The following is a 230,686-nucleotide window of genomic DNA, read 5'->3' on the forward strand; positions in this document are numbered from 1 at the left end:
TGCTGATCTGGCGGGTCCGCCGGCGGCTGATCCGCTGGAGACCCCGTTGGCGGGTCAGACGTTGTCGAACGGTCTGGACCGGTGGGTGTGGGGGACCGGCAGTGGTATTGAGCCGGTGCTGGTTCCTGGTGACGGGGAGGTGGGGCCGCGGTGGCAGTTGGCGGAGGGTGACTGGTGGGTCGGTTTCCGTCCTGAGCCGTCGACCGCGATGCTGGGGCGGCTTGCGGAGCGGGTGACGGGTGACCCGTGGAGCGACCTGCGGTTCGCGATGGGCTCGTACTTCGCCGCCAACGGCCAGCCTGTTCCTCCGCTGCCGGTGGCTCTTCAGTTCCTGCTGGTCTCGGCGGCCGGTTCGGTTGGTGTGGACCTGGAGCTGTCCCGGTTCTCGATCGTCCCGAGCCATCAGAGCGTGCGGGCCTGGGACGGGCCTGCCGCCGGGGAGGCGTTCGGTGGCGGGGCCGCAATTGGACGGGCAAGCCCGTGGTGGGCCGGGTCCTGCCCGGCAGGGTGCGCGTCGTCGAGCCCCGGCCCGGTGCCGTGCCGAATGAGGTGTCGAACGAGCCGGCGCCGTGGCCGGACACCGCGTATGTCGTGGCGGCCGAGGGTGAGAACGGGCGGGTGCGGCTGCCGGACGGCCGGGTGCTGGGCGCCGAGGCGGTCGCCGACGCGCTGGCGGCCGACCCCGAGTTGGCGAAGCTGCCGAAGCACGTCCCCGTCGTGCTGGCCATTCCGTTCGCGGGGCAGCAGTACCAGGAGATGCTGCGGGCGGTGGCCGACCGCCTCGGCCGGACCGTGTGGGGCCCGAGCGGCGAGGGGCGGCTGGTCCCCGACAGGACCGGCAACGGGCTTGTGCTGGTGTTGATGGACCGTGACCCGAAGGCGGCGATCGGTGAGTGGGTGCCGGTTCCTCCGTCATCGGCGGCGACCGGGCCGTATGTGGACCGTGTGTGGACGGCGCTGGACGGGACGACGTTCCGCGACAGCGACGTGTTCACCCGTCCGCTGATGGACGACACCCACGAGTGGCTCGGCCGGCTGGCCGTCGCGCAGGAGGACGGGCTGCGCCGGCGGGAGCGGCGTTTCCGGAAGTACCGCCGGATGAGCCGGCTCCTGCACAGGCTGCCGTCCGGTGACGAGCGCTATACGGCGAGTACCGAGGAGATCACTCCGGATCCGGCGGTGTACGTCTTCGCCGCCCATGGTGAGCCGGGCAGGATGCATCTTCCCCTCCGTGACGGCCGGACGGTGACGCTGGGCAAGGAGGACGCCGCGCGCTATATCGCGGGGCTGCCCGAGGTGCGGGAGCTGCCGCCGGGGCACCGGATGAATCTGGAGGTCTGCTGGAGCGATTCGGACGGCGATCCGCTGCGGGACCAGCCCGAGTACGCTCCGGCGCCTCACGTCGACGATCCGCTGGGCGATGTTCCGCTCGACCAGCTCGTGTTCAACTACAGCCGGCGGGAAGGGGAAGGCAGTACCAGGCACACCGGTCTGACCGACACCGAGCGGGTGGTCGTGGGCGCGGCGAACGGTGAGCTCGGGCGCCGGGTCCGGCGCCGTCCCGAGCCGCTGGACCACGAGCTGGACCAGCTGGCGCGGGACGCGGGGCTGCACCGTGGTCCGGGTGCGGTGTCGCCGGAGACGCGGGAGACCATGCTGCGGCTCGTGCGTGGGCTTCGCTCGGCGTTCGGTCTTGAGGTCGAGGACGACCGCGGTGTGCCGGGGGGCCGGTACGAGCGGGTGCTGAAGGGCATCGGCGCGCTGGAACGGATGCGGGCGAACGACACGGCGATCGGCCACCTCACACCGTTCCGCCTGGACATGTTCGACTTCTTCGTCCAGGCGCACACCGGCCGGACCCCGGACCTCGCCGGGTATCTGTCCCTGCTCGACTTCGCGGCGGCCCGGGCCGCGGCCGATCCGGGTGCGAAGCTGACGAAGGCGGTGCCGGCGCCCGCTGTCCAGATCACGCTCAATCAGCTGGGCCTGCAGGGTGAGCAGATAACCCGTCTCGTGCAGTCGCTGCCCGCCCCGGCGACGTTCACCCCCCGGCACGTGGCGTCCACCCTCTGGGCCATGGTCCGTGCCGCGCAGATCTTCGGCTCGCTGTCGTCCGCGGAGCGGGAAGCGATGGGCCGCCAGGTCCTGCACCTCGACGCGACGGTCGCCTGGAACCGGTCGTGGCAGGAAGGCTTGTGGGCGCTGACGGCCAAGGCGATCGCGGAGGGCCTGGACGTCTCCGACCGGGATCTGCTGGCCGCGTATCACCTGAAGGAGAGTGGTGCTTTCGAACAGGCGGCGATGCTGACGCAGGGGTCGAACATCCAGGGCGTCAACTGGTCCGGGACGGCCGCACCGGCCGGGGTCGACTGGGGCAAGGTGCGGCAGATGACGCCCGGGCCCAACGGGACGGCCACGCGTCCGATCCAGCCGGACTGGACCCGCCCGGGCATTCCGATGCCGCTGCTGAACGTGGTGGAGGTCGACCGGGCCGGGAACATCGTCCTGCACCTGCCCGGCCTTCCCCCCGTCCGCGTCTCCGAGAACGAGTACCTGGCGTTGCTGGACATGTCTCCCGCGCTGCGCATGGTCCCCCTGGGCATACCGGTGCTGTTCCTGACCACCGGCGACGGGGCGCTGAGCCCGGAGCTGGTGCAGCGGTTCTCCCAGCGCACCGGGCGCCCGGGCTTCGGCTACGGCGCGCCGATGACGCTGACCGGCGACGACCCCTCGGCCCCCCTCGGCATCCTCGCCCGCCTCGACCCGGCCACCAACGCCCCGGGGCCGTGGATCACCGCCACCCGGCAGCTCACCACCGCCCAGACCACCGCCTTCGGGGCCACCGCCTTCGGGGCCACCACCTCCGGGGCCACCACCCAGGACGACTCGACCGTCTTCGGCCCCACAGCTCCCACCACGCAGGCGACGGACCCGTTCGTGGACCCGAACGCCCTGGTGCGGGACTTCTCCGGCACGGTGCGCGGACGCGACCTGACGGGGGCCGTGACCGACCGGGTGCGGATCGACCGTGTGCGGGTGGTCCTGGGCGGGCTGGGCGAGCCGGAGGTGGAGGAGCCGGACCAGTCCGCGCCGTGGGGCGGCGAGGCGTACGTGATCGGGGACCGGGCCTTCGACGGGCAGCAGCTGAGCCACGAGGCGTTCGCGGAGAAGCTGGCCCACGACCCGGAGCTGGCGAAGCTGCCGCCGCACGTGCCGGTGGTGCTGGCGATTCCGTACGCGGGGTCGCAGAACATGGAGCTGATGCGCGCGGTCGCCATCCGGCTGGGCCGGCGGGTATGGGCGCCCAGCGGTGACGGGCGGCTGCGGTACGACAACGACCTGGGCGCCTATGTGCCGATGATGATGGTCCGGGACACCAAGGGCTGGCACGGCGACTGGGTGCCGTTCGACGCGCCCGCGGTGCCCGCGCCGTTCGAGGACCGCGAGTGGACCGCCCTCGACGGCACGCGGTTCCGCGACAGCGACGTGGACACCCATCCCCTGGTCTTCGACCGCCGCGAGCGGTTCGGCCGCATCTCGATGGACGACGACATGGCCGTGCGCGAGGATCGGCTGCGGAACTTCTTCCACAAGAAGCGGCTCGTCCACTACGTGGCAACCGGCGAGGGCGACAAGCACGTCAGCTCCGAGACGCTCACCCCGGACCGCGCGATCTACGCGTACTACGCCCACGGGACTCCGGGCGCGATGGCACTCGTCCTGCGCGACGGCAGCACGGTGTGGCTGTCCGCGGCCGACGGCGGGCGGTACATCGGCGGGCTGCGCGAGGTCAGGGAGCTGCCCCCCGGCCACCGGATCGGGCTGGAGGCCTGCTTCGGCCTGTCGGCCGGCGACCCCGACCGCGATCAGTGGGAGGGCCGGCCGGTACCCCGCGTGGAGGACCCCCTGGACGACGAGGGGCTGTCGCTCGCGCAGCACACGGCCAACGCCGGCCGACTGGACGTCGACGCGAAGTCCTCGATCGCCGGGGTGAACGATGACTTCTTCGTCGTGGAGGACACTCCGGGAGGTGTGGTCGGCCGAGTGGACCGCGTCCGCCCGGAGCCGCTGGACCACGAGCTGGACCAGCTGGCGCGGGACGCCGAGCTGCACCGCGGCCCGGGTGCCGTACCGCCGGAGATCCGCGCGGCCACGCTGCGGCTGGTGCGTGCGCTGCGGGAGGCGTTCGGCGTCGCCGTCGAGGACGACCGCGGTGTGCCGGGGGGCCGGTACGAGCGGGTGCTGAAGGGCATCGGCGCGCTGGAGACCCTGCGCGTCAACGACCCGGTCCTGCGGGCGGCCACGCCGTTCCGGATGGAGATGTGGACGTTCCTCGCGCGGCGGATCGGCGGGGACACCCCGGACCAGTCCGCCTACCTGGGGGTCCTGGACGCGGCCCGGGGCCAGGTGACCTCGCGGCCGGACGCCCGGCTCGGCGAGATGGTCCAGGACACCGCCCTGGGGTACGCCCTCGACGAGTTCTCGGGCGCCAACGGACTGACCCTCGTACAGGGCACGCTGGGCCTGCCCGATGCCACGCAGGCGGGCCCGAAGGACATCGCACGGGCTTTCTGGGCCACGGTGGCCGCGGCCGACCTGGTCCTGTTCCGGATGTCGGAGGCGGAGCAGGAAAACCTGGGCCGCGGCGTTCTCCACGTGGCGGCCACGGACCCGTGGGGCGATGACCAGGTCATGGAGCTGACGCTCCTGGCGGCACGGGCCCACGTGAGCGGCCTGGACATCACCGACCGGCACGCGCTGGCCGCACACCACCTCAAGGAACTGGGCGCCTTCGATGAGATCCTCACCGACGGTACGGAGGCGACCGGCTACAACTGGAGTGGCCGTCCGGCCCCGAACGGTGTGGAGGTGGACCACTGGTACGCGCGGATGAAGGGCAGCCCCAGCGGCAACATCCTCACCGTTCCTCGCCTGGCACAGTGGAAGTCGGACGAGTCACCTGGCAGAACCAGGGTGATCTGGACCGGGACCGACCAGGGCACCGTGGTGATCCACCTGCCCGGACACCCTCCGATGCCCGTACCCGACGAGGAACTCTGGGCTCTTCTGGACCTCGCCCCGTTGGTGACCGAGGTGAGCGTCGGCACCCCCGTCGTCTTCCCGATGCCCGAGTTCGGGGCCGACGGAGGGAAGCGGCCGCAGGCGTTCTCCGACCGCACCGGCCGGAACGCCTGGGCCTACACCGGACCGATCGAGCTGCTCGAGAAAGACCCGTTCGACCCGCTGCGCATCACGACCATCCGCGAGAAGAAGCTGGGGCAGTGGAAGACGACCGTCTGGAAGGCCCGGCCGGTTCTGCCGTCCCCCTCCGCCGGGACCACCCCCACGGCCGCCGCTGCCACCGCGTCCTGGCCGAAGGCGCTGACCCGGCACGACTCCGGCGTCGCCGGCGTCGGGACGTTCCACTTCGCGCCCGGAACCTCTCCGGACGCCGGCCCGGTTGACGTAGGCTCGGTCGACGCCGGCCGAAAGGGCGCCGGCCCGGACGACAGCGGCCGCGACGGCACCGGTTCCGTCGAACGGGACGAGCGCTCCGCCATCGCCTATCCGGCCCCCGTCCAGATCAACGCCACTCCCGTGTCCCCGGCAGGTCAGGCGGACACCCCGGAGGCGGGCACCGCCGACAACACCGCCGGTCCCACGGGCACGGGGACTGCCTCCGACGACACTCCCGGCTGGGCGGTGCCGTCCTGGCGGCCCGCCGGATCACCCGGCGCGGTGCGGTTCGCGAGCATGTACCGCGACCGTGAATGGCGGCGTCGCAGTGCGGACCTGGAGCTCGCGTTCGCCGAGCACACGGGCCGGACCGACGGGCTCACCGAGACCGTGCGCGACGCGGTGTCCCGTATGTACGACGAACTCGCCGCGCGCCACGGCGAGGACGCGGCCCAGCGCGCCTTCTTCGCCCCGGACGCGGTTCCGGCGGACCCGGCCGCGGAGCTGGAGCGGCTGCGTACGCTGCCCCCGGGACCGCTCGCCGTCGACGAGCTGATGACCGCGCTCACGTACGCCTCGTACGCGGGTCCGGGGCTGCCGCGCGAGGCGGCCGAGGCCCTGGCCCGTCCGGCCGGCCGCCGTGGGCGGTACACGGAAGGCAGCGCGTACCGCGAAGTGCACGACAGCCGGGGACTTCGCCGGGTGGGCGGCGAGCACGGCCCCGCGCTCCGGCTGTTGCGCACCTACGCGGCGCTCGGCGCGTCGCCCGCCGAACTGCTCGCGCTGCGCGACGCGCTCGTCGCCTGGGCGATCCCGGCCGACCTGCAGTCGCTCCACGAGATCCTGCGCGCCTCCCACCGACTCGGCCTGGGCACCGACGCGGAACGCGACCTGGCGCTGCGCGACGGCGCCGGACTCCACGCCTGGGTGGCGGACTCGGTCAGGACGTCCGACGCGCACGGGACCGACGCGGACGTCCCTTCCTCCACGCGGCTCGTCCCGCCGCACCGCGCGCTGTACGCCGAGCGGATGACGTTCGGCCGGGACATCACCCGCAGCAAGCTCGATCTGCCCGATGGCCTGGTGGCCCTGGTCGACGCCGCGCTCGCCGGAACCCTGCCGGCCGACACGGACCGGAGCCGGGCGCTCCACGCGTGGCTGGACCGCCACGGCGACGCGGGCAGGCAGGCCCTGGAGCGGCTGGACCCGGCCCACCTGACGGCCGTGCACCTCTACAGCGGTCCCGACTACCGGCTGATGAAGGCGTTCCTCAACGGCGAGCGGTTCGGGGCGGGGCTCGGGCGTCGCCTGGTGCGCCTCAACGCCTGGGCGACGACCTGGCGGATGGCCGAGGTCGGCGCCGCCGACCTGCTGCCGATGACGCTCCGCGCACAACCCGGCTTCGCCGCCCTGTTCGACGCGATGTGGGACGTGGACGACCTCCAGGAATCGACCCCCGAGGTGGCCGGCCTGAGGCGCCGCCTGGACGCGATGGCCGACGCGGTGTACGAGGAGCTGTCGCTGCACATCGACATGGCGATCGAGGCGCTGGAGACCCTGCCCCCGGTGAACGATGACGTCTGGTGGGGCGACCGGGGGCTGCCGGGTCCGCTGGACGCGCCGTCGACGGACAGTCCGGTGTACGGCCGGGACCGGATCACGATGCCGTTCTTCCGGAGCACGGCGCTGCGGCAGGATTCAGCACTCGGCTTCATGTACCGGAGCAAGGGCACTCCCGGCGACTCGCATCTCGGGCTGGTGCACGTGGCGCGCTCGACGGCCCGCGAGGTCAACCCGTTCGCGGTCTTGCCGCTGGAGACGGAGGCCCTGTATCCGCCGGGCGCCTCTTTCGACATCTCCACCCGGACGATCGTTCCGGCCGACGCCCGGACGACGCCGTACGAGTCCATCGACGCCCGGGAGGTGACGCTGCGTCAGGACGCGTCCGGCGCCGCTCGGCGGGCCCCCGGACTCGTCTCCCCGGACGGGCTGTTCGGCATCGGTCCGGCGACCGCCGGCGCCGAGGGCGGGGAGCGGCCCGAGCCGGTGCTGCGGCCGATCCACGGGAAGGACGGCGAGCTCATCGGCGTGGCGTCGTTCGACGACGCGGACTGGGCGGCGCGACAGGAGGGGTACGGCCGGCTGGACCGTGCGACGGGCTTCGTCTCGTGGGAGCGGGACGGCGCGGGCCGGCCGGTCGCGACGGAGCAGGCGCTGCCGGGCGGCGGTACGGCCGACGGCACGTTCTTCTTCGCGTCGCACGGTGGCGCCGAAGGACTCGCGCTGGTCACCGAGGACGGTGGCGTGCGGCGGGACGACGGCTCGTACGCGGGTCGGCTGCTGCGGTCGGCGCGAGGGCGCGGCTTCCGCAGTGTGACGGTGCTCGCGTGCGGTCCCGGCGATGTGCCGGACAGCGAGGCGGAGGCCCGGGCGCGGGCCAGGCGGATGGCGAACGGGGCGGGGCTGCCGGTCCATCTGCCGGTGGGGCGCTCGGCGGTGTCCGACGCGTCGCCGCACCTGCTGGAGAACGCCGACGGGCGGGCCACGGTCTGGGTGACGGAGTATCCGGACGGCTGGTCGGGACCGCGCGTACCGGCCCCGGGCGCGGAAACCGGGCGGCGCACCGCGTTCGGCTATCCGTCCGCCGAGCAGTTCAACGTCACGGGGACCGTGCGGGACGCCACCCCGGAGCAGCTCGAGGCCATCGACGCGGCCGAGGGAGCGCCCTGGGCGGTGTCGTCCTGGCGGCCGGCCGGGGCCCCGGACACGCCGCGCTTCACCGGCCTCTACCGGTCGCGTGTGTGGCGGCAGGCCGCCGTCGACTGGGAGGACAACCTCGCCGAGGCGCTGAGCTACGCACCCGAGCCCACCGAGGCGGTCGGGCAGGTGGTGCGCGGGGTGTACGAGCAGCTCGCCGAGCGGAACGGGGAAGAGCGGGCGGTGCGCGCGTTCTTCGACCCGGACGCGATGCCGGACGATCCGGCCGCCGAGCTGGCGGAGCTGCTCGACGCGACCCCGGGACCGGAGGCGCTGGACGGGCTGATGAGGGCCCTCCTCCGCGCCGCCTACGCCGGCCCGGGGCTGCCCCCTCAGGCCGAGGAGGCCCTCGGCGGCGGGCGGTTCGACGCGGACAGCGCCTACCGCGCCGTCTTCGACAGCCGGGGCCTCCGCCGGGTGGGCGGTGAGCGCGGCCCCGCGCTGCGCCTGCTGCGGATGGCCGCCGCGCTCGAGCTGCCGGCCACCCTGCTGCCGCTGTTCCGGGCCGCTCTGGTCACCTGGCTGGTTCCGTACGATCTGCAGTCACTGCACGAGATCCTGCGCGCCTCCCACCTGATCGGGATGGGCACCGCGGACGAGCGAGCCGCCGCCACCCGGGACGGTGCCTCGCTGCACGCCTGGGCGGTGCGCCACTTCATCGAGAGCGGGCTGATCAGCCCCGAAACCAACAGGGACACGCTCGACGCCCTGCTCCCTCCGCACCAGGACCTCTACCAGCAGCGCATGACGTTCCCGTTCGAGCTCACCGGGACGATGGACGTGCCGGACGCCCTCGTCACGATGGCCGACGCGGTGCTCAGCGGCGAGCTGCCGCCAGCCTCGTCCCGCAGGCTCCAGGTCATGGCCGAGTGGATGGAGAAGTACGGCGACCGGGGCGCCGACGCGCTCAGCCGGCTCACCCCGGCCCACATCACGGCCCTGTACCTCTACAGCTCCTACGACTACCGGCTGATGAAGGCGGTGCTCAACGGCGAACGGCTGGGCCAGGGCCTCAGCCGCCACCTGGTGCGCTTCCACGCCTGGCGTTACATCCTCGAGTCGGCGCGCGAGGAGGAGCTGGAGATGCCGCCGCTCACCCTGGTCAGCCAGCCCGAGTTCATGGATCTGTACGAGGAACTGTCCGAACTGCCCGATCTCGACACGCCGAGCCCGGAGCTGGCCCGGCTGCGGCGTCGCGTGGACATGATGGCCGACCGGCTGCACGGCGAGCTGAAGCTGCACATCGACATGGCCATCGAGGCGCTGGAGATCCTGCCGTCCGTCGGGCGGACCGCCTGGTGGGGCGAGCGGGGGGCGCCCGGGCCCCTGGACGCGCCGGCCGAGAACGGTCCCATGTACGGCACCGGGACGATCGACGTACCGTTCTTCCGCAGCACGTCGCTGAAGGTCGAGGAGGCGACCGAGTTCGCCCTGGGCGACAAGGCGGTTCCCGCCCGTACGCACCGCAAGCTGGTCGAGGTCAGGAACTCGACGGCGCGCGACGGCACTCCCTTCCTCAAGCACCTGTCGGAAGGCGAGGCGCTGTATCCGCCGGGCATGAGGTTCGACGTCGTCTCCCGGCGGCTCGTCGAGACCCACCGGCGGCCTCCGATGCTGCACGAGGTGGCCGAGGAGGCGACCCCGCTGCCCGACGGCCTCCCCGCGACGTCGCAGGACGACCCGCTGCCCTACGCCCCGGCCGCGTTCGAGGACTCGGTGGACGAGATGTTCGACCTCGGTCCCTCCGACTCCGACCTGTCCGACGCAGGCGGGTCGGACATCGACGGGTACTCCGACGCGGGCTCCGACGCACCGGCTCCCGCGTATCCGAAGTCCGACTACTGGAACACCCCGTGGGCGGGCCACGAGACGGCGCCTTCCGCGGAAGCGATCGCCGTCCAGGAGATTCATAAGGACGGCCTGCCGGTCGGCAAGGCGTCCTTCACCCGGCGCGACTGGGCGCTGCGCGAGCCCTTCTACGGCCACCTGTCCCAGGCCACGCACTACACCGAGTGGAGCCGCGGCCCCGGCGGGGAACACGTGGCCGTGCGGCGTCCGCTGCCCGCCACGGGAGAATCCGGCACGTTCTTCTGGACGTCCCACGGCCGGGAGGGCGGCTACACCGTCGCCGGTCAGAACGACATGCCCGTCGGCGCGGACAGCGAGATGGTGGGGCGCGTCCTGGGCCAGGACCTGGCCGCGGCGGGCTTCACCAGCATCACGGTCCTCGCGTGCGACACCGAGACCCGCCCCGCCACCGGACCTCGCGCCGCCACCGGGCCCGGCACCGCCACCGAGACCGGCACCGCGCCCCAGGGACAGGGCGACAGCCTGCGGCGCGCCGTCGAACGGGCCCAGGGAATCGCCGACTTCACCGGCCTGGACGTGTATCTCAACACCGGCCGGACGGCGGTCACGCCCGGTGAGGACGAGGAGGGCGATCCGACGGCCGAGATCCACCTCCTGGAGTCCGCCGACGGCGGCCCCACGGGCTGGCTGCGCGTCCCCCCGAGGTTCCGGGCCGGCTCGGACCCGAGCCTGACCGGGCCCGCGCCCTCCCTCGTGGCGGCGGGAACGCCCACGCGTACCGGCCCGCCCTGGTCGGTGCCCGGATGGCGGGTCGCCGGCTCGCCCGACGCCGTACGCTTCGCCGCGCTGTACCAGGAGCGGGAGTGGCGACAGCTCAGCTTCCAGTTCGAGCAGACCCTGGCGCGGAAGCTGGCCGTCGACCCCGAGGCCGTCCAGGGCCTGATGAGGGCCGTCGCCCGGCTCCACCACGTGCTGGCGCAGCGGCACGGCGCGTCCTCCGCGGACGGTGCCTTCTTCCAGGGGCCGGAGGCCGAGCGGTGGCTGGGGCAGCCGGACGCGGTGCGCCGTTTCCTGGCGTCCGGGCCGTCCGTGCTCGACCTGATGCAGGCGTTCGCCCGCGCGGCGTATGGCGGCCAGGGCCCCGTCACCCTGCGGCACACCCTGCCCGGCTGGCTCCGCTCGCCGCGCGCGCCCAGGCCGCCGGGACCCTGGCAGGGGGCGTACCGGACCGCGCACGATCCGCGCGGATTCCGGTACGTCGGCGGGACGGTGGGCCCGGCCCTGTGGCTGTTGCAGGCGTACCGGGCGATCGGGGCGAGCGGTCCCGAGCTGATGGCCTTCCGCAAGGCGCTGCTGTCCTGGTCGATCCTGACCGACACCCATTCCCTGCACGAGGTGCTGCGCGTCTCGCACCTGGCGGGCCTGGGCACCGAGGCGGAGCGCGTCGCGGTCGCCCGCGACGGTGCGAGGCTGCACCAGTGGGCCGGGCGCGCCTTCGGCATCGGCCCGTCCCTGCCGCACCACCACGCCTACGACAGCACGACGCGCTTCGTCTCCAGGTACGACGTCGCCGTTCCCCAGGACATCGGCAAGGCGCTGACGGCGGCGCTGACCGGGGCCTCGCTGGACGACGAGGACCAGCAGGAACGGGTCGAGGCGGCCGCCGCGTGGCTGCGGCGGTTCGGGGACCGGGGCGTGGCGGCCCTGCGCGCACTGAGCCCCGGCCATCTGACCGCGCTGTTCCTCTACACGGGCGAGGACCACACGCTCTTCAAGACCTATGTCACCGGTGGCCGCTTCGGCGAGGCCGTCGGCCGCTGGATGATCAGGCAGCAGGTGTGGCGGTACGCGCGACGGGACGCCACGACCGACGACCCGATCCTGCCGGAGCTGCTGATCAACGACGACGTCCTCATCGACGCGATCGAGGCGTTGCGGAACCTGGGCCCGGAGGCGACCGGCCCGGCCGTCGCCGAGGTGCGCCGCCGGGTGTACCGGGTCGCCGACGGGGTGTACGACGACCTGGCCGCGCACGTCGACATGGCGGTCGAGGCACTGGAGATCCTGCCGCCGCTGAACGGACAGGTGTGGTGGGGCGGCTGGCTGCCGGGACGTCTGGACGAGTTCCCGGGGAACTCGCCGCTCCTCACCGCGGACACGCTGTACATGCCGCGGTTCCGCAGCACCACCGAGGAGTCGGCGACGGCGATCGGCTACACACGGGGCGATGCCGAGGAGATCGGCGACGCTCAGGACCGGCACCCGATGCGGGGGTTCGTGGACAACTCCACCGCCCGCGTGGTGACGCCGTTCTCGGCGTGGCTCGAAGAGGACGAGGTGCTCTACCCGCCGGGCATGGCCCTGAACGTCGTCGTCCGCGAGATCGAGACGGATCCCAATACCGGGCGGCCGTTCGCCGACTACGAGTTCCGGGAGGCGCCCGCCTACCCGCGCCCGGCCTACCACAACGCCGAGGGCGAGCCGCAGCCGCGGATCGTGGAACTCACCGACGACAACGACGACGCCAACGCCAACGCCAACGCGAACGCCAACGACGACGCGGACACGGACACGGATCCGACACCGGCGAACGACGAGAACGCCGTCGTGGCGCCGGAGGTTCCCGCGCCCGTCGACGGCTACCGGCGCACCGGCCCGCACGCCGCCGAGCTCGACGGCACCGTCTTCGCCCTCCACGAGTCGCCGGGCGAGGGCGACCGGAGCGTCGACACCCTGCTGTTCGCCCTCCGGTACGTGGCGGCCGACGCCCTGGAGGAGGCGGGCATCGAGACCGCCGACGACTTCCGCGGCTGGCTGGACCGCTCCCTCACCGACGACGACGTGTCCGACGTGCCGGTGGAGCCGCTCGACGGGAACCGGAACATTCCGCTGCGGCTCCTGGACAGGATCGGGGTAGGGCTCGGGACCGCCCAGCGCGCGGAGGCGATGCTTCTCGGCGACCGGTTCCCGGTCTCGCGGGTCTCCCTGAGCCCGGCCCAGCATCTCCGGGTGCTGATCGCCGACTCCTCCTACGGGGCCGAGGGCGCGGACCTGCCGATGGGACCGCTCGTGGCGGCGGTGGTCCGCGGGCTCGGCGTGACGGTGGCCGTGGCGGACCCGGACGGCGAGGTGACGTTCCACGGTGACCGCACGGAGAGCACGCCGCCCGCCCTCCTGGTCCAGGACGGGGACCGCCACCTCGCCGGACTTCCGGACGGACCGGGCGACACCACCGCCGAGAGCGAGGCACGGCTGCGCCGGGTGGCGGACGCCCTGTCCGCCGCGCCGGTGTCCGTCCTGCGTACGGCGACGGCCCGGCAGGCGCCGGAGTGGGTCCGGGCCCGCATCCGCTACATGGAGGAGGCGGTGCGCTTCGAGGAGCGGCTGGGCCGGTACCTCGGCGGTCACGAGGAGGCCAACGCCCAGCTCGGCGTGATGGTGCGCGAGCTGTGGGAGCGGGCCGTGCGGGCGGGCCGCTGGTCGGAACTGGGCTCGGACGACCGCACCGTCGACGGCGCCGTGGGCACCGACCGGGACCGGCTCCTGGCGGTGGTGGAGTCGGGCAACCTGCGGGAACGCATGGGCATGCTGTGGATCGGCGGCCAGGCACCGGACCGGCGGGGCGGACTGATCTCCGACCTGCTCGGCAGCCCTGAACCCACGCCGGAGGTGATCACCGCCGAGTACGTGGCGTCGAGGCCGCCGTCGCAGGAGATGACGGCCTACGAGGAGCTGAGCGGACGGCCGGACAGGACGCCCGAGGAGCAGGCGCGGATGGCCGAGGCCGAACGGACGCTGCGGACGCCGGTGCGCCCCGAGGACCTGTCGCCGCCGCTGAGCGAGGCCGAGCGGGCCCTGATGCCGGACGACGGCGTCCCGTGGATCCCGGGAACGAACCGCTTCGACATCGCCATGGACACCCGTCCGCAGTCCGAGGCCGAGCTGAACGGCGGCCTGGTCCTGGCCGGCACCTCGGGCTCGGCCCACCGGCTGATGTCGCAGGCCGCGAAGATGCGCGACGCGTGGGGCCTGGACGTCGACCTGGGCCTGGTGCGCCTCGCGCTGATGGCCGAGATGCTGCAGGCGAGGCACCACTCCCTGGACGAGATCATGCGGGGCTCCCAGATGGTCTTCGACCGGCTGAGGCAGAGCGGTGACGCGGTGCCGGCCGACCTCGACTACGTGAACAACTGGGGCCGTTACTGGCGCATCGCCCCGCTGACCGAGGCGGAGCTGCGGGAGCACGTGGCCGTCGACGGCAAGTTCCCCGACGAGCACGCGACGGAGACGGCGGGTCGGCCGGCCGGCGGGGAGCGGGACGACCCGGCCGACCCGGCCGATCCGGCGGCGGCCGAGTGGTCGGCGGATCACCGGGACGTCCTGGAGGATGTCCTGGACGTGCTGACGGCCCTGGGGCCGCTGGATCCGCCGGGTCCGCCGGGCCCGCTGGATTCACCGGGCCCGGACGGTCTGCCCGGCTCGGACGACGGTGTCCTGACGGCCGACCGGCTGGAGCGCCTGGTCGACGCCTGGTTCCGTGCGCGGGGCCTGGACCCGTCCGGTTCCCTGGCCGACAAACTCCGCCACATACTGAACGACCGTGCGTAACATCCCAGCGAGGAGCTCATGAACGACAACACCGCCGCCGGGGCGCCCACCGCCGGGGCCGGGGCCGCCGACGACACCGCGCCGCCGGTTCCCGACGACATCAAGGAAGCCGCCCGGCTCGCTCCCGACCACTGGCTGGGTATGGTCGACCCCGCGTGGTCGGGGGAGGGCGAACCGCCCGACTGGGCGGTGGTGGGCCAGTGGAGGTCCGGTCTGGACGGCGACATCGAGGAGTGGCGCCCCAACGAGGAGTACCGCCCCTCGCCCCAGGCGCTCGGCTGGTCCTCGCCGACCGATCCGGTGGACGAGGCGGTCCAGCTCGCCGCCACCGGTTACGGCCCGGGTGACGCGGTGCCGCGGACGCTGGCCATGGCGGAGGTCGCCGTCCTGCTCGGCCCCGGCGGCGTCCCGTTGTCGGCCACGTCGCCCGACGGGGCCTGGGTGGTGCCCGTCTTCACGTCCCCCACGTACCTGCACGCGGCCGGGCGCTTCGGCTACGAACTGATGCCGGTTCCCGACGTGGTGGACCGGATACCGGCGGGCCATGTGCTCTACCTCAACCCCTCCGGACCGGTCGGCATGACCGTGGAGACCGACGCCCTGCGCCGGGCGGTCGAAGCGGCGGCCCAGGAAGCCGCGGAGACGCCGGACGGGGAGGAGACCGAAAGCCGGTCGGCCCCCGGCCTCGGCGACTGACCGCGACGTACCGCACACTGCCTACCGCCTACCGCCTACCGCCTACCGCCTACCGCACATCGCACACCGATGGAGTTGCCTCCCATGACGAGCCCTTCCGGTACTCCGGACCACGAGCCTGAGAACACCGCCGAGGAGGACACCGCGGACGGGCCCGTCGGCGCGGGCCCGGGCGGCCCGCCCCCGGCCGTCCCGGGCGGCCCCGTCCAGGGCGGTCCGTCCGCCGTGCTGAAGGGCCAACCGGGGTTCCGGGAGCCGCCCGAGGACTACATCAAGGCCGCCAAGGCGGCCCCCAATCACTGGCTGTCCGTGATCGACCGGCACTGGAACGGTGACGAGGGCGAGCCCACTCCCTCCTGGGCGAGCCTCGGGCGCTGGCGCAGCGACGAGAACGGGGAGATCGTCGAGTGGGAGGTGAACACCGACTACCGTCCCTCACCCGACGCGCACGGCTGGGCCCCGCCGGTCAGCCCCGTGGACGCCGCCGTGCAGCTGGTCGCCACCGGATACGCCTCTGAGGATCTGTTCGCCCTGATGCTCGCCGACGCCGAGGTGGCCGTGTGTCTCGACGAGAACGGCGGCCTGGCGGTGACGGACGCGGAGGACGGTACCGAGGCCGTGCCCGTCTTCTCGCCGTCACCGGAGCTGGAGGACGACAAACTGCCTCCGCACGAGGTGATGTTCGTACCCGATCTCCTGGACCGGTTGCCGGAAGGGAAGGAGGTGCTGTTCCTCAGCTCCTCCGCCCCGGTGGGACAGCTCGTCACGGCGAGTTCGCTGCGGGAGGCCAAGTCCGACCTTGAGCGGTACGAGGCGGAGGAGGCCGCCGACGTGTGGTCGACCCCTCCCGCGCCGGCCGGCGGCTCGCCCGAGGGCATCGCGGACCTGCCGGACCTCGGGTCGGTCGAGGGATGGCCCGACTTCCCCACGGACGCGCAGTGGCCGACGGACGAGAACGCGGAGGACGGGCCGGGCAGCGGCGACGGGCCGGGCAGCGGCGACGGGCCGGCCGGGAAGCCGGAGCGGCCCGGGCCCGGAGCGGCGGACGAGAACTGATACGCGGGGTGGCCCCGGCGGAGACCGCCGGGGCCACCCGCGCACAGGGACAGGGACGGGGACGGCGGGCCGGCGCGGCCGGCGAACTCGAAACTGTGATCCTACGGTTGCCCTTTGAACGGTATCCTCGGGCGGTACTCCAAGGTGGTCTCCAGCCCGTAACCGACGGCGGTCTCACGCGCGGTCGGCGATTCCGCTTTCTGCCCGCGCGGTGGAACGCGGAGGCGACGGGCGGCGTCTTCCTCGAAGCACGGCACCTCTCGTGGCGTACGAACGGGGCGTCAGGAGCACGCCGCTGGACGCGGCCGGGAACAGAGTCGTCCTCGGACCGGACCTCGATCCTGCCGTGTCAGACGACGTTCACGTTCCACACCCCGGCACGTCATGGAAGGGAACCCCGACTTAGAGGTCTGCACCACCAGACTGTTAACTGATGAGGGTGAGTTCGAAAGGATGGACCGTGTCTTCTGTTTCTGGAGTGCCCGCCGGTGAGTGAGTACGACGACAGGGCCGTCCTGGAGATACCTGTTCTGCCCGAACCCGAACCCGAGCCCGAACCAGAGCCCTTCCCCGCCGACGAAGACGCCGGGGCGATACCGGTGCACGGGCAGATCGCCACCGAGTCCGCCGCCGTCGAGTCCGCCGCCACCGTCGGGCCGGCGGCCGTGGCCGACGGTGACCAGGCCGACGAGGACCAGGCCGACGGAGCGGACGGCCCGGCCGAGTCCCTGCCCGAACCGCCCCCGGAAGTGGTCGAGGCCGCCCGGGGCCTGCCCGACCGGTGGCTGAGCGTTCCCGATCCCGCGTGGTCGGGCGAGGGCGCGCCGCCCGACTGGGCGATCCCCGGCCGGTGGCGTACGGACTCCACCGGCACGGTCGTGGCGTGGGAGGACAACGAGGAGTACCGCCCCTCCCCGGACGCGCTCGGCTGGCCCCGGGCCACCGACCCGGTCGAGTCCGCCATCCAGCGCGCCGTGACCGGCTACGGACCCGCCGGGGAGGTCCTCCGTACGCTGGCCGCCGCGAAGGTCGCGGTGCTCGTCGGCCCCGACGGCGAGCCGGTGGCCGTGCGGTCGGCGCAGGGCGAGCCGGTGATCCCCGTCTTCACCAGCCCCGCGTATTACCGCGTCGTCGGGACGTTCGCCGCCCGGCTGGTGCCGGTGCCCGACGTGGTCGAGGGGCTGCCCGAGGGGCACTCCCTCTACGTCAACCCGACCGGACCGGCGGGGATGATCATGGAGACCGAGGCGCTGGCCGAGGAGATCGCGGCCCAGGAGCGCGGCGAGGCCCGCCCGGTGAGCGTGGACGGGACGGGGGAGCCGAGGACTCCGCGCATCCACGCGGTACGGGTGGCGGATCCGGCGGTCCGGGCGACGGACGACAAGCCGCACGACAAGGCGGCCGACAGGGCGGCCGACAGGGCGGACGACAAGGCGGCCGCGGGCGCGGCGGCTTCCGCCGGCCCGACGACGGCCGCGGGCGCGGACATCGCCACGGCTGACGCGGAAGACGGTGCGGGCCGGGCCGGCGTGCCCGACGCACCCGCCGCCACCGAGGCGGGCGCGGCTCCGGTCGGCAGGAGGCCGGAGGAGTGACACCCTGGGGTGGTCCCTTCGCGCGGCGCCGCGGCGACCGTTCCGCGGCTGTCGCGAAGCGCCTGCGGGACGACGGTGTGCCCTCGGCCGGTGAGGTACCGGCCGAGGAGGAGATGCCGGACGCGCCGGAAGGGCTCCTGGTCGAGGACCACGACGGCCTGCTGTTGCTCCGGACCCCCTCGGACGACACGCTCACCCCCGCCGACGTCGCCGATCTGGCGCGCAGCATGCGTAACGACGACGGGACCGTGACCGTCATCGCGGGCGCCGAGGGGATGGAGGCCGCCGCCTTCTGGCCGAGGCTGAGCGAACTGCTGGACTCCCTGAGCGAGTCGGGCACCGAGACCGTACGGCTGGTCATGGCCGGTGCCGGGCACGACATCAAGGACCGGCCCGCCACGGCGCGCCGGATAGCCGACGCCTGGGGATTCGAGGTGAAGGCCCCGGACGGGCCGCCCCTCGTCGTACCGGGCGGCTCGCTCTTCGTCCCGCCCGCACCGGAGGCCGGCGGGAAGCCGTCGGCGGGCGGCTGGTGGCGGTTCGCCCCGGGCGCGAACCCGGAACCCCTGGGCCCGCGCAGCCCGGAGCCGTCCTGGCAGCCCGCGCTGCGCGGCGTGCCGTCGGGTACGGCCGGCGGGAGCGTGGTGGAACAGATCCCGGCCGGGCTGCTGATACGCCCCGCCGAGGCCACTCCGGCCCAGCCCGGCGACCTCTACCACGCCGTGCCGGTCGACCCCCGGCGCCCGGCCGTGGTCGTTGGCGTGCCCTACGGCGAGGACGTGTCGGCCGAGGAGGTCGCCGAGGTGCTCGAGGCCCTGCCGGAGGAGGTCAGGTCCGGCGTACGGCTCGCGCCCGGCGGGCGGCGTGACGTGCTGCCGCTGGCGCAGTCGGTGTCCGACCGGCTGGCCGCCGACGTGGAGGTGATGACCGGTCTGCCGCTCGTCGCCGCGGGCGGTCCGCTGGGGGCGTACACCGTACGGTCGGTGCTGGCCGCACCGGACGGCACGCCGAAGTGGATGCCGTTCGTGGACGCCGTCGTGTGCCGGCCGCCGGACGGGGAAGGCCGTGCCCGGCCGCCCCGGCTGCTGCGCTGGACCCCGCCGCTGCCGGGCCCCGCGCGCCCGGAGGAGGGCGTGGTCGGCCTGACCGACCGCTGGCAGGTCACGGTCACCAGGGCGGGCCTGTGGCTCGGTCCTCGGAACGGCCCGAGGCTGTCCCCCACGGCACGTCAGGTGGACGCGGCCGGCCCGGTGATCGAGCTGGGCATGCCGGGCGAACTCATGGACGCGTCGCTGTGGCCGGTCCTGTCGAACCTGCTGGGAGCCCTGACACCGGCCCTGCGCGAGCGCGCGACGCTGCATGTGCACGGCGTGTCCCAGGACGGCGGGCGCGAACTGCGCCGACTGGCCGCCCAGTACCGCCTGCGCACCCTCCGCTACGCCGCCCCCGCCCCGGCACCGGCCCGCCCGAGGCCGACGGCTCAGACCCTGGCCCCGGCCCAGCCCCAGGTCCAGGTTCGGCCCGGCCAGGCCGCGACGGCCGCCACGGCCGGGGCGCCGCCCGCGCCCGCACCCGGGCCTGCGCAGGCACCGGTGTCCACCCCGGTGTCGCCGTCGCCGTCGGCGGTGCCGGTGCCGACCGGGGGAACCCGGCCGGCGACGGCGCCCGTACGGGGGACCGGACGGCCGGAGCGGGCCGCCGCGGCGGAGGCCGGTTCGGCCGGGGCCGTGGCACCGGCGGGGCGCCCGGGGGCGGTTACGGGCCCCGGACCAGGTCAGGGACCACAGACGGAGTCGGCGCGGCCGGGGGCGTTGCGGCCGGGACAGCCGGGACAGTCGAGTTTGCCGATGCGACCGGGACAGTCGGGGCAGCAAGGTCAGGCAGGTCAGCCAGGTCAGGCAGGTCAGCCAGGTCAGGCAGGTCAGCCAGGTCAGGCAGGCCGGCCGGGTCCGTCGGGGAAGCCGGACCTGCCGTTGCGGCCGCTGCAGCCGGGTCGGGCCGCCGGATCCGGGCCCGCCCGCCTGGCGGAAGGCGCCGGCCGGGCCGCACGGGCCGAACGCGCCCGGCAGCTCAGGGAGGCCATGGCCGCGGCGGCGAGCGCGAACAGAACGACAGATGGACGCGCCGAACGTGCCCGGCAGTTGAGGGAGGCCATGGCCGCGGGCACGGCGGCGGGGACGGACGCGAGTGCGTCGGCGAGCACCGGGGCGCCCGGACGGACCCCCGGCGCGGGCGCGGGCACGGCCGGAGTCCCCGGAGGCGCTGGGGCACTTGGGGCGCCCGGAACGCCAAGTACACCCGAAAAGCCCGGGACGCCCCCGGACCTCGGCGGACAGCCCGAGTTGGACGACTGGTCCGACGACCCCGTACCGATCGGGTCGCTGGGACGCCCCAGGAGGCCGGGCGCGGCCGGGGAACCGGCGCCCGGCACCGCGGCCGGCCCCACCGTCCCGGCACCGGCGGAACAGCGGGAACCCGCCGAGCGCCACGGGGCGCCGGAGCCTGCCGAGGAGAAGGACGCCCGGACGCCGACTCCCGACGCCGACCGGAGCGCGGCCCCCATGCGGGCGGCGCGGCCGGGTGCGGGCGACGACACCGGGTCCGAGCCCGGGGCCGGCACCGAGCCGGACCCTGCCGGGCCCGATGCCCCGGCGGGGACCGCCGACCCCCGCCGAGCGGACGGCCCGCAGCGGCCGGACGAACCGAGCCGGCCTGGGGCGAGGTCCGGCCATGCCGGGGATTCCGAGCGGGACAGTGGTCCTGGTGCGGTCGGCGGTGCTGTGGCGGCGGATGGTCCCGTGCGGGCCGGCGGTCCGGAGCGCGTTGACGGTCCTGCCCGGGCCGACGCCCCCACGAGGGACGACGGCTCCGATGCGGCCGGTGGTCGCACGCCGGCCGACGAGCCGGGGCCGAGCGGAGGGCCGTTCCGCGCTCCGCACCCCGGGGCGCACGAGGAGGCCGTAGAGGACGATCGGCCCGAACCGTCCGGTCCGGCGGAGCCACAAGGAAACCGGCGCGACGGTCACGACGGTCACGACGGGCGCGACGGACGAGACGGGCGCGATGCCCAGGCCGACCTCCCCGGGGCGTCCGGCCCCCGCGCCGCCGGTCCTCGTACCGCCGGCCCTGACGCCTCCGGCCCCGCGAAGGAGGAGAATCCGGCGTCGGCGGACGGCCCGGAGCCGCCCGCGACGCGAGGTCCCGCCGAAGAGCCCGCGAGCGATCCCCGGCCGAGCGGGACGGAGGCCCCGGGCCGGCCCGACGACGTACCCCCGCCGAAATCGGTGCGCGCGGAATCCGGCACGCCGGCCGATCCGGCGCCTCCCACGCCCCCCACGTCTCCGGGGGCGGGCGAAGCGGACGAAGCGGGCGAGGCGGCGCAGACCTCCGACGCCTCGGAGGCCCCCAGCACCCCGGGGACCCCTGACGTACCTGACGTACCTGACGCCCCGGGCATACCCGAGGTCCCGGACGCCGACACCGACACCCTCACCGAGTCCGACGCCGACGCCGACGACGCCGAGGCCGACGACGACGCCGATGTCCCCCAGGACCCCCTGCCCCCCGTCCCGTTCGACCCCGGACACCGCAGCAGCGAAGTGGAACGGACCGCCTTCCGCGCGCTCGCGGAGGGCATGTGGGACCGGCACGGCGCGGCCGTCGCCCGCTCCCTCGCCCGGATGCCCGCGCTGCGCGGCAAGGAACAGGAGGCGGCCCGCGCCGATCTGATCGCGCTGCGCATGTATCTGCACACATCCGAAGGCCCGTTGAGCCATGGCGCGGTGACCCGCGCCCTGCGCGAATACGAGCCCGACATGCTGCCGTACGGCGCCTGCGTGGCCTCGGCGCTGAACCGGCTGCCGTCCTACCGGGGCGCTGTGCTGCGCGGCACGGGCAGTGACCCCACCGCCGACGGCTCCGGCGTCCCCGCCCTCCCCCGTCGCGGGACACTGCTGCGCGACGCGGCCCTGCTGAGCACCACGCCGCTCGATCCCACCCGTACGTCCATGATTCCGGGCGGGAGCTATGTCATCTGGTCGGCGACCGGCCGTCGCGTACGGCAGTTGTCCGACCACAGCCGTGGGCCCGAGGAGGTGGTGTTCGCCCCGGGGACCCTCTTCCGGGTGCTGGACGTCCGCCGCGACGGCCCGTCCGTACAGATTTTCCTGCGTGAACTGACCGGTCCTGCCGCGGCGGCCACGCCCGATCCCGAAGCGGATCGCGCTGTACTCGCCCGGTTGGACGATGTCGTGCGCGGGCGCTCGGCGGCACCGGAGGGCACCGGCCACTGGCCGGAGCGCTGCGTCGGCGCCGTGGGCGCCGGGCCGTGACGCGACACCGAACCCAGACATGAGTAAGGAAGTTGCATGGCACGTGAGCATGATCCTTCCAACCGCATACCGCCGCGGTCCGGCACGTCCGCCGACGCAGGCGCCTCCGGGAAGCCCGGAAGCTCGCCGGTGTCGGTCCGCAGGGCGGTGACGATGCGGGGAGCGGCCGGGGACCCGGGCGGTGCTCTGGCCCCTGGCGGCGCTCTGACGCCGGGCGGCGGACAGCGCGGCCGTACGAACGCGTCGCCCGCCGCGGCCACCCCGGACGCGAGTGCCCGTACGGAGCGCAACGGACCGACGAGCGACGGGCCGAAGGGCGACGGGCCGGAGAACAAGGGTCCCGAGCGCAACGACCCGAAGAACAAGAGCCCGAAAGGCGACGACCCGGAGAACAAGGGCCCGGAGAGCAAGAACGCCCGGAAGAAGGCCACGGAGCGTACGGACGCCGACGGGGCCACCGGCACCGCGAGAGGCATCGGCGCCCCGAAGTCGTCGGCCGCCACCCCGGCCGGGGCCAAGGCGGCGGACAGGGCGGCGACCCAGGCGGCGGTCAAGGCGGCGGCCAAGGGCAATGCCGAATCGGCCGCGTCCGCGCCCGACTCCTCGGCGTCCTCCGCGTCCTCCTCGGCTCCGACCGCCATGCAGGCGACCGTCAGCACCGCCGGCGGCGCGGCGCCGGACGCCGCCGTGGCGGCGGCAGCGGCGGGCAGCGGTGGCGCGGGCACGGGCTCGCGCGCGGGCGACGAACCGCCCGGCAGCCGCCCCAAGAAGCCGATGCTGGCGGCGGCGGCGATCGTCGGCGCGATACTGATCGCGGTCCCGTTCCTCGTGGCCGGGCAGGACGAGCGCGAGCCCGAACGGACCCGCACGCAGAACGCGGCCGGCACGGTCCTGGACGCCGAGCGCTCCGCCGTTCCGGACACCTACACGAGCGAGTCACCGGCTCCCTCCCCCAAGCCGAGCAAGGAGAAGGAGGAGAAGAAGGAGAAGCCGCCCGCGCCGGTGGTCCACAAGCAGACGCTCGCGCCGTCGCCGAGCGCGTCCGAGAAGCCCGAAGCGGACAAGCCCAAGGACAAGCCCAAGCCCAAGGTCAAGGAGCTGACCGCGGCCGAGAAGCTCCGCCAGTGGGCCAACGGCCGCTCCGGCGTGCAGAACACCGTGATCAAGAACGCGGTGACCGGCCAGTGCATCGACATCGGGTACTACGACAAGGGCAAGATCAACGAGCCGGTCAACCAGTACCCGTGCAACGACACGACCGGCGACAACCAGCTGTGGAACCTGGACATCGTGGACAAGGACGGTGGCCCCCAGAACGCCCCCCTCTTCCTGATCCGCAACAGCAAGGACGGGCTGTGCCTGGACCTGGGCTACTACAAGGCGAGGTCGGCGGGCACGAAGGTCAGCGAGTTCCACTGCAACGCGACCGGTGACAACCAGCTCTGGTGGCTCGACCCCCGCGGGGACGGGACCAACTGGATCCGTAACGCCGTCAGCAACGACCTGTGCCTGCGCCCGACCGGCGGAGCCACGGCGGGCAACGACGCGCGGCTCGAAATCGCCGCGTGCGGTTTCGGCGACCGCTGGATCGTCTGAGGACGGACCCGCTCCGACGGACCCACGTCCCCGTTTCCGAGGTGTAGTCAGCTACACCACGGAAACGGGGACGTTCTCTCTCCCGGCCCTCCCGGCCGCTCTCGTAGCGTTCTGCACGGTACGGCGAGGACAGCGGCGCGCCGTGCGATCCACCTCAACTGCGAGAGGGCACAAGCATGTTCTGGCGGCGCGGCGGTCACCCCCGTACGGAAGCTGAAGCGGCAGCGGCGGCGACGGCCGGACGGGCGGGAGCCGGGCCCGCGTCCGGGACCCGTTCCCCGGCCGGCGCGCTGGTGCTCGAAGGGGTCCACCGGGAGTACAAGCGCGGGGTCCCCGCCCTGCGCCCCCTCGACCTCACCGTCCCGTCCGGGCGGTTCCTCGCCGTCATGGGCCCCTCGGGGTGCGGCAAGTCCACGCTGTTGCAGTGCGCGGCGGGACTCGACCGGCCGACGGGCGGGACCGTGCGCATCGGCGGTACGGACCTGTCCTCGCTCTCGGAGACCCGGCTGACCCGGCTGCGGCGCGAGCGGCTCGGGTTCGTGTTCCAGGCGCACAATCTCGTCCCGTCGCTGAGCGTCCTCGAAAACGTCGTGCTGCCGCTCATGCTCGGCGGCACGGCCGCGGGCGACGAACTCCGCGCCCGGGACGCCCTCGCCGCCGTGGGCCTCGCCGAGCGGGCCGGCGCGTCACCGGCGGAGCTGTCCGGCGGCCAGAGCCAGCGCGTGGCGATCGCCCGCGCGCTCGTCACCCGTCCGGACATCGTCTTCGCCGACGAACCGACGGGAGCCCTCGACCCCGCCACCGCCCAGGAGGTGCTCGCGCTGCTGCGCCGGGCCGTCGACCGGGACGGTCACACGGTCGTCATGGTCACGCACGACCCGGTGGCCGCGGCCCGCGCGGACGAGATCCTCTTTCTGGAACGGGGGCGGGTCGTGGACTGTTTGGAGGGAGCGGACCCCGACCAGGTGCGCCGGTTCATGGGCGCACTGGGCCGTGACGGGGAGCGACGGCAGGCCGGACCGGTGAAGGCACCGGCGGACACGCGGACGCCGGTCCTCTCGACCGCGCACGCGGGAGCGGCGCGATGAGCGAGGACGCCCTCAACAACTCGGGCGCGGGCGCCGACACGGGCATACCCACGGGCACGGGCGCACGGCGAGAGATGGGCGCCGCCTCCGGCTCCCGCCTCGCCGACGGGCCCGGCGGTATCGGCCCCGGCGGCATCGGGCCCGGCACCATCGGCCCCGACGTGAAGGTGACCCGGCTGCTGGCCGCCCGCTCGGCCCGTACGCACCGCAAGGCCTGGGCCGCCGTGTTCGCCGCGCTGGCACTCACCTCCCTCCTGCTCGGCTCGTTCGGGCTCGCCCTCGGTTCCGCCGTGCTCGGGCACGCGCGCGTCGAGCGGTACGCCGCTGCCGACCTCGTCGTCGCCGGGAACCAGAACACCGCGCACACCGCGAAGGAGCTGGGCGGAACCACGACCGTACGGGCCGGGCTCACCGAGCGGGTACGGGTCCCGGACGCGGCTCTCGACGTCGTACGGAACGTTCCCGGGGTCGAGGCGGCCGTCGCCGACCGGGTCTTCCAGGTGGGCGTCGGCGGGGCGGCCGCGGTCGGACGGCCGTGGCCCGCCGCCCGGCTCGCGCCGTACGCGCTCCGGGACGGACGCGCGCCGCGAGGGGCGGACGAGGTCGTCGTGGAGCGGGGAGTCGCCCGGGCCGGCGAGCGCGTCGTCCTGCGGGTGGCGGGCGCGGACACGCCGTACACCGTCGTGGGCGTCACGGACGGGCCGGGCACGGCGACCGGCACGGCGACCGGCACGACGCCGAGCCCGGTGATCCACTTCTCCGAGGAGACCGCGCGCCGGCTGTCCGGGCACCGGGACTCGCTGGACGCCGTCGGCGTCGTCGCCGAGCCGGGCGTGTCCACCGGCGCGCTGGCCGAGGACGTACGGCAGGCCCTGGCGAAGGCCGGCCTCCAGGACACCGGCCGGCGTGCCGACGGCGACCCGTCCGGCCTGCGGGTCCTGACCGGGGACGAGCGGGGCGCGGCCGCATACCTGGGTGTCGCTCCCGCCCGTTCGACCCTGCTGGCCCTGTTCGCGTCCGTGGCCGGCACGGTCGTCCTCGTCTCGCTGCTCGTGGTCGCCTCGACCACCGTCCAGGCGCTGCGGCAACGCTCGTACGAGCTGGGGCTGTTGCGCGCGGTGGGCGCGACACCGGGGCAGGTGCGCGGCGCGGTGGGCCGGGAGGTGGGCCGGATCGCGGCCGTCGCCGCGGCGTGCGGCGCGCTGGTGGCGGTGCCCGGGTACCTCGTACTGCGTGCCCTGCCGGTCGTCCAGGACGCCCTGCCCGCCGGACTCGTCCTGCCCGCGCCGGTCTGGCTGTGGGCCGCCCCGCTGGTCACGGCGGGGATCACGGTGCTGATGGCGTGGCTCGCCGCGCTGATCGCCTGCGCCGGAACGGTGAAGGCGCGGCCCGCCGAGGCGCTGCGCGAGACGGAGCCCGGCCAGGGGCGGCGGATCAGCGGGCTGGTGCTGCTGGGACTGGGCGTGACGGCGGCGGGTACGGCCACGACCCAGAGCGGTCAGGCGGCGGGCGCCGCGGCCGGTGGGGCGACCATCACGATGGTGACCGGGTGTGCGCTGCTCGGGCCGTGGATCGCCACGGGCGCGATGCGGGTGCTCGGGGCGCCGATGCGGCGGCTCGGCGGCTCCGGCGGACGGCTGGCCGCCGCCGACTCCGCGGCGTCGGCGGTCCGTCTCGGGGCGGCCATCACGCCGATCGTGCTGGTCACGGCGTTCGTCTGCGTGCAGCTCGCGAGCGGCGCCACCGTCGCCCGCCAGGCGGACGAGCAGGCACGCGCGGCGCTGCGCGCCGGCCTGACGGTCGGTGCGGAGGGCGGGCTGCCGGGCGGCGCGCTGGACCGGATCCGGCGGACCGCGGGCGTGAGCGCGGCGACGGACGTCGTACGGAGTTCGGTGGTACTGGCGGGGAAGACCCTCGGCGCGCCCGAGCTGGAACCGCTGCCGGTGCTGGGCGTGACGGCGGAGGGCCTGGAGCGGACGCTGGATCCGGAGGTGACGGAGGGGAGCGTGGCGGACCTCGCCCCCGGCACGGTCGCGGTCGGCGCGGACCGGGCCCGGTCGCTCGGCGTACGGCCGGGGACGTCCGGCGACACCGTCACCCTGCGGTTCGGGGACGGGCAGGAGGCACGGCTGCGGGTGGTGGCGACGTACGAACGCTTCCTGGCCTTCGGCGACTTCCTCCTCTCCCGCGACGAGCTGCTGCGGCACATGTCCGTCCCCGGTCCGGCCCGGGTCCTGGTCGCGCTCGCCCCGGACGCCGACCCCGCGCGGACGGGCGGGGAACTGGCGGCGGCGCTGCCGGGCGCCCGGGTGGACCTGTCGCCCGGACCCGTACAAGTGACGACGGACGACGCGGAACTGGTCTCGCTGGTCACGGTGGCGGTGGTGGGCGCGATCGCCGGCTTCACCGTGATCGCCGTGCTGAGCACCCTGTCGCTCATCGCGGTGGGCCGCCGCCCGGAGCTGCGCCTCCTCCGCCTGGCGGGCGCCGGCCGCCGCCCCCTGCGGTCCATGCTCACCCTGGAAGCGGCGGCCGTGGCGCTGACGGGCCTGGTGGTGGGCGTGACGGTGGCGTCGGTCCCGCTGCTCGCGTTCGCCCTGGCCCTGGCGGGCTCGCTGCCGTACCTGCCGCCGGTGGTGGGCGGCCTGGTGGTGGCGGTGGTGGCGGTGACGGCCGTGGCGGGCACGCTGCTCCCGCTCCGCCCGACGCTGAGGGGCACGTACCCCCTGGAGCGCCGCTGAGCCGGGGCCCGGCCGCCACCGCCGGGGCCCCCGGGCCTCATGCCCACGGCCGAGGTGCCCTGTGCTGTCAGGACCATGCCTCGAGGAGGTCGTCGGGCGCCAGGACGAGGACGCCTCCGGCGGTGCAGCCGCTACGGGCGACGGCCAGGAGCGGGGTGTTCTCGTCCGCTCCGGGGAGCTGGGAGCGGTGACCGACGAGCTGGGCGAGGTCGCGGTGGTCGAAAGGCTTGTTCTCCAGCCACTTGACGGATCCGACGAAGGTGATCTTCTTGGCGATGGGGGAGCGATCGGCGCCGATGAGGTCGATCTCCGGGTTGTTGGTGCGCGTCCAGTAACCGCCGACGGCATTGGTGCCCGGAGGAAGGCGGTCGTCGGCGAGGCGCCAGAGGGCCTCGCGGACGACGGGCTCGACGGCCCGGCCACGCCAGGACGTCCAACTGGAACGGATGGCGTCGAGGACGCGGTCGCCCCGGCCTCGTTCGACGGACGGGATGCCGGGGCCGACGAAGGACAGCCAGAAGCGCAGGTACGGATCGTCGACGCGGTAGCGGGTCTCGCGGCTGGGCCGGGTTGACAGGGGCAGTTCGGCGGCGACCATGCGACGGCCGGTGAGGAACTCCAGGGAACGTTTGACGGAACCGGGGTTTATGCCGCCCGCGGCCCGGCCGATGAGGGTGAAAGTGCGCTCGCCGTGGCCGATGGCGCCGAGGACGGTCCGGGCCTGCGCCTCGGTGGGGAACTCGGCGGCGAGGGCGCGTTCACCGCTGACGAGCAGAGCGGACGTCGGCGTGGACAGGGCCTGCCGCATATAGTCCCAGAGGCCCCCGCCGTGCGGCCATTCCTCCAGGATCAGCGGGAGCCCGCCGGAGACGAGATAGGCGTCGAAGGCCTCGGCCGGGGGCAGGTCGAGCATTGTCGCGACGTCGTGCGGGCTCAGCGGGGGGACGACCATCTCGGTGCCGCGCTGGTAGAAGGGGCGCCCGTAGGTGTTGAGCTGTTCCATCATCGCGATGTCGGAGCCGACGAGGACGAGCAGGACGGGCAGCCTGGACAGGGTGCGGTCGAAGACCTTCTGCAGAGTGCCCTCGAAGCTGGGGTCCTCACGTACGAGGTAGGGCATCTCGTCGAGGACGACGACACTGGGCGCATCGGTGGGCAGCACCGTGGCGAGCAGGCTCAGGGCCGTGTCCCAGGAGTGGGGGGCGGGCAGATCCGAGAATCGGTCGGCGCCGGGCAGGCCGGAGGCGGTGACCTCGGCGCGGAAGCCCGACAGGTCCTCCGCGCGGGAGCCGCCGACAGCCGTGAAGAACACGTGCGGCAGCCCGGCCCGCTCCAGGAACTCCTCCACCAGCCGGGACTTGCCCACGCGACGCCGCCCGCGGATCAGGACCGCACGCCCGGGCCGCCCGCCACGTCCACCGGTCTTCACGGTGCGCAGCAGGTCGTCCAGCCGGTCCAGCTCGGTTCGGCGTCCGATGAATCCGTCCATGCCGCGCCCTTCGCCTTGCTTTCTCGTAAGAAAGTTTCTTCGATGCAACTTTCTTTCATGAAAGCATGGTAGCCGCGACGGCCGAGTGGGCGCGATGGGAGACGCGTCGCGGGGCGCAGGGCCGGGTCCCGGGAGGGGCGGCGGCGCTCGCCATGTCCGCCCGGCGCGCGGGTCGGGCGTACCGTTCTGGGTGTCACCGTCAGTGTTCACACTCTGTGGACACCAGGGTCTTGTCGAGTGACCACCATGTGACGTGAGGCAAAGCCCGTCACGTGGAGCCGACCATGAGCGCCGCACCCGCACCCGTCACCGCCGAGGCCGTCCGGGCCGCCATCGACCGCGCCGAACAACTCGGCCGGTCCGACGGGACCATAGAGCAGCTGCACGCGCTCGCCGGTGAGCTGCGCGGTCACATCCGGGTTCTGCTGCCGGTGGCCCAGGCGGAGGCGGACGGCCTGTGGAAGGGCGGCGTCGAGTGGTACACGCTCGTCTCGCGGCTCGGAGGTGTCAGGCGCGCGGTCGACGCCGAACAGGAACCGAGCGGCCTGCTGGCCGCACACGTGCGGGTCCAACTGCTCAGCAGGGACTGCCGCTGGCTTCTCGACGAATTCGGCGCGGCGCTCGTGGCCGGGGACACGGGCCGGGAGGCGCACAGGGACACGGGTCGAGGTGCGAACGGGAGCGGGCAATGGGGCGCGGACAGGGGCGCGGGGCGGTGATCTCCCTGCGGCTCACCGTCCCGGGGCCGGCCATGTTCCACCTCGGCCCCTGCTTCCTGTGCCGCCGCTCCGGGGCGGAGACCGTCCGTATCGGCACGATGGCCAGCCCCGGCGGCCCCGGGCACCGGGCGTACGAGACGCCGCTGTGCGCGTGCCGCGACTGCCTCGGGTACCTGCTGACCCTGCACCACGCCCACCACGCGGCCCCCGCCGACCGCTGCCTGGCGCCGGGCCACCCTCATTGATCCCTTGACATCGATCCCCCGGAGCTTCCATGTCCTGCGACCGCTGCGGGCGGCCGATCCTGCCCGGCCGGACATACACCACCCACTCCGTCGAGACCGGTACCGGCGCCGCCCCGCCGGTTCACCTGCACAAGGCCCCGTGCGGCCCGAAGCCGGGAACCGTCCCCCGCCGCGCACCGCTGCCGCGCCGCTGAACACCGCACCCGTCCGCTTCGGGCGTGCCGGGAGGGTTTCGCGCCCGGACGCGCGTCCAACGCGCTCACCGACGCAAAAGACGTCAGGTTGTGTCAGGGAGTGAGGTCCAGTACGCGCACGGGTTCGCCCGTCCAGCGCTTCGGGTTGGTGGTCGCGATGATCGCTCCGTCGGGACGGTCCGGGGTGGGCCGCGCCGCGTACTGGCTGTGCGCCGCCGCCCAGGTCTCCTGTCGTGCAAGGGCCAGGGCGGCGGGCAGGTCCAGATCCAGGACGGTGATACCCGGCAGAGCCGCCAGGTGCTCGGCCGTTCCCGGCCGGGCGCGGTCGGCTTCCACCAGCGCGCACGCCGGGGCGTACAGGAACCAGCCGGATTCGGCGTGCGCCCGGTGGATGAGGCGTGAGGCGAGGACGTTGCCCTGTCCGGCCGCGGCCATCGCCGTATCGTCCAGGACGATGTGCATGCTGTCGCTCACCGGTCGGCTGCCTGTCCCAGACGCCGGTCCAGCTCGCGGTCCTGCTCCTGTCGTTCGGCTGCGGTCGGGGCATACCCGGTCCACGCCTCCAGCGCCGCCCGCGCCGCCTCGGCACGCTCCGCCCGCTCGGCCGGAGTGAGCAGATTCTCGGCGAGTCGGGCGAGGTAGGCGCGCAGGGACAGACCCTCGGCGGCCGCTATGGCGGCGAGCCGGTCCTTGGCCTCTTCGGGGATACGGACATTGGCATCGGGCATCGTCGTATTCCTTCCCACCCCTCAGCATACGGGTACGTACCCGTACCCTTGCCGCGCCGACGGGGGCGCGGGGGCCGTCCGCGCCCCGCCCACCGACGGCCGGTCCGCCGGTTCAGTCCTTCTTCAGGTACGCCAGTACCGCCAGCACCCGGCGGTGTCCGCTGTCGCTCGGCGGCAGGCCCAGCTTCGCGAAGACGTTGCCGATGTGTTTGCTGACCGCGCGGTCCGAGACCACCAGGGTCTTCGCGATCGTCGCGTTGTCCTGGCCCTCCGCCATCAGGTGCAGCACCTCGCGCTCGCGCGGGGTCAGCGACTCCAGCGGGTCGTCCCGGCGGCGGGTCAGGAGTTCCGTCACCACCTCCGGGTCCAGCGCCGTGCCGCCCGAGGCGACCCGGTCCAGCGCGTCCAGGAACTCGTCGACCCGCCCCACCCGGTCCTTCAGCAGGTAGCCGACGCCGCTCGCGCCGCCGCCCAGCAGCTCCGCCGCGTACGTCTCCTCCACGTACTGCGACAGCACGAGCACCGGCAGGGCCGGGATCTCGCGCCGGGCCGCGAGCGCCGCGCGCAGGCCCTCGTCGCGGAAGCCCGGTGGCATGCGCACGTCGAGCACCGCCACGTCCGGGCGGTGCTCGAGGAGGGTCGGCAGCACCTCGGGGCCGGTGGCCGCGACCGCCACGACCTCGTGCCCGGCGGAGGAGAGCAACAGGACCATGCCCTCCCTCAGCAAGGCGTTGTCCTCGGCGATCACCACACGCACGGCAGCTCCACTTCGATCACGGTCGGGCCCCCGACGGGGCTGGTCATGTCCACGGTTCCGTCGAGCGCCGCGACCCGGCGCCGCATCCCCAGCAGCCCGGAGCCGCCGCGGCCCGAGTCGTCGGCGCCGCCGCGGCCCTCGTCGCGCACGGTGAGCCGCAGCCGGTCCGCCGTACGCTCCAGCCGCACCGAGGCGCGGTCAGCCCCGCTGTGCTTGGCGGCGTTGGTCAGGGCCTCGGCGACGACGAAGTACGCGGCGGCCTCGACCGCCGCGGGTGCGCGCGGCGCGCCCACGGGGACGGCGGCGGAGGCCGTGCCACCGGGGGAGCCGGGGTCGCCGGGGGAGCCGGGGTTGCCGGCGGGGCCCGTGCCCTCGGCGGGGCCCGTGCCGTCGGCCGGCGCGGGCTCCCCGTCCAGCCCCACCACGTCCACCCGTACGTCGAGCCCGCTGCCCGCCGCCAGTGCCCGCACCGCGCCCACGAGACCCCGGTCGGTGAGGATCGGCGGGTGGATGCCGCGCACGACGTGCCGCAGCTCGGTCAGCGCCTCCTCGGCCTGGTCCTGCGCGTCGTCCAGGAGCTTGCGGGTCATGTCGGGGTTGTTCTCGTACGCCCGCTTCGCCAGCCCCACCCGCATCGACAGCGCGACCAGGCGCGCCTGCGCGCCGTCGTGCAGGTCGCGTTCGATACGCCGCAGCTCCGCGCCGTGCGCGGCGACCGCGCCCGCCCGGGTCACGGTCAACTCCTCGACGCGTTCTGCCAGTTCGGCGGTACGCCGCGCCTCCGGCGACGGCATCAGCAGCGCCCGCGACCAGGCCGCGTCGAGATCGGCGAGGCGCTCGATCAGCGGCAGGACCACCGCCCGGCGGCGCAACGCCCCGCACCACACACCGTCGACGACCAGGCCGGTGAACCAGACGGGCAGCGCGAGGCACGGCAGCAGCATGCCGTAGACGCAGTGCAGGGCGTACCACCGCAGGTCCTGCCGCGTTCCCGGGTCCTTGACCGCCGTACGCACCCGCTCCGGCAGCGTGCCGGTGAGCTGCGCGTACGCCTCGGGCAGCGGCTCGCCCGTCCAGGCGGCCACCTTGCGGCGCTTGTACCCGGTGAGCCGGTGGAGCAGCAGCGCGGTCTCGGGCACCATTCCGGCACCGATGACGAGCAACGCCGTGCAGGCCGTGAACACCAGGAGGGCGAGGAAGAAGTACGAGACCACCGCCAGCCCGGCGGCCGTCAGGAGCTGCGCCGATGCCCGGCCCGCCCGGCCCACCGCCCTCTCCATCTCGTCCAAGTCGTCGGTCATGCGGTCAGATTAGGCGACCGGGGGACGGGGGCACGGGCGGGCGTTCTCCCCGATCGGAGGTGGAGCGGGCTACACCTCCGGTTCGGGAGAGCGCTCCATGGAACGGGGGTTCACGGAGCGGCATGCTGGTCACAGACGTTCGGCGGCGAGGCTTACGAGCCCCGAGGCCGTCCGACCCCCTTACGCCGCTTACGGAAGGAACCCCACTCATGAAGTCTCTGCTCTGGCTGGTGCTCGCGACCGCCCTCGCCGCCAACGTCGCGACGAGCATCTTCATGACCGGCGTCCCGCAGCTCGTGGCCAACCTGGCCTCCGGCCTCTTCACCATCGGCGCGGGGGTGGGCCTGTACCTGATGCGCGGCACGCGGGCGGCTTCCTGACCCGTATGTGCCTGTATGCGCCTATGTTTGCCTGTACGTGCCCGCTCGTGACCGGTACGCCCCTGCCCGTGCCCGCCCGTGCTCTCGCCGCGTTCTGGCACGCTGGACGGTGTGATCCGTACCGCGACTGCCGCCGACGTCCCCCTGATCCACGCGATGATCCGCGAGCTGGCCACCTACGAGAAGCTCCCGGACGAGGCGCGGGCCACGGAGGAACAGCTGCGCGAGGCGCTGTTCGGCGAGCGCCCCGCCGCGTTCGCGCACGTCGCCGTCTCGGACGTCCCGGACGCCCCGGACGGCCGGGACGACCCCACCGGTGCGCCCGGCGAGGTGGTGGGCTTCGCGCTGTGGTTCCTGAACTTCTCGACCTGGCGCGGCGTGCACGGCATTTACCTGGAGGACCTGTACGTACGCCCCGAGAAGCGGGGCGGCGGCCACGGGAAAGCACTGCTCGCGGAGCTGGCGCGGATCTGTGTCGAGCGTGGCTACGAGCGGCTGGAGTGGTCGGTTCTGAACTGGAACGAGCCCACGATCGCCTTCTACCGGTCCCTGGGCGCGCTGCCGCAGGACGAGTGGACGGTCTACCGTCTGACGGACGCCGCGCTGACCAGGCTCGGAGCCGGCTGACAGGGTCCCCGGGCCCGTCGGATGCGCGTACGGCCGGCGAGGCCGGCGATCCGCCGCCGCCGAGCGCGGCCGTCACGGCCACCAGCCGCGCGGTGGCGATGACGGCGAGGGCCCATCAGGTGGACCTCCTGTTCGGGCGGGCGGTCCGAGGGGCCGAGGAGTCAGGGCGACTCGCGGGGCGGTTCGCCCCTGGGCCCGATCTCGTACCGGCCCCGCACCCCCGTACCGGCGCGGATCCCGTATCGGCCCCGGACCCCCGTACCGGAGCCGTACGGGATCCGCGCCCATCCCGGCGCCGGTCACGGCTCCAGGACGACTTTGCCGACCGTGCCGCGCGTCTCCAGCGCGCGGTGTGCCTCGGCCGCACGGGCGAGCGGGAAGCGTTGCGGGCGGGGCGGTCGGGTGAGGCGGGCGGGCGGGCGAGAGGGGGCACGGGGTCGGCGGCCGGGCCACCGGTCACGCGGCCCACGGCCCTTCCCGCGGCGTGGGCCTCGGCGCGGCCGGCCGGCGTCCCGCCCTCCCCGGTGCCCGGCGGAGCGCCAGCATGGCCGCCTCGATTCCGCTGTTGAACGCCACCTCCACCAGCACCCCCGGCGCCGCGACCTGGTCCCCCGCGAGGAACACCCCGCCGCCGCGGTCGATCCTGGGCCGGTCGCGCCAGGTGGTGCCGGGCAGGTCGACCGCGCCGGTACGGTCCGTCGCGACGGCCTCGCGCCGCCGGACCACGCGCTCGCGCCAGCCGGGAAAGCCGAGATCGAGCAGGCGTTCGGCCCGGGCGACGCCGTCCCCCTTGTCGTCGTCCGGACCGACGGGGAACTGCCCCTGGAGCAGTTGTTCGCCGGCCGGCGCGAGGGACGGGTCCGTGGCGGTGAACCGTTCCAGCCAGCCCGGGGCCTCCAGGTCGGAGACGATGTACGGATCGCGGCCGGCGGTACGCAGCGCCAGGTCGAGCAGTACGGTCCGGCCGCCGGTCCAGCGCGGTGTCTCGTCGCCGAGGAGGCGGCGGGCGGCCGCCAGGGACGTCGCGACGATCACCGGTGTGTTCTCGGGCAGGGCGTCGACCCGGCTCCCCGTCTCCAGCCGTACGCCCAGGTTCCGGGCGTGCGCGGCCATCCGGCCGATCAGCTGCCCCCAGCCGCCGCGCGGGAAGTGCGCCTCGGGAGGCAGGGCCGTCAGCCGCCGCAGCCGTTCCTGGACGAACGCGGCGGAGAGCGCGCCGGGGTCGTGGTGGAAGAGGGCGACGGCGGAGAAGTGCGCGGCGGCACGCGCGGCGGCGGGGCCGGCCCCCGCGGTGGCCCAGGTCGCGAAATCGGTGTCCACCGGGGCACGGACGGGGTCGCGCAGGCCGAGCCTGACCATCCCGAGGGGCGGGATCCTGCGCAGCGCGCCGTCGCGGTGGAAGAACACGCGCGAGCCGGCGGCCATCGGAACCCTCGCCATCGGGCCCAGCAGACCGCGGCGGCGCAGCCAGGCCCAGTGCGGGCCGCGGTGGTAGAGGGCGTGCGGGCCCTCGTTGGTCAGGTAGGGCCCGTCGGCGGTGCGGGCCCGGCCGCCGAGGGTGTGGTGGGCCTCGTGGAGGGTGACTGCGGCGCCGGCCTCGGCCGCGGTGATCGCGGCGGTGAGCCCGGCGAAGCCACCTCCGATGACGGTGATGTGATCCATGGCCTTCATGTCCCCACCCGTGCCTTCATCGACTTCGTCGTGTCCGTGCGTGCTGCGTGCTGCGTGCCTGCTGTGTGCGTGTGCGTGGGCCTGCCTGTGCCGTGTTCGTGCCCGCGTCTCCTGACGTGACGAATGCAGGACAACTGGATGTGACATCGGGGCGTTGTCAGTGGCGTACGTCACCATGGGGGCATGGCAGGCAGGACGATGAGGGACGGCGGAACGGGGTCCGGCGCGGCGGCGGGCGCGGCGGGCGCGGGACGGGCGAGGAGGAGGCCGGCGGCCGCCGCGGTGGCGAAGCGGGCGGAGGTGCGGCTGCCGCCGCTGAGTCCGTACGGCGGCGGGCTCGATCCGGACGGGGACTATGACGGGCTGGAGTTCACGAACCTCGATCTGAGAGGCGAGGAGGGCCCCGGCGCGCGGTTCATCGACTGCGCCCTGCGTGGGTGCGGTCTGGACGAGACGGTGCTGCGGCGGGCGCGCTTCGTCGACTGTGTCCTGAGCGGTGTGCGGGGCGTGGGGACGGACCTGTCGGAGGCGTCGCTGCGGGATGTGGAGATGGTGGACGCGCGTCTCGGCGGGGCGCAGCTGCACGGCGCGACGTTGGAGAGGGTGCTGGTCAAGGGCGGGAAGATCGATTACCTGAACCTGCGGAAATCGCGGCTGAAGGATGTGGTGTTCGAGGGCTGCGTCCTGTCGGAGGCGGATTTCGGCGGTGCGGAGCTCGTACGGGTGGAGTTCCGGGACTGCGTGCTCAGGAGGGCGGATCTGAGCGGGGTGCGGATGAAGGACGTCGACCTGCGGACGGTGGCCGAGCTGGACATCGCCCGTGGCCTGGACCGGCTCGCGGGCGCGGTGATCAGCTCGGCGCAGCTGCTGCGACTGGCCCCGGCGTTCGCGGCGCAGATAGGAGTGAGGGTGGAGGACGCGTTGGACTGAGCCGCATGGCCGGTGGGTGTGAACGGTCGCGCCACCCCGCGCGGGCCGGCGCGGCCCAGGGGCCCTTGGCGGCGCCCGGGCCTTGGTCCGGCCCGCCGCCCGAAGCGTCGGCCCCGGACGGACCGTACCCGGGCCGCGACCGGCCCCGGACCGGGACCGTAGACGAGCCGACCGCAGGCTCCGGGTGCCAGGGTGCCAGGGTGCCCGGGTGCCCAGGTGCCCGGGGGCTCGGTGCCCGCGGCCTCGGACCGGCCTTGCGCCGCGACGGGGCGACGGGCGACGGGGCGACGGGCGACGGGCGTCGGGCCGTCGGTCAGGCGCGGGGGAAGCGGGCTTGCAGGTCCCAGACCACCGGGTTGTCGGCCAGGTCCTCGTGCAGGTCGGTCAGATCCGCCGTCAGGTCGTGCAGGAAGTCCCGCGCCTCACGCCGCAGCAGCCGGTGGCTGAAGGTCAGCGGGGGCTCGTCGCGCGGCATCCAGTCGGCCGTGACGTCCACCCAGCCGAACCGCCGTTGGAAGAGCATGCGGTCCGAGGACTCCGTGAAGTCCAGCTCGGCGTACTGCGGCCGGGACGCGCGGCTGCCGCGCGGATCGCGGTCCAGTTGCTCGACGATGTCGCACAGCGCCCACGCGAAGTCGAGTACCGGCACCCATCCCCAGGCTGTGGACACCTCGCGGTCCGTGTGCGTGTCCGCCAGATAGACGTCACCGCAGAAGAGGTCGTGGCGCAGCGTTCGGACGTCCACGCGGCGGTAGTCGGTCTGCGGGGGATCCGGGAAACGGGTGGACAAGGAGTAGCCGATGTCGAGCACTGCCCGATGGTGTCACAGGTGTCACAGCCGGCCGCCCGCCCGGTTCCGCCGCCCGCCCCTGACACGGACGCGGGGACGATCACGCGGTGGTCCTGCCGCGTCTCACTGGGGCCGGGCGGGTCAGGCGGAGCTCGTTCGCTCCTCGGCGAGCGGCTGCCCGGGGGAGGGGTCCAGTTGGGCGGTGAGCCAGGTGGTGACGAGGGCGAGGACGCCGGGGTCCACGGGGCCGCGCAGGAGGCGGCGGTAGGAACGGAGCGTGTGGTGCCCGGGGTCGGGGCGCAGGACGTGGGTGAGGTCGGGGAGGCGATGGACCTCGGTGACGCCCGGCACCAGCCGGTGGATCTCGTCCAGGTCGGCGGGGTCGACCTGGATGTCCTTGGCGCCGGTGACGGCCAGGACGGGCGCGTGGATGGCGACGAGGTCGTCACGGGTGTCGTGGACGAGGTTTTCGCGCATCCAGCGGGCGTTGACCGGGAGTCCGGCGATACGGGCCACGTCCGTACGGGTCTTCCTGACCCGGGCGAGAGCCCGGTTGCCCAGGGCTCCCAGGGGGCCGCGCAGGAGGCGTACGGGCGCGGGCAGGCCCTCGGCGATCGAGCGGGCCTGCCAGCGGAGGGCCTCCTCGCCCGTGCGTGCGTAGCCGGCCAGCAGCACCGCCGCCCGCACCTCGTGGCGCGCGGCCAGGGCCATGGCGTGCAGGGCGCCTTCGCTGTGTCCGACGACGCCGACGGCTTCCGGGCGGACGGCGGGATGGGCGGCCAGCGCGCGCAGGGCGGTGGCGGCGTCCTGGTAGTTGTCGGTGAAGCCGGACGCCCGCCAGGTCCCGGGGGTGGCGCCGACGCCACGCCGGTCGTAGCGCAGCGTGGCGATTCCCGCTGCCGCCAGGGCCTCGGCCAGCGGCGGGCCGAGGTTCACAGGGACCTTACGGGTGTTGCCGTCGCGGTCCAGGGGGCCGGAGCCGTGCAGGAGCAGGACGGCGGGGTGCGGACCGGGACCGGTCGGCAGGGTCAGGGTGCCGGCCAGGGCGGTTCCGTCGGCCGTGGTGACCGTCATGTCGGTGTCGTGCAAGGCCTCTGCCTCTCCTCCCTTACTGCTCTCAATAATGAGAACGTTATCAGTCGTGAGACCATGAGGTCATGGCGAGCTCGAATCTCCTCCTCCACCCCGTCCGGATGCGCATCCTGCAGACCTTGGTGGGCGCCGATGAACTGACCACCGCCCAACTGCGCGAACGGATGCCGGACGTCCCCCCGGCCACCATGTACCGGCACATCGCCACCCTCACCCGCGCCGGCGTCCTGGAAGTGGTGGGCGAAAGGCCGGTTCGCGGCACCCTCGAACGCAGCTACCGCGTCCGCCAGGACCAAGCCCTCGTCGACGTCGACGCCCGCGGCACCATGACGAAGGACGACCACCGGCAGGCCTTCACCGTCTTCACCGGGGCCATGATGGCCGACTTCGACCGGTACCTCTCCCGGGACGACAGCGAACCCGCCCGGGAAGGCGTCCTCTACCGGCAGGGCGGTGTATGGCTGACCGAGGAGGAGTTCACCGATCTCGTGGCGGAACTCGAAGCCGTCGTCGCCCGCCGCGCACGGGCCACTCCGGGCGACGGCCGCGTTCGCCACATCATCAGCGTGGCCCTCGTGCCCGACAAACCCACGGACGCCTGATGCCGGACGCCTGATGCCGGACGCCTGATGCCGGGTGCCGGATGGCTGATGCGGGATGCCTCGTGGTGCTCGGCGTGCGGTGGTTGTCACGTCAGGGCCGAGGTGAGCCGTGCGCGCGCCGCACTGCCGTGCGCGGGGTGGGGCCCAAGGCCCGCCAGGCCCTGCCGAAGCCGAGCCCGAAGCCGAGCCCGGAGCCGGAACTGAGCCCGGAGCCGAAGCCGGGGTTCGGCCGGGCCGGGGCCCCACCCGTCACGTCAGTCGCCTGCCACCCGTTGTGCGCGGCGGCGACGGACCGGTGTCACAACCGGTCGACGGACCTGTGCGGTCACCGTCAGAGGTTCACACCGAAGTCCGTGGCGATGCCGACCAGGCCCGAGGCGTAACCCTGGCCGACCGCGCGGAACTTCCAGTCCGAGCCGTTGCGGTACAGCTCGCCGAAGACCATCGCGGTCTCCGTGGCGGCGTCCTCGCTCAGGTCGTAACGCGCGATCTCCGTGCCACCGGCCTGGTTGACGATGCGGATGTAGGCGTTGCGCACCTGGCCGAAGTTCTGGCTGCGGCTCTCGGCGTCGTAGATGGAGACCGGGAAGACGATCTTGTCGACATCGGCGGGCAGGCCCGCCAGGTTGACGTTGATGGCCTCGTCGTCGCCGTCGCCCTCGCCGGTGCGGTTGTCACCGGTGTGGACGATCGTCTGGTCCGGCGTGGACTTGTTGTTGAAGAAGACGAAGTGGCCGTCGGAGACGACCTTCCCCGCCGAGTTCACCGCGATCGCGGAGGCGTCGAGGTCGAAGTCGGTGCCGGTGGTGGTACGGACGTCCCAGCCGAGGCCGACCGTGACGGCGGTCAGGCCCGGTGCCTCCTTGGTGAGCGATACGTTGCCGCCCTTGGACAGGCTTACAGCCATGGGGATGTCCCTTTCGTCGTGTGTCCGGGCTCCGGGTGGTCCGGAGCAGCCGTCACCCCACATAACGCGGTCGGCCGTCGGCGGGTTCCAGCTCCTTTACTTTCTTTGCTTTCCCTCTCACGGGCACCCCGAGCGGACCGCCCGCCCGTCCTGGAAGAGCCCGCCCGCCCGGGATGTCCGGCCGCCCTGAGAGGCCTCGCCCAAAAGGATGTGACGCGGACGGTGCCGGCGCGCGACCATGAAGTCATGTCCGGACCCGCTCATGTCATCAGAGGTTCGGTCTCCCTGCCGGAGGCCGAGCTCATGTGGCGTTTCTCGCGGTCCTCGGGCCCCGGCGGCCAGCATGTCAACACCAGCGACTCGCAGGTCGAGTTGCGCTTCGACCTCGCCAAGACCCAGGCACTGCCCCCGGTCTGGAAGCAGCGCGCGCTGGAGCGTCTCGCGAACCGACTGGTGGACGGCGTGATCACCGTACGGGCCTCGGAACACCGGTCCCAGTGGCGCAACCGCGAGACGGCGGCGGTACGGCTGGCCTCCCTGCTGGCGGAGGCCACGGCCCCGCCGCCGCGTGCACGACGCAAGACGAAGATCCCGCGGGGTATCAACGAGCGCAGGCTGCGCGAGAAGAAGCAGCGCGCCGAGACCAAACGCGGCCGCTCGGGCCGGGACTGGACGTAACGCGCCCAGCCGCGCGGCACCCGCGCGCCGTCCCGGCGAAGCCGATCCGGCCGAGGCCCTTCGGCGTCGGCCCGGTGGCCTCGCACAGGGCACGTCGGAGGAGGCGGCGCGCCTCCTGGCTCATGACGACGGCGGCGAGCAGGCGCCTATTGGCCGCGGCAGGTCCTGAGGTAGCTGAGGAACGATGCCTGCAGCCCGGTCACGTGCGTTTCGCGCATGAGTGCGCTGGTGACGGAGCCGTTGCGCGCGGTGAGGTGGTGGAGGAACGAGGCCGCGTTCTTCGAGAGAGTCTGATAGACCGCCAGGTCTCCGAGGACTTCTTTGTCGTTGAGTGTCAGGTGGAGCTTGGTGGCGGGCAGGGTGTCGCCCATCTCTCGAAGACGAGCGAAGACCTGGCTCTCCTCGTTGATGATGCCGGGGCTGCCCGCGCCGATGCTCTCGAAGAAGGTGCTCTTGGTGAGCCAGGCGTAGAGGCTGAAGAGTCCGCCGTAGGAGTAGCCGAAGAGGCCGTGCCCGCTCGGGGCGGTGCCGTAGTCGCGTTCGATCCGCGGGTGCAGGTCGTCGGTGAGGAAGTTCAGGAACATGTCCGCGCGACTGTCGTTCAGTTCAGCGAGGTAGGCATCGGCTTGTTCGCGCGTCATCGTGCCTGCTTCGACCCTCGACTCCACCGCATCGATGAACTCCTTCGCGATGGGTTCGCCGGGGGGCACCAGGTCACGGTTGCGCAGCCGCTCCCAGTGCTCCGCCTCCTCACCCGCGTAGCCCACGCTGACTTGGACATAGGGCTGGATCGGCTGCAAGGGGTCCAGTTGCGTGACGATGAGCGGGGCGGTCAGGCCCACGGTCCAGTTGCCGTCGAGGACGTACACGACAGGTGCTTGCGCCGCGGCAGGGTCGTAGTTCGGTGGGGTGGTGACCCAGATGCCGTAGTCGTGCCCACCGCTGGAGCGCATCTCGAAGTAGTCGGTGCCGGCGAGGCAGCCCTGCCACATGGTGCTCATCTGAAGTCCTTCACGATTGGGCCGGCCTGGACGACGAGGACGGCGTAGGCGGGGTCGCGCTGGAGGAACCGGGCTGGGGCATGCGGCCGTTCTCGACAGTGACGTCGAGGTTGCCGGGACCGCGCCCCGATCCGTCGATGACCGCCGCGCCGACTGCCTGAGCAGGTCCCAAGGCCGACCCTCCGCCGTTTTGAGCTGACTGCGACCGTGTGCGAAGCAGCACGGGATCGCCTATCATTCTTGTCCAATGGAAAAACCATAGGAGTGATTCTGTCAACTTCGGACCACAAGGGCAGAGCGCCGCGCGAGCGGCTCCTGGCACGGCTTCTCGACGCCTTCGGAGAGGCCCTTCCCCCGCCGGAGATGTCGCTCCGTGAGATCGCCGCCCGGATCGAGACCAGCCACGCCCTGCTGCGCTACCACTTCGGGTCGCTCTCGGGCACCCTCGCCGCCATGCTCACGGCACAGCGGTCCCGTGACAACGAGACGCTTCTGCGAGCAGCCCAGCAGGGCACCTTCGACGATTTCGTCGCGGCGATCTGGCGTACGTACACCCGGCCGGAACAGCTGTCTCGTGTCCGGGGCTTCTTCCACGTCGCCGGACTGGCCGCGTACGAGCCTGAGAAATTCCGTGAGTTCGTGGAGTCGATCGGCGACCTCACCGTGACGCTGTCCTCACTCGCGGAACGCGAAGGGCTCGACACGGAGGAGGCGCGGAATGTGGCCACCGTCACCGTTGCCGCGATACGCGGCCTCCTTCTGCAGGAGGTCCTGACTCCCGGAACCCGCCCGGAGGACGCGGTCACCTTGATCCTGCGCATGAAAGAGGGCCGGTCCGATCCGCGATCACATCCCGAGCGCTGAGCAGGCGCGCCGATCGGACGAACGCCGGCGGTCGGCGGCGACCGTCCGCGGCGAGGTGGATCTTCGTGGTCGGCCCACCGCGGGAGCGGCCGAGGGCATGGTCGGCGGGCTCGCCGGCCGGGGCCCCTTTTGGCGGGCCCCGGCGGCGGGCTGGTGTGCACGCACGATCATGGAGTCGACCGCGACGGCCCGGTCCAGGCCGCCTTCGGCGTCGGCCTGGGCGAGCAGGGCGGTGAAGACTCTGCCCCAGGTGCCGTCGGCGGCCCACTTCCGCAGCCGGTGGGCGCCCTTCCACGAGCCGAAGTGCTCGGGCAGGTCCATCCACGGCGTGCCCGGGCCGTACTTGAACGCAATCGCGTCGATCACCTGCCGGTGATCACGCCACCGCCCACCCCGCCGAGGGGTCCGGTCCGGCAGCAACGGCTCGATACGGGCCCACTGGGCGTCAGCCAACGACACACCCGGACCAACGATCCGATGATCCGAAAGAAATGACCTAACCCCGGTCCAGTTGCCGGTAGCGGCCCTTGTAATACATCAGCGGGCCGCCTTCCGCCGCCGGCAGCCATGCCGTCAGGACGCGGCCGATGACGAGGGTGTGGTCGCCCGCGACGACGCGCTGCTCCGTGCGGCACTCGAGGGCCGCCAGCGAACCCTCGACGAGCGGCGCTCCCGTCACTTCCCCCCGTCGGCAGGGCAGGTCCTGGAAGAGCAACCGGTCGCTGAGCCGGCCCTTCATCGCGAACCGCCCCGCGATGTGCCGCTGGTTCTCGGCGAGCAGTGAGGCCGCCCACAGCGGCTGCTCGAGGAGCAGGTCGTCCATGCGGGAGCCGTTGCGCACGCTGACCAGGACCAGGGGCGGGTCCAGGGAGACCGACATGAAGGCGGTCGCGGTCATGCCCGCGTCCTCGCCGCGCGGGCCGTCCGGGCTCAGGGGCGGTTCGTACGCCGTCACGAGCACCACCCCTGCGGCCAGCCTGGCCAGGGCGGCGCGGAACTCGTCGTCGCTCACCCCTTCAGCATGGGGGACGGCATCGGCGCGGGGCGTGGCGGATGGCGTGGAGCGGTTCGCGGCGTCTGGGGTCGTCTGGGGCACCTGTCGACGCTAACCGCGGTTCTCCCGCCACCGCATCGGGCCACAGGACCAGCCGGGTCCTAGGACCACCGCACGCGGCCCTAGGATGCACCCGCCGCGGGCTCTGAAGCGGGTTTCCTGGAAGGCGCTTCCTGGTACACGCCTGGTATTTGCGTTCGAAAGCTGTCGGAAACGATCGGAGGCTGTCGAAGACGCTCGATGGAACCGCTCCCATCAGACGTTCCGGTGCTCACTTCACACTCTCGTACGATTGTGTGACTTGAGTCACAGAGTGGGGTAATTGTTGACCCTGTGTACCGAGTGCACAGCTCGCTGTGATTCAGTGGCGGGGAGTGCGACACGAGAGTCGATGAGAATCCTGGAGTTGCTGTCGAGGTCCCGGGGAGAGCGAGCGATGGAGACCGAGTCGGAGCCGTACGTCCGCCTTGCGACCTTGCGGCAGTTGCATGACGCCGTCGCCGAACTCTTCACCGCCCGTAGCCTGGCGGACACGCTCCAGACCGTCGCGGACGGCGTCACCAGAGGGCTCGGCTACGAACTCGCCTGCGTCAACATCGTCCAGGCCGACGGCGATCTGGTCGTCGCCGCCTTCGCCGGCAGCCCCGCCGCCGAGGCGTTGATCACCGGCCGGGTGGGCTCGCGCGAGTCCTGGGAGCGGCGGCTGAGCATGGGCCAGAGCTGGGGCGATCTGCGTTTCATACCCCATACCGAGGGCTGGGTGCTGCTGGAGGACGACGTCCCGCAGTGGTACACGGAGGGGCCCGAACCGCGCTTCGAGGACGAGTGGCACCCCCAGGACCGGCTCTACGCGCCGATGTACGCACCGGCACGCCGGGACGGCCGCCCGGCCCGTTCGGAGGGGCGGGAGGGCCGGCCGGACGGCCGCCGGGAGGGCCGGGAGGTCCGCTGGGACTGTCCCGAGGGCGCCGAGCGCTCCGCGGACGGCGGTGGTCGCTCCCCGGGCGGCGGCGGGCGCGAACTGCTCGGCGTGATCTCCGTCGACCGGCCGCGCGGCGGCCGGCGTCCCGGACCCTGGGGGCAGGAGGCGCTTCAGATGTATGCCTCCCAAGCGGCCATTGCGATCAGTAACGCTCGGCTTCGAGCAAACATGCAACGCGCCCTGGTCCGTCTCGAGCGCGAACAGCAGGCGCTGCGGGCCAGTGAGGAATCCTTCCGGCAGGCATTTGAATACGCGCCGAGCGGCATGGCCGTCGCGGACATGGGCGGCGACCAGCACGGCCGGCTGCTGCGCACCAATGACGCGCTCTGCCGCCTGCTGGGCCGTCCCGCCGCCACGCTGCGCCGCTACTCGTTCTCCGAGCTGGTCCATCCCGAGGACATCAGGACGCTGCTCCGCACCTCCGCCGAGGGCGGCCGGGCCGAGCTGCGGCTGGAGCGCCGGGACGGTTCGTACGTCTGGGTCTCGCTGCGCAACTCCGTCGTGGCCGACACCGCCGACGGACCCCGTTTCCTGCTCACCCATGTCGAAGACATAGAGGAGCGCAAGAGCCGCGAGATCCAGCTGGCCCACCGCGCCTCGCACGACTCGCTCACCGGCCTGCCCAACAGCGCCGAACTGCGCGCCCGGCTCAGCGCCAGGCTCTGCTCCCGCCCGGACGCCGTACGGGAGGCGCGGGGGGCGCGGGGTACGCGGGACGCCGCGGTGCAGGCCGTGGACGCCGCGTACGGCGGTTACGAGGGATACGAGAACCACGAGGCGTACGAGGGGTACGAGGGACGCGCGGACTATGAGGGACGCGGGGGCTACGACGGCCGCGACGGTTACGAGGGCTACGAAGACTTCGGTCCGCTCTCCGGCGACCCCTTCGACCACCACGAGCACCTGGTCGCCCCGAGCGACGATCCCGATGCCGACGACGGCACGAAGGGACTCGCTGTCCTTTTCTGCGACCTGGACGGCTTCAAATCGATCAATGACCGTTTCGGGCACAACACAGGCGATGAGGTTCTGATCGAGGTCGCTCGCAGGCTGACCGCCGGGGTTCGGGACGGCGATACCGTCGCGCGCCTCGGAGGTGATGAATTCGTCGTCCTCGCCGACGGTCTCGGTGCGGCGGACGCCGCCGATCTCGCCGTGCGCCTGCGGAACGCGATCATCCCGCCGATCCGGGTGGACGGCCGGGCGGTCCGCGTCGGGGCGAGCTTCGGCATCGGCTGGGCGAGTTGCGGGATGTCGGTGGAGGAGGTCCTGCAATCGGCTGACCAGCGGATGTACGTGGAGAAACGCTCACGGAAACAGGTGCACCGGCGAGCCGGGTAATCGCCTCCTCCGGGTAGCCTCACCCCAGGGGGGTGGCCACGAGGCTGCCGGCTCGTCCGCGTCGTGTGTGCGCGGTGGGGCATCGGGAATCCAGGAAGACGCACGCCGGCATTCGGGACAGGGCTGGGACACAGCCGCGATCGGTTGTTCATCCGAGGGCCGCAGAATGGCTGCCACCCGTCAAGGCCCGTCCATGCGTTTACCCGTTCGAGGTAGGCTCGGCCGGTCGGCGACGCTGGCGATATGGTAAGGAGTGACCAGGGATGACGGCCGGGAACAACGGCACGAGCACGCCCGAGGACGACGACCCGTTCGGCTATCTGTACGAGGACGGCCAAGCGGGCGCGGGCGCGGGCCAGCGCCGCCAAGGCGGTTACGGCTACCCCGGTCCCACGTCACCCGGCGTGCCGAGGACCTCGTACAACCAGGTCAGGGCGGTCGGCGAGCGCCAGTACGGGCAGCAGCAGTACCAGGCTCCGCCGCAGCAGGCGCCTTACGGCCAGCAGCAGGCGTACGGCCAGGCGCCCTACGGGCAGCAGCCGAACCCGCACTACGCGGCGCCCGAGACGCAGCCCGGCGGGGTCCCCGGCGGTGGCGCGCCCGCCACCTCCCACGGCCATGGTGGTGGCCGTGGCGGCTCCCGGGGCGGTCCCAACACCAAGGTGCTGCTGATCTCCGCGATCGCGGTGGTGGCGGTGGTCGTGGTGGGCATCACCGCGGCGCTGCTGTCGAACAGCGACGACCAGAAGGACGAGGCGACGGGCGGCGGTTCCGTCCCGTCCGCCTCGGCCGGCCAGACCGGGGAGCCGAGCTCCGAGCCGTCCGACGACGGCGGCAAGGACGAGAAGCCCGCGAACGAACTCCCGAAGCAGGACGCGGCGACCCTGAAGCTGAACCCGCCGGCCGCCCTCGGCACGGACATCAAGGGCGCGAAGGGCACCGGCGGCGCCTATGTCGCCTTCAACGGGGTCGGCGGAGCCGCCAGTTGGCAGGTGGACGTGGACAAGGCGGGCGCGTACACGATGTTCATCACGTACAGCGTGCCGGGCAAGGACGCGGAGACGTCGCTGACGCTCAACGACCAGGAGCCTCGCAAGATAAACATGTCGAACTTCGCGCAGGCGTCGGAGGGCGACTGGGAGAAGGGCTGGACGCGTACCTACGTCTACGTCAACCTCCAGGAGGGCAAGAACGACCTCAAGATCTCCTGCGAGGACGGCAACCAGTGCGAGGCGCTCCTTGACCAGGTGTCGTTGAAGGAGGGCGAGGTCAAGGGCTGAGGGCCCTGCCCCACGCCACCACGCCCCGTCCGCCGCTCGACTCCGCCGGACACCCCCGGCCCCACCGGCGCCTCGCGCCGCCCCGCCCGTCGCCCCGTGTCGCCTCGCCGACCGGGGCGCGGTCGTTGCCGCCCGGCGCCGAAGGGCCGGTACCGGAGGGACGGAGGGGGCGGTCCGGCGACGCGGAGGCCGGCCGCCGGAGGTCAGGCAGGCAGGTGTTCCGTCACGGCGACGCGCGCGAGCAGGTCCTCGTACGCGCCGGCGTCGAACTCGCCCGCCGTCGGGGCCAGTACCGTCGCGGCCGACAGGGCCACCGCCCGGGTCAGCCGGTCGGGCCAGGAGAGCCCTTCGACCAGCGCGGAGAGCAGGCCGGCCACGGCCGAGTCGCCGGCACCCGTCGGGTTGCCCCGGGCCGGGGCGGGCGGGGACGCCTGCCAGGTGCCCTCAGGGGTGGCCGCGAGGACCCCGTCCGGGCCGAGCGAGGCGACGACCGCGTGCGCGCCCCGGCGACGGGCGTCGCGGGCGGCGCGCAGGGGCTCCCGGGCCCCGGTGAGCTGGGCGAGCTCGTCGGCGTTGGGCTTGACCAGGTCGGGGCGGGCGCCGATGCCCCGGCGCAGCGGCTCGCCGCTGGTGTCGAGGAGGACGGTGACGCCCGCGGCGCGGGCCCGGCGGATCAGTTCCCCGTACGCGCCGACGTGAATCCCGGGCGGCAGGCTGCCGCACAGCGCCACCGCCTCGGCATCGCCGAGCAGACGGTCGTAGGAGGCGAGGAACGCGGCCCATTCGGCGGCCGAGACCGTCGGTCCCGGCTCGTTGAGCTGGGTGGTGTCGCCGGACGCCGCGTCGACGACGGCGATCGTACGGCGGGTGGACCCGGCGATCGGTACGAGCGCGTCGACCGGCGGCTTGAAGACCGCACCAGGGCCGGTGCCCGTTCCGTCTCCCGTACCGCCGCCCGTGCCTGCGCCCCCGCCGGTGCCCGGCCCCGTGCCCGGGTCCGCGCCGGGCGCCGCGCCGCCGGTTCCCCTGCCGCCGTCGAGCAGTTCCCGTACGACATCGCCCGTCCGGCCGCCCGCGAAGCCGGTGACCACGGTCTCGTGTCCCAGCGCCGCCAGCACCCGCGCGACGTTCAGGCCCTTGCCGCCGGGACGCTCGCTGACCTCGGTCACGTGGTGCGAGCCGTGCGGCACCAGCGCGGGCGTCCGGTAGGTGATGTCCAGGGCGGCGTTGAGCGTGACTGTCAAGATCATTACGTCACACCCCTGTGTAAAAGCGTGGAGCGGCCCTCGTTCGGCCGGCTGTCGTCGTAAAGATCATGTCAAAGGCGGGGCGGTTGGCCCAGACGTGGGGCCGACCGCCTTTGTCCTGCCCTGAGCAGGGGTGTTCGTTCGCGTCGATACGCCCCTACTCGTCCCCCGTCTTCGGGCCGGCCGAGCCGGCCGGGCCGATCAGCCGGCCGAGCGGACCGGGCCGATCAGCCGGTCGCCCCGATCGGACCGACCACCCAGTCGCCCTTGTGGAGCACGCCCTTGAGCGAGAAGTCCGCGTCCAGCACCACCGCGTCCGCGTCCTTGCCCGGCTCCAGCGAGCCGACCCGGTCGTACACGCCCAGCAGTTTCGCGGGATTCGCCGAGATCGCCCGGACGATGTCCTCGACCGGCAGCCGGTCCACCGTCGCGGCCCGCCGGAACGCGACGTCCTGGGTCAGCGTGGACCCGGCGATCGTGCCGTCCCCGGCCAGCCGGGCCACCCCGCCCCGGACCTCCACGGCGAGCGGCCCGAGCTGGTAGCGCCCGTCGCCGAAGCCGGCCGCGTCCATGGCGTCCGTGACGAACGCGACGCGGGCCGCGCCCGCGCGGTGGAAGGCCAGCTCCAGGGCCGCCGGGTGCAGATGCGTGCCGTCGTTGATCAGCTCGACCGTGACCCGCTCGTCCTCCAGCAGGGCGGCGACCGGCCCCGGCGCCCGGTGTCCGAGCGGCGGCATCGCGTTGAACAGGTGCGTCGCGACGGTCGCGCCCGCGTCGACCGCCTCGACGGTCTGCTCGTACGTCGCGTCCGTATGGCCGACGGCGGCGATCACGCCGTGCTCCGCCAGGAGCCGTACGGACTCGATGCCGCCGGGCAGTTCGGGGGCGAGCGTGACCATCCGGGCCGTACCGCGCGCCGCGTCGAGCAGCTTGCGCACCTCGGCGGGGTCGGGGTGGCGCAGCAGGGCCTCGCTGTGCGCGCCCTTGCGGCAGGGGGAGATGAACGGTCCCTCGAAGTGGATGCCGGCCAGCTCGCCCTGCTCGACCAGCTCGGAGAGGAGACCGGCGCGCTGCGCGAGGAAGCCGGTGTCGCCGGTGACCGTGGAGGCGACGAGCGTGGTGGTGCCGTGGGCGCGGTGCGTACGGATGCCGGTGAGGACCTCGTCCACCGGTCCCGAGGCGAACGAGCCGCCGCCCCCGCCGTGGTTGTGCAGGTCCACGAAGCCGGGGACGAGCCAGTGCCCGGAGAGGTCCAGCGTGGTGGCGTCGTCCGGGGCGGCGCCCACGATCCTGCCGCCCTCGACGATCACCCGCCCGCCGTCCACGATGCCGGTGGGCAGCACCACCCGGGCCCCGGCGAGAACGGTGCATGCGGCGCGAGCGGCCATCAGGGGTTTACCTCCGTGGGTGCCGGGGCGAGTCGGGCCGCCGGGGTGGAAGACGCCGGGGTGGAAGGTGCCGGGGTGGAAGACGCCGGGGTGGAAGGTGCCGGGGTGGCAGGGGGCGAGGCGGTCGATCGGGACGGCGGGGCGGAGCTGTACATGTCGGCGCCGGCGGTGAGCAGGTCCCAGGCCAGCAGCCCCGCGCCCAGACAGCCGGCCGTGTCCCCGAGGGCCGCCGGGACGACCCGGGGGACCCGCTGGAACGTGACCCGCCGCTCGATCGCCGCCCGCAGGGGCGTGAACAACGTTTCCCCGGCCTCGGCCAGTCCGCCACCGATGATCAGCGTGCGCGGGTCCAACAGGGTGAGCGCGGTGACCAGGCCCGCCGCGAGCGCGTCGACCGCGTCGTCCCAGACCCGTACGGCCCTGGGGTCACCGGAGTCCACGGCCTCGGCGCAGTCCGCCGCGTCCGCCCCGGGATCGCCGCTCGCCGCCGCCCAGGCGCGGGTGACGGCCCCGGCGGAGGCCAGGGTCTCCAGGCAGCCGCGCTGGCCGCAGCGGCACTCGGGGCCGTCGGGCCGTACCACGACGTGCCCGATCTCCCCCGCGGAACCATGGGCTCCGGCCTCTATCGCGCCACCGATGCAGATGGCCCCGGCGATGCCGGTGCCCAGCGGGACGAACAGGAACCGGTCGGTGCCCCGGCCCGCGCCGAGCCGCCCCTCGGCGAGGCCGCCGGCGCGCACGTCGTGGCCGAGCGCGGCCGGTACGCCGCCGAGCCGCGCGCTCAGCAGGTCGCGCAGTGGGACGTCGCGCCAGCCGAGGTTGGAGGCGTAGAGCGCGATGCCGCGCTCGGCGTCGACCAGGCCGGGAACCGCCACGCCGACAGCGGCGGCCCCTTCACCGTCCTCCCCGCCGAAGTGCTCCGCGCCGTACGCGTGCAGCTCGGCGGCGAAACCGAGGACGGTCTCCAGGACGGCCTCGGGCCCGCGCTCCCGGCCGGTCGCGCGCCGCGCCTGACGCAGCAGCGCGCCGTCCGCGCCGACCAGGGCGGCTTTGATGCCGGTGCCACCCACATCCAGGGCAATGACATGTCTCACGGTGACAGTCTGGCGCGTAGATCGTAAGAGGTCTAGTCCACTACCGCGACGAGCGGGCCGAAGGGGCGCGGCCGCGCGTCGGCGGGGCCGGGGCTCGTGGGTCCGGGGGTTTCGATGCCCGACGCGTCCCGGGCGCCCCTGTGTGCCGGGTTTTCCGTGACGTCCGAGGTGGGCACGTATGGCGGCGGGTGGGTCGACAGTGGCTTGGAGCGCCCCCGGAGGCGAACCGAGCCCCAAAAAAAAGGGGAGGCTGTTGCGAAAGCGAAATGATCGTCGCCTGGACCCCTCCCTTCCTGGCGGGGGAAAATCGCATGTCCTTAGGAAAAAAGGATCAAGGACGGGGGATTGGGGCGTGCGACAGCGCTGCGTGGGCGTGACGGCGGCAATTGCCGCCCTGGGCATGACAATTGCACTTTCCGGTTGCGGTAGCACAGGGACCCCTCGGAGCGTCACGCTCCGGCTCGTCGCCGCGGAGTACGGCACGAACTCGGACACCACGACACAGAAGTTCTGGTCGGCGCTGGCCCTGGCCTTCGAGTCCGAGCACCCCGACATCAAGGTCGACGTGCGGGTCCGGCCGTGGAAGACCATAGACAGCGACATCGCGGAGATGGTGGCGGAGGGCAAGGCGCCGGACCTGGCCCAGGGCAGTTCGTACGCCGATTACGCGAAAGGGGACAAGCTCTACACCGCGGACGAGGTCATGTCCGTACCGACGCAGGCGAACTTCCTCTCCCAGCTGTCGGAGGCCGGCCGGGTCAACCGGATCCAGTACGGCCTGCCCTTCGCGGCCTCCACCCGGCTGCTCTTCTACAACAAGAAGCTCTACCGGGACGCCGGTCTGAGCGCCCCGAAGACCTGGGACGACATCGAACGGGACGCGCGGGCGCTGGCCGAGCGCGGGGTGACGACGCCGCTGGCGCTGCCGCTGGGGTCGGAGGAGGCCCAGAGCGAGACGCTGATGTGGCTGCTGAGCGGCGGGGGCGGCTACACGGAGACGGCGGACGGCTCGTACAACATCGACTCGCCCCAGAACGTCAGGACCTTCACCTGGCTGAAGGGGCTCGTCGGCGAGGGCCTGACGGGCCCGGTGCCGCCGTCGAAGCTGGACCGGGCGACGGCGTTCAGCGCGTTCAGCAACGGCCAGGTGGGCATGCTCAACGGCCACCCGGCGCTGCTGGAGGCGGCGCGGAAGCGGGGCGTCGAGGTGGGCGCGGTGCCGCTGCCGGGCGTGCGCGGCAAGGCCAAGTCGTCCATGGGGTCGGCGGACTGGATGATGGCGTTCCGGCAGAACGGCCACGGGAAGCAGATCCGCGCCTTCCTGGACTACGTGTACGAGGACAAGAACGTGCTGGACTTCGTCGGGCGGTACGACCAGCTGCCGGTCACCTACAGCGCGAACGAGTCGATGGCGGGGAACCGGAAGTACGCGGACCTGGAGAAGTTCCGGTCGGCGCTGGACAGCTCGGAGCTGTTCCCGTACGGCAAGACGTCGTGGTCGAGCGTGAACGAGAGCATCAAGAAGAACATCGGCCGTGCGGTGGAGCCGGGCGGCAGGCCGGCGGACGTGCTGGGGCGGATAGCGAGGGACGCGTCGGCCGCCGAGGTGGCGGAGTAGCGTGACGGGGACACGAACGGCGGAAGCGGCGGGAGCAGGGGAAGGGACGTCGGTGCCGGTGGGACCCGAAGAGGAATCCGGGGGCACGGGCGGCGCGGGGCTGTCCGAGCGGGATCTCGCGGTGCTCGCGGTCGAGCGGCGCGGATGGCCGGGGCCCGGGGCGAAGGAGCGCGCCATCCGGGAACAGCTCGGTATGTCCCCGACCCGGTACTACCAGCTGTTGAACGCGCTGCTGGACGATCCGCGCGCCTTGGAGTACGACGCGGTGACGGTGAACAGGCTGCGCAGGGTCCGCGCCGCCCGCCGCGCCCGCCGATGAGCCCCGTCCCCGTGACCCGTACCCCTGTCCCGCGAGGGCGTCTCACCAGCGGCGGCGCGAGGGGCGGCACCCGGCCGGCGCCCGGCCGGCACGCCGCGGGCACAAGAGGGTCCACCAGGGCGGTCAGTGCCCCACGCAACCGGTTCCACCGATAAAGTCGAACCTATGGGCAGCCATTCGAACCCCCTGCCGCGGCCGACGACCATCGCCGGCGCCGACGGCCTGGCCGCGCTGCTTGCCCGGCCGGGCGAGGCGGTCGTCGCGCTCGACTTCGACGGCACCCTCGCCGAGATCGTCCCCGACCCCGAGCAGGCCCGCGCCCACCCGCGCGCCACGGCCGCCCTCGCCGCTCTCGCGCCGCACCTCCTGTCGGTAGCGGTGATCACGGGTCGGCCGGCCGAGGTCGCGGTCCGCTACGGCGGCTTCGCCGACGTCCCGGGCCTGGAACGACTCGTCGTCCTGGGCCACTACGGGGCCGAGCGCTGGGACGCGGTCACCGGCACCGTCCGGGCGCCCGCGACACACGAGGGGGTCGCGGCGGTCCGGGCGGAACTCCCCGGCTTCCTCGACGGCGTCGGCGCCTGGCACGGCACCTGGATCGAGGAGAAGGGCCGGGCGGTCGCCGTCCACACCCGCCGCGCCTCCGACCCCCAGGCCGCCTTCGACGCCCTGCGCGCCCCCCTGGCCGAACTCGCCGCCCGCCACGGCCTCATCGTCGAACCCGGCCGCATGGTCCTGGAACTGCGCCCGCCCGGGATCGACAAGGGGGTGGCGCTGACCGAGTACGCCCGCGAGGTGGGCGCGGAGACGGTGCTGTACGGGGGCGACGACCTGGGAGACCTCCCGGCGTACACGGCGGTGGAGAAGCTGCGCCTGGAGGGCCACACCGGACTGCTGGTGTGCAGCGGCACGGACGTGCCCGAACTGGCGGCCCGCGCGGACCTGGTACTGCCGGGACCGGGAGCGCTCGCGGACTTCCTGGAGCACATCGGCCGACGTCTGGGCTGACTGGCACGCCGTACAATCCGGCTGTGGTGGATGTGCGGGTGGGGGAATTACGCAAGAGCCGCGAGCGGTTGCGGCAGCGCGGTGACGAGGCCGACAAGGCGGGGGACCCGGCCACCGCCGGTCTGATGCTCTTCTACAGCGCCGAGTGCGGGCTGAAGGCAGAGATCCTGGACCGTGTGCTCAAGGCGCGGGACACCTCGATGCTGCCCGCCGAACTGAGGACCCACAACCTGCGGGTCCTCGCCAAGGAGTTGCGTCTGCCGGCGGTCGTTCAGGACGCGGTCAAGTCCTGCACGCGCAAGAGCCGCACTGATCAGCCGCGGGTCCTGGTGGCGCCCAAGGAACTGCACGAAGCCTGGCGCTACGGTGCTGATCTGGACCCCGAGGAGCAGAACGAGGCACTGGCGGCCCTGCGGAATCTGATCGAGGCGGCACGCACGTGCCCGTGACCGGAGGAACGATGGTGGACAGCTGGGCCACGGCGGCCTCGACGAACCTGTTGACCTGGGTCGATGTCGACGAACGCTGTGCCGGACTGGCGGTCGGGGGCCGATGGCCCGAATGGCTGCTGGAGGCCAGTGCCTGGTGGGACGGCCTGGAACTGACGGTCGCGCCCGGCACTCAGGAGCCGACGGTGCGGGACTGGCTGGACGCCGCCTTCGGGAGGGGTTCCGTGGAAGGCGAGCCGGGGGAGCCCGTCCTGATGCTGGACCGGCCCCAGGGGGTACCCGCCGAAGGGCTGCCCGTCACGGTGACGCCGGACAACTCCTTCGATCCGGGGGACCGCACGCCCCGGCTGAGGCAGCGCAGGATCACCGGGCAGCTCGCCCGGCCGCTGCCCCGGGGGGAGGAGCCGGGCCTTCCCCACGACGTACAAGTGATCGCCTTCCACTCGTTCAAGGGAGGAGCGGGGCGCACGGTGCACGCTGTCGCCCTCGCCGATCTCCTGGCCGCCCGTGGTCACGGCGTCCTGTTGGTCGACGGCGACCTGGAGGCCCCCGGTATCACCTGGATGCACCAGGCGCAGGGCGGCGCGTGCGATGTCAGCTACGAGGACCTGCTGGCGCTGCTGCACGGGTCGACGGACGGCGACGCCGCACAGGCCGCACGGGTGGCTGCCGGCTATCTGCTCAACCAGGAGGCCGCCCGGTACGCCGACGGGAAGCTGGTGGTTCTGCCCGCCACCCGCAGGGCGCGGCTCGGTCCGCCGCGCATCGAGCCGGTGGACCTGCACACCCCCGGCCGGCCCCGCCACTTCCTGACCGAGGCGCTGGCGCACGTGGCCGCCGCCGCGGGCCTGGACACCGTGATCGTGGACCTCCGAGCCGGCGCTTCCGAACTGTCGGCGCCGATCCTGCTCGATTCTCGCGTCCAGCGAGTCTTCGTCGCGACCCTGAGCAGTCAGTCGCTCGACGGTACGGAGCGGCTGATCCGGCAGCTGGCGGTGGACGCGCCCGCCTTCACGGGCCAGGATCCGTCGCCGGCGGGCGTGATCACCCAGTACCGGCTGGACACCCACACCGAGGAAGTGACCCGCGCCCGGGCACGCCTCTCCGAGGCGCTGGAGGAGCTGTGCGTCGCACAGCCGACCGGCGACGCCGGGCTCCCCACACCGGAGGTGGACGCTCAAGTACTCACCGAGCCGCTGCTCAGCCCTTTCCGCGAGGAACTGCTCGCCCTGCCCCGGTCGTGGGACGACGTGCTGGACGTCGTCCGCCGCTGCGGGGTCGGGGAGCGTCTGGCCGAACTGGCACCGGTACGCCTCACGGCGCCGGACCCGGTGCCGGTCACCGATGTCTCCGACGGCCGGGAGCGCCTGTACGAGCGGGCCCAGACACTGATCTTCGCCGAGAAGACGGCCCTGGACGGGGCCCTGGGCTTCCTGGCCACCGAACCGCTGCGACGACTGGTGGGGGATCACCGCACGTCACTGCCCGTCGCTGTCGTCGTCGGTGCGAAGGGGGCGGGGAAGACCTTCACTTACGCAAGGCTGTGCGCGGAGGGCGAGTGGTCGCGATTCGCCGGGAAGGCCAACGGAACTGTCCAGCTCACGGCCCCGGTCGTGCCGGTACTCGATCCCACGAACATGGACCAGACGGCTGAGGGGCGCACCGGCCCGCAGGACCGGCGGAACGCGCTCGCGGGAGGTGAGGGAGCGAGTGCCCAGGACATCCGACAGATCATCAACGAGGGACTCCGAAGCCCGCACAGCACGGACGTGGACCACTGGCGCACGGTGTGGCTGCGGTGCATGGCCCTGGCCGCCCTGGGACCCGCGGCGAAGGACAAGGACCCCGAGACGCTGCTCGTCGACCACGGGAAGCGACAGCGTCTGCTCTTCGTCATCGACGGCCTGGAGGACTTCTTCCAGGTCCTGGACGGCGAGGACAAGCGCGCCGCGCTGCGTTCCCTGTTCACCGAGGTGCCCGACTGGCTGCGGACGCTGCGTGGCCGCCCGCTCGGCATCGTGATCTTCGCCCGGCGTGATCTGGTCCTCAGAGCCGTACGCCAGAACACGGGACAGTTCCTCGACCGGTACGCATCGTACGAACTGCGCTGGGATGTACAGGAGGCGCTGCGCCTCGCGCTGTGGGTGGCGGAGACCGCGCGTGCCGTCGCCGCGCCCCGAACGGATCTGATGGACCTCTCCGAGGACCGGATCGCGGAGGAGCTGGTGCCCGTCTGGGGTGCCAAGATGGGGCGTGAGAGGTCCCGGCAGGCCAGGTCGCAGCGCTGGGTGCCGGCGGCGCTGGCCGACTTCAACGGGCAGGTGCAGGCCCGTGATGTCGTGCGGTTCCTCAGCGAGGCGGCGGAACGCTCCCGGGGAGACTCCGACTGGCCCGACCGCCTGCTCACCCCGGCGGCCATGCGCGACGCACTGGTGCCGTGCAGCCGGGCGAAGCTGGACGAACTGGCGCAGGAGAACCCGGCCCTGGGTAAACGGCTCAGGAGCCTGGGGGAGTTCGCCGCCACCGTTCCGATGCCGTTCACTGCGGAGGACGTCCGGCTGGACGCCAACGGCGTCGCCGAACTCATGGAGGCGGGGGCCCTCTCCATGGACCTCGACGGCCGCTACCGGCTTCCCGAGATCTACCGGCACGCGCTCGGCTTCCGTACGGTGCGGGGAGGCGCACGCGTCGTGAGCTGAGTCCGGCGTTCCGATTCCGGCCGTCGCCGGCCCGTCGCCCGCTCCGGCCGCGGCGGGCCGGCCCGCTTCGGCAGCTATTCGCCGCGCGGCGCCCGCAGCTGTTCCAACTGGTCCAGGAACCACTTCTGGGGCGGCAGTGCCGTCGCCGCGCCCGACAGGCGCTTCGTGCGTTCCGCGCGCTCGTCGGGGCCCATGGTCAGCGCCTCGTGCAGGGCCGACGCCGTCGCCGTGATGTCGTACGGGTTCACCACCAGCGCGTCCTCGCCCAGCTCCTCGTACGCGCCCGCCTCCCGCGACAGCACCAGCGCGCAGCCGTGGTCCGAGACCACCGGGATCTCCTTGGCGACCAGGTTCATACCGTCCCGGATCGGGTTGACCAGCGCGACGTCCGCCAGGCGGTAGGCGGCCAGCGAGCGGGCGAAGTCGTCCTTGACGTGGAGGATGACCGGGCGCCAGGTGTCCGTGCCGAAGTCGGAGTTGATCTGCTGGGCCACCCGGCTCACCTCCGCCGTGTAGTCGCGGTAGACGGCCAGGTCCTGCCGGGACGGATAGGCGAAGGCGATGTGGACGACGCGTTCGTGCCACTCCGGGCGGTCGGTCAGCAGGCGGCGGTAGGCGTGCAGGCCGCGGACGATGTTCTTGGACAGCTCCGTGCGGTCCACGCGGACGATCGTCTTCCGGGGCGCGGTGTCCGCGTCGCCGCCGCCGATCTCCTTGCGCAGCGCCACCAGCCGCTCGTCCACGTCCGGGCGGTGCGCCCGCTCGCGCAGGAAGTCGGCGTCCGCGCCCAGCCCGTGCACTCCGATGCGTGTGTCGCCCGTGCCGCCCAGCAGCGACGCGCAGCACGCGCGGAACGCCTCCGCCCAGCGGTGGGTCAGGAACGCCGCGCGGTCCGCGCCCAGGATGCCCCGCAGCAGCTGCCGCGCGATGTCGTCGGGGAGCATCCGGAAGTAGTCCACGGGCGCCCACGGCGTGTGCGAGAAGTGCCCGATCCGCAGATCGGGGCGCAGCGCGCGGAGCATGCCGGGGACCAGCGCCAGGTGGTAGTCCTGCACCAGGACCGCCGCGCCCTCGCCGGCCTCGTCGGCCAGCGCCTCGGCGAACGCGCGGTTGTACGTCTCGTACGCCGCCCACTGCGCCCGGAACTCCGGGCCGAACGACGGCTCCAGCGGCGTCTGGTACAGCAGGTGGTGGACGAACCACAGGGTGGAGTTGGCCACCCCGTTGTAGGCCCCGGCGAACACCTCGGGCGCGATGTCCAGCATGCGCACCCGCCGGCCGCCCGTCTCCGCCGGGTCGATCCGGCCGTCCGTGCGCCGCACGGCCTCCCGGTCGCCGTCGCCGAGCGCCGCGCACACCCACACCGCGTCCGTGCCGGGCCCGATGGCCGACAGCCCGGACACCAGGCCGCCGCCCCCGCGCTTCGCGGTCAGCGTGCCGTCGTCACCGAACGCGTACGAGACGGGGCCGCGGTTGGAGGCGACGAGGACTTGGGCGGCGTGCTCGGAGACCATGTCGCGAACCTAGCCCGCCGAGGAAACGCTCAAACGTACGGATGTGATCCGGCCCGGGTGAACCCGGGACCGTTCCGCCCGCCGGTCACGCCGCCGGTCGCGCGCCGACGGGCTGAGCCGGCGGATCGGTGAGCCGTCCGGGCCGCGCCCCGGTACCGCCGCCCGAGGCGCCGTCACACCCCGGTCCCGCCGGCCGCCGCGCCCCCGGACCCGTCGCTTTCGGTCACGCGGCCCGGCGCGCCGCGTACTCCGCGACCTCCCGCATCGGCGGCCTCTCCTCCGTGTCCACCGGGTGCGTACGCGGTACGAACCCGTCCCCGCCGCGCTCGAACTGCGTCAGCTCCGGCCGGACCAGGTGCCCGCGCGAGAGCCGTACCTGGGCCGTCCGGTAGATCGCCGCCGCCATCCGCCCGAGCGCCCGTTCGTCCTGGTGGCGGTGGAACCGCACCCCCACGTCCACCTGCGCCAGCGCGTCCAGCCCCACCGTGTGCAGGGCGTCGACGAGCAGGCCCAGCTCCACGCCGTACCCGACCGGGAAGGGCAGCCGCTCCAGCAGCGAGCGTCGCGCCGCGTACTCCCCGCCCAGCGGCTGGACGAAACCGGCCAGGCGCGGCCAGTGCAGGTTGAGCAGCGGGCGGGCCACCAGCTCGGTCACCCGGCCGCCCTGACCGCCGCCCCCGGCCCCCGCCGCGCCCGAGCCCGAGCCCGCCGCCGTGCTCGTGTCCGAGCCCGCCGCCGTGCCCGTGTCCGAGCCCGCCGCCGTGCCCGTGCCCGCGTCCGCCGCCACACCCGTGCCCGCCGCGCCCAGCGGCCGGTCGTACATCGCCTTCACGAACTGCACCTCGGGGTCCGTCAGCAGCGGTCCCACGATCCCCGAGACGAAGTCGGCCGAGAACCGCCGCAGGTCGGCGTCCACGAAGCACACGACATCGCCGCTCGTCACCAGCAGTGACCGCCACAGCACCTCGCCCTTGCCGGGCAGCGCCGGCAGCCTGGGCAGGATCGCCTCCCGGTGCACCACCCGCGCCCCGGCCGCCGCAGCGACCTCGGACGTACGGTCCGTGGAACCGGAATCGACCACCACCAGCTCGTCGACCAGCGGCGCCCTCTCCATCAGCTCGTGCCGTACGACGGAGACGATCCCGCCGACCGTCTCCTCCTCGTTCAGGGCGGGCAGCACGACGCTCACCGTCGTGCCCCGGGCGGCCTTCGCCGCCAGCAGCCGGTCGAGCGGACGCTCGGCCACGGACCAGGAACGCCTGGTCAGCCAGTGCTCCACCTCTTCCAGCACGGTCGGTACTCCCTGCGCGTCTGCCATGAAACGTGATCCATCTCGCGGTGCGGACGGCTATCTCAACCGTCCACCCCTTCGGTTACAGTCTTGAACACGTGAACAAACGCGTCGGACCCAGGGTCCGGTGCCATAGCGCTCATCCAGAGGGACTGAGGGAACGGCCCGTCGAAGTCCCGGCAACCCTCCCGCCGACCATTCGAGGTCACGGTGGGGAAGGTGCCAATTCCGGCTCGTGGCGAAGTACGTCGCGAGGAAGATGAGGAGAAAGGGCCTCGCCTCCATGGCTGTGCAGACCGCCCCCACCGGCGACACCAACAGCGCCGCCGGCGCCCCCGCCACCACCACCGTTTCCACACCGGCATCCGTCGATCTCGGGCCCGCCGCCGCGCTCTCGTGCCGCGAATGCGGCCAGCGGTTCCCCCTCGGTCCCATTTTCGCCTGCGCCGAGTGTTTCGGGCCGCTCGAAGTGGCGTACGACCTCCCCGGCGGCGACCCGGAGGAGCTGAAGAAGCGCATCGCCGAGGGTCCGGACAACATCTGGCGCTACGCCCCGCTGCTGCCCGTCCCCGCCGACGTGGCCACGAAGCCCAGCATCAACCCCGGCTTCACCAAGCTCGTCAAGGCCGACAACCTCGCCCGTGAGCTGGGCGTCACCGGTTCCCTGCACATCAAGGACGACTCCGGCAACCCGACGCACTCCTTCAAGGACCGGGTCGTCGCCATCGCCGTCGAGGCCGCCCGCGCCTTCGGCTTCACCACGCTCTCCTGCTCTTCCACCGGGAACCTCGCCGGGGCCGTCGGCGCCGCCGCGGCCCGCGCGGGATTCCGCTCCTGCGTCTTCATCCCGCACGACCTGGAGCAGGGCAAGGTGGTCATGGCCGCCGTCTACGGCGGTGAGCTGGTCGGCATCGAGGGCAACTACGACGATGTGAACCGGTTCTGCTCCGAGCTCATCGGCGACCCGCTGGGCGAGGGGTGGGGCTTCGTCAACGTCAACCTCCGGCCGTACTACGGCGAGGGTTCCAAGACGCTGGCGTACGAGATCTGCGAGCAGCTCGGCTGGCGGCTGCCCGACCAGATCGTCGTCCCGATCGCCTCCGGCTCACAGCTCACGAAGATCGACAAGGGTCTCCAGGAGCTGATCAGGCTGGGCCTGGTCGAGGACAAGCCGTACAAGATCTTCGGTGCCCAGGCGAAGGGCTGCTCGCCGGTGTCCACCGCCTTCAAGGCCGGGCACGACGTCGTACGGCCGCAGAAGCCGGACACCATCGCCAAGTCCCTGGCCATCGGCAACCCGGCCGACGGTCCGTACGTGCTGGACATCGCCCGGCGCACCGGCGGCGCCGTCGAGGACGTGGACGACGAGCAGATCGTGGCCGCGATCAAGCTGCTGGCGCGGACCGAGGGCATCTTCGCGGAGACCGCGGGCGGCGTGACCGTCGGCGTGACCAAGAAGCTGATCGAGGCCGGTGTCCTCGACCCGGCGCTGACGACCGTGGTCCTCAACACGGGAGACGGGCTGAAGACGCTGGACGCCGTGGCGGAGACGACGGGGCCGACGGCGACGATCCGGCCGGACCTCGACGCGTTCCGCGCCGCCGGTCTGGCCGGCTGACCGCGACGGCCGTCGTCCGTCGGCGGCCGTGCCCGCCCGGGCTGTTCGGCGGCCCTGCCCGTCCCGGCGGTCCGGCGGCGAGCCCGCCCCCGGGCGATCCGACGGCCTCGCCCGCCCCCGGGTCGCTCGCGTCCCGGCTCGCCTCCCGCCGCCGCCCCCCTCCTCACGAAAGGCTTCCCATGAGCGTCAACGTCCGTATCCCCACCATCCTCCGCACGTACACCGGCGGTCAGGCCGAGGTCTCCGCGCAGGGCGCGACCCTCGCCGATGTCATCCAGTCCCTGGAGAAGGACCATCCCGGCATCGCCGCGCGCGTCCTCGACGACCAGGGCAAGCTGCGCCGGTTCGTGAACGTGTACGTGAACGACGACGACGTCCGCTTCGAGCAGGGGCTCCAGACGGCCACGCCCGACGGCGCCGGCGTCTCGATCATCCCCGCGGTCGCCGGCGGCTGACGCCCCGTCTCCCGCCCGCACGGGTTGCCACTCGTGCTCGGAATGCCCCTCTCCGCGAGAGAAGCGGAGGGGGGCATTCCCGATGGTTGAGCACGGTAGAGTGTGGGAACACCCCTCCGCCGGCCGGGTCGAACCCCCCTCGGACGCGATCGAGAACGCGACAACCTGAGGGGAAAACACGGGTGAACTTTGCGCGGGATGCGCGCTTTGCCCGGCCCGACTTGCCCCGGAACGCAGTGGATTCAGCACTATGCGTGTTCGGCCATCCCCAGATTTCTCGTCCGATTGACCTGTTGCAGAGGGCAGTTGGGCAGATACATTCAGCCGCGGTCGACGCGTTCCGGCGCGAAGTGTGGCCCCGTGCAAGGGCCGGTACTAGGGGAGTTGGGCATGGCTCAGGGCACCGTCAAGTGGTTCAACGCGGAGAAGGGATACGGCTTCATCGCGGTCGACGGTGGTGCGGATGTTTTCGTCCACTACAGCGCGATCCAGATGGATGGCTACCGCACCCTTGAAGAAGGTCAGCGAGTGGAGTTCGAGATCTCGCAGGGCCAGAAGGGTCCGCAGGCGGACATGGTCAAACTCGCCGTCTGATCCCGGCGCGATCGGCCACCGACGCACTCACTCCGAGGGGCCCGTATCCCAGAACTGGGATACGGGCCCCTCGCGTGCGTACGTGTGTGCGTGCGTAAGCGCGTCACGTACGAGGCGAGGCGGGGCGGGACGGGGTGGGACGGGCCCCGCGCCGGGCGGGAACCGCCCTCGAGACCCGCCCGGAGAGACGGGATCCGGGGCCGGGCGGTCGCCTTCGTGCTTGCACTCTCGGGGGTCGAGTGCTAATCATTGGTTAGCACTCTGCGAGTGAGAGTGACAACTTCAAAGGACCGGGCCGGTGAGGCCCGAGGGCCGGTGGGGCAATGAACCACCAGCTCTCCGGCCGTCCGTCGCGGGCGCCAGCGCGGTCCGGAGCAATCCTTCCCCAAGCTCTCAACTGCGTTCGAGCAGGGGAGACCCCATCCGTCCGGGAGGACCACTTCACATGGCCAAGATCATCGCGTTCGACGAGGAGGCACGGCGCGGTCTCGAGCGCGGGATGAACCAGCTCGCCGACGCCGTCAAGGTCACCCTTGGCCCCAAGGGCCGCAACGTCGTCCTTGAGAAGAAGTGGGGCGCGCCCACGATCACCAACGATGGTGTGTCCATCGCCAAGGAGATCGAGCTCGAAGACCCGTACGAGAAGATCGGCGCCGAGCTGGTCAAGGAAGTCGCCAAGAAGACGGACGACGTCGCCGGTGACGGTACGACCACCGCGACGGTCCTCGCCCAGGCGCTCGTCCGTGAGGGCCTGCGCAACGTGGCCGCCGGCGCCAACCCGATGGCCCTCAAGCGCGGCATCGAGAAGGCCGTCGAGGCCGTCTCCGGCGCCCTGCTCGAGCAGGCCAAGGACGTGGAGACCAAGGAGCAGATCGCTTCGACCGCCTCCATCTCCGCCGCCGACACCCAGATCGGCGAGCTGATCGCCGAGGCCATGGACAAGGTCGGCAAGGAAGGCGTCATCACGGTCGAGGAGTCCCAGACCTTCGGTCTGGAGCTGGAGCTCACCGAGGGCATGCGCTTCGACAAGGGCTACATCTCGGCGTACTTCGCCACCGACATGGAGCGTATGGAGGCGTCCCTGGACGACCCGTACATCCTGATCGTCAACTCCAAGGTCGGCAACGTGAAGGACCTCCTTCCGCTGCTGGAGAAGGTCATGCAGTCGGGCAAGCCGCTGCTGATCATCGCGGAGGACGTCGAGGGCGAGGCGCTGTCGACGCTGGTCGTCAACAAGATCCGCGGCACCTTCAAGTCCGTCGCCGTCAAGGCCCCGGGCTTCGGCGACCGCCGCAAGGCCATGCTGAACGACATCGCCATCCTCACCGGCGGCACGGTCATCTCCGAGGAGGTCGGCCTCAAGCTCGAGAACGCCGGCCTGGACCTGCTGGGCCGCGCCCGCAAGGTCGTCATCACCAAGGACGAGACCACCATCGTCGACGGTGCCGGTGACAGCGAGCAGGTCGCGGGCCGCGTCAACCAGATCCGCGCCGAGATCGAGAACAGCGACTCGGACTACGACCGCGAGAAGCTCCAGGAGCGCCTCGCGAAGCTGGCCGGCGGCGTGGCCGTCATCAAGGCCGGTGCCGCGACCGAGGTCGAGCTCAAGGAGCGCAAGCACCGCATCGAGGACGCGGTGCGCAACGCCAAGGCCGCCGTCGAGGAGGGCATCGTCGCCGGTGGTGGCGTGGCCCTGCTGCAGGCCGCCTCGGTCTTCGAGAAGCTGGAGCTGGAGGGCGACGAGGCCACCGGTGCCGCCGCCGTCAAGCTGGCCCTGGAGGCCCCGCTCAAGCAGATCGCCGTCAACGGTGGCCTCGAGGGCGGCGTCGTCGTGGAGAAGGTCCGCAACCTGACGGTCGGTCACGGCCTGAACGCCGCGACCGGCGAGTACGTCGACATGATCGCCGAGGGCATCATCGACCCCGCCAAGGTGACCCGTTCCGCGCTGCAGAACGCGGCCTCCATCGCCGCGCTGTTCCTCACCACCGAGGCCGTCATCGCCGACAAGCCGGAGAAGGCCGCCGCGGCCGCTCCGGGCGGCATGCCGGGCGGTGACATGGACTTCTGATCCGGAACCCGGCGGCAGGGGCGCGGCCCCGGCCGCCGGTCGGATCGACCGTCCTGAACCGAGGGCGGCACCCCTTCTCCCAGGGGTGCCGCCCTCGGCGTTCGTCGGGCGTCGGTCATGTGCCCGCCGGGTGTCCGTCAGGGCCCTGGCCGTGCGGCCCCGGGCCCGTCGTGTCAGTCGGTGGTGTCAGTCGGTGACGGTGGCCGTCCAGGTCAGGGGCCGGGCCTTCGGGTCGTCGCCGCTCAGTGTGAACGTCGCCGGGCGGTCGGTCCTGGCGAGGAGATGGATCGAGCACTGCGTGACCGTGGCCCCCGGCTTCACCATCTCGTCCGGCGTGGCGTCCGGGCACTCACCGACCCCCGGCCCGCCGATGTCGATCAGGACCAGCGGCCGCGACGGCTGCCCGGAGGCGCCGCGCAGCTCCAGGTCGTCCTGGAGGCCCGGGTACAGGTCGTACTCGCCGGTGTTGCGGTACTCGACGGTGACGTAGTACGGAACGAGCTTCCTCTCGTCCTCGTCCAGGTCGAACCGGCTCAGGTCGGCGATGTCCCCGGCGCGCACGTTCTTGGGCGTGATCTTCACGGGGACCGGACGGTCGTCGCTGTTCCGCCAGACGGATCCGGCCGACGCGCCCGCGGCGAGCACCCCGCCCGACGCCCCGCTCTTGCCGTCGCCCGCCTTCCAGATCAGGGGCGCGGCATCGTCGTCCGTGTACGAGACTGCCGTCGGCTCCTGGCCCTTCGGCAGCATGAAGACCTGGCAGGCCTCGGCCGTACGGCCCGCCGCCAGCGTGGCCGGGACGCCCTTGTCGCAACTCTCCGGCAACCCCGAACCGGTCGCCAGCGGGTTGGCCATCAGCATGAGCCGTTCACCGGGCCGGCCGTCCGCGCCGACCACCGCGAAGCCGCTCTCCGGATCGGGCCGGTCCAGCGCGCCCGGGCCGGTGTTGGTGACGGAGAAGGTCAGGTAGTAGGGGACCATCCCCTTCATGTCGTCGTCCAGTTGGACGTGGGCCAGGTCGGCGGCGGCACCGCGGGCGAGGCTCTTGGGCGCCAGCTCGACGGGCCGGGCCTTGTCGTCGCCGTCGGTCCAGGTGGCCGCCTGGGGCGAGGACGCTACGGCCACCGGCGTGGCGGGCGCGCCGGACCGCTTCCCCGCCTGCTCGCCGTCGCCGTCGCCGGAACTCGCGGACGTACCGCCGCCGCATCCGGTGGCGAGGACGGCGAGCGCGCCCACGCCGGCGGCGGCGACGAGTGCCCGGCTCGTACGCCTCGTACGCCTGGCAACCGCCGTACGCGTCCTGCCGGTCCTGTGAATCTCGCCGTTCTGGCCGTTCTGGCCGTTCTCGCTCATGCGTCGTACGCGCATGTCGTGCCCCCGTTGAATCCGAATCAGTGGCCGTGACCGGCCCGGCCGTTCACCGGGCCGGTCCGACACACTAACCGGCGCTGATCACCGGGTCCCGGTCAGGGGACGTCGGTCAGGAAACGTCGGTCAGGGGACGTCGATCAGGTCGTACGGCGCCGCCACCGCCTTGCGGGCGCCCGGCTTGCCACTGAGGGTGACCTTCCGCAGCGCCACGTTGTTGTCCACGCTCGTCTCGTGCAGCCGCTTCTCGGGGTTGGCGATGACCTGGATGTAGTACGTGCCGTTGGGCAGGTCGGTCACGTCGAACGACTGGCCGGGCAGGTACTGGGTGTAGGTGTCGCCGGAGCCCACGTCGAGCACCTCACGGACGGAGATCGAGCTCTTCACACCGCAGGCGGTGGACAGGTCGGTGTTCTCCGGGTGCCAGTTGGCGTTCTTCACCGTGTAGTCGATCGCGTCCGTGTTGGCGAGGCAGAACGCCTCCTTGCCGCTGCGGACGATCTCCTTCTGGTCGGCGCTCAGCAGGCGGTAGCTGGCGAAGTCGGTGAAGTGCCAGTGCTCGTGGCCCGCGCGCGGGTCCCACTCCATCGTGCCGGAGGGGGAGTAGCCGACCTGCTTGCCGTCGGCGTCGTAGAAGTACTGGTAGGCGTCCATCAGGTCCTTGCCGGGACTGCGGAAGCCGTCCACGACGAGGGGCGCCGGGCCCGCGTTCCAGACGTTGGCGCTGAAGACCATGTAGTCCTTGCCCGGGGTGTCACCCTCCTCGCCGTCGGAGATCGCGATGTCGTACGCCGGGAGGGAGCGGAGGTCGGGCTTGGGAACGTCCGGCACGCGCGCCGGGCCGGTCGGGCGCTTGGGAGCGGCCTTGAGCGCGGGGGCGATGCGCGAGCCGTCCGTGTGGCCGGGGCCGTCGCCCAGGTGCGGGGACCTGGCGCTCTTGCCGTCGGCCAGCAGCGCGTTCGGCAGCGCGGGCGGGGCGGGTGCGTCGGCACCGCGGTCCGGGAGGTAGTGGTGGCCCGCGCCATGGCCGCCGGTGCCGGTGTCGCCCTTGGCGCCCTTGGCGCCGGTCATGCCCGAGTGGTCCGTCATCCCGGCGTGGTCAGCCATGGACGCGTGGTCGGCGGGCGCGGCGGCACCGGAGGAGCCGGAGCCCCGGAGACCCACGGCGCCCTCGCCGCCCTCGCCGTCTTCGCCGATCTCGCGGACGGTGAGCTTGATGGTCTTCTGCTCGTCCTTCATCCCGAACAGGTCCCGGTAGTTCTTCTTCACCGAGACCGTTGCCGTGTACTCACCCGGCGACAGGTCCACCGGCTTCGAGTAGTAGCCCAGGTTGGTGTTGCTCGCCCAGCCGTTCTCGACGCCCCACACCGATCCGAGCGTGAACGGGTTCGTCGGGCAGCTCTCGGGATACTTCGAGGTCGCCGGGGCGTCGGGGTGGATGCGGCCGGACGCGTTGTTCGGACAGAACGTCTCCGACACCCGCGTCACCGGCGCGCCGGACGCGTCGGCGATGGTCACCTGGAGGAAGTCCGTCAGCCCGGAGAAGTCCTTGACGGTGCCCTCGGGGAGGGCCCTGGCCGTCGTCTTCCTGCCGTTGCGGATGATCTGCTTGGCGACGACGGGCTCCTTGTACGAGGCCCGCTTCACCTCGAACTCCAGCGGCGCCCCCTCCACGGCGACATAGGTCCCGAGGTCCAGGTAGACGCCCTCTTCACCCCTCCAGCGGTCCAGCGTCACGGAGTCGGTGGCGGTGAGCAGGCTGAGCGTGGGCGTACCCGCCTTCGCCGCCGCGGCGGCGGGCGAGGAGACGGGAGCGGCGCCCGCCACGCCCGCGATGACGGCGAGTGCGGCGGTGGCGGCGAGTGCCGACCGGCGTATCCGGGGGGAGCCGCCGAGGTGCTGTCTGTTCATCAGGTCCTCGTCTGCGAGGGCCGGCGGGCCGGGTGAGGCGTGCCGGGGCGTGTGCCTTCTCCGGTCCGGACCGGCGGATCTATGAGTCACCTGTGAGAGCGGGGGACCGGAGACCGGGTTGTCTGTGGGGACGGAGGGACCTGATGGTTGTCCGGAAGTGCGCTGCCGTGCGGGCCTTCCGGCCAATCTGGTGGGGGTTGTGTTACGCGCGGGACGTGAGCCGTGGTAGAGCCCGCGTGCGGGTGTGTACGCGATGCCTATATCGAACTGGCGATCGGTATTGGCGGGCGGTGCGTTCCTCACTCGATCGTGGGACGCTGAGGGAAAGCGGCTCTCTGCCGCGCGTTCGTCGATCTACGCTCGCTCACCTCAGACCGCAGGAGAAGGGACCGTGATGACCGCCGCGATGGTCGAGAATCACCAGTCGCTCGAGCGCCGCTCGTGGGACTACCTCCTTGAGACATGGCGTGGTCTGGACGTGCCCGAAGGATGGCGTGCCGAGATCGACGAGGGGCAGATTGTTTTGGTACCGCCGCCGCATGCGCACCACAACGGCGTCGCTGCCAAGGTGCACCGTGGACTCTTCAAGTGTCTCCCGGACGACCTTGAGATCTACCAGACTCTCGGTATCCACATCGCGCCGCTGGACAGGCTCTATGTGCCGGACGTGGTGGTGGTGCCGAGCCGGCTGGTCGACGAGGCGGATCCGGACGGCAACGACCCCGTGGACGCCTCGGAGGCGCTGCTCGTCGCCGAGATCACGTCGAAGAGCAACGCGCGGGACGACCGGACCAAGAAATACCGTGCCTACGCTCGCGCCTCCGTTCCGGTCTACCTGCTGATCGACAGGTTCGACACGCGGGGCCCCACGGTGACGGTGTTCACCGAGCCCGGTGACGGCACGTACAAGCACTCCGAGTCGGTGCCGTTCGGAAAGCCGTTCGCCCTTCCCGAGCCCTTCGGTACGACGATTCCCACCGCAGACTTTCCGGCCTGATCCCGAGACGGGAGGGCCTATGGCATGGGACGGTCCGCGGCGGAGCGGAGGGCTTCGCGGAGGTGGCCCTTGGAGTCGGTGAGGAGGGCGGCGGCGGTGGGGGCGTCCACTCCGCCGAGGATGGTGAGGATGGCGTTCTTCACCTCGCCCTCGGTGTCGGCGAGCGCGGCTTCGATCTCGGCCTCCGACGCCCCCGTGGCCAGGGCGACGATCCGCCGGGACCGGGCGCGCAGCTTGTCGTTGGAAGCCCGGACGTCGACCATCAGATTCCCGTAGGTCTTGCCGAGCCGGATCATCGTGATGGTCGAGATCATGTTGAGGACGAGCTTCTGCGCCGTCCCGGCCTTGAGGCGGGTGGAGCCCGTGATCAGCTCGGGGCCGACCACCACCTCGATGCCGTGGTCGGCCGCCGCCGCGAGCGCGCTGTCCGCGTTGCAGGACAGGCCGATCGTGAGCGCGCCGACCGCGCGGGCGTGCTCGACCGCGCCGACCGCGTAAGGGGTGCGGCCGGAGGCCGAGACGCCCACGACCGTGTCGTCCGCCGTCAGCTTGATCGCGTCCAGGTCCGCCGCCGCCAGCTCCTCGGAGTCCTCGGCGCCCTCGACCGAGGTCACGAGGGCGCCGTGGCCGCCCGCGATCAGGCCGACGACCTCGCTCGGGTCGGTGTTGAAGGTCGGCGGGCACTCGCTGGCGTCCAGCACGCCCAGCCGCCCGGCCGTGCCGGCGCCCGCGTAGACCAGTCGGCCGCCCCGGGCGGCCCGCTCCGCCGTCGCGTCGATGGCGGCGGCGATCCGCGGCAGTTGGGCGGCCACGGCGGCGGGCACGGTGGCGTCCTCGCCGTTCATGATCCGGGCGATGTCCAGGGTGGGCAGCCGGTCGATCTCGGCGAGATCGGCGCGGAACGCCTCGGTGGTGAGGGAGTCCAGTTCCGCGCGCAGTTCGCCGTACGAGGCGTGCTGCGCGGGCCGGCCGTGCGGGTGCTGGGAGGTCATGAGGGGGTCGCTCTCTCTGCCAGGGGGTGAGCGGGTACGGGTGCGGGTGCGCGTCGCGCGGTGCGGGGCGAGTGCTGTGGTGCGGGTACGTGGGGGCTGGTGCGTACGAGGGCCGGCCGGGGGTGACTGGGCTCGACGGTGCGGCGCCGGTGTGACGGGCGGCGCGGGCGGGCTCAGCGCCGGGCACTCGGACGGTTCTTCCGCGCCGGGCGGTTGTCGTGCGCCGGGCGGTTGCTTCGTTCCGGTGGGTTGCTTCGTTCCGGGCGGTCCTTTCGGCCCGGGCGTCGTCGGATCAGCGGGTGTTGCGTGGACTGTGGCGGTGCGCGAGCGCCTCGTACGACGCGGAGAGCGCGGGCGCGGCCGTCTCGTACGTACGCTGCGCCACGCCTATGAACAGGCAGTCCACGACGAGGAGCTGACTCGTGCGGCTGGACATCGCGGCCGGGCGCAGCTCGCTCTCGCGGGCGGTCGACGTGGTCAGCACATGGTCCGCGTACTGCGACACGGGTGCGTCCGGCCGGCCCGTGATCGCGACCGTCGTCGCGCCCCGGTCGAAGGCGACCCTGAGCGGCTCGATCGCGTCGCCGGTCGAGCCCGAGTGCGTGATCGCTATCGCCACGTCGCCCGGGCGCAGCTGCACGGCATTGGTGACGGCGAGGTGCGGGTCGGTGTGGGCGTGCGCGATGAGGCCGATGCGCAGGAGCTTCTGGGCGAGGTCCAGGCCGACGAGGGAGGACGCTCCGACACCGTAGATGTCGATCCGGCGGGCGGCCGTCGCCGCGCTGACCACGGCTCCGAGCTGGACGGTGTCGAGCCCGGCCGCGGTGTCGGCGAGCGTCTGCTGTTCGTCGTACGCCAGCTTCGCCACCACGTCGGCGATGGGGTCGTCGACCGCTATGTCCGCCGTGACGGCCGGAGCGCGCCCGGACTCCTGCTGGGCGGCCAGCCCGGCGAGGGCGAGGCGCAGGTCGCGGTAGCCGGGATAGCCCAGGAGCCGGGCCGTGCGGACGACGGTGGCCTCGCTGGTGCCCGTCAGCTCGGCGAGGCCGGTGACCGTGAGCGCCGCGCACCCGGCGGGGTCACCGGCCACGGCCTCGGCGACGAGTTGCATGGAGCGGGTCATCGTCGGTGCGAGCGTGCGCACCTTGGCGGCGAGGGCGGCGGGGGCCGGGGGAGCGTCCCCGCCGCTGAAAATTTCCTTCACTGATTGAGTCATGCGTGAAAGTTATTTCCGGGATTCGGGACCGGTCAACCCCTGTGGACAATTGATGTATGCACTCCGACAACCCCGAAGATTCCGGCCCCGGCTCCGGCCCGGACCCGTCGCGTCCCGTGGCCCCGCTGGAACAGGCGCTGCACGCCGCCCGCGCCCTTGTCCTGGCCGACCTGGAGGCGGGGGACGTCGCCCGCCCGGACATCGTGTCCCTGGTGGAGGAGTCGGTGGCGCACCGGCGTTGGTGGGTGGAGCAGTGGCCCGAGGGCGTGGCCTATGTGTCCGGGCTGGTCGCGCAGGACGTCCAGGACGCGCTGCTGGAACGGTACGGGCGCTGGCCGGTCTGCCCGGTCTGCGCCGAAGGTGATCCGCACGCCCTGGACGTCGAACCGGAGCTGGGGCCCGACCCGCACTGGGTCTGCGGCAAGGCCGGGGTCGTGGTCGCGGCGGTGGGGACGCTGCGGGCGGCCGCTGGACCGGGCGAACCGGGCGGGACGGGCGGGTCGTGACGCTCTACATCGACCCGCCGACCTGGCCCGGCCACGGCCTGATGTGGTCGCACCTGGTCAGCGATGTCTCGTTCGGTGAGCTGCACGCCTTCGCCGCGTCGATCGGCTGCCCGCCGCGCGCGTTCGAACGGGACCACTACGACGTACCGTCGCACCGTTACGCGGACGCGGTACGGGCGGGTGCGGTGCGGGTCGGCTCGAAGGAACTGGTCCGACGGCTGACGGAGGCGGGGCTACGACGCCCGAAGGGACGGCCCGCGGCTTGAGGAGACCCGACGGGACACGGCGTCCCGGCGGGCTCGACGGTTTGACGGCCTGGCGGGACGGCGCCACGTGTGCGGTCCCACCAGGTCGAGCCGTCAGGCCGGACGCTCAGGCGCGGTCGGCCTGTGCGGCGGACGCCGAGCATGTGCTGAGCGAGTGTGAGGACGAGGACGCGTTGAGCGTTCCCGCCGTACCCGTACCCGTACCCGTACCCGTACCGGCCGAGCCCGCCACCACCCGGCTGCGGGCGGCCGTGCGGTGCAGACGCAGCGACAGCGCCGCCAGGACGATGGCCACCGCCGTCATGGCCGCGCCCGCCCAGGCCGTCGAGGCGAAGCCGAAGTCCGCGTCGATGACCACGCCGCCCAGCCAGGGGCCGCTGGTGTTGCCGAGGTTGAAGGAGGCGGTGGCCGTGGCGCCGGCGAGGGTGGGGGCCGCGGCGGCGATGTTGAACATGCGGGCGTTGAGGGCCGGTGCCGTGTAGAACGCCGAGACGCCCAGGAGGAAGGCCACGGCCACCACGACGACCGGGCTGCCGGCGGCCAGCGCCAGCACGCCCAGCAGGACGGTCGACGCGCTGACACCGCTGATCAGAACGCCGAACAGGTGCGCGTCGGCGTACCGGCCGCCGATCGCCGTACCGACCAGCGCGCCGATCCCGAAGAGCGCGAGCACCGTGGGCACCCAGCCGCCGTCCAGCCCGGCCACGTCCGTCAGCAGCGGGGCGAGGTAGGAGAAGGCGCAGAAGACCCCGCCCGCGGCCAGCGCGGTCACGGCGATGGCGAGCCAGACCTGGCGGTCGCGGTAGATGGTCAGCTCCCGGGCGAGCCGGGGCTTCTCGGCGGGCAGCGGGATGCGCGGGATGAGGGTGACCACGCCGACCAGGGCGATCGCGGAGGCCGCCCCGACGGCCCAGAAGGCCGAGCGCCAGCCGAGGTGCTCGCCGAGGAACGCGCCGGCCGGGACGCCCAGCACGTTCGCGATGGAGAGGCCGCCGATCATCACGGCCATGGCACGGGCCCGGGCGTCCCGCGGGACCATCGCGATGGCGACGGACGCGCCGACGGCCCAGAACCCGGCGCAGGCGAAGGCGCTGATCACCCGGGACGCGAAGAGGATTCCGTACGAGGGGGCGAGCGCCCCTATCACCTGGCCGAGGCCGAAGACGGTGATCAGGGCGATGAGGGTGGTACGGCGGGGGAGGCGCAGTGTGGCGATGGCGAGCAGCGGTGCGCCGATCACCATGCCGATCGCGAAGGCGGATATGAGGAGGCCCGCGGTGGGGATGGACACGTCCATGTCCTCGGCGAGGGGCGGCAGCAGGCCGGAGAGCATGAATTCGCTGGTGCCGAGGGCGAAGACGGAGAGGCCGAGGATGTAGACGGCGATCGGCATGCGCGCCCGGGCGGGGCCGTCGGCGGGGCCGTTGGCGGCGCCCGCGGTGTTCGCGGCGCGCTCCGTGTTCCCGGCGCCCGCGGTGTTCGCGGCGCGCTCGGTGCCGTCGACGCGGGGGCTTTGGTGTACGGCTTCGTCGGCCTTGGTCGCGGCGGTGGGTTCGGCCGTCGAGCCGTCGGCGCCGGCGGCGTCGACGGTGGGGGACGGGGAAGGGGACGTGCGGTCGGCGGAGTCGGGCATGTCAGGTGCCAACGTCCTGGTCGGAGGGCCGATTCCCGAGGACGGCGGATGGCTCGGTCCGTGAGACGACGGGCGCGGGCGGCCCGGCCGGAGACCGCCCGTCGGAGGCTGCCCCTCGAACGGCCGCTCGCGTCCTCGTCGGGCAGGCGTCAGCCCTCCGGATCTCCCGGACCCGCCGGACGCGTGAGTTCCCGGAGCTCCGCCGCCAGGTTCGCGCGGGCGGGCGCCTCCCACTTCTCGGCGCCGTACGGGGTACGGAAGAGCCGTGGCAGCGCGAGAAGCTGCTCCAGCACGGCGGCCCGCCCCGCCCGGAAGGCGTCGTCCGGTACGAAGCCGTACTCCTCGCGCACCGCCGCCGCGTACGCCGCGTACGCGTCGGGGTCCGAGGCGAGGACCGCGAGGTCCGCGTCGCACAGGACGGCGCCGTTGCGGTCGCCGGGCTCGGCCGCGTGGGTGACGGTGAGCCGGACGAGCCGGGCGACCTCGCGCGTACCGTCCTCGCCCAGTCCGGCCTCGGCGAGCGCGCGTTCGGCGAGCTGGGCGGACCGCTCCTCGTTCTCGGAGCGGTCGGGGCGGTAGACGGCGTCGTGGAACCAGGCGGCGAGGCGGACCAGGCCGGGGTCGTCGGCGTGGCCGGCGAGGGTGTCGACGTGGTCGAGGACGGCGGTGAGGTGGTCGGTGGTGTGGTAGCGCCGCTGGGGTTCGGCCCACCGGGCGAGGAGCCGGTCGGCGTAGGCCCCGGCGTCCGGCCGGTCGCCGGACACCGTACGGAGGGCGTCGAGCGTGCCGACGAACCGGGCGCGGAGATCGCCCCCGGTGGAGCCGGGGGCGGCGGACGGGGTGCGGGTGGGGCCGGAGGGGTCGGGCATGGGGACGACGATAGGTGACCGGCGTCGCGGTGCGCTCCGGGCTCACGCGCTCCCGGCCGTTCCGGGCCGTTCCCGGGCCGGGCCGATGAGCCCCGCGTCGCCGGGCGGGCGGCGTCTCACGTGCCCGGCCCGACGACACGAGGCTCACGACGTTCACGATCCTCACGACGCCCTGAAGCTCCGTAGCCGCAGCGAGTTGCCCACGACGAACACCGACGAGAACGCCATCGCCGCGCCCGCGATCATCGGGTTGAGCAGCCCGGCCGCCGCGACGGGCAGCGCGACCACGTTGTACCCGAACGCCCAGAACAGATTGCCCTTGATCGTGCCGAGGGTGCGACGGGCGAGCCGGATGGCGTCCGCGGCGACGCGCAGGTCTCCCCGTACGAGAGTGAGATCGCCCGCCTCGATGGCCGCGTCCGTGCCCGTGCCCATGGCCAGGCCCAGGTCGGCCTGGGCGAGGGCGGCGGCGTCGTTGACCCCGTCGCCGACCATGGCGACGGAACGCCCCTCCGCCTGGAGCTTCTTGATCACGTCGACCTTGTCCTCCGGCATGACCTCCGCGATCACCTGCTCGCGGTCGATGCCGACCTCGGCGGCGACCGTCTCGGCGACCGCCCTGTTGTCGCCCGTCAGCAGGACCGGGGTCAGACCGAGCGCCCGCAGCCGGCCCACGGCCTCCGCGCTGGTCTCCTTCACCGCGTCGGCGACCTCCAGGACCGCCCGCGCCTCGCCGTCCCAGGCGACCGCGATGGCGGTACGGCCCGCGGCCTCGGCCGCCGCCCGGGCCCGCTCCAGGTCCTCGGGCAGCCGGATCTCCCACCGCGCGAGGAGCGCGGGCCGGCCCACGAGGACGGCATGGCCCTCGACCACGCCCTGGACACCGAGGCCGGGGACGTTGGCGAAGTCCTCGGGGGCGGGGAGCGCACCGGCACGCTCCGCCGCGCCGTCCGCGACGGCACGGGCGATGGGGTGCTCGGAGGCGTTCTCCAGGGCTCCGGCCAGCCGCAGGACGTCCCGCTCGTCCACACCGCCATCGGTGTCGCTCCGTGCCGTGTGCGTCGCGAGGAGCGTCATCCGGCCGGTGGTGACGGTGCCCGTCTTGTCGAGCACGATCGTGTCGGCCCGGCGGGTGGACTCCAGTACCTCCGGCCCCTTGATGAGGATGCCGAGCTGCGCGCCACGTCCCGTACCGACCATGAGAGCGGTGGGCGTGGCCAGGCCGAGGGCGCACGGGCAGGCGATGATCAGCACCGCCACCGCGGCGGTGAACGCGGCGGTCAGGCCCGCCCCGCTCAGCAGCCAGCCGGCCAGCGTGCCGAGGGCGAGGACGATCACGACGGGTACGAAGACGCCGGAGATCCGGTCGGCCAGCCGCTGTACCGCCGCCTTGCCGTTCTGGGCGTCCTCCACCATGCGCGCCATCCGGGCGAGCTGGGTGTCGGAACCGATACGGGTGGCCTCCACGACGAGCCGGCCGCCGGCGTTCAGGGTCGCGCCGGTGACGGCGTCGCCGGCCGAGACCTCTACCGGGACCGACTCGCCCGTGAGCATGGAGGCGTCCACGGCGGAGGAACCCTCGACGACGGTGCCGTCGGTGGCGATCTTCTCGCCGGGGCGTACGAGGAAGTGGTCGCCCACACGCAGCCGCGACGTGGGCACGGTCTCCTCGCGCCCGTCGCGCAGGACCGTGACCTCCTTCGCGCCCAGCTCCATCAGCGCCCGGAGGGCCGCGCCCGCCTTGCGCTTGGAGCGGGCCTCGTTGTAGCGGCCGACCAGGATGAAGGTGATGGCGCCCGCGGCGGCTTCGAGGTAGATGCTCCCGGCGCCGTCGGTACGGGCGACGGTCAGCTCGAAGGGGTGCGTCATGCCGTGCGTGCCCGCCGTACCGAAGAACAGCGCCCACAGCGACCAGAGGAACGCCGCCGAGGTGCCGAGGGAGATCAGCGTGTCCATCGTGGCGGCGCCATGGCGCAGATTGGTCCAGGCGGCCCGGTGGAAGGGCCAGCCCGCGTACGTGACGACGGGGGCGGCGAGGGTCAGTGAGAGCCACTGCCAGTTGTCGAACTGGAGGGCGGGGACCATGGCCATCGCGATGACCGGGACGGAGAGCACGACCGCGGTGACGAGGCGCTGGCGGAGGGCGATGTCCTCGGGCGAGGGCGCCGGTGATCCGTCCGGTCCGGAGGCGTCCTCGCGTACGGTCGGCTCGGCCGACGCCGACGCCGACGCCGACGCCGACGCCGACGCCGACGCCGACGCCGACGCCGACGCCGACGCCGACGCCGACGCCGACGCCGACGACGCACCTTGGCCTTCTCGGTGGCGTAGTTGACGGTGGCCTCGACCCCGTCCATGCGGTTGAGCTTCTTCTCGATACGGGCGGCGCACGAGGCGCAGGTCATGCCGCCGATGGCGAACTCGACCTCGGCGGTCCGGCCGGCGCTTGTGCCGTCCGCCGCGCCGACGGGCGTGCCGGACGCCGTGCCGGTGCTCCGGGTAGGGCTCATGGCTGACGACTCCTTGTCATCGATTCGCGTCCCACTGTACCCCCTAGGGGTATTAGGTGATCCCTGTATACCCCCCTGGGGTATGAAGCGCAAGGGGTGGCGCTCCGGTTCGGTGGGTGGTGGAGGTGTACCGGGGAGCGCGGGAGGGGTAGGGGTTGCTCGTAAACTAGAGGTCTAGTCCAATTGATTACGCGCGTAGTGAGGTCGCATTGAGCCGGCACGCAGTCCTTGAGGTGATCGCTCTCGACGCGGAGGACGCCGTCGCCGCGGCGCGCGGCGGGGCCGACCGTCTGGAACTGGTCACCGACATGGCCGCGGACGGGCTGACCCCGTCCCGCGAGACGTTCGCACGGGTCCGGGCCGCCGTGGACGTTCCGCTGCGGGTGATGTTGCGGCTGTCGGACGGGTTCACGGTGAACGGCGCGGGTGCGGCGCGCCGTCCGGCGGGCGGCGGTGACGCGGTCGGGGTGGACGCGCTGGTGGCGGCGGCGCGGGCGCTGCGGGCCGAGGGGGCGGAGGAATTCGTGCTCGGCTTCCTGGACGCGGACGGCCTGCCGGACCTGGTGACGGTCGAACGGCTGCTCGCGGAACTGGCGGGCTGCCGGTGGACGTTCCACCGGGCGATCGACCACGCGGCGGACCGGGCCGCGCTGCGCGGACAACTGGCGGGCCTGCCGGGCCTGGACACCTACCTCACGGCGGGCTCCCCGGCCGGCGTGGCCGAGGGCATCCCGACGCTCCGGGCGGAGGCGGCCGCGGCGGCGCGCGGCGAACCGGGCTACGGACCGCGCCTGCTGGTCGGTGGCGGCCTCCGCCTGTCCCACGTACCGACGCTTCTGGCCGCCGGTCTCTCCGCCTTCCACATCGGCGGCGCGGCCCGGAGCGGCGGATGGGCCGGGCGGGTCTCCGTGGACGCGGTACGGGAGTGGCGCGCGGCGGTCGACGCCGAGCAGCCGGCCGAGGCCGCCCGGTGAGCCGTGATCCGCGTCCCGCCGAGGGCCGATGAGCGCTCACACGGCGTGCCGCGTCTTCCGGCGTGCCCTACGTCTTCCGGCGGGCGCGGACGGCCCGCCGGGACGACTGGTCCTGGGCGCCGGACGCCACCGCCTCGGAAACGTCCTGCCGCTCGGCGGCTTGACGAGCGGGGCGCGCCGCCCGTGCCCCGGCACTTCCGTCAAGGCCCCCGGCGCCTCCGTCAACGCCCCGAACCGGTCCGCCGACGACCCCGGGCCGGTCCGCCGACGCCCCCGGCTGTTACGTCAACGCTTCGGGCAGCGGCGCCGTGTGCAGCACCGTCAGGCCCGACACCGCCCGCGTCAGGGCCACGTACAGGCGGCGCAGGCCCGTGCGTTCGTCCGGTTCGCCCGCGACCACGGCCGCCGGCTCGTCCAGTACCACGTAGTCGTACTCCAAGCCCTTCGCCAGCGACGCCGGCACCAGCGTCAGCCGCGCGTCCGCCGTCGTCTCCTCGCCCGGGGAGAGATACGGCATGCCCGCCGCCGTCAGCGCCTCGGCCAGCGCCGGGACCCGAGCGTCCGCCGCGATCAGGCCGGTCGACCCCTCCCGCGTGAGCGCCGCCGCGCACGCCTCGACCACCGCCACCGTCAGCGCCGGCTCGCCGCCATCGACCCGCCGTACCGACAGCGAGCCCGGGGACTCACGCACCGACTCCACCTCCGTCAGCCCCGGCGAGATCACCGGCAGCAGCCTCGACGCGTACGCGATGACCTCGCGCGGCACGCGGAAACCCGCCGTCAGCTCCTCCACCGCCGCATCCGGCTTGCCCAGGTGGCGCAGCGCCTCCGCCCAACTGGCCGTCGCCCACGGCGTCGTCCCCTGCGCCAGGTCGCCCAGGACCGTCGCCGAACCCGTCGAACAGCGCCGGCCCACCGCCCGGTACTGCATCGGCGACAGGTCCTGCGCCTCGTCCAGCACCACATGCCCCAACGAGTGCGTACGGGCCACCAGGTCCGCCGCCTCGTCGATCAGCACCGCGTCCGCCGCCGACCACTTCGCCGACCGCACGCTCCGCGGGGGCTTCACCCACAGGATCGTCCGCTGGTCCTCCGCCGTCAGTACGCCCTCGGCGTGCGCCGCCAGGAACTCCGCGTCGGACAGCAGCCGCAGCACCAGCTTCGCAGGATCCACCGGCGGCCAGATCGCCTTGACCGCCGCCTTCACCGCCGGGTTGCGCGCCACCGCGTCCTGCACCCGGTCGTCGGGCGCCTCGCCCGCCTCCTCCATCCGTACGAGCACGGCGTGCGCGATCCGCTGCGGCAGGGCCTCGCGCGCCGCGCCGTAGCGCATGCCCCGGGCGAGCAACTGCTCGACGATCTCCGTCAGTTCGTAGGCCGGCACCCGCCACCGCCGTGACCCGCGCACGACCACGACCGGCTCGGCCGGCGGCGTGACGTGCGACCGTACGGCCCGCGCGAGCACCTCGGCCATCCGCGCGTCCCCCTTGACGACCGCCGCCGGCGCCGGGTCCGTGCCCCGTACCTCCACCGACGCGACCAGGTCGGCCACCGTCGACTGCCTCACCTCCAACTCGCCCAGCGCGGGCAGGACCTGCTCGATGTAGTGCAGGAACGAGGCGTTCGGCCCGACGACGAGCGTGCCGGTACGGGCCAGCCGCTCGCGGTGCGCGTACAGCAGGTACGCCACCCGGTGCAGCCCGACCGCCGTCTTCCCGGTCCCGGGCCCACCCTGGACGCACACCGTGCCGCCCAGGTCGCCCCGTACGATCTCGTCCTGCTCCGGCTGGATGGTGGCGACGATGTCCCGCATGGGGCCCACGCGCGGCCGTTCGATCTCCGCCTGGAGCAGCTTGCTCGTCCCCGCGGCCTCCCCGGGCTCGGAGAGGCGTTCGTCCTCGTACGCCGTGAGGTCACCGGCCGTGTAACCGAAGCGGCGGCGCAGGCCGACGTCCATCGGGTCCTTCTTCGACGCCCGGTAGAACGGCTGCGAGACCGGGGCGCGCCAGTCGATGACCATCGGATCACCGTCGGTGTCGTGGACGTGCCGCCGCCCGATGTACACGGTTGTGTCGGCCGTGTCGGCCGTGGCAGCCATATCGGCCACGCTTGCCGTGTCGGCCGCTCCGCTCGGCGTCGGACGCCCCGCTCCGGGGGCTCCGGACTTCTCCGCGCCTATGGCGTGCAGGTAATCGAGGCGGCCGAAGAAGAGCGGGGTGTGGGCGAGATCGGCCAGCGCCTTGACGCGCGCCTCGATCTGCGATTCGAGGACGGCCGCGTTGACCCAGTTCGCCGTCACGTCGCTGATGTCGAGCGCCTGCACGTCCTCGCGCATGGCGCGCAGCGCGGCGCGTGAGGCGGCGAGGTGGGCGCGTTCGAGGGCAAGGGGGTCGGCGGTGCCGGTGATGCCGGAGGGGCCTGCGATCTCGAAGGGGCCGGCGGTATCAGAGGAGCCGCCGGTATCGGGGGCATCGGCGGGACCTACGGGACCTACGGGACCTACGGGGACAGCGGGCTCCGGCTCTTCGCGGGACTGCTGCTCGGGCGGCCACGTCCCGGGGGTACGGGGTGTGGTCGCGGAATCTGGGGCGTGCGCGGGCACGGTTTTCGCCTCCGGGCTGTACGCGGGCCGACGGGTCCGCGAGCCCGCCGGACGGGCGGTGCGACGGGAACCGGTCGGCGTGGCTCGGCGTGTGTCACGCCAGGACGGTCGGCCGTCCGGTTTCCGTCCGGACGACGGCACTCCTTGACCACGCGGACGCGAGGCGGAGGCGGGCAAGGTGGGTGATTGTAGCCAGCGGGTGACAAGGCGGCGAATCCTTTTCCTCCTCCTCTTCCTCCTCCGGAACCACCCCTCCCTCGCAGGACTGCTCCTCCCCGTAGGGGACCCGGTGGCTCTTGAGTCGTACGCCGCCTCTCAGCCGGTTCACACCACAGGGCGATGTGTCGGCAAGGTCCGGAAAGCATGCTGGAGACATGACTTCAGCGACCTTCACCTCGGCCCACGCCTCGTCCGACGCGTCCCTGTCCGGCGCCGACGGCGGGGGTTCGACCAGCCACTCCGCGCGCCGCTCCGGCGGCCCGCTGCGCGCGGTCAGGGTCTTCCTGACCACCGCGTTCAGCGTCGCCGTCCTCGGGGAGTACGGCGAGGAGGCCGGTATCCGGCGCCGCTGAGACCGGCCCCCGGCCGAACGATCCACTAGGGTCACGGCCGTGACCGCGACCTGTCGGACCGTGTCCTTACGCTCACTCACCGCAGTGGGCGTCCTCGTCCTCTCCCTCGCCGTGTTCGCCGCCCTGTGCGTCGTCCTGCGCATCCCGATGGCCGACACGCTCGTCTACCGGGCCGAGGGCGCGGCCGTCGTCGACGGCACCGCTCTCTACGGGTTCACGGTCACCGAATGGCATCTGCCCGCCACCTATCCGCCCTTCGCCGCCATCCTCTTCGTACCGACCACCTGGGTTCCCGTGGGAGCCCTCAAGGTGGTCTTCGTCGCCGGGAACGCCGCGCTGCTGGCGCTGCTCGTACGGCTCTCCTGGCGGTTCGCCGGGCTGCCCGCCGGGCCCGTCCCCCCGCTCGTCGCCGTGGCCCTCGGGCTCTGGCTGGAGCCCGTCTTCCAGACCGTGGTGTTCGGGCAGGTCAACCTCGCCCTCATCTGCCTGGTCCTGTGGGACCTCTCGCGGCCGGAACACGCGATCGGCAAGGGCTTCGCCCTAGGGGTCGCGGCGGGCATCAAGCTGACCCCGGCCGTCTTCCTCGTCTACCTGCTGCTGACCGGCCGCGTACGGTCCGGGCTCGTCGGACTCGCCTCGCTCACCGGCACGGTGCTGCTGGGAGCGCTCGTGCTCCCCGAGGCGAGCGTCGAGTTCTGGACCCGCCGCGTCTTCGAGACCAACCGGATCGGCGAGTCGTGGATCGTCGACAACCAGTCCCTCCGGGGGATGCTGTCCCGCGCCCTGCACACCACGGACCCGGGCCCGCTGTGGACGGTGACCGCCGCCCTCGTCGGAGCCGGCGGGCTGCTGCTCGCCCGCCGGGCCGTCGTACGGGCGGGCCTGGAGACCTGGGGCGTCCTGGTCACCGCGCTGACCGCGCTGCTCGTGTCCCCGATCAGCTGGTCCCACCACTGGGTGTGGTGCGTACCGTTGCTGGCCGTGCTGATCGCGGAGGGGTGGTGGCGCACGGCGGCGGCGGTGGGCGTGGTGTGGACGGCGCGCACCTTCTGGGTCGTACCGCACACCGGCGACCTGGACCTGCGGTTCGCGTGGTGGCAGCAGCCGCTGGTGTCCCCGTACGCGCTGTTCGGCATGGGGCTGCTGGGCTTCGCGCTGTGGCGCGTCGGCCCGGGGGCCACCGTGGCGGGGCACCGGCCGGTGGCCCCGCTCCCGGCCCCGCGCGGCGCCCCCGCCCCCGGCCGGACGACGGGGCGGGGCGGGACGCGGGGGTGAGCGGCGCGGCGGTGGTCCCCCGCCGGCCGCCCCGTCACCCCTCCAGCTCGTCGTCCAGGCGGCCCGCGCCGCCCGGGCCGTCGGTGCCGCCCAGGCCGTTCGCGCCGTCCGGACCGTCGGTGCCACCCGGACCGTCGGTGCCGGCGGTGCCCTCCGCGCCTCCCGCCAGCAGCTCGTGCGCGTCGAGGATCCGGTACGCGTACCCCTGCTCCGCCAGGAACCGCTGCCGGTGCGCCGCGAACTCCTGGTCGATCGTGTCCCGGGCCACGACCGAGTAGAACCGCGCCTCGTGCCCGTCCGCCTTGGGCCGCAGGACCCGGCCCAGGCGCTGGGCCTCCTCCTGGCGGGAGCCGAACGTACCCGAGACCTGGATCGCCACCGTCGCCTCCGGCAGGTCGATCGAGAAGTTCGCCACCTTCGAGACGACGAGCACGGAGATCTCGCCCCGCCGGAACGCGTCGAAGAGCTTCTCGCGCTGCGCGTTGCTCGTCTCGCCCTTGATGACGGGGGCGTCGAGGTGTTCGCCGAGCTCGTCCAGCTGGTCGATGTACTGGCCGATGACCAGCGTCTGCTGCCCCTGGTGCTTGCGCACCAGCGTCTCCGTGACCTTCCGCTTGGTCTCCGTCGTCGCGCAGAAGCGGTACTTCTCCTCCGCCTCGGCCGTCGCGTACGCCAGGCGCTCCCCGTCCGTGAGGTTGACCCGTACCTCGACACAGTCCGCGGGGGCGATGTACCCCTGCGCCTCGATCTCCTTCCACGGCGCGTCGAAGCGCTTCGGGCCGATGAGCGAGAAGACGTCCGACTCGCGGCCGTCCTCCCGGACGAGCGTCGCGGTCAGACCGAGCCGGCGCCGGGCCTGGAGGTCGGCGGTGAACTTGAAGACGGGCGCGGGCAGCAGATGTACCTCGTCGTAGACGATCAGGCCCCAGTCGCGGGAGTCGAACAGCTCCAGGTGCGGGTAGACGCCCTTACGGCGGGTGGTCAGCACCTGGTACGTGGCGATCGTGACCGGGCGGATCTCCTTCTTCGTACCGCTGTACTCGCCGATCTCGTCCTCGGTGAGCGACGTGCGCCGCACCAGTTCGTGCTTCCACTGCCGGGCGGAGACCGTGTTGGTCACCAGGATCAGCGTCGTCGCCTTGGCCTCCGCCATCGCGCCCGCGCCGACCAGCGTCTTCCCCGCGCCACAGGGCAGTACGACCACGCCGGAACCGCCGTGCCAGAAGTTCTCCACGGCCTGCTTCTGGTACGGACGCAGCCCCCAGCCCGACTCGTCCAGGTCGATCGCGTGCGCCTCGCCGTCCACGTAACCCGCGTGGTCCTCGGCGGGCCAGCCCAGCTTGAGCAGCGTCTGCTTGATCTGCCCGCGCTCGGAGGGGTGCACGGCGACGGTGTCCGGGTCGATCCGCGCCCCGACCAGCGGCTGGACCTTCTTCGAGCGGAGGATCTCCTCCAGCACCGGGCGGTCGGTGGAGGTCAGCACCAGGCCGTGGGTGGGGTGCTTGAGGAGGGTGAGCCGCCCGTAGCGGGCCATCGTCTCGGCGACATCGACCAGCAGGGCGTGCGGCACCGGATAGCGGGAGTACTCCACCAGCGCGTCGACGACCTGCTCGGCGTCGTGCCCCGCGGCCCGCGCGTTCCACAGGCCGAGGGGAGTGAGCCGGTACGTATGGATGTGCTCGGGCGCGCGCTCCAGCTCGGCGAACGGGGCGATGGCGCGTCGGCAGGCGTCAGCCTGCTCGTGGTCGACTTCGAGCAGCAACGTCTTGTCGCTTTGGACGATGAGAGGTCCGTTCACGGCCGCGCCCTTTCCGTATGCCAAACGACCAGTGTCGCGCATCGCGGGCGGTTGTGGGTGTGTCGGCTCGGGGACGGCCGTGCGGGCGGGGTGTGGCGACCGGGCCGCGTGCCGACCGGCGCGTGCGGATGCCGGGTGCGGGGCACCCGGAGCGCGTCGCGTATACGGGGGGCGAGGCCCCGGAGGGTGCCGCGTATACGGGCGGGGGCGGGGCACCAGGCTCGTATGACGGCTGAGACGGAAAGGCCCGGGGCCGCGGCGCGGCGCGGGAGTCCGGTACGTAACTCTCCGGGCTCTCGTATCTCACTCACCTCTCGTATCTCACGCACTTCTCGTGCCTCGGGCGTCGCATGGCGCGGGGCCGGCAGAACGGCGTTGCGCATCCTCATCACGGTGGTCGCCTTCGCCGGATTAGTGGCCTTCGCGGCGGTGCTGGCCGAGTTGACGCTGACCCCGTCGCCCGCCTCCTCGGAGCTGGCGGGCTCCAATCTCCGGCCGGGGCATTCGCTGCGGCAGTACGCGGAGGACTACACCTTCCTCGCCGCGTGCAAGCAGATCGGCGGCAACCTGCTGATGGGAGCGCCGTTCGGACTGATCCTGCCGGTGCTGGTGCCTCGTCGGCTGCGGATGGTGCGGGTGGTGCTGCTGACGTTGCTGGTGATGGTGCTGGTCGAGATGGCGCAGGGAGCGTTGGTCGAGGGGCGTGCCTTCGACGTGGACGACGTGATCCTCAACACGAGCGGGGCGCTGCTGGCGTACCTGCTGCTGGGGCGGCGGATCGGGCGGCGGTTCCACGCGCTGGGGGAGCGGGGCGCGCGTTCGAGGGCCGAGTCGAAGGAACCGAAGAAGCCGAAGGAGCCGAAGCGCGCGACTCGGGTGAAGCGTGCGAGGTAGGTGAAATGGGCCGCGTGGGCGCGGCGGGCGGCGCCGCGTGGCTCCGGGCGGTGCCGCGGCGGCTCGGCTCCCGGTCGGCGTGGCACCGGACGGCGCCGTCTCCGCCCCGGACAGCGCCTACGCCGGGTCGTCTGCCAGTTCCGCGACGCCCGTGATCCGGTGCAGCGGATACGTACGGATCTCGTCCGCCGTGTGGTCGTACGCCGTGACGAAGCCGCCCTCCACCCGTACCGGCGCGATGACGCGCTGGCTCGCCGCCCCGTCGGCGTTCACGTAGCCGATCCACACCGCCGAGCCGGTCAGCGCCGCGGCCTGGACCGTCGCGAGGGTCTCGGCGGAGTTGGTGCGGGGCAGGCGGCCGCCGTGCGTGCCCGCGCCGGTGCCCGCGCCCGTGCCCGCGCCCGTTCCTGTGACGTCGCCCGGGCCCGGCTCGGGCAGGCGCACGCCGTCCCCTGCCCGTCCCTGCCCCCGCCCCGTAGCCGGGGAAGCGGTGGCCGGCGCGGGGACGGCCTCGCCCGCCGTCGGTTTGCGGATCACCGTCGCCGCCCTGTCCCCCGCCCGGATCGCCCTGACCGCCGCCCCCAGCAGCGTCGCGTCCGGCACCGGCGGTCCGTCGGGGACCGGCGCGGGCGCGCTCCGCGGCGGCGTGCGGTAGGCATGCGCCCGCGTGATCATCACATCGCCCTCGGCCGATTCGGCGGCCGGCGCGAACCCCATCGTCCGCAGCCCGTCCAGCAACGCCGCCGGATCGGCCTGCGCGGCCAGGACGGTCGGGGCGAGGCGGCGCAGCCGCAGGCCCTGGGAGCGCTTGTCGGCCAGGATCTCGTCGAGTACGGCCTCGTCGTCGCACCGTACGTACGCCGACGCGGCACCGACCCGCAGGTGCCCGTGCTTGCGGGCCACGTCGTCGATGAGGTACGCGAGTGGCTGCGGGACGGGCGTACGGCTGTGCGCCTTGAGGAAATCGTGCAGGTCGGAGGCGGACTGCCCGGCGTCGAGCGCGCGCCGTACGGAGGCGGGGGTGAACCGGTAGACCGTCGCGCCGCCCTTCGACTCGACCTCGGCCGCGACCGAGAGCAGTTCGGCGAGCGGCCGGAGCAGCGGGCCGGGGGCGACGGCCGTGAGGTCGGCCTGGAGCAGGACGTGGTCGAGGGGGTCGGGGAGGTACGGCGCGAGGGCGCGGGCGGCGCGCCGTGCGGCGGCGGAGAGTTCCACGGCCGAAGTCCCGGCTTCGGCGGACGCGGCGGCCGCGGCGGCGGTGGCCGCGGGGACGGTGGAGGTGGCGGTCGCGGAGTCGGTGGCGTTGGTGGCGTCAGTGGTCCCGGTGGCGGAGCTACCCGGTGGGGTCTCGGCGCTCCCGGCCCCCGCCGCGCCCGCCCCCAGCAGCGCGCGGGTGTGCGTCGCGAGTGCGCCCCGCCCCGTGAGGCCCAGCATCTCGGCCTCGTTCAGCGTCCAGGACGCGATCCGTGCCCGGAGGTCGTCCGACCGCCCGGCGGCCGACGCGCCGCGCAGCGGGCGCTCCCAGCGCAGCCGCGCCAGCAGCGACTCGGGGTCGGGCGCGGTCCCCTCCGGGAGCGTGACGAGCAGGTCGAGGACCCGCCGCCGTACCTCGGGCGCCTGACTCCGGTCCAGGTCGGGGCCGAGCGCCGAGAGCGTACGGCCCTTGGAGTCCTGGCTGCCGACGAGGCCGGACGTGCGGGTGGCCGTCAGCCAGGCGGTGGCCAGGCACGCCCACCGCTCGGCGGCGGGCAGTTCGAGCCAGGCGTCGTAGGCGGGGGTGGGCGCGTACCGTTCGTCCGCCTCGCCGTCCGAGGCCACCAGGCCGGCCGCGAAGGCGAGTTCGACCCAGAACGCGGCCACGGGCTCGTTGACCTCCAGGGCGGTGGCGGTGCGCTTGAGGTCGCGTACGGACAGGCCGCCGGCGCGCAGGACGCCCGGGCCGCCCTCGTTCCAGTCCTTGGCCAGCTCCTCGATGGTGGCGAGGGCGGTGTACGCCTGACCGGCCGCCGCGCTGTCCACGACCTGTGGAGAATACGGCCGTACGTCGGAGCCCGCGCCGCCCGCGCCCCGGGGGCGTACGGCGGACGCCACGGGCTCCGGCGTACGGTGGGCACGCCCGGCGCGCAGATGCAGCGCGGCCTCGCGGGGGAGGACGACGGTACGGGCGGTCGCCGGCAGCAGCAGCCCCCGGTCGCGCAGCCACCGCACCGGCGGCGCCGGGTTGGCCGTGACCTCCCCGTACGGCGGCCCCCACACCAGCCGGTCGAGCACCGCCAGCGCCTCCGTGGGCGCGGTGTCGAGCAGGGCCGCCATGCGCGTACGGTCCGTGAACAGCGCGGTCAGCGCGGCGACGGCGGAGACCGGGTCATGGGTGGACGGCAGGCCCGCGGCGGCCAGGATCTCCTGGAGGCGGCCGGGTGACATGCCCGAGGTGGCCTCGGCGACGGTCGGGCCGAGGCCGGTCGGCGAGGGGTGGGTGGCGGACGGGGCGAGCAGCTCGCGCGCGGTACGGACCAGCCGGAGCCGGTCGTCACCGCCCCAGAGGAGCGCCCGCTCGCGGAGGGTCCGTACGGCGGCCGGCAGTGCGGCCTCGACCTGCTCGTTGCCGTCGTCGCCGGTCAGGAGCGCGCGCAGCGTCCCGTACGGCGCGGGCTCGGGTGCCACGGCCAGCGCCTCCGCCGTCTGGAGCGTGAACCGGTCGAGCCGCTCCAGGGCCCGGACGACGGACGCGCGGGTCGCGGCGCGGGTGGCGAGCTGTGAGAGGTCGCCCGGTACGGGGTTCAGCAGATCGGGCCGGGCGCGCAGCAGGGCGGCGAGTGATTCGTCGCCCTGGGCACGCAGGGCCTCCGCGAGCGTGCGCGGTGGCGTACCGCCGGTTGCTTCTGGCACGTGCGCCTCCTGCTGGGATGGGCGGGTCCGCATCCGTTCCACGTTAGCTCGTGAGTGCCGCCGCGCCGGTGCTCCTCGGCTTCGGGGTGCGCGGCGCGGCCGAACCGTACCGTCGGTACGGGTGGATGTGAGCGCCGGACGTGAGTGGCGGTGAGCGGTGGACGTGCCGGGGTGGACGCGCGGGGCCGACGTACGCGGTCGATGTACGGGATCCTCGTACGGGGTGGACGTACGGGGTCGTCGTACGGGGTGGACGTGCGCGGACGACTCCGACAGCATCGCGTGCGAGTACCGGTTGCGGAGAGCGTGAGCGTGCGGAGGACTGCGGAGGACTGCGTGGGGATCGAGAGCGACCAGCTCGTCTACGACTACCTGAGCCGGGTCGGGGACGTGGCGCAACAGCGTCAGCTGCCGGCGGCGGAGCGGATGCGCCTGGTGTCGTCGCTGCGGAACGAGATCGACCGGCAGCGGGGCACGTCGGGCGGTGACAGTCCGGCGGCGGTGCGGCGGATCCTGGGGCGGCTGGGGGAGCCGGAGGAGGTGGTGGGCGCGGCGTCCTCGGATCCGGGACGGGCCGAGTCCGAGCGGTCCCAGCGGTCCGAGCGGTCCGAACCGGCGACGGTACCGACGCAGAGGACGCAGAGGACGCAGCGGGCCCAGCTGACGCAGTGGACGAAGAAGCTGAAGGGGCCGGAGCGGCCGGGTCGGCCCGCGCGGCCCGGGACGCCCGAGCCGCCGGGACCGTCGGCCGCGCCGGCGGGAGGCGCGGGCGCCGGCGTCGGCACGGGCTCAGCCACCACGCCGCCCCACCTGGCGGGGATGGACGAACTGGGCCCGTCCGCGGGCGGCCAGCCCGACTGGTGGCGCATCGAACCGGGGCCGATGGGCGCGGTGCTCTCCCCGGACGCGGGGGCGCGCGGGGGATTCGTGGGCGGGGTCGAGATCCCGGAGATACTGAAACCACCGCCGGAGAAGCCGAAGGACGCCGAGGACGAGCCGGCGAAGGCCAAGGCGGCGGCGGAGGCGGCCCCGTCGGCCGAGACGACCGAGACGGCCGAGGCAACCAAGGGGTCCTCCGGCCGGCGCTTCGGCCTGGGCGCTCTCCTCGGCGGCCTGCGCCGCAAGGACGCCGGTGGCAGGCCGAGGACCACGTTCAACGCCCTGCTCCTGCTGGCGGCGGCGCTCCTGTGCGTGGGCGCGGTCCAGGGCTCCTTGCTGGCGCTGGCCTTCGGCTGGGTCCTCGCCTATGCCTCCCGCACCCTCTCCCAGGCCGAAGCCAAGTGGGCCGTCTTCGGCCTCCCGGGCGTTTCGGCGGTCGGCGGCCTGGTCTGGTTCTGGGGCCGGCTGGAAGGCCGTTGGGGAGACGCGATCCCGAACGGCGGGATGGCCGACGCCTGGTCGGACCTCTGGCCGGTCGTGGTCCGCACGGCGGCGGTGACGTCGGCGCTGTACCTGGTCTGGCGTGCGAGGAAAGGGAAAAGGGCGACGGGGTAGCCGGGGCCTGTCTCTCCCACGCCTCTGTCTCCCACGCCTCTGTCTCCCGCGCCTCTGGCTCTCTCGCGTCCCGGCTGCCGAGGAACGCGCTCTGTGACGCGAGAGATTCCTTCGGCCGCGCGGGGCGGCGGGGCCGCCGTCACCCCCGTCGGCCCGTGGCCCCACCGCGGCCCGTGGCCCCCGTGGCCCGCAGGCTAGTCCGGCTTGAACGAGCGGATCTGGTAGTTGCCCTGGAGGTTGCCGCCGGAGCCGTTCGGCGTGGAGCCCACGCGGTTCTTATAGTTGGTCTGCGTGTAGTACTGCACCCGGTGTCCCGTCTTGTTCCACACCGAGCGGACGTTCTGGCCCCGTTGGATGAACGAGCAGTTGTCGGCGGTGTTCGCCAGCTTCTCCTGGGACCACTGGCATCGGGTGCCGCCCCCGTTCCAGTCGCTGTAGATGCAGAAGTACTTGTCCGCGCAGTTGCCGTAGGCGGGGGCGGCGGGCGTGGCGGGCGCGGGCGACGTGGTCAGGCCGGCGAGCAGGACCGCTGCTCCGGCGGTGGCGACGAGGGTACCGATCTTGCGCATGGACGTTCCCCTTGGTCCTAGGTGCTCGATCCTTCCGTCGTCAGCATCACCCCGCACGGCCATGGCCTGGCAGGGCGCGAAACAGGGGCGCCCGAAGCACTCCATATAGGCTTATGTGCGTATCGGGTCTTCGGCGTCTTCAGCGTCTTCTGCGTCTTCGTCCTCGGCCGCCCGCCGGGGACCGTACGGCGCCCCCGGTACCACCAGCGGCGACCCCGTCACCGGATCCGGGACCACGATCGACTCCAGGCCGAAGACCTCCCGTACCAGCTCCGCCGTCACCACGTCCGCCGGAGGCCCTTCCGCCACCACACGGCCCGCCTTCATCGCCACCAGGTGATCCGCGTAGCGCGCCGCCTGGTTCAGGTCGTGCAGGACGATCACGACCGTACGGCCCTGCTCGTGGTTGAGCCGGCGGACCAGGTCCAGGACCTCCACCTGGTGCGCGATGTCCAGGAAGGTCGTCGGCTCGTCCAGGAGCAGCAGGTCCGTCTCCTGCGCCAGCGCCATCGCGATCCACACGCGCTGGCGCTGACCGCCCGACAGCTCGTCCACCGACCGGTCGGCGAGAGCGGTGACGTCCGTACGGGCCATGGCGTCCCTGACGGCGCGCTCGTCCTCCTCCGACCACTGCTGCCACCACCGCTGGTGCGGCTGCCGGCCCCGCGAGACCAGGTCGGCGACCGTGATCGCCTCGGGGGCCACCGGCGACTGCGGCAGCAGGCCGATCGACCGCGCGATCCGCTTCGTCGGGATCTTCGCCAGCTCCGTACCGTCCAGTAGCACGGACCCGCTCCTGGGCCGCAGCAGCCGGCCCAGCGCGCGCAGCGTCGTCGACTTCCCGCACGCGTTCGGGCCGACTATCACCGTGACCCGCCCGTCCGGGACCGCCAGGTCCAGGTCGGACACGACCGTACGGTCCTCGTACGCCAGGGTCAGCCCCTGGGCCCTGAGCCTGCTCATCCCTTGCCTCCCACGCCCGCGCCCGCGCCCACACCCGCGCCCGTCGCCGCCACCGGTCCCGAGCCCGCGCCGGCGCCCGCGCTCGTACCGACGCCGTCGCTCCTGCCCTTGCCCCTGCCCCTGCCCCTGCCCTTGGCCGAGCCCGTGCCCGCGTCGCCGGGGCGCCCGGTACGGCCGCGCACGATCAGCCAGATCAGATACGGCGCCCCCACCGCCGCCGTCAGCACTCCCACCGGCAGCTCCGTCGGTGCGAGCAGCTTGCGCGCCAACAGGTCCCCCAGCACCACGATCACCGCACCCAGCAGCGCCGAGCACAGCAGCGGGATCTGTGCCGTACGGGTCACGCGCCGCGCGATCTGCGGCGCCAGCAGTGCCACGAAGTCCACCGGGCCCGCCGCCCCGGTCGCCACCGACGCCAGGACCACACCGGCCAGCACCAGACCGAGCCGTACGCGCCCGAGCCGTACGCCCAGCCCGGTCGCCGTGTCGTCGTCCATCGAGACCGTGCGCTGCGCGTACGCCGCCCACAGCACCAAGGGCAGCAGAACGAGCAGGACGAGTCCCAGCGGGCCCGCCTCGTCCCAGCCGCGGCCGTTGAGGGAGCCGGTCATCCAGACCTGCGCCTGCTGCGCGACCAGGTAGTCGCCCTTGGTCAGGAACAGGGTGATGAGGGAACGCAGCGCGATCGCGAAGCCGATGCCGATCAGCACGAAGCGCGTCGCGTGCAGGCCGCCGCGCCAGGCGAACGCGTACACCAGGGCCGCCGCCAGGAGGCCGCCCGCCACGGACACGTACGGCAGGACCGCGTAGGAGGTGACCCCGAACGTCATCGCCCCCACCGTCAGCGCGCCCGCGCCCTGGCTGATGCCGATGACGTCCGGGCTGGCCAGCGGGTTACGGGCGACGGTCTGGATCAGCGCGCCCGCCACACCGAAGGCGAGGCCGACCAGCAGCCCCACCACCATGCGCGGCAACCGGAGCGTGCCGACGACCAGTTCGTCCGGCGACGGCCGCCCGGTCAGCACCTTGAGCACCTCGGCCGGTGCCACGAAGCTCTCGCCCACGCTCAGGTACGCGACGCACACCGCCGCCAGCAGCAGTGCGAACGCGCCCGCCACCACGGCGGCCCGACGGTGCAGCAGGAAGGTGGCCCGGCCGAGCCGTAGCCGCCCGTAACCGGCGGGGCGCAGGCGCGCACCGGCGCCGTCGCGCATCGAGCCGTCCTGCGCTGCGCCGCTCCGCGTCGAGCCGTTCCGCGTCGCGCCGTCCTGCGTCACGCCGTCCCGTACCGCACCATCGCGTATCGCGCCGTCGCGCGTCACCCCGTCCCCCGTCATGCCGTCCCCCGTCACGCCGGTACCGCCTTCCTGCGTACGAGCGTCACCAGGAACGGCACCCCGATCAGCGCCGTCATCACCCCGGCCGGCACCTCGCCCGGCGGGAACACGATCCGGCCCACCACGTCCGACACGAGCAGCATGACCGGCCCGATCAGCGCCGCCATCGGCAGCAGCCAGCGGTGGTCGCTGCCGACGAGCGCCCGTGCCAGGTGCGGGACGGCCAGGCCGACGAAGGCGATCGGGCCGGCCGCCGCGACGCCCACACCCGTCAGCACGGTCGCCCCGAGGCCGCCCAGGATCCGTACGGCCGCGACGTTCTGGCCCAGCCCCCTCGCCATGTCCTCGCCGAGCGCCAGCGCGTCCAGACCCCGTGCCACGGACACCACCAGCACCGTTCCCACCAGCAGGAACGGCCAGACCTGACCGGCCACTTCGGCGTTCCGGCCCGCGAGCGACCCGACCTGCCAGAACCGGTACTCGTCCATCGTCGCCGCGTCCGTCGTCAGCACGGCCGTCGTCACCGAGACCAGCAGCGCGTTGATCGCGGCGCCGCCCAGCGCGAGCGTGACGGGCGTGGCGCCGCCGCGTCCGCGCGAGGCGATCGCGTACACCGCCACCGACGCGATCCCCGCGCCGGCGAACGCGTACCAGACGTAGCCCGTGAGCGTGTGCACCCCGGCGAACGCGATGGCCAGCACGACGCCCACCGACGCGCCCTGGCTGATGCCCAGGATGCCGGGGTCCGCGATGGGGTTGCGGGTGATGCCCTGCAGCGCCGTGCCCGCGAGGGCCAGCGCCGCGCCGACCATCAGCCCGATCAGCGTGCGCGGCAGGCGCAGTTCCCGGATGACCTCGGCGTCGTCGCCGCGCGCGCCGTGCAGCAGGGCGTCCAGAACGGCGGAGGGGGCGACGGCGCGCGCTCCGACGGCGAGACTCAGCAGGACCGCGAGCAGGACGGCCACGACACCACCGACCGTCCAGGCGACACGGCGCGCGACCAGGGCGCCGCGCGGCCCCTTCGTCGCGTTCGGGTTCGGGGCGGCCCGGTCGGAGGCCATGGGGGCGGGCGTCGGGGCGTGGGCTGGCATCGGGACCAATCTCGTACGGCCGGCGAAGGGCCCGGTAACGCTCGGCCAGGCACGGTGGGGCTCGGGTGAGGCACGGTAAGGCTTGGCTAAGTCTACGCACCGGTCGAATCCGGCCAGCGGCCTGGATGCGATGTCATCCGGGCACAATGGCCACCATGTCTTCTTCGGCCCCCTCAAGCCCGGTCTCCCCGGCGCCCCAGACATCCCAGGTGCCCCTGGTACCGCAGATACCCCCGGAATCGCAGGTACCCCTGGCGCCCCAGGCATTCCACGTGGCGAGCGGGTCCCGCCCCGCCCCCACGGTCGGCTTCGACCTCGACATGACCCTGATCGACTCACGGCCCGGCATCCACGCCGCCTACCGGGCACTCTCCGCCGAGACCGGGACGCACATCGACGCCGACCTCGCGGTGACCCGGCTCGGACCGCCGCTGGAAGTGGAGTTGGCGCACTGGTTCCCCGAGGAGCGCATCGCCGCCATGAGCGACCGCTACCGGGAGATCTATCCCACATTCGCCATCGCGCCGACCCTCGCCCTGCCGGGCGCACGGGAGGCGATAGCCGCCGTCCAGGCGCTCGGCGGCCGGGCGGTCGTCGTCACCGCCAAGCACGAGCCGAACGCCAAGCTCCACCTCAGCCACCTCGGCATCGAGCCGGACGCGGTCGTCGGATGGCTGTGGGCGGAGGCGAAGGGCGGCGCGCTGCGCGAGCACGGGGCGACGGTGTACGTGGGTGACCACACCGGCGACGTGCGCGGGGCACGGACGGCCGGGGCGCTCTCGGTCGCGGTGCCGACGGGCCCGTGCGACGCGGAGGAACTGCGGGCGGCCGGAGCCGATGTGGTCCTGCCGGACCTGACGGCGTTCCCGGCCTGGCTCGACGGCTACGTCGCGGTCTGACCAGCGGCCCGGCTCGTGCCCTGTCCCGCCGCCCGACTCGCCTTCGCCCGCCTGCGCTGCGCCCCGACGGACCGCAGCACGCCCGCGCCCGCGACCAGGAAGCCCACCCCCATCAGCATGGAGACGAGGTACGCGACGGTCGGGAACGGCCGCGAGCCGAGGAACAGCGGCGCGACGGTGACCAGAGTGGCCACGGCACCGACGATGAACACGATCGCGCCGATCCGCACCAGCCCGTCACCGGGGCCCGGATCGTCCTTCGTCGCGTCCGCCGTGGCGCGGGGATCAGGAGTATCAGTCACGCCACCAGGGTAGTTCCCTGCCGACAGCAGCGGACAGGAACCGGACGGCGACGTCTTGTCACCACGCCCTGGACCATTAGCCTTGGTGGTGGCGGGTCGGTCGACCCGCTGTAGTGCTATCCAGAGCCGTTTTTGTGCGCGCCAGCGCACCGACGAGTACGAGGGCGAGGACAGACGTGCCTACCGGCAAAGTCAAGTGGTTCAACGGTGAGAAGGGCTTCGGCTTCCTCTCCCGTGACGACGGCGGCGACGTCTTCGTGCACTCGTCGGTCCTCCCTGCCGGAGTCGACGCCCTCAAGCCAGGCCAGCGCGTGGAGTTCGGTGTCGTCGCGGGACAACGCGGTGACCAGGCGCTGTCGGTGACGCTCCTCGACCCGGCCCCGTCGGTCGCGGCGGCCCAGCGCCGCAAGCCCGACGAACTGGCCTCGATCGTCCAGGACCTGACGACGCTGCTGGAGAACGTCACGCCGATGCTGGAGCGCGGGCGCTATCCCGACAAGGCCCAGGGAGCGAAGATCGCCGGCCTGCTCAGGGCGGTGGCGGACCAGCTCGACGTGTAGGCCTGTCGTCCGGCCGGCCGCCCGCCCGTGTTCGTTTCGTACGCACGACTCGTACGCACGACTCGTACGTACGGCAGACACGGGAACACCGACCCGACGCGACCCGACCGACCCGGCACGGCTCGGGCTCGGATCAGACGAAACGCAACGCGTCCTGGCCGAGGGGCGGTACGAGCCCCTCGGCCGCCGCGCGCGTGAGCAGCCCCCGGACCGCCGCGTAACCGTCCTCGCCCAGGTCCGCCGTGAACTCGTTGACGTACAGCCCGATGTGCTGGTCGGCGACCGACGGGTCCATCTCCTGGGAGTGCTCCAGGACGTACGCCCGCGAGGCCTCCGGATCGTCCCAGGCCAGCCGGACCGACGTACGGATCGACTCGGCGAGCCGCCGGAGCGTCGCGTCGCCCAGCGAGCGCTTCGCGATGATCGCTCCCAGCGGGATCGGCAGGCCCGTCGTGGACTCCCAGTGCTCACCGAGGTCGGCGAGGCGGTGCAGGCCGTAGTTCTGGTACGTGAAGCGTGCCTCGTGGATGACCAGTCCGGCGTCCACCTTCCCGTCCCGTACCGCCGGCATGATCTCGTGGAAGGGCATGACGACGACCTCGCCCACCCCGCCCGGCACGACCTCCGCCGCCCACAGCCGGAACAGCAGGTAGGCCGTGGAGCGCTCGCTCGGCACGGCGACGGTCCGGCCGGTGAGGGACGCGCCGGTCGGGGACGCGTCGGCCGGGGACGTGCCGGTGAGGGACGCGCCCGGCTCCTTCGTCAGGACGAGCGGGCCGCAGCCCCGGCCCAGCGCGCCGCCGCAGGGCAGCAGGGCGTACTCGTCGAGGACCCAGGGCAGCACGGCGTACGACACCTTCAGGATGTCCAACTCGCCGCGTTCCGCCATGCCGTTGGTGATGTCGATGTCCGCGAAGGTGACCTCGACGCCGGGGGCGCCGGGCACCCGGCCGTGCGTCCAGGCATCGAAGACGAAGGTGTCGTTCGGGCAAGGAGAGTGCGCGATGCGCAGCGGGTCCGGTGAGGTCGGCGAGGTCATGAAGGCTCCTCGAATACGGGGGTGAGCAGCGTGAACGCGTACCGCAGCGCGTCCAGCGCCCGGCCGATCTGCCAGGACGCGCGGTCCCGGGGGCCGATGGCGTTGGAGACCGCCCGGATCTCGGCGCACGGTACCAAATGGGCGGCGGCGGCCTCGGCCACGCCGAAGCCCTCCATCGCCTCGGCGGCGGCGCGCGGATGGCGCGCGCTCAGTTCGGTCGCGCGGGCGGCCGTGCCGGTCACCGTGGACACGGTGAGGACCGGCGCGTGGACCGCGTGCAGGTGCGGGTCGGCGAGCAGGAGTTTCGCCATCCGGGCCGTCAGCTCCGGGGGCGGACGGTGCACGCCCCGGCCGAAGCCCAGCTCCGCGATGGGCAGGAAACCGTCCGGGGTGTCGGCGCCCAGGTCCGCCGCGACGATCTCGTCCGACAGGACGACCGTCCCGAGCGCGGTGTGCTGTGTGAAGCCGCCGCCGATCCCGGTGGAGAGCACCAGGTGGTACGGCGGGTCGTACGGCGACGTCGCGAGCGCCGTGGCCGTGGCGGCGGCCGCCGCCGCCGGACCGGCCCCGCCGACCAGGACGTCCACGACCGGTATCTGCACGGACGACGGCCGGGGCGTGTACTGGGCGTGCGTGGTCACCTCGTAGCCGCCGGTCAGCTCCCGGACACCGGCGGGCGAGTAGCGGCCGAGGCCCGCGACGACGGCGTTCGCCTCCGCCGCCACCGCCGTCACGACGAGCACGCGCATGGCGTGACCTCCAGGGTGCCCGAGGGCCGGGCGGTCGCCGTCGGCGCCGGTACCGACGCCGGGTTCGGAATCGGAATCGGTGCCGGACGGGGCGGCTCCGGTACCGGACGGGTCGGCTCCGGTGCCGGCGGGGTCGGCTCCGGTCGCGTCAGGAGTTCCGTCCGGAGTTCCGTCAGGAGTCCTTCTTGAACTCGAAGTGCCAGATGCCCGTGAGCTTCTTGCCGCTGGTCTCCACGATGCTGACCTGGGTGGTGTTCGAGGTCTGGCCGGTCTGGCTGGTGAAGAAGGCGCTGGCGGGGATGGTGCGGTACGTCTTCTTGTACGGCTCCTGCTCGGCCTGCTGGCCGTTGATGAAGAGCGTCCAGCCGTTCTCCGCGAGCTCGGGGTCCACTCCGAAGCGGACCTTGTCGTCGATCGCGACGGTGATGGTCTTCTCCGCCTTCTTGTTCAGGCAGGGCTGGATCTCGTTCTCCTTGATCGCCTTGCCGTCGTTGTAGCAGGTGGCCTCGGTGTTGACCGAGTCGCTGTTGACCGTCACGGTCGCGAGCGGCGTCGGCTTTTCACAGGCGGTGAGGACGAGGAGTCCGGCGGACAGCGCGCCGAGAGCGGCACCGGCCCGGCGGCCCTTGGCGGAGAAGAACGCAGCGGTCATGAGCCGAAGGCTATCGGTCGTCCGTGCGCACGGAACGAGGGGGTACGGCGAGCCGTCGGTGGACGGGGGCCCGGCGGGGCCGCGCGAACCGGGCCGGCGCCTTCAGGCCACGCGGGCGTGCGGTGCGCCGCGGCGGGCCGCGCCGAGCAGTCCCCGTACCGACAGCAGGGCCGCGGTCGCGATGATGCCCGCGGCGACGGACATGCCCAGCACGGCGTTCAGCGGCAGCGCGATACCGATCGCGCCGCCCACCACCCAGGACATCTGGAGCAGCGTCTCGGAGCGGGCGAAGGCGGAGGTCCGCACCTCTTCGGGCACGTCCCGTTGGATCATCGCGTCCAGCGACAGCTTCGACAGCGCCTGCGACAGCCCCGCCACGGCGCACAGGACGGCCAGCATCACGCTCCCGAAGAACAGCGCCGCGAGGACCGCCGTACCGAGCGCGATACCGAGCATCGTGGCGATGATCAGCTCGGGGCCGCGCGCCTTGAGCCAGGCGCCGACGGCCGTGCCGAGCGCGTTGCCGGCACCGGCCGCGACTCCGACGATCCCGATGGAGACGACCGCGTTCTGACCGGCGAGCGGGTGCTCGCGGAGGAAGAACGCCAGGAAGAAGATCAGGAATCCGGAGAGGGCGCGGTGCGAGGTGTTCGCCTGGAGGCCGTGCAGCACGGACGGGCCGACGGTGCGCAGGCCGGGGCGCCTCTCACCGCTGCGCCTCTCGCCGGTGCGCTCCTTGTCCCGCGCACGGCCGAAGCGTTTGCCCCGCCCCTCTCGTTCGTTCCGCTCCCGCTCCGGCTCTGTGCCCCACTCCCCGGGCGGGACGAGCCGTGCCTTGCGCTCGCCCTTCGCCGAGTCGACGACGTGCGGCATCGAGAACGCCAGGAACGCGCCGGCGACGAAGATCACACATGCCCCGTACAGCGGCCAGGGCGGCCCGAGCTGGTGCAGCAACGCGCCGACCGGGGCCGCCGCGCCGGTGGCGAGCAGCCCGGAGAGCGTGACGCGGGAGTTCGCCCGTACGAGCGAGAAGCGCGGCGGCAGCAGCCGCGGGACGACCGCGCTGCGGACCACGCCGTACGCCTTCGACGCGACCAGCACGCCGAGCGCGGCCGGGTAGAGCTCCAGTTCGCCGGTCGCCACCGCGCCCGACATCACGAGCGCGAGGAGGGCCCGGATCAGCATCGTCCCGGCCATGGCCGCGCGGCGGCCGTGCGGGAGGCGGTCGAGGAGCGGGCCGACGACGGGGGCGAGAAGGGTGAACGGGGCCATCGTGACGGCGAGGTAGAGCGCCACCCGGCCGCGCGCCTCGTCCGTCGGCACGGAGAAGAAGACCGTGGAGGCGAGCGCGACCGTGATCATGACATCGCCCGCGCCGTTCACGGCGTGCAGCTCGATCAACTTGCCGAGCCCGGTCTCACCCGCCCCGTGCGCGTGGGTGGCTCTGCGGATGCCTCTGCCGGCGGCCGCGAACGGAAAACGCAGGGCACGGCCGACGGCCCGCCCCGTCCCGCGGAGCGGGCCGCCCGAGCCGGACGACCTTACGGCTGCCACCTCGTCATAGTGCCCCAGTGACGGGTGGTGCGAACCGATCCCGGCCGTGACGCGGCCGTCGGGAATCGCGGGAGCCGGCGCCGAGCGGGGTTCCGGTCCGGGTCCGGCCCGGGTTCCGGCAGGGGCGGGGCCCCGGTTTCGGCAGAGGCGGCGCCCGGTTCCGTGCGGGCGTGGCCCCGGTTTCGGCGGGGTCACGGGCTTGTTGCGGTGGCGGCCGAAGTGCGGGAAAGACGGTACGCAGGTGGGCGGGGGACGAGAGACGGGGTAGCGTGCGTAGCGCGCCACCGGCGGTTGTACTCGGCCGCGCGCCTCTTCGTCATCCCGCAGAATGGATAACGGCAGGTGTGCCCGAGGCGTGATCGGGCGTGGACGTCGATGCGGCCCCTAGGTCCGCTCCGCCCACCGCCCGTGCATCGCGCATCGGCCGGCGCACCCGTGAGACGCGTAGAGAGAAGCGAGACCTGTGAGTGCTGCGACGACGCGAAGCCGTACCCCTGACCGCCTGTGCGCCGAGGCGGTAGACCTCGCCAGGTCGGCCGCCGAGGAGGCGGCCGCGCCAGGGGTCGTCGGGGAACACGTCTCGATGATGGCGGAGGGCGACCGGGTCGTCACCCACTTCTTCGAGTGCAAGGAGCCGGGCTACCGGGGCTGGCGCTGGGCGGTGACGGTCGCGCGCGCGTCCCGCGCGAAGATCGTCACCCTCGACGAGACGGTCCTGCTGCCGGGCCCGGACTCGCTGCGCGCGCCCGAGTGGGTGCCGTGGAGCGAGCGCCTGCGGCCGGGCGACATGGGCCCGGGGGACCTGCTGCCGACGGAGGCGGACGACCTCAGGCTGGAGCCGGGCTACACGGGCGCGGACGAGCCGCCGCCGAACGCGGCGCTGCCGGTGCTGGCGGAGACCGTTCCGGAGGCGGAACTGGAGCCGGAGCCGTCGGCCGCGGCCATGGCCGGCCCGGTATCCGAGGCGACGGCCGAGGAGGCGACCGACGGCGCGGCCGGGGAACAGGCGCCCCCCGGCGCCGCGCGCGGGGCGATCGCCTCCGTGGCCGAGGAACTCGGCATGCGCCGGGCGCGGGTGCTGTCGCGGTACGGCCTGCACGTGGCGGCGGACCGCTGGGACGAGTCGTTCGGCTCGAAGACCCCCATGGCCCAGGCGGCCCCGGCGCCCTGCGTCTCCTGCGGCTTCCTGCTCCCGCTGGCGGGCTCGCTCAAGCAGGCGTTCGGCGTCTGCGCGAACGAGTTCTCCCCGGCGGACGGCCGGGTGGTCTCGCTCTCGTACGGCTGCGGCGGCCACTCGGAGGCCGCGGTCATGCCGAAGCCCCTGCGCCCCGCGCCGCCGGTGCTGGACTCGATGGCGGCGGACGAGTTCCCGCTGCGGCCGGCGGCGGACAGCGGATCGGTGTCGTCGGAGGCGGACGAGGAGTCGGAGGAACTGGGCCACTCGTAATATTCGGGGCTCGGTTCGCTTCCGGGGCGCTTGCTGTACCCATCAGCGGCCTCCGGCCGCGGGCCCTGTCGACGGTCGACCGTGCTCGGTTTGCCCGCGCGGCGGAGCCGCACATCGACGCCTTTCGGCAGCCGGGGCAGTCCTCCGGCCCCTCCGAGCGGAAGGCGCGGTCGCAGCTGTCGCAGTTGCGGAGCGGGTGGACGCGTGGCGCGGCGGGGGCCGCGGGGAGGGGCGGCGGTAGCAGCTCGGTGAGCCGGTGGGTCAGGAGCGCCGCGGGATGGCGGATCGGGTCCTGTGGCAGGAGTGAGGTGAGGGTGCGCCGCACGGCTTCGGGCTCGATGTCCCGCTCCAGCCACGCCGATACGGCGGGCGCGAGGCGGGCGACATCGCGGGCGGAGAGCAGCAGGCGCGCGTCGTGGCGGCGGAGCCCCGCGAGGAGTTCGGTGGCGGCGCGGTGGCGTGCGGGCTCGGGGCGGTCGGGTTCGGGCAGGGGCGGCGGCAGGGGTGCTGGCCGGGGCGACGGTGTCTGCTCGGGTACGGCGGGTGGTACGGGGCGCTCGGCCGCATGTGCCGGTCGCAGGGACGGAGGCGGCGTCGGGGTGCCCGACGGCCTGGCCGGGGGCTTGCCCCTCCGCTCGGGAACGAGGCCGGGCGGGGCGTCGTACGCCACGGTGCGCGTCACCCAGTGGCCGCTCGCCGTACGTACCCGCTCGCGGTCGAGATAGCCGTGGCGCTCCAACTCCCGTAATGCGGCGGCGATCCGGATCTCGCCTTCGGCGAACCGCTCGGCGAGGGCCTTGATCCCGATCTTCGCGCCATCGGGCAGCGACTGGATGTGAACGCCGAGACCGATCGCGGTGAGGGACAGCTCGCGGTGCTGGGTGAGGTGGTTGCCGACGACGGTGAACCGCTCGACGTGCCGGTGTCGGACGTGTGTCACGCCTGTCGCGGGAACGGGCGAACCAGGCGCGGGAACGCCGGATTGTGAGCGCGTGGGCGCGTTAAGCTGCTGCACAGCCATGGGGAAGCCTCTTGCTCTTCCTTGGTGGTCAGGCCCTCGATCGGGATCTTCACTCCCGGCCGGGGGCCGTCTGCGTTTGCGGGGTCGTGGGTGGTGTCGCTCGACCGTAACCGTAACCTCACGAAGTGCCCCGCCTTGACCGGATGTTGCCATCTTCACCCGTGCGAGTGAGGGGCAGGGGGGAGGGTTGGGGAGGGTGGTTTCCCAGGGTCCTCAAGGCATTTCAGGCTGCGCGGCAGTAGGTCTCGGACCACCGGGTCGTGGAATCCCCCGACCCGGGCCGGCGTGGCAAGGGCTTGTTGCCAAAGCGCTGCCAAGCCTCTTGCCCGGATTCAGGCGCCTTCCGCAACGCACGACGCAAAAGGCCGCCCGGACGCGGCCGGGACGCCACGGGCACCATGGGAGGCCCGTACGAACTACGCGTCTCCGGCCGACGTGGCAAGGGGCTCCCGCGCTCCGGAGTACGGTGAAGTACCGGCCTCCTGGCGGAGGATGACGCGGAGGATTGACCATGAGCGAGGCATTTGAATCGGGCATGGGTGACCGCGTCGCGGAGCTGAGACTGCGACGGGGCATGACGCAGGAGCAGTTGGCCGAGCGCGCCGGGCTCTCCGTCGATGTGGTGCGCAAGTTGGAACAGGGGCGGCGTAAGACGGCCCGGTTGTCCAGCATCAACGCCTTGGCTGCCGCATTGGACACCGAACCCAGTCATCTCGTGGGGCAGCCCAGTACCTTCGAGGCGGACGATGCGGCGAACGAGGGCCTGCCGTCCGTGCTCGCACTGCGGCAAGCCGTGTCTCCGGTGACCGACCTGCTCGACGGCGAAGCCGATCCCGAGGAACCACCGAGCATCGAAGATCTGCGCGCCGCCCTCCGGTCGACCGAGACCGTCCGCCGCGAAGGCCGCATCGGCGAGATCGGTGTGCTGCTCCCTTCGCTCATCCGGGACGCGCGGGTTGCGGCCCACGCGTACACGGGCAGTGCGGGGGCGGCGGCCAACTCCGTGCTCGCCGTGGCATACCAAGTGGCGGCGACGACGTTGACCGCGCTGGGCAAGGAAGACGCGGCATTCACAGCGATGGAGCGTTCACTCGTCGCGATTCGGCGGTGTGACGAGCCGGATCTGGAGACGCTGGCCGCGTCGACCCTCGCGTGGGTGCTCACCAAACAGGGGCGGTTGGCGGATGCCGAGCACGTGGCTCTTGCCCGGGCGGAGCGGATCGAGCCGGGGTTCCGCTCGGAGCCTAAGGCGCTCGCGCTGTGGGGCGTTCTGCTGCTGCGGGCGGCGACGGCCGCTGTGCGGCAGGAGAAGCACGACACTGTGACGGAGTTGCTGCGGCTGGCGACGGGGGCTGCCGAAAGCATGGGCGAGGACCGCCTCGTCCACGCAACGCCGTTCGGTCCGACGAACGCGGGCGTCGCCCGGGTCAATTTCCTGGTGGAGATGGAGAAGAGTGACGAGGCCGTCCGCGCGGCCCGCACCATTCCCGGACTTGGTTCGCTGCCACCCACCTGGCGAGCCCGTTTCCACGTGGACCGGGCCCTGGCCTACAGCGACCTCGGCAAGGACCGCCCGGCCGTGAACGCGCTGCTGCTCGCGGAGGCCGACGCGCCGGAGTGGATGCGGTACCACTCCACGTCGCGCCGGCTGGTCGAGGAGCTACGCGGACGCGCGCCTCGTCGCGACGCGGCGGTTCTGGGACTGGCCGACCGACTTGGTCTGATCAGGTAGGACGTGACGTCCTAGGTGATCCGTGAGCGGGGACCGCCTGGCGCTGGTCCGCAATCAGGCGACTCCATAACGTAACTTTCATGTCGCAGTACGTATCTGCTTTCATGAAGTCACTGCCACGCCTTTTGCGTGGGGGCACGCGTTCTCGGCCCACCCTCGCGTACGAAAACCCTGGATGTCGGCCTCCGGAGGGGCCTCCGCCTCAGCTCATGCTGATGGGCGCCCCGGAGTCCGTCCGGGCCGCTCGCGCCTACGCGCGTGAGTTCGTCGCGTACCACTTGCCGGACCTGGGCACGGATCGGGCGGACACCGTCGAACTTGTCGTGTCGGAGCTGGTCACCAACGCCGTTCGGTATGGGGCCGAGCCCGGTGACTCCGTACTTGTCGGGCTGAGTGGCACGGCCGCCCGCGTCCGTGTCGAGGTGCAGGACCCCGTGCGGCGGCGGCCGTCGCTCAAGCGCGTGTCGCGAGAACGGGAGCGGGGGCGTGGGCTGTTCATCGTCGACGCGCTGGCGGAGCGCTGGGGTGTGGTCGACCGGCCGTTCGGCAAAACCGTGTGGGCAGAGGTGGCGCGGTGACCGAGTGGCCTGCCGCGCGTGTGCGCGTCGTGGCCCTCGGGTCGGGCGCCGTCGGGTCGGGCGCCCTCGGGTCGGGCGCCGTCGGGACGTACGTACGACCATCCGTTGCGACGGGCCCGTACGACCAACTCGTCGCACGGGTGACCGGCACCCTCGGCTCACGTCACGCGGAGAGGTTCCGGTGGGCTCGGGCGTGCAGGGCGATGCCGGCCGACACGGAGACGTTGAGCGACTCGGCCATGGGGTTCATGGGGATCGACACCAGTTCGGTCGAGATGCCGGAGAACTCGTCCGAGGCGCCGGTCTTCTCGCTGCCGAACATGAGGACGAGCCGTTCGTCGATGCCGACGAGGTCGCCGATGGTGAGCGACCCGTCGATGTCGAAGGACACGAGCCGCATGTCGCCGCTCCCGAAGTGGCTGACCGCCTCGGCCCGCGACGCGAGGACGATCGGGAGGGAGAACACGTAGCCCCGGCTCGCCCTGACCAGGCGGCGGTCCGCGATGCTGACGAGATCGCTGTCCACGAGCACGATGCCCGCCGCCCCGAGAGCGAACGAGGTCCGCACGATGGCACCGATGTTGCCGACGATCTTCACGCCGTCGAGGAGAATGACGTCACCGGACCTGGCCGCCAGGTCCGCGAAACGGGACGGCTTCGGGACGCGGGCGATACCGAAGGCCTTGGGCTTCTTCTCCGTCTTGAAGATCTGGTTCGCGACGGAGGAGGCGATCAGACGGACCGGAAAACCTCGTTCCGCGCAGGCGGCGAGCAGTTCGCCCGGCAGGGGAGCCGTCTCCAGTCCGTAGACCTCGATGAACTCCACTCCGGCACTGATGCTGTGCAGAAGAGGCTCTGCGTCCTCGATCAGTGCCGTCCGGACGACGGACCTCGAATGCTTCGTGACATCGATGATTCGCTGTACGGCGGGATCGGAGCGCTCGGTGATGACGTCAGGGCTGGCCACGCCGGAGATGCTACGCGCACCCCGTCCCCCACCGGACGGCGCATCGCGGTACCTTCGGGCCGCACGTGCCGAGCGCGTACGAGCAGGGTGCGTACGAGCGGGGCACGTGCAAGAGCAGAGCGGGTACGCGGCAGAGCGGGTACGCGCGGAGCAGGTTCCCGACAGGGCCGGTCACCACCGGGCGGACAGAGCGGAGTCACAGCGTGAGCGTCAGGACGACCGAAGGGGCCGACCCGTTCGGGACGGCTCGGCTGCGGCGAGGGGTGCTGGATGCGTGGGGGGCCGCGCCCGCGCGGTTCCGGGAGGACGCCAACGCCGAGGAGGACCTCGCGCTCGGCGGGTACCGGGACCGGCTCGTGGTCGAGCTCGCCCAGAACGCCGCCGACGCCGCCGCCCGCGCCAAGGTGCCCGGGCGGCTCCGGCTGACGCTCGGGCCCGGCGCGCCCGGCAGCCCCGCCGTGCTCGTGGCCGCCAACACCGGCGCGCCCCTCGACGCCGCCGGGGTCGAGTCCCTGAGCACGCTCCGCGCGTCGGCCAAGCGCGAGGGCGACGAGAGCGCCGTCGGCCGGTTCGGCGTCGGGTTCGCCGCCGTCCTCGCCGTCAGTGACGAGCCCGCGGTCGTCGGCCGGCACGGCGGTGTCCGCTGGTCCCTCACCGAGGCCCGCGAAATGACCCGGCAGGCCGCCGGGACCAGCCCCGGGCTCGAGGACGAACTGCGCCGCCGCGACGGGCACGTGCCCCTGCTGCGGCTGCCGCTGCCCGCCGAGGGCTCCGCGCCCGAGGGGTACGACACCGTCGTCATCCTGCCGCTGCGCGACGGCACGGCGACGGACCTGGTCGAGCGGCTGCTCGCGGGCATCGACGACGCCCTGCTGCTCGCCCTCCCCGGCCTGGAAGAGGTCGTGGTCGAGACTGCGGACACCGTCCGCACCCTGCGCCGCGCCGAGGACGGCCCGTACGTCCGTATCGAGGACAGCGCGGCGGACGCGCCCCGCCGCTGGCGGGTCGCCCGTCGCCACGGCACCACCGACCCCGCGCTCCTGAAGGACCGCCCCGTCGAGGAACGCCTCCGCCCCCACTGGGCCGTCACCTGGGCCGTCCCCGTGGACGCCGACGGCGCGCCCGCGCGCCCGCGCACCGCGCCCGTCGTCCACGCGCCCACCCCCACCGACGAGCCCCTCGGCGTGCCCGCCCTGCTGATCGCGTCGCTGCCGCTGGACACCACCCGGCGCCATCCCGCGCCCGGGCCGCTGACCGACTTCCTCCTCGGGCAGGCGGCCGAGGCGTACGCCGGACTCCTCGGCGCCTGGGAGCCCGTCTCCACCGCCACCATCGACCTGGTGCCGGGACCGCTCGGCAAGGGCGAGCTGGACGGCCGGCTGCGGGCGGCGGTGCTGGAGCGGCTGCCCCGGGTGGCGTTCCTCGCGCCCGCCGTGCCCACCGAGGAACTGACCGCGCTGCGCCCCTTCGAGGCCGAGGTGGTGGAGGGCGCGGGCGCCGACACCGTACGCGTCCTCGCGGAGGTGCTGCCCACGCTGCTGCCCGCCGGGTTCGAGCGCCGGGCCGAGCTGCGCACGCTCGGCGTCGGCCGGCTGCCGCTCGGCGAGGCGATCGAGCGGATCGCGGGCATCGAACGTCCGCCCGCCTGGTGGCGGCGGCTGTACGAGTCCCTCGCCGGCGTCGACCCCGACCGGCTGTCCGGGCTGCCGGTGCCGCTGGCCAGTGGCCGTACGACCATCGGACCGCGCCAGGTCCTGCTGCCCCTGCCGGACTCCGGGTCGTCCGCCGACCTCGCCCGGCTCGGCCTCAAGGTCGCCCATCCCGAGGCCGCGCACCCGCTGCTGGAGAAGCTGGGCGCGCTGCCCGCCACGCCCCGCGCCGTCCTGACCACTCCGCAGGTGCGGGCCGCGGTCGCCGCCTCGCTGGACGCGGACGAGAGGTGGGACGAGGGCGGCGGGTACGGCGAGGACGCGTCCGCGCTCGACCCGGAGGAACTGGCCGAGACGGTTCTCGCGCTGGTACGGGACGCGGGCCTGGAGCCGGGCGACGAGCCGTGGCTGGGCGCGCTCGCGCTGACCGACGAGGACGGCGAGCAGGCCCCGGCCGGTGAACTCCTGCTGCCGGGCAGCGCGTTCGCCTCCGTCGTGCGCGAGGGTGAACTGGCGTACTGCGACGCCGAGCTGGCCGACCGCTGGGGCGAACAGCCGCTGGCCGCGTGCGGCGTGCTGGCGGACTTCACGCTCGTACGCGCCACCGACGTCGTCCTGGACCCCGACGAACTGGAGCCGCGCGACGGCGATTACGCCGAACCCGACGACGTCGGGCTGCTGGACGCGGTCGACGTCTGGTGCGAGGACGTGCTGGACAGGGTGGACGAGAGCCCCGTGCCGCCGGTCGCCACCGAGATCGTGGCCGTACGGGACCTGGACCTCGTGGACGACGACGCCTGGCCCCGCGCGCTGGCGCTGCTCGCGCGCCCGCCGCTGCGGGACGCGCTGACCCAGCCCGTGCGGATCCTGCTCCCCGACGGCACGACGCGGACCGTACGCCCGTACACGGCCTGGTGGCTGCGCGACCATCCGGTGCTCGACGGCCGGCGCCCGGCCGGACTGCGCGCTGAGGGCGGCGACCCGCTGCTGGCCGGGCTGTACGACTCCGTGGACGCGACCGGCTTCGACGACGCGCAGGTGCTGCGGGCGCTGGGCGTACGGACCTCGGTCGCGGCGCTGCTGGACGAGCCGGGCGGCGCGGCGGAGCTGCTGGGCCGGCTCGCCGACCCGGACCGGACCGTGACCGAACGGCAGTTGCACGGGCTGTACACGGCGCTCGCCGATCTCGACCCCGAACAGGTCACCCTGCCCGACGAACTGCGCGCGGTGGTCGACGGCGGGGTACGGGTGGTGGACGCCGGCGAGGCGCTGATCGCGGACGCCCCGGACCTGCTGCCGCTGGCGGGCGGGCTGCCGCTGCTGCCCGTGTCGCCCTCGCGCGTGGCCGAGTTGGCGGAACTGCTCCAGGTGCGGCGGCTGAGCGACGCGGTCCCCGCGGAGGTCACCTCGGACGGCGAGGAGCACACGGTCCCGGCCGCGGTCCACGCCCTGCTGGGCCCCGGCACGCCCGCCACGTACGTCGAGCACGAGGAACTGCTGGCGGGCGGTGTCGAGCTGGACTGGCGCCGCACCCCGGACGGCGTGCTGCACGCGGCGACACTGGAGGGCGTGGCGGCGGGCCTGGCATGGGCGGCGGGGCAGTGGCCCCGGCGCTTCGAGGTGGCGGCGCTGCTGGAGGACCCGTCGCGGACGGAGGAACTGGCGCGGAACCGCTGGTTCGACTGACGCGTGGCGATGCGTGGTTCGACGGGCGGCCGGCCGCGGGTGGTTACCGGGTGACGGCGTCGCGCGGTGCCGTCCGGCCGCGGCCCCGTTCGGGTGATGTGCGGACGTGGCGTCGCTTCTGACGTCACATCCGGCGATCTTCGCAACAACTTCAAAAATGTGTACAACCATTCACGCGCCCCCCGGGTCTGGTCTGTCGAGTCAGCTGACTCGCAGACCAGACGGGTCCCGCCGCGCCCGCACACGCGGCTGCCGCACCGCGGGACCCCTTCTCCACTTGGGGAACACATGCGTATTCGCGCCACTGTCGCCGCTGTCTCCGGCGCCCTGGCCCTGTCCGCTCTCGTCGGGCCGGCCGCGCAGGCGGCCGACTCCCACCGGGACCGCCCGGCCGACGCGCCGCAGTTCGGCTTCTCGGCCCAGGACCGGCCCGCCGCCCCGAAGGCGCGGGCGGAGGGGATCGCCGCCGCCAGGGCGAACACGGCCCCGACGATCAGCAAGGCCGTGGTGAACGGCGGCAAGCCCATCGTCATGGGCACCAAGGCCACCAAGAAGGTGACGATCTCGATCACCGCGTCCGACGACTCGGGCATCGCGGACGCCGCCACGATCCTGTGGATCGGCTCCAGCCTCGAGAACCCGGACGACAACACGTTCTGGTTCGACCAGAACGAGGACACCGCCACGTGCAAGGCGGCCAGTGCCACCACCTCCACCTGCACGCTGACCGTCACGGTCGACCCGGCCTGGCTGCTCAACAGCGACGCCACGTACTGGAAGGTCGGCGCCCTGGCCATCGCCAAGGACGGGGACTTCGTCCAGAAGGACGCGTACACCAAGATCCGTATGCAGCGGCTGTCCAAGCTGGACGTCAACGCCTCCCCGGAGCCGGTGAAGAAGAACGGCACCCTCACGGTCACCGGCAAGCTCTCCCGCGCCAACTGGGAGACGGGCACGTACAAGGGCTACGCGGGGCAGTCGGTGAAGCTCCAGTTCCGCAAGAAGAACAGCACCACGTACACCACCGTCAAGACGGTCAAGGGCTCCAGCACCGGCACCCTCAAGACGACCGTCAAGGCGTCGGTGGACGGCTACTGGCGCTGGAGCTTCGCCGGGACGGCCTCCACCCCGGCGGTCAACGCCACGGGTGACTTCGTCGACGTGAAGTGACCCGCCCGTCATGATTTTCGCGGTCCTGCGAGAGGGCCGCCGGCCTCCGGGCCCGGCATGACCTTCGCCCCCTGCCGAACGGATGACCTGGGGGTGGTGTCACCGGGCCCGGAAGGTTCCCGGAGGCCGACGAGGCCGCACCCGCTACGGCATCAGGCAGCGTGTGCCGCTCCGCCCGGGACCCGGAGCTCCGGCTCCGCCCGCAGCGCGGCGACGTCCGCCCCGCTCTCGGTCAGCACGCGCTCGATCTCCGCCGCGGTCTCCGCGTTCGTCCCGGTCTTGTCCAGCAGCGCGGCCAGCAGGTGGGTCGTGCCGACCGTGGGCGCGTTCTGGGCGGCGGCGGTGAACTGTGTGACGTGCAGGAGCCGGCGTTCGAAGTCGGCGGGGCCGTCGACCTCCGGGGGCTCCTCCGCCGCGACTCCGGTGGTGGGAAGCAGCACGCGGGCGACGGCATCCTGCCGCACACCGTGTCGGCGCAGGAGTTCCGCCCCCTGGTTCGCTCCCGTCAGTTTTTCGGGCAGCTCACGCCCCGCGACGGTCAACGACCGGTCCAGCGCCAGGATCCCCAGCAGCACATCGACGGGCTCCGTCTCCGGCGCCCCGCGCCGCACGGCCCCTCGTGACGCCTCCCCGCGCACCGCGCTCACGACCGCGGAGCCGAACCCGGCGCCGCCCCCGAATATCCAGGCGCTGAACTTCCGGGCCAGCGGATTACCGCTCTTCCCGAACGTCCCCGCCTTGCGCAGCACGAACACCGTGCCGGACTCCGGCGCTTCGTCGCTCCCCCGCAACGCGTCGAGCGCGGCCGAGGCAGCCGAGGCATCCAGCTTCTCCAGCACCATGGCCTCACGGGCACGCGTATCGGGCAGCTCGACCAGGGCGCGCGCCAGATGACGGACGCGCACCGCGATGGTGCCCTCCTCCCGTGCGGCCTCCAGCGCCTTGCGCAGACAGGTCCGCAACGCGCCGGTCATCGGCGGGAGTTCGAGGCTCTCCAGCGCCGCCGCGTCCTCCTTCTTCCGGTTCTTCCAGCGCAGCCTCTTGGCCTCCTCGTGCCGGACCTCCCGCCAGAAGGCGTCGATCTCTCGCTCGTCGTCCGGGCTTCCCGCCGTGCCGTCACCCGCGTCGTCACTGACCCACACGGATGTCCCGCGGCACCCGATCGAACCGCCCAGCGAGCCGGAGGCCCTCATTCCGGGTGCGATCGCGGAACCCGCGTCCCATTCACCCGACACGAGCGCGTACAGCACGCTTTCCGTACCGACGTCCTCGCGTTCCTGATGGGCCACCGCGCGCATCGCCTCCACCAACAGCTTGGCGACGTCCTTCTCGAACTCGGTGGTAAAGCCCGCGTCGCGGTCGGACGTTCGCTGATCCATCGGGTTGCCTTCCCCTCCGTGGTGTTGCCTGCCGAGAAGGACGCTAGCTCGCGTTCTCCTGCTCCGCGTCGGCTGATCGGACATGCTTCCGGTCCGATCGGCCGGGTTCTTCCGTCCGGGCGGGCAGCTTCATGTCGACGACGAAGCTGATCTCGACGACCTGGCCGGGGAAGGTCAGCTCGGTGACGCCGACGACCGTGGCGGCCGGGCGGTGGTCGCCGAAGTAGGCCAGGTTGCCCTTCGCCGTCGCCGCGGCGTTCCGCGGCAGGTTCACCACGTACAGGGTCTGCGAGACGACCTGGTTCCGGGTGGCGCCGTAGTGGTCCAGGATCTTGTCCGTGTTGGCGTGGGTCCGCTCCAGCTGGGCGGCGAAGTCGCCCGCGTGACGGAACTCGCCCGCCTCGTCGAGCGAGAGCTGTCCGGAGACGTGGATCAGATCGCCGGACCTGATCGCCTGCGCATAGCCGAAGTCGCTCTCGGCCTGCACGTCGTAGTGGAAGGCATCGATGGTGGTCACGGTGCTCGCCCTTCTGTGTCGCTCTCGTGCTCTCTTGTGGTTACTCGGAAACTGTAGGAGAGTGACAGTTGACCTGGAAGAACGCACTTTTCGGTGACTGAGGAACCTCATGGTGACCAAACAACTGCTCAAGGGCCTCCCCGAGGACGCGGACCTGAGGCGCGCGGACTCCCTGGCGCGGGAGATCTTCTCGGACGTCGCCAACAAGTGGGCGTTCCTGATCATCGAGGCGCTCGGGGAGCGCACCCTGCGCTTCAGCGAGCTGCGGAACGAGGTCGAGGGCATCAGCCACAAGATGCTCACCCAGAACCTGCGCATGCTGGAGCACAACGGCCTGGTCGACCGGAAGGTGCACCCCACCGTGCCGCCGCGGGTCGAGTACACCCTCACCGAGCCGGGCCGGGGCCTGCGCGCCACGGTCGACGCCATGTGCGGCTGGACCCACCAGTACCTCGGTCACATCGAGGAAGCGCGCCGCCGCTCCGGCACCTGACGGCCGCTCCGGCACCTGACGGCCGCGCCGTCCGTCCGCCTCTCCGGCTGCCCATCGGTCCGCCTCTCCGGCCGCTCGTCCGCCTGACTGCCTACGCCGGCGCCTTCCGCCCCACCCACCGCCAGACGTACTCCAGCCCCGCCGAGGCCACCACCGCGATCGCCACCGCCGCCCAGGGCATCGTCGTCCCGACCAGCTTGAGCGCGAAGAAGTGCTGGAGCGCCGGCACACCCAGCACCACCAGGAACGCCACGCCCATCGCGGCCACCAGCCCGACCCGCCACCAGGTGTACGGCCGGGCCACGATCGCCAGGACCCACATCGAGACCAGGAACAGGGTGAGCGTCGCCACGCTGGTCTCCGCGTTCAGGGCATCAGGACCGCTGTAGTGGGAGCGCGCCAGCAGGTAGGTGACGAAGGTCGCGACGCCCGCGATGATCCCCGCGGGCACCGCGTAACGCATCACCCGGCGCACGAAATGCGGCTGCGCGCGTTCCTTGTTCGGGGCCAGCGCCAGGAAGAACGCGGGGATGCCGATCGTCAGCGTCGACAGCAGGGTCAGGTGCCGGGGCAGGAACGGGTACTCCACCTGGAAGCACGCCACCAGGATCGCCAGCAGGACCGAGTAGACGGTCTTCGTCAGGAACAGCGTCGCCACGCGCGTGATGTTGCCGATCACCCGGCGGCCCTCCGCCACCACCGAGGGCAGCGTCGCGAAGCTGTTGTTCAGCAGCACGATCTGCGCCACCGCCCGGGTCGCCTCCGAACCCGAGCCCATCGCCACCCCGATGTCCGCGTCCTTGAGCGCCAGGACGTCATTGACCCCGTCCCCGGTCATGGCGACCGTGTGCCCGCGTGACTGCAGTACGCCGACCATGTCGCGCTTCTGCCGTGGCGTGACCCGGCCGAAGACCGTGCCCGCCTCGATGGCCTCGCCCAGCTCCTCCCGCCCGGCGGGCAGGCGCCGGGCGTCGACCGTGCGCTCGGCGCCGGGGAGGCCGAGCTTGGCGGAGACCGCGCCCACCGAGACCGGGTTGTCGCCGGAGATGACCTTGGCGGCGACCTGCTGCCGGTCGAAGTACGCGAGGGTGTCGGAGGCATCGGGGCGCAGCCGCTGCTCCAGGACGACCAGCGCCGTCGGCCGCGCCCCCGCCGCCACCTCGGGCGCGGCCAGGTCCCTTGCCGCCACCCCGGCCGCCGCCGGGTCCCCGGGTGCGGTCGCGAGCAGCAGGACGCGCAGGCCCTGGGCGTTCAGCTCGTCCAGTTCCCGCAGGACCGGATCGCCGTCCGGCAGCAGTACGTCCGGCGCGCCCAGCAGCCAGCGCGTGGGCGGCGCGCCCTCGGCCTCCTCGAAGGCCGCGCCGCTGTACTTCCGCGCGGAGGAGAAGGGCAGCGTGGCCGCCACCGGCCAGCGCGCGCGGTCGTCTCCGTACGCGTCGAGGACGGCCTGGAGGCTGGCGTTGGGACGCGGGTCCGACGCCCCGATCGCGCCGAGGACCCCGCGTACGTACGTCTCGTCCGCGCCGCCCAGCGGGCGCAGCTCCCGGACGTCCATGCCGGCCTCGGTGAGCGTGCCCGTCTTGTCGAGACAGACGACGTCGACGCGCGCGAGCCCTTCGATGGCGGGCAGCTCCTGCACGAGGCACTGCTTGCCGCCGAGCCGGATGACGCCGATGGCGAACGCCACGGACGTCAGCAGCACCAGCCCCTCGGGGACCATCGGGACGATGCCGCCGATGGTCCTGGCGATCGAACTCTTGACGTCGGTCTGTTTGACGACGAGCTGGCTGATGATGAGCCCGAGCGCCGTCGGGACCATCATCCAGGTCACGTACTTGAGGATCGTGCTGATGCCGCCCCGCAGCTCGGAGCCCACCAGCGTGAAGCGCGACGCCTCCTCGGCGAGCTGCGCGGCGTACGCGTCGCGCCCGACCTTCGTGGCCCGGAACGAGCCGCTGCCCACGACCACGAAACTGCCCGACATCACCAGATCGCCCGGCCGCTTGACCACCGGGTCCGCCTCGCCGGTCAGCAGCGACTCGTCCACCTCGATGCCGTCGGCCTCCACCAGTTCGCCGTCGACCACCACCTTGTCGCCGGGGCCCAGCTCGATGAGGTCCCCCAGGACGATGCCGGAGGTGGGGACCGCGGTGGCGGCACCGTCCCGCCGCACGACCGGTCTCGCCTCGCCGATCACCGCGAGGGAGTCGAGCGTTTTCTTGGCGCGCAGCTCCTGGACGATGCCGATCCCGGTGTTCGCGATGATGACGAAGCCGAAGAGGGTGTCCTGGAAGGGCGCGACGAAGAACGTGATCACCCAGAGCACACCGATGATCGCGTTGAAGCGGGTGAAGACGTTGGCGCGGGCGATCTCACGGGCCGACCGGCTGCTGCGTACGGGAACGTCGTTGACCTCCCCGCGCGCGACCCGCTCGGCCACCTCGGCGGCGGTCAGCCCGGCGGGCCGGCCGGCGGGCGGCGGGAGTTCGACCGGGTGTACGGGGTCGAGTTCGGCGCCGGCGTCGATGAGGGGGCCGCGACGGGCCGGTCCCGACGGCCCGGGCGGGGGGACGGGTCCGGCGGGATCGGTGGCGTCGGCGGGATCGGTGGCGTCGGCGGGATCGGTGGCGTCGGCGGGGCCGGTGGTGTCGCCGGGTCCGCCGTGCGAGCCACGGCCGTGCGGCCCCGAACCGTACGGCTCGGGGCCGTCACCGTCGGTCTTCGCCCGCTGCGTCATGGTTTCGACGGTACGGCCGGGGCCGGGGGTTCACCCGCCGAGCGGCCCGAAGATCAGACCTGGGTACGAGCGGATACGGGAAGGATCGTCCTGTGGCACTACGCGGGTCGGGGACGGCGGCGGCGCCGCGCGGTCGCGGACGGCGGTGGCGCTACGCGGGTCGGGGACGACGGCGGCGCCGCGCGGTCTTGGACGGCGGTTCAGCTCTTCGCCGCGTCGTCGCTGTTGGCGCCGTTGACGGACTCCTCGGCGTGGCGGCCCGCCTCCGCCTTCTCCGCCGCGGCCGCCGACGCCCGCTTGATCGCCGCGTCCCGGCCCCGTACGTACCAGAGGCCGATGAGCCCGAGCCCGCCACCGGCCAGGCAGGTCCAGATCCACCAGGCGTGACCGTGCTCGCTGTACCAGCCGTAGAACGGCAGCTGTACCAGGAAGAGCACGAACCAGATGATCGTGCCGCCCGTGACGGTGCCGACGACCGGACCTTCCAGAGGCTCGGGCGCCTCGTGCCGCGGGGGTGACATCAGTGAACCGGTCATGGCAGCAGTCTATGTGGGGGTCGGTACGCGCCGGAGGACGGTGGGCAGGCCGGTCGCCGCAAGGGTCTACGCGCGGAGATAGCGATCTTTGTCCTATGTGTTCATACTGAAACGGTTTCTTGTTGACCGGTTTTGTTCGTCTGAACATCCAATGGACATCGGATGGACCGGATGGACCCGGGACGGACTCGGATGGGCATCGAAGTCTGATCGAGTCTTGCAGTCGCCCGGCAGGTGACAGCACAGTCGTGACAGCGCGGTCATGACGGCGCGGTCATGACAGCCGGGTCACGACCGCGCGCGGTCACGCGTCGCGCAGCGCATCACAAGACGACACCCGCCCCCCGCCGGCATCCCCATGTCCGCCGCATCACGACTGAGGTCCCGCATGCCACCCTCGGCCACCGCTCCGGTCGGTTCCGACGCCCCGCAGCCGACTCCCGGGCAGCCGTACGGCGCCCTGGACCGCTTCTTCAAGATCTCGGAGCGAGGCTCCACGTTCGCCCGTGAAGTGCGCGGCGGATTCGCCACCTTCTTTGCGATGGCGTACATCATCGTGCTGAATCCGATCATCCTCGGAAGCGCGAAGGATATGTACGGTCACCAGCTCGACAACGGTCAACTGGTCACCGCGACCGTGCTCACCGCCGCCTTCTCCACGCTGCTGATGGGCGTCATCGGCAATGTGCCGATCGCCCTGGCCGCCGGGCTCGGGGTGAACACGATCGTGGCCCTCCAGCTGGCTCCCCGCATGAGCTGGCCGGACGCCATGGGCATGGTCTTCCTGGCCGGGATCGTGGTGATGCTGCTGGTGGCGACCGGGCTGCGCGAGCGCGTGATGAGTGCCGTGCCGGGCGGGCTGCGCAAGGGCATCGCGATCGGTATCGGCCTCTTCATCATGCTGATCGGCCTCGTCGACTCCGGGTTCGTCTCCCGCATCCCCGATGCCGCGCAGACCACCGTGCCGCTCCAGCTCGGTCTGGGCGGTCATCTGAACGGCTGGCCGATCCTCGTGTTCGTCCTCGGCTCGCTGCTCACCCTCGCGCTGATCGTCCGCAAGGTGCCGGGCGCGATCCTGATCTCGATCGTCGCGATGACGATCGTGGCGATGGTCATCGACGCGGTCGCGAAGGTGCCGAGCTGGGGCCTGACCACACCGAAGTGGCCGGGCAACCCGGTCTCCGCCCCCGACTTCGGGCTGTTCCTCCACCTGAGCCCCTTCGGCGGGTTCGAGAAGGTCGGTGTCCTGACGGGGGTCCTCTTCGTCTTCACCGTGCTGCTGTCGTGCTTCTTCGACGCGATGGGCACGATCCTCGGCGTCGGCGACGAGGCCAAGCTGATGGACGAGCGGGGGAACCTCCCGGGGATCAACAGGGTCCTGTTCGTCGACGGCATAGCGGTCGCGGCGGGCGGCGCGGGGTCGGCCTCGGCCAACACCTGCTTCGTGGAGTCCACGGCCGGCGTCGGCGAGGGCGCCAGGACGGGCCTGGCGTCCGTGGTGACGGGCGCGCTGTTCTCGCTGGCGCTGTTCCTCACGCCGCTGGCGACGATGGTCCCGTCCCAGGCGGCCACCCCGGCGCTGCTGGCGGTCGGCTTCCTGATCCTGGCCGGTTCCGTACGGGAGATCGACTGGAGTGACTTCACCATCGCGGTCCCGGCGTTCCTGGCGATGGTCATGATGCCGTTCACGTACTCGATCACCAACGGCATCGGCATCGGCTTCATCAGCTTCAGCGTGCTGCGGCTGGCGGCCGGGCGCGGGCGCGAGGTGCCGCCCGCGATGTACGTGGTGTCCGCGGTCTTCGTCTTCTACTACGCGATGCCGGCCCTGGGGCTGACGTAGCGGCGCGGCGGGTCCGACGCGGCGGCTGCGACCGACGCGGGGGAGCCGGGGCCGGGCGCGTGGGCGCCGGCCTCGGCTCCTTTCGTTTCCCCCATGGACTCCGAGGGGACGTCTCCTCACTCCTACGGGTGATTCGCGTGACGGGATTTCCGGTACGTCGCGGGGGAGCGCGAGCGGCGGGAGAAGGCGGGAGAAGCCGCTCCGGGAGCGGGCCGTCGGCCGTCGGGGAAGCGGGCCGCCCACGACTGGTATTTAGGTTGGGTAATGAGTTATGCTAACAAACATGCCTGACCTGTCCCACGGTGAAGACGACGAGAACGACTCCGCCGTGAACGCACTCCGCTCCGCCGTCATGCGGCTGGGCCGGCGACTGAAGCACCAGCGCGTAGACGAGTCGCTGAGCCCCACCGAGATGTCGGTCCTGGGCACCCTGGCCCGCTGCGGCTCGGCCACACCCGGCGAGCTGGCCCGCAGGGAGCACGTACAGCCGCCGTCGATGACCCGCATCGTGGCGCTGCTGGAGGCGAAGGGGCTCGTCAGGCTGGAGCCGCATCCCGACGACCGTCGGCAGAAGGTGGTCAGTCAGACCGAACGAGCCGAGGCGATGCTCGAGGAGAGCCGCCGCAAGCGCAACGCCTGGCTGGCGTCCCTTGCCGAGGGCCTGGACGATGACGAGTGGGCGAAGCTGCGCGCAGCCGCCCCCGTTCTGGAGAAGCTCGCCCACCTGTAGTCCGCGCGCTTAAAGGAGGCGAACCCACTTTGAGTACGGGATCCGGAGCAGACTCCGCCCCCGCACCGACATCCACCCACGACAGCACGACCGCGGAGAGCGACCCCGGGACAGCCGCCACAGCGGCGATACCCGAGGGCCAGGCCCCGACCCCCACTCCGGCATCCCGCACGGCCGAAGAGCCCGGCGTCACCAGTGGCGGCGGCACCGCGGTAACTCCCCGTAGGACCAAGCCCGAGAGCAAGCCGAAGACCAAGCTCGAGAGCAGGCCCAAGGCCACGTCCAAGACCGGTGGCGGGACCTTCTCGTCGCTGAGGATCCGTAACTACCGCCTGTTCGCGACGGGAGCCGTCGTCTCGAACATCGGCACCTGGATGTCCCGTGTGACCCAGGACTGGCTGGTCCTCAGCCTCACCGGCTCGGCGGCCGCCGTCGGTATCACGACGGCTCTCCAGTTCCTGCCGATGCTGCTCTTCGGCCTGTACGGCGGCGTCATAGCCGACCGCTACCCCAAGCGCCGCATCCTCCTGATCACCCAGGGCGCGCTCGGCCTGTGCGGCCTGGCCCTCGCCGTCCTGACCCTCTCCGGCAGCGTCCAGGTCTGGCACGTGTACCTGATCGCCTTCCTGCTGGGCATGGTGACGGTCGTCGACAACCCGGCCCGGCAGTCCTTCGTCTCTGAGATGGTCGGCCCCGACCAGCTGCGCAACGCGGTCAGCCTCAACTCGGCGAACTTCCAGTCCGCCCGGCTCATCGGCCCCGCCGTGGCCGGTGTGCTCATCACCTCGGTCGGCAGCGGCTGGGCGTTCATGCTGAACGGCCTGTCCTTCCTGGCCCCACTCGTCGGGCTGCTCCTGATGCGCACCCACGAGCTGCACGAGTCCGTGCGAATACGGCGGGGGAAGGGGCAGCTGCGGGAGGGTCTGCGCTATGTGCGCGGCAGGCCCGAGCTGATCTGGCCGATCGTTCTCATCGGCTTCATCGGCACCTTCGGCTTCAACTTCCCGATCTGGCTGACGGCCTTCGCCAACGAGGTCTTCCACGGCGATGCCGGCATGTACGCCTTCTTCAACATCCTCATGGCGGCCGGATCCCTCACCGGCGCCCTGCTGGCCGCCCGTCGCCGCTCCAGCCGGGTGCGCCTGCTCATCCTGGCGGCGATGGGCTTCGGGCTCCTGGAGATCGCGGCGGCGTTCTCGCCGTCCCTCTGGCTGTTCTCGCTGCTGCTCCTGCCCATCGGAGTGCTCGCGCTGACCACCAACATCAGCGCGAACACCAGCGTGCAGATGGCCTCGGACCCGGAGATGCGGGGCCGGGTGATGAGCCTGTTCATGATGGTCTTCGTCGGCGGCACCCCCATCGGCAGCCCGCTCCTCGGCTGGGTCAGCGACACCTACGGCGCCCGCGTCGCCTTCGCCACGGGCGGCGTGGTCTCCCTGGTCGCGGCGGCGGGGATCGGCCTGATCCTGACCCGGGTGGTGGGCGTCCGCGTACGGTTCGACCTGCGCGGAGGCCGCCCGCACATGCGTTTCGTACCGCGCGAGCAACTCGCGACGGCGGCGTGACGTGATGGTGGCATGACGTGACGGTGGCCCCGACCGGCGTGGGACGGTCGGGGCCACCGGAGCGTGACGAGCGGGGCGGCCGCCGTCAGTCGCGGGGAAACTCGCCGGTCTTGAGGGTCAGGCCGACAGGGGTGCCGGTGAGGTCGATGTCCGTGCCGAACGCCACGGTCAGTTCCGTGCTGTACTCGTCGCCCTTGGGCTCGGTATAGACATGGCACCGGCCGGTGTAGGGGTCGGCGATGACGTACACCGGGACACCGGCCGCGGCGTAGGTGGCCTTCTTCGGGCCGTAGTCGTTGGCGGCGGTTCCCTTGGAGATCACTTCGGCGACGAACTCGATGTCGCTGTAATGCCAGTGCTTCTTCGCGTCCATGGTGGCGTCCTTGGACAGCGCTACGACATCACAGGCGAAGCCGTTGAGATGCCCGGGGAAATCGAATCGGACATCTGATTTGATCTTGTTGTAGGCGTATGTGCCATCAAGCTGCCGGATGATGTCCAGCGTGATCGTCCAATGGGTGTCCCGCTGCGGCGACATGAAGATGTTCCCCTCGACAATCTCAACCTTGATTCCCTCGGGGACGGGCATCTTCTCGAGCGTCTCGAACATCTTGTCCAGAGTCAGCTCGTCGCTCTCGTCGGCCATGGCGATCCTGTCGGTCTCTAAGACGGCGGTCATCCTGGCGCTCCTCCCCGCCGCCGCGGGGATGCGGTATCCGCGCGGTACAACGATACGCACGGCGTTCGGGTTACGCGGCGTGCACGCGACAGGAACCGCCACCGCGGGACCGCCACCGGCTGGCCGGGGCGGATGTCCGGGGCGCATGTCCGAGGCGGCTGCGAGACTCGGAGGCATGAGACTCTTCGCCGCCGTCCTGCCGCCCGCCGCGGCCGTCGCGGAGCTGGACATGGCCGTCGCGCGGCTGAAGGGGCTGCCCGGTGCCGGGGAGCTGCGGTGGACCGGGCGGGAAGGGTGGCACTTCACGCTCGCCTTCATGGGCGAGGTCGAGGAGCGGCAGCTGCCCGAACTGTCGGAACGGCTCGGGCGGGCCGCGTCGCGTACGGAGCCGTTCTCCCTGCGTCTGCACGGCGGCGGGCACTTCGGCGACCGCGCCCTGTGGGCCGGTGTCGCCGGCGGGACCGACCGGCTCGGGCGGCTCGCGGACCGTGCCGACGCCGCCGCGCGCCGGACAGGGGTGCCGATGGACGAGCACCGCCACTACCGTCCGCACCTCACCCTCGCCCGGGTCCGCCGGGCCCCCGCCACCGACCTGCGCCCGTACCTGGAGGCGCTGAGCGGATTCGAGGGCTCGGCGTGGCAGGTGGCCGAGCTGGCCCTCGTACGCAGCAACCTGCCCGTGAGCGGAGTGCGCGGGGACAGGCCGCGTTACGAGACGCTGCTGCGCTGTCCGCTCGGCCGGGCGGGTACGGAAGGCCACGCGGATCCCCGTACGGAGGCCCGGGCCGGATCCCGTACGGAGGCCCGGGCCGGGGGCCGGACGGGGAACCCGGGCTCCGGGGCCGCCGCCCGGGACCGTTAGTCTCGAAGCGTGGATCCCAAAACCCGTAACCGGATCATGGCCGGTGTGCTCGTGCTGATGTTCGCGATCGTCGCCGTGGCGTCCGCGGTCGGCGGTTAGCGGCTAGCGGCTAGCGGCCGATCAGAGGCCGACGGCCGCCGCTCGGTCGGCGACCGGCCGTTGACCGACCGCGGACCGGTGGCGGCCGGCCGTTGACCGCTCGGCGACCCATCGAACCGGCCGCCCCGGCGCGTACGACCGCTACCAGGCGAAGGCCTCCGGCGCCGGGCCCGGGCCCGGGAAGATCTCGTCCAGCCCGGACAGGACCTCCGCCGACAGTTCCAGATCGACGGCGCGCAGGGCGGAGTCCAGCTGGTCCGCCGTACGCGGGCCGACGATCGGGCCCGTCACACCGGGCCGGGTCAGCAGCCAGGCCAGCGCCGCCTCGCCCGGGTCGACGCCGTGCTTGTCGAGCAGGTCCTCGTACGACTGGATCTGGGCCCGGAGGGACGGGTCGGCCAGCGCGTCACCGGCCCGGCCGCCGCTCGTGCGCGGCGAGCCGGCGCCCTCGCGCTCCTTGCGGATCGCGCCGCCCAGCAGCCCGCCACCGAGCGGCGACCAGGGGATCACCCCGAGGCCGTACTCCTGCGCGGCCGGGATGACCTCCATCTCGGCGCGGCGCTCGACCAGGTTGTACAGGCACTGCTCACTGACCAGGCCGTACGAGCCGAGTCGGCGTGCCGTCTCGTTGGTCTGGGCGATCTTCCAGCCGGGGAAGTTGGAGGAGCCCGCGTAGAGGATCTTGCCCTGCTGGATCAGAGTGTCGACGGCCTGCCAGATTTCCTCGACCGGGGTGGCGCGGTCGATGTGGTGGAACTGGTACAGGTCGATGTGGTCGGTCTGGAGCCGCTTGAGGCTGGCTTCGACCGCGCGGCGGATGTTGAGGGCCGAGAGCTTGTCGTGGTTGGGCCACGCCGTCTCGGTCGCCGCCATGTTGCCGTAGACCTTGGTGGCGAGGACGACCTTGTCACGGCGGTCGCCGCCCTGGGCGAACCAGGTGCCGAGGATCTCTTCCGTACGGCCCTTGTTCTCGCCCCACCCGTACACATTTGCGGTGTCGAAGAAATTGATGCCCGCGTCGAGCGCGGCGTCCATGATGGTGTGACTGTCGGCCTCGTTGGTCAGCGGGCCGAAGTTCATCGTCCCGAGGACGAGTCGGCTGACCTTGAGTCCGGTGCGTCCGAGCTGCGTGTACTTCATGGTCCCTTAGCCAACGCGTTGGAGTGCGCTCGAAGCAAGCACGTGTGCGTCGTGGCGCTCAGCGGGCCGGTCCTCCGTGCGGCCGGTCCGCGAACGCGTCGAGCGCCGCGCGCACTTCGCGCCGTTCGGTGTCGCTGCCCTTGTGCCCCGCGTCCTCGACCACCACGAGGCGCGCCTCCGGCCAGGCGCGCGCCAGTTCCCAGGCGGTGCCGAGCGGGCCGCCCAGGTCGAACCTGCCGTGGATCAGGACGCCCGGTATCCCCGCCAGCCGCCCCGCGTCGCGCAGCAGCGCGCCCTCCTCCAGCCAGGCGCCGTGCGAGAAGTAGTGCGCGCAGATCCGCACCAGGGCCAGCCGGTCGGCCGGCGGCCGCTCGCCGAACGGGGTGGGCGAGCCGTCGGGCTCCTGGGAGAGGACGGCGTCCTCCCAGGCGCACCAGTCCGCGGCGGCCCGTTCCCGTACCGCCGGGTCCGGGCTCTCCGTCAGGCGCGCGTACGCGGCCGGCAGGCCGCCGCCCGGCGCGTCGGGGGCGCTCGTGTCGTACGGGCTGCTCGCCACGGCGCCGCGGGCCGGCTCGGGGACGCCGGCGCGGAAACGTTCCCACTGCTCGGGGAAGAGGCGGCCCGCGCCGAGGTAGAGCCAGTCGATCTCCGAGCGCCGGGTGGTGGTGACACTCGAGATCACGATCTCCGAGACGCGCTCCGGGTGGGTCTCGGCGTACGCCAGGATCAGCGTCGAACCCCAGGAGCCGCCGAACAGCAGCCAGCGGTCGATCCCGAGGTGCGTCCGCAGCCGCTCCATGTCGCCGATGAGCCGGTCGGTGGTGTTGTGGCGCAGGTCGGTGGCCGGGTCGCTCGCGTGCGGGGTGCTGCGTCCGCAGTTGCGCTGGTCGAAGAGGACGACGCGGTAGCGCTCCGGGTCGAAGAAGCGGCGGGAGCGCGGGCCGCGGCCGGAACCGGGGCCGCCGTGGACGACGAGCGCGGGCTTGCCGCGCGGATTGCCGCAGACCTCCCAGTGGATGTGGTTGCCGTCACCGACGTCGAGCAGGCCCTGCTCGTACGGCTCGACGGGCGGGTACAGGACGGGCGGCGGGGGCGACGACGGTGTCGGGTGCTGTGGCATACCGCTGACCCTACAGATGCAACAGCGCTGTTACATTGGATTTTATGACCTCGCTGCCACCGGCGTCCGAGCCGGTTCCCGAGTCGGTTCCCGAGCCGGTTCCCGGGCCAGTTCCGGAGCGGGAGCCCGGGCCGGCCGCCGGACCGGGTCCCGAACTGCTCGGCACCCGTCTGCGTCATCTCCTCGACCGTCTCGAATCCGATGTCACGGCCGTGTACGGCGACTTGGGGCTCGACGGCTTCCGGCCGCGTTACACCCCGCTCGTCCGGCAACTGGCCGGGGCGGGGCGGCCCTGTTCGATCCAGGAGCTGGCACGGGCGACGGGCGTGACCCACTCGGCGGCCAGCCAGACCGTCGCCCGGATGGCCAAGGACGGGCTGGTGGTGCTCGAGGCCGGTGAGGACGCGCGCCATCGGATGGTCCGGCTCACCGAAAGGGCGGAAGGTCTGCTTCCGGCACTGGACGCCGAATGGACGGCGACGGCCGCCGCGACGGCGGCCTTCGAGGCGGAGCTGCCGTACTCGTTGAGCCGGCTGGTGGCCGAGGCGCTGGCGGCCCTGGACCGCCGGCCGATGCGGCAGCGGATCGCCGACCAGGGGGTGGCGGCCCTCGGCGGCTCCGTCGTGGTTCCTGGTGCGCGGCCGGTGACGGTCGCCGGGACGTCGTACGAGGGCGGCGAGCCACCCTGCCTGCTGGCCTTGGTGTGCCCGGCGTGCGACGCGGTGGCCGACGAGCCGTCGCCCACGGTCTGTGTCCGCTGCGGAGAGCGGTTTCCGGAGCGGTGAGCGCGAGTACGGCCTGGGGGCGGGCCTGACGACGGCGCGGCGGTGAGGGGTCCCGGCGGATGGCAGGCTGGGCGCATGCGTTCGCTTCCGTATCACCTCTCGGCCGGGCTCCTCGCCGTAACGCTGACCGCCTCGGTGCCGGTCCTCGCCACCACCGCCATGGCCGACGACGGCAAGCCCGACCAGAGCTTCACGATCAAGGACTCGCGGATAACGGAGTCCAGCGGGCTGGCGGCCAGCCGTAAACATCCCGGCGTGTACTGGACACACAACGACAGCGACGACGGACCGTACATCTACGCCGTGGACTCCAGGACCGGGGAGACGGTCGCGACCGTCACGATGAGCGGCGTCGGCGAACCGCGTGACGTGGAGGCCATCTCCCTCGGGCCCGACGGGAATCTGTACGTCGGGGACATCGGTGACAACCTGAACGGCAGCTGGGACCACGTCTGGATCTACCGCTTTCCCGAGCCGGACCGGCTGGGCGATCTGACCGTGCGCGCCACGCAGTTCACGGTGCGGTACGCGGACGGGGCGCGCGACGCCGAGGCGATGATGGTCGATCCGAAGACCGGGCGGGTCTACATCGCGTCGAAGAACGAGGACGGCGGCGGACTGTACGAGGGGCCGGAGCGGCTGACGGCGTCCGGGGCGAACGTCTTCCGGCGCGTCGGCGAGGTGCCGTGGGTGACGGACGGCGCGTTCTCGCCGGACGGCACGGAGCTGGTGCTGCGCTCGTACTTCAGCGCCCGGGCGTACGACTGGAAGAACGGCCGACTGGGCGCGGACCGCCGGGTGAAGGCGCCGATCCAGGGGCAGGCGGAGTCGGTCACGTACACGACGGACGGCAGTGCGCTGATGTTCGGCTCGGAAGGCGCCAACAGCGGGGTGGTGCGCGTGGATCTGGACAAGGGGGAGGGCGGGGGCGACGGCACCGGCGGGGGTTCCTCGTCCGGGGCGTCGTCGGACGGTGACGGGGCGTCGGGCGACGGGGCCGGGCAGGGAAGCGCCACGGTCGGCGCGCTCGTCCTGGCCGGGGTGGCGGTCCTCTACTTCGGCGGCAAGCGGCTGCGGCGCAAGAGCTGACGGGCGCCTACGGGCGGCACGCCGCGCCGGGACGGGGCCCGGTCCTCGGCGGGCGGCCGGGCCCGCTCCTCGGCAGGGCCGGGGCCGGTCCTGAGCCCGACCGGGTCGGACCAGGACCGGTGCCGCGGGAGAGGCCGACGGCCGACGGTCAGAGGCGCTCGATGACGTAGTCGACGCAGGCCGTCAGCGCTTCGACGTCCGACGGGTCGACGGCGGGGAACATCGCCACCCGGAGCTGGTTGCGGCCCAGCTTGCGGTACGGCTCCGTGTCGACGATGCCGTTGGCGCGCAGCGCCTTGGCGACGGCGGCCGCGTCGATCTCGTCCGCGAAGTCGATCGTTCCGATGACCTGCGAGCGCTTCGCCGGGTCCACCACGAAGGGAGACGCGTACTTGGAAGCCTCGGCCCAGCCGTACAGCGCCTTGGCGGAGGTGGCGGTCCGCCGCACCGACCAGTCCAGGCCGCCCTGCGAGTTGATCCACTTCAGCTGCTCGTTGAGCAGGAAGAGCGTGGCCAGGGCGGGGGTGTTGTAGGTCTGGTTCTTGCGCGAGTTGTCGATCGCCGTCGGCAGCGAGAAGAACTCGGGCACGTGCCGGCCGGAGCCGTGGACGCGCGCCGCGCGCTCCAGGGCGGCCGGCGAGAAGATCCCGATCCACAGGCCGCCGTCGGAGGCGAAGGACTTCTGCGGGGCGAAGTAGTAGACGTCCGTCTCGGCGATGTCGACCGGGAGGCCGCCCGCGCCGGAGGTGGCGTCGACCAGGACGAGCGCGCCCTCGTCGGCTCCCTCGACCCGCTTGACCGGCGCCGCGACACCGGTGGAGGTCTCGTTGTGGGTGAAGGCGTAGACGTCGACACCCGCCTCGGCGGCCGGGTCGGGGTGCGAGCCCGGGTCGGCGGAGATGACGGTCGGCTCGGCGAGCCACGGGGCGAGCTTCGCGGCCTTGGCGAACTTGGAGGAGAACTCACCGAAGGAGAGGTGCTGCGACTTGTTCTCGATCAGGCCGTGGGTCGCCACGTCCCAGAAGGCCGTGGAGCCGCCGTTGCCCAGGATCACCTCGTATCCCTCGGGCAGTGCGAAGAGGCTCCGTACGCCCTCGCGCACCTCTCCGACCAGGTTCTTCACCGGGGCCTGGCGGTGCGAGGTGCCCAGGAGCGAGGTGCCGGTCGCGGCCAGCGCCTCCACCGCCTCGGTCCGCACCTTGGAGGGGCCTGCGCCGAAACGGCCGTCGGCGGGCTTGATGTCAGCGGGAATCTCGATATCGGCCACGGGCCGGAGCCTAGTGCCTCGCGGCTGTCGGCCGGTAGCTCGTCCGGTCGGTGAGACATCAGGTGAGAACGAGGGGCGAATGCCGCACATCGGGCATTCATGCGTCGCGTCCCTGTGCGGCCGGCGCCGGTGCGTCGGGGGACCGTGCCGGGAGGAGGCCGTGGACCGCGCCGTGGACCGCGCCGTGGACCGCGTCGTGGGCTTCGACGCCGGCCTCGGCACGCACTCTCAGGGATTCAGTCGTACGGGGAGGTCGAAGAGGTCGTTCTGGGTGACGACGGGCTTGTTGCGCAGTTCGGACGGCGGGACCGCCAGGGCGAGTTCCGGGAAGCGGGCGAACAGGGCCGGCAGGGCCACCGCCGCCTCCAGCCGGGACAGCGCCGCGCCCGGGCAGACGTGCGGGCCGTGACCGAAGGAGATGTGGCGGTTGGGGCTGCGGGTGGCGTCGAAGTCGCCGGCCGTGGGGCCGTGGTGGCGTTCGTCGCGCCCGATCGCGCCGAAGGAGACGATCAGGGCCTCGCCCCGGGGCAGCACGGCGCCGGCCTCACCGACCTGGACGTCCTCCGTGGCGAAGCGGAAGAGGACGTGCGAGGTCGGGGCGGACCAGCGCAGGGTCTCCTCGATCACGCCTTCCCAGGGGATCTCGCCGGCCAGGACGCGGGCCCGCTGCCCGGGGTGGGTCTGGAGAGCCACCACGGCGTTGACGATCAGGCTGATCGTCGTCTCGTGTCCGGCGGCGATCACCAGTTGGAGGGTGTTGACGATCTCCTCGTTCGTGAGGTGGTCGCCGTCCTCGGACGCCTCGATCAGGGCGCTGGTCAGATCGTCGCCCGGCCGGGCGCGCTTGGCCTCGACGGTGCGGGTGAAGAGCGCGTCGAGGTCCGCCAGCACGGCGGGGACCTGCTCCGGCGGTGTCTGGGTGGAGAAGAACTTCTCGAACAGGTCCTTGAGCCGCGGATGGTCGGCCGCCGCCACGCCCATCAGCTCGCTGACGACGGCCATGGGCAGCGGATAGGCGAATTCCGCCTTGAGGTCGACGGGCTCGGCCGGGTCCAGCCGGGCGATGCGGTCCAGCAGGCCGTGGGTGAGCCGTTCGATGTTCTCCCGGAGCCGTTCCACCCGGCGTACGGTCAGGGCCTGGGCCACCAGCGTGCGCAGCCGCCGGTGCTCCGCGCCGTCGACGGTCAGCATGGAGCGGCCGGGATTGGCCAGTCCGATGAGCGGCCAGTCCGGCGGGATCTCACCTCGCCGCCACGCGCCCCAGACGTTGATGTCCTTCACCAGCCGGGCGTCGGTGAGCAGCTGCCGTGCCTCGGCGTGGTGGGTCACGGCGTAGCAGGGCACCCCGCCGGGCAGTTCGACGCGGGCGAGCGGGCCGGCGGCGCGCAGCGCGGAACTCTCGCCGTCCAGGTCGGAGACCAACGGGTCGAGGACGACCGGGGCCGGGACGGCGGCGGATGGCGACGCCGCCCGCCCGGCATGGGGACAGGTCATCGCGAGTCTCCGTAGACCGGGGCGGGGGTGAAGGTCACGGGCAGCGACGTCAGTCCCCGCATGAAGGGCGACGGACGCCAGGTGAGGGCCGACTCCGGGACCGCGAGGTCGAGGTCGGGCAGCCGGTCCAGCAGTACTTCGATGGCGGTGCGGGCGATGACCTCGGCCGTCTCCTGGGCCGGGAAGGGGCAGCGGTGTTCGCCGTGGCCGAAGGAGAAGAAGGCGTTGTTGCCACCGGTGAGGGTGGAGCCGTCGGTACGGACCTGGGGGTCGAAGTTCGCCCCGGCGAAACCGAGGACCAGCATGTCGCCGGCCTTGATGAGGCGGTCACCGATCGAGGTGTCCCGGGTGGCCCAGCGTCCGGCGATGTTCTGGGACGGGGTGTCCTCCCAGAGCACCTCGTTCATGGCCTCCGCGACGCTGTGCCGGCCACCCGCCAGGGACACCGCGAAGCGCTCGTCCGTGAGCATCAGCCGCAGCGAGTTGCCGATCCAGTCGGCGGTCGGCTGGTGGCCCGCGGTGACCAGCACCATCAGGTCCTCGGAGATCTCCTCGTCCGTGAAGCCGTGCGTGTTCTCCAGCAGCAGCGAGGCGACGTCGTCACCGGGGGCGGCCCTCTTCCGGGCGAGCAGCTCCCACATCGAGGTGGCGAGGTGCCGCTGGCCGGCCAGCGCCCGCGCACCGCCGTCCATCATGTCGTTGAGCGCGGTGACCAGGCCCGGGCCCAGCTCGTCCGCGAAGCCGAAGACCTTCGCGAGGACACGGACCGGCAGGAGCGCCGCGTACCGGTGGACGATGTCGGCACGGCCCTCGGTGCAGAAGCCGTCGACGAGCTCGTCCGCGTACAGCTCGGCGTACCGGCGCAGGGCGAACGGGTCGACCTCCTCCAGCGCGTCGCTGAGCATCGCGGACCGCACCCGGTGCCGCTCGCCGACCGTGTACAGGATGGAGGGCTGCTTCTGGCCGATCGACGGCCGCAGGGGCCAGTCGGCGGGGATGCGGTCCCACTGGTTCCACAGGTCGGAGTCCCGGCTGAAGAGGACCGGGTCGGCCAGCAGCTGGTGCAGCTCGCGGTAGCCGATGACCAGCCAGGCCGGAACGCCGCCTTCGAGGACGATGGGGACCACGGGGCCGTGGTCGCGCCGCATCTCGCGGTACGCCCGGGTCGGGTCCGTCTGGAAGACGGGGTCGCCCAGGCGGACCACGGCGGGGCCCTGGTGGGCCGGGCAGCCGGGCGGCGGGCCCGCCGCCCCCGTCGCGCTCGCCGCTCCTGTTGTGTCCGCCGCGTCCGCTGTGTCGACCGCGTCCGCTGTGTCCGCTGTGTCCGTCGGGCCCGCGGTGATCGCCGGGCCGCCGGGCCCGTCGAGGGCGTCCGTCGGGGCAGCGGCGGCGGGATCCGGTTCCGGACCGGGGGCGGGGGACGTGCTCACGAGCCGGCCTCCACCGCGGTCTCCGGAGCGGCGGCCCCGGCCGCCTCCGCCAGCCTGCGCGCGGACAGGCCGTGGAGGTACTCGACCAGTGTGATCAGTACGTATTTGCTGGACGACCGGTCCCGGGCGTCGCACTCCACCAGCGGCACGTCGGGCGAGATGTCCAGCGCCTCGCGTATCTGCTCCTCGGTGTGGACCGGCCCGCCGAAGTCGTTGCAGGCCACGATGAAGGGCGTGCCGTGGTGTTCCAGGCGGTCGATGGCGTACCAGGAGTCGGCCAGGCGTCTGGTGTCGACCAGCACGACGGCACCGAGGGTGCCGGAGAAGAGCCGGTCCCAGAGGAACCAGAAACGTTCCTGCCCGGGCGCGCCGAAGAGATAGAGCACCGACCGCGCGTCGAGTGAGATCCGGCCGAAGTCGAACGCGACCGTGGTCGAGGTCTTCCGGCGGAGCCCGTCGAGATCCGCGAGCTCGTCGATGCCCTCGCCCGCGCGGGTCATCGTCTCCTCGGTGTTCAGGGGACGGATCTCGCTGACGGACCGGACCATGGTGGTCTTGCCGACGCCGAAGCCGCCGACGATGACGATCTTCAAGCCGTTGTCGGCGGTACTGGCCAGTGACGGCCGGGCTGTGGACGGGACGGCGGCCCGCTCAGAGGTTGCGGAGTCCAACGAGCACCTGCTCCAGGATGTCGGGATCGGGCAGGCGGTCGGCCGCCCGCTCGGTACGGGGATGACGTGCGCTGATCCGGCCGGTGTCCAGCAGATCGGCAAGCATGATCCTTACGATGCTGCCGGGCAGACCGAGCTCGGCGGCGATCTCCACGACGGCCGTCGGGCTCCGGCACATCCGCAGGATCGCCGCGTGCTCCGACTGCATGCCCGGGGACGGATCGCTCTCCGCGACCACCAGCGTCACGAGGTCGAAGGTGTCCGTGTCGGACCGGCTGCGCCCCTGGGTGAGGGTGTACAGGCGGTCAGGGGAGTCGTCCCGGCCCGGCCGGCTCATAGCCGTACGCCGCCTTTTCCGCCGCGTCCGCTTCGCCCGCCCGGTCCGCCCGGCCCGCTCCGCCCGCCGAGTCCGTCGCTCCCGGCGTGCCCGGCCGAGTCCTGACGCGGCGGTGCGATCAGGTGTTCGCCGAGCTGTTCGACCAGCTCGCTCATGTTGTGGCCGACCAGGCCGACGTCGGAGTCCTCGTCGGCGACGAGGGCGAGATGGGCGCCGTCACCGGCCTCCACGATCAGCAGCAGGCCGCCGTAGAACTCGGTCATCGCGGACCGCACGCCGCCCTCACCGTTGCCGAACTCGACGGACGCGCCGTGCGCCAGGCTCTGGATGCCGGCCGCGATGGCGGCGAGCTGGTCGGCCTGGTCGACGGAGAGTTCGGGCGTGCGGCAGAGCTTGAGACCGTCCCGGGAGAGGACCAGCGCGTGGCGCGCGCCGGGCGTGCGCTGGAGCAGACTCTCCAGCAGCCAGTTGAGCTTGTCGTCGACCGTGGCGGTGGTCGTGGTCGTGGTCGTGGTGCCGGTCATCGGGGTTCGCCTTCCGGGTGCGTGGGGTTGGCCGATTGGTCCGGGGTGCCTCGTACGGCCCTGCGGAAGCTGCTGAACCGCGCTCCCTGGGTGGCGGGGCTCACCGCGGGCGCCGGGGCGCGGTCGCCGTCTCCGCCGGCGCCCCCGGCCGAACCCCGGGGACGGGCGGCGGAGCCGTTCTCGCGGCGCAGCGCCGCGGCGAGGGTACGGCCCCTGCGGCGCTTGGGGAGGCCGCTCTCACCCAACTCGACCGATTCCGTGTCGCTGTCGGTACTGCCGGATCCACCAGAGGTGCTGGTGGTGCCGGTGCCGCCGTCGGCTCCGGGACCGGTGTCCACGGGTGTACCGGCATCGCTGTCCGTACGGGCGTCGGCGTCGGCGTCGGTGTGCGTACGTGTGCCGGGGGCCGTGTCCGTACCGGTCGCCGCTCCCGCCCCCGTGCCCGTACCGAAGGCCGCGCCCAGGCCGCCGTCGAGGTCCGCGCTCGCCCGGGCGCGCTCGGGCACACGGGACGAGCCGCCGATGAGCCGGGAGCCGCGCCCGCCGCCGCGCCCGACGACGGGTCCGTACGGCCGCGCCGGCGTGGCGGCGCGCGACCCGGCCGACGCCGTGCCCGGTACGGAACCGGTACCGGCGGCCCGCCCGACGGCGGACTCGGCCGGAGACGTGGGCAGGACGAGCGCCTTGCCCGGCGCGGCGCCGCGCAGCTGTGTGATCAGTTCCTGCGGGATCAGCAGCAGCGCGCCCGTACCGCCCCGCGCGGAGGGCCGGAAAGAGACGGTCAGCCCGTGCTTGCGGGCCAGCCGGCCCACCACCGCGAGACCCAGCCGGGTGCCGGACAGCCCGCTGAGGTCCGTGCGGTCCGTCGTGACGGCCCGCTCCGCGCGGCGCAGCTGCACGTCGCTCATCACCAGGCCGCTGTCCTCGACGGTGATGACGATGCCCGCCGGGACCTCCTCCACGTACACGTGCACCTCGGCGGTCGGCGGCGAGAAGTTGGCCGCGTTGTCGAGGAGCTCGGCGAGCGCGTGCATGACACCCTCGGCCGCGTGGCCGGCCACCGCGACCTCACTGGTGGAGTGCAGCCGCACGCGCTGGTAGCCGCCGATCCGGCCCATGGCTCCGCGCAGGATGGACTCCATGACGATCGGCTTCCCCCAGCGGCGGCCGGAGCGCGCGCCGGTCAGCACGGCGATGGAGTCGGCGAGGCGGCCCGCCTGGGCGGTCCGGTGGTCGAGGTGCAGCAGATCCTCGAGGACGTCCTCGGACGTGTGCCGGTGCTCCATCTCGCGCAGGTCGGCGAGCATGCTCGTGGCGAGCGCCTGCATCCGGCCGGCGGCGTTGGCGCAGGCCGCGACGGCGGTGGCCCGGCCGGCCTCGCTGCGCGCGGCCTCGTCGGCGGCACGGCGGGACTCCGCGACCGTACGGCGCAGGTTCTCGTCACCGCGCCGCACGTCGGCGGCGAGCTGATCGGCCCGGCGCGCGAGCGCGGCGTTGTGCTCGCGCAGCCGTCTCGCCGTCTCGTGGGCGTGGGCGGCGGCCGTGACCGCGGCGGTCAGGGCCACGGCCGCGGCGCCGGCGCCCCAGGCCAGCGGTGTCCGGACGGAGGAGGGGGCGGCGGACACCGCCCACAGGCACAGGAGGCCGCCGACGACGGCCGAGATCAGCAGGGCCGGCGCGGTTGACCGGAGTGAGGGGCGCAAGTCGGCTACCTCGTAAACGGGACGGGAACAGATATGGGGAACATATCGGCGGGAATCGACGGCGGGACGGGGCGCTGTTGAATAATGCTCAAACGGTCGCCACTATAAGAGAATTGGCGATCAGTTTGGGAGGCTTGCTGACGCATTTCTTCTGTGCTTCAGGCGCGTTGAACCGGGCGAATGCGCATCTATCGGTGCGGCGCAGGCGCGAAACAGGGGCATCCTGGACTCATGGCTGAGCAGCGAGATCAGCGAGACGGACGCGAGGCAACGCCAAAACCGGTCACGGACGCCGAGTCCCCGGGCAGGGCCGCCGGGCCCGCGAGCGCGGACGCCGAGTCCGCCGGCCGGGACGCCGCCCCCTCTCCGGACCCGCGTGCCGCACCTCCCGCCACGCGTGCCACACCTACCGCCGCCCGTGCCGCTCACCAGGACACCCCTGCCGCACCCCCCGGCACGGTCGGCAGCCCTCCGCCCGCCACCGCCCGTACGACCACCGACCTCGCGCGCGAGCTGGCCGCGGCCGTGCGCGGCGAGGTCGACTTCACCGCCGCGGCCCGCGCCCTGACCACGATGGACGCCTCCAACTACCGGCGGGTCCCCGTCGGCGTCGTCGCCCCGCGCGACGCCGAGGACGTCGCCGCCGCCCTCCGCGTCTGCCGCGAGCGCGGCGTCCCCGTCGTGCCGCGCGGCGCCGGAACCTCCATCGCCGGGCAGGCCACCGGCCTGGGCGTCGTCCTCGACTTCACCCGCCACATGCGCGCCCTCGTCTCCGTCGACCCCGAGGCGCGCACGGCCGTCGTCCAGCCCGGCCTGATCCTGGACGACCTGCGCGCCGCCGTCCGGCCGCACGGGCTCACCTTCGGCCCCGACCCCTCCACCCACAGCCGGTGCACCCTCGGCGGAATGATCGGCAACAACTCGTGCGGCTCCCACTCGGTCGCCTGGGGCACCACCGCCGACAACGTCCACGGCCTCGCCGTCACCACCTACGGCGGCGACGCGCGCCGCCTCGGCCAGGACTGGGCCGGCGCCCCCGCCGGGGCGCGCGAGCTGATCGCGGGCAACCTGGCCCCGCTGCGCACCGCGTTCCCGCCCGGCCTGCCGCGCCGGATCTCCGGCTACGCCCTGGACGCGCTGCTCCCCGAGGCCGGCGCCGACGTCGCCCGCGCCTTCTGCGGCAGCGAGGGCACGCTCGGCGTGCTGACCGAGGCGACCGTACGGCTCGTCGACTCCCCGCCCGCCCGCGCCCTCGCCGTCCTCGGCTACCCCGACGAGAGCGCCGCCGCCGAGGCCGCCGCCGGGCTCCTGCCGTACGGCCCGCTCACCGTCGAGGGCATGGCCGAGGACCTCGTACGCGCCGGGCACGACCTGCCGCGCGGCGGCGCCTGGCTGTTCGTGGAGACCGGCGGCGCGCACCCCGACGAGGCCCGCGCCGCCGCCGGCGCGATCCTGCGCGCGGCCGACGCGCTCGACGCGCAGGTGGTGGACGACCCGGCCGGGCAGCGGGCGCTGTGGCGGGTCCGGGAGGACGCCTCCGGCACCGCGACCCGGATGCCGGACGGCTCGGAGGCCTGGCCGGGCTGGGAGGACTGCGCGGTGCCGCCCGCCCGGCTCGGCGCGTACCTGCGCGACTTCCGCGCCCTGCTGAGCGCCCACGGGCTGCGCGGCACGCCCTACGGGCACTTCGGCGACGGCTGCATCCACGTCCGTATCGACTTCGACCTGCTCCGCGAGGACGGCGTACGGCGCTTCCGGCGCTTCTCGGAGGAGATCGCGGACCTTGTCGTCGCGCACGGCGGCTCCCTCTCCGGGGAGCACGGCGACGGAATGGCGCGCGCCGAACTGCTGCCGAGGATGTACGGGGACGAACTGGTCGGCCTCTTCGGCCGGTTCAAGGACCTGTGGGACCCGCGCGGCGGCATGAACCCCGGCGTCCTCGCCCGCCCCGCCCCCCTGGACACGGACCTGCGCTTCGCCGTGCTGCCGCGCGAACGCGTCGACGTCGCCTTCGGCTACCCGCACGACGGCCCGGACGGCGGCGACTTCACGGCCGCCGTACGCCGCTGCGTGGGCGTCGCCAAGTGCCGGGTCGCCGGGCCGAGTACGGGCGAGGGCGTCATGTGCCCCTCCTTCCGCGCCACGGGCGAGGAACGGCACTCCACGCGCGGGCGCGCGCGGCTGCTGCACGAGATGCTCGCGGGCGAGGTCGTCACGGACGGCTGGCGCTCGGAGGAGGTACGGGACGCCCTCGACCTGTGCCTGTCCTGCAAGGGCTGCCGAAGCGACTGCCCGGTGGGCGTCGACATGGCCACGTACAAGGCCGAGTTCCTGCACCACTACTACGCGGGCCGCCGCCGTCCCGCCGCGCACCACTCGATGGGGCGCCTGCCCGAGTGGCTGCGCCTGGCCGCGCCGTTCGCCCGTCCGCTGAACGCGGCGGCCCGCCTCGGCCCGGCGGCGGCCGTGGCCAAACGGCTCGGCGGCATCGCCCCGGAACGCGACATCCCGGAGCTGGCGCCCGAGACGTTCACGCGCTGGCTGCGGCGGCGGTCGAAGGCCCAGGGCACGCGGATCCATCCGGGGAGCCGGGTGGCGGTCCTATGGCCGGACACCTTCACCGAGCACCTCTCCCCGTCCGTCGGCAAGGCGGCGGTGCGCGTACTGGAAGCCGCCGGCCTGGGCGTCCTGACCCCGCCGGGCAGGCGACGGGTCTGCTGCGGGCTGACGTACGTCTCGACCGGCCAGCTCGACCGGGCCCGTACGGTCATGCGCCGCACCCTGCGTCAGCTCGCTCCGTTCATGGACGACGAGCCCCGCCGCGACCCGCCTGTGGTGGTCCTGGAACCGAGCTGCGCCGCCACGCTGCGCACCGACCTCCCCGAACTGCTCCCCGACGACCCCCGCGCGGCCCGCCTCGCCGCGTCCGTACGCACCTTCGCCGAGGTCCTCCAGGAGCGCGCCCCCGACTGGCGGCCCCCGCGCGTCGACCGCCCGGTGGCCGGCCAGACCCACTGCCACCAGCACGCGGTCCTCGGCGACGCGCCGGACCGCCGCCTGCGCGAACAGGCGGGTCTGACGGGCGAACTGAGCGGCGGATGCTGCGGCCTCGCCGGCAACTTCGGCTTCGAGAAGGGCCATTGGGACGTCTCCGTGGCCTGCGCGGAGGATCAGCTCCTGCCGTCCGTACGGGCGGCACGGTCAGCGACTCCGGACGCGGAACTCCTGGCGGACGGCTTCTCGTGCCGTACGCAACTGGCCCAGCTCGGCGGCCACCGGGCGCGGCACCTGGCGGAGGTGCTGGCGGAGGCGCTCGGGGAGGACGCGGAAGCGGGGGAGGAGGGGCAGGGCGACGGGCAGGGCGACGGGCAGGGCGACTAGGGCGCGTTTCGAAAGTCCCGCCTGGCTCGCGACGCCTGGCACGAACGCTCGCCGCGTTGTCGGAGTCGTCCAAGTACGTCCGGTCCATCGACGACGCCGATCCTCCGCCTTGCGATCGCACGCACCAGACGCCGCGAGCCCCGCCCTGCGCTGATGACGAGGGAAGGCATCGGCTGGAAGCCCGGTAGCGTGACCGCGCGCGTACCGCTTCCGCCCAGTCCGCTGGTCTCGAGGAATATGAGATTCTGCGCGTCTACGCGCTGGCCGAGTATGCGACGGTTGTCGACCCCGGGCGGAGCGAACACGAACTGGAAAAGCGTCTGCCTCCTGATCATCCAGCACTTCGACCACCGGTCGCCGGAGAAGAGGTCAGGAGGGCCCACGGAGCCCAGGAGTCCGCCGAAGAGTTCCACGTGGGGGTCGGACCGCCAGCGCCCCGTGGTGGTCGGGGGAATCCTGTTGCTCTGGAGCTCGTACCGGAATCGCGCCCCGAAGTTGCGGAAACTCAGTGAGCCGCTGTTGTACGTCGCCCTGCCCGTGAAATGCAGGCCGTCGGCCAAGAATTTCCCGTTGAAGGGAGTAGTCTCGGACGCTTCGGCCCTCGCGAACCAGAAGCTCGGATCAGCGGCCCTGGGAGCGGGCGGTTCCAGGTCGAGCGGGCTCAGGTGCCGGTCGAGGCCGACGTGCGTCTCAGCCACTTCTTCCAGCTTCCGCAATTGACGCGCCCTGTGCTCTGCTTCCCTTGCCCGGTAATCGTCCAGGTCGATTCCGAGGGAGCGGGCGACGGACCGCTGCGTCTCCGCGATATGCGCTCGTGCTTCTTCGTCGGGTCGCGCGTACTTCGCCAGATCCCGCTGCTGGTGCATCTCCTCCAGCTCTTCCTGCTGGGAGAGATCCAGTTCTTTGATTACCTCTTCAGGCATCGAATGCTTCGGGTTGACATAGGTGGCGTTGACATAGGTGGCGCCATTCATGGCGACCTCCATCGGAAGGACTTATGCGATCTCCCCCCCCGTTGACCCCCGTGAAATCCCCCGAGCCGCCCAGGGCAACCGCTGTGCGGGCCCCGCCCTTTGCGTGCGGATTTCGCCACGCGAGGTGGCTTCATCACCAGCCTACGCGGTTCCCCGGAACCTGCATCCCTGAAGCCCGTTGACGTAAGTAAGAGAGGTTCACCCCTCGATCGAGGAGGCACGAGAGGCCGACGGGTCCGTGGCGATGGCTGCGGTGACGGTGGCGCGGATCAGGCGGAGCTGGCCGATCTCGGCGACGTTCTTCATCAGCTCGGCGTTCGCCCAGGCGAGCATGTCCGCCACGGTGAACTCCGGATCGTCCGGTACGGGGTACGAGGCCGGCGCGTCCAGGCCGGTGTCGGTGAGCCCGTCGAGCGCGTCCAGCCAGTCCTCCCGCAGCCCGCGCAGCCACGCGACGGCCGACTCGCCGTCGCCCGGCCAGGTGACGTCGGTCCGCTCCCGGGGCGTACGCCCCCGCACATGGTCCGTCGCCACGCCCCACCACCAGCCGATGTGCCAGCTCAGCCAGCCGATCGTGGGAACGGGGACCGGGTCGGGCTCGGTCTCCGACCAGTCCGGCACCCAGGTCCCGTCGGGGGCGGGCCGTACGGTCCAGGACGGGGTGGCCGGCTCCCACAGGAAGTCGGCGGGCTCCAGCCGTCGCAGGTGGTAGTCGAAGAGCGACCAGGTCAGATCGAACTGTTTACGGAGCAGGGCGCGTCGAGAGGCGTTCACCGGCCGACCGTGGCACATGGGCGGGCGGCCTGACGAACCGTTTTCCGTACGAACCGTTTTCAGCGGCCCGGCACCACGGAACACGGGGTGGGGACAGGGCGGGGCCCCGCCAGGAGACCCCCTGGTTGGCCCACGGGGACCGTGTTACGTCGTTCGGCCGACAGCGGTCGCTGGTGATCGACAGCCGCGATGTCATGACAGTGCGCCCCCGCTCAGAGCGCTGATGTGCGGCGGGTTCCGCAGGGAATCGAACCTTCACCGGCCCCGGATCGCGACACGCAGCGGCCCCGCCGCAGGCGAGACAGGAGGAGACAATATGCTGCGAAAAAGATGGAATTGAACGGAGTGGGCGATGGCGCGTCCCTGGCTGAACGTGCTGGTACGGGTGGCGCCCGTTCCGCTCGGATTGCTGCTCAGCGGTGCTCTGGTCTGGGGTGCCACCAACGCCGACTGGAGTGGGACCAGCAGCAACAGCGGCAACACGTGGGTCGCCGGCTCGCTGGGACTGGCCAACGACAGCAAGGTGCCCATGTTCCACATCGACAACATGCGACCCGGCGACGCGGGCTCCAACTGCACCACGGTCACGTCGAACGCCAGCTTCCCCACCGCGCTCAAGCTGTACAGCAACTCACCGAACTGGCCCAGCAACTTCCAGTCGTTCATCAACCTCACAATCGAGGTGGGCAGCGGCGGCACCTTCGGGAACTGTAAGGGCTTCACTCCGCACAAGACCGCGTTCCACGGCACCCTGGACCAGTTCATCGCCCTGCACACCGACTTCCGCACCGGCGTGGGCCCCTGGATCCTGCCCGGCAAGCCGCCCAACTCGCTGAGTTTCCGCTTCTCGTGGAGGTTCAGCCCGAGCGCACCCAACAGCTCGCAAGGAGCGGCCACCAACGAGGCGTCCTTCACCTGGGAAGCGCGGGAACACACGAGTGACTCCCTCAAGTGACCTGGCCGCCGGCGCGCTCCGGCAGCCCATGGCCGAGGGTGTCCCGCATCCGGTCCGCGTGGTCACCTCGGTCATCTCGCGTACCGTGCTCGGCACGATGGCCGGGCTGCTGGTGTGGACGCACGTGCCCGTGGTGGCGCTGGGCTGGACCGCGGGCGTGGTGCAGTCCGGCTCCATGCGTCCCGCCCTCACGCCGGGCGACGTCGTCCTCTACCAGCCACCATCGCGCGACCGCCCACCGGCCGTGGGTCACATCGTGCTGGTCCGGGACCCCACCCGGCCCGGCCGTCTGCTCACCCACCGGGTCCACCAGGTACGTCCGGACAACGCCCTGATCACCAAGGGTGACGCCAACCCCGCACCGGACTCGACCCCCGTTCGGCCCACGGCACTCCAAGGCGTAGCACGGTTCCGCGTGCCCTGGATCGGGCTGCCGGTCCAGCTCTGGCGCGCCGAGCGGACCGTGCCCGCGGTGACCGTGCTGCTCGGACTCGCGATGCTGCTCGCGCTTGCCGCTCTGCCACTGCACAGCCGCGGCAGACCGGCCCCGGTGGCTTCCTGAACGACGCGTGTGCCGCATGCCACCCTCGACGGGGCATGCGGCAACGGGACGAGCGACCGGGCTCAGAAACGGTCCGGGGCACGCTCCGGGAGCGGGGACCCGGGGATCATGTCCCGCTTCTGGTCCTTCCGCGCCTCCGCGTTCGAGTCGGCCGTCGCCTCGCAGGTCACGTCCTTCGCCGGGAGCTTGCCGGTGAGCAGGTAGTCGTTGACCGCGCCGTCCGCGCAGGCGTTGCCGCTCGGGTAGACACCGTGGCCCTCGCCGCCGAGGACGGTGACCATCTTCGAGCCCTTCAGGTCGGCGTGCAGGGCCTGACCACTGGGAAGCGGGGTCTGCGAGTCCCACTCGTTCTGGACGACCAGGGAGCCGACCTTGTTGTTCACCTCGGTGGCCGGTTCCACGGACTTGTCCCAGAACGCGCAGGGCTTGATGCTGGACGCGAAGTCACCGAAGAGCGGGTAGCGGCCCTTGTCCTCGATGGCGTTCCGCCGGTAGGTCTCCGGATCGCGGGACCACGCGGCCGAGTTGTCCCCGCACACCACGGCCCAGAAGCTCGCCGTCATGTTGTCGGACGGGATCTCGGCGGCACCGGCGGCGGCGCCCGCCGTCCCGGTCCCCTCGGATCCGGCGAACGCCGCGAGCTTCTTCGCGGAGACGGGCTCCCCGGCCGCGGCCTTCCTCAGCTCCACGAACGCCTCGGTGGCGTACTCCGGGGTGAAGACCGCCCCGCGCATGCCGCTCCGGATGTCGTCACCGGTGGTCGGCTGCCCCTCGAACTCGATGGGCTTCTCGTCGGCCTGCGCGACCAGGTCCCAGAACGTCCGGTCGACCTCCTTCGGGGTGTCACCGAGGCCGTACTTCTCCGAACGCTCGGCGGCCCACTCGGTCCACCGGTCGAACGCGGGCTCGGCGCCCTCCGCCCACCACTGGATCATCCCGCGCCAGGCGCGCGCCGGATCGACCGCGCTGTCCAGCACGAACCGGTCGGCCCGGCCCGGGAAGAGCTGGGTGTAGACGGCGCCCAGGTAGGTGCCGTACGAGTAACCCACGTACGAGATCTTCTTCTCACGGAGGACCGCCCGGATCAGGTCCATGTCGCGCGCGGTGTTGCGCGTGGTGATGTGCGGGAGCGTGTCGCCCGCCTTCTCCTTGCACTTGTTCGCGACCTCGCGTGCCCAGGCGACGTCCTTGTCGTACGTCTCCTCCTTGTACGGGCGCAGATAGTTCTCCTCCTCCGGCTCCATGCCGCAGGAGACCGGGGTGCTCCGTCCCACACCGCGCGGGTCGAAGCCGATGAGGTCGTACTTCTGCCGCGCGGACTCGGGGAGACTGTCCCGCATCCCCAGCGGCATGTAGAGCCCCGGGCCCCCCGGACCGCCGGGGTTGGAGAACAGGACGCCCCGTCGCTTGTCGGGCGCGGTGCTCTTGAGCCGGGATATGGCCAGGTCGATCCGCTTGCCGCCGGGAACCCGGTAGTCCAGCGGAACCTTGATCGTGGCGCACTCGAACCCCGCCGGAATGTCGGCGTCGGTTGCGCACCGCTTCCACTGCGGCTTCTGCTTCGCATACCGGTCCAGCGCGCCCTTGGCGGCCGCCGCCGCTCCGGCCGTCGGTGCGGGGGACGTCGGTGTGGAGGCCGACGGGGTGGCGGCCGGAGCGGCGGTGGCCGTCGAGGTGGCGAGCACGGGAGCCAGCGTTGCCGTGACACTCACGGCCAACAGGGGCGCGAGACGTCGTCTGCGCACGATATCGATCCTTCCGGTCGCATGTTCGGACAGGAAAGATCTTTCAGGAACCGGCCACGCGCGCGGATCCCTCGCCGGGCTGCACCTCCCCTCCACCTTGGGAGTGACACAACCGCCCTCGGTGATACCCGAGTTGTAGGGGACGGCCGGACCTCGGAGACGGGTTGTGCGGGGTTCTCGGCGCGTATCCGCCTCAGCGGCGGGCCGGGCGCGAGACGGTCACCAGTACGGGCTCGGTCCCGCCCGAGGCGCGCAACGCGTCGACGAACACCTCGGTCACGGGTCGTCGGAGCGTGCTGACGTCATGCGGACGTGCCGGAGGGGACGCGCCCCGCTTCACTTTCCGCGTGCTCCGGGGCCGCCTCGTCCGGGAGGTGGGCGCTGAGCGGGAGCAGGAGGGTGCCGTTGGAGCCGTACGCGGCCATCAGTGTGGCCAGCCGCTGCCGGGCGGTGCTGCGTGTGCCGCGTGTGTCGTCTGCGTCCGGGCTTGAGTCCGTCTCGTTCGCCATGGCCCTGGTGCCCTTCGTGTCAGACGTGACAGGGACAGGGTTGTCCCCTGCCTGCGGCCGGCGTCGGAACGGCGACAGGGGACATCCTGTGGGACCCCTCCCCGTACAAGACAGTGGGACGGGGAGAGTTGTGGCCGCTCAGAGCGTGGATACGTCGGGGAATCCAGCCCTGAATGGCGACGTACCGCGACGATAGCGTCACGGTAAGAGGCTCGGCAAGTATGCACCGGTGCATACTGATGAACGAAAGAGCCCTCCGCCGGATCGGCGGAGGGCTCTTGTCGGTCTCGTGTCATACGGGGGGCGTGGGGTGGCGTCAGTGCGCGAAGTGGTCGAACTCGCCCGCTTTGACGCCCGCGATGAACGCGGCGAACTTGGTCCGCGTCGTGGTGGTGACCACGTTGGGGTCGTCGCTCTCGCGTATGAGGATGCCGCCGTTGTGGTCGGCTATCTCGACGCACTGCGGCCCTTCGCCGGAGAGGGACGACTTCTGCCAAACGATCTCGGTGCTCATGCCTGTGTCCTTCACAGCTCTCGTGCGATGTGGTGGATGAAGCTGCGTGACTCGTCAGGCTCCATGGAAGCCTGCTCGGCGAAGTCGAGCAGCGTTCGGTTCTTTTCCAGCTCGGCGGCGGCGTCGAGGAAGAGGCCGCTCAACGGTGTGTCGACGTAGACCGTGTCGAGTTGCGGAACTACACCGGCCGCGTACAGCACCGTGCGGGTGAGGTCGATGAAGTCCTCGTTGGTGAACGGGATGATGCGAAGCATGACCTCCGGCCGCTGCGACATCTCCATGAGGTGTTCGAGCTGTCGGCGCGCGATCCGGCGGCCACCGATGCGCATGCGCAGGGCCGCCTCGTGCACGACGGCCACGATCTCGGGCGGCTCGTCGCGGTCGAAGATGCTCTTACGCCTCATGCGGTGTTCGACCCGGGCCTGCACTTCCGCCGGGGGAAGCTTCGGGAGCACGCTGTCGAACAACGCCCGTGCGTGGTCTTCTGTCTGCATGACGCCCGGGAACGTTACCGGCTGGAGGTAGCGCAGGTAGCGGGCGTGGTGTTCCAGTTCCGCGATGTCCAGGAAGCCCGGGCCGAGGATGCCGCGATACTCGTCCCACCAGTGCTGGCCGCGGTGTTCGCGAGCGATCGCGCACAAGGCGTCGATCAGCGCGGCGTCGTCGCACTCGTACAGGACCGCCAGCTTGCGGATCCGCTCTTCGCTGACGCCCAGGCGCCCCGACTCGATGTGGCTGATCTTCGCCGAGTCGGTCGAGAGAAGGCCGGCCGCCTCGCGGGCAGGTTTGCCCGACCGGACGCGCAGTTTGCGCAACTCCGCGCCGAGCCGCGCCTGTCGCGCGGTCGGATTGCTTCTCGCCGGCATGGTGACCTCCCCTGTCTCGGGCTCAGTGTCGCGTGCGAGGACGGTGCCGGTCCACCTGCGTCACTCGTTCGTGGGGCAATATTGCTTCGCGGCAATTTTGCAACCTTTGGTCGGTCGCAACACCACGCCGCCCGCCGGTGAATCGAAACGGGAGTCTTTTGTGTCGCTCGTTGCGGAGAACGGTACTGACCGGGCGAAAGAAGGGTGCTGCGCCGGCCCGGTTGGTCACGGTCGGTTACGAGCCTGAACGGCCCAAGCGGCCGGAGCGGCCCGTACGGTCCGGAGGGCCCATACGGTCCGGAGGGGTCGCGGCGCGGCCCGGCGCGTCCGATGCCGGTTCCCGTGCCAGTGCCGCCGGCTGCCGAAGCGTAGCGTCGGTGGAAGTGCGCCGCCGGGTAGCGCGTACGTCAGTCCAGTACATTGGACTGTCGGTGCATGGTGATGTACTTCGACGGGAGTGCTCGTCGGTGATCCGAGGGATCTGAGGGAACGGAGGGTGTCGGTGGAAGAGCAGCCGGGCGCCGCGACCGCCGCGGCGGCGGCGTCTGTTTCGGTGCCGGAGGCGGCCGGGGCGATGGCGTCGGGGGATACGGGTGGTGCGGCGAGTGCCGAAGCGGCGAGCGCCCGGGGCGCGAACGCCGAAGGGGCGGGCGTCGAGGGGGCGGGCGCCAAGGCGGCCGGTCGCGGAGGCCGGTTCGGGCCGGTCGCGCTGGTCGTCGCGGGCGGGCTCTCCGTGCAGTTCGGCGCGGCCGTCGCCGTCCTGCTGATGCCGATGACCGGACCGATCGGAGTCGTCACCCTGCGCCTCACGCTCGCCGCGGTCGTCATGCTGGCGGTGTGCCGCCCGGCGCTGCGCGGGCACTCGCGCGCCGACTGGGGGACGGTGGTCGCCTTCGGCGCCGCCATGGCGGGCATGAACGGCCTCTTCTACCAGGCCGCCGACCGTATCCCGCTGGGCGCGGCCGTCACGCTGGAGGTGCTGGGCCCGCTGGCGCTCTCGGTGATCGTCTCGCGCCGGCTGGTCAATCTGCTGTGGGCGGGGCTGGCGCTCGGGGGCATGGTGCTGCTGAGCGGGGGCGGCTTCGACCGGCTGGATCCGGTGGGCGCGGTGTTCGCGCTGTCGGCCGGGGCCATGTGGGCGACGTACATCCTCTTCAGCGCGCGTACGGGACGGCGCTTCCCGCAGGCCGACGGTCTGGCGCTGGCGATGGCCGTCGCCGCGCTGCTCATGCTTCCGCTGGGCATCGTGGAATCGGGGTCGAAGCTCGTGGTGCCGTCGACGCTGGCGCTGGGCCTCGTCGTCGCGCTGCTGTCCTCCGTACTCCCGTACACGCTCGAACTGCTCGCGCTGCGGCGGCTGCCGGCCCCGACGTTCGCCGTGCTGATGAGCCTGGAACCGGCGATCGCGGCGACGGCGGGCTTCCTCGTGCTGCACCAGGCGCTGTCGGCGACGGACGCGCTGGCGATCGCGCTGGTGATCGTGGCGAGCATGGGGGCGGTGCGTACGCAGGTGGGCAAGCGGGCGGGTGTGAAGCGAGCGCGGGCACGGGGCGAGCGCGGGGCCGGGCCGAGTGCGGGCGTGGGCACGAGTGCGGGCGCGGGTTCGCGGGACGCCCGTACGCCGTCCGGTGCGGGCGGCAGCCGGACGGGCCGTTCCGCCTCGAACTGACCCGGTGCCGACCGGCATCGGTGCGCCAGTGCGCCAGTGCGCCAGTGCCCCAGGCACCCGGTGCCCGAGTTCTGGCCGGTGTCCTGGTGTCCCGGTGTCCCGAGGCCCCGGCGCCCACGCGCCCCGCGTGGGCGCCCCGCACTCCTCGGGCGCGCCCACCCGGGGCGGCTGCCGTGTCCGGGCCGGCCCGGGCCGGACGGCCGCGTCTCAGCCCGCCGCCGCGTCGAACCCCTCGATCTCCCGGGGGTCCCGTGCCCCCGGTCCCACATAACGCGCCGACGGACGCACAAGGCGTCCCGTCCGCTTCTGCTCCAGGATGTGCGCCGACCAGCCCGCCGTGCGGGCGCAGGTGAACATGGACGTGAACATGTGCGCCGGGACCTCCGCGAAGTCCAGCACGATCGCCGCCCAGAACTCGACGTTCGTCGCCAGCACCCGGTCCGGCCGACGCGCGTGCAGTTCCTCGAGCGCGGCCTTCTCCAGCGCCTCCGCCACCTCGAAGCGCGGCGCTGCCAGCTCGCGGGCCGTACGCCGCAGGACCCGTGCCCGAGGATCCTCGGCCCGGTAGACACGATGGCCGAAACCCATCAGCCGTTCGCCCCTGTCCAGGGCCTGCTTCACATACGCCGTCGCGTCGCCCGTGCGCTCGATCTCCTCGATCATGCCGAGGACGCGCGAGGGCGCTCCGCCGTGCAGGGGGCCCGACATCGCGCCGACCGCGCCCGACAGTGCGGCCGCCACGTCCGCGCCGGTGGACGCGATGACCCGGGCCGTGAACGTCGACGCGTTCATGCCGTGCTCGGCGGCCGAGGTCCAGTACGCGTCGACGGCCTTCACGTGCCGGGGGTCGGGCTCGCCGCGCCAGCGGATCATGAAGCGCTCGACCACCGACTCGGCCTTGTCGATCTCCCGCTGCGGGACCATCGGCAGGCCCTGGCCGCGGGCCGACTGGGCGACGTACGAGAGCGCCATCACGGCGGCCCGCGCCAGGTCGTCGCGGGCCGTGCGCTCGTCGATGTCCAGGAGCGGTTTCAGGCCCCACGCGGGCGCCAGCATCGCCAGCGCGGCCTGCACGTCGACCCGGACGTCACCGGAGTGGACCGGCAGGGGGAAGGGCTCGGCCGGCGGCAGGCCGGGGGCGAACGCCCCGTCGACCAGCAGTCCCCACACCTGGCCGAAGGAGACCTGGCCGACCAGGTCCTCGATGTCGATGCCCCGGTAGCGGAGCGCACCGCCTTCCCTGTCCGGTTCGGCGATCTCCGTCTCGAACGCGACGACTCCTTCGAGACCGGGTACGAAGGAGGGGACGAAGTCGGACATCGGGCGGCTCCTCGTGATGCGGGTGACGGGCTTTATGCGGGCAGGGTGCCGTGGGCCCCCGGATTTTGGCCAGCCCGTACGGCGTGGTGAAGCGTGACAACGAGCACAGTTCCGGACATCTGCGATCCGTGACCGCCTGTGCCGGGACGTTCCCCGCGTGTCCGGACCTTCCCCGGCGCGGGCCCGGACGTATCCCCGCGCGGGCCCGGACGTACCCCCAGGAGGCCAGGACGTTCCCACGGTGTGCCCAGGGTTTGGCGGCACCGCTCACCGGGGACGCGGGGCCCTACGGCAGGATGACCCCCGTGCCTCATGACGTGCCTCACGAGAACCCGGATCCCGCTGCCATGCGCGAGCAGTACCGCACCACGCCGCTTCTGGAGACCGACCTCGCGCCCGCCCCCATGGACCAGTTCGGCCGGTGGTTCACGGACCTCGCGGCGGCGGCGCACGACCTGCACGAACCGAACGCGATGGTGCTGTCCACGGCCACCCCCGACGGCCGGCCCTCCTCGCGCACGGTTCTGCTGAAGCGGTACGACGACCGGGGCTTCGTCTTCTTCACGAACTACACCTCGCGCAAGGGCCGGGAGATCGATACGAACCCCCACGTCTCGCTGCTCTTCCCCTGGCACCCGCTCGCGCGCCAGGTCGTGGTCACGGGCACGGCGGCCCGTATCGGCCGCGACGAGACGGCCGCGTACTTCCGCACCCGCCCCCACGGCTCGCAGCTCGGCGCCTGGGCCAGCGACCAGTCGGCGCCGATCGCCTCCCGGGACGCCCTGCTGCGCCGTTACGAGGAACTGCTGGACCGCTACCCGGAGGGCGAGCAGGTCCCCGCTCCGCCGCACTGGGGAGGCTTCCGGGTGACCCCCGAGACGGTGGAATTCTGGCAGGGGCACGAGAACAGACTGCACGACCGGCTGCGGTACGTCCGGAAGGGCAGCGGGTGGCGCGTGGAGCGGCTCTGCCCCTGAGACGGCCCCGACCCCCGGTTCCCGCCTTCGGACGCCCTCGGACCGTCGGGACCCGGTCACCGGGGCCCGGAAAAAGCGGAACCCCGCGGGCTCGGGTCCTCCGGGGAGGAGCCGGCCGGACGTACCGGCGAGCCCGCGGGGCGGTGACTGCTTGGGATTTCGGCCGGCGGCGCCGGCTCCGCACAGAGTGCGACGAACGGGCCGCTAGCCCGCAGCCACCTCACGCGTCCGGATTGCATACATCTGCCGAACCACCTCCCTTCTCGTGTGCACCACACACTAGGAACCGGTTCGCGGGGTCTCAAGGGATTTTCGGAGAAATTGACGTGCTGGTGCGGGCCGCTCGCCCGTGCCTGACAATCGAACGTGCAGGGTAGAGAGGGTGAGAGAGGTTTGAGAAGAGCGTAGAAAACTGTTCGAGGCGGCATTTTCGGGAACGGGGTGTGTGCTGAGTCACGTTCGAGTTGAATGAACGGACGTACGTCCGCACCACGCGGAGCCGCCCTTCAGGGGGTGCCAGGATGAGTGCTTCTCGCAGTGAGACCACCGATGCGGCAGGACCGGACGGCCCGGAGCCCGATCACGGGGCGGGGGCCGGACGGGAGGATGGTGTCGTGAGCGGTGGCGGCCCTGCCCCGGGCGCCGGTGGCGACCCGGAGCGGGACAAGGACGAGGCCGGGGCGGATCTGCTCGCGTCCCTGCTCGACGGGATGGACGCGGCGCTGTTCGCGCTCGACGCGGGTGGGGTGATCACGCACTGGAACCGCGAGGCGGAGCGCATATTGGGCTGGACCGCCGAGGAGGCGGTCGGACGGCACGGTTTCGCGGGGTGGGCCGTCAGGACCGCCGACGCGGACGCGGTGCAGGCCCGGCTGATGTCCGTCATGGGCACGCGCGGGCGCCAGGTGGACGAGTTCGCGCTGCTCCGCAAGGACGGCGGGCGGGTGCTGCTGCGCACCCAGACCGCCGCGGTGCGCGGGGCGGACGGCAAGCCCGCCGGGGTGTACTCGGCCTTCAGCGAGGTGCACGCCCAGATCGACCTGGAGCGGACGATCGCGCTCAGCGAGGCGCTGTTCGAGGAGGCGTCCTGGGGTGTCGTCCTGGTCGACGTGGATCTGCGGCCGACGGTGGTCAACGGGTACGCGGCGCGGGCCCTGGGCGCCGGGCGTACGTCCGTGCTGGGCCGGCCGCTCGGTGAGCTGATCAGCCACGGCGTGGAGGAGCTGGAGGCCGCGCTCCACCATGTACTCGCGGAGGGCGCGCCGAGGTCGCCCGCCGAGCTGTGGGTCACGCTCCGTACGAACGGCGGGGAGCAGCGCCGGTGCTGGCGCAGCGGCTTCCTGCGGCTGGCCTCCCCGCTGGCGGAGGAGCCCGTGCCGCTGGGTGTGGGATGGATGTTCCACGACGTGACGGACCTGCGGCGATCGGTGCAGGACGCGGACCGGCTGCGGTTCCGCACCAGCCAGCTGCACCGCGCGGGCCGGGCGGCGGCCGAGTGCGAGGACCCCATGGAGGCGGCGACGGTCCAGCTGGACTTCGCGCTGGCGGGCTTCGCCGACCACGCTCTGATCGATCTGGTGGCCGGGGACGGGTCCGGTGATCCCGTACGGCTGGTCCGGGCGGCCGCCTCGCCCTCCGGCGGCGGCTCCGGGCCGGGCGCGCGGGTGGAGTCGGGGGGCATACCGGTGCGGTACGGGCCCGGGCACCCGGCCCTCCAGGCGCTGGACCGTAACGGCGCGGTGCGCGCGAGCGCCCCGGCGGGCCCGTCGGGGCCCCCGCTGTCCGGCGGTGCCGCGGAGGAGAACGCGGGACGCGGCCGATCGGGCCCGGCCGGGGCCGGACCGGCGAACGGGGGCGGCGGGCCCGGCGCGGGCGCGGCCCCCGGTGCCCTCCCGCCGTCCGCGTGGGCGGCGGCCCGCCAGTGGCCGCCGGACGCGGTGCACGCCCTGTGCACGGTGCTGCGCAGCCGGGGCCGGTCGCTGGGCGTGGTGACGTTCCTGCGGGGGGCGAGCCGGCCGCCCTTCGAGCGTCAGGACGCGGTGTACGCGGAGGATGTGACGGGCCGGATGGCGGGTTCGCTGGACCTCTTCCGGACCTTGTCCGACTGAGAGCGCGCCGGCGGACGAGCGGTGCCGGTCGCAGCGGCCCGCCGACGCGGACGACCCGTGCCGGCCGTACGGCCCGCCGACACGCGTACGGGCCGTGCCGGTCGTACGGGCCGCACAACCCGTATGACCGCCACGGCCCGTACGTCAGGCCGTGAGGCCGGCCGTCAGGAGGCCCCCGCCTTCGGCCTCGTCCCGGGCACCGACTCCTCGAGACGCGCCGCGCCCGCGGTGGCCGGGGCGGTGGGCGCCGGGCCGCGCATGCGGACCGGTTCCGTCTCCGCGTCGTTGTGCCGCAGGGCCCAGTTCTCCAGGGAGATCCGGCACGCGTGGTCGAGGTGGCGGACCTCGGACAGGTCCAGCTCGATCGGCCGGTCCTTCGGCAACTCCTCCAACTGCTCCATGATCCGGGGCAGTCGCAGGAACGTCACGTTGCCGCTGACGGACACCACCAGCCGGCCGCCCGTGAGTTCCCGCACGTCGACGTTCAGGTGGGAGATCTCCCACGCCGTCTTGACCACGGCGAGCAGCAGACCGAGGATCACGCCCTCGAAGAGGTTCGTGACCAGGATCGCGGTCGCCGTGATGGCGAGGATGACCGCCTCGCCCCGGTGCTCGCGCCACAGCGGGGCCAGGTCCTTGACCGGGATCAGCTTGCATCCCGCGTGGACCAGGACACCGGCGAGCGCCGCCAGCGGGATGATGCCGATCGCGGCCGGGAGCAGCGCGGCGAACAGCAGCAGCCATACGCCGTGCAGGATCCGGGAGAGCGAGGTCTTCGCCCCCGCCTGGACATTGGCGGAGCTGCGCACGATGACCGCGGTCATCGGCAGCGCGCCGAGCGCGCCGCAGACCGTGTTGCCCACGCCCTGCGCCATGAGCTCCTTGTTGTAGTCGGTGCGCGGACCGTCGTGCATACGGTCCACGGCGGCGGCGCTGAACAGGCTCTCCGCCGAGGCGATCAGGGTGAACGCCAGGATCGTGCCGATCGCGGCCATGCCGCCCAGCGCGCCGAAGTCCCCGAGGCCGGGCGGGCTGATGGACTCCAGCAGACCCTTGACCTCGACCTTGGCGACCGGCAGTCCGAACGCCACGGTCACACCGGTGGCCAGTGCCACCGCGGCCAGCGGACCGGGGACGACCCGGAACTTGGCGGGCAGCTTGGGCCACAGGACCAGGACGGCGACGGTCCCGGCCCCGATGAGGAACGCGGTCAGCGCCGCACCGCTGGTGACGATGTCGGCGGCCAGCCCCGGCAGTCCGGCCAGCTTGTCGAGGCCGCTGGAGGGCTGCGCGAGGTCGGCCATGGCGTACACCTGGCCCAGGACGAGGACGAGGCCGATACCGGCCAGCATGCCCTGGACGACGGAGACCGAGATGGCCCGGAACCAACGGCCCAGGCCGACCGCGCCGAGCGCCAGCTGGATGAGTCCGGAGATGAGGACGATGGCACCGAGGGCACCGAGTCCGAACTCCTGGACGGCGCTGTACACCAGCACCGTCAGACCGGCCGCCGGGCCGCTGACCTGGAGGGAGCTGCCGGGCAGGGAGCCCACGACGATACCGCCGACGATGCCGGTGACCAGGCCCAGTTCGGCCGGGACGCCGGAGGCCACTGCCACGCCTACGCACAGAGGCAGCGCCACGAGAAAGACGACGAGTGAGGCGAGTATGTCGCGCCTCAGGACGGTTTTGTCCTTCAGTAGCGAGAACATGAGGGTTGGTGTTCCTAGCTGTGTGGTCCGCTCGGGGCGGACGGACGACAGGAAGTGCGCGCGTGGGAGGAGGTCGTCCTCACAGCGCTCTGAACTCCCCGCCCAGCTCGGGACGGTGCGTGCTGATCGCGCCCGTGTCGACTTCGTAGTACCAGGCGTGCAGGGACAGCGATCCGGCCGCCAGACGTTCCCGGACGGCGGGGTAGCCGCGCAGCGTGTCGAGCTGCGCCGCCGCATGGTGCTGTACGCAGTGGGGGAGGTCGGTGGACTCCGGAAGGCCGGTGACGCAGTAGTCCAGCCAGTCGCGGACCGCGGGGACGCCCGACAGGTCCTCGCCGCGGACGAGGGCGCCGACGGCGCCGCAGTGGGAGTGTCCGCAGACGACGATGTCACGGACGCCGAGCACGCGCAGCGCGTACTCGATGGTGGCGGTCTCGCCGCTGGGCCGGCTCGCGTCGTACCGGGGAACGATGTTGCCCGCCGTGCGGAGCTCGAACAGCTCTCCCGGCCGGGCGCCGGTGATGAGGGACGGGATGACTCGGGAGTCCGAGCAGGTGATGAACAGGACTTCGGGGGACTGTCCTGCCGCCAGCTCGCGGAATTCCTCGGAACGCTCCGCCACCTGGACGGAGAACGAACGGGCGTTGTCGATCAGTGACTTCATGATGGCCTGCCTCCTGCACCCTCGGTTCCTGCCGGGGCGCGGTGTGGTCGGGTCAGTGGGGGAGTACTGCTGTGGGAAAGGTGCTGCTGACGCGTGCGACGAGGCGACGCGCGGTACGGGCTGACGTACGAGGACGAAGCGGGAGGGGGCGCCGGCCGGCGCTCCGGGCCCGGGGCGTCCGGCGGCTCCGGGGGTGACCGGAGGGGGCCGTCCGGGGCGTCACACCTCGCCGGGTCTCGGCGATCGGTGTCGGGCCGCGGGCTCGGGCGGTTCACGGTCCGGTCGGAGTCTCACGGCGCGTCCCTTCCGTGCTGTCGTGCTCGTGCTGTCGCTCGCGTGCTGTGTCGAACCGTCGTGCGTCGTCGTGTTGCTGATGGCGGCCTCTCCGCACACGCCGCGGCCTTGCCTCATCGCGAAGGGGCGTTGTGGGCGGAGTGCGCCGCAGGCTCTGATGATGCCTCACCGGAGCCTCTCCTACTTTGCCTCAACATTACCTTCTCGTGAAAGATCATAATCTCGCCAAGCATCCCTTTGGTGACGCAAAGTCGCGGGTCGCGGGGGTGCGCGCACAGGGGTTGTGCGGGGAGCAGTCGCGGCAGCCCATGGCCAATGCTTTACCTTTAGGGGTGAAGACCGTTGCTCCGGATGCCTCCGTTGCTTTGGTTAAGGCGGCCGTCCTGGTTGTGTGTTCGAATTCGAGGGCGGCGGTGGCAGAGGCGGTACGCCGATGGCGTTACGTCAGTGGCCGTAGAAGATACGGTCGCTGTTCTCGCTCATCACCCGGGCGTTCCAGAGCGTCCCGCCGTCGATGTTGCCCGAACGCAGGAGCGGGGGCTCGATGCCGCGCCCGGCGAGTTCGCCCGCGGCGGCGGCCATCATCGCCTGCATCAGGGCGCTGGTGACCACCGTGGAGGCGGGAGCGAACGGCGCGTCGATGCCGTCGGCCGTCAGTTCCGCGTCGCCGACGGCTATCCCGTTGTCCAGGACGATGTCGCAGTGGTCCTTGAGGAACATCCCGGTGCGGTTGCGGGGGGTCGTCCGCGTCGCGTACGCCACGGACGTGACCCCGATGACCTTCAGGCCCTTCTCCCGCGCGTGCGACGCCATCTCGACGGGCAGTGCGTTGCGCCCGGAGAGGGAGACGACCACGAGGACGTCGCCCGCGGCGGCGGGACTCGTGTCGAGCACCGTGCTCGCCAGTCCCTCGACCCGCTCCAGCGCGGAGCCCAGGGTGGCCGGGCGCACGTCCACGCCCACCATGCCGGGGACGGCGAGCAGGTTCATCACGGCGAAGCCGCCGGCGCGGTACACCACGTCCTGCGCGGCGAGCGAGGAGTGTCCGGCGCCGAAGGCGAAGAGGCGGCCCCCGGCGGCCACGGTGTCGGCGATGGCCGAGCCGGCCTTCGCCACGGCCTCGGACTGGCCGTCCCGCGCGCGGCGCAGCAGGCCGATCGCGGCGTCGAAGAACTGCTCGGCCGGCTTGCTCTCGTTCAGCGGCTTGCTCTCGCTCATCGGGATCCTTCGGGAAGAGACGGGGCGCGCGGGAGTGCGCGGGGCGGACGGAAGCGCGCCCGGGCGACGCGCGGGGTGGTGGCCGTGCCTGCCCGGTCACCGACGGGTGCGGGCGAGTACCGCAGGTGACCGGCTCGGGACCGTCCCGTGTCGTGTCCCGCGTCCGCCGGTGCCCGCTCGTGCCCGCTCGCGCCCCCCCCGTTGCCGGGCTGTGCCGCGGATCACGTTGAGGTCTGGACCATTGCCCTGTCAATGCCATGTCAATGACCCGCCGGTGCCGCGCGCCCGGGGCGGCGGCAGGACGGGAACCGACTGCGGCACGGCACGGTTGTCGGTGCTATGCGTCAGAATTGAGTCAGGGCCAGCGCACGATTTATCGAGGGGCACGTATGTCCGGACTGATCGACACGACGGAGATGTACCTCCGCACCATCCTTGAGCTGGAAGAGGAAGGTGTGGTCCCGATGCGCGCCCGGATCGCGGAGCGGCTCGACCAGAGCGGCCCGACGGTCAGCCAGACCGTCGCCCGCATGGAGCGGGACGGCCTGGTGCAGGTCGCGGGCGACCGTCATCTGGAGCTGACGGAGGAAGGGCGCCGGCTCGCGACGCGCGTGATGCGCAAGCACCGGCTCGCCGAGTGCCTCCTGGTCGATGTGATCGGCCTGGAGTGGGAGCAGGTGCACGCCGAGGCGTGCCGCTGGGAGCACGTGATGAGCGAGGCGGTGGAGCGGCGGGTGCTGGAGCTGCTGCGCCATCCGACGGAGTCGCCGTACGGCAATCCGATCCCGGGCCTCGCCGAGCTGGGTGAGAAGGGCGAGGTCGACCCGTTCCTCGACGCGGGCATGGTGAGCCTGGCGGAGCTGGACCCGGGCAGCGAGGGCAAGACGGTGGTGGTGCGGCGGATCGGTGAGCCGATCCAGACCGACGCCCAGCTGATGTACACGCTGCGGCGCGCGGGCGTGCAGCCGGGCTCCGTGGTGAGTGTGACCGAGTCCGCCGGCGGCGTCCTGGTCGGAAGCAGCGGTGAGGCGGCGGAGCTGGCGGCCGAGGTGGCGTCGCACGTCTTCGTGGCCAAGCGCTGACACCGGCCTCCGGGCCCGGAGACAGGCGCTGACACCGGTCTCCGGGGCCGTTACGGCCGTCTGTCCCCGGGCCGTTGACATCGCCGTCGCTGGCCCGGCCCCGCCGTCTCCGGGCCCGCACCGGTGGTTCCGGCCCTCGCCGTGTTCTTGCCTCCTGGCCGTGTCACCCGTGTCACCCGTGTCGGGCGCACGGTGGCCGAGGCGGAATCCGGTCCGAAGGGCAGCGGACGGGGCGGATCACATGGGAGGCTGTGGCAGGGGCATATGACCTGAAGGGTGTCGGCTGGGCCCCTGAAGCCGTGGCCGGGGAGGGAGCGGGGTATGCGCCGGGGGGTGAGCGCACGCCGGCCGGTCCGTGGCCCGGGCCGTGTCTCAGGAGTCCCGCCCCTCGGGTGGACGGCGCCGCTTCCGGAACACAGCCTCGACACGGGTGCCCACGGCTGCCGCGCGAAGGAGTGTGTTCCCGGCTGCCGAGCCTGCCGGCCCTGCCGTCTCTCCCGCCCACGGCTGCCGCGCGCCTGCGGCTCCGGTGCCTCGAGGCACCGGAGCCCGCCCTCCCCCGCGCTGACCCGGAGCCCCGAGCTCTCAAGGTCATCCCCTTCGGGCCGTCATCCCCGAGCGGCCCGCCTCCCGCAGAAGATCTCCCCCGGGCGACGTCCGGCAATCCTTGACCGTGGTCACTCGAACGAGCGGTGTTGCCGCTCGTACCCACATGTTCGAATGCGAGTTCGATAGTCTGGCGGAGTTGGACGCCCCTGGCCACAGCTGTATCCGACTCGACCACTCAGAAAGGGGTGCCGGGACAGATGGTGCAGCGCATCGATGTCACCGGAGCGGATGGCATACGCCTTGCCGCCTGGGAGTATGCCGACCCGCCCAAGCGGCGCGGGGAAGCGGAACGGGACGAGGAGACCGCGCGGACCTCCGGCGTCTTACTCCTCCACGGGCTCATGGGCCGCGCCTCGCACTGGGCGTCCACGGCACGCTGGCTCGCCGCCCGGCACCGCGCGGTCGCGCTCGACCAGCGGGGGCACGGCAGGAGCGAGAAACCCCCGGAGGGCCCGTACACGCGCGAGGCGTACATGGCGGACGCCGAGGCCGCCATAGAGCAGCTCGGGCTGGCGCCCGTGACGTTGATCGGCCACGCCATGGGCGCGCTCACGGCCTGGCAGCTCGCCGCGAGACGGCCCGACCTGGTGCGGGCCCTGGTGATCTGCGACATGCGCGCCTCCGCGCTGGGCGCGGCGTCGCAGCGGGAGTGGGAGGACTGGTACCGCTCCTGGCCGGTGCCCTTCGCGACGCTCGCGGACGTCAGGAAGTGGTTCGGGGAGGACGACCCCTGGGTCGAGCGGCCCAGCCCGTCGCGCGGCGAGTTCTTCGCCGAGGTGATGACCGAGGGCGCGGACGGCTGGCGTCCGGTCTTCTCCCGGCGCCAGATGCTGATCACCAGGGAGACCTGGGTCTACGAGGCCCACTGGGAAGAGCTGGCGCATGTGGAGTGCCCCACGCTGGTGGTGCGCGGCCTGGACGGCGAACTGGGCCGCGCGGAGGCCACGGAGATGGTCAGAGTGCTGCCGCGCGGCCAGTACGCGGAGGTCACGGACGCGGGGCACCTGGTGCACTACGACCAGCCGGAGGCGTGGCGCGCGGTGATCGAACCGTTCCTGGACGGCGTGCCGGCCTCGTGAGGCGCGTTGGCCTGTGGGGCGCGTCGCCTCGCCGGTGGTTCGCCCGTGGGCGGTGCGGTCGGGCCTCGGGAGGCGGCCGGTCGTGGTGAGGAGGGGCGGGGCGCCGGGACTTCGACGCGCCCTCACCACGACCGGGCCTGACCCCCGCGCCCACCCGGCCCCGTCCGTACCCGTCCGTCCGGTACGGCCCCTCCGGTACGGCCCCTCCGGTACGGCCTCAGCCCTTGCTGACCGCCGTCAGGATCTCCGGCAGGCGCGCCGCCGCCTGCGGGGCCGCCAGGCGGAGGCCGACGGCCGCGACCAGGGCCCCGTACGCCGTGCCCAGCGGGAGCAGGATCCAGGTCGGGCCGTCCGCGCTCGCGACATGGAGCCAGATCGTCAGCGCGATCACCGGCGCGCACAGCAGGGCCGCGCCCAGCATGCCGCCGAAGATGGAGATCCAGGCGAGCCCGGCCTGGCCCGGAGCCACGTTCTTGTAGCCGCTGTCCTGCGGTATCGAGTACGGGAAGCGGACCGAGGCCACCGCCCCCGTCGCCAGCATCGCGCCCAGCAGCGCGAAGGAGAGGCCGAGCGCTTCCGGCAGCGCGCGCCAGTTGTCCAGCAGGGCGGCGGTGGCGACCGTGACCAACGCCGAGTACGGCAGCGTGATCAGCGACAGGGCCAGCGCCCGCGCACGCAGTTCCAGGTAGGCGTCCCGCGGTGAGGAGATGGTCATCGCCACCATCCAGAAGGCGGAGGTGTCCTGACCGAACTGGTTGTACATCTGGATCCCCAGCATCCCCGCCGCGAAGCACGCGAAGTAGATCGTGCCCCTGCCCTGGAGCGCGTTGAACAGGGGCACGATCACCCCGATGGCCAGCGCGGTGATCCAGGCCGCCTTCGTCTTCGGATCGCGCCAGACGTAGCGCAGCGCGCGCCGCATCACCGTGCCCGTACGCCCCTCGGGCAACAGCCGTTCCAGGGCGGGCGCGCTCTCCTTACGGGCCGGTTCGCCGGCCGCGAGCGTCGAGCTGTCCGGCGCCGTCATCAGCCTCACCAGTGACCGCCGCCAGTAACGCAGCAGTACGGCCAAGGCGGCCACGGACAGCAGCAGTTGCCCGGCGGCCCGCCCGTAGGCGCCCTCGCTCGCCGAGGCCACGGCGCCCGTCGCCGCGGCGGGCGGCAGCCACCGTACGACCGCCGCCACCGGGTCCAGGGCGGCGAGCCCGCCGGCCTCGCCGAGGCGCTGTGCGCCGAAGTTGACGACCTGGACGCCCACGGCGATCACCAGGCCGCTCAGCACCGCCAGATCGCGGCCCTTGCGCGAGGTCAGCAGCCGGATGTTGGCCGTCGCCACCACCCGCGCCAGCGTCACGCAGAGCAGCAGCGCCAGCGGTACGGCCACCACCGCGACGGCCGTGCCCGCCGCGCCGCGCGCCGTCGCCGCCGCCGAACCCACCAGCAGGCAGAGCGCGAACAGCGGACCGATCCCCACCAGCGACGCCGCCAGCAGCGCCCCCGTCAACGGGTGCGGGCGCAGCGGCAGCATCACCAGCCGGGTGGGGTCCAGCGTCTCGTCGCCGCCGGGGAAGAACAGCGGCATCACCGCCCAGCCGAGGGCGAGTACGGCCGTCAGCAGCACGGTCACCGTGCCGACGTGCGCGGTCCCGCGCAGCAGCACCAGCCCGAGCAACTGCGCGGCGGCGACGAGCAGGGCGAGGACACCGGAGGCGATGTAGGCGGCGGTGCGGCCCGTGGACTGCCGCAGCCCGTTGCGCAGGAGGGAGAGCTTGAGCGGCACGAGAACGGAGGCGGCGGAAGCCATGGAGGCGCGGGGGGCGGTACGGGCGACGGTGCCGGTACCGACCGGGGAAGTGCCGGTACGGACGGAGGAGGCGGCACCGGCGAGGGGCGCCCCCGCGCCCGCCCCGGGGCCGGGGTCTCCCGTGGGCTGCCCCGAAGCGTCCGCCGCCCCCGGGACCCGGGCCGGTTCGTCGTCCCGGGACCGGCGCGCGGCGCGCGTCACCGCGCACCTCCCAGCCAGTCCAGCGACTCGCTTCTGTCCAGCCCCCGCGCGCCGACCAGTTCCAGGAACGCGTCCTGGAGCGACGGCGCGTCGGACCGTACCTCCGCGAGCGTGCCCTGCGCGCGGATGCGGCCCGCCACCATGACCGCGACCCAGTCGCACAGCGACTCCACCAGTTCCATCACGTGGCTGGAGAAGACGACCGTCGCGCCCGAGTCCGTGTAGCGCTCCAGCACACTCCGGATGGTCTGCGCCGAGACCGGATCGACGCCTTCGAACGGCTCGTCCAGGAACAGCACTTCGGGGTTGTGCAGCAGCGCCGCCGCCAGCCCGATCTTCTTGCGCATACCGGTCGAGTAGTCGATGACGAGCTTGTGCTGGGCGCCCGCCAGGTCCAGTACGTCGAGGAGTTGCGTGGCCCGCTTGTCGACCTCGGCGCCCGGCAGGCCCCGCAACCGCCCCGTATAGCCCAGGAGTTCGCGCCCGGAGAGCCGGTCGAAGAGACGCAGCCCCTCCGGCAGGACGCCGATGCGTGCCTTCACCTCGACGGGGTCGCGCCACACGTCGTGGCCCGCGACCGTCACGCGTCCCCCGTCGGGTCTGAGCAGCCCGGTCACCATGGACAGCGTCGTGGTCTTCCCCGCGCCGTTCGGGCCGACCAGGCCGATGAAGCGGCCCGCCGGCAGCGCGAGGTCGATGCCCGCGACGGCGATCTGTTCGCCGAAGCGCTTCCACAGCCCCTCGACGCGCACGGCGGGCGGCGCCGTCGGCGCACCACCCGCCCCGTCGTCGTCCCGTGCCCCGTCGTCCCGCATACGCGCCGGGGCGCCGGTTCCTTCCGGTGCCCGGTCCGGTGTGTGGTCCCGTGCCTGCTCCGGCATGTGCGCTGCCTTTCGGTGTCCTGAGAGAGTCCCGCGCGCCCGTCGGCCCGCGTGCCCGTCGGCCCGCGCTCGCCGTTCCCCCGGCCACCGCCGCGCCGGATGTCCGCGCTCGTCGCGAGCCCGCTCACGAACACGGTGGGCGGGCCACGGGCCGCCGTCGGTCCACCCTACGTACGACGGGGCGGGCGGGGCCGCTCCCGGGTCCGTTCCGCCGCGGCCTCCCGGCCGCACGCGTACGCCAGCGCGCCGATCAGGTCCTCCGTGTCCGGCAGCCAGCGGTTCGCCGTCGTCGGCCTGCGCGCCCACTGCACCGCCCCGCGGCCACCGATCCGGGTCGGCGGGGCCGCGACGTAGTCCCCCTCGCCCCGGGCGCGCAGGTCGAGCGAGTGCGGCGGCCAGCCCAGCCCCTGTACCAGGTCGTCCAGTTTCGGCCCGGCGCCCGGCAGCACGAAGAACAGCATCCTCCGGTGCGGTGTGCAGGTCACCGGGCCGGGCGTCACCTTCAGCCGGTCCATCCTGGCCAGCGCCAGACAGCCCGCGGACTCCGAGACCTCCAGCGCGTCGAACGCGCGCCCCGTCGGAAGCAGGACCGATGCCGTGGGCCGCGCCGCCCAGAGCCTGCGCGCCCCCACCGCGCTCCCCGTCGCCTGTGCCGCCCAGTCCGCCCCCGCCGCGTGCGCCCCCGGCGCGGGGCAGTCGGCGCTGCCGCAGGAGCACCGCTCCGCGCCGCCCAGGACCTCCAGCCAGGTGCCGGGGAACACGTCCCAGTGCCGCTCCCGCGCGTACCGCACCGCGCTGTCCAGCAGCTGGTCACCGCGTTGTTGGGGGATCCGCCCGGTCCGGTCCGCGGGCGGTCGGGCGATCCGTGCCTCACCCGTGACTCCGATGCTCTCTTCCACGGCATTCACAACTCCCCGTACCACCCCGGGTTACGGGCGCACGGCGACGCGCCGTGGCGCATCGATCCTGCATACGGGGCGCATGGAGGCATGGGCGGGGGCGCGCGGGAAGGGGTGTGGCGGAAGGGGGGTAGCCACCCCCGGGGGTCCGACAACATATGGGCAGCACGTGGGCAGCGCGCGGCCGAGCCCGGCCGTGGCTTCCGACTGATCGGTCCAGCCTCTTAGTTCAATCATCGAATATTTCCGTCATCGCCGAACATGTGCATTCAATATGCGCATTCTCCGCGTATTCGCCGGGCAGTGATCACTGAGTCGATCACCGCGGTCACAGGGGGTTCCAATTGGCAGCCAGGCCACTCGTCGCGCGTCAGCCGAACGAACGGCTCCAGGCGCTCATCCAGGAAGCCGGTTGCTCCAACGCCGGGCTCGCCCGACGGGTCAACATGGTGGGGGCGGAGCGCGGGCTCGACCTGCGCTACGACAAGACCTCGGTCGCGCGCTGGCTGCGCGGCCAGCAGCCGCGCGGCCGGGCGCCGGGCATCATCGCCGAGGCGTTGGGCAGGAAGTTAGGACGTACGGTCACGATCGACGAGATCGGCATGGCCAACGGCAAGAACCTGGCCTCGGGCGTGGGGCTGCAGTTCTCGCCGACCGTCCTGGGCGCGATCGAGCAGGTCTGTGAGCTGTGGCGCAGCGACGTGGGGCGCCGTGACTTCCTGTCCGGGTCGGCGGTGGCGTCCTCGGCGCTCGTCGAGCCCAGCAGGGACTGGCTGATCACCGGCGCGGACACGGCCGTGGCGCGCAACACGGGCGCCCGGGTGGGGGATTCGGACGTCGACGCCGTACGGGCCATGACGAGCGCGCTCATCGAGCTGGACCACCGGTTCGGCAGCGGCCACGTCCGCCCGGTCGTGGTGCACTACCTGAACAGCGTGGTCTCGGCGCTGCTGTCCGGCTCGTACCGCGAATCGGTCGGGCGCCGGCTGTTCGCGGCGGTCTCCCGGCTGACCGAGCTGGCCGGCTACATGGCCGTCGACACGGGCCAGCCCGGCCTCGCCCAGCGCTACTACATCCAGGCGCTGCGGCTGGCCCAGGCGGCGGGCGACCGGGGGTACGGCGGGTATGTGCTGGCCGCGTCGATGAGCCATCTGGCCGCCCAGCTCGGCAACCCCCGGGAGATCGCGCAGCTCGCCCGGGCCGCCCAGGAGGGCGCGCGCGGACATGTGCCGCCGCGCGCGCAGGCCATGTTCCTCGCCGCCGAGGCGCGGGGACACGCGCTGATGGGCGACGCCCGTACCTGCGAGACGGCCATCGGCCGCGCGGTCGCCGCGCTGGATCGCGCGGGAGAGACGGCGGGGGAGGGTGCCGCCGGGGGCGCGGGAGGATTCGTCGGGGGTTCCGGCGGAGGGCCCGGCGCGGGGTCCGGGACGGGGTCCGGGACGGACGATCCCGACTGGATCGCCCATTTCGGTCACGCCTACCTCGCGGACGAGCTGGCGCACTGCTACCGCGACCTGGGCCGCCCGGACGAGGCGGCCAAGCACGCCCAGGACTCGCTGGACGGCCATCCGGAGTCCCGGGCGCGGCGGCGGGCGATCGGGCTGGTCCTGCTGGCCACGGCGCAGGTGCAGCAGCGCGAGGTGGAGCAGGCGTGCCACACGGGCACCCGGGCGGTCGAACTGCTCGGGACATTGCGCTCCAGCCGGGGGGCGGAGTATCTGGAGGACCTCCAGCAGCGGCTGGAGCCGTACGGGAGCGAGCCGGCGGTACGGGAGTTCGGGGCGCGGCTGGAGATCCAGGCGGCGTGAAGGGCGGGGCGCCGGGGGCACCCGGCGCGCCGGGGTGCCGAGCTGTCCGTGGCGCGGGATCCGGGGGCGGGTCGGGGCTGTGTGCTCCGGGGGATGGCCGGCGGGCGTGCGGGGGACGTGAGGAGACGGTGACGGCCGTGTGCGAATGAACGGTCAAGTTCCGGATGTCCCGGGCGATTTCATACCAGGTGACGAGGTTCACCGGGACCGATTCGTTACCGGATCGACGTGCGTGGCAGAGCGCTCGATTCACCCGGTAGCGTGAGCCGACGATTCGGTTAGTCCACACGTTCCACACGTAGGAGTCCCGGTGACGCACAGCGGACAGAGGGATGAGCCGCAGCAACCGGCCGCTCGGATCACGTACGAAGGCATCGTGCTGCCGAGCGACGGCAGCGGGCCCTGGATCCCCGGTTCGACCGCGGACCAGGACCCGCCCGCGCGCTCGTCCGCGCCCGCGCCCGCTTCCGCGCCCCCGGCCGCGCCCATGCCCGATTCCGCTCCGCTGCCCGGACCGGTGAGCGGTGAGCAGTGGGGGCAGTCCTGGGGCGCGCAGGACGGTCAGGGCGGGCAGGGCGGTTACGGCCAGGCCGCGACGCAGCCGTACGGCGGGCAGCAGCAGATACCGCCGCAGCCGCCCCTGCAACCGCAGCCGCAGGCGTACGGGGAACCTCAGTCGTACGGACAGCCCCAGGCGTACGGAGAGTCTCAGCCGTACGGGGAGTCCCAGGCGTACGGGCAGCCTCAGTCGTACGGGGAGTCCCAGGCGTACGGGCAGCCCCAGAGGCAGGGGCAGCCGTACGGAGCTCCGCAGGGGGACCTGCCTCACGGCGGTTCGTACGGTGCCCCGCTGCCTCCGCCGGCGCAGGGCCTGCCGCTGCCTGCGGAGACCCCGCCCGTGCCGGGCGTGGAGGACGCCACGCAGTACCTGCCGCCCGTGGCCGCCACCTCGGACTCGGACGCCACGCAGTTCATCGCCCCGGTGCCGCAGGCCCCCGGCCCCGTCGGGGCCGGCGTGCTGCCGCCGGAGAGCGGTGCGGAGGCCACGCAGGTGATGCGGCCGCCGCAGGTCCCCGAGGCGCCGGCGCCGATGCCGCCGCATCAGGGCGCTGATTCGGACGCCACGCAGTTCCTCCCGCCCGTCGCCGCGCCCGAGCCGCCCGCGGCCGCACCGTACGACGTACGGCCCGGGGCGCCGGAGGACCGGCAGCCGCCCCCGGAGTTCGACAATCTCTTCCGAGCGGAGGGCGGCGGGGCGCAGGGGGCGGACATGACGCGGCCGCTGCCGCCGTACGGTGCGGGTGGTCCCGCCGCGCCGGGACCGGGCGCGGCCGGGGGCGCCTCCCGGTCCCGGGCGCAGCCTCAGCCGCACGCACAGCCCTCGCACGCCCAGCCCCCGCACGCGCAGCCCTCGCACGCACCGCCGCACGCCCAGCCGCCGGTACCGGTCCCGACGCCCTCGCCGGCGCCGGAGAGGCGGGCGTCCCGCGGGCGCGGCGACGCCCGCCGCGGCTCCTCCAAGGTGCCGGTGGTCGCGGCCGTCGTCATCGGCTGCGCGGTGCTCGGCCTGGGCGCGGGCGCGCTGATGAGCGGCGGGGACGGGAAGTCGGCGCAGAACGAGAAACAGACGCTGACGGCCGAGAGTTCACCCACCGCCCCCGCGACCAGCGAACCCCCCGCCGACCCGGCGCAGCCGCAGGCCGAGGCGCTCGACAAGCTGCTCGCGGACAGCAACAACAGCCGGTCGACGGTGATCAACGCCGTCGAGTCCATCAAGTCCTGCGAGAACCTGGACAAGGCGGCGACCGACCTGCACGGGGCGGCGGAGCAGCGCCGGGACCTGGTGACCCGTCTGAAGGACCTCAGCGTCGACAAGCTCCCCGACCACGCCGAACTGACGTCGTCGCTCAACGAGGCGTGGGAGGCGTCGGCTTCGGCGGACGACCACTACGCGCAGTGGGCCAAGCAGGCCAAGAGCAAGAAGGTCTGCAAGGGCGGGCACGCGAAGGCGACGAAGGAAGCGGCGAAGGGGAACAAGGCGAGCGGGGAGGCGACGGCGGCGAAGCAGAAGGCGTCGCAGCTGTGGAACGCGGTGGCGACGAAGTACGGGCTGACGCCGCGCAAGCCGACGCAGCTGTAGCGGTGGGGCGGTGACCGGGGGCGGGCGAGACCGGTCGCCCGCGTCGCGGACCGGCCCGTCACCGTCCCGGCCCGTCACCGTCCTTCTCGTAACCTGCGCGAGCCCCGGACCCCGGGGGCATGTCTGCCGCTCCGGTGCCTCGGGCCGCCGACCTCACCCCAGCGTCCCGCTCACGTTCACAAAACCCCGGCGCTGCGCCACCAGCCGTCCCTCGCGTACCACCTGGAACGTCACGTCCGCGTTCACGATCCGCGGGAAGCCCGGCACCCCCAGCATGTCCTCGTAGCGCCACCGCAGGCGCGGGGTGAGCCCGCCCGTGTCGACGCTCACGCCGTGGTCCAGCGCGTCCACGAGCTTGCCGGCCGTGATCTCGTCGTCGTCGATCGACTCGATGACCGCCCTCAGCGCCGTGTACGCGATCCAGGTGGTCTGCACCCCCGGGTCCGCCGGATCGATGGCGTCGTCGCCGAACGCGTACGTGTCGATCACCTTCCGCATCGGCTGCCACGCCGGGTCGCTCGCCACCGGGTACCAGCCCGTGAGGTACGCGCCCTCGAACGGGCCGTCCTTGCCGCCCGTGCGGTTGATCAGGCTCTGGCCCACGCTGCCGAGCACCGACGAGATCCGGATGTCCCGGGCGTCCTCGGGCAGCCGTCGGTAGGAGTCGAAGAACGTTTCCGTGCGTTCGCCGAGCACGGCCGTGACGCAGCCGCCGTCGCCCGCGCGCTCGCGCGCCCGCTCGGCCACGCGGGTGTAGTCCGTCGCGTCCTCCGCCGCCCGGACGTCCGCGGCCGGGGCCCGGCGGCCCTTCGCCAGGCCGGAGTCGATCAGGTCCGGCAGGTCGTCGCCGCTGATGGTGTCGGGCCGTACGAGCGCGGTCCCGTCGCAGTCACGCGAGAGCTGGCGGCCGTTGCCGGCCATGAGCGCGGCCTGGCCGCCGTTGACGGGGTAGGAGAGGAAGCTGTTGAACTCCTCGTCGGTGATGCCGTATCCCCCCAGGAAGGGGATCGACGCCGCCTCCAGGGGCGCCATGAACTCGCGGCCGTGCTGGCTGTAGGACCCGACGACGGCGACCGCGTTCTCCTTGGCGGCCCGCCGCGCGCAGTCCGCCGCCGCCCCTCCGTCGTTGCGCTCGTTGCAGGTAAGGACGCGCAGTTCGTGGCCGTTGATGCCGCCGGACGCGTTGACCCAGCGCGCGTACGCCTTGGCCATGGCCGGCATGCCCGGCATGTTCGTGGCGTTGGTGCCGATCGGGGCCCAGGTCATGACGGTGACGGGATCCCCGCCGCCACCCGCCACGCCCGGGAGGATTCCGCAGCCCGCGACGAGCGTCGCCCCCGCCACCGCCGAACAGAGGACCCGTGTCGCACGCCTGGTGACGGGACGGAGAAGGGAGAAGCGTCGCCAACCGGTCATAGCCATGCACGCTTCCGTCCGCCGGGTAACTGTGTGGCGAGACGATGTCGACGGTTGGTGACGCCGAGGTGAATTACGGGGGTCCGCCGGATCCCTCCCGGACGGTCCGTAGAGTTTTCGATCGTGCAGCAAGGTACCGAGAACTCTTCCCGCCGTGGCCGCCGCTCCTCCACCATGGGCGGCATGCCGCTGACAGACATGCCGTGGTGGCGCTGGCGCAGCAACGTGCGCTCGGCGCTGCACATGCTTTCCGATCCCGTCTTCCACCAGGACTACTGGCTGGCCGGCCTCGAGGGGTACGGCGACGTGACCGACGCCGTCTACCGGCTCGTCGAGGACACCTGGCTGGACAACTGGTCGGCCGAGAAGTACGTCGGCACGATATTCCGCGACGCGACGGAGGCCGCGCTGGTCGACACCGCCGTGCTGCGCGTGCTGCGGATCATGCACCAGGCCGGCGCGGACGCGCCCGTCTCCGCGTACCTGGAGCACCCGGGCTGGCCGGAGGCGGTACAGGCGGCCCGGGAGGCGCACGTGCGGCTGGCGCTGAGCGACGGCGACGACCCGGACGTGCTGCCCGTGTCACTGGACGTGCTGCGGATCATGACCAGGACCGCCTGACCGGGACGCGTGACCGGGACGCGTGACCGGGACGCGTGACCGGGGCGCCAGGACAAGGTGGATAAGGCGGACAAAACGGATGCGGCGGTCGGGGCGCGGACGGGTTCGCCGGATGTGGGATCCTTTGAGGTCATGAGCACCGCCCCGCAGCCGGCCCCGTCGCCCGCTTCCGCCGCCGCCTCCGGTCAGTACGTCCTGACCCTGTCCTGCCCGGACAAGCAGGGCATCGTGCACGCCGTGTCGAGTTACCTCTTCATGACCGGCTGCAACATCGAGGACAGCCAGCAGTTCGGCGACCACGACACGGGCCTGTTCTTCATGCGGGTGCACTTCTCCGCGGACGCGCCGGCCACCGTGGAGAAGCTGCGCGCCAGCTTCACCGCAGTCGGCGACTCCTTCCAGATGGACTGGGCGATCCACCGCGCGGACGAGCGGATGCGGGTCCTGCTGATGGTCAGCAAGTTCGGTCACTGCCTGAACGACCTGCTGTTCCGGGCGAGCACCGGCGCGCTGCCGGTGGAGATCGCCGCCGTCGTCTCCAACCACACGGACTTCGCCGAACTCGTCGCCTCCTACGACATCCCCTTCCACCACATCCCGGTGACCAGGGACACCAAGGCGGCGGCCGAGGCGGAGCTGCTGGAACTGGTGCGCGCCGAGCGCGTGGAGCTGGTGGTCCTGGCCCGCTACATGCAGGTGATCTCCGACGATCTGTGCAAGGAGCTCAACGGCAGGATCATCAACATCCACCACTCGTTCCTGCCGAGCTTCAAGGGCGCGAAGCCGTACCACCAGGCGCACGCGCGGGGCGTCAAGCTGATCGGCGCGACCGCGCACTACGTGACGGCCGACCTGGACGAGGGCCCGATCATCGAGCAGGAGGTCGAGCGCGTCGGCCACCAGGTCACCCCGGAACAACTCGTCGCCGTCGGACGGGACGTGGAGTGCCAGGCGCTGGCGCGCGCCGTCAAGTGGCACGCGGAGCACCGGATCCTGCTCAACGGACACCGCACGGTCGTCTTCGGCTGACCCGGCTCGGCCGGCCGGGGGCGTCTTCGGCCGACTGGTCGGCAGGGGCGTACGGCGTTCATGCCGCACCCGGTGTTCATGCCGCACTCGGTGTTCGTGCCGCACTCGGTGTTCGGGCCGGACCCGCACGCCCGCCCGGCGGCTGTCCGGTCACCTGTCGACCGCCGTCACAGCCGGCTCATCGCCGCCGCCGCGTACAGCACGTCCCGGATCGCCTCCCGGTCGCCGTCCTGCCCCGCCGCCGCTTCCTCCGGCGGGATGTGACCGGCCACCAACTGGCAGAACTCGACCCCGTCCAGCGCGACCTCGGCCACGGACCGTTCGCGGCAGCCTATGGCGGCCGGTGAGTCCAGGGCGACGAACCACTCGCCGCCGCCGGGGCCCTCGACGTCGAGCCGTAGGCTCCGGCCCGGTGAGCCGGCGGCGACCAGGTCGCGGGCCGGGCCGGCCAGGCCGCCCCGGCGGCGGGCGGCGAGCGCGGACGGGAGCAGCCGGACCGCCAGGTCGATCATGCGGTGCAGATGGGCGCCGCAGGGCGGGGCGTACGGGTAGTGCACGGCCTCCGCGATGTCCGAGCCGTGGATCCAGCACTCGAAGGCGCGGTCGAGCAGCGCGTCGCGCAAGGGCAGGGCGAATTGGTCCCCGTACGACACCGACAGGTCCGCGACGCCCCGGCCCGCGAAGGACACCGTGCGGATGAGGGTGTGGCTCTGGTCGCGCCACGGTCCGTGCACGGCGCGGGTGGGCGGTTCCGTCGTGGCACCCCAGTAGATCTCCGTCCGCTCGGTCGGGTCGGCCGGCGCGTCGGCGCCCAGCGGGTCGTCCAGCCCGAGCGCGCCGACGACCAGGCCGTCGACGGTCATCAGATGGCCGATGACCCCGGCGACGGTCGTCCTGCGGCGGGCTGACCGCTCCTCCTGGAACCACTTCAGCCGCACGGGCGCGTGCCACTCCGCGTCGCCGAAGTCCCGCAACAGCGCGTCCAGCCGCGCGGCCTCGGCGTCGTACGGAGCGGCCCAGTCGGGGACGGGCACGCGCGCCGGCCGGCGGCCGAGGCAGCTCTCCAGCACCCGGGCGCGCAGCATCGGGTCGAGGTCCAGCGTCCGTTCGCTGTGCAGCAGCCCCACGGCGTCGCGCAGCCGGAGCGCCTCGTCCGCGCAGGCGCCGCACTCGGTGAGATGCGCCTCGACCAGGGCGGTCTCCTCAGCGGAACAGGCGGAGAGGGCCCAGGCACCCAGGAGCGACGCGAGCACTTTGTGCGTCAGAGGCGGTGCTGGTGCTGGTGCTGGTGCCGGCGCCGGTGCCGGTGCGGGCGGGGGCGCGGGCGTGGACGTCGCTCCGGCCTCGGCCGGGCGCGGGGAGTCCGGGAAACCGTCCGGTACGCGGCCTTCATGCGGACCGCCGTCCAACGGGCCCGTCACAGCGGCTGTCCGTTCCCCGGCGGCCGGGCGCCGTCCACTGCCCGGGTGTTGGCCGTGGACAGGAGCTGCAGGCCGAGCCGCAGGCGGCGGCGCGCCTCGTCCTCCGTGACGCCGAGGTCCTCGGCGGCCTGCCGGTAGCTCCTGCGCTGGACGTACGCCAACTCCAGCGCGTTCCAGAGCGGCGCGGGCATCGACCGCATGATGTAGTCGGCGCGGGCCGCCGCCGCGGCTTGCAGGATCTTCCCCTCCAGCTCCTCCTCCGTGCCCTCGCCCGTCGCCTCGTACGCCTTCGCCTCCGCCTGCCGCAGGTGCCGCACCGCGATCCGCCGTGTGAGTTTGGCCACCCAGGCGCGCAGGGAGCCCTGTTTCGGGTCGTAGGTGTCCGGGTGCTCCCAGACGTGGCCGAAGACCTCGCGCGTGACCCGGTCCGCGGCCTCGTCGTCCTCCAGGACGCGCTGGGCGAGGCCGTGCACCAAGGACGCGAAGCGGTCGTACAGCTCACCGAGCGCCGCCGCCTCGCCCCGTGCCAGCCGCTGCTGCATCCTGCGGTCCCAGCGGGGAGGTGTGTCCTTCGCCATACGACCCCCAGCCCTGCCCTGCCATGTCGAAGCCCGCCGTCACTTCGAATGTAGTGGGAGGCGCAGATCGCGCACGCCCCTTTACGGCAAAGTGCGCCCCTCCCGCGGCCGGGTGCGGTACGGGGCCCTCTGCCGTCGCGCGCGTCGCTCATTTAGTTTCGTGGGAAGGCAGTGGGGCAGAGGCGGATGAGGAAGGACGTCTTCCGGATCAGCCGCTTCCGCAGCCTCTTCCGGATCACCCCGAGGAAAGGCCAGGCGCGTGACGCTCAAGGTGGACGAGTCCGAGCAGGGCTCGTGGACCGTGCTGCACATCACAGGCGAACTGGACCTGGTGACCACGCCCGAGGTACGGCAGCGGGTCCACGACGCCGTCGCCGCGGGCCGGCGTGAACTGGTGCTGGACCTCTCCCGGGTGTTCTTCTGCGACTCGAGCGGGGTCGGTGTACTGATCGCGTCCCGTCGGCTGCTGCACTCCTGCCGGGGCCGGCTCCGCCTGATCCTGCCCGCCAGCGGCTCCGAGGACGGCTCGCACGTCAACCGTGTCCTCGCGGCTCTCGGTGTCCGCCGACTGTTCGAGGTGTATCCCGATGTCTCCACGGCCGTCGACGACCGGGCCCAGCCGCTCTCCGCGTAACGGAACACGAACCGGGGCCCCGTCGTCGTACTCTCCCGCCATGGACAGCGCAGAATACGAGGGCAAGATCGCCTCCCGCTTCGCCGCCTTCGACCAGGACGGCAGCGGCTACATCGACCGTGAGGACTTCAGCGGGGCGGCGGCGGCACTGCTCGCCGAGTTCGGTACGACGGCCCGCTCCGACAAGGGGCAGGCGCTCTACAGCGGGGCCGAGGCGTTCTGGCAGGGCATGGCCGGGATCGCGGACGTGGACGGGGACCAGCGGGTCAGCAGGCAGGAGTTCGTCACCGGCGCGGTCAAGCGGCTGCGCGACAACCCGCGGCGGTTCGCCGAGATCGCCCGTCCGTTCCTGCACGCGCTGATCGCGATCGTCGACGAGGACGGCGCGGGCGTCACCCCGAAGGCCGCCGAACGCGCGCTGCGGGTCCTCGGCGTGGCACCGGAGTCCGCCGCGGCGGCCGCCGCGCGGCTGGACGGGGACGGGGACGGCCGGATCCACGAGGAGGAGATCCTGGCCGGCTTCGCCGCGTATTACGTGACGCCCGAGCCCTGACCGGCCCTTGCCGGCTCTGACCGGCACCGGCCACTTCCGCTTCCGGTGTCCGTTTCGGGCTCCAGGTTCGGCTCCCGCTTCCGCTTCCGCTTCCGCTCCGGCTCTGGTTCGGTCTTCGCCGACGGGGCGTTGTCGCGCGAGGACGACCACGCCGAAGGCCCCGGCCTCGACGTCCTGTTGTGTCACTCTCCGTGGTGTCGAGGCCGGTGCCCGGCCGATACCGGGTTGTGTCCTTACACCGGGCCGTCACACCCCGGAGTCGTGCCCCGCCTCCGGTACGCTCCGTCGGGTGCGGATGGCTCGGATGCGCGACGGTCGCGGTGTTGCCGGTACGGCGGCGCCGGGAGTCCGGATGCGCGCCGTTCGCGCCGTACTGGGGCGCTCGACGCGTTCCTGTTCGACTCCCCGCAGCGTGCGTCGCACAGTATGCGCTACGCGTACTCCTTCGCGCTGGAATATGCCCGAAGCGCTTGTTGCGGTGACTGTACGTCAACCATGCTCTCTCGCAAGGGAGTCACGTTGCGTGACGCCTTGTCGAGGACCCTGTCGAGGCGCGAGGCGATGTGTCCGCCGGTTCGGATGGTGTGAGCGGTGCAGGTGCTTCAGGTTCAGCTGGAGGTCGGACCGGACCCCGCGGAGGTGGGACGGGCCCGTAGATGGGCCCGGTCCCGGCTGGCCGGTTCGGGGATTTCGGGGATGGAGAGTGACGAGCCGCTGGCCGAGACGCTGATCCTGCTGATTTCGGAGCTGGTCACCAACGCCGTGGTGCACACCGGCTGTCCGGCCGTCCTGCGGGTGCTCTTCGGCCCCGGCGCGGCCGAGACGGGCACGGTACGGGTCGAGGTCGCCGACGCCAGCGCCAGCCCGCCGGAGCCGCGCCACGCGCGGAGCGAGGAGACGGGCGGCCGGGGCCTGGAACTGGTGGACGGACTCGCGGACCGCTGGGGCTGGCAGCCGGAAGGGGGCGGAAAACGCATCTGGTGCGAGGTCGACACGAGCGCGGACACGAGCGCGCCGGGGGGCGCGGCGGAAGCATGTGGCCTGACCGGCCATGAGCCGTCGTGCGCGGTGCCGCGTACCGCGTGACGCGGACCGGGCCGTGTGCGTGTTGACGAGGTCACCCGGTCTGATCAATCTGGGATGAGCGATTCGCCGCGAGGGGACGTCGAGGGCGGAGCGGCGGGCGGCGTGCGGGCCACGGCCTTCGCCGTCCTCGGCGAGAGCGTGTCGCGGCCGGCGCCGGCGCTCCGCCCCCGGATCCTGGATCCCGGGGGCTGGGCGGTAGTCCGGCGCCCACCGGTTCACCCGGTTCGCCGGCGCACCGACTCACCGACTCACGCTCGTACGGCCGACGTCCGCGAGGTCCGCGTCCGCGAGGTCCGCGTCCGCGAGGTCCGCGTCCGCGCGGTCGGGGAACGAACCGTCCGCGCCCTCGGGGTCCGGGCACGCGCCGTTCGTGGCCGTACGGTCCGAGGGCGAGCCCGTGCGGAACGTCCTGCGGTAGACCGTCGGCGGGACGCCCAGCACCGACTGGAGGTGCTGGCGCAACGACTGCGCCGTGCCGAACCCCGCGTCCCGTGCCACCTGGTCCATCGACAGATCGGTCGACTCCAGCAACTGCCGTGCCCGTTCGATACGTTGCCGTACCAGCCACTGCCCCGGGCTGAGCCCCGCCTCCTCCCGGAAGCGGCGCGTGAACGTCCGCACCGACATCGACTCCCGCTCCGCCATGTCCCTTAGTCGGATGGGCTCGTGGAGCCGGGTCAGCGCCCAGGCCCGGGCCGCGGCGGTGGTCGAGCGCCGGGGCTCGGGCAGCGGGCGCTGGATGTACTGCGCCTGGCCGCCGTCGCGGTGCGGCGGTACGACCGTACGGCGGGCCACCTCGTTGGCCACCGCCGTGCCGTGGTCCCGGCGCACGATGTGCAGGCACAGATCGATCCCGGCCGCGACCCCGGCCGAGGTCAGCACGTCACCGTCGTCGATGAACAGCACGTCCGCGTCGACCTTCACCCGCGGGAACAGCCGCTGGAAGTGAGCGGCGGAGGACCAGTGGGTGGTGGCGGGCCTGCCGTCCAGGACCCCGGCGGCGGCCAGCACGTAGGAGCCGGTGCAGATGGAGACCAGACGGGTGCCCGGGCGCACGTGTGCGAGGGCGGCGGCCAGTTCGCCGGTGAGGACGCCCTCCTCGTGGACGGGGCCGAGTTCGTACGACGCGGGTACGACGACGGTGTCGGCGGTGGCCAGCGCCTCGGGGCCGTTCTCGACCAGGATCGCGAAGTCGGCGTCCGTCCGGACCGGTCCCGGCGGCCGGGTCGAGCAGGTCACCACCTCGTACAGGCGCCGGCCCGTGGTGGTGTCACGGGCGCGGCCGAAGATCCGCTGCGGTATGCCCATCTCGAAGGGGATCAGCCCGTCGAGGGCGAGCACGACGACGCGGTGGCGCGGGGGGTGCGCATGGTGGCGGTCGTGGCGGTCGTGGCGGTCGTGGCGGCGATGGTCGGACATGGGTGGCTCCTGTCGGCCGGTGGCCCTTTCGCACGGCGACCCGTTGGCCCGTCGTTGGCCCGATCGTACCGAAGGGTGACCTCCGGGCCACTCGTACGGACCGGCCGGGCAACGGATGCTGTCCGGCGTGACCAGGACGAACGGACTTCCAGCGGAACCGACGGCGAACTCCTCGGCCTCCGGCGCCCTTTCCGGGACCGGCCTCGCGCCCGAGCCCGGGATCGCGCTTGAATCCCGCCGGGCGCCGGGACGCGGGCCCGGGCGCGCGCCCCGGTGGCGGGTCCACCGGGCGTGGTTCGTCGCCGCCGTCACCTTCGTGACCATCACCGGCGCCGCCGCCTTCGCCTCGCTCCCCGGCCTGCTGATCGATCCGCTGCACACGGAGTTCGACTGGTCGCGGGGCTCGATCGGCCTCGCCGTCTCGGTCAACCTGGCGCTGTACGGGCTGACCGCGCCGTTCGCCGCCGCCCTGATGGACCGGTTCGGCATCCGCCGTGTCGTCGCCGTCGCACTCGGCGTCATCGCGGCCGGTTCCCTGCTCACCGTATGGATGACCGAGCCCTGGCAATTGATCCTCTACTGGGGCGTCCTCGTCGGTCTCGGCAGCGGCTCGATGGCGCTGGCCTTCGCCGCCACGGTCACCAACCGCTGGTTCGTGGCCCGGCGCGGGCTCGTGACGGGTGTCCTCACGGCGGCCGGCGCCTCCGGGCAACTGGTCTTCCTGCCGCTGCTGTCCTGGCTGGTCGAGCAGCACGGCTGGCGGCCGGCGGCCGTCACGGTCGCGCTGGCGGCGCTGGTCGTCGTCCCGTTGGTCTGGCTGCTGCTGCGGGACCACCCGGCCGACGTGGGGCTCTCCCCCTACGGGGCGGCCGAGTTCGTCCCCAAGCCGGTGCCGGTGACGGGGGCCGCCCGGCGGGCGGTCGGCGTGCTGTTCTCGGCGGCCCGTACGGGCCCGTTCTGGCTGCTGGCCGGGACCTTCGCGATCTGTGGCGCCTCCACGAACGGCCTGGTCAAGACCCACTTCGTGCCGGCCGCGCACGACCACGGCATGCCGATCACGGCGGCGGCCTCGCTGCTCGCGGTGATCGGAGTGTTCGATGTGGTGGGCACGGTCGCCTCGGGCTGGTTCACCGACCGGTTCGACGCCCGCCGCCTGCTGGCGGTCTACTACGCGCTGCGCGGCGTCTCGCTGCTCTTCCTGCCGATGCTGCTGGCACCGACGGTCCATCCGCCGATGCTCTTCTTCATCGTCTTCTACGGCCTGGACTGGGTGGCGACCGTCCCGCCGACCGTCGCGCTGTGCCGTGAGTACTACGGCGACGACAGCGCGATCGTCTTCGGCTGGGTCCTCGCGTCCCACCAGGTGGGCGCGGCGGTGGTGGCGTTCGCGGGCGGTGTGGCGCGGGACGTCTTCGGGTCGTACGACGTGGTGTGGTACGCGTCGGGCGCACTGTGCGCGGCGGCGGCGCTGATGGCGCTGGTGATCAGGCGCGGGTCCGCCGCCGGGGCGAGGGCGGGGGCCGCCGCGGAGTGAGCCCGGCGTCCGAGGGAGAAACGAATCCGCCGACGGGCAAGGAGTACGCCGTGCGGCACACCGGCGGGCTGACCGCCCTGCTGGCTGCCCTGCCCTCACTCATCGGCGAGGAGGAACGCTGGGTGACGGACAGGTCCGATCCCCACTGCGTCCACGTGGTGGACCTCACCACCTGGTAGACCCGGCCACGGCGCTTCCGGCGCCGGTCCGTGCGCCGCGGCGGGCCCGGGACGGAGCGACGTCCGCCGTGGGACGGGACCGTCATGACAGATGTCATGCGAACCCGTGACAGGCCGCACTGCCACCCGTCCCGTGTCGGCGGGAGGGTGGCCGGTGATGCTTGAAGAATTCCCTGCGCGGCGGCCGGCCCGACGGCCCTCGGGGTGCGGTGGTGGTTCCGCCGGGGCCCGCGCCATTGGGTACAACGGACTCGTGACGAGTGAGCTTTGGATCACGAACGTGAACTACTGGGTGGAACGGCTCGGCGGTCCCGACGGGCCCGGCCGGTACCGCCGGTACGCACTCGGCACCCTGGTGTGCTTCGCCCTCGTCGAAGCCGGACTGTGGGCGCTCTGGCTGGCGCAGACGGATATCGACGCGCCCGCGCTGACATCCGTCGCCGTACTGTGCGTGGCTCATGTCGCGGCCCAGGTGCCGCTCACGCGCGCCGGCCTGCGCCACTACCTCGGCGTCGGCCCCCGGCCCGACCGGCTCGTCGCGCTGTACACGGCGGTGACGGTGGCCATGGCGGTCCTGGGCTGGGTGCTGCTGGGTACCGGTCGCATCGACGGCCCGGTCCTGGCGCCCTACCTGGTCTGGCTGTTGATGTTCTACGCCGGCCCTCCCGGGCTGGCACTGCCGCGCCGCGCGGCGGCGACGCTGGTCGTGGTGGTCTCGCTCTGCGTCACGGGAGGCACCGTGGTGGCGGGGCTCTCCGGGACGACGCTGGCGCTCGTGATCGGCTCCGCCGTGTTCATGGCACCGTTCATGGCCATGGCGGTCCGGGCCACCGGCTGGGGCGTCCGGCTGATCGAGGAACTGGCCGCGGCACGGCAGACGCAGGCACGCCTCGCCGTGGCGGAGGAGCGGCTGCGCTTCGGCCGTGACCTGCACGACGTACTGGGCCGCAACCTCGCGGTCGTGGCGCTCAAGAGCGAACTCGCGGTCCAACTGGCGCGGCGGGGACGGCCGGAGGCGGTGGACCAGATGATCGAGGTCCAGCGCATCGCGCAGGACTCGCAGCGCGAGATCCGGTCGGTGGTACGCGGCTACCGCACCGCCGACCTGCACACCGAACTCGTCGGGGCGCGATCCGTACTGGAGGCGGCCGGCATCGCCTGCCGCATCGAGGACGGCCCGGCGGCCCGGCTCCCCGCCGACATCCAGGCCGCGCTCGGGTGGGTGGTGCGCGAGGCGACGACGAACGTGCTCCGCCACGCGCAGAGCGCCTCGCGCTGCGATGTCTCGCTGCGTACCGCCGGTCCGGGGGCGGTGCTGCTGGCGGTGGAGAACGACGGCGCGCCCGAGGCCGAAGACGGTGCGGGCACCGGCCTGTCCGGGCTGAAGGAGCGCCTGTCCGAGCTGAGCGGCACACTGGCCACGGAACGGCGTCCCGGTGGCGTCTTCCGCCTGACCGCGCGCGTCCCGTGGGAGAAGAGCGCGTGACCGGAGCCCGCCGGCGGACGGCGTGACCGGAGCCCGTCGGCGGTCGGCGGTCAGGCCGCCGGCGACTTCGCTATGCGCCTGCCTATGCGCCGCGCGTCGATCGCCATTTCGCGGAGCATGCCGCTGATCGGGTTCGTGAAGCCCGTGAAGTACAGGCCCGGCGCCCCCTTGGGGCTGCGGGCGCCGTGGACCACGGGCCTGCCGCGCGCGTCCAGGACGCCGAGGTCGCCCACCAGGCCCTCCAGGGCGCGTACGTACCCCGTCGCCGCGATGACGACGTCCGGGGAGACGCGGGAGCCGTCCGTGAGGACGACCTTGTCGTGCTCGAAGGACTCGACCGCCGCCACCGGTTCGACCAGCCCCTTGCGCACGGCGTCGAGCAGGCCCACGTCCTGTACCGGGATCGCGCCCTGGCGGGCCCGGGTGTACAGGCCCGTCCGGGGGCGCGGCAGGCCCTGGGCGGCGAGGTTCGGGAGGGAGATCCGGCACAGGACCGCCGCCGCCGGGTCGACCAGCCAGGCCGGCAGGCGGCGGATCAGGATGGCCGTCGACTGCGCCGGCCAGCCCGCCGTCGTGCGGCGCACGATGTGCGGCACGGTCCTGATGGCCAGGCGCACCCGTGCCGCGCCCCCCTCGACCAGGTCGACGGCGATCTCCGCGCCCGTGTTGCCGACGCCGACGACGAGCACGTCCTTGCCGGCGTACGGCCCGGCCTCGCGGTACCCGCTCGCGTGCAGCAGTTCGCCGCCGTACGACGCGCGGCCGGGCCAGTCGGGCAGCCGCGGGGTGTGGTTGAAGCCGGTGGCCACGACCACCGCGCGGCACCGCAATTGCCGTCCGCCGGTGGCGTGCAGCAGCCAGCCGGGGCCGTCCGGAGCGCGTTCGACGCGGGTCACCTCCACACCCGTGACGACGTCAAGACCATGGTGCAGCGCGTACTTCTCCAGGTAGCGCACCACGTCGGCGCGGGCCACCCAACGGCCGAAGGAGCGCGGCATCCTCAGCCCGGGCAGCGCGGACCCGCGGCGGGTCGTGTGCAGCCGCAGACGCGCGTAGTGGCGCCGCCAGGACGCCCCGACGGCGTCCGACTTCTCCAGGACGACGGTGCGTACGCCTCGTCGGCGCAGGACGGCGGCCACGGCGAGCCCGCCGGGGCCGGCCCCTATGACGTAGACGGGAAGGTCGTGCGCGGGAGAGGGATCGGCGGCCATGAGAGCCGAGCGTAATCGGCGCTTCACTTGTTGGGGCCCGGTCAAGAAGGAAAAAGGTTGCGAAAGGATCACGCCCTACGGCCACAGCAACTCCTTTGCCCAGCCGTCCCCTTCACGGCGGTAGCGCAGCCGTACGTGCTGCCTGCGCGCGTCTCCCTGGAAGAACTCGACCTCGTGCGGCACGAGGACGTACGCCGTCCAGGACGCCGCCTCGGCCGTCGGCTCCCGCTCCGCCCGTTCCCAGGCCGCACGGCTCGCGCGGGCCAGTTCCTCCAGGGAGGCGAGCACCTCGCTCTGGCGGCCCACCAGGGCGGAGGCGAGCGCCCCCGTGGAACGGGCGTGCAGATCGGCGCTGCTCTCGCGCGGGCCGCGGGGCACGGCCTCGCCCCTGATCCGTACGGCACGGCCCTGCGCCGCCCAGTAGAAGCCCAGCGCGGCCCGGGGGCGGGCGGCGAGGTGGCGGCCCTTGCGGCTGGTCGCGTGCGAGGCGAAGTGCCAGCCGTGTTCGTCCGCGTCGTGCAGCATCAGGATCCGTACGTCCGGCCCGCCCTGTTCGTCGGCGGTGGCCAGCGTCATCGTGTGCGGTTCGGGCTGGCCCGCCGCCACGGCTTCGGCGAACCACCGGTGGAACAGCGGCAGCGGGGCGGCGGGCGCCGCCGCCGCGTCGAAGGCGGGCAGTTCCGTGTCCCACACCGGCTGGGCGCGCAGGAGCGCGCGGAAGGTCTCCTGGTCGGGCTCGTTCTCGGTCCGGGGCCCGCCGCGGGGCTCGTGCTCGTTCATGGGGCCCATACTGCGGTGCTCCGTACGGCCGTCGTCCTCGGCGACGCGCGGGCCGGAGCGCGGGGGCCGAAACGGGAACGCCGGCGGTGAGTCAGCTCGCTGACCCACCGCCGGCATGACAGGACGGAGGAGAGGGCGCGCCCGTACCGCGCCCGCCGGCCGTTTCGCCGACTCGGTTCGTGGCTATTTGGCGGGCTTCCTGCCGGTGATGCCCAGGTGGACCAACAGGGCCAGATTCGGCTTCAGTTCGGCCTGTTTCACGCCCCAGCCCTGGAAGCCCTTCTGGTGCGAGGCGACCGAGGAGAGCATGACCACCAGCGCGCCGGCGATGGCCGCGGGATTGACGTCCTTGTCGACCCTGCCCCGTGACTGGAGCTCCTTGACCGACTCCGTGAGCGAGTGCGTGACGGAGTTGAGGACCTTCATGCGGATCTTGTTGAACCGCTTGTCGCCCTCCGCCGCGCCGAGGTCGATCACGCGGAGGATCGCGTCGTGTTTACGCCAGAAGTCGAGGAACCCGTCGACCAGGTCCTCCGACGTCTGCCAGCCGGCCTTGCCCGCCCAGGAGCGGCCGGCGACCAGCCCGGTGAGTCCGGAACCCTCCTTGGCGGTCTCCTCCGCGATTTCGAGGACCGCGCCCTCGACGTCCGGAAAGTACTGGTAGAAGGTCGCGGGTGAGGTGCCCGCCCGCCGGGCCACATCGATGACTTTGACGTCCCGGTACGGCGAGGAGCTGAGCATCTCGCCGAGACAGTCGAGCAGCTTCTGCCGCGTCGCCTGTCCGCGTCGACCAGCCACGCGGCCGTCGACGGTGCGCACTTGTCCTGTCATGACGTCAGCTTACCGAGGGGGGATTGGAGCGCGATTCGGCCGAGTGCAAATGGGGAATCGGCCATGATTCGGCCACGATCCGGCACTCCGGGCGGCAGACGGGCGTCCGTCGGCGGTAACCGGGCGGTCGAGGAGTGGCAAACGGGCGGCGGTCGGACGGCAGTGTTCCTGACGAGGACCGTCGAGGGAATAGTGTTATCAACATCCTGTGGATAACTTCGGTGGATAACCCCGGGTGGCTGTGTTTTCACGCTGCGCGCGGCCCCGGCGGCCCCAGCGGCCCCGGCGAGCCCGCCGGACTCGGCGGCCGGGGCCCGCGCCCCCGATGCGGCCCGGCTCCCCGCCCCGTAGCTTGGCTGTGAGGGGCGCCACGCGCGGCTACGAGGGGGCACCGCACAGGAAGGATCCGGCCATGGGTGCGTTCGCGGAAGGCACACCGTGCTGGGTGGACGTGTCGCTCCCCGACCTCGAGGCGGGCAAGCGCTTCTACGGGGAACTCTTCGGCTGGACGTTCGGCCCGCCAGGGAGCGCGGAGCACGGGCGGTACACCGACGCGCTCAGCGGGGGCCTGCGCGTCGCCGGACTGATCGCCAAGCGGGACGGCCGGATGCCCACCGCCTGGGGGGTCCATTTCGCGACGCCCGACGTCGTCCGGACCGGCAGGAGGATCAGGGAGGCGGGCGGCCGGCTCATCACGGATCCGGTCGCCGTCGGGACCGCCGGGATCATGGCCCTGGCGGCGGACCCGGCGGGCGCGGTCTTCGGGCTCTGGCAGGCCCGCGACTTCGAGGGCTTCGAGAAGAAGGGCCTGCCGGGCTCGTTCCGCTGGACCGAGGTCTACACGCGCGACAAGGATCGCGTCGATCCCTTCTACGAGTCCGTCTTCGGCTTCCGAGCGACGGATCTCCCGGGCCCCTCCGGCTCCGCCGGCCCCTCCGGCTCCGGCGTCCCGCCCGTACCGCCCGGTCCTCCCGGCACCTCCGTCGATTTCCGTACCTGGTCACCGGCCGGTACGGAACCGGGCCCCGACACCGCGATCGGCGGCCGGAGCGTGATCACGGACGCCTTCCCGGCGGAGATGCCGGCGCACTTCCTCAGCTACTTCGCCGTGGCGGACTGCGACGGGACGGTGGCGGCGGCGGTACGCCTCGGCGGCCGGGTCACCGCGCCGCCCTTCGGTATCGAGCACGGAAGGACGGCGGTCCTCGTGGACAACCAGGGAGCGTCTTTCGCGGTCCTCACTGATACGGAACCGATTCCGAAGCCCCACGCGTGACATCCGGGCGGGGGGCGTCGGAACGCGCGGCGTCGGAACGCGCGGCGTCGGGCGTCCCGGAGGGCGGCCGGGGACGGAACGTGTCCGAATCGGCATGAGACACCCCGATCCGCCCCCGGGTTCGCAACCGCCGCCTTCGGCAGGAAGAATCAGGGGGCATGGGGCCGTACCTTGTGGCCCGGCACGGGGAGGTGGCAAGGCAAGTGGAGCAGCTGACGCAGCACGATCCGAGGCGCATCGGCCCTTTCGAGGTGCTGGGGCGGCTCGGCGCCGGCGGCATGGGGCTGGTCTACCTCGCGCGCTCGGCGTCCGGGCGCCGCGTGGCGATCAAGACCGTACGCACCGAGCTCGCCGAGGACCAGCTGTTCCGGGTCCGCTTCACGCGTGAGGTGGAGGCGGCCCGGGCCGTCAGCGGCTTCTACACCGCGGCCGTCGTGGACGCCGACCCCCGGGCCGCCGTGCCCTGGCTGGCCACCGCGTACGTCCCCGCCCCCTCGCTCGAGGAAATAGTGAACGAGTGCGGTCCGATGCCGGCCCAGGCGGTGCGCTGGCTGGCGGCGGGCATCGCCGAGGCCCTCCAGTCGATCCACGGCGCGAACCTGGTCCACCGGGACATGAAGCCGTCGAACGTCCTGGTGGTCGAGGACGGGCCGCGCGTCATCGACTTCGGCATCGCCTCCGGCGTCTCCAACACCCGGCTGACCATGACCAACGTCGCGGTGGGCACGCCCGCGTACATGTCGCCCGAGCAGGCGCGGGACTCGCGCAGCGTGACGGGCGCGAGCGATGTCTTCTCCCTCGGTTCCACCCTCGTCTTCGCGGCCACCGGCCATGCCCCCTACCACGGCGCGAACCCGGTCGAGACGGTCTTCATGCTGCTGCGCGAGGGCCCGGACCTGGAGGGGCTGCCCGACGAGTTGAGACCCCTCATCGAGTCCTGCATGCAGATGGACGCGTCACTGCGCCCGACGCCCGCCGATCTCCAGGCGCAGCTCGCGCCGCACCTCTTCGCGGCGGGCGGTGACGACGACAGCGGTACGGCGTCGGCCTGGCTGCCGGGGCGGGCCACGGCGATGATCGAGCAGCGGCGCGCGGGCGGCCGTGGCGCTCCCGGGCGGGCCGGGAGCCCGGCCGGCCGGGGCGAGCGCGTCCGTCAGGAGGAGCCCGTGGGGCCGCGCGGCGGGGCGCCCGCCGTGCCGCCGCCGCCCGCGCACCGGCCGCCCGTGCCCGCCCCGGCGCCGGCGCTCGCGCCGGCCGGGGGAGCGCCCTCGGCCGTGGCCCCGTCGCCGTCCCCGGCCGGGCCGTCCGCCGCGGCCGACGCGTCGCCCGGCGGGCCGGTCCGGCTCGCGGGCTCGGCCGTCGCGATCGGGCCGGGACCGCGCGCGGCCGACACCCGGGGCATGTTCCCCGGCGACGCGGGCCCGGCCACCGGCTGGATCCGTCCCCCGGCCGGGCTGACCGGCGCGGACGCGGCTCTCGCGGCCCCGTCCGCCGTGGCCCCGTCCCCGGTCGCGCCGCCCGTACCACCGCCCAACCGGCCGCCCGACGCGGCCGGCGAGCCCGTCCGCTGGCGGCCGTGGCGGTTCCGGATGTCCAACGACGTCTGGGGGACCCCGGTCGTGGACGGCGACCTGCTCTACGTCACCTCCTTCGAGGTGCACGCGCTGGACGTGGCCAGCGGGCGCCGCCAGTTCAAGACGCGGGACGTGGCCTGGGCGATGGCGGTGTCCGACGGCCGCATTCACGCCTCCGACGGGCCGACGCTCTACGCGCTCGACGGCACGGACGGCACGGAGCGCTGGCGGCTCCAGACCGACGCCTGGGTGTACTCGCTCAAGGTCGACCGGGGCACGGTCGTCACCGGTACGCGCGGCGGCGGGGTCCAGGCGTGGGAGGCGTCGAACGGTGAGCGGCTGTGGCACCTGTCCGGCGCCCAGACCGACTTCGAGACCCCCGAGGCCGGACCCGCGATCTTCGACGGCACGGTGTACGTCTGGCAGGACGCCCGGCTGCGGGCGCTGGACGCGCGCTCGGGCGCCGAGCTCTGGTCGTACCCCATCGGGGACGCCGCCGCCTGCGGGGGCGTCCCGGTACGGATGAGACCGGCCCCCGACGGCCACCTCTACGTCTCGGCCGGGGCCCGCGTGCTGTCCGTCGACATCGCGAGCGGGCATGTGCGCTGGCACTTCGAGGCGCCCGCCGTCTTCCTCTCCCCGCCGGCCTTCGCGCCCGGCCCGGCCGTCGCGGGCGGCGGGATCTACCTGGCCGACTACCTCGGTACGGTCTACGCGCTGGACGCCACGACGGGCAAGGACCGCTGGCGCATCGCGACCGAGTCCCGGCAGTCCATCGAGCCGGTGCTGGTCGCCGACGGCAACGTGCACGTGGGCAGCGGCAGCGCGCTCTACACGCTGGACGCGGTCACCGGCACGCCCAAGTGGCGCTTCGCGGCGGGCGGCGAGGTCGTCGGCTCCCCGGTGGCCGCCGACGGCCGGCTGCACTTCGGCTCGGCCGACCACGTCCTCTACACGCTGGACGCGAGCGGCGGCCAGCTGCGCTGGAAGCTGGCGACGGGCGGCGAGATCACCGGATCGCCGGTGGCCAGGCGCGGGGTGGTGTACGCGTGCAGCAAGGACCGGTGCGTGTACGCGCTGGACGCGGAGAAGGGGACGGCGACGGGGCGGGCGGCACGGTAGCCGGGCCGGAGCCGGGCTCCCTGCCGCCGCGCTCCGCTGCCCCGGCGCGCCGTCGTACGCGTGTGCGGCGGCGCTGTTAGGGTGTCGGCGCTGGTTGACAGGTACAGATCCAGCCAGGGCTGGGGGACACGGGGGAGGGCTCGGCCTTCATGACGCGTAGACGTCTGAAATTCGCGGCCGTACTGGTCGCGGTGGTGCTCGCGCTGACGGGGTTCTCGTCGGCGGCGCACGGCAAGAGCAAGAGCAAGGGCAGGGGCTCAGGAAGCAGCAGCAGCGGCGGCGGCGGCGACAGCGGCGGGGGAGGCTGCTCCAGCTCCAAGAAGAGCAACGGTTCGTACTCGGGCTCGCACCGGGACCACGACGACGATGACGACGACCACGGCTCGTCGGGCGGCTCGTACACCGGCGAGCCCACGCCCGCCGCGACCTCCGAGGTCCAGGCGTGGATCGTCAGCTGCGTCAGCACGGCGAAGGGCAAGCGCAAGGCGGTCACGTACGCGACGGTGACGGTCGAGGCCCCGACGAGCGCGGGCCTGACGGACACGTACGACGTGGACGTGGTGTTCCGGGACGCGTCGGGCTCGCTCGTCGACACGGGCGACACGGAAGTGGCCCTGGCGGGCGGCGAGTCGAAGACGGTCAAGGTGCGGATGGACAGCCCGCGCCAGGTGTCCCGGGTACGGAAGTGCGAGGCGAGCGCGGAAGCCGAGGTCTGAGGCGGCAGCCGGGTCCGCGGCCGGGTCCGCGACCGGCTACGGGTCCGGGCACGGGTCCGGGCACGGGTCCGGGCACGGGTCCGGGCACGGGTCCGGGCACGGGTCCGGGCACGGCAAAGGGGTCGAGCGCGTCGCGCTCGACCCCTTCTTCTCGCATCCCCCGCGAGTCCGCACGACCGCGGCGGCTCCCCCTCCGCGCCGCCGCGGTCGCTTCCCCCTGAGGAAAGGTCAGGGCCTGGCCGGTGCCGGCATCTGGTTGTCCAGCGTGGTGATGGTCTCGTCGTCGTCATCCGCCGGCAGGATCGGCATCTGGTTGTCGAGCGTGGTGATCGTCTCGTCGTCGTCCGCCGGGAGGATCGGCATCTGGTTGTCCAGAGTGGTCACCGCGTCGTCCGCCGGCGGCGGCGTCGGCATCTGGTTGTCCCGCGTGGTCTCGTCCGCCGGCGGGGCCGGCATCTGGTTGTCCATGGTGATCAGGATCTCGTCCGCGGGCGGCGCGGGCATCTGATTATCCTGCGTCCTGATCGCTTCCTTGTTCTCGCTCATGTCTTCTCTCCCCCGTTGCTCGTGCGGTCGGGCTTGGGCATCCCCTGCCAGGCGGCTCCCCCGGAAGGCCGCCCGACAGGGAACAGGAGGCTCACCATCGCTCCGTGTCCTCCGACGACTCGTCTGACCCCCGTCGCGACGAATCGATGCCCTGAGCATGCCGGGTTGGCATAAACAATTGATGAACGCCCCGACGCGGTGCGGGCTCTCAGGCCGCGCTGACGGGGCTGAGCAGGCGCCGCACGCCGTCCGCCTCGGGGGAACCGCACTGCTCGAACAGCGTCAGCGCCTCGTGCCAGCAGACCCGGGCGCGGTCCGTCTGGCCGAGGCTCGACAGTGCCCTGCCCAGTACGGTCAGCACGGCGGCCCGGATGGGGTCACCGCCGATGCAGCCGTACGCGAGGGCCTGTTCGGCGTGCTGGGCCGCCCGGGCCGGCCGGCCCGCGGCCAGGTGCGCCTCGGCCATCCGGAACATGGACGCGCCTTCCCACAGACGCTGCCGGTTCTTGCCGAAGGTGGACAGCGCCTCGTCGAGCTGGCTCAGGGCCGCGTCGTAACGGCCGGCGCGGGTCAGCGCCAGCCCCAGGGCGTAGCGGGCGTTCGCGAGGCGCAGCGGGACCCCGATGCGCTCGTATATGCCGATGCAGTGCTCCGCCAGCTCGATCGCCTTCTCGGTCTGGTTGACGAGGAGTTGATGACGGGAGAGGTTGACCAGGGCGCTCGCTTCCCGCATCAGGTTCCCGTCGGTACGGGACGCCTCGACCGCCCGGAGGAGGAACGACTCCCCTTCCTGGAACCGCCCCTGGATCAGCGCGATCATCCCGCGGTCGTTGTCGGCCCAGGGGATGGTCGTGCGGTCGTCGGCCGCCCGCGCGAGGAGGGTGGCCTGCCGGGCTTCCTCGTCCGCCTCGTCGTAACGCCCCGCGACCAGGTGGACGTTGGTGAGCATGGCCCTGGCGCGTCCCTCGGCGCGCTGGTCGCCCGCCCTGTGCGCGGCCTTGCGGGCGGTCAGCGCCACGCCCTCGTACTGCTTGGCGTTGGCGCCCGACTCGGCCAGGTCCTTGGCGGCCCACAGCAGGTCGGCGGCGCGCCGGGGCCGGCCCCCGAGGGCCGCCTGCCGTGCGCAGGCCAGCAGGCAGTCCGCCTCCGTGTAGAGCCAGTCCAGGGCCGCCTGCCGGTCGTTGAACGACAGGCCCTCGTGCGCCGTCGGCTCCAGATCGTCGACCACGCGGTCCCCCGGCCGCTCCAGCGCGAACACCCGCGCCGCCGTCGACAGGTAGAAGTCCAGCAGCCGCGACAGCGCATCCTCCCGTACCGACGACGCGTCCTCGTCGCGTTCCGCGCATACACGCGCGTAGAGCCGCACCAGGTCGTGGAAGCGGTACCGGCCCGGGGCGGCCGACTCCAGCAGGGACGTGTCGACCAGCGACTCCAGCAGTTCCTCCGTCACGCGCGGCGGCAGGTCGAGCATGGCCGCCGCCGCCGCGAGCGAGAGGTCCGGCCCGTCCGCGAGGCCCAGCAGGCGGAACGCGCGGGCCTGAGCGGGCTCCAGGGCGCCGTAGCCGAGTTCGAACGTCGACTTGACCGCCAGGTCGCCCGCCTGGAGTTCGTCCAGCCGGCGTCGCTCGTCCGCGAGTTTCTCCGCCAGGACCGAGACCGTCCACATGCGGCGGGCGCCGAGGCGGGAGGCGGCGATACGGATCGCCAGCGGCAGGAACCCGCACGCCGAGACCACGTCCAGCGCCGCCTTGCGCTCCGCCGCCACCCGTTCCTCGCCGACGATGCGGGTGAACAGCAGGAGCGCCTCCTCCGGCGACATCACGTCCAGGTCGACCAGGTGCGCGCCCGCCAGGTCCACCATCCTGACCCGGCTCGTCACCAGCGCCGCGCAGCCCTCGGTGCCCGGCAGCAGCGGCCGGACCTGGGCGGCGTCGCGGGCGTTGTCCAGGAGGACCAGGACGCGACGGCCGTCCAGCGCCGAGCGGTAGAGCGCCGAGCGGTCGTCCAGCGAGTCCGGGATGGCGCTGTCGGGCGTGCCGAGCGCGCGCAGGAACGATCCGAGGACGGTCTCCGGCTCGGCGGCCCGCCCGCCGGCGCCCTGGAGGTCCACGTACAGCTGTCCGTCCGGGAAGTGCGGTCGCGCCTCGTGCGCCACGTGGACCGCGAGCGTCGTCTTGCCGACCCCGCCGATGCCCGCGAGCGCGGACACCGCCATCACGGTCCCGCCGGCGCCCGCGAGCTGGGCGCCCAGGTCCCGGACGCAGGAGACGCGGCCGGTGAAGTCGGGCACGGTCGCCGGGAGCTGGGCGGGCCGGGGGACGGCCGCGGGCTGGTCGGCGTCCTCCGCCGGGCCCGCGAGTTCGGCGTCCGCCCGCAGGATGCGCTGCTGGAGCCGGGCGAGCTCGGGGCGCGGGTCGACGCCCAGTTCCTCGGTGAGCAGCCGGCGCGTGTCGGCGTACACGGCCAGCGCCTCCGCCTGCCGGCCACTGCGGTACAGGGCCAGCATCAGCAGCTCGCGCAGCCGTTCGCGCAGGGGGTGGTCGGCGGTGAGCGCGGTCAGCTCGGAGATCGTCTCCATGTGGCTGCCCAGCTCCAGGTCCATCTCCAGCCGGGTCTCGATGAGCTGGAGGCGCCACTCCTCCAGACGCGTGCGCTGCGTCTCGGCGTACGGTCCGGGCACGTTGGCCAGCGACTCACCGTCCCACATGCCCAGCGCCTGATGGATCAGCGCGCGTGCCTGGGTGTGCTGATCCGCGGCGCGGGCCTTGTCGGCGTCGGTGGCCAGTTCCTGGGCGACCGACAGATCCAGCGCTTCCGGACCGACGCGCAGGGCGTATCCACCGGACTCGCTGACCAGCCCGCCGGGGCCGGCCTCCGGCCCCGGCGCCCCCGCGCCGCTCTCCGGCCCGAGCACCTTGCGCAGCCGGGAGGCGTACGTCCGTACGGTGGCCAGCGCCTGCGAGGGCGGTTCGGCGCCCCAGAGCGCGTCGATGAGCTCGGCGGACGTCGCGGTACGTCCCTCGCGCAGTAACAGGGCGGCCAGCACGGCTCGTTGCTGCGGCGAACCGGGCGGCAACGCCTTGCCGCCACGCCACGCGCGTACCGGGCCGAGCACGCTGAAGCGGAGCTCACCGGTTTCACCCGGCCCGGCCGGATGCCTCTGCTCCGGTACGCGCGGCCCGCCGTCTGGGTCCATAGCTCCCCCTGCCTCCGCTGCTGCCGGATTCGCCGTGGACAGTCTGCCTTGTCGGGGGTTGGCGCGTCAGCAGTGAGTGAGGGTCTGCACAAGGCTTCGACACGATGGAGAAGGCCCGGACCCCTCGTTTCCTCAGCCCCGTTCTCCCAGGAACACCGGATTGGTGAAGGCCACGAGCGCGCCCGGCAGGCCGGGGGTCTTCGGCGCGCGGCGCACTTCCGCCCGGACGTACGTGGCGTACGCGGGCGTCGTGCGCCACTCGACCGCCCCCGAGCCGGACTCCGGGAGCGCGGCCGTGTGCAGGGTGCCCTGGTCGGTGACGAAGTGGACGGTGCCGCCGGGGGCCCCGGTCACCTCCAGGCGTACCGTCACGGGGCTGTCGTCGGCGGCGCGCAGGCGGTCGCCGATCCCCGCGTGCCGGCCCCGGCCGTCCGCCGCGCCGAAGGAGAGCGACACCTTCGACGACTCCGCGACATAGCTGTGGCCCGCCCGGATGCCCGCCAGGATCGCCTCGCGGCTGAGGTCGTCGGCGAGGACCACCGTCTGCGGGGTGCCGACGGGGTCGGGGTCGCGGTGGGCGTCGCTGCTGCCCATCGCGGGTGTCCAGGCCCCGCCCGAACGAGCCGCGGCCACCAGGGTGCTGTCCCAGTCCGCGAGGGAGACCTCGTCGTCCGGCGTGTACGCGCCGTTCCACACCTCCACCGCGTCCGCCTCGCCGAAGCCGAACTTCCAGTTGCAGCCGATGCAGGTGGCGTGCGGGTGCGCGGGGACCACCAGGCCGCCCGCGCGGCGCACCTCGCGGGCGTAGTGGCCGAAGCGGTTGTCGCGGGCCCGGTAGCGCCAGTCGACGAACGTACCGCCGTCCATGCCCAGCGCGACCACGTGCCCGTTCCGGGTGGTGATCTCCTCGCCCGTCAGGATGAGCAGGTCGTCGCCCCACAGGCCGGCCCACGCGCCGTGCGCGGAGTGCGTGTTGTGCTCGCTCGTGTTGATGAAGTCGAGCCCGGCGGCGCGGGCGAGCGCGGCGATCTCGGCGGGGGTGCGCCGGCCGTCGGAGTGGACGGAGTGGAGGTGGCAGTCGCCCCGGTACCAGGCCCGGCCGCGGCCCTTGGCGCGCTCGGGCGGGTGGACGGGCGCCGGCGTCTCGCCCGGCGCCCCGAACGTGAGCGTGATCGTCACCTCGTACGCGAGGCCCTGCGGCGCCACGGTGTACGGTCCGAGCGCGACGGACCAGGTGCCGGGGCGCACCGGGCCCGGGATGTAGCCGGGGGTCGCGGCGTCGGCGCGCACGAAGAACTCGGTGCGGGCGCCGCCGGACCAGCCCCGGAAGCCCCGCCCGCCGAGCCGCGTCCCGCGCTCGTCGAAGAGGCCGATGTCGAGCGCGTTGCCCTGCGTCCCGGCGGGGACGGCGGGCCGCTCGTAGGTGTACGCGACGTGGATCTCGCGGACCCCGCGGGGCACTTCCACGGGCAGGTACACGAAGTCGGGCGACCCGGGCGGCAGCGTGCCCCGCACGGTCCGGCTCTCGGTCCGCTCGGCTCCGGTACCGCTCCCGGTGCCGTCGTCGCTCCCGCCACCCCCGGTGGCCGCGCTCGCGAAGCTCACGGTACTCAACGTAACGGCGCCGGCGACTCCCGTCACCAGCAGCGCGCGTCTGCCGAGCCCGTCCGTCGAAGAGGCGCTGTCGTGGTCCTTGCACATACCGGCGGCTCCCAGGATGCCGAGGGGACACGGAGGGTCCCACGAGTCGGGTTCTCGAACTCTGGTAGCGGCCGGTGAACCGGACGGCAAGGGAAGGCGGGAGCGGAGTGGCGGAATCGGGGCGGAGGCGTGACGCGGGGCCGCCGCCGGCCCGGGCGCCGGGAGCGGCGTGGGCGGCGGCGCCCGCACGCGTGCCGGATCAGCTCAGGGGAAGTTCAGGGGAAGTGCGGCGAGCATCACCGCGTACACCGGGGAGTCCGGGAAGGGCCGGTCCTCGCCGACCTTCCGGAAGCCCCAGGACTCGTACAGGGCTTGCACCCGGGGGTGTTCGACGTCCACCAGCAGGACGGCCAGGTCGTCGTCGCGGCCGTCCAGCAGCGCGCGGGAGAGCAGCTTCGCCACGCCCTTCTTGCGCCACTTGGTGCTGACCGCCAGCTCCGAGTAGGAGAACGTCCGGGTCTTCTCCGGCGCCGGGTCGAGGTGCTCGCGCCACCATTCCCGCCGGGGCGTCGCGGGCGCTCCGTAGGCGAAGCCCACCGGCTCGGCACCGTCGTACGCGATCACGCAGGAGAAGTCCGGGCGGCCGCCCCAGTGGTCCACGAACCAGGGGAAGCGCTTCGTGAACTCGTCGTCCCCGTCGACGCCCTGGGCCTCGGCGTGCACGTCGATGAGGACCTGGCGGATCCGCGGCAGGTCCGCGTGAGTGAAGCGGCGGACGTCCAGCTCGGCGGCGCTCACGGTCGGTCTCCGTTCGGATCCGATTGTCAGAGGGGCGTGGCAGGGTGCGGAGTCATGGACACCGACAGCGACAGGTTCCGGAAGATCCCCCCGAATGAATTCCCGGGCCTGTGTCCCGCGGAAACCCGACGGGGGAACAAGTGAGGGGCTCCACGGGCGACCCATGGTCGTGGATCAGAGACGAACGCACCGTGATGTGGTGTGTGACCTTCACCCATGGCATCCCGCCGGAGGACGTGCTCGCCCGCTACGGGGGCGACCCCCGAAACGCTCGGTTCCTGACCCGGCAGCAGGCCCGCCCTCTCTACGTCGCGGACCAGTCGGCGGGATCGGTGTTGCGGGCCGGGATGCTGGACGACTGGTCCTTCTGCTACGAGGACTTCGGGATCACGGGGGCGATGGACGGCCCCCTGGCCGCACTGTCCCAGGGCACGGAGTCCTTCAGCGTCCTGCGCGGCGGGGACGGCATGAACGTCTTCGCTCACTGGCGTGACGGTCAGCGCACCGAGCAATTCGAGCCGAGCTTCCGTTCCACCAGGCCGCGTCCTCCGCACCCTTGGTGGGACGCGGTGCGGGAGCGGTACGACGCGTGGAACGAGGAGTACTACTCGGGCCTGACACCCGTGATGGAAGCGATAGGCCGTCACACCGGAACCGTGCTGGAGACCGGCACGCTCGGCGGCCCGCTGCTCACCCTGCTGCTCGAAGACGGCAGTCGGACCCCTGACCCCCCTCAGCCGCCACCCTGCGCACGCAACCCGCGAGCGGAAGCCCGCCGGTCGTTGGGGCGAGGGTCGGGGGTTTTGATCACGCCTGCGCCGAGTGACGCCGCCACAGAGAGTGCCCGCGCCACGGTGGTGTGCGTCCCCAATGTCGTCACCGTCCGTCAGACGTACCGAACCAACACGACCGAGGATTGAGGCAGCCGACGTCCCCATTCAGGACATGACGGGGCTTGTGCCGCCAACGCGTTCGGCGAAGTGGTCGAACTCGCCTGCCAGGACGCCCTGAACGAATGCTTCCCATTTCGCCCGGGTGGTGGTCACGACGGGGCCGGGGGCGCTGGTCTCGCGGAGACGCACAAGGTCCCCGGGCCCCATCGCGACCTCGATCCACGGGCCGGGGCCGGTCTGGTTATCGGCGGCACGGATCCAGTTCAGCGGGGCGGGTACGTCCGCCGGTGCGTCGCCATGATGCGTGGACGTCTCCTTGACCGATTGGAGGAACGCCGCCCAAGTGGCGGGGCTGGTCGAAAGTATGGCCCCGTCGGGGTCGGCGCTTTCGGTGAGTATGACGGTGCGGTCGTTGGTCGTTGCGACGTTCAGGCAGGCCTCGCCCTGCGCGCAGTACGACGACGTCTGCCAGCTTGGTTCGGTCACGGTGCTTCCTTTCGCAGACTTTCGGCGATGCGGTGGATGAAGTCCCGGGACTCCGTCTCCGCCAAGGCCACGGCATCGAGCCGTTCGAAGAGCAGGCGGTACTGGGTCAGCTGGGCTTCGGTATCGATGAACGTGACGCCATGTGCCTGATCGAGCTGCACGGTGTCCAATTGGGGTACAGCCCCGTAGCCGTAACAGGCAGTCTGCCCCGACCCTGGAAAGGAGCCGAGGGCGAAGGGAATGACGCGGATGGTGACGTGAGCCATTTCGCTCAGCTCCAGCAGGTGCCGCAGCTGAGCCTGGGCCACCACGGCGCCGCCGAACCTCATTCGCAGAGCGGCCTCATGAATGATTGCCCGGTAGGGGACCGGGGCGTCTCGGTACAGGATGGTCTGCCGCTTGATTCTGTGCGAGACGCGATGTTCCACTTCCGGTGGGCTGAACGAAGGCACGGCCTGGCGGTAGATCTCGCGTGCGTGTTCCGCGGTCTGCAACAGGCCCGGGACGTGTGCTGTGTGAACGGTTCTGAATCCGATGGCGTGATGTTCGAACTCCGCGAGGTCGAGAAGCCCGGCGGGAAGAATTCCCTGGTACTCCTCCCACCACCCGCGAGTCCGCTCCTGAGCCATGTCCGCCAGCGCGGTGATGAATGCTTCGTCCCGGCATCCGTAGGCGCTTGCCATGGCGCGTACTCGGTCGCCGCTGACGCCGAACCGGGCCGTCTCGATATTGCTGATCGGTCCCGGTCTCATCCCAAGGAGTTCGCCTGCCGCGGTCGAGGTCAGACCGGCACGGTCACGGAGCCTCCGTAGCTCGGAGCCCAGACGGAGACGCCTCGCGGTAGGGGCGGGCTTGGTGGCCATCGCTCGCATCGCCTTTCAGAACATGGCTCCGGACCGTCACTCACTCGGCTGAGATTCGGGAGTATTGCTTGGGAATCTCGCAAGTAATACTTGGTGGCAGTCTACTGTCGGGTTCAGGCCGCCGCCTGGAAGCACCCCGCTCGACGGAGCGACCTGGTCACCGGGCATCGCACGACATCCACCTGGTCGAACTGTCCCGAGAACGGAGACTTCCGTGGCAACCGTAGCCCCGCCCAAGGCCTATACGCTCCACCTCCCGCGCGACCCCCGCGCACCGAGAATCGCCCGCAGCACCCTCCGTGGTGTGCTCCAGGTCCACCGTATGAACGACCTCATCGACACGGCGGAACTACTGGCGAGCGAACTGGTGACCAACGCTCATCTGCACTCCACAGGCGTGTACACGCTCCTGATCAGCACGCGTGAACCACGTCGGCTCCGGATCGGCGTGTGTGACGGCAACCCTGACATCCCGTCTCCGTTCGGTGAGGCCTTCTCCCGGTCGCCCGGCCCGGGGGCGGAGCTGGCCGAGAACGGCAGAGGGCTACAGCTCGTTCAGATATACGCCGACGCTTGGGGTGCGTACCGCCTCGGCGGCGCGCGGTGGGGGCACGGCGGAAAGTTGCTGTGGGTGGAGTGCGTACACAAGGTGCCGGGGACGTCCGTGTGAAGGGGAAAGGCGGTGCACGCGTGTCGCGCGGCGGTCCCACGGGGTTGCCGAAGGATCAGCGCGCAACTCTTGCGTCGTCCGTTGCGTTCCACGCGTTCGTGGCGGGCAGGATCGCAGCGGTACGCGGGGCCGGGCGTCGGCCGTCCCCGGCCGACAGCGCGGCGTACCGGTGGCCGTCTTCCCGTCCACCGGGCGCGTGCTCATATGCTCGATTCATGACGAATCAGCAGGCTGGACAGCAGACCGGACGACCGACTGCCAACGCCATGCGCCGCGCCCTCAAGCGCGCCAGGGACGGGGTCGCGCTCGATGTCGACGAGGCGGCCGTGCTGCTCCAGGCGCGCGGGGAGGACCTCACCGACCTCGCCGCGTCCGCCGCGCGCGTACGGGACGCCGGGCTGGCGGCCGCCGGGCGGGCCGGGGTCATCACGTACTCCCGCAAGGTGTTCATCCCGCTGACGCGGCTGTGCCGGGACAAGTGCCACTACTGCACCTTCGTCACGGTGCCCGGCAAGCTGCGCCGCGCCGGGCACGGCATGTTCCTCTCGCCCGACGAGGTGGTGGACATCGCGCGGGAGGGCGCGGAACTGGGCTGCAAGGAAGCGCTGTTCACGCTCGGCGACCGGCCCGAGGACCGGTGGCCCGAGGCGCGGGAGTGGCTGGCGGCGGAGGGGTACGACGACACCCTCGCCTACGTCCGCGCCATGGCGATCAGGGTGCTGGAGGAGACCGGGCTGCTGCCCCACCTCAACCCCGGGGTGCTGAGCTGGACCGACTTCCAGCGGCTCAAGCCGGTCGCGCCGAGCATGGGCATGATGCTGGAGACCACCGCGACGCGGCTGTGGGCCGAGCCCGGTGGCCCGCACCACGGCTCGCCGGACAAGGAACCCGCCGTACGGCTGCGGGTTCTTCAGGACGCGGGCCGGTCCAACGTCCCGTTCACCACCGGCGTACTGATCGGGATCGGGGAGACGTACGAGGAGCGCGCCGAGGCCCTCTTCGAGATCCGGCGCGTGCAGCGGGCGTACCACGGCGTGCAGGAAGTCATCGTCCAGAACTTCCGCGCCAAGCCGGACACCGCGATGCGCGGCATGCCCGACGCCGAACTGGAGGAACTGGCCGCGGCGGTCGCCGTCACCCGGCATGTCCTCGGCCCGTCCGCGCGTATCCAGGCGCCGCCCAACCTCGTGGACGCGGAGTACGCGCTGCTGATCGGTGCCGGAATCGACGACTGGGGCGGGGTCTCGCCGCTCACCCCCGACCACGTCAACCCCGAGCGCCCCTGGCCGCACCTCGACGAACTGGCCGCCAAAACCGCCGAGTCCGGCTTCGCGCTGCGCGAACGCCTCACCATCTACCCCGAGTTCATCCAGCGCGGCGAGCCCTGGCTGGACCCCCGCCTCCTGCCGCACGTCACCGCGCTGGCCGACCCGGACACCGGCCTCGCCCGCCCGGACACCCGCCCGGCCGGGCTGCCCTGGCAGGAGCCCGACGAGGGCTTCACGGCCACCGGCCGCACGGATCTGCACCGTACGATCGACACCGAGGGCCGTACGGACGACCGGCGCGACGACTTCGACGTCGTGTACGGCGACTGGGAGGCGCTGCGGGAGGCGGCCGCGCCGGGCATGGTCCCCGAGCGCATCGACACGGACGTACGGACCGCCCTCTCCCGGGCCGCCGACGACCCCACCGCGCTCACCGACGCCGAAGCGCTCGCCCTGCTGCACGCGGACGGCCCGGCGCTGGACGCGCTCACCCGGATCGCCGACGACCTGCGGCGCGACACGGTCGGCGACGACGTCACGTACATCGTCACCCGCAACATCAACTTCACCAACGTCTGCTACACGGGCTGCCGCTTCTGCGCCTTCGCCCAGCGCCGTACGGACGCCGACGCGTACACCCTCTCCCTGGAGCAGGTCGCCGACCGCGCCCAGCAGGCGTGGGACGTGGGCGCCACGGAAGTCTGCATGCAGGGCGGCATCCACCCCGACCTGCCCGGCACCGCGTACTTCGACATCGCGCGCGCCGTGAAGGAACGCGTTCCGGGCATGCACGTCCACGCCTTCTCCCCGATGGAGGTCGTCAACGGCGCGTCCCGCACCGGCCTGTCGATCCGGGAGTGGCTGACCGCCGCCAAGGAGGCCGGACTCGACTCGATCCCCGGTACGGCGGCCGAGATCCTCGACGACGAGGTGCGCTGGATCCTCACCAAGGGCAAGCTGCCCGCGGCGACCTGGATCGAGGTCGTCAGGACCGCCCACGAGCTGGGCATCCGCTCCAGCTCCACGATGATGTACGGCCATGTCGACCAGCCCCGCCACTGGCTGGGCCACCTCCGTACGCTGGCGGGGATCCAGCGGGAGACGGGCGGCTTCACCGAGTTCGTCACGCTCCCCTTCATCCACACCAACGCCCCCGTCTACCTCGCCGGCATCGCCCGCCCGGGCCCGACCGACCGCGACAACCGCGCGGTGACCGCGATGGCCCGTCTGCTGCTCCACCCGTACATCCCGAACATCCAGACCAGCTGGGTGAAGCTGGGCACGGAAGGGGCGGCGGAGATGCTCCGCTCGGGCGCGAACGACCTGGGCGGCACGCTGATGGAGGAGACCATCTCCCGGATGGCCGGGTCCGGCTACGGCTCGTACCGCTCGGTCAAGGACCTGATCGCCATCGCGGACGCGGCGGGCCGCCCGGCGCGGCCGAGGACGACGCTGTACGGGGAGGTCCCGGCGGAGCGGGTACGGACGGCGGCGGCCTCGGACGGACACCTGCCGGAGCTGCTGCCACTGCTGACGGACTGACCGGGGACGGACCGACCGGAGCCGGACCGACCGGAGCCGGACCGACCGCCGCCGCTGCCGCCGTCGGCCGGGTGAACGCAGCGGTACCGGACCGTTGTCGGACCCGGATGCCAGACTTGGCCCGCACGACGGAAACGGGCTCCTCCGCGGGGGAGGGGGCCCGGACGTCGGGAGGGGAGGGCCGGGGATGGCGGGGCAGGTGCGGCGGCCGTCGATGGCCGAGCTGATCGGGCGGCGGCGCAGGACGCGGTTCGTCGGCCGCCAGGACGAGCTGGGCTCGTTCCGGGCCAATTTCGACCTGGCGCCGGACGACGAGCGGCACCGCTTCCTGTTCTACGTCCACGGCAACGCCGGCGTGGGCAAGACGTCCCTCGTACGGGAGATGCGGCAGGCGGCGGGGGAGCGCGGCGCGCTGACGGCGTACGTGGACGAGACCGTGAGCAGTGTGCCCGAGGCGCTGGCGGTGGTGGCGGAGCAGTTCGGGCGTCAGGGGCGCCCGTTGAAGCAGCTCGACCGGCTGCTCGCGACGTACCGGCAGCGGCGGCACGAGGCGGAGTCGGCGGCCGTGCCCGTGCACCCGGCGGCGTCGGCGGCCCCGGCGGAGGGGGACGCCGGGGCCGGCCTCCCGTCCGCCCGGCCGGGCGGCGGATCCGCCGCGTCGCTCCCGCCACCGTCCGCCGGGAGCACGGCCGTGGCCACGGCCGGCGTGATCGGGCTCGGGATGGTGCCGGTCGTCGGGCCGTTCGCCGGGGCGCTGGACCCCGTGCGGCTGGCGCGCGGGACCGACCGGCTGCGGGCCGCGCTCAGCGCCCGGTTCCGCGACGAGGAGGACGTGCAACTGGTCCTGGCGCCGGACCGGATACTGACCCCCGTGCTGGTCGCCGAGCTGGCCGAGGCGGTGCGCGAGACCCCCTGGATCGCGCTGTTCTTCGACACGTACGAGCGCACCGCGCCGTTCCTGCACGCCTGGCTGAGCGATCTGATGACGACGGAGCGGTACGGGGCGCTGCCGGCCCAGGTCGTGGTCACCCTCTCCGGACAGCGGCCGTTCGACGGCGAGGGCTGGAGCGGCATCGAGGACTTCATGGCGGACATGCCGCTCGGGCCGTTCACGGAACGGGAGGCGCGGCAGCTGCTGGCGGCGAAGGACGTCACCGACGAGTCCGTGGTGGAGGAGGTCCTGCGGCTCTCCGGCGGGCTGCCCGTCCTCGTCTCCACGCTCGCCGAGAACCAGCCCGTGGACCGCGCCGACGTGGGCGACCCCAGTGCGACCGCCGTGGAGCGCTTCCTCAAATGGGAGCGGGACCCGGTCCGGCGCGCCACGGCGCTCGCCTGCGCGCTGCCGCGCCGCCTGGACGAGGACGTGTTCCGGGCGGTGGCCCCGCGGGAGGCGGCGGGGCTGTACGACTGGCTGCGGGCCCTGCCGTTCGCCACCCGCAAGGACGCCGGGGTCCGCTACCACGACGTGGTCCGGGCTCCGATGCTGCGCCTCCAGCGCACCCGCTCGCCGCGCGGCTGGAGCGAGCGGCACGGCGCGCTGGCCGAGTGCTTCGCCCGCTGGCGGGCGGAGACCGAGGCCGAGGCCGGGGCGCGCGCCGACGAGGTGTGGGAGTCCGCCGCCTGGCGCGCGCTGCGCTTCGAGGAGACGTATCACGCGCTGTGCGCGAGTCCGCGCGGCGCGCTCGCGGGCGCCCTGCGGGACGTGGTCGAGGCGTGTGGGCAGGGCCCGGCGGCGGGCCGCCGGGCCGCGCGGGTGGTGGCCGAGGCCGGCGAGGACACCGACGACCGCCTGCTGCGCGAGTGGGGGCAGCGGCTGGGGGCCGTGCTGAGCGACGACGAGGGCGGCGTGGTCGAGGGGTTGGGGCTGCTGCTGGACAGGGCGGGGCTGGACACCGAGGGCCGGGCGGCGGCGCACGAGGCGCGGGGCCGTGAGCTGCGCGGCGCCGGGGAGTTCGAGCGTGCGCTCGCCGAGTACGACCGGTCGCTGGCGCTGGCTCCCGGGCGGTACGGGGCCCACCTCGGGCGGGGCATCACCCGTCAGATGAGCGGCGGTGACGTCTCGGCGGCACTGGACGACCTGCGCCGCGCCGACGAGCTGGCCCCCGACACCCCCTGGGTCCTGCGCGAGTACGGGGACGCGCTGCGGCGCGCCGGCCGGTCGGAGGAAGCCGCCGCCGTCCTGGACCGCGCGGTCGCGCTCGATCCGACGGAGGCGCGTTTCCTGGCGAGCAGGGCCTTCGTCCGGCAGGCGCTGGGGCGGACCGGGGAAGCCCTCGCCGACTTCGGCCGGGCCCTGGAGCTGGACGGGGAGTATCTGTGGGCGCTGGTCCGCAGATCCCGGCTGTTCCGGAGCCTGGGCGAGTACGAGCGGTGCTTCGCCGACCTGGACCGCGCCGCGGGCGTCGAGCCGGACAACGCGTGGGTCGCCTCCGAGCGCGGTGACGCCTATCGGCTGACCGGACGGTACGAGGACGCGGAGCGGGAGCTGACCCGCGCCCTGGAGCTCTCGCCCGGCTACACGTCGGTCCTCGCGAGCCGGGGAGCCGTACGGCACGAGCTGGGCCGGGCCGAGGAGGCGCTCGCCGACCTGGACGAGGCTCTCGCCGACGCTCCCGAGTACGTCTGGGCGCTGGTGCACCGGGCGTGGGTCCGCGAGGAACTGGGCGACAGTCCCGGGGCGTCCGCCGATCTCGACCGGGCCGTCGGCCTCCGGCCCGCCGACGTATGGGTCAGGAGCGAGCGGGCACGGCACAGACGGCTCGCGGGCCGCTTCGAGGAATCGCTGGAGGACCTGACCGCGGTACTGGCCGAGGCGCCGGAACACGTCTGGGCGCTGGTCGAGCGGGCTTGCTCCTACCGCGAGTTGGGCCGCTTCCCGGAGGCGCTGGCCGACGTGGACCGGGCGCTGGACCTGGACCCCCGGGACAGCGAGGCGCACGCGGTCCGGGCCGGGACGGTACGGGCCATGGGATCCGGCACGCCGGCGACCACGGAGCCAACGGAACCGCCGAACCCGTCGGAACGGCCGAACCCGTCGAACCGGCCGAACCCGCCCGAGCCGACGGAACCGCCGGATCTCATACCGCCCCCGCCGTCAGAAGCGGGCGGCTGAGGGACCCCAGGGACACCCAGGGACCCGGGGTGCCGAGGAGCCGGGCCGGGCCGGGCGCGTGACGCCTCGGTCGGACCTCGCGCGCACCGAGGCCGGACTGCCGGACACGCTACGACCGCACCCCTCAACTGGCTGTTCCCGTTCGATTACAGTCCTTCCGAAAAGCCCGACGTCCGCGAGGCCACCTGCCAGGCTCGGAGGCCACCTGCCAAGGCTCAGGGGGAGGGAGGAGCGCGTGAGCACACCGTCCAGGGCCGTCTGGGGCCGTACCGAGCAGCAGGACTTCCGCAGCCGGGTGCGGGGCTGTCTGCTCGGCGGTGCCATCGGAGACGCGCTCGGCGTCGGTGTCGGGGCGCTCACGCTCGCGGAGATCCGGTCCGCGCACGGTGCCGACGGCGTCGTGGACTACGTACCGGCGTACGGCCGCAGGGGCGCCGTCAGCGCGTCCACCCAGCTGACCCTGTTCACCGTGGACGGGCTGATCCGCGCACAGGTGCGCCGGGACACCGGTGCCTGGCATCCGCCCACCGACGTCTACCGCGCCCATCGGCGCTGGGTCGCGACGCAGCGCGACTGGGGGCCGGACCTGCGGCGCAAGGACAACGGCTGGCTGGCGCAGGAGGAATGGCTGTACGCGCGCCGTGACCCGGTGATCTCCGTCCTCACCGGACTCGGCGATCCGCCCATGGGCACGCTCGACACCCCCAAGAACCCCATTGCGCGCGACTCGGGCGCGCTGGTGCGCTCCGCGCCGTTCGGGCTGCTCGTCGGCTGGGAGCCGCAGTTGGTCTTCCAGCTCGCCATCGAGTGCGCGGTCCAGACGCACGGCGCGCCGGGCGCGTACCTCGCGCCGGGGGCCTTCGCGGTGATCCTGCACGCCGTGGCCCGGGGCGAGAGCATCGAGACAGGGGTCGGGCGCGCCGCCGCGCTGCTCGGGCCCCGCCCCGGGCACGAGCCCGTGACCGACTGCCTAGAACTGGCGCTCGGCACCGTGCGGCTCGGGGCCCCGGTGCCCGAGCGCCTGGCCGCGCTGGGCGAGGGACGTACGGCCGAGTCCGCGCTCGCCGTCGCCGTTCACTGCGCGCTGGCCGCCGAGGACGTACGCCACGGGCTGCGCCTCGCCGTCAACCACGACGGCCCTTCCGCCGTCACCGCCACGCTGTGCGGCGCGCTGCTGGGCGCGATGCACGGCGAGACGGCGCTGCCGCCCGCCTGGCTGGCCGAGGTGGAGGGCCGTCCCACCCTGCTGGAGATCGCCGACGACTTCGCGATGGAGATGACCCAGGGCCCGGCCCTGCACAGCCGTGTGGTGAGCACGTCGGGCTGGCTGGCGCGGTACCCGCGGGACTGAGGAGCGCTACGCGTCGAGGCCACCGTACGGACGTGGGGCGATGCGTGTGCGGGGCGGTGCGTGTGCGGGGCGGTGCGTGTGCGGGGCGGTGCGTGCGCGGGGCGGTGCGTGCGCGGCACCGCCCCGCATCCCTGCGCGGCGCACCGCATGCATACGGTGTCCGGGCGACCGGGCGTCCGGGCGTACGGAGGCCAGGGAGGCCAGGGGGCCAGGGAGGCCAGGGGGCCGGGCACCCGGACGTCCGGGCGCCCGGCCCTTCCCCGTCAGGAACTCAGCGGTGAGTCCGTCGGACCCGCCGGGCCGGAGCGCGCCGCGCCCGCGGCCTGAGGCCCGTTCGACCCGGCCCCGGTGCCGGCCCCGTCGCCGTCGTCGTCCTCGTCGTTGACGCGCGCCAGCACCGCGTCCCGGCCGGGGGTGTCCTCCGGCTTCAGGAACCCGATCACGATGTACAGCACCAGCGAGACGGCGAGCGGCACGGAGACCTGGTACTCGAGCGGGACACCGCCCGACACGTTCCAGTTGATCGGGTAGTTGACCAGCCAGAAGGCGAGCAGCCCCATCGCCCAGCTCACCAGCGCCGCCGTCGGTCCCGACTTACGGAACGGCCGCAGCAGGCCGAGCATGAACGGGATCGCGATCGGCCCCATCAGCCCGGCCACCCACTTGATGACGACGGTGATGATGTCCTTGAACGTGGGCGAGTTGACCTGGGTGGCGATGGCCATCGACAGCGCCAGGAACGAGATCGTGGACAGCCGGGCCGCCAGCAGCCCCGTCCGCTCCGACCAGCTGCGCGCCGCCTTGCTGAGCGTGGGGGCGATGTCCCGCGTGAAGACGGCGGCGATGGCGTTGGCGTCGGAGGAGCACATGGCCATCGTGTGGGAGAAGAAGCCGACGATGACCAGGCCCAGCAGGCCGTGCGGCAGCAGCTGTTCGGTCATCAGGGCGTACGAGTCGGAGGCATCCGGCTTCTGCGCCTCGACGAGCAGCGGAGCGCACCACATCGGGAAGAACAGGACCAGCGGCCAGACGAGCCAGAGGATCGCCGACAGCCGGGCCGAACGGGTGGCTTCCCGGGCGCTCGCGGTGGCCATGTAGCGCTGCGCCTGGTTCCACATGCCGCCGTTGTACTCGAAGGTCTTGATGAAGAGGAAGGCGAGCAGGAACGTGACGGTGTACGGCCCCGCCGTCGGCGACGCGTGCCCCTCGGGCAGCTTGTCCCAGACCGTCCACAGCGCGCTGAAGCCGCCGAGCTTGCTCATGACGGCGACGAGCATCGCGAGGCCGGCGAAGAGCTGGATGATGAACTGCCCCAGTTCGGTCAGGGCGTCGGCCCACAGCCCGCCGACCGTGCAGTAGATACCGGTGATGACGCCGGTGATCAGGATGCCCTGATTGAGGGAGATGCCGGTGAAGACGGAGAGCAGGGTGGCGATGGCCGCCCACTTCGCCCCGACATCGACGATCTTCAGCAGCAGCCCGGACCAGGCGAGCGCCTGCTGGGTCTTCAGGTCGTAGCGGTTCTTGAGGTATTCGAGCGGCGACGCGACGTGTAACCGGGAACGCAGCCGGTTGAGCCGGGGCGCGAAGAGCTGCGCTCCGATGCCGATACCGATGGCGATGGGAAGTGACCACGTCACGAACGAGGTGACGCCGTAGAGGTACGCGATGCCCGCGTACCCGGTGAACATCACGGCGCTGTAGCCGGACATGTGGTGCGAGATGCCGGACAGCCACCAGGGCATTTTGCCGCCGGCGGTGAAGAAGTCGCTGACGTTGTCCACACGCTTGTGCGACCAGAGGCCGATCGCGATCATCACACCGAAGTAACCGACGAGCACGATCCAGTCGAGGCTGTTCATGTGCCCCCTCCAGGGGTCCGCCTGATGAACTCGAAGCACTTCGTCGGTACGGGGCGTCCGGGCAGCGGTGCCCCGTGCGGGAGCAGCGGTTCCCCGTGCGGGAGCGGGGACAACGGGATTGAACAGCGTGGTGCAGGGCGGGTCAAGGGTCCCTCGGGGCATCGCACGGCCGTCACAGGTATGAACGCAGATCAGAGAAGCGAACGATTTTGCCGTCTCTTGACCGGTCGAAACGTTGTCGCGTGCGTGACACGCGCAACACGATGAGCGAGCACTTTGTCGGAACTCGGTCAGACGCAGGGGATGCGGGTCCCGCGCGCGGAGACGCGAAGGGGGTGAGGCGCGGGCGGAAGCACGGGTCGCGGAGCCGTGAACGAGCGGAGGCGCGGGTTGCGTGCGGCGGCGCACGCGCGCACACGACCGAGCCCCCTCGGCCGGGACGGCGGGCCTGAGAGGGCTCTACGCGTGGTGCGGGTGCAGGGCGGTGGTGGTCAACCTCGGCCGAACTCAGCCGAGGTCGAAAGCGCCCTTGTTCATTTCCTGCACAAAGGCGTTCCAGGAAGAGGGGACGAAAGCGAGCGCGGGGCCGGCGGGAGCCTTTGAATCCCTGACGTCAATGCACTGGACGACAGGAGACCTGACCTCCACGCACGCCCCGTTTCCGCCGGAGTACGAGGACTTGGTCCACGTGTCCGTAGCGCCCTGAAGAATTGCCATGTTCGCTCCGGTTCAGCAAGTGATGTGAATGCGCGCCAACACCTCGCTGGCTTGATCAACGCTACTCGTCTCACTCGTTGGGCGGGATCGGCGTTCACTCTTCCGGATGGCGTTTGCGTTAAAGGTCTTACCGGATTGGGGAGTTCGGGTGTACCGTGCCCTCGCTTCTGTGGGGTTAATGTAAATACCCGTCATTTCCGGGCAATGCGGAAGGTGGGTGGCGGAGCGGAGGCAGCGGTGGCGGCGGCCCGGGAACCGGCCAAACGGGGCCGGTGTTCGTGGTTGCTCCGGTGGTCTTCCACGGCAGCCTTCCACGGCCTTGGCGGTGCCGGTCGTCCCGTCGGCGGCGTCGGCGGTCGCCACGGCTCAGAGGGCGTATTCCTTGGCGATCTTCGAAATGAACTGCCGGCTCTGGTCGGCGTTCAGCGCCTGTGCGCGCAGGTGCTCGTACATCACGCTGTACCGCTGGACGTCATTCGACTTCTCCAGGTAGAGGTCGCTCGTCACACCCTCGATGTAGACGACGCTGGAGTCGGACGCGTCGGGGAATTCGAGAATCGCGTAGTGGCCCGTGATGCCGGGGTGCGCGCCCATCTCGAAGGGAAGTACCTGCACGGTCACGTGCGGCAGCTCGGACTGCTCCATGAGGTGTTCCAGCTGTTCCCGCATCAGGGTCCGGTTGCCGACGGCCCGGCGCAGCGCCGCCTCGTCGACCACGGCCCACAGGCGCAGCGGGTCCTCGGTCGAGGTGATGCGGTCCTGGCGGCGCATCCGTACCCCGACGCGTTTCTCGACGTCGAGCACGGGTGACTCGGGCAGCGCGCCATTGATCAGCGCCTCCGCGTACGGCTTGGTCTGGAGCAGCCCGGGAATGACCTGCGGCTCGTACACCCTGAGCGAGGCGGCGTCCGTTTCCAGGCCGATGTAGACGCTGTACGGGATGTCACCGAAAGCGTGCCACCATCCCTGCTGGCGCGAATCCTTGGCCATTTGCATCAGCGAGTCCACGATGCGCTGGTCCTCGACCTCGTAGACTCCGCAGAGGTCGCGGACGTCCCGCTGACTGATGGAACGGCGGCCGTTCTCCAGGCGGCTGATCTTCGACTGGGACACCAGAAGGCGCTCCGCCACTTCTTCGGCGGTCATGCCTTTGAGTTCGCGGAGCCGGCGCAACTCCTGGCCCAATCGGCGTCGCCTGACAGTGGGATTGACGTTGGACGCCACGGAAACTGCACCTCCGGCTGCATAGCTGTACGTATCTACTGCTCAGCAGATTGCCACCAAAGGCCCTGGCCTCGCTGGGAAATGGCGACAGAAGCGAATACAACGGTGCGCGGAGACGGCCGCGCGCCGGGCCGCGCGCTGGGGCGCCGGGGCCGGATGCGGCCGGTCGGGTCCGGCCCGGGGACCGGGGTCGGGTCGAGGTCGGGGTCGGTATCGGCCCACGGTTCGGTACAGGTCCGTAACAACTTCGGGTGCCCGTACGCGCCTTGGTGCGGCTTCTCGGGGGCGGCCTGCGGGGCTCCGGGGGCCTCGGTGGACGGCGGTGGACGGACAAGCGGCGCGCGGGGCGGCCTGGCTGTCGGCCAGACCGCCCCGCGCGCTGTGTGCGGCTCCCGAACCGGCTCTGGGGACGTCGGTGCGGCGGATCGGTGTGTTGCTGTATCGCGGTGTGTCGCGTTGTGCGTGCGGTGGGTCGCGGTGGGTCGCGGTGGGGATCATCCGTCGTCCGCCGTGCGTGCCCGCCGCGTCGCGCTGACACGTGGCGGGGGCACGGACACTGGTGCGGTGTGCTGCGGTGGTGATGCTGCCGCGGTGCCGGCTGTGCTGTTGTGTTTGTGCGGCGTCGCGCTGGGTGACGTCCGCTGTACGGCGTCGTGCTGTGCTGTACGCCGGCCTTGCTGGTCCTGCTGGTCCTGCTGGTCCTGCTGGTCCCGCAGTGCCGCGCCCGTCAGTGCGCCGGGACGCGGGCCATGCTGCCGTGCCGCGGCTGCGACGGCACCCCCGATGCCGGCACCGCCGGTGCCGACGGCGTCGCCCTGCCTCCGCCCGCGGGAGCGCCGGACGCGCCCTGGGCGGTGTTGCGGCGAGGCTGTGCGCCCACACCGTTCTGGACGTCCATCACGGCGTGTGCCACGAGACCGCCCATGGGGTCGTGCCGGATCAGGTCCCGGAGCCGGGAGCGCGAGGAGCGCCCCTCGTTGCCGGGGTAGAGGTGCTTGCCGAGTCCGACCGCGTGGGCCAGCGCGGCGAGCGCCGCGGTCCGCGGGTCCGGCGGCACACCGGTGCGGATCGCACTGTCCAGCCGGGTTCTTATCTCCCGGCTGATCGCCGTCTCCGTCGCCTGGTAGCGCGTTGTCGGCAGCACTCCGCACATCTGGCCCTCGACGGCGTGCACCATGCCGCACCGTTCCAGATGTGAGAGGTAGGTCTGGCGCAGCCCCAGTCGGGGCCCGCCGATCCAGTGGACGGCCCGAACCGGGCTGCCGCGCCTGCGCAGCAACTCCAGTGCGGAGTCCAGAGTCGGATCTCCGGTCGGCCGTGGCATCACCACGGCGATACGATCCCCATCAGGGGCTATCCGTCCTGCCAGAGCCAGCTCCACTAGCTGTGCTCCGGCCAGGCCGAGGTCGAGCGACTGCGGCTGCGCTGTGGTACCCGTGGCCGGGTCCAGAGCGAGCAGCAGAAGCTCCTCCGGAATTGTTCTGCGGCTCCTGCCCATCCATGCCTCCCCGCGTGGATGAATGACAGGGTGACCCCTCTCACAATGGTCTGTCGAGAGTGCCTGGGTGCTTTGTGCGGGAACCGTTATGTATGTCGTTCTCGTCTAGCACGTAGGCCGAGGTGTCGGAGCGGGACACTGGTAGACGGTTCGGGCAGTCGGACCGTGCGGTACGGCGGTACGACGGATGAGACACGAAGGAGACACGGTGGCGGGCGAGTCCCCCGGCAAGTCGGAACAGCGGAAGTCGTCGGGGGAGACGACTGAAGGTGAACGGGATCCGCGGCTCGCGTTCAGCGGGCCGTCGACCGTGGCGGCGGAACGGGATTCCGCCGTGCCGGACTCCCGTTCCGCCGTGTCGACAAAGGTCGCGACTGCAAATCGAGCGGATTCCGGAGACGAGGACTCCACCGTCTCCGAGGGGGCTGAAGAACCGGACAGCAGCCGTATAGCGGCTCGTTCGGAAGTTCCGGAGAGCCGCGCCGGGGAGACGTCCGGAGGAAAGTCCGAGGACGGAAAGCCCGGGGACGGGTTGACGGACGAGGCCGGGGCGGGGGGCGCGGAGAAATCCGGGGACGGACCCGAGGAGAAGTCAGGAGAGAAGTCCCGGGAGACGTCCGGAGGAAAAGCCGGGGAGAAGCCTGGGAAGGCGTCGGGGGGGAAGTCCGGGGAGACGTCCGCCGAACAGCTCGGTGAGACCGACGAGTCGGGCGAGCCCGCCATGTCGGGAGAGTCCGCAGAGTCCGCCGAGTCCACCCGGTCCGGTGAGTCCGACAAGGCGGAGAGCCCGGTGCCCGACGCGGCGACTGAGGCCACGGAGGCCGACGCCGGGGAAAGCGCGGCGGAGGGCCGGAAGAAGGCCGGCGCGGCGGCGGACGAGAAGGACGCCGCGCCCGGCGGGACGGCCGGCGAAGGCGGTGCCGGAAACGCCACCGGAGCCGGCACCACCGGTACGGGGACCGGCTCCCGTGGCGACGCGAGCGGCAAGGCCGACGAGGCCGCTGACGCGGCTGCCGGGACTACCGGGACTACCGGGGGCGACAAGGCTGACGGCGGGGACGTCGAGTCGCGGGTCGATCAGCCGACCGCCGTCTTCACCTCCCGGCCCAAGCCGAAGGCTGACGGCGGCGGGGACGGCACGGCCGATGGCGGGGACGTCGAGTCGCCGGTCGATCAGCCGACCGCCGTCTTCACCTCCCGGCCCAAGCCGAAGGCCGATCAGCCGACCACGGCACTCAAGCTGCCCCCCTCGTCCCGGGACGAGAAGAAGCACGAGCCGAACGGAAAGGCCGAGCCGGGCGTAAAGGCCGAGCCTGACGAGAAGACCGAGTCCCCGGCCGAGCGCACGAGTACGTTCGTGCCGCTGCGCCGGGACGACGACGTGCGCTCCGTGGACGCCAAGGCGGCCGCGAAGGCGCAGCCCGCCGCCGCCCCCATGCCCACGTCCTCGGAGCCCTCGGAGCCGCCCAAGCCCGGCGGGGGCGCCGAGCCCCCCGCCGCGGTGACCTCCGCGATCCCCGAGGCCGAGCGGACCCGGCAGCAGCCGATGCCGCCCAAGCCCCCGCTCGACCTGCTCGCCGAGCTGACGAACAAGCCCGCGCCGCCGGAGACCCCGGTCCGCGTCGCGGTCCGCCGGGTCAAGATCTGGACCCCGCTGGTCCTGCTCGTCCTGATCATCTTCGCGATCGTCCAGGCGGTGCGCCCGCTGCCCGACCCGGCGCTCGGCCTGACCGCCGACTCCGAGTACACCTTCGACGGCGGCAAGCCCTCGCTTCCGTGGCCCGACGAGGGGCAGGGCGCGATGTCCGTGTCCGGCCTGGGGAAGGTGGACGCGTTCGGTGAGGAGAAGCCGGTCCCGATCGCCAGCGTGACCAAGACGATGACGGCGTACATCATCATGCGCGACCACCCGATGAAGCCCGGCCAGGACGGCGCGCGGATCACGGTCGACGCCCTGGCCGAGAAGGAGGGCGGTTACGACCAGACGGACCAGGAATCGACGCTGAACACGATCAAGGAGGGCGACAAGCTCAGCCAGAAGGACGCCCTCAGCGCGCTCATGATCCCGTCCGCGAACAACGTGGCACGGCTGCTCGCGCGTTGGGACGCCGGCTCGCAGGAGGCGTTCGTCAAGAAGATGAACGCCACGGCCAAGCAGCTCGGCATGACCAACACCACGTACACCGACCCCTCGGGGCTGGACGCGACGACCGTCTCCACCGCCGCCGACCAGGTCAAGCTGGGGCTGGAAGTGGTGAAGTATCCGGCGCTGCTGGACATCACGAAGCTGCCGAGCTGGACCGACCCGTCGGGCAAGGCCCACCGCAACTGGAACACCCTGGTCCCGTACGACGGAGCGCTCGGGATCAAGACCGGTACGACCACCAAGGCGGGCGGCAACCTGCTCTTCGCCGCGAAGAAGGATGTCGGCGGGACCGACCAGTATCTCGTCGGAGCCATCCTCGGCCAGCACACCGGCGGCTCGATCATCGACATCGCGAACGAGCGGAGCAAGACCGTGATGCTCGCGACGCAGGAGCTGCTGGAGTCGCGGACGGTGGTGAAGAAGGGGGACGTCGTCGGTCATGTCGACGACGGTCTGGGCGGCCTGACCCCGGTCGTCGCCACGAAGGACCTGAAGGCGGCCGGCTGGGCGAGCCTCAAGGTCGCCGTGGAGCTGACCGACGGCGGAAAGACGATTCCGCACACGGCGGAAGCGGGCACGGTCGTCGGGAAGCTGACGGTCGGCTCCGGCCCCGGTCAGGTCTCCGCTCCGGTCGCCCTCCAGAGCGACCTGGCCGAGCCCGGGTTCGGCGCGAAGCTGACCCGCGTCAGCTGATCCGGCCGTTCCGACGCGCCCCGGTCGTACCGGCTGAGACGCGTCGGGCGGTCTGCGCCACCCGCGTTCGCGGTCGGCGCGCGACTCGCGTACGCGGCCGGGGCGGGCATCCCTACGGAGCCCGCCCCGGCCGCGTCGCGTGCTAGCGTCCCAAAACGACCCATCTGGTGAGCCGTCCCGGGCTCACGGCCGGCCGGTCGGGCAACTGCGGGGCGCGGGGACGGCGTCCCCACCCATGACCTGGCCGCGCCGAAGGCGGGCGGCCGGCACACCGGGCGGTCGGAGGACAGCCGGCCGCCGGGCAGTGACCTGCTGCCGGACTGTGACCGGCCACCGGGCAGTGACCGGACGGTGAGACGAAGGACGGGGAGTGCCGCAGTGACCACCGCTGAGCCGACGCGCGCCACGGGCGGTAACGACTCCGACGGGGGGACGAACGACGCCTCCGATGCCCGCGGCGCCTCGGGCCCACCTGATGCCCGCGGTGCCGCCGGTGCGTCTGTGACCGCCGATGTCTCCGAAGCCGCCACCGGGCCGCGAATAGAACCGCCGCCACCCGGTGCTGCCGCCGGAGCGGGCCCGGTCCGGGAGGAAGCGTCCGGAGCGGACCCGACCGGCACCGGCTCCCCGGCCGCCGGCACGGCCACCCGCACGGCAACGGACGCGGCCCCGAGGGCCACCGCCCGCCTCCGCGCCTGGCCGGCCGCCCGTCCCGTCCTGTTCACCACCGTCGTGGCCGCCGCCATCCACCTCGTCTGGTTCCTCGTCTTCGCCAACAGCGGCGGCGACATCGCCGCCCAGGACGCCTGGGCCGAGTTCGTCGGCCGGCACCCCGACTCCGCGTACAACCTCGCCTGGTACGGCGGGATGCACCCCGTCTCGTACAGCGTCGTCTCGCCGTACCTGATGTCCCTCCTCGGCGTCCGTACGACGATGATGCTCGCCGGGACCGTGTCCGCCGCCCTGATGGCGCTGGTCCTCGTCCGCGTGCGGGCCGTCCGTAACCCCGTGGCGTGTTCCCTCGCCGGGGTCTACGCCTTCTTCTGCAACGCCATGTCGGGGCGGGTGACGTTCGGCCTCGGCATGATGTTCGCGCTCGGGGCCGTCGCGGCGGTGTTCTGCTGGCCGTACCGCTGGCGCACGAAACGCTGGGCCAAGGCCGTCGTCGCCGCCGTGTTCGCCGGGACCGCGACGGCCGCCAGCCCGGTCGCCGGGCTCTTCCTCGGGGTCGTCGCGGCGGCGCTCTTCCTCAACAAGCGGCGGCCCGGGGCGTACGCGCTCGGCCTCGCCCCCGCCGCCGTCGTCGCGCTCTCCGCCTGGCTCTTCCCCTTCTCCGGCACCCAGCCGATGTCGATCGGCTCGACGTCCCTGCCCTTCCTCACCGCGGTGCTGGTGTTCCTCCTCGTCCCCGTGCGGTGGCGCACGGTCCGCACGGCCACCGCGGTCTACGGTGTCGGCACGCTGCTGACCTGGGCGATCGACTCGCAGATCGGATCCAACGTCTCCCGGCTCGCCATGGTCGTGGGCGGCGTGGTCCTGCTGGCGGCCCTGCCGTACACCGCGCCGCGCTCACGCCGCTGGTACGCCCTCGTGCTCGCCTTCGCCGGCGTCTCCTTCTGGATCGGTTTCAAGGGGGTGGACGACATCGTGCGTACGGCTCCCACGGCGTCCTGGACCCGGGAGCTGGCACCCCTGGTCCACCAGTTGCAGCGCGCGGGCGCGGAGAAGGGCCGGGTCGAGGTGGTCCCGGCCAGCAGCCACCGTGAGTCGTCCGCGCTCGCCCCGTACGTCAATCTCGCCCGTGGCTGGAACCGCCAGGCGGACATGGAACGCAACCCGCTGTTCTACGACGACACCCTGACGTCCGACAGCTACCGCGACTGGCTGGACCGCTGGGCGGTGCACTACGTCGTTCTCCCCGCCGGCCGGCCCGACCGGGGCGCCGGTCAGGAGACGGAACTCGTCGAGCGGGGCCAGCCGTACCTGAAGCCCGTCTGGAGCGACGCCAACTGGCGCCTCTTCGCCGTCGAGGACCCCACACCGCTCGCCGACCCGCCCGCGACGGTGGACCGGGCGGGCGCGGGGGAGCTGACGATCCACGTGAAGTCGGCGGGCCGGGTGCTGATCCGGATCCCCTACTCCCCGTGGCTGGGCCTGGTCGACGCGGAGGGCAAGAGCGTGCCGCCGCCGCGGCAGACGGCGGAGTCGCGGGCCGACGAGAACGGACCCAGGGTCTTCACCAATCCCAACGGCTGTCTGATGAAGGCCGAGCCGACGGCGGAGGGCGACGAGTGGACGGAGCTGCTGGCGCCGCGGGCCGGGGTGTACCGGCTGGCCGCGCCGTACCAGCTGCCGCGCGGGACGGGCTGCCCGGAGGAACTGCGCTGAGGAACTGTGCTGAGGACGGGAGCGGTTGCCGTACCGAGCAGTTCCACGAGGTCGCGTTCCACGAGGTCACATCCTCCGTCACCGGGCCGGTCGCGGCCCGGTGAGCCCGACCGTGGGCCTTGACCTTGGGTCAAGGTCAATCAATGTTCAACCAATCAATCGCTTCACCTGCCGGGCGACCGCGCCGTAGACCATAGTGAGGCGATATGACGCGCGGTCAGACACAGACGCAGACGCAGACCCGGATACGCACTCCTACGGAGCCGGGCGACGAGCCGGGCGGCGGGTCCGGCGGCGGGTCCGGCGGCGGGTGGAACGAGGGCGGTGAAGCCCGGTCGGGTGGTGTTTTCCCCCCTTCCCACTCACGCGGGCGCGTGCTGGCCACGGCGATCGCCACGGTGGTGGCGCTCGGACTGGTGAGCGCGGCTGTCGTGCTCGTCGCCGGTGCCGGGTCGGGCGACGGCACGGACAGCGGCGCGGCTCGCACACCGCCGACCCGTGTCGCGCCGCCGCAGCTGCCGGGTCTGGACGGGCCGGGCGACGCGACGGACGACGCCACACCACCACCGTCGTCCGACCCGTCGGGCCAGTCGTCCGATCCCTCGGACCAGTCGTCCGAACCGTCCTCGGGCGGGGAGTCGGACTCGGAGTCCGGTGGGGCCCCTTCGATGTGGGCGGGTCCCGGTTGCACCGCCCCCTCCGGCCGCTACCGGGAGGAGGGCAGGTTCGAGAACGGCGAGGCCGCGTGGTACACGGTGCGCGAAGGCGGCCACCAGGGCGATTCCTGCGACGGCCGGTTCTCCGCGGTCCCGATGTCCGGCAGCGAGGACCGGGACGGCGACTCCAGTGCCACCTGGTCGTTCGAGCTCGGCAAGGCGTACAAGACGTACGAGAAGTGCGCCCTGGCCGTCCACGTACCGGACACCGGCCGCGACCGCGACGTGGCCGGCCGGCCCACCTTCTACAAGGTGCTGGCGGACCCGTCGGACGACCACTCCACGTACGCCGCCTTCGCCGTACGGCAGACCGTGCACCGGGGCAGCCTGGTGAAGGTGGGCAGCTACGCGGTCAAGGGCGACACCTTCACGGTGCGGATGCTGGACCGCGGGCAGGACTGGGGCCGCGAGGAACTGGTCGGAGCCCACCACGCGGCGGCGCAGATGAGGCTCGACTGCCGGTGACGCGCACCGGCCGGACCCGTGGCGTCCCGGGAGTCACGTACGAGGAACGCGTACGAGGACGGACGCGTCCCGGGACGGCGCGGGGGCCCGCCCCGGCGGCCCGGGACCGGCTCCGGCCGCCGCCCGGGGCGGGGCGTGGGTCTCGTCGCGGGGCCGGTCGTGGTCCGCGCGGCCGGTCCGCCGGCGTCACACTCCGGACAGCGCCACGGGTTCGGACCGGCGGGCGATCGTGGCCGCGACGATCTGCTGGGCCAGCGCACCGAGCATGACGGGGCCCACGCCGCCCGGGGCGGGGACGACGACACCGGCCACGGTTCCGGCGGAGTCCACGTCCACCCCGCCGACCAGCTGGGGCAGCTGCCGGTCGGGGTCCTTCCGGCTCCTCCTGAAGCCCGTGAAAACGGGGTTGAAATCGATCACGACGGCCCCGGGTTTGATCCAGTCGGCGGTCACCACCGCGGGACGCTGGAGAGAGACCACCAACAGGTCGGCCGATCGCGCCAGTTCGCGGGCCCTGGGATGGGTGACCGGGACGACACAGCCCGAGGCGTTGGGCGGGAGCGCGGCGAACGCCGCGATCCGCGCCACCATCTTCGCCACCGGATTGGTCTCGGTCAGCTCCGGGTCGGTCAGGACGACGACCTCGTGCCCCTCGGGGTCGTAGTCGATGTCGGCGAGCAGGTGCACCACGGCGGTCGGGACGACGGGAATCCGGGTGGGCGCTTGGTCGCTCAGCGGATTGAGCCGCATGACGTGGTCCAGGTGCAGCCCTTCGGCCTCCTTGGCCGGGTCGATGGCGGCCAGCACGGACCGGATGTCGAGGTGGTCGGGGAGCGGGATCAGGACGAGGATCACGTCCACCTCGTCGTCCTTGTTCAGCCGCTCTATCAGGGCTCGCAGCGTGTCCCAGTCGGTGCTCGCGGCGAGTTCGTACGGGCGCACCTGGAACCCGGTGTCGGCGAACAGCTGCTGGTGCAGCCGGAAGTTGACCGGCAGCATCGGGTCGTCGTGGTCGACTCGCAGCAGTGCCACGGTCGGGACCACGTCGGCCTCCTTGGCGGTGCGCGCGGCCTGGTCGAGCAGAGTGCGCTTGAGGGCGTGGCCGGTGGCGATACGAGCGGGCAACGGGATTCCTCTCATGGTTCCCCGGATCTTCAGCCCGGGACGGCGATGTGTGGAGCAGTACGGGCGGTGTGCGAGGAGTGGGCGACGTGCGTGGGGCGAGTGATGCGTGTCGGATGGGTGATGCGTGTCGGATGGGTGATGCGGGCCGGCCGGGGCCCGTGCCGAGGCGTGCCGCCCGTGCTCAGGGCGTGCCGGCGGGACCCAGGGCGCGGTCGAAGGCCGCGCCGAGGTGCGGCAGGTGCTCCGGGCTCCGGATCATCGAATAGTGGTCGCCGGGCACCTGACGGACCTCCACCCGGCCCGAGCTGTGCCGGGCCCAGAGGCCGCGTTCGGTCCTCCGGATGTCGAGGGCACGCATGATGGCCCGGTCCTCCTCCTGTTCGGCGGCCAGGACGACGATGTCCCCGGCGAGCGGCCGGTCGGGGAACCAGCGCTTGAGAGCCTCGTGGTTGTCCTGCCATGTGTGGAAGAACCCGGCCAGTTCGGCCTTCATGGCCGCCGACCACGTGCCGTCGGCGAGCCGCTCGATGACCTCTTCGACGGACCGGGGCGGGACGGTCTCCGCGGCTTCGGCGCCGGCCTCCCCGGTCCCGGGTGCCGAACCGGGAAGGATCTTCCCGACGAGGGCGGGGAACGCGGCCAGGAACGCGGCGTCGTCGGCCGAGCCGCCGATGTACGCCTCGGGCGGGTGGGAGTCGAGCAGTACGATCCGCTCCACCTCCTCCCCGTCCCGTTCCAGCTCCGCCGCCATCTCCAGGGCCACGCTGCCGCCGAAGGAGTACCCCGCGAGCAGGTAGGGCCCCTGGGGCTGGACCTCACGGACGAGACTCGTGTACAGCCGGGCGAGGTCCCGGACGGAGCGGTGCCGGCCGGGCTGCCCGGAGGGATGCGTCAGCGCCCACAGGGTCCGTTCATCCCTCATGTGGCGACTGAGGTCGATGTAGGCCACCACGGTGCCGCCGGCGGGCGGCACCATGAACACGTGTCCCGGTGCGGAGCCCTCCCGGATCCTGGAGAGGAGGTGGCGGAAGCCGGCTGCCCCGGCCGTTCGCGTTGTCGCTGCCGACACCGCCGCCGAGGCCGACGACACCGGCGCTGACGCGGGCGGGACGGGAGAGCCGGCATCGGAAGCGGGGCCCGCGAGACCGGCCATGTGCGCCACCACGGCGGAGAGGGTGCGCAGACCGTCGAACTCCTCGAAGCTGAGCGGCAGTCCGGTGGTGTCCCTCAGCAGCGTGACGGTTTCCACCGCGCGCATCGAGTCGAGCCCCTGGTCGTAGAAGTCGTCGTCCGGCCCCAGCTCCGGGGCGTCGAGCATCCGAGTGATCACCTCCCGGACCCGCTCCGCGAGGTCCGGCTCGGAGGCGGGGGGCTGTGCCGGGGGCCCGGACCGCTGTGCCTGCCGTGCGTCGATCCAGTGCCGGCGCCGGCGCATCGGGTGGCCCGGCAGCGCCACCCGACGGGCGTGCGAGCAGTCACCGGCCGACCGCGGGTCCCGTGGTCCTCCCGCCAGCCAGTCGGCCGCGGCCGGATCGGCCGGCGGGGTGCCGCCGGACGCGAGCTCCCCGAGCAGATCGACGAGTTCGGCCACGGAGCGGCACCGCAGCGCGGCGCGGGCGGCGAAGTCGGTCCGGCCGTGGGCGAGCGTGAAGACGATGTCGTCCAGGCGGGCGTCGGGCCGGACCCTCAGGTGATCGCGCAACTCCCCCGCCAGGGTGGTCAGGGCATCGGTGTCCCGTGCGGACAGGAGCGCCAGGCGGGAGCCGGCCGGAGCGGGCCGTTCGTCGACCGGCGGCGGCGCGGCCAGAACGACATGGGCGTTGGTGCCGCCCAGCCCGAAGGAGCTGACGGCGGCCGCGCGGAGGGGCGCGGCGGGCCGTACCGGCTCCGCCGAGACCCGGTAGTCGGCCAGGTGAGCCTCAAGGGCCGGTCCCGGGGCGGTGAAGTCGGGCTGACCGGGTATGACCTGCTCCCGGAGCACCAGGACCGTTTTGATCAGGCCGGTGACTCCCGCCGCGGCGTCGAGGTGCCCGAGGTTGGCCTTGACGCTCCCCAGATGGCATTCCTTCGGGGGCTCCCCGTCGGCGGCGTGCGCCGAGGCCAGGGCGCGTACCTCGATCGGGTCCCCCAGGGAGGTGCCGGTGCCGTGGGCCTCGACGTAACCGATGGCGTCGGCCGGAAGGCCGGACACCGCTATGGCCTCGCGGATCACCTCGACCTGGCCCGCGGCGCCGGGCGCGGTGAACCCGACCTTGTCGGCCCCGTCGTTGTTGACCGCGCTGCCGCGGATCACCGCGCTCACCCGGTCGCGGTCGGCGACCGCGTCGTCGAGACGCCGGAGGACCACGACGCCGCACCCGCTGCCGCGCACGGTGCCGTTCGCTCCGGCGTCGAACACCCTGCACCGGCCGTCCGGCGACAGGATGCCGCCCTCGCGGTACAGATAGCCGGCCTTCTGCGGCACGGTGACGCTCACTCCGCCCGCCAGCGCCATGTCGCACTCGCCGGCGAGCAGCGCCTGCGTGGCGAGGTGGACGGCGACGAGCGAGGACGAACAGGCCGTCTGGACCGTCACCGCCGGGCCGGTGAGCCCGAGCCGGTGGGCCGTCCTGGTGCACAGGAAGTCCTTGTCGTTGCCGAGCAGCAGCGGATAGCTGATGCCGTCGGGCGGCAGTTCCTCACCGGCCGCGATCAACCCCAGCAGGTACGTACTGAGGCTGCTGGAGCCGAACACCCCGATCCGTCCGTCGAACCGGCCCGGTGGGTGGCCCGCGTCCTCCAGGGCGGCCCAGCAGGTCTCCAGGAACAGGCGGTGCTGGGGATCCGTCAACTGGGCCTCCCGCGAAGGGATGCCGAAGAACTCCGCGTCGAAGAGGTCGATGTCCTCCAGCGCCGCGGCCATGGGCACGTAGGAGGGGTGTCGCGCCAGGTCGTCCGGGACGCCCGCCTCGCGAAGCTCCTCATCCGTGAACCGCCGGACGGCGCGCTCGCCGTTCAGCAGGTTCCGCCACAGCTCGGACACCGACGCGGCTCCCGGGAACCGGCCGGCCATGCCGATCACGGCTGTCGGCGTGTCCTGGCCGCTGGTCTCCTCATTCACCCGTCATCTCCCTTTCCGTGCCGCTTGTTCCCATGCCGTCGGGGCCGTTCGCGCCCGCTCCGAAGCCGTCGGGGCCGTCCGCGCCCATGCGGTCGGGGCCGCCGCCGGACGCCGGCCCGTTACGGGATGTGGCGCGCGCGGCACGCCTGCGGTCGCCGCCCGGCGGTGTCCTGCGAGTGACGGCCCGCCCGCCGGAGCGCCCGCCGGTCCGCCCGCCCGGACGTCCTCCGGTGAGCGCGCCGTCCGCGTCCGGCCGGTTCAGGCGGGCGGCGAGCAGCCGGGGCGTCGGGTACTCGAACAGCTCGACGACCTCGAGCCCCTCGGCCCGCAGTTCCCGGGTCAGGCGGCGGTGGACCTGTATGACGTGCATCGAGTTGCCGCCCGCCTCGAAGAAGCTGACGTCGGGTCCGACCGTGTCCCGTCCGATGACCTCGGACCAGATCCTGGCGACGGCGCCCGTCGTCGCGTCCGCCGGGTCCGGCGCCGGGCCGTTCCGGGTACCGGACGGGGCCGGCAGCGCGCCCGTGTCGACCTTGCCGTTGACCGTCAGCGGCAGTTCCCCGACCCGGACGTACAGGGCGGGGAGCATGTACACCGGGAGCCGGTCCAGCAGCCGGGCGCGGACGGCGGCCTCGGCCGGAATCCGCTCGTCCGCGACGATCCAGGCGGCCAGCAGCGGTTCGCCGCCGTCGGGCGTGTGCACCGCCACGTGGGCGTCCTTCACTCCGGGTACCCCGCGCAGCGCGGTCTCCACTTCGCCCAGCTCCACGCGGTAGCCGCGCAGCTGTACCTGCCGGTCGATCCGGTCCAGGTAGACGAGGTTGCCGTCCGGTCTGACGTAGGCCCGGTCCCCGGTCCGGTAGGCGCGGTCCCCGTAGGGCGTCCCGGTCAGGAAGCGTTCGGCGGTGAGGTCGGGGCGGCCCAGATAGCCGCGCGCCACACCGTCACCGGCGACCAGTACCTCTCCCGGCACCCCGGTCGGGCAGCGGTTCAAGTGGCGGTCGACGACGGAGATCCGCAGGTCCGCGAGCGGTTTCCCGATCACGCCGCTGTCCTGGTCGTCCACGGTGGCCGGGTCGATCTCGTGGAACGTGGTGTGCACGGTGGTCTCGGTGATTCCGTACATGTTCGCCAGCCGGGCCCGGTCGCCCAGCAGCGCGGTCCAGGGCCCCACGGTGCCGGGACGGAGCGCCTCGCCCCCGAAGACCACCCAGCGCACTCGCAGCCCGGCGGCCAGGTCCTCGTCGAGCGCGTCGGTGAGCCTGCGGAACGCCGACGGGGTCTGGTTGAGGACGGTGACGCCCCGACGCACCAGCATCCTGGCGAAGTTCACGGGGGAACGGACGGTCTCGTCGTCGGGCACGACGAGCCGTCCGCCGTGCAGCAGGGCGCCCAGCATCTCCCAGACCGCGAAGTCGAACGCGTAGGAGTGGAACAGGCACCAGACGTCGTTCTCGTCGAAGTCGTAGTGCTCCGACGCGGCGGCGAACAGCCGGGTCACGTTGTGGTGGGTAACCTCCACGCCCTTGGGCACGCCGGTCGACCCGGACGTGAAGATGATGTAGGCCACGTCCTCGGCGGACGGTCCCCGGCCGGCGGCGCGCTCCTCGCGCGGACCGTACCGGTCCGGCCGGTCGCGCGGGCCGGGAGCCGCCTCGAGCAGCTCCGCCGGGGAGAGACGGCGCCCGACGACCGCGTCCGGCAGAGCGGCGCCGGCGACCAGCGTGATGCTGTCGAACTGTCCCAGGATGTGCCGCAGCCGGCCGGCGGGTGCGTTCGGGTCCAGCGGTAGGTACGTCCGCCCGGAGCGCAACACCCCCAGCAGTACGGCGACGAGTTCCCGGCCGCGTGGCATGGCCACGGCCACGTGCGCTCCGTGCCCGCCCCGGTCCAGCGCGTCCGCGACCCGGGAGACCGCGCCGTCCAGCTCGGCGTACGTCCACGCTCCGGTGCTGTCGGTGACGGCCGTTCGCTCCGCGTGCTCTCGGGCGGTGGCGGAGAACCACGCGTCGACGCTCTCGGGCTTGTCCTGCGCCCGGTAGTCGTTGACCAGTTCGTCCAGCCCGCGGTCGGCCTCGGGGTCGAGCACCGCCATCGCGGACAGGGGCACCAGCGGATCGGCCACCGCGGCGCGCAGAACGTTGACCAGCATGGCCGCGGGGTCGGCCGGGGCCAGCCGGGCGGTGTACTCGACGCCGAGGGTGAAACCCCCCTCGCCCTCACGGACGTTGACCGCCAGGGGATAGCGCACCAGGCTCCGCGGTACGAAGAGGGTGTCGGTGGTGCAGCCGGGCAGGTCGAGCGGATAGGCCTTGCGGTAATGCGTGATCGCGTTGTCCATCTGGAGCGACGGTGTCCGCCGCCCCTCGAACACCTGCGGCGCGTGCTCCGTGAGGTCGAGCAGCTTGTGCCGGAGCATGGTGCGGATCCGCACCGAGACGAGGTCGCACAGGTCGGCGAAGGTGGGGACGCCGTCCAGGTCCAGGGCCAGCGGGAGGGTGTTGATGAAGTACCCCAACGCGAACATCTGCTGCCAGTTCCGCCGGGTGGCCATGGGGACGCCCACCACCACGTCCGGCCGGCCCGTCAGAGCGGACACGACCACGGCGTGGGCGGCGAGGAAGAACGTGTAGGCCCCCGACTGGACGGTCAGCTCACTGGAGCGGAGGGCCGCGTCGAGGTCGGGCGGAAGCGCGATCTGCCGGACCACCCCGGGCAGCGCGCCGTCGGCCCGCCGTTTCTCGCTCAGCTCGTCGTGGGAGAGCCGGGACACCCCGCTGAGCAGCTCGCGGTACGCGCTCACGGCGGCCGCCGTCCGGTGCGGGCTCATCGTGTTCACCGGCTGGTACCGCAGCCCGGCCAGATAGTCCGGGCTCAGGCGCTGGTCCCGGTACAGCTGCGACGCCATTTCCGCGATGTTGAACATCGTGATGGCGTCACTGACCAGGTGCGTGCACACCACGCTCAGGTAGCCGGCGTGGCGGCCCCGGTAGAGGGTCACCTCGTACAGCGGCCACTCGTCCGGGGTCCTCGGCCGGTCCGCCGTGCGCCCGGTCTCCGCCGCGACCGCGGCGGCCTCCGACGCGGCGTCGGGCCCCCCGGGGGCGTCCAGGATCCGCACCACCGGCCGCCCGGGGTGCCGGTGGCCCACATCCCCGTCGGGCCCTTGCCGGAAGACCAGGTTCAGTCCGACGCTCTCGGAGAGGATGTACTCGAGCGCGTCCCGCAGCCGCTCCGCGTCGAAGTCGCCGCGGACGCGCTCCGCGTGCGCCAGGGTGAACGCGGTGTCCCCCGGGTAGAGCCGGTGATACAGCACCAGCTTGCGCTGTTCGGCGCTGAGGCTGATCTCCTCCGCCATGGGTCCCCTCCCGGTGGGTGTGACGGCCGGTACCGGCCACGTACAGGTATCTCCCGGGAACCCCCGCCCCTGCTACGCGTACCGGCCCTGGACTTGACCGTCATAACCACGCCGGACAGGGCGCGGAAACCGTATAGCGTGCCGCCATGTCTGCAGAGGGCGCTGAAGGCGCACGGACGCGAGGGACCGTTCCCGGCCCCGGCGGGACCGGCAAGCTGTTGGACGGACTCGAGGGGGGACGGTCGCGGCTGGTGACCGTGGAAGGCGGGGCGGGCTGCGGGCGCAGTACCGTACTGGACCGCTTGGTGGCGTCGGCCGTGGAGCGGGACGGACTCGGCACGGCGCTGGTGCGGTGCGGGCGGGAAGAAGCCTCGTCCGACTGGGGCGTCGTACGGCAGTTGCTCGACGCGCTTCCCGGACCCGTCGACCCGTCCCGGGCGCCGCACCGGCTCGCGCTGCGCGACGAGAACTGGTTCGCGGCGGTACGTGAGAACGACCCCTGGGAGATCTGTCAGCGGCTGTACTGGCTGCTCGCGGAGCGGGCGGCGGAGTGGCCACTGGTGCTGGCCTTCGACGATGTGCACTGGTGCGACGCGTGGTCGCTGCGGTTCCTGGGGCATCTGGTGCGCCGACTCCACCAACTGCCGGTGCTGCTGGCCGTCTCCGTCGACCCCGCGGAGCGGTCCGCTGCCGACGGGCTCCTGGCGGACGTGGTGAACGCCCCCCAACGGCTGTGCTGGTCACCCGGTTCGCTGGGACGTTCCGATGTCGCGGCGCTCGTACGGCGATTCCGCGACGACGACGGCGACGCGGTGGTGGACGCCTGTCTGGACGTGACGGCCGGCGTGCCCGGCCTGGTCGCCGAGGTCCTGCGCGCGTTACCCCGCGCGACGGCCGGGGAGACGCCCGCCGAGGCCGTACGACGGTGCGCGCCGCCCGCCGTCGCCACCGCCGCCCTGTCACGGGCCGCCCGGCACGGTGCGGACGCCGCACACGGGTTGAGGGTCCTGTCGGTGCTGCGTAGTCCGGTGCCCGCCCGGCAGGCGGCGCGGCTGCTGGACCTGGGGCCCGCCGAGGCCGCCGACACGCTGGCCCTGCTGGAGCGGCTGGGCTATGTGTCGGTCGGCCCCGAAGGGGTGCTGGTCGCGCCCGAGGTGCTGCGGCGGGCCGTCGGACAGCGGCTGAGCCCGTCGGAGCGGCACCGGGCGGAAAGCCTGGCCGCCGGGGTGCTGGCCGGCCGGCCCGAAGCGCTGAACGAGGCGGCGGGGCACCTGCTGGCGGTGCTCCCCGAGGGCGACGCGGGGCACGCGGAGATCCTGCAGGCCTCCGGCCGCCGCATGCTGGCGGCCGGCCGCTACCCGGACGCCGCCCGGCTGCTGCGCCGGGCGTTGGAGGAGCCGCCGGCCGACGACCGCAGGGCGGAGGTGCTCGCCGATCTGGGCCTGGCCGAGCTGTACCGGGACCCCCGCTCCGCCACGGGGCACTTGCGGTCGGCGGTGGCGGGAGCGCTCTCGCCCGAGGAGCGGCTGTTGTGGAAGATGCGGCTCGCGCACGCTCTGGCGATCACCGGAGAGGCCGCCGAGGCCCACCGGGTCCTGTCGTCGGAGCTGGAGCGGACCCCGCTGCGCAGCAGCCACGAGCTGATCCGGCGCGCCTCGGCGGAACTGTTCTTCCTCGCGCTGAGCGACGACGGCATCGCCCGCGTACGGCACCGGCCGGCCGGCGAAGGCGGCCCCGGGGGCGTACGGCGTCGGAAGCCGCCCGTACCGGAGGAACCCCCGCTGCCCGCACGGGCGGTGCGGCTCTCCCGGGCCTCCAGGGCGCTCGCGGGTGCGTTCGCCTGCCGCCCGTCCGGCGAACTCGTCGAGGGCATCCACGAGGCGCTGTCCAGCGGGCCGGAACCGACCGACGAGAGCAGCATGGGCTGGCTGGCCATCGGATCGATCCTGCTGTGGGCGGACGATCTGACCGCCGCCGAGCGGGTGTTCGGCCGGGCCGCGGAGGAGGCCGAGCGGTGGAACGCGCCCCTGCCCAGGTACACGGCGCTGTGGCTGCACGGCCTCGTCTGCGTGAACGCGGGCCGGCTCGACGAGGCCGGGGCGCTCACCGCGACCGCGGCCGGCCTGGCGCGCGCACGTCCCTGGGACGTGTGGCGGGCCGGTCCGGCCGTCGTCGCCATGCGTCTTGCCGAGGAGCGGGGGAGCGGACCGGCGCCCGCCGCGGGACCGTTCGCGGACGAGCCGGGCGGGGACTTTCCCCGGCTGTGGGTCGCTGACCTCGCCCTCGCGGGGCGGGGACGGCTGCGCGTGGTCGAAGGCGACACGAGCGGGGGCCTGGCGGATCTGCTGGAGGCCGGCCGACGGCTGACCGACATCGGCTGTCTCAATCCGGCGATGTCGGCCTGGCGGTCGGCCGCCGCCCTGGCCCTGGCCGGCCTCGGCCGGGCCGACGAGGCACATCCGCTCGCCGAGGAGGAGGTGCGGCTGGCGCGCGCCTGGGGGGCTCCGCGCGCCCTGTCCGTGGCCCTGCGTCGGCGGGGCGTGCTGCGCGGTGGTGACCAGGGGCTCAAGGACATCGGGGAAGCACTGTCGCTGCTGGCGGACGGCCGGTTCCCGCTGGAGTCGGCCCGCGCCCTGCTGGCCCGGGGCAGGCTGCACCGCTCGCGGCGCGCCCACGAACCGGCCCGGGACGCGCTGACCGAGGCGTACCGGCTGGCCGGGAAGTGCGGGGCGGAACGACTGTCGGGCCGGGTACGGGAGGAACTCCTCGCGGTGGGCGGGCGCCCCCGGGTCTCCCGGCCGGGCGACTCCCCGCCGCTCGCACCCGGCGAGTGGAGGGTGGCCCGGCTGGCGGCGAACGGCGCCACCAACCAGGAGATCGCCGGGCACCTGTACCTCGCGCGCCGAACGGTGGAGGCGCATCTGACGAGCGTGTACCGCAAGCTCGGCATCCGCGGCAGGAGCCAACTGCCCAAGGCCCTGGAGCGGTTCGGCGAGGTTCCCGTGGACGGCGGCGACGGCGCCGCGCCCATGGTTACGGAAATCGTTGCGGAGCGACCACGATGACCCTCTCCGCCCCGGCCGTTGTACTGGGAACGACGCCCTGGCGCGACGGAAGGCATAGTGGATTATGAGTGAGGTACACGAGGCCGGCACCGCCTCCGCGGCCGACGGCCGGACGCCCTTGGTGGTCGCGCTCGACCGGGCCGGTACCGGCATGCTGCCGCTCGTCGGTGGTAAGGCGGTCAACCTGGGGGTGATGACCGCCGCGGGCCTGCGGGTACCGGACGGTGTGTGCGTCACCACCGAGGCGTACCGCCAGGTGACGCGGGAAGCCAGGTTCGCCGTGCTGGCCGAGAAGCTGTCCGCCGTGCCGCCGGGCGACACCGTGGCGCTGTCCGAGCTGGCGGGGGAGATCCGCGACGCCGTGCTCGGCGCCCCGGTCCCGCGAGCGGTCACCGAGGCGCTGACGGCCGCGTACCGGGGGCTGGGAAGCGACGTGCCCGTGGCGGTGCGGTCCTCGGCGACCGCCGAGGACCTGCCGTCGGCGAGCTTCGCCGGCCAGCAGGACACCTACCTCAACGTGGTGGGCGAGGACGCGGTACTCGACGCCGTCCGTCACTGTTGGGCGTCTCTGTGGACGGACCGCGCGGTCGCCTACCGGGCCACCAACGGAATCGACAACCGCAGCGTACGGCTGGCCGTCGTCGTGCAGCGGATGGCCGGCGCCCGGGCCGCCGGGGTGATGTTCACCGCCGACCCGGTGTCGGGACGCCGGCACTGGGTCACGGTGGACGCCGCGCCCGGGCTCGGCGAGGCCGTCGTCTCCGGGGCGGTCAACCCCGACCATTTCGTCGTGGACACCACCGAGGACCGGGTCGTCGAGCGCCGGCTCGGTGACAAACGGCTGGCTGTGCGCCCCCTGTCGGGAGGCGGCACGGAGCACGTCGAACCCACCGACCCCGACACGGCGGCCCATGCCTGCCTGGACACCGGCGAACTGCGGCGGCTGGTCGCACTCGGCCGGGACGTCGAACGGCTCTTCGGCGGCCCGCAGGACGTGGAGTGGACGCTGGACACGGAGGGCCGGTTCTGGCTCACCCAGTCCCGGCCCGTCACCACGCTCTACCCGCTGCCCGTCACCAACGCGCGCGGGGACGAGGAGATCCGCGCGTACTTCTGCTACAGCATGGTCTGGCAGGGCATCCAGGGGCCGGTGACCCCGGTGGGACTGTCCGCGCTGCGACTGGTCGCCTCCGGCATGGCGCGGCTCGCCGGACTGCGCGTCCCCGACCCGTACGACGGTCCCGCCGCCTACGCCGAGTCCGGCGGCCGCATGTTCCTGGACATCACCACCGCGGTGCGCGGGGCGGGCGGCCGGACGGCGCTGCCCAGCCTGCTGAAGATGGTGGACCACCAGACGGCGGAGCTGGTCGGCGAACTCTTCGATGACCCGCGCTTCGCGGTGACCGACCCGTCCAGGGCGGGACTGGTGAGACGGCTCGGACGGATCGCGCTGCGCGCCGGGGTGCCGCTGAGGGTGGCGGAGGCCGTGATCCGGCCCGCTGCGGCCCGCGACCGGGCCGCGCGGGTGGGCGCCCGGCAGGCGGAGCGTTTCGTGCTCCCGGAGACCGCCGGAGCCGGGCAGCGCCTGGACACGGTGCGGCGCATCCTGCTGGAGGGAATTCCCGCGCTGTTCCCCCGCATGGTGCCGATCCCGGCCGTCGGCGGGGCTGCCCTGGGGATCGCCCTGAAGCGGTTGGGCGAGGAGGTGACGGAGGAGGAGGGCCTGGCCCTGCTGCGGGGCCTGCCCCACAACGTCACCACCGAGATGGATCTCGAACTGTGGCGGCTCGCCGTCCGGATCCGGGAGGAGCCCGGGACCGTACGGCTGCTGGGAGACCACTCGCACGACGAACTGCTGCGGTCCTACCGGGAGGGCACGCTGCCGTCCGCGCTCCAGCGGGGACTGACCGCGTTCCTCGACCGGTTCGGCCACCGGGCGGTGGCCGAGATCGACCTGGGAGCGCCGCGGTGGGCCGACGCCCCCCAGCACCTCTTCGGGGTCCTCGCCGGCTACCTGTCCTCGCCCGCCGGTGCCGCGTCTCCGGAGAGCCAGTTCGCCGACGGCGCGAAGCAGGCCGAGCGGACCGCGGGGGAACTCGTCGCCAGGGCCCGCGCACACGGTCGGCTGTCCGCCGCCGTGGTCGGGTTCGGCATCCGGCGTGCCCGGCAGTTGCTGGGACTGCGCGAGATCACCAAGTTCTACTCCGTTCTGCTGGTGGCCCGGGCCCGTCGTGAACTGCTCCTGGTCGGTGAGCACCTGGTGGCCGCCGGGCGGCTCGACGCGGTCGAGGACGTCTGTTTCCTCGACCTGCGGGAGGTCGGGGAGGCGCTGGCCGGAACCGTTGTCCGCGACCGGATCGAGCGACGGCGCGAGGAGTACGTCCGCGAGGGGCGTCGTCGGCATGTGCCGCGGATGCTGCTCTCCGACGGCACCGAGCCGGCCCTGGCCGCCGGCGAGGACGGGACGCTGCGGGGCGCGCCCGCGTCACCCGGCTCCGTCACGGGCCCGGTCCGGCTGGTGTACGACCCCGTCGGCGTCAGTCTGCGACCGGGGGAGATCCTGGTCGCGCCGTCGACCGACCCGGGGTGGACCCCGCTCTTCCTCACGGCGGGCGGGGTGGTGCTGGAGACCGGCGGCGTGAACTCGCACGGCGCGGTGGTGGCACGGGAGTACGGAATTCCGGCGGTCGTCGGTGTGCCGGGGGTGCTCTCCGCGCTGTCGGAGGGGCAGACCGTCACGGTGAACGGGACGGCGGGCTCGGTGTCGGCCGAAGAGCGGCAGTCCCCGGAACCGGTCGCGCCCGGCGGTTCCGCGGCGTCCGCCGTACCGGCCGGGCGGACGGCGGAGGGGCGGGGACGGGATGTCTGAGCGCGGTACGGAATCCGGAGGTGTCTCGCCCGCCGTCACCTGGGGCTTGTTGGCCGCCTTCGTGGTGCACGATCTGGAGGAGCTGGCCACCATGCCCGGCTGGGCCGAGGCCCAAGTCGACCGGTTGCGGGAGGCCTGCCCGCGGGTACCCGAACGGGTCTGGTCCGCGATGCGGGTGACTCCCGGACACGCGGCCACCGCCATCGGCCTGATGGGGCTGGTGGTCGCGGCGGCCTCGGCCGACGGAGCGAGGACCGGCGGGAAGTCCGCCTTCTTCCAGACCGTACTGGCCGGGTTCGGGCTGCACGCCGTGTCGCATGTGGCGCAGAGCGCAGGCCTGCGCGGGTACACGCCCGGAGTGGTCACCGCGCCGCTGGTGGTCGCCCCGTTCTCCCTCTGGGCCTGGCGGGAACTGCGGCGCGGCGGTGTGCTCAAGGAGGTCGACACGCGGGGCGTGGTGACGAGCGCCGCCCTGTTCCCGGTGGGCATCCTCGGCGTGCACGCGGCGGCCTTCGGGGTCAGGCGGCTGGCCCGCGGAACCGCCCGGGCCCGCCCGGCGCGCCGCTGAGGGGACGGCACGGGGGCGTGGCCGGCGAGCGGCCCCGTCCTCCGGGGCGGTGCTCAGGGGCGCGGGAGGTCCCGGAGGCCGGCGTGATGGCGTTCGGCGATCCGGGTCGCCACCCGCCGGGGACTCATGCCGGTGGCCCGGACCTCGGCGAAGACGTCCTCGACGAGCCGCCACACGGTTTTGTCGATCTTCGCCAGGGCCTCCCCGGCGTCCGCGCCGACATCCCCGAAGAGCGTCCACCACCACCAGCTGTTCGCGGCGAAGTTGGCGAGGAAGTCCGGCACCACGACCACACCGCGGTCCAGCAACGCCTTCTCGGCGCTGGGCAGTACGGAGACGTTCGCCGCCTCGACGAGGTACCGGCACCGTACGTCCGGCTCGTTCTCGTCGTCCACGGCGTAGGACGTCGCCGCGGTGACCAGGACGTCCGACGCCACCGAGAGCCACCGCGCGCGTCGCAGCAGGCGGGCGCCGGGGGAGAGCCGGTCACGGTCGATCAGACCGTCGGCGCTGCGGCCGGCCAGGAGGGCCTCCACGTCCAGGCCGTCCGGATCGGCCACCGCTCCGGCCCGGTCGACGACGGCGACGACGCGCAGGCCGGCCCGGGCCAGGTAGCGAGCGGCGGCGCCGCCCATCGAACCGAAGCCCTGCACCACGGCGGTCCGGCCCGCCGGGTCCTCGTCGTGTTCCGCCAGCGTCGCCAGCACGGCCTGGGCCACACCGTAGCCGCCGACCGTGTCGCCCAGGCCGAGTCCCTCGACCCGGACCGCGAAGGCGTCGTCGAGCCGGCGCAGTCCCGCCTCCGGGCCGTCGGGCACGTGCCGGAGCGCGGGCTGGACACAGGAGCGGAGGCCGGCGGCGGTGACCGCCTCGTCGATGGCCTCCTGACGGGTGCCCAGGTCCTCGCCCGCGGCCCAGTACGTCTCGATCAACGGGCTGACAGCGGCCAGGAAGCGGGCCAGGACGCCCGGCGCCGCGGGGTCGGCGGGGTCGAAGTCGATGCCTCCCTTGGCGCCGCCGAAGGGCTGATAGCGGTCTCCGGGCTGGTGGACCAGCGCCTCTTTGAGGGTCATCGTCCGCGCCAGCTCGGTGACTTCGGCCGGCGTGCAGCCGGGACGCATCCTGAGCCCGCCGCTGGCGACGCCGCGCAGCAGCCGGTCGATCACCAGATAACCCTGGGCGCCGGTCTCCTCGTCGGACCAGGTCAGTTGAAGAAAGGGAGTTCGGTGCACGGTTCCTCCGGAGCCGTCGGACGGATTGCTGGACTGGTCGACGGGGGTGCGGGCGTCAGCCGGGCGGCTCGGGGATCTCGATGACGGTCGGTCCGGGCGTGGTGAGGGCCACCGCGACGGCGGCCCGCAGCTCCGCGGGGCCGGCGGCGTGCACTCCGGCCCCGCCGTAGGCCCGGCTCAGCGCCGGGAAGTCCGGGCCGTGCAGATCGACCCCGACCGGGGGGCACCCCCGCTCCGTCATCTCCTGACGGATCATGCCGTAGCCCCCGTTGTTCACCACCACCACGGGCAGCGGCAGGCCGAGTTCCACCGCCGTGGCCAGTTCGTTCACCGTGAACTGGAGCCCGCCGTCACCGGTGAGGACGGCCACCGGGCGGCCGGGGTCGGCGACGGCGGCGCCGATGGCGGCGGGCAGCGCGTATCCCAGGGTGCCGAAGCCCGTCGGATAAAGGAACCGGCCGGGCTGTTCCACGGCGAAGCCGGTCAGCGCGCCGAAGTAGCAGACCTGCGCGCTGTCGTTGACGAGTGCGGCGTCCTCGGGGAGCGCCGCCCGGACCGCCTCGATGAGCGGACGCCAGCGCCGCCCGTACGCCGTGACGGCGGACCGCGGTGTCACCTCCCGTCGCCGCCGGCCCGGCGCCCGGGGCGCCAGGGCCCGCCGCAGCCGGGCCAGAGTGGGCGCCGCGTCCCCGGCCAGCGGATGCGCGGCGGTGGGGCGGTGGAGCTGGGACGGGTCGATGTCCACCCGCACCAGCCGGCCGTCGAGCCGCAGCGGCTCGTCCCAGGTGTCGGTCTCGGCGAGTTCCGTGCCGACGGCGAGCACGACGTCGGCACGGCGGAGGAACTCCCGCACCTCGGGAATGTGCAGTCCGGCCCCGAGGGAGAGGGGATGGCCTTCCGGGAACACCCCCTTGCCGTTGGCGGTGGTCACCGTCGGTGCCGCCAGCAGTCCGGCGAGCGCGCGCACCTCGGCGGCGGCGTTCCGGGCCCCGCCGCCCACGATCAGCGCCGGCCGCCCGGCCGCCGACAGGGCCGCCGCGGCGGCCCGGATCCCGCTCTCCTCGGCAGCCCGCGGCAGTACCCGGGCCGCGGCCGGCACGGTGATGTCGGCGGTGCGGGCGAGCAGGTCGTAGGGCACTTCCAGATGGACCGGACGGGGCCGGCCGGTGGCGAAGTCCGTGAACATGGAGGCCAGGACGCGAAGCATCTCGGGGAGCGTCCCGACCCGTTCGCTCCGCGCGCAGACGGCGGCCATCGCCGCCGACTGGTCCTTGACCTCGTGCAGCAGGCCGGACCCCTGCTCGTGGCCCAGCGGCATGCCGGGCGAGACGATCAGCATGGGCACCGAGTCCGAGTACGCCTGACCGGCCGCCGCGGCGGCGTTGAGCAGGCCGGGACCACTGGTGGTCACCACCACGCCGGGGCGCCCGGTCACCCGGGCGTAGCCGTCGGCGGCGTATCCGGCACCCTGTTCGTGGCGCGGTGTGACGACCCGCAGCCGGCCGGGCCCGAGATGCCGGTAGATCTCCAGGTTGTGGGTGCCGGGGATACCGAAGACCACATCGACGTGGTGCGCGCGTAGCGCGGTGACCAGCAATTCTCCGCCTGTGGGCAATGCGTTCCCCCGTGGTCGGTCAGGCCTGTGTCCCGGCGCGGGGCCGGGACACAGGGCGGGCGGTGGTCCGGTCAGTCCAGGGCGGACGCCTTGACGCCGTCGCGCTCCGCGGCCAGCTCCCGTACGTGGTCGTTGAGGGCGTAGCGCTCGAGGACCGACGCCGGCAGGTCCGACGCCCCGGTGATGGTGCCGAGGCAGGCGTCGGCACCGCACCGGCAGGCGAAGGGGCTCCCCATGCTCCACTCGGTCGAGGGGTAGAAGAAGCTGAGCGGTTCGCCGACGGCGATCGGCCGGATCGCGACCACATGCCGGGCCTCGGTGTCGAGGAACGTGTTGGGAACACATGAGTGGTTCAGGAAGTGGAGGTTCTCGGGGTCGAGGTGCTCCTCGCGCGAGACCTGGACGCTGTACACCGTGGGTTCCCCGGTCCTGACGTTGCCGGTCAGCGGGGAGACCACCTCTCCCACGCGCAGGGCGCGCCGGGCGTTGTACCCCTTGCCCCCGGCGTGGAACGTCGTTTCCTGAACCAGACTTTCATGCCTCATCTGCGGCACTCGACCCTTCCTGTTCCCAGCGGCGGACGATGAGAACCGCGTTGTGTCCGCCGAAACCGAATGAGTTGCTCATCGCCACGTCGGTGTCCCACTTCTGGGCCACGTCCGGTACGAAGTTCAGCTGGTCGTCCTCCGGAACCTCACAGTTGAGCGTAGGGGGTACGACACTGTCCTGAATGGCTTTCACGGATGCGATCAGTTCGACCGCACCGGTTCCCGAGATCAGGTGCCCGGTCATGGATTTGGTGGAGCTGACCGGGATCTGGAGGGCACGGTCGCCGAGCACGTCCCGCAGGGCCGCGATCTCGGTCGTGTCGTTGAGTTCGGTGCTCGTCCCGTGCGCGTTGACGTAGTCGACGTCCTCCGGCCTCAGACCGGCCGACTCCAGGGCGATCCGCATGGCCCGCTTGGTGCCCAGTCCCTCGGGGTGCGGGGCCGTGAGGTGGTAGGCGTCAGTGGTGGCCCCGTACCCGACCAGCTCCGCGAGGACGGTGGCGCCCCGCCGCCGGGCGTGCTCGGCCTCCTCCAGGACCAGGACACCCGCACCGGCCCCCATGACGAAGCCGTCCCGGTCCTTGTCGAACGGGCGGCAGGCCCGGCCGGGAGCGTCGTTGCGGCGGGACAGGGCCCGGCAGGCCGCGGCGGCGGCGATGTTGAGACGGGTGACGGGCGCCTCCGTGCCACCGGCCACCATCACGTCGGCCACGCCGAACTGGATGAGCCGCATGGCCTCGCCGATGGAGGTGGCACCCGACGCGCAGGCGGTGGTCAGGCTGGCCGACGGCCCGCAGGCGCCGAGCCACAGCGCGATCTCCCCGGCCGTGGCCTCGGAGCCGCTGGTGGCGAAGAAGAACGGGCTCACGGCGCGAGCGCCCCGTTCGTGGAGCTTGACGGTGGTGTCGTAGTTCATCGTGGCGGGGCCGGCCGAGGAACCGACGTAGACGCCCACCCGCGGCGCCAACTCCTCGTCGACTTCCAGTTTCGCCTGTTGGACCGCCTGCATCGCCGCGGCCACCCCGTACTGCGTGCTGACGTCGATCCGGCGCGACACCTTGTGCGGCATGTACACGCCGGGGTCGAATTCCTTGACCTCCGCGCCGATGCGCACCGGCAGATCGGAGGCGTCGAAACCCTTGATGTCCGAGATGCCGCTGCGTCCATTGACGAGCGACGCCCAGAAGTCATCCACCGTGAGCCCGACCGGAGTAATTGCTCCGTAGCCGGTGATAACCACTTTTCGTCGGTCCTGCGGTTCTGAACCCACCTGAAATCCCATCGGTAAGAACTATTTCCGTGTGGCGCGTCGATCATCCGGAAAGGGCGTCGGCGGCTTCGGTTCTCTCGTCGACGGCGGAGTCCGCCAGCCTGAGGATGCGGCGCGTGTCCGTCTTTCCGTTGTGATTGAGCGGGAACTTTCCGACCACCACGACCTTGTTCGGCTGCTCGTATGCCGGAAGGAGTTCGCAGATGCGCTCGCGCCAGTACCGTGACGCGCGCTCCTCGGGGTCCTCCACCAGGAATACGAGCCGGCTTCCGAGCCGTTCGTCGGGTTGCGGGACGACCTGCACGGGAGCACCGCACTCGGCCGCCTTGCGCTCGATGATGTCGGGATAGAGGGTGTATCCCATGCGGTGCACCGCGGACTTGCGTCCCAGCACGAAGAGATTCCCGTCGCCGTCCATCGAGCCGAGGTCCCCGGGGCTGTACCACTCGGACACCGCGGGGACGATCTCTCCGCCCGGACTCAGGTATCCGCTGAAGGCGTCGGGCGTGCGGATGCGCAGTTCGCCGATGGCGCCCGGTGGCAGCGGCAGGGCGGCGTCGTCGGTGATCCGCACCACGACGCCGGGGAACACCTGGCCCGCGCCGACCGGGTTCTCCGGCAGCGCGGCCGCGATGTTGCCCATTTCCGTACTGCCGTAGCCGTCGAGCAGCGGCCGTCCGAACACCGTGGCGAACCGCGCGGCCGCCGACTGGTCCAGCGGAGCGCCGCCCGTGCAGTACATCCGCACCCCGCTCAGGTCCGCGGCCAGCTCCGGCCGGCGTTCGACCAGGTTGAGCAGGCTTCTGTGGGTCGCGGGTGTGGCGTCGACGACGGTGACGCCGGCCTGTCCCGCCATCCGCACCGCGCGGTCCAGCCGCCGGTACGGGGCGACCACCAGCGAGGCGTCGGCCAGCCAGGCGATCAGGAGGAGCGACAGCCCGTACTGGTGGGAGAACGGCAGCAGCGGAAGCAGCACGTCATCGGCGCGGTAGCGCATGAACTCGATGGTGCGGCGCAGGTTCCGGAGCACCGGCCGGCCGGACTTGACGATGCCCTTCGGCTCGCCGGTCGAGCCCGAGGACCAGGTGATCAGCGCGTCCGGCAGCCGTTCCCAGGTGTCGAAGCGGATCTGTTCGTCCGTGGGCCGGCGTTCCGCCGCCGCGGCGAGCAGTTCGTACACGAACAGCC

At 72.7% G+C, this 230,686-nt stretch carries 165 protein-coding genes, 6 pseudogenes and 1 riboswitch (1 of these 172 cut by a window edge); of the genes and pseudogenes, 81 read left to right on the forward strand and 90 right to left on the reverse strand.

Going from position 1 to position 230,686, the window contains the following annotated elements:
* Window positions 1-483 precede the first annotated feature (483 nt).
* From IG02_RS0121110 to IG02_RS0121145, 8 genes are all read left to right on the forward strand, one after another.
* The gene (locus tag IG02_RS0121110) at window positions 484-14,631 is read left to right on the forward strand and encodes a lonely Cys domain-containing protein (RefSeq protein WP_234314857.1); all 14,148 of its coding nucleotides are present in this window, start codon (window positions 484-486) and stop codon (window positions 14,629-14,631) included.
* An 18-nt stretch (window positions 14,632-14,649) separates the two neighbouring features.
* A complete protein-coding gene (locus tag IG02_RS0121115) occupies window positions 14,650-15,327 on the forward strand; it encodes a type VII secretion system-associated protein (RefSeq protein WP_051765447.1) in 678 nt (225 codons plus the stop codon).
* 84 nt (window positions 15,328-15,411) lie between these two features.
* Window positions 15,412-16,383 (forward strand): type VII secretion system-associated protein, encoded by a 972-nt coding sequence (locus tag IG02_RS0121120; protein WP_030750298.1) that lies wholly within the window; start codon window positions 15,412-15,414, stop codon window positions 16,381-16,383.
* Window positions 16,384-16,871: 488 nt separating this feature from the next.
* Window positions 16,872-17,978 (forward strand): type VII secretion system-associated protein, encoded by a 1,107-nt coding sequence (locus IG02_RS42995; protein WP_063756828.1) that lies wholly within the window; start codon window positions 16,872-16,874, stop codon window positions 17,976-17,978.
* Window positions 17,975-22,309: a hypothetical protein gene (locus IG02_RS36745; protein ID WP_037803775.1), complete on the forward strand. Its 4,335-nt coding sequence runs from the start codon at window positions 17,975-17,977 to the stop codon at window positions 22,307-22,309. The genes IG02_RS42995 and IG02_RS36745 overlap by 4 nt, the downstream gene beginning before the upstream one ends.
* 36 nt (window positions 22,310-22,345) lie before the next feature.
* A complete protein-coding gene (locus IG02_RS0121135) occupies window positions 22,346-23,905 on the forward strand; it encodes an RICIN domain-containing protein (RefSeq protein WP_234314842.1) in 1,560 nt (519 codons plus the stop codon).
* 176 nt (window positions 23,906-24,081) lie between these two features.
* Complete coding sequence (locus IG02_RS0121140; protein WP_078854669.1) at window positions 24,082-24,993, forward strand: ABC transporter ATP-binding protein; 912 nt, start codon at window positions 24,082-24,084, stop codon at window positions 24,991-24,993.
* Window positions 24,990-27,734 carry an FtsX-like permease family protein gene (locus IG02_RS0121145; RefSeq protein ID WP_234314843.1) on the forward strand — a complete coding sequence of 915 codons (2,745 nt, stop codon included), beginning with the start codon at window positions 24,990-24,992 and terminating at the stop codon, window positions 27,732-27,734. The genes IG02_RS0121140 and IG02_RS0121145 overlap by 4 nt, the downstream gene beginning before the upstream one ends.
* A gap of 67 nt (window positions 27,735-27,801) precedes the next feature.
* Here IG02_RS0121145 and IG02_RS0121150 read toward each other — a convergent pair whose 3' ends face one another.
* Window positions 27,802-29,223 (reverse strand): ATP-binding protein, encoded by a 1,422-nt coding sequence (locus IG02_RS0121150; protein ID WP_030750314.1) that lies wholly within the window; start codon window positions 29,221-29,223, stop codon window positions 27,802-27,804.
* Window positions 29,224-29,507: 284 nt separating this feature from the next.
* Between IG02_RS0121150 and IG02_RS37915 the strand changes: the two genes are divergently transcribed.
* The gene (locus IG02_RS37915) at window positions 29,508-29,942 is read left to right on the forward strand and encodes a DUF6415 family natural product biosynthesis protein (RefSeq protein ID WP_051765449.1); all 435 of its coding nucleotides are present in this window, start codon (window positions 29,508-29,510) and stop codon (window positions 29,940-29,942) included.
* On the forward strand, window positions 29,912-30,187 hold the full coding sequence (locus tag IG02_RS0121160; RefSeq protein ID WP_030750321.1) for a hypothetical protein: 276 nt from the start codon (window positions 29,912-29,914) through the stop codon (window positions 30,185-30,187). Before IG02_RS37915 ends, IG02_RS0121160 begins: the two co-directional genes overlap by 31 nt.
* Before the next feature lie 287 nt (window positions 30,188-30,474).
* Here the strand turns inward: IG02_RS0121160 and IG02_RS0121170 are convergent, their stop codons facing one another.
* From IG02_RS0121170 to IG02_RS0121185, 4 genes are all read right to left on the reverse strand, one after another.
* The gene (locus tag IG02_RS0121170) at window positions 30,475-30,843 is read right to left on the reverse strand and encodes a hypothetical protein (RefSeq protein WP_037803840.1); all 369 of its coding nucleotides are present in this window, start codon (window positions 30,841-30,843) and stop codon (window positions 30,475-30,477) included.
* Window positions 30,844-30,851: 8 nt separating this feature from the next.
* A complete protein-coding gene (locus IG02_RS0121175) occupies window positions 30,852-31,109 on the reverse strand; it encodes a hypothetical protein (RefSeq protein WP_030750328.1) in 258 nt (85 codons plus the stop codon).
* A 112-nt stretch (window positions 31,110-31,221) separates the two neighbouring features.
* Window positions 31,222-31,866 carry a response regulator transcription factor gene (locus IG02_RS0121180; protein WP_030750331.1) on the reverse strand — a complete coding sequence of 215 codons (645 nt, stop codon included), beginning with the start codon at window positions 31,864-31,866 and terminating at the stop codon, window positions 31,222-31,224.
* Entirely contained in the window at window positions 31,854-33,146 is a 1,293-nt protein-coding gene (locus IG02_RS0121185) for a sensor histidine kinase (protein ID WP_030750334.1), read from the reverse strand. The genes IG02_RS0121180 and IG02_RS0121185 overlap by 13 nt, the downstream gene beginning before the upstream one ends.
* 230 nt (window positions 33,147-33,376) lie before the next feature.
* Here IG02_RS0121185 and IG02_RS41690 point away from each other — a divergent pair, with 230 nt between their 5' ends.
* Together IG02_RS41690 and IG02_RS0121195 are read left to right on the forward strand one after the other, a co-directional pair.
* Window positions 33,377-33,547, forward strand: coding sequence for a hypothetical protein (locus IG02_RS41690; RefSeq protein WP_158712357.1), 171 nt, complete (start codon window positions 33,377-33,379; stop codon window positions 33,545-33,547).
* Window positions 33,548-33,658: 111 nt separating this feature from the next.
* Window positions 33,659-34,174 (forward strand): GNAT family N-acetyltransferase, encoded by a 516-nt coding sequence (locus IG02_RS0121195; RefSeq protein ID WP_030750337.1) that lies wholly within the window; start codon window positions 33,659-33,661, stop codon window positions 34,172-34,174.
* Between the two features lie 299 nt (window positions 34,175-34,473).
* On the opposite strand, the pseudogene IG02_RS40810 reads toward IG02_RS0121195, so the two are convergent.
* Together IG02_RS40810 and IG02_RS0121200 are read right to left on the reverse strand one after the other, a co-directional pair.
* Window positions 34,474-34,569 (reverse strand): annotated as a pseudogene (locus IG02_RS40810) (zinc-binding dehydrogenase); the annotation flags it as partial.
* 61 nt (window positions 34,570-34,630) lie between these two features.
* On the reverse strand, window positions 34,631-35,836 hold the full coding sequence (locus IG02_RS0121200) for an FAD-dependent oxidoreductase (RefSeq protein ID WP_051765508.1): 1,206 nt from the start codon (window positions 35,834-35,836) through the stop codon (window positions 34,631-34,633).
* Between the two features lie 192 nt (window positions 35,837-36,028).
* Here IG02_RS0121200 and IG02_RS0121205 point away from each other — a divergent pair, with 192 nt between their 5' ends.
* The gene (locus IG02_RS0121205; RefSeq protein ID WP_234314844.1) at window positions 36,029-36,775 is read left to right on the forward strand and encodes a pentapeptide repeat-containing protein; all 747 of its coding nucleotides are present in this window, start codon (window positions 36,029-36,031) and stop codon (window positions 36,773-36,775) included.
* 313 nt (window positions 36,776-37,088) lie between these two features.
* Here the strand turns inward: IG02_RS0121205 and IG02_RS0121210 are convergent, their stop codons facing one another.
* Both IG02_RS0121210 and IG02_RS0121215 read right to left on the reverse strand, forming a co-directional pair.
* The gene (locus IG02_RS0121210; RefSeq protein ID WP_030750346.1) at window positions 37,089-37,586 is read right to left on the reverse strand and encodes a hypothetical protein; all 498 of its coding nucleotides are present in this window, start codon (window positions 37,584-37,586) and stop codon (window positions 37,089-37,091) included.
* 120 nt (window positions 37,587-37,706) lie between these two features.
* On the reverse strand, window positions 37,707-38,639 hold the full coding sequence (locus tag IG02_RS0121215) for an alpha/beta hydrolase family protein (protein WP_420707783.1): 933 nt from the start codon (window positions 38,637-38,639) through the stop codon (window positions 37,707-37,709).
* A gap of 83 nt (window positions 38,640-38,722) precedes the next feature.
* Here IG02_RS0121215 and IG02_RS0121220 point away from each other — a divergent pair, with 83 nt between their 5' ends.
* Window positions 38,723-39,259 carry a helix-turn-helix domain-containing protein gene (locus tag IG02_RS0121220; RefSeq protein WP_030750350.1) on the forward strand — a complete coding sequence of 179 codons (537 nt, stop codon included), beginning with the start codon at window positions 38,723-38,725 and terminating at the stop codon, window positions 39,257-39,259.
* Between the two features lie 331 nt (window positions 39,260-39,590).
* On the opposite strand, the gene IG02_RS0121225 is transcribed toward IG02_RS0121220, so the two are convergent.
* A complete protein-coding gene (locus IG02_RS0121225) occupies window positions 39,591-40,166 on the reverse strand; it encodes a TerD family protein (protein ID WP_030750352.1) in 576 nt (191 codons plus the stop codon).
* Window positions 40,167-40,412: 246 nt separating this feature from the next.
* Between IG02_RS0121225 and arfB the strand changes: the two genes are divergently transcribed.
* On the forward strand, window positions 40,413-40,844 hold the full coding sequence (arfB, locus tag IG02_RS0121230) for an alternative ribosome rescue aminoacyl-tRNA hydrolase ArfB (protein ID WP_030750355.1): 432 nt from the start codon (window positions 40,413-40,415) through the stop codon (window positions 40,842-40,844).
* A 146-nt stretch (window positions 40,845-40,990) separates the two neighbouring features.
* On the opposite strand, the gene IG02_RS0121235 is transcribed toward arfB, so the two are convergent.
* Window positions 40,991-41,845, reverse strand: a complete 855-nt coding sequence (locus tag IG02_RS0121235; protein ID WP_030750358.1) for an alpha/beta hydrolase — start codon at window positions 41,843-41,845, stop codon at window positions 40,991-40,993.
* 258 nt (window positions 41,846-42,103) lie between these two features.
* On the opposite strand from IG02_RS0121235, the gene IG02_RS0121240 reads away from it, so the two are divergent.
* On the forward strand, window positions 42,104-42,709 hold the full coding sequence (locus IG02_RS0121240) for a TetR/AcrR family transcriptional regulator (protein ID WP_199814062.1): 606 nt from the start codon (window positions 42,104-42,106) through the stop codon (window positions 42,707-42,709).
* Here the strand turns inward: IG02_RS0121240 and IG02_RS0121245 are convergent.
* Entirely contained in the window at window positions 42,692-43,168 is a 477-nt protein-coding gene (locus IG02_RS0121245) for an IS5 family transposase (protein ID WP_234314845.1), read from the reverse strand. The two genes, IG02_RS0121240 and IG02_RS0121245, sit on opposite strands and share 18 nt — an antisense overlap.
* Before the next feature lie 37 nt (window positions 43,169-43,205).
* Window positions 43,206-43,721, reverse strand: coding sequence for a flavin reductase family protein (locus tag IG02_RS0121250; RefSeq protein ID WP_030750367.1), 516 nt, complete (start codon window positions 43,719-43,721; stop codon window positions 43,206-43,208).
* 478 nt (window positions 43,722-44,199) lie between these two features.
* Here IG02_RS0121250 and cdgB point away from each other — a divergent pair, with 478 nt between their 5' ends.
* Window positions 44,200-46,086, forward strand: a complete 1,887-nt coding sequence (cdgB, locus tag IG02_RS0121255; protein ID WP_030750368.1) for a diguanylate cyclase CdgB — start codon at window positions 44,200-44,202, stop codon at window positions 46,084-46,086.
* A gap of 263 nt (window positions 46,087-46,349) precedes the next feature.
* Window positions 46,350-47,366 carry a carbohydrate-binding protein gene (locus IG02_RS0121260; RefSeq protein WP_030750372.1) on the forward strand — a complete coding sequence of 339 codons (1,017 nt, stop codon included), beginning with the start codon at window positions 46,350-46,352 and terminating at the stop codon, window positions 47,364-47,366.
* Between the two features lie 203 nt (window positions 47,367-47,569).
* Here IG02_RS0121260 and IG02_RS0121265 read toward each other — a convergent pair whose 3' ends face one another.
* The 3 genes from IG02_RS0121265 to IG02_RS0121275 form a co-directional block, all read right to left on the reverse strand.
* On the reverse strand, window positions 47,570-48,616 hold the full coding sequence (locus IG02_RS0121265) for a 1-phosphofructokinase family hexose kinase (protein WP_030750375.1): 1,047 nt from the start codon (window positions 48,614-48,616) through the stop codon (window positions 47,570-47,572).
* Between the two features lie 224 nt (window positions 48,617-48,840).
* On the reverse strand, window positions 48,841-50,001 hold the full coding sequence (gene nagA, locus IG02_RS0121270) for an N-acetylglucosamine-6-phosphate deacetylase (protein WP_030750378.1): 1,161 nt from the start codon (window positions 49,999-50,001) through the stop codon (window positions 48,841-48,843).
* Window positions 50,001-51,095, reverse strand: a complete 1,095-nt coding sequence (locus IG02_RS0121275) for an ROK family protein (RefSeq protein ID WP_078854672.1) — start codon at window positions 51,093-51,095, stop codon at window positions 50,001-50,003. The genes nagA and IG02_RS0121275 overlap by 1 nt, the downstream gene beginning before the upstream one ends.
* Before the next feature lie 400 nt (window positions 51,096-51,495).
* On the opposite strand from IG02_RS0121275, the gene IG02_RS0121280 reads away from it, so the two are divergent.
* From IG02_RS0121280 to IG02_RS0121300, 5 genes are all read left to right on the forward strand, one after another.
* Window positions 51,496-52,713, forward strand: a complete 1,218-nt coding sequence (locus IG02_RS0121280; RefSeq protein ID WP_078854706.1) for an ABC transporter substrate-binding protein — start codon at window positions 51,496-51,498, stop codon at window positions 52,711-52,713.
* 58 nt (window positions 52,714-52,771) lie between these two features.
* Complete coding sequence (locus IG02_RS0121285; RefSeq protein WP_030750386.1) at window positions 52,772-53,032, forward strand: DUF3263 domain-containing protein; 261 nt, start codon at window positions 52,772-52,774, stop codon at window positions 53,030-53,032.
* 165 nt (window positions 53,033-53,197) lie between these two features.
* Window positions 53,198-54,040 (forward strand): trehalose-phosphatase, encoded by an 843-nt coding sequence (otsB, locus tag IG02_RS0121290; protein WP_030750387.1) that lies wholly within the window; start codon window positions 53,198-53,200, stop codon window positions 54,038-54,040.
* A gap of 23 nt (window positions 54,041-54,063) precedes the next feature.
* Complete coding sequence (locus IG02_RS0121295) at window positions 54,064-54,489, forward strand: hypothetical protein (RefSeq protein ID WP_158712359.1); 426 nt, start codon at window positions 54,064-54,066, stop codon at window positions 54,487-54,489.
* Complete coding sequence (locus IG02_RS0121300) at window positions 54,486-57,188, forward strand: KGGVGR-motif variant AAA ATPase (RefSeq protein WP_234314846.1); 2,703 nt, start codon at window positions 54,486-54,488, stop codon at window positions 57,186-57,188. Before IG02_RS0121295 ends, IG02_RS0121300 begins: the two co-directional genes overlap by 4 nt.
* A 74-nt stretch (window positions 57,189-57,262) precedes the next feature.
* Here IG02_RS0121300 and IG02_RS0121305 read toward each other — a convergent pair whose 3' ends face one another.
* The gene (locus tag IG02_RS0121305) at window positions 57,263-58,702 is read right to left on the reverse strand and encodes an alpha,alpha-trehalose-phosphate synthase (UDP-forming) (protein WP_030750395.1); all 1,440 of its coding nucleotides are present in this window, start codon (window positions 58,700-58,702) and stop codon (window positions 57,263-57,265) included.
* Between the two features lie 223 nt (window positions 58,703-58,925).
* Window positions 58,926-59,993, reverse strand: coding sequence for a glucosyl-3-phosphoglycerate synthase (locus tag IG02_RS0121310; RefSeq protein WP_030750398.1), 1,068 nt, complete (start codon window positions 59,991-59,993; stop codon window positions 58,926-58,928).
* A gap of 136 nt (window positions 59,994-60,129) precedes the next feature.
* A riboswitch (SAM riboswitch) is annotated at window positions 60,130-60,259 on the forward strand.
* Window positions 60,260-60,276: 17 nt separating this feature from the next.
* Between IG02_RS0121310 and thrC the strand changes: the two genes are divergently transcribed.
* The 4 genes from thrC (at window position 60,277) to groL (ending at window position 64,728) form a co-directional block, all read left to right on the forward strand.
* Window positions 60,277-61,611 carry a threonine synthase gene (thrC, locus tag IG02_RS0121315; protein ID WP_030750401.1) on the forward strand — a complete coding sequence of 445 codons (1,335 nt, stop codon included), beginning with the start codon at window positions 60,277-60,279 and terminating at the stop codon, window positions 61,609-61,611.
* 179 nt (window positions 61,612-61,790) lie between these two features.
* Window positions 61,791-62,066 carry a ubiquitin-like small modifier protein 1 gene (locus tag IG02_RS0121320; protein WP_030750404.1) on the forward strand — a complete coding sequence of 92 codons (276 nt, stop codon included), beginning with the start codon at window positions 61,791-61,793 and terminating at the stop codon, window positions 62,064-62,066.
* Window positions 62,067-62,456: 390 nt separating this feature from the next.
* The gene (locus IG02_RS0121325; protein WP_005315736.1) at window positions 62,457-62,660 is read left to right on the forward strand and encodes a cold-shock protein; all 204 of its coding nucleotides are present in this window, start codon (window positions 62,457-62,459) and stop codon (window positions 62,658-62,660) included.
* Between the two features lie 445 nt (window positions 62,661-63,105).
* Entirely contained in the window at window positions 63,106-64,728 is a 1,623-nt protein-coding gene (groL, locus tag IG02_RS0121330; protein WP_030750408.1) for a chaperonin GroEL, read from the forward strand.
* Between the two features lie 186 nt (window positions 64,729-64,914).
* Here groL and IG02_RS0121335 read toward each other — a convergent pair whose 3' ends face one another.
* Both IG02_RS0121335 and IG02_RS0121340 read right to left on the reverse strand, forming a co-directional pair.
* Entirely contained in the window at window positions 64,915-66,096 is a 1,182-nt protein-coding gene (locus IG02_RS0121335) for a hypothetical protein (RefSeq protein ID WP_234314847.1), read from the reverse strand.
* 126 nt (window positions 66,097-66,222) lie between these two features.
* Entirely contained in the window at window positions 66,223-68,007 is a 1,785-nt protein-coding gene (locus IG02_RS0121340; RefSeq protein WP_030750414.1) for a lysyl oxidase family protein, read from the reverse strand.
* Between the two features lie 394 nt (window positions 68,008-68,401).
* On the opposite strand from IG02_RS0121340, the gene IG02_RS0121345 reads away from it, so the two are divergent.
* Complete coding sequence (locus IG02_RS0121345; protein WP_030750417.1) at window positions 68,402-69,004, forward strand: Uma2 family endonuclease; 603 nt, start codon at window positions 68,402-68,404, stop codon at window positions 69,002-69,004.
* A gap of 17 nt (window positions 69,005-69,021) precedes the next feature.
* Here IG02_RS0121345 and murQ read toward each other — a convergent pair whose 3' ends face one another.
* Together murQ and IG02_RS0121355 are read right to left on the reverse strand one after the other, a co-directional pair.
* Window positions 69,022-69,996 carry an N-acetylmuramic acid 6-phosphate etherase gene (murQ, locus tag IG02_RS0121350; RefSeq protein WP_037803791.1) on the reverse strand — a complete coding sequence of 325 codons (975 nt, stop codon included), beginning with the start codon at window positions 69,994-69,996 and terminating at the stop codon, window positions 69,022-69,024.
* 292 nt (window positions 69,997-70,288) lie between these two features.
* Complete coding sequence (locus tag IG02_RS0121355) at window positions 70,289-71,212, reverse strand: MurR/RpiR family transcriptional regulator (protein WP_030750423.1); 924 nt, start codon at window positions 71,210-71,212, stop codon at window positions 70,289-70,291.
* Window positions 71,213-71,268: 56 nt separating this feature from the next.
* Here IG02_RS0121355 and IG02_RS0121360 point away from each other — a divergent pair, with 56 nt between their 5' ends.
* Together IG02_RS0121360 and IG02_RS0121365 are read left to right on the forward strand one after the other, a co-directional pair.
* A complete protein-coding gene (locus IG02_RS0121360) occupies window positions 71,269-71,718 on the forward strand; it encodes a hypothetical protein (RefSeq protein WP_051765454.1) in 450 nt (149 codons plus the stop codon).
* Entirely contained in the window at window positions 71,715-71,984 is a 270-nt protein-coding gene (locus tag IG02_RS0121365) for a DUF4031 domain-containing protein (RefSeq protein WP_030750428.1), read from the forward strand. Before IG02_RS0121360 ends, IG02_RS0121365 begins: the two co-directional genes overlap by 4 nt.
* A gap of 106 nt (window positions 71,985-72,090) precedes the next feature.
* On the opposite strand, the gene IG02_RS0121370 is transcribed toward IG02_RS0121365, so the two are convergent.
* From IG02_RS0121370 to IG02_RS36750, 3 genes and pseudogenes are all read right to left on the reverse strand, one after another.
* Entirely contained in the window at window positions 72,091-73,377 is a 1,287-nt protein-coding gene (locus IG02_RS0121370; protein WP_051765510.1) for a Cmx/CmrA family chloramphenicol efflux MFS transporter, read from the reverse strand.
* A 389-nt stretch (window positions 73,378-73,766) separates the two neighbouring features.
* Complete coding sequence (locus IG02_RS0121375; protein WP_030750434.1) at window positions 73,767-74,486, reverse strand: hypothetical protein; 720 nt, start codon at window positions 74,484-74,486, stop codon at window positions 73,767-73,769.
* 162 nt (window positions 74,487-74,648) lie between these two features.
* Window positions 74,649-76,886 (reverse strand): annotated as a pseudogene (locus IG02_RS36750) (heavy metal translocating P-type ATPase); the annotation flags it as partial.
* Between the two features lie 319 nt (window positions 76,887-77,205).
* On the opposite strand from IG02_RS36750, the gene IG02_RS0121385 reads away from it, so the two are divergent.
* Entirely contained in the window at window positions 77,206-77,970 is a 765-nt protein-coding gene (locus tag IG02_RS0121385) for a copper homeostasis protein CutC (RefSeq protein WP_030750437.1), read from the forward strand.
* Between the two features lie 280 nt (window positions 77,971-78,250).
* On the opposite strand, the gene IG02_RS0121390 is transcribed toward IG02_RS0121385, so the two are convergent.
* Complete coding sequence (locus IG02_RS0121390) at window positions 78,251-80,572, reverse strand: HelD family protein (RefSeq protein ID WP_420707777.1); 2,322 nt, start codon at window positions 80,570-80,572, stop codon at window positions 78,251-78,253.
* A gap of 374 nt (window positions 80,573-80,946) precedes the next feature.
* On the opposite strand from IG02_RS0121390, the gene IG02_RS0121395 reads away from it, so the two are divergent.
* Window positions 80,947-81,144 carry a hypothetical protein gene (locus IG02_RS0121395; RefSeq protein ID WP_030750444.1) on the forward strand — a complete coding sequence of 66 codons (198 nt, stop codon included), beginning with the start codon at window positions 80,947-80,949 and terminating at the stop codon, window positions 81,142-81,144.
* 39 nt (window positions 81,145-81,183) lie between these two features.
* Window positions 81,184-82,419, forward strand: a complete 1,236-nt coding sequence (locus tag IG02_RS0121400; protein WP_420707778.1) for a glycosyltransferase 87 family protein — start codon at window positions 81,184-81,186, stop codon at window positions 82,417-82,419.
* A gap of 160 nt (window positions 82,420-82,579) precedes the next feature.
* On the opposite strand, the pseudogene IG02_RS0121405 reads toward IG02_RS0121400, so the two are convergent.
* A pseudogene (locus IG02_RS0121405) lies at window positions 82,580-84,217 on the reverse strand (DNA repair helicase XPB); the annotation flags it as partial.
* A gap of 375 nt (window positions 84,218-84,592) precedes the next feature.
* Here IG02_RS0121405 and IG02_RS39625 point away from each other — a divergent pair.
* Window positions 84,593-85,111: a VanZ family protein gene (locus IG02_RS39625; protein WP_234314849.1), complete on the forward strand. Its 519-nt coding sequence runs from the start codon at window positions 84,593-84,595 to the stop codon at window positions 85,109-85,111.
* 117 nt (window positions 85,112-85,228) lie between these two features.
* Here the strand turns inward: IG02_RS39625 and IG02_RS0121415 are convergent, their stop codons facing one another.
* Window positions 85,229-88,033 carry a helicase C-terminal domain-containing protein gene (locus IG02_RS0121415; protein WP_051765512.1) on the reverse strand — a complete coding sequence of 935 codons (2,805 nt, stop codon included), beginning with the start codon at window positions 88,031-88,033 and terminating at the stop codon, window positions 85,229-85,231.
* 279 nt (window positions 88,034-88,312) lie between these two features.
* On the opposite strand from IG02_RS0121415, the gene IG02_RS0121420 reads away from it, so the two are divergent.
* Complete coding sequence (locus tag IG02_RS0121420; protein ID WP_234314850.1) at window positions 88,313-89,494, forward strand: hypothetical protein; 1,182 nt, start codon at window positions 88,313-88,315, stop codon at window positions 89,492-89,494.
* A gap of 194 nt (window positions 89,495-89,688) precedes the next feature.
* Here IG02_RS0121420 and IG02_RS0121425 read toward each other — a convergent pair whose 3' ends face one another.
* From IG02_RS0121425 to IG02_RS0121440, 4 genes are all read right to left on the reverse strand, one after another.
* Window positions 89,689-90,063 (reverse strand): peptidase inhibitor family I36 protein, encoded by a 375-nt coding sequence (locus IG02_RS0121425; RefSeq protein WP_030750457.1) that lies wholly within the window; start codon window positions 90,061-90,063, stop codon window positions 89,689-89,691.
* Window positions 90,064-90,174: 111 nt separating this feature from the next.
* A complete protein-coding gene (locus IG02_RS0121430) occupies window positions 90,175-91,026 on the reverse strand; it encodes an ABC transporter ATP-binding protein (RefSeq protein ID WP_030750459.1) in 852 nt (283 codons plus the stop codon).
* Window positions 91,023-92,240 (reverse strand): FecCD family ABC transporter permease, encoded by a 1,218-nt coding sequence (locus IG02_RS0121435; RefSeq protein ID WP_078854708.1) that lies wholly within the window; start codon window positions 92,238-92,240, stop codon window positions 91,023-91,025. The genes IG02_RS0121430 and IG02_RS0121435 overlap by 4 nt, the downstream gene beginning before the upstream one ends.
* A 134-nt stretch (window positions 92,241-92,374) precedes the next feature.
* Window positions 92,375-93,454, reverse strand: a complete 1,080-nt coding sequence (locus IG02_RS0121440; RefSeq protein ID WP_078854675.1) for a FecCD family ABC transporter permease — start codon at window positions 93,452-93,454, stop codon at window positions 92,375-92,377.
* 146 nt (window positions 93,455-93,600) lie between these two features.
* Here IG02_RS0121440 and IG02_RS0121445 point away from each other — a divergent pair, with 146 nt between their 5' ends.
* A complete protein-coding gene (locus IG02_RS0121445; protein ID WP_199814060.1) occupies window positions 93,601-94,353 on the forward strand; it encodes an HAD family hydrolase in 753 nt (250 codons plus the stop codon).
* On the opposite strand, the gene IG02_RS0121450 is transcribed toward IG02_RS0121445, so the two are convergent.
* Complete coding sequence (locus IG02_RS0121450; RefSeq protein ID WP_030750471.1) at window positions 94,338-94,655, reverse strand: hypothetical protein; 318 nt, start codon at window positions 94,653-94,655, stop codon at window positions 94,338-94,340. The genes IG02_RS0121445 and IG02_RS0121450 overlap by 16 nt on opposite strands.
* Before the next feature lie 176 nt (window positions 94,656-94,831).
* On the opposite strand from IG02_RS0121450, the gene IG02_RS43670 reads away from it, so the two are divergent.
* Complete coding sequence (locus IG02_RS43670) at window positions 94,832-95,215, forward strand: cold-shock protein (protein ID WP_030750475.1); 384 nt, start codon at window positions 94,832-94,834, stop codon at window positions 95,213-95,215.
* 133 nt (window positions 95,216-95,348) lie between these two features.
* On the opposite strand, the gene IG02_RS0121460 is transcribed toward IG02_RS43670, so the two are convergent.
* The 4 genes from IG02_RS0121460 to IG02_RS0121475 all read right to left on the reverse strand — a co-directional run bounded on the left by IG02_RS0121460 (window position 95,349) and on the right by IG02_RS0121475 (window position 99,209).
* Entirely contained in the window at window positions 95,349-96,254 is a 906-nt protein-coding gene (locus IG02_RS0121460; RefSeq protein WP_030750478.1) for a 1,4-dihydroxy-6-naphthoate synthase, read from the reverse strand.
* Window positions 96,251-97,003, reverse strand: coding sequence for a futalosine hydrolase (locus IG02_RS0121465; protein ID WP_030750481.1), 753 nt, complete (start codon window positions 97,001-97,003; stop codon window positions 96,251-96,253). The genes IG02_RS0121460 and IG02_RS0121465 overlap by 4 nt, the downstream gene beginning before the upstream one ends.
* A 172-nt stretch (window positions 97,004-97,175) precedes the next feature.
* Complete coding sequence (locus IG02_RS0121470) at window positions 97,176-97,655, reverse strand: hypothetical protein (RefSeq protein WP_030750483.1); 480 nt, start codon at window positions 97,653-97,655, stop codon at window positions 97,176-97,178.
* 102 nt (window positions 97,656-97,757) lie between these two features.
* A complete protein-coding gene (locus IG02_RS0121475; RefSeq protein WP_030750485.1) occupies window positions 97,758-99,209 on the reverse strand; it encodes an MFS transporter in 1,452 nt (483 codons plus the stop codon).
* Between the two features lie 463 nt (window positions 99,210-99,672).
* Here IG02_RS0121475 and IG02_RS0121480 point away from each other — a divergent pair, with 463 nt between their 5' ends.
* The 3 genes from IG02_RS0121480 to IG02_RS0121490 all read left to right on the forward strand — a co-directional run bounded on the left by IG02_RS0121480 (window position 99,673) and on the right by IG02_RS0121490 (window position 103,987).
* Window positions 99,673-100,656: a DUF3027 domain-containing protein gene (locus IG02_RS0121480; protein WP_030750487.1), complete on the forward strand. Its 984-nt coding sequence runs from the start codon at window positions 99,673-99,675 to the stop codon at window positions 100,654-100,656.
* Window positions 100,657-102,188: 1,532 nt separating this feature from the next.
* Window positions 102,189-103,409, forward strand: coding sequence for a helix-turn-helix domain-containing protein (locus tag IG02_RS0121485; protein WP_030750489.1), 1,221 nt, complete (start codon window positions 102,189-102,191; stop codon window positions 103,407-103,409).
* A gap of 215 nt (window positions 103,410-103,624) precedes the next feature.
* A complete protein-coding gene (locus tag IG02_RS0121490; RefSeq protein ID WP_324604740.1) occupies window positions 103,625-103,987 on the forward strand; it encodes an ATP-binding protein in 363 nt (120 codons plus the stop codon).
* 163 nt (window positions 103,988-104,150) lie between these two features.
* Here the strand turns inward: IG02_RS0121490 and nshR are convergent, their stop codons facing one another.
* On the reverse strand, window positions 104,151-104,954 hold the full coding sequence (gene nshR / locus IG02_RS0121495) for an NshR/TsnR family 23S rRNA methyltransferase (protein WP_030750495.1): 804 nt from the start codon (window positions 104,952-104,954) through the stop codon (window positions 104,151-104,153).
* Window positions 104,955-105,157: 203 nt separating this feature from the next.
* On the opposite strand from nshR, the gene IG02_RS0121500 reads away from it, so the two are divergent.
* Both IG02_RS0121500 and IG02_RS0121505 read left to right on the forward strand, forming a co-directional pair.
* Window positions 105,158-108,289 carry a sacsin N-terminal ATP-binding-like domain-containing protein gene (locus IG02_RS0121500; RefSeq protein ID WP_030750498.1) on the forward strand — a complete coding sequence of 1,044 codons (3,132 nt, stop codon included), beginning with the start codon at window positions 105,158-105,160 and terminating at the stop codon, window positions 108,287-108,289.
* A 288-nt stretch (window positions 108,290-108,577) separates the two neighbouring features.
* Window positions 108,578-109,459, forward strand: coding sequence for a DUF5707 domain-containing protein (locus IG02_RS0121505; RefSeq protein WP_030750501.1), 882 nt, complete (start codon window positions 108,578-108,580; stop codon window positions 109,457-109,459).
* 152 nt (window positions 109,460-109,611) lie between these two features.
* Here IG02_RS0121505 and IG02_RS0121510 read toward each other — a convergent pair whose 3' ends face one another.
* Window positions 109,612-110,838, reverse strand: a complete 1,227-nt coding sequence (locus tag IG02_RS0121510) for a hypothetical protein (protein ID WP_030750504.1) — start codon at window positions 110,836-110,838, stop codon at window positions 109,612-109,614.
* Window positions 110,839-110,956: 118 nt separating this feature from the next.
* Window positions 110,957-111,355 (reverse strand): annotated as a pseudogene (locus IG02_RS0121515) (RidA family protein); the annotation flags it as partial.
* Window positions 111,356-111,464: 109 nt separating this feature from the next.
* Between IG02_RS0121515 and IG02_RS0121520 the strand changes: the two are divergent.
* A complete protein-coding gene (locus tag IG02_RS0121520; RefSeq protein ID WP_030750510.1) occupies window positions 111,465-111,848 on the forward strand; it encodes a winged helix-turn-helix transcriptional regulator in 384 nt (127 codons plus the stop codon).
* 91 nt (window positions 111,849-111,939) lie between these two features.
* Here IG02_RS0121520 and IG02_RS0121525 read toward each other — a convergent pair whose 3' ends face one another.
* Both IG02_RS0121525 and IG02_RS0121530 read right to left on the reverse strand, forming a co-directional pair.
* Window positions 111,940-114,585, reverse strand: a complete 2,646-nt coding sequence (locus tag IG02_RS0121525) for an HAD-IC family P-type ATPase (protein ID WP_234314851.1) — start codon at window positions 114,583-114,585, stop codon at window positions 111,940-111,942.
* 200 nt (window positions 114,586-114,785) lie between these two features.
* Window positions 114,786-115,121 (reverse strand): DUF2530 domain-containing protein, encoded by a 336-nt coding sequence (locus IG02_RS0121530; RefSeq protein ID WP_234314852.1) that lies wholly within the window; start codon window positions 115,119-115,121, stop codon window positions 114,786-114,788.
* Window positions 115,122-115,509: 388 nt separating this feature from the next.
* Here IG02_RS0121530 and IG02_RS0121535 point away from each other — a divergent pair, with 388 nt between their 5' ends.
* The 3 genes from IG02_RS0121535 (at window position 115,510) to IG02_RS0121545 (ending at window position 119,259) form a co-directional block, all read left to right on the forward strand.
* Complete coding sequence (locus tag IG02_RS0121535) at window positions 115,510-116,964, forward strand: NCS2 family permease (protein ID WP_030750518.1); 1,455 nt, start codon at window positions 115,510-115,512, stop codon at window positions 116,962-116,964.
* A 283-nt stretch (window positions 116,965-117,247) separates the two neighbouring features.
* Window positions 117,248-117,694: a MarR family winged helix-turn-helix transcriptional regulator gene (locus IG02_RS0121540; protein WP_030750521.1), complete on the forward strand. Its 447-nt coding sequence runs from the start codon at window positions 117,248-117,250 to the stop codon at window positions 117,692-117,694.
* Window positions 117,695-117,723: 29 nt separating this feature from the next.
* On the forward strand, window positions 117,724-119,259 hold the full coding sequence (locus tag IG02_RS0121545; protein ID WP_030750524.1) for an MFS transporter: 1,536 nt from the start codon (window positions 117,724-117,726) through the stop codon (window positions 119,257-119,259).
* Between the two features lie 85 nt (window positions 119,260-119,344).
* Here IG02_RS0121545 and IG02_RS0121550 read toward each other — a convergent pair whose 3' ends face one another.
* On the reverse strand, window positions 119,345-119,938 hold the full coding sequence (locus IG02_RS0121550) for a Uma2 family endonuclease (RefSeq protein WP_030750527.1): 594 nt from the start codon (window positions 119,936-119,938) through the stop codon (window positions 119,345-119,347).
* A gap of 175 nt (window positions 119,939-120,113) precedes the next feature.
* On the opposite strand from IG02_RS0121550, the pseudogene thpR reads away from it, so the two are divergent.
* Window positions 120,114-120,680 (forward strand): annotated as a pseudogene (gene thpR / locus IG02_RS0121555) (RNA 2',3'-cyclic phosphodiesterase); the annotation flags it as partial.
* A 360-nt stretch (window positions 120,681-121,040) separates the two neighbouring features.
* On the opposite strand, the gene IG02_RS0121565 reads toward thpR, so the two are convergent.
* Window positions 121,041-122,039 carry an aldo/keto reductase gene (locus IG02_RS0121565; RefSeq protein ID WP_030750532.1) on the reverse strand — a complete coding sequence of 333 codons (999 nt, stop codon included), beginning with the start codon at window positions 122,037-122,039 and terminating at the stop codon, window positions 121,041-121,043.
* Window positions 122,040-122,097: 58 nt separating this feature from the next.
* Window positions 122,098-123,159, reverse strand: a complete 1,062-nt coding sequence (pip, locus tag IG02_RS0121570; RefSeq protein ID WP_051765462.1) for a prolyl aminopeptidase — start codon at window positions 123,157-123,159, stop codon at window positions 122,098-122,100.
* Between the two features lie 44 nt (window positions 123,160-123,203).
* Between pip and IG02_RS38390 the strand changes: the two genes are divergently transcribed.
* Entirely contained in the window at window positions 123,204-123,944 is a 741-nt protein-coding gene (locus IG02_RS38390) for a MarR family winged helix-turn-helix transcriptional regulator (RefSeq protein ID WP_063756829.1), read from the forward strand.
* Window positions 123,945-124,019: 75 nt separating this feature from the next.
* On the forward strand, window positions 124,020-125,033 hold the full coding sequence (locus tag IG02_RS0121580; RefSeq protein WP_030750541.1) for a hypothetical protein: 1,014 nt from the start codon (window positions 124,020-124,022) through the stop codon (window positions 125,031-125,033).
* A 148-nt stretch (window positions 125,034-125,181) separates the two neighbouring features.
* On the opposite strand, the gene serC is transcribed toward IG02_RS0121580, so the two are convergent.
* From serC to IG02_RS0121620, 7 genes and pseudogenes are all read right to left on the reverse strand, one after another.
* A complete protein-coding gene (gene serC / locus IG02_RS0121585) occupies window positions 125,182-126,300 on the reverse strand; it encodes a phosphoserine transaminase (RefSeq protein WP_030750546.1) in 1,119 nt (372 codons plus the stop codon).
* A gap of 228 nt (window positions 126,301-126,528) precedes the next feature.
* On the reverse strand, window positions 126,529-127,794 hold the full coding sequence (locus IG02_RS0121595) for a cytochrome P450 family protein (protein ID WP_051765464.1): 1,266 nt from the start codon (window positions 127,792-127,794) through the stop codon (window positions 126,529-126,531).
* Window positions 127,791-128,999, reverse strand: coding sequence for a cytochrome P450 (locus IG02_RS0121600; protein ID WP_030750552.1), 1,209 nt, complete (start codon window positions 128,997-128,999; stop codon window positions 127,791-127,793). Before IG02_RS0121600 ends, IG02_RS0121595 begins: the two co-directional genes overlap by 4 nt.
* Window positions 129,000-129,220: 221 nt before the next feature.
* A complete protein-coding gene (locus tag IG02_RS0121605; RefSeq protein ID WP_030750555.1) occupies window positions 129,221-129,895 on the reverse strand; it encodes a GTP-binding protein in 675 nt (224 codons plus the stop codon).
* Window positions 129,876-130,232 (reverse strand): DUF742 domain-containing protein, encoded by a 357-nt coding sequence (locus IG02_RS0121610; protein ID WP_030750557.1) that lies wholly within the window; start codon window positions 130,230-130,232, stop codon window positions 129,876-129,878. The genes IG02_RS0121605 and IG02_RS0121610 overlap by 20 nt, the downstream gene beginning before the upstream one ends.
* Window positions 130,233-130,324: 92 nt before the next feature.
* Window positions 130,325-130,756 (reverse strand): annotated as a pseudogene (locus tag IG02_RS0121615) (roadblock/LC7 domain-containing protein); the annotation flags it as partial.
* Window positions 130,753-132,459, reverse strand: coding sequence for a sensor histidine kinase (locus IG02_RS0121620; RefSeq protein ID WP_030750562.1), 1,707 nt, complete (start codon window positions 132,457-132,459; stop codon window positions 130,753-130,755). The gene IG02_RS0121620 and the pseudogene IG02_RS0121615, both read right to left, overlap by 4 nt.
* Before the next feature lie 573 nt (window positions 132,460-133,032).
* Here IG02_RS0121620 and IG02_RS0121625 point away from each other — a divergent pair.
* Window positions 133,033-135,840: an FAD-binding and (Fe-S)-binding domain-containing protein gene (locus IG02_RS0121625; protein WP_234314858.1), complete on the forward strand. Its 2,808-nt coding sequence runs from the start codon at window positions 133,033-133,035 to the stop codon at window positions 135,838-135,840.
* On the opposite strand, the gene IG02_RS0121630 is transcribed toward IG02_RS0121625, so the two are convergent.
* Together IG02_RS0121630 and IG02_RS0121635 are read right to left on the reverse strand one after the other, a co-directional pair.
* A complete protein-coding gene (locus IG02_RS0121630; protein WP_158712360.1) occupies window positions 135,837-136,814 on the reverse strand; it encodes a hypothetical protein in 978 nt (325 codons plus the stop codon). The genes IG02_RS0121625 and IG02_RS0121630 overlap by 4 nt on opposite strands.
* Before the next feature lie 198 nt (window positions 136,815-137,012).
* Complete coding sequence (locus IG02_RS0121635; RefSeq protein ID WP_078854680.1) at window positions 137,013-137,606, reverse strand: DinB family protein; 594 nt, start codon at window positions 137,604-137,606, stop codon at window positions 137,013-137,015.
* Window positions 137,607-137,940: 334 nt separating this feature from the next.
* Between IG02_RS0121635 and IG02_RS0121640 the strand changes: the two genes are divergently transcribed.
* Window positions 137,941-138,543, forward strand: a complete 603-nt coding sequence (locus IG02_RS0121640) for a hypothetical protein (RefSeq protein ID WP_051765466.1) — start codon at window positions 137,941-137,943, stop codon at window positions 138,541-138,543.
* Window positions 138,527-139,105 (forward strand): signal peptidase I, encoded by a 579-nt coding sequence (locus IG02_RS0121645; RefSeq protein ID WP_158712361.1) that lies wholly within the window; start codon window positions 138,527-138,529, stop codon window positions 139,103-139,105. Before IG02_RS0121640 ends, IG02_RS0121645 begins: the two co-directional genes overlap by 17 nt.
* Before the next feature lie 62 nt (window positions 139,106-139,167).
* On the opposite strand, the gene IG02_RS0121650 is transcribed toward IG02_RS0121645, so the two are convergent.
* From IG02_RS0121650 to IG02_RS0121670, 4 genes are all read right to left on the reverse strand, one after another.
* On the reverse strand, window positions 139,168-140,850 hold the full coding sequence (locus tag IG02_RS0121650) for an alpha/beta hydrolase (RefSeq protein WP_030750582.1): 1,683 nt from the start codon (window positions 140,848-140,850) through the stop codon (window positions 139,168-139,170).
* Between the two features lie 302 nt (window positions 140,851-141,152).
* Entirely contained in the window at window positions 141,153-141,359 is a 207-nt protein-coding gene (locus tag IG02_RS0121660) for a hypothetical protein (RefSeq protein WP_030750585.1), read from the reverse strand.
* Window positions 141,360-141,675: 316 nt separating this feature from the next.
* The gene (locus tag IG02_RS0121665) at window positions 141,676-141,873 is read right to left on the reverse strand and encodes a DUF397 domain-containing protein (RefSeq protein ID WP_030750588.1); all 198 of its coding nucleotides are present in this window, start codon (window positions 141,871-141,873) and stop codon (window positions 141,676-141,678) included.
* 11 nt (window positions 141,874-141,884) lie between these two features.
* Window positions 141,885-142,739 carry a helix-turn-helix domain-containing protein gene (locus tag IG02_RS0121670; RefSeq protein WP_030750591.1) on the reverse strand — a complete coding sequence of 285 codons (855 nt, stop codon included), beginning with the start codon at window positions 142,737-142,739 and terminating at the stop codon, window positions 141,885-141,887.
* 502 nt (window positions 142,740-143,241) lie between these two features.
* Between IG02_RS0121670 and IG02_RS0121675 the strand changes: the two genes are divergently transcribed.
* A complete protein-coding gene (locus tag IG02_RS0121675) occupies window positions 143,242-144,408 on the forward strand; it encodes an EamA family transporter (protein ID WP_420707779.1) in 1,167 nt (388 codons plus the stop codon).
* 207 nt (window positions 144,409-144,615) lie between these two features.
* Here the strand turns inward: IG02_RS0121675 and IG02_RS0121680 are convergent, their stop codons facing one another.
* Complete coding sequence (locus tag IG02_RS0121680) at window positions 144,616-145,728, reverse strand: citrate synthase 2 (protein ID WP_030750597.1); 1,113 nt, start codon at window positions 145,726-145,728, stop codon at window positions 144,616-144,618.
* A gap of 296 nt (window positions 145,729-146,024) precedes the next feature.
* Here IG02_RS0121680 and pdxH point away from each other — a divergent pair, with 296 nt between their 5' ends.
* Both pdxH and IG02_RS0121690 read left to right on the forward strand, forming a co-directional pair.
* Window positions 146,025-146,705, forward strand: a complete 681-nt coding sequence (gene pdxH, locus IG02_RS0121685) for a pyridoxamine 5'-phosphate oxidase (RefSeq protein WP_051765516.1) — start codon at window positions 146,025-146,027, stop codon at window positions 146,703-146,705.
* 521 nt (window positions 146,706-147,226) lie between these two features.
* Window positions 147,227-148,813 carry a PAS domain-containing protein gene (locus IG02_RS0121690; protein ID WP_030750602.1) on the forward strand — a complete coding sequence of 529 codons (1,587 nt, stop codon included), beginning with the start codon at window positions 147,227-147,229 and terminating at the stop codon, window positions 148,811-148,813.
* Window positions 148,814-148,977: 164 nt separating this feature from the next.
* On the opposite strand, the gene IG02_RS0121695 is transcribed toward IG02_RS0121690, so the two are convergent.
* The 3 genes from IG02_RS0121695 to IG02_RS0121705 form a co-directional block, all read right to left on the reverse strand.
* On the reverse strand, window positions 148,978-150,525 hold the full coding sequence (locus IG02_RS0121695) for a SulP family inorganic anion transporter (protein WP_051765468.1): 1,548 nt from the start codon (window positions 150,523-150,525) through the stop codon (window positions 148,978-148,980).
* A 79-nt stretch (window positions 150,526-150,604) separates the two neighbouring features.
* The gene (locus IG02_RS0121700; protein ID WP_030750608.1) at window positions 150,605-151,189 is read right to left on the reverse strand and encodes a carbonic anhydrase; all 585 of its coding nucleotides are present in this window, start codon (window positions 151,187-151,189) and stop codon (window positions 150,605-150,607) included.
* A 738-nt stretch (window positions 151,190-151,927) separates the two neighbouring features.
* Entirely contained in the window at window positions 151,928-152,683 is a 756-nt protein-coding gene (locus tag IG02_RS0121705) for an SIS domain-containing protein (RefSeq protein WP_030750611.1), read from the reverse strand.
* A 407-nt stretch (window positions 152,684-153,090) separates the two neighbouring features.
* Here IG02_RS0121705 and IG02_RS0121710 point away from each other — a divergent pair, with 407 nt between their 5' ends.
* Both IG02_RS0121710 and IG02_RS0121715 read left to right on the forward strand, forming a co-directional pair.
* Window positions 153,091-153,783: a metal-dependent transcriptional regulator gene (locus tag IG02_RS0121710; RefSeq protein ID WP_030750614.1), complete on the forward strand. Its 693-nt coding sequence runs from the start codon at window positions 153,091-153,093 to the stop codon at window positions 153,781-153,783.
* Window positions 153,784-154,589: 806 nt separating this feature from the next.
* Window positions 154,590-155,471 (forward strand): alpha/beta fold hydrolase, encoded by an 882-nt coding sequence (locus IG02_RS0121715; RefSeq protein WP_030750619.1) that lies wholly within the window; start codon window positions 154,590-154,592, stop codon window positions 155,469-155,471.
* Between the two features lie 217 nt (window positions 155,472-155,688).
* Here the strand turns inward: IG02_RS0121715 and IG02_RS0121720 are convergent, their stop codons facing one another.
* The 3 genes from IG02_RS0121720 to IG02_RS0121730 form a co-directional block, all read right to left on the reverse strand.
* On the reverse strand, window positions 155,689-157,275 hold the full coding sequence (locus IG02_RS0121720; RefSeq protein ID WP_030750622.1) for a hypothetical protein: 1,587 nt from the start codon (window positions 157,273-157,275) through the stop codon (window positions 155,689-155,691).
* A 197-nt stretch (window positions 157,276-157,472) separates the two neighbouring features.
* On the reverse strand, window positions 157,473-158,291 hold the full coding sequence (locus IG02_RS0121725; RefSeq protein WP_030750624.1) for an ABC transporter ATP-binding protein: 819 nt from the start codon (window positions 158,289-158,291) through the stop codon (window positions 157,473-157,475).
* A gap of 233 nt (window positions 158,292-158,524) precedes the next feature.
* The gene (locus IG02_RS0121730) at window positions 158,525-159,256 is read right to left on the reverse strand and encodes a bifunctional DNA primase/polymerase (protein WP_030750626.1); all 732 of its coding nucleotides are present in this window, start codon (window positions 159,254-159,256) and stop codon (window positions 158,525-158,527) included.
* 344 nt (window positions 159,257-159,600) lie between these two features.
* On the opposite strand from IG02_RS0121730, the gene IG02_RS0121735 reads away from it, so the two are divergent.
* Together IG02_RS0121735 and IG02_RS0121740 are read left to right on the forward strand one after the other, a co-directional pair.
* On the forward strand, window positions 159,601-161,067 hold the full coding sequence (locus IG02_RS0121735) for a hypothetical protein (protein ID WP_030750629.1): 1,467 nt from the start codon (window positions 159,601-159,603) through the stop codon (window positions 161,065-161,067).
* A 310-nt stretch (window positions 161,068-161,377) separates the two neighbouring features.
* A complete protein-coding gene (locus IG02_RS0121740; protein ID WP_030750632.1) occupies window positions 161,378-163,207 on the forward strand; it encodes a hypothetical protein in 1,830 nt (609 codons plus the stop codon).
* 153 nt (window positions 163,208-163,360) lie between these two features.
* Here the strand turns inward: IG02_RS0121740 and IG02_RS0121745 are convergent, their stop codons facing one another.
* Window positions 163,361-164,623, reverse strand: a complete 1,263-nt coding sequence (locus IG02_RS0121745) for an ABC transporter substrate-binding protein (protein WP_030750635.1) — start codon at window positions 164,621-164,623, stop codon at window positions 163,361-163,363.
* Between the two features lie 174 nt (window positions 164,624-164,797).
* On the opposite strand from IG02_RS0121745, the gene IG02_RS0121750 reads away from it, so the two are divergent.
* A complete protein-coding gene (locus tag IG02_RS0121750; RefSeq protein ID WP_030750638.1) occupies window positions 164,798-165,244 on the forward strand; it encodes an SCO4402 family protein in 447 nt (148 codons plus the stop codon).
* Window positions 165,245-165,376: 132 nt separating this feature from the next.
* The gene (gene purU, locus IG02_RS0121755) at window positions 165,377-166,273 is read left to right on the forward strand and encodes a formyltetrahydrofolate deformylase (RefSeq protein ID WP_030750640.1); all 897 of its coding nucleotides are present in this window, start codon (window positions 165,377-165,379) and stop codon (window positions 166,271-166,273) included.
* Window positions 166,274-166,440: 167 nt separating this feature from the next.
* Here purU and IG02_RS0121760 read toward each other — a convergent pair whose 3' ends face one another.
* Window positions 166,441-167,694, reverse strand: a complete 1,254-nt coding sequence (locus IG02_RS0121760) for a zf-HC2 domain-containing protein (protein ID WP_030750642.1) — start codon at window positions 167,692-167,694, stop codon at window positions 166,441-166,443.
* Complete coding sequence (locus IG02_RS0121765; RefSeq protein ID WP_030750644.1) at window positions 167,691-168,272, reverse strand: RNA polymerase sigma factor; 582 nt, start codon at window positions 168,270-168,272, stop codon at window positions 167,691-167,693. The genes IG02_RS0121760 and IG02_RS0121765 overlap by 4 nt, the downstream gene beginning before the upstream one ends.
* A 259-nt stretch (window positions 168,273-168,531) precedes the next feature.
* Between IG02_RS0121765 and IG02_RS0121770 the strand changes: the two genes are divergently transcribed.
* From IG02_RS0121770 to IG02_RS0121780, 3 genes are all read left to right on the forward strand, one after another.
* On the forward strand, window positions 168,532-168,906 hold the full coding sequence (locus IG02_RS0121770; RefSeq protein WP_030750646.1) for an STAS domain-containing protein: 375 nt from the start codon (window positions 168,532-168,534) through the stop codon (window positions 168,904-168,906).
* A gap of 40 nt (window positions 168,907-168,946) precedes the next feature.
* Window positions 168,947-169,459 (forward strand): EF-hand domain-containing protein, encoded by a 513-nt coding sequence (locus IG02_RS0121775; protein WP_030750650.1) that lies wholly within the window; start codon window positions 168,947-168,949, stop codon window positions 169,457-169,459.
* Window positions 169,460-170,050: 591 nt separating this feature from the next.
* Window positions 170,051-170,545: an ATP-binding protein gene (locus IG02_RS0121780; protein WP_078854683.1), complete on the forward strand. Its 495-nt coding sequence runs from the start codon at window positions 170,051-170,053 to the stop codon at window positions 170,543-170,545.
* Between the two features lie 240 nt (window positions 170,546-170,785).
* On the opposite strand, the gene IG02_RS0121785 is transcribed toward IG02_RS0121780, so the two are convergent.
* Window positions 170,786-171,964 (reverse strand): GlxA family transcriptional regulator, encoded by a 1,179-nt coding sequence (locus IG02_RS0121785; RefSeq protein ID WP_078854684.1) that lies wholly within the window; start codon window positions 171,962-171,964, stop codon window positions 170,786-170,788.
* 115 nt (window positions 171,965-172,079) lie between these two features.
* Here IG02_RS0121785 and IG02_RS0121790 point away from each other — a divergent pair, with 115 nt between their 5' ends.
* The 3 genes from IG02_RS0121790 (at window position 172,080) to IG02_RS0121800 (ending at window position 175,163) form a co-directional block, all read left to right on the forward strand.
* On the forward strand, window positions 172,080-173,498 hold the full coding sequence (locus tag IG02_RS0121790; protein WP_420707780.1) for an MFS transporter: 1,419 nt from the start codon (window positions 172,080-172,082) through the stop codon (window positions 173,496-173,498).
* A gap of 50 nt (window positions 173,499-173,548) precedes the next feature.
* On the forward strand, window positions 173,549-173,677 hold the full coding sequence (locus IG02_RS43505) for a hypothetical protein (RefSeq protein WP_267958524.1): 129 nt from the start codon (window positions 173,549-173,551) through the stop codon (window positions 173,675-173,677).
* A 253-nt stretch (window positions 173,678-173,930) separates the two neighbouring features.
* Window positions 173,931-175,163, forward strand: a complete 1,233-nt coding sequence (locus tag IG02_RS0121800) for a sensor histidine kinase (RefSeq protein ID WP_234314853.1) — start codon at window positions 173,931-173,933, stop codon at window positions 175,161-175,163.
* A gap of 50 nt (window positions 175,164-175,213) precedes the next feature.
* On the opposite strand, the gene IG02_RS0121805 is transcribed toward IG02_RS0121800, so the two are convergent.
* From IG02_RS0121805 to IG02_RS0121815, 3 genes are all read right to left on the reverse strand, one after another.
* The gene (locus tag IG02_RS0121805; RefSeq protein WP_030750665.1) at window positions 175,214-176,374 is read right to left on the reverse strand and encodes a flavin-containing monooxygenase; all 1,161 of its coding nucleotides are present in this window, start codon (window positions 176,372-176,374) and stop codon (window positions 175,214-175,216) included.
* 75 nt (window positions 176,375-176,449) lie between these two features.
* Entirely contained in the window at window positions 176,450-177,154 is a 705-nt protein-coding gene (locus IG02_RS0121810; RefSeq protein WP_030750667.1) for a pyridoxine/pyridoxamine 5'-phosphate oxidase, read from the reverse strand.
* A 183-nt stretch (window positions 177,155-177,337) separates the two neighbouring features.
* Window positions 177,338-177,985 carry a TetR family transcriptional regulator gene (locus tag IG02_RS0121815; RefSeq protein WP_078854686.1) on the reverse strand — a complete coding sequence of 216 codons (648 nt, stop codon included), beginning with the start codon at window positions 177,983-177,985 and terminating at the stop codon, window positions 177,338-177,340.
* 412 nt (window positions 177,986-178,397) lie between these two features.
* Between IG02_RS0121815 and IG02_RS0121820 the strand changes: the two genes are divergently transcribed.
* The 3 genes from IG02_RS0121820 (at window position 178,398) to IG02_RS0121830 (ending at window position 182,673) form a co-directional block, all read left to right on the forward strand.
* Entirely contained in the window at window positions 178,398-179,261 is an 864-nt protein-coding gene (locus IG02_RS0121820; protein ID WP_030750671.1) for a VOC family protein, read from the forward strand.
* Between the two features lie 158 nt (window positions 179,262-179,419).
* On the forward strand, window positions 179,420-181,957 hold the full coding sequence (locus IG02_RS0121825) for a PQQ-binding-like beta-propeller repeat protein (protein WP_199814061.1): 2,538 nt from the start codon (window positions 179,420-179,422) through the stop codon (window positions 181,955-181,957).
* Window positions 181,958-182,106: 149 nt separating this feature from the next.
* Complete coding sequence (locus IG02_RS0121830) at window positions 182,107-182,673, forward strand: hypothetical protein (protein WP_030750676.1); 567 nt, start codon at window positions 182,107-182,109, stop codon at window positions 182,671-182,673.
* A gap of 228 nt (window positions 182,674-182,901) precedes the next feature.
* On the opposite strand, the gene IG02_RS42210 is transcribed toward IG02_RS0121830, so the two are convergent.
* From IG02_RS42210 to IG02_RS0121850, 4 genes are all read right to left on the reverse strand, one after another.
* Window positions 182,902-183,219, reverse strand: a complete 318-nt coding sequence (locus IG02_RS42210; protein ID WP_030750678.1) for a hypothetical protein — start codon at window positions 183,217-183,219, stop codon at window positions 182,902-182,904.
* Window positions 183,220-183,427: 208 nt separating this feature from the next.
* Window positions 183,428-186,415 (reverse strand): AfsR/SARP family transcriptional regulator, encoded by a 2,988-nt coding sequence (locus IG02_RS0121840; RefSeq protein ID WP_030750681.1) that lies wholly within the window; start codon window positions 186,413-186,415, stop codon window positions 183,428-183,430.
* A 132-nt stretch (window positions 186,416-186,547) separates the two neighbouring features.
* Window positions 186,548-188,116 carry a CehA/McbA family metallohydrolase gene (locus tag IG02_RS0121845; RefSeq protein ID WP_030750684.1) on the reverse strand — a complete coding sequence of 523 codons (1,569 nt, stop codon included), beginning with the start codon at window positions 188,114-188,116 and terminating at the stop codon, window positions 186,548-186,550.
* 204 nt (window positions 188,117-188,320) lie between these two features.
* Window positions 188,321-188,854, reverse strand: a complete 534-nt coding sequence (locus IG02_RS0121850; RefSeq protein ID WP_030750687.1) for a GNAT family N-acetyltransferase — start codon at window positions 188,852-188,854, stop codon at window positions 188,321-188,323.
* A 140-nt stretch (window positions 188,855-188,994) separates the two neighbouring features.
* On the opposite strand from IG02_RS0121850, the gene IG02_RS0121855 reads away from it, so the two are divergent.
* Complete coding sequence (locus IG02_RS0121855; protein WP_267958525.1) at window positions 188,995-189,774, forward strand: DUF6461 domain-containing protein; 780 nt, start codon at window positions 188,995-188,997, stop codon at window positions 189,772-189,774.
* 18 nt (window positions 189,775-189,792) lie between these two features.
* Here the strand turns inward: IG02_RS0121855 and IG02_RS43675 are convergent, their stop codons facing one another.
* The gene (locus IG02_RS43675; protein ID WP_324604741.1) at window positions 189,793-190,233 is read right to left on the reverse strand and encodes a DUF397 domain-containing protein; all 441 of its coding nucleotides are present in this window, start codon (window positions 190,231-190,233) and stop codon (window positions 189,793-189,795) included.
* Window positions 190,230-191,096, reverse strand: coding sequence for a helix-turn-helix domain-containing protein (locus IG02_RS0121865; protein ID WP_030750695.1), 867 nt, complete (start codon window positions 191,094-191,096; stop codon window positions 190,230-190,232). Before IG02_RS0121865 ends, IG02_RS43675 begins: the two co-directional genes overlap by 4 nt.
* A 214-nt stretch (window positions 191,097-191,310) precedes the next feature.
* On the opposite strand from IG02_RS0121865, the gene IG02_RS0121870 reads away from it, so the two are divergent.
* The 4 genes from IG02_RS0121870 (at window position 191,311) to IG02_RS0121885 (ending at window position 199,039) form a co-directional block, all read left to right on the forward strand.
* Window positions 191,311-191,766, forward strand: coding sequence for an ATP-binding protein (locus IG02_RS0121870; RefSeq protein WP_030750698.1), 456 nt, complete (start codon window positions 191,311-191,313; stop codon window positions 191,764-191,766).
* Window positions 191,767-191,981: 215 nt separating this feature from the next.
* Window positions 191,982-194,576, forward strand: coding sequence for a bifunctional FO biosynthesis protein CofGH (locus IG02_RS0121875; protein ID WP_030750701.1), 2,595 nt, complete (start codon window positions 191,982-191,984; stop codon window positions 194,574-194,576).
* Window positions 194,577-194,763: 187 nt separating this feature from the next.
* Window positions 194,764-197,688 carry a tetratricopeptide repeat protein gene (locus IG02_RS0121880; RefSeq protein WP_063756830.1) on the forward strand — a complete coding sequence of 975 codons (2,925 nt, stop codon included), beginning with the start codon at window positions 194,764-194,766 and terminating at the stop codon, window positions 197,686-197,688.
* Between the two features lie 235 nt (window positions 197,689-197,923).
* Complete coding sequence (locus IG02_RS0121885) at window positions 197,924-199,039, forward strand: ADP-ribosylglycohydrolase family protein (protein WP_030750707.1); 1,116 nt, start codon at window positions 197,924-197,926, stop codon at window positions 199,037-199,039.
* Between the two features lie 263 nt (window positions 199,040-199,302).
* Here IG02_RS0121885 and IG02_RS0121890 read toward each other — a convergent pair whose 3' ends face one another.
* From IG02_RS0121890 to IG02_RS0121905, 4 genes are all read right to left on the reverse strand, one after another.
* Window positions 199,303-200,901, reverse strand: coding sequence for a sodium:solute symporter family protein (locus IG02_RS0121890; protein WP_051765477.1), 1,599 nt, complete (start codon window positions 200,899-200,901; stop codon window positions 199,303-199,305).
* 507 nt (window positions 200,902-201,408) lie between these two features.
* Window positions 201,409-201,618, reverse strand: coding sequence for a DUF397 domain-containing protein (locus IG02_RS0121895; RefSeq protein WP_030750712.1), 210 nt, complete (start codon window positions 201,616-201,618; stop codon window positions 201,409-201,411).
* Between the two features lie 366 nt (window positions 201,619-201,984).
* Window positions 201,985-202,842: a helix-turn-helix domain-containing protein gene (locus IG02_RS0121900; protein ID WP_030750715.1), complete on the reverse strand. Its 858-nt coding sequence runs from the start codon at window positions 202,840-202,842 to the stop codon at window positions 201,985-201,987.
* 727 nt (window positions 202,843-203,569) lie between these two features.
* Window positions 203,570-204,340, reverse strand: a complete 771-nt coding sequence (locus IG02_RS0121905) for a GOLPH3/VPS74 family protein (protein ID WP_030750718.1) — start codon at window positions 204,338-204,340, stop codon at window positions 203,570-203,572.
* A 208-nt stretch (window positions 204,341-204,548) separates the two neighbouring features.
* On the opposite strand from IG02_RS0121905, the gene IG02_RS0121910 reads away from it, so the two are divergent.
* From IG02_RS0121910 to IG02_RS0121920, 3 genes are all read left to right on the forward strand, one after another.
* Complete coding sequence (locus IG02_RS0121910) at window positions 204,549-207,179, forward strand: hypothetical protein (protein WP_030750721.1); 2,631 nt, start codon at window positions 204,549-204,551, stop codon at window positions 207,177-207,179.
* Window positions 207,180-207,680: 501 nt separating this feature from the next.
* Entirely contained in the window at window positions 207,681-209,567 is a 1,887-nt protein-coding gene (locus IG02_RS0121915) for an MFS transporter (RefSeq protein WP_420707781.1), read from the forward strand.
* A 374-nt stretch (window positions 209,568-209,941) separates the two neighbouring features.
* On the forward strand, window positions 209,942-210,748 hold the full coding sequence (locus IG02_RS0121920; protein ID WP_234314854.1) for an adhesin: 807 nt from the start codon (window positions 209,942-209,944) through the stop codon (window positions 210,746-210,748).
* 186 nt (window positions 210,749-210,934) lie between these two features.
* On the opposite strand, the gene IG02_RS0121925 is transcribed toward IG02_RS0121920, so the two are convergent.
* The 3 genes from IG02_RS0121925 to IG02_RS36765 form a co-directional block, all read right to left on the reverse strand.
* Window positions 210,935-211,873 carry a tetrahydrofolate dehydrogenase/cyclohydrolase catalytic domain-containing protein gene (locus IG02_RS0121925; RefSeq protein ID WP_051765479.1) on the reverse strand — a complete coding sequence of 313 codons (939 nt, stop codon included), beginning with the start codon at window positions 211,871-211,873 and terminating at the stop codon, window positions 210,935-210,937.
* A 181-nt stretch (window positions 211,874-212,054) separates the two neighbouring features.
* Complete coding sequence (locus IG02_RS37920) at window positions 212,055-214,973, reverse strand: beta-ketoacyl synthase N-terminal-like domain-containing protein (protein ID WP_051765481.1); 2,919 nt, start codon at window positions 214,971-214,973, stop codon at window positions 212,055-212,057.
* Entirely contained in the window at window positions 214,966-218,331 is a 3,366-nt protein-coding gene (locus tag IG02_RS36765; RefSeq protein ID WP_030750732.1) for a non-ribosomal peptide synthetase, read from the reverse strand. The genes IG02_RS37920 and IG02_RS36765 overlap by 8 nt, the downstream gene beginning before the upstream one ends.
* A gap of 146 nt (window positions 218,332-218,477) precedes the next feature.
* Here IG02_RS36765 and IG02_RS0121940 point away from each other — a divergent pair, with 146 nt between their 5' ends.
* The 3 genes from IG02_RS0121940 (at window position 218,478) to IG02_RS0121950 (ending at window position 224,833) form a co-directional block, all read left to right on the forward strand.
* A complete protein-coding gene (locus tag IG02_RS0121940; RefSeq protein ID WP_078854689.1) occupies window positions 218,478-221,396 on the forward strand; it encodes a helix-turn-helix transcriptional regulator in 2,919 nt (972 codons plus the stop codon).
* A 64-nt stretch (window positions 221,397-221,460) separates the two neighbouring features.
* On the forward strand, window positions 221,461-224,265 hold the full coding sequence (locus IG02_RS0121945) for a PEP/pyruvate-binding domain-containing protein (RefSeq protein ID WP_063756831.1): 2,805 nt from the start codon (window positions 221,461-221,463) through the stop codon (window positions 224,263-224,265).
* Window positions 224,258-224,833, forward strand: coding sequence for an HXXEE domain-containing protein (locus IG02_RS0121950; RefSeq protein WP_051765484.1), 576 nt, complete (start codon window positions 224,258-224,260; stop codon window positions 224,831-224,833). The genes IG02_RS0121945 and IG02_RS0121950 overlap by 8 nt, the downstream gene beginning before the upstream one ends.
* Window positions 224,834-224,886: 53 nt before the next feature.
* On the opposite strand, the gene IG02_RS0121955 is transcribed toward IG02_RS0121950, so the two are convergent.
* The 5 genes from IG02_RS0121955 to IG02_RS0121975 form a co-directional block, all read right to left on the reverse strand.
* Entirely contained in the window at window positions 224,887-226,065 is a 1,179-nt protein-coding gene (locus IG02_RS0121955; RefSeq protein WP_030750742.1) for a Glu/Leu/Phe/Val dehydrogenase dimerization domain-containing protein, read from the reverse strand.
* Window positions 226,066-226,120: 55 nt separating this feature from the next.
* Entirely contained in the window at window positions 226,121-227,680 is a 1,560-nt protein-coding gene (locus tag IG02_RS0121960) for a 5-guanidino-2-oxopentanoate decarboxylase (RefSeq protein WP_030750745.1), read from the reverse strand.
* A 71-nt stretch (window positions 227,681-227,751) separates the two neighbouring features.
* The gene (locus IG02_RS43015) at window positions 227,752-228,225 is read right to left on the reverse strand and encodes an SET domain-containing protein-lysine N-methyltransferase (RefSeq protein WP_158712363.1); all 474 of its coding nucleotides are present in this window, start codon (window positions 228,223-228,225) and stop codon (window positions 227,752-227,754) included.
* Window positions 228,215-229,510, reverse strand: a complete 1,296-nt coding sequence (fabF, locus tag IG02_RS0121970) for a beta-ketoacyl-ACP synthase II (protein WP_030750751.1) — start codon at window positions 229,508-229,510, stop codon at window positions 228,215-228,217. The genes IG02_RS43015 and fabF overlap by 11 nt, the downstream gene beginning before the upstream one ends.
* 31 nt (window positions 229,511-229,541) lie before the next feature.
* Window positions 229,542-230,686, reverse strand: the 3' portion of a protein-coding gene (locus tag IG02_RS0121975; RefSeq protein ID WP_030750754.1) for a class I adenylate-forming enzyme family protein. The gene runs 301 nt beyond the window's last position; 1,145 of the gene's 1,446 nt are visible here — the last part of the coding sequence; its start codon lies off the right edge, out of view — the gene reads right to left on this strand; its stop codon occupies window positions 229,542-229,544.

The sequence above is a fragment of the Streptomyces sp. NRRL F-5135 genome (assembly GCF_000719775.1).
GTDB lineage: Bacteria > Actinomycetota > Actinomycetes > Streptomycetales > Streptomycetaceae > Streptomyces > Streptomyces hebeiensis.

Excerpts from the sequence above, each read along its gene's own strand:
- IG02_RS0121115 (WP_051765447.1), top strand. The coding sequence starts at position 14,650 with ATGAACGACAACACCGCCGCCGGGGCGCCCACCGCCGGGGCCGGGGCC.
- IG02_RS0121120 (WP_030750298.1), top strand. The coding sequence starts at position 15,412 with ATGACGAGCCCTTCCGGTACTCCGGACCACGAGCCTGAGAACACCGCC.
- IG02_RS0121135 (WP_234314842.1), top strand. The coding sequence starts at position 22,346 with ATGGCACGTGAGCATGATCCTTCCAACCGCATACCGCCGCGGTCCGGC.
- IG02_RS0121140 (WP_078854669.1), top strand. The coding sequence starts at position 24,082 with ATGTTCTGGCGGCGCGGCGGTCACCCCCGTACGGAAGCTGAAGCGGCA.
- IG02_RS0121145 (WP_234314843.1), top strand. The coding sequence starts at position 24,990 with ATGAGCGAGGACGCCCTCAACAACTCGGGCGCGGGCGCCGACACGGGC.
- IG02_RS0121150 (WP_030750314.1), bottom strand. The coding sequence starts at position 29,223 with ATGGACGGATTCATCGGACGCCGAACCGAGCTGGACCGGCTGGACGAC.
- IG02_RS37915 (WP_051765449.1), top strand. The coding sequence starts at position 29,508 with ATGAGCGCCGCACCCGCACCCGTCACCGCCGAGGCCGTCCGGGCCGCC.
- IG02_RS0121160 (WP_030750321.1), top strand. The coding sequence starts at position 29,912 with ATGGGGCGCGGACAGGGGCGCGGGGCGGTGATCTCCCTGCGGCTCACC.
- IG02_RS0121170 (WP_037803840.1), bottom strand. The coding sequence starts at position 30,843 with ATGCACATCGTCCTGGACGATACGGCGATGGCCGCGGCCGGACAGGGC.
- IG02_RS0121175 (WP_030750328.1), bottom strand. The coding sequence starts at position 31,109 with ATGCCCGATGCCAATGTCCGTATCCCCGAAGAGGCCAAGGACCGGCTC.
- IG02_RS0121185 (WP_030750334.1), bottom strand. The coding sequence starts at position 33,146 with ATGGAGAGGGCGGTGGGCCGGGCGGGCCGGGCATCGGCGCAGCTCCTG.
- IG02_RS41690 (WP_158712357.1), top strand. The coding sequence starts at position 33,377 with ATGAAGTCTCTGCTCTGGCTGGTGCTCGCGACCGCCCTCGCCGCCAAC.
- IG02_RS0121200 (WP_051765508.1), bottom strand. The coding sequence starts at position 35,836 with ATGGATCACATCACCGTCATCGGAGGTGGCTTCGCCGGGCTCACCGCC.
- IG02_RS0121205 (WP_234314844.1), top strand. The coding sequence starts at position 36,029 with ATGGCAGGCAGGACGATGAGGGACGGCGGAACGGGGTCCGGCGCGGCG.
- IG02_RS0121215 (WP_420707783.1), bottom strand. The coding sequence starts at position 38,639 with ATGACGGTCACCACGGCCGACGGAACCGCCCTGGCCGGCACCCTGACC.
- IG02_RS0121220 (WP_030750350.1), top strand. The coding sequence starts at position 38,723 with ATGGCGAGCTCGAATCTCCTCCTCCACCCCGTCCGGATGCGCATCCTG.
- IG02_RS0121225 (WP_030750352.1), bottom strand. The coding sequence starts at position 40,166 with ATGGCTGTAAGCCTGTCCAAGGGCGGCAACGTATCGCTCACCAAGGAG.
- arfB (WP_030750355.1), top strand. The coding sequence starts at position 40,413 with ATGTCCGGACCCGCTCATGTCATCAGAGGTTCGGTCTCCCTGCCGGAG.
- IG02_RS0121235 (WP_030750358.1), bottom strand. The coding sequence starts at position 41,845 with ATGAGCACCATGTGGCAGGGCTGCCTCGCCGGCACCGACTACTTCGAG.
- cdgB (WP_030750368.1), top strand. The coding sequence starts at position 44,200 with ATGGAGACCGAGTCGGAGCCGTACGTCCGCCTTGCGACCTTGCGGCAG.
- IG02_RS0121260 (WP_030750372.1), top strand. The coding sequence starts at position 46,350 with ATGACGGCCGGGAACAACGGCACGAGCACGCCCGAGGACGACGACCCG.
- IG02_RS0121265 (WP_030750375.1), bottom strand. The coding sequence starts at position 48,616 with ATGATCTTGACAGTCACGCTCAACGCCGCCCTGGACATCACCTACCGG.
- nagA (WP_030750378.1), bottom strand. The coding sequence starts at position 50,001 with ATGGCCGCTCGCGCCGCATGCACCGTTCTCGCCGGGGCCCGGGTGGTG.
- IG02_RS0121280 (WP_078854706.1), top strand. The coding sequence starts at position 51,496 with ATGACAATTGCACTTTCCGGTTGCGGTAGCACAGGGACCCCTCGGAGC.
- otsB (WP_030750387.1), top strand. The coding sequence starts at position 53,198 with ATGGGCAGCCATTCGAACCCCCTGCCGCGGCCGACGACCATCGCCGGC.
- IG02_RS0121305 (WP_030750395.1), bottom strand. The coding sequence starts at position 58,702 with ATGGTCTCCGAGCACGCCGCCCAAGTCCTCGTCGCCTCCAACCGCGGC.
- thrC (WP_030750401.1), top strand. The coding sequence starts at position 60,277 with ATGGCTGTGCAGACCGCCCCCACCGGCGACACCAACAGCGCCGCCGGC.
- IG02_RS0121320 (WP_030750404.1), top strand. The coding sequence starts at position 61,791 with ATGAGCGTCAACGTCCGTATCCCCACCATCCTCCGCACGTACACCGGC.
- IG02_RS0121325 (WP_005315736.1), top strand. The coding sequence starts at position 62,457 with ATGGCTCAGGGCACCGTCAAGTGGTTCAACGCGGAGAAGGGATACGGC.
- groL (WP_030750408.1), top strand. The coding sequence starts at position 63,106 with ATGGCCAAGATCATCGCGTTCGACGAGGAGGCACGGCGCGGTCTCGAG.
- IG02_RS0121335 (WP_234314847.1), bottom strand. The coding sequence starts at position 66,096 with ATGCGCGTACGACGCATGAGCGAGAACGGCCAGAACGGCCAGAACGGC.
- IG02_RS0121340 (WP_030750414.1), bottom strand. The coding sequence starts at position 68,007 with ATGAACAGACAGCACCTCGGCGGCTCCCCCCGGATACGCCGGTCGGCA.
- IG02_RS0121345 (WP_030750417.1), top strand. The coding sequence starts at position 68,402 with ATGACCGCCGCGATGGTCGAGAATCACCAGTCGCTCGAGCGCCGCTCG.
- murQ (WP_037803791.1), bottom strand. The coding sequence starts at position 69,996 with ATGACCTCCCAGCACCCGCACGGCCGGCCCGCGCAGCACGCCTCGTAC.
- IG02_RS0121355 (WP_030750423.1), bottom strand. The coding sequence starts at position 71,212 with ATGACTCAATCAGTGAAGGAAATTTTCAGCGGCGGGGACGCTCCCCCG.
- IG02_RS0121360 (WP_051765454.1), top strand. The coding sequence starts at position 71,269 with ATGCACTCCGACAACCCCGAAGATTCCGGCCCCGGCTCCGGCCCGGAC.
- IG02_RS0121370 (WP_051765510.1), bottom strand. The coding sequence starts at position 73,377 with ATGCCGATCGCCGTCTACATCCTCGGCCTCTCCGTCTTCGCCCTCGGC.
- IG02_RS0121375 (WP_030750434.1), bottom strand. The coding sequence starts at position 74,486 with ATGCCCGACCCCTCCGGCCCCACCCGCACCCCGTCCGCCGCCCCCGGC.
- IG02_RS0121395 (WP_030750444.1), top strand. The coding sequence starts at position 80,947 with ATGACTTCAGCGACCTTCACCTCGGCCCACGCCTCGTCCGACGCGTCC.
- IG02_RS0121415 (WP_051765512.1), bottom strand. The coding sequence starts at position 88,033 with ATGCGGACCCGCCCATCCCAGCAGGAGGCGCACGTGCCAGAAGCAACC.
- IG02_RS0121425 (WP_030750457.1), bottom strand. The coding sequence starts at position 90,063 with ATGCGCAAGATCGGTACCCTCGTCGCCACCGCCGGAGCAGCGGTCCTG.
- IG02_RS0121430 (WP_030750459.1), bottom strand. The coding sequence starts at position 91,026 with ATGAGCAGGCTCAGGGCCCAGGGGCTGACCCTGGCGTACGAGGACCGT.
- IG02_RS0121435 (WP_078854708.1), bottom strand. The coding sequence starts at position 92,240 with ATGCGCGACGGCGCCGGTGCGCGCCTGCGCCCCGCCGGTTACGGGCGG.
- IG02_RS0121440 (WP_078854675.1), bottom strand. The coding sequence starts at position 93,454 with ATGCCAGCCCACGCCCCGACGCCCGCCCCCATGGCCTCCGACCGGGCC.
- IG02_RS0121445 (WP_199814060.1), top strand. The coding sequence starts at position 93,601 with ATGGCCACCATGTCTTCTTCGGCCCCCTCAAGCCCGGTCTCCCCGGCG.
- IG02_RS0121460 (WP_030750478.1), bottom strand. The coding sequence starts at position 96,254 with ATGACCTCGCCGACCTCACCGGACCCGCTGCGCATCGCGCACTCTCCT.
- IG02_RS0121465 (WP_030750481.1), bottom strand. The coding sequence starts at position 97,003 with ATGCGCGTGCTCGTCGTGACGGCGGTGGCGGCGGAGGCGAACGCCGTC.
- IG02_RS0121470 (WP_030750483.1), bottom strand. The coding sequence starts at position 97,655 with ATGACCGCTGCGTTCTTCTCCGCCAAGGGCCGCCGGGCCGGTGCCGCT.
- IG02_RS0121485 (WP_030750489.1), top strand. The coding sequence starts at position 102,189 with ATGAGCGAGGCATTTGAATCGGGCATGGGTGACCGCGTCGCGGAGCTG.
- IG02_RS0121490 (WP_324604740.1), top strand. The coding sequence starts at position 103,625 with ATGGGCGCCCCGGAGTCCGTCCGGGCCGCTCGCGCCTACGCGCGTGAG.
- IG02_RS0121505 (WP_030750501.1), top strand. The coding sequence starts at position 108,578 with ATGCGTATTCGCGCCACTGTCGCCGCTGTCTCCGGCGCCCTGGCCCTG.
- IG02_RS0121510 (WP_030750504.1), bottom strand. The coding sequence starts at position 110,838 with ATGGATCAGCGAACGTCCGACCGCGACGCGGGCTTTACCACCGAGTTC.
- IG02_RS0121520 (WP_030750510.1), top strand. The coding sequence starts at position 111,465 with ATGGTGACCAAACAACTGCTCAAGGGCCTCCCCGAGGACGCGGACCTG.
- IG02_RS0121525 (WP_234314851.1), bottom strand. The coding sequence starts at position 114,585 with ATGACGCAGCGGGCGAAGACCGACGGTGACGGCCCCGAGCCGTACGGT.
- IG02_RS0121530 (WP_234314852.1), bottom strand. The coding sequence starts at position 115,121 with ATGACCGGTTCACTGATGTCACCCCCGCGGCACGAGGCGCCCGAGCCT.
- IG02_RS0121535 (WP_030750518.1), top strand. The coding sequence starts at position 115,510 with ATGCCACCCTCGGCCACCGCTCCGGTCGGTTCCGACGCCCCGCAGCCG.
- IG02_RS0121540 (WP_030750521.1), top strand. The coding sequence starts at position 117,248 with ATGCCTGACCTGTCCCACGGTGAAGACGACGAGAACGACTCCGCCGTG.
- IG02_RS0121550 (WP_030750527.1), bottom strand. The coding sequence starts at position 119,938 with ATGACCGCCGTCTTAGAGACCGACAGGATCGCCATGGCCGACGAGAGC.
- IG02_RS0121565 (WP_030750532.1), bottom strand. The coding sequence starts at position 122,039 with ATGAAGTACACGCAGCTCGGACGCACCGGACTCAAGGTCAGCCGACTC.
- pip (WP_051765462.1), bottom strand. The coding sequence starts at position 123,159 with ATGCCACAGCACCCGACACCGTCGTCGCCCCCGCCGCCCGTCCTGTAC.
- IG02_RS38390 (WP_063756829.1), top strand. The coding sequence starts at position 123,204 with ATGACCTCGCTGCCACCGGCGTCCGAGCCGGTTCCCGAGTCGGTTCCC.
- IG02_RS0121580 (WP_030750541.1), top strand. The coding sequence starts at position 124,020 with ATGCGTTCGCTTCCGTATCACCTCTCGGCCGGGCTCCTCGCCGTAACG.
- IG02_RS0121595 (WP_051765464.1), bottom strand. The coding sequence starts at position 127,794 with ATGACCTGTCCCCATGCCGGGCGGGCGGCGTCGCCATCCGCCGCCGTC.
- IG02_RS0121610 (WP_030750557.1), bottom strand. The coding sequence starts at position 130,232 with ATGAGCCGGCCGGGCCGGGACGACTCCCCTGACCGCCTGTACACCCTC.
- IG02_RS0121625 (WP_234314858.1), top strand. The coding sequence starts at position 133,033 with ATGGACGCCTCCAACTACCGGCGGGTCCCCGTCGGCGTCGTCGCCCCG.
- IG02_RS0121630 (WP_158712360.1), bottom strand. The coding sequence starts at position 136,814 with ATGAATGGCGCCACCTATGTCAACGCCACCTATGTCAACCCGAAGCAT.
- IG02_RS0121635 (WP_078854680.1), bottom strand. The coding sequence starts at position 137,606 with ATGTGCCACGGTCGGCCGGTGAACGCCTCTCGACGCGCCCTGCTCCGT.
- IG02_RS0121640 (WP_051765466.1), top strand. The coding sequence starts at position 137,941 with ATGGCGCGTCCCTGGCTGAACGTGCTGGTACGGGTGGCGCCCGTTCCG.
- IG02_RS0121660 (WP_030750585.1), bottom strand. The coding sequence starts at position 141,359 with ATGGCGAACGAGACGGACTCAAGCCCGGACGCAGACGACACACGCGGC.
- IG02_RS0121665 (WP_030750588.1), bottom strand. The coding sequence starts at position 141,873 with ATGAGCACCGAGATCGTTTGGCAGAAGTCGTCCCTCTCCGGCGAAGGG.
- IG02_RS0121670 (WP_030750591.1), bottom strand. The coding sequence starts at position 142,739 with ATGCCGGCGAGAAGCAATCCGACCGCGCGACAGGCGCGGCTCGGCGCG.
- IG02_RS0121680 (WP_030750597.1), bottom strand. The coding sequence starts at position 145,728 with ATGTCCGACTTCGTCCCCTCCTTCGTACCCGGTCTCGAAGGAGTCGTC.
- pdxH (WP_051765516.1), top strand. The coding sequence starts at position 146,025 with ATGACCCCCGTGCCTCATGACGTGCCTCACGAGAACCCGGATCCCGCT.
- IG02_RS0121690 (WP_030750602.1), top strand. The coding sequence starts at position 147,227 with ATGAGTGCTTCTCGCAGTGAGACCACCGATGCGGCAGGACCGGACGGC.
- IG02_RS0121695 (WP_051765468.1), bottom strand. The coding sequence starts at position 150,525 with ATGTTCTCGCTACTGAAGGACAAAACCGTCCTGAGGCGCGACATACTC.
- IG02_RS0121700 (WP_030750608.1), bottom strand. The coding sequence starts at position 151,189 with ATGAAGTCACTGATCGACAACGCCCGTTCGTTCTCCGTCCAGGTGGCG.
- IG02_RS0121710 (WP_030750614.1), top strand. The coding sequence starts at position 153,091 with ATGTCCGGACTGATCGACACGACGGAGATGTACCTCCGCACCATCCTT.
- IG02_RS0121715 (WP_030750619.1), top strand. The coding sequence starts at position 154,590 with ATGGTGCAGCGCATCGATGTCACCGGAGCGGATGGCATACGCCTTGCC.
- IG02_RS0121720 (WP_030750622.1), bottom strand. The coding sequence starts at position 157,275 with ATGGCTTCCGCCGCCTCCGTTCTCGTGCCGCTCAAGCTCTCCCTCCTG.
- IG02_RS0121725 (WP_030750624.1), bottom strand. The coding sequence starts at position 158,291 with ATGCGGGACGACGGGGCACGGGACGACGACGGGGCGGGTGGTGCGCCG.
- IG02_RS0121745 (WP_030750635.1), bottom strand. The coding sequence starts at position 164,623 with ATGACCGGTTGGCGACGCTTCTCCCTTCTCCGTCCCGTCACCAGGCGT.
- IG02_RS0121750 (WP_030750638.1), top strand. The coding sequence starts at position 164,798 with ATGGGCGGCATGCCGCTGACAGACATGCCGTGGTGGCGCTGGCGCAGC.
- purU (WP_030750640.1), top strand. The coding sequence starts at position 165,377 with ATGAGCACCGCCCCGCAGCCGGCCCCGTCGCCCGCTTCCGCCGCCGCC.
- IG02_RS0121765 (WP_030750644.1), bottom strand. The coding sequence starts at position 168,272 with ATGGCGAAGGACACACCTCCCCGCTGGGACCGCAGGATGCAGCAGCGG.
- IG02_RS0121775 (WP_030750650.1), top strand. The coding sequence starts at position 168,947 with ATGGACAGCGCAGAATACGAGGGCAAGATCGCCTCCCGCTTCGCCGCC.
- IG02_RS0121785 (WP_078854684.1), bottom strand. The coding sequence starts at position 171,964 with ATGTCCGACCATCGCCGCCACGACCGCCACGACCGCCACGACCGCCAC.
- IG02_RS0121790 (WP_420707780.1), top strand. The coding sequence starts at position 172,080 with ATGCTGTCCGGCGTGACCAGGACGAACGGACTTCCAGCGGAACCGACG.
- IG02_RS0121805 (WP_030750665.1), bottom strand. The coding sequence starts at position 176,374 with ATGGCCGCCGATCCCTCTCCCGCGCACGACCTTCCCGTCTACGTCATA.
- IG02_RS0121810 (WP_030750667.1), bottom strand. The coding sequence starts at position 177,154 with ATGAACGAGCACGAGCCCCGCGGCGGGCCCCGGACCGAGAACGAGCCC.
- IG02_RS0121815 (WP_078854686.1), bottom strand. The coding sequence starts at position 177,985 with ATGACAGGACAAGTGCGCACCGTCGACGGCCGCGTGGCTGGTCGACGC.
- IG02_RS0121820 (WP_030750671.1), top strand. The coding sequence starts at position 178,398 with ATGGGTGCGTTCGCGGAAGGCACACCGTGCTGGGTGGACGTGTCGCTC.
- IG02_RS0121825 (WP_199814061.1), top strand. The coding sequence starts at position 179,420 with ATGGGGCCGTACCTTGTGGCCCGGCACGGGGAGGTGGCAAGGCAAGTG.
- IG02_RS0121830 (WP_030750676.1), top strand. The coding sequence starts at position 182,107 with ATGACGCGTAGACGTCTGAAATTCGCGGCCGTACTGGTCGCGGTGGTG.
- IG02_RS42210 (WP_030750678.1), bottom strand. The coding sequence starts at position 183,219 with ATGAGCGAGAACAAGGAAGCGATCAGGACGCAGGATAATCAGATGCCC.
- IG02_RS0121840 (WP_030750681.1), bottom strand. The coding sequence starts at position 186,415 with ATGGACCCAGACGGCGGGCCGCGCGTACCGGAGCAGAGGCATCCGGCC.
- IG02_RS0121845 (WP_030750684.1), bottom strand. The coding sequence starts at position 188,116 with ATGTGCAAGGACCACGACAGCGCCTCTTCGACGGACGGGCTCGGCAGA.
- IG02_RS0121865 (WP_030750695.1), bottom strand. The coding sequence starts at position 191,096 with ATGGCCACCAAGCCCGCCCCTACCGCGAGGCGTCTCCGTCTGGGCTCC.
- IG02_RS0121875 (WP_030750701.1), top strand. The coding sequence starts at position 191,982 with ATGACGAATCAGCAGGCTGGACAGCAGACCGGACGACCGACTGCCAAC.
- IG02_RS0121880 (WP_063756830.1), top strand. The coding sequence starts at position 194,764 with ATGGCGGGGCAGGTGCGGCGGCCGTCGATGGCCGAGCTGATCGGGCGG.
- IG02_RS0121890 (WP_051765477.1), bottom strand. The coding sequence starts at position 200,901 with ATGAACAGCCTCGACTGGATCGTGCTCGTCGGTTACTTCGGTGTGATG.
- IG02_RS0121895 (WP_030750712.1), bottom strand. The coding sequence starts at position 201,618 with ATGGCAATTCTTCAGGGCGCTACGGACACGTGGACCAAGTCCTCGTAC.
- IG02_RS0121905 (WP_030750718.1), bottom strand. The coding sequence starts at position 204,340 with ATGGGCAGGAGCCGCAGAACAATTCCGGAGGAGCTTCTGCTGCTCGCT.
- IG02_RS36765 (WP_030750732.1), bottom strand. The coding sequence starts at position 218,331 with ATGGCGGAGGAGATCAGCCTCAGCGCCGAACAGCGCAAGCTGGTGCTG.
- IG02_RS0121940 (WP_078854689.1), top strand. The coding sequence starts at position 218,478 with ATGTCTGCAGAGGGCGCTGAAGGCGCACGGACGCGAGGGACCGTTCCC.
- IG02_RS0121945 (WP_063756831.1), top strand. The coding sequence starts at position 221,461 with ATGAGTGAGGTACACGAGGCCGGCACCGCCTCCGCGGCCGACGGCCGG.
- IG02_RS0121950 (WP_051765484.1), top strand. The coding sequence starts at position 224,258 with ATGTCTGAGCGCGGTACGGAATCCGGAGGTGTCTCGCCCGCCGTCACC.
- IG02_RS43015 (WP_158712363.1), bottom strand. The coding sequence starts at position 228,225 with ATGAGGCATGAAAGTCTGGTTCAGGAAACGACGTTCCACGCCGGGGGC.
- fabF (WP_030750751.1), bottom strand. The coding sequence starts at position 229,510 with ATGGGATTTCAGGTGGGTTCAGAACCGCAGGACCGACGAAAAGTGGTT.